146 protein-coding genes, 1 tRNA gene, 6 pseudogenes and 1 riboswitch are annotated in these 165,297 nt (G+C 62.5%); of the genes and pseudogenes, 65 read left to right on the top strand and 88 right to left on the bottom strand.

Going from position 1 to position 165,297, the window contains the following annotated elements:
• The coding region (locus tag V5B44_RS22750) for a transposase (RefSeq protein ID WP_332361322.1) at positions 1-980 on the top strand (980 nt) is incomplete at its 5' end.
• A 285-nt stretch (positions 981-1,265) separates the two neighbouring features.
• Here V5B44_RS22750 and V5B44_RS22745 read toward each other — a convergent pair.
• Both V5B44_RS22745 and rng read right to left on the bottom strand, forming a co-directional pair.
• Positions 1,266-2,516, bottom strand: coding sequence for a tyrosine-type recombinase/integrase (locus V5B44_RS22745; protein WP_332361321.1), 1,251 nt, complete (start codon positions 2,514-2,516; stop codon positions 1,266-1,268).
• Positions 2,517-2,693: 177 nt separating this feature from the next.
• Positions 2,694-4,148 (bottom strand): ribonuclease G, encoded by a 1,455-nt coding sequence (rng, locus tag V5B44_RS22740; protein ID WP_332361320.1) that lies wholly within the window; start codon positions 4,146-4,148, stop codon positions 2,694-2,696.
• Between the two features lie 72 nt (positions 4,149-4,220).
• Between rng and yegQ the strand changes: the two genes are divergently transcribed.
• Genes yegQ through V5B44_RS22720 form a run of 4 tightly spaced genes read left to right on the top strand, consistent with a single transcriptional unit; the run spans position 4,221 to position 7,588 of the window.
• Positions 4,221-5,537, top strand: a complete 1,317-nt coding sequence (yegQ, locus tag V5B44_RS22735; RefSeq protein WP_332361319.1) for a tRNA 5-hydroxyuridine modification protein YegQ — start codon at positions 4,221-4,223, stop codon at positions 5,535-5,537.
• An 8-nt stretch (positions 5,538-5,545) separates the two neighbouring features.
• Complete coding sequence (locus V5B44_RS22730; protein ID WP_332361318.1) at positions 5,546-6,649, top strand: hypothetical protein; 1,104 nt, start codon at positions 5,546-5,548, stop codon at positions 6,647-6,649.
• The gene (locus tag V5B44_RS22725) at positions 6,646-7,101 is read left to right on the top strand and encodes an SRPBCC family protein (RefSeq protein WP_332357895.1); all 456 of its coding nucleotides are present in this window, start codon (positions 6,646-6,648) and stop codon (positions 7,099-7,101) included. Before V5B44_RS22730 ends, V5B44_RS22725 begins: the two co-directional genes overlap by 4 nt.
• A gap of 52 nt (positions 7,102-7,153) precedes the next feature.
• Positions 7,154-7,588: a PAS domain-containing protein gene (locus V5B44_RS22720; protein WP_332361317.1), complete on the top strand. Its 435-nt coding sequence runs from the start codon at positions 7,154-7,156 to the stop codon at positions 7,586-7,588.
• Between the two features lie 58 nt (positions 7,589-7,646).
• Here the strand turns inward: V5B44_RS22720 and V5B44_RS22715 are convergent, their stop codons facing one another.
• The 9 genes from V5B44_RS22715 to soxC all read right to left on the bottom strand — a co-directional run bounded on the left by V5B44_RS22715 (position 7,647) and on the right by soxC (position 15,438).
• Positions 7,647-8,213, bottom strand: coding sequence for a Tll0287-like domain-containing protein (locus V5B44_RS22715; RefSeq protein ID WP_332361316.1), 567 nt, complete (start codon positions 8,211-8,213; stop codon positions 7,647-7,649).
• 38 nt (positions 8,214-8,251) lie between these two features.
• Positions 8,252-8,881 carry a rhodanese-like domain-containing protein gene (locus V5B44_RS22710; protein ID WP_332361315.1) on the bottom strand — a complete coding sequence of 210 codons (630 nt, stop codon included), beginning with the start codon at positions 8,879-8,881 and terminating at the stop codon, positions 8,252-8,254.
• A complete protein-coding gene (gene soxB, locus V5B44_RS22705; protein WP_332361314.1) occupies positions 8,878-10,602 on the bottom strand; it encodes a thiosulfohydrolase SoxB in 1,725 nt (574 codons plus the stop codon). The genes V5B44_RS22710 and soxB overlap by 4 nt, the downstream gene beginning before the upstream one ends.
• Positions 10,603-10,657: 55 nt before the next feature.
• Positions 10,658-11,308 carry a sulfur oxidation c-type cytochrome SoxX gene (gene soxX, locus V5B44_RS22700; RefSeq protein ID WP_332361313.1) on the bottom strand — a complete coding sequence of 217 codons (651 nt, stop codon included), beginning with the start codon at positions 11,306-11,308 and terminating at the stop codon, positions 10,658-10,660.
• A 12-nt stretch (positions 11,309-11,320) separates the two neighbouring features.
• Complete coding sequence (gene soxA / locus V5B44_RS22695; protein ID WP_434735517.1) at positions 11,321-12,121, bottom strand: sulfur oxidation c-type cytochrome SoxA; 801 nt, start codon at positions 12,119-12,121, stop codon at positions 11,321-11,323.
• A gap of 90 nt (positions 12,122-12,211) precedes the next feature.
• Positions 12,212-12,526, bottom strand: coding sequence for a thiosulfate oxidation carrier complex protein SoxZ (soxZ, locus tag V5B44_RS22690; RefSeq protein ID WP_287696785.1), 315 nt, complete (start codon positions 12,524-12,526; stop codon positions 12,212-12,214).
• Positions 12,527-12,562: 36 nt separating this feature from the next.
• Positions 12,563-13,030 (bottom strand): thiosulfate oxidation carrier protein SoxY, encoded by a 468-nt coding sequence (gene soxY, locus V5B44_RS22685; RefSeq protein ID WP_332361311.1) that lies wholly within the window; start codon positions 13,028-13,030, stop codon positions 12,563-12,565.
• Positions 13,031-13,052: 22 nt separating this feature from the next.
• Positions 13,053-14,105: a c-type cytochrome gene (locus tag V5B44_RS22680; RefSeq protein ID WP_332361310.1), complete on the bottom strand. Its 1,053-nt coding sequence runs from the start codon at positions 14,103-14,105 to the stop codon at positions 13,053-13,055.
• Positions 14,089-15,438 (bottom strand): sulfite dehydrogenase, encoded by a 1,350-nt coding sequence (gene soxC, locus V5B44_RS22675; RefSeq protein WP_332361309.1) that lies wholly within the window; start codon positions 15,436-15,438, stop codon positions 14,089-14,091. The genes V5B44_RS22680 and soxC overlap by 17 nt, the downstream gene beginning before the upstream one ends.
• A gap of 331 nt (positions 15,439-15,769) precedes the next feature.
• Between soxC and V5B44_RS22670 the strand changes: the two genes are divergently transcribed.
• The gene (locus tag V5B44_RS22670) at positions 15,770-16,075 is read left to right on the top strand and encodes a c-type cytochrome (RefSeq protein WP_332361308.1); all 306 of its coding nucleotides are present in this window, start codon (positions 15,770-15,772) and stop codon (positions 16,073-16,075) included.
• Positions 16,076-16,090: 15 nt separating this feature from the next.
• Positions 16,091-17,365 carry an NAD(P)/FAD-dependent oxidoreductase gene (locus V5B44_RS22665; protein WP_332361330.1) on the top strand — a complete coding sequence of 425 codons (1,275 nt, stop codon included), beginning with the start codon at positions 16,091-16,093 and terminating at the stop codon, positions 17,363-17,365.
• 78 nt (positions 17,366-17,443) lie between these two features.
• Here the strand turns inward: V5B44_RS22665 and V5B44_RS22660 are convergent, their stop codons facing one another.
• Entirely contained in the window at positions 17,444-18,061 is a 618-nt protein-coding gene (locus V5B44_RS22660; protein ID WP_332361307.1) for a c-type cytochrome, read from the bottom strand.
• Between the two features lie 167 nt (positions 18,062-18,228).
• Here V5B44_RS22660 and V5B44_RS22655 point away from each other — a divergent pair, with 167 nt between their 5' ends.
• From V5B44_RS22655 to V5B44_RS22630, 6 genes are all read left to right on the top strand, one after another.
• Positions 18,229-19,239, top strand: a complete 1,011-nt coding sequence (locus V5B44_RS22655) for an MBL fold metallo-hydrolase (RefSeq protein ID WP_332361306.1) — start codon at positions 18,229-18,231, stop codon at positions 19,237-19,239.
• 56 nt (positions 19,240-19,295) lie between these two features.
• A complete protein-coding gene (locus V5B44_RS22650; protein ID WP_332361305.1) occupies positions 19,296-19,607 on the top strand; it encodes a cytochrome c in 312 nt (103 codons plus the stop codon).
• Position 19,608: 1 nt separating this feature from the next.
• Positions 19,609-20,097, top strand: a complete 489-nt coding sequence (locus V5B44_RS22645) for a SoxW family protein (RefSeq protein WP_332361304.1) — start codon at positions 19,609-19,611, stop codon at positions 20,095-20,097.
• Between the two features lie 164 nt (positions 20,098-20,261).
• A complete protein-coding gene (locus V5B44_RS22640) occupies positions 20,262-20,708 on the top strand; it encodes a c-type cytochrome (RefSeq protein WP_332361303.1) in 447 nt (148 codons plus the stop codon).
• Between the two features lie 105 nt (positions 20,709-20,813).
• Complete coding sequence (locus V5B44_RS22635) at positions 20,814-21,749, top strand: MBL fold metallo-hydrolase (protein ID WP_332361302.1); 936 nt, start codon at positions 20,814-20,816, stop codon at positions 21,747-21,749.
• Positions 21,750-21,751: 2 nt separating this feature from the next.
• Complete coding sequence (locus tag V5B44_RS22630; RefSeq protein ID WP_332361301.1) at positions 21,752-22,084, top strand: hypothetical protein; 333 nt, start codon at positions 21,752-21,754, stop codon at positions 22,082-22,084.
• A gap of 105 nt (positions 22,085-22,189) precedes the next feature.
• Here the strand turns inward: V5B44_RS22630 and V5B44_RS22625 are convergent, their stop codons facing one another.
• Complete coding sequence (locus V5B44_RS22625; RefSeq protein ID WP_332361300.1) at positions 22,190-22,477, bottom strand: encapsulin-associated ferritin-like protein; 288 nt, start codon at positions 22,475-22,477, stop codon at positions 22,190-22,192.
• A 752-nt stretch (positions 22,478-23,229) separates the two neighbouring features.
• Here V5B44_RS22625 and V5B44_RS22620 point away from each other — a divergent pair.
• Positions 23,230-24,480: a DUF1615 domain-containing protein gene (locus tag V5B44_RS22620; protein WP_332361299.1), complete on the top strand. Its 1,251-nt coding sequence runs from the start codon at positions 23,230-23,232 to the stop codon at positions 24,478-24,480.
• 61 nt (positions 24,481-24,541) lie between these two features.
• Here the strand turns inward: V5B44_RS22620 and V5B44_RS22615 are convergent, their stop codons facing one another.
• The 9 genes from V5B44_RS22615 to rapZ all read right to left on the bottom strand — a co-directional run bounded on the left by V5B44_RS22615 (position 24,542) and on the right by rapZ (position 31,514).
• Positions 24,542-25,741, bottom strand: a complete 1,200-nt coding sequence (locus V5B44_RS22615) for a hypothetical protein (RefSeq protein WP_332361298.1) — start codon at positions 25,739-25,741, stop codon at positions 24,542-24,544.
• 69 nt (positions 25,742-25,810) lie between these two features.
• Positions 25,811-26,536 (bottom strand): hypothetical protein, encoded by a 726-nt coding sequence (locus tag V5B44_RS22610; RefSeq protein ID WP_332361297.1) that lies wholly within the window; start codon positions 26,534-26,536, stop codon positions 25,811-25,813.
• Positions 26,536-27,099, bottom strand: a complete 564-nt coding sequence (locus V5B44_RS22605) for a hypothetical protein (RefSeq protein WP_332361296.1) — start codon at positions 27,097-27,099, stop codon at positions 26,536-26,538. Before V5B44_RS22605 ends, V5B44_RS22610 begins: the two co-directional genes overlap by 1 nt.
• Complete coding sequence (locus V5B44_RS22600) at positions 27,096-27,374, bottom strand: DnaJ domain-containing protein (RefSeq protein ID WP_332361295.1); 279 nt, start codon at positions 27,372-27,374, stop codon at positions 27,096-27,098. The genes V5B44_RS22605 and V5B44_RS22600 overlap by 4 nt, the downstream gene beginning before the upstream one ends.
• Positions 27,371-28,210, bottom strand: coding sequence for a methylenetetrahydrofolate reductase [NAD(P)H] (metF, locus tag V5B44_RS22595; RefSeq protein WP_332361294.1), 840 nt, complete (start codon positions 28,208-28,210; stop codon positions 27,371-27,373). Before metF ends, V5B44_RS22600 begins: the two co-directional genes overlap by 4 nt.
• A 22-nt stretch (positions 28,211-28,232) precedes the next feature.
• Positions 28,233-28,586, bottom strand: coding sequence for a phage holin family protein (locus V5B44_RS22590; RefSeq protein WP_332361293.1), 354 nt, complete (start codon positions 28,584-28,586; stop codon positions 28,233-28,235).
• A 36-nt stretch (positions 28,587-28,622) separates the two neighbouring features.
• Positions 28,623-30,035 carry an adenosylhomocysteinase gene (ahcY, locus tag V5B44_RS22585; RefSeq protein ID WP_332361292.1) on the bottom strand — a complete coding sequence of 471 codons (1,413 nt, stop codon included), beginning with the start codon at positions 30,033-30,035 and terminating at the stop codon, positions 28,623-28,625.
• 109 nt (positions 30,036-30,144) lie between these two features.
• Positions 30,145-30,217: riboswitch (S-adenosyl-L-homocysteine riboswitch) on the bottom strand.
• A gap of 41 nt (positions 30,218-30,258) precedes the next feature.
• Complete coding sequence (locus V5B44_RS22580; protein ID WP_332361329.1) at positions 30,259-30,633, bottom strand: NusG domain II-containing protein; 375 nt, start codon at positions 30,631-30,633, stop codon at positions 30,259-30,261.
• The gene (gene rapZ / locus V5B44_RS22575) at positions 30,633-31,514 is read right to left on the bottom strand and encodes an RNase adapter RapZ (protein WP_332361291.1); all 882 of its coding nucleotides are present in this window, start codon (positions 31,512-31,514) and stop codon (positions 30,633-30,635) included. Before rapZ ends, V5B44_RS22580 begins: the two co-directional genes overlap by 1 nt.
• A gap of 83 nt (positions 31,515-31,597) precedes the next feature.
• Here rapZ and V5B44_RS22570 point away from each other — a divergent pair, with 83 nt between their 5' ends.
• The 3 genes from V5B44_RS22570 to V5B44_RS22560 all read left to right on the top strand — a co-directional run bounded on the left by V5B44_RS22570 (position 31,598) and on the right by V5B44_RS22560 (position 35,192).
• The gene (locus V5B44_RS22570; RefSeq protein ID WP_332361290.1) at positions 31,598-32,773 is read left to right on the top strand and encodes a M20 aminoacylase family protein; all 1,176 of its coding nucleotides are present in this window, start codon (positions 31,598-31,600) and stop codon (positions 32,771-32,773) included.
• A 276-nt stretch (positions 32,774-33,049) separates the two neighbouring features.
• Positions 33,050-33,730 (top strand): response regulator transcription factor, encoded by a 681-nt coding sequence (locus V5B44_RS22565; RefSeq protein ID WP_332361289.1) that lies wholly within the window; start codon positions 33,050-33,052, stop codon positions 33,728-33,730.
• Positions 33,699-35,192, top strand: a complete 1,494-nt coding sequence (locus V5B44_RS22560) for a sensor histidine kinase N-terminal domain-containing protein (protein ID WP_332361288.1) — start codon at positions 33,699-33,701, stop codon at positions 35,190-35,192. Before V5B44_RS22565 ends, V5B44_RS22560 begins: the two co-directional genes overlap by 32 nt.
• A gap of 51 nt (positions 35,193-35,243) precedes the next feature.
• Here the strand turns inward: V5B44_RS22560 and V5B44_RS22555 are convergent, their stop codons facing one another.
• Positions 35,244-36,155, bottom strand: coding sequence for a LysR substrate-binding domain-containing protein (locus tag V5B44_RS22555; RefSeq protein WP_332361287.1), 912 nt, complete (start codon positions 36,153-36,155; stop codon positions 35,244-35,246).
• A gap of 116 nt (positions 36,156-36,271) precedes the next feature.
• Between V5B44_RS22555 and V5B44_RS22550 the strand changes: the two genes are divergently transcribed.
• The 4 genes from V5B44_RS22550 (at position 36,272) to V5B44_RS22535 (ending at position 41,113) form a co-directional block, all read left to right on the top strand.
• Positions 36,272-37,354, top strand: coding sequence for a class 1 fructose-bisphosphatase (locus tag V5B44_RS22550; RefSeq protein WP_332361286.1), 1,083 nt, complete (start codon positions 36,272-36,274; stop codon positions 37,352-37,354).
• A 54-nt stretch (positions 37,355-37,408) separates the two neighbouring features.
• Positions 37,409-38,284, top strand: a complete 876-nt coding sequence (locus V5B44_RS22545; protein WP_332361285.1) for a phosphoribulokinase — start codon at positions 37,409-37,411, stop codon at positions 38,282-38,284.
• A 59-nt stretch (positions 38,285-38,343) separates the two neighbouring features.
• Positions 38,344-40,410 carry a transketolase gene (gene tkt / locus V5B44_RS22540; protein ID WP_332361284.1) on the top strand — a complete coding sequence of 689 codons (2,067 nt, stop codon included), beginning with the start codon at positions 38,344-38,346 and terminating at the stop codon, positions 40,408-40,410.
• Between the two features lie 169 nt (positions 40,411-40,579).
• Positions 40,580-41,113: an OmpA family protein gene (locus V5B44_RS22535; protein ID WP_332361283.1), complete on the top strand. Its 534-nt coding sequence runs from the start codon at positions 40,580-40,582 to the stop codon at positions 41,111-41,113.
• Between the two features lie 93 nt (positions 41,114-41,206).
• Here the strand turns inward: V5B44_RS22535 and V5B44_RS22530 are convergent, their stop codons facing one another.
• From V5B44_RS22530 to icmF, 4 genes are all read right to left on the bottom strand, one after another.
• On the bottom strand, positions 41,207-42,505 hold the full coding sequence (locus V5B44_RS22530) for an MFS transporter (protein ID WP_332361328.1): 1,299 nt from the start codon (positions 42,503-42,505) through the stop codon (positions 41,207-41,209).
• Between the two features lie 85 nt (positions 42,506-42,590).
• Positions 42,591-44,768 (bottom strand): bacteriohemerythrin, encoded by a 2,178-nt coding sequence (locus V5B44_RS22525; RefSeq protein ID WP_332361282.1) that lies wholly within the window; start codon positions 44,766-44,768, stop codon positions 42,591-42,593.
• Between the two features lie 180 nt (positions 44,769-44,948).
• Positions 44,949-46,250 carry an acetyl-CoA hydrolase/transferase family protein gene (locus V5B44_RS22520; protein ID WP_332361281.1) on the bottom strand — a complete coding sequence of 434 codons (1,302 nt, stop codon included), beginning with the start codon at positions 46,248-46,250 and terminating at the stop codon, positions 44,949-44,951.
• A 127-nt stretch (positions 46,251-46,377) separates the two neighbouring features.
• Entirely contained in the window at positions 46,378-49,644 is a 3,267-nt protein-coding gene (gene icmF / locus V5B44_RS22515) for a fused isobutyryl-CoA mutase/GTPase IcmF (RefSeq protein ID WP_332361280.1), read from the bottom strand.
• 168 nt (positions 49,645-49,812) lie between these two features.
• Between icmF and V5B44_RS22510 the strand changes: the two genes are divergently transcribed.
• Positions 49,813-50,925, top strand: coding sequence for an AraC family transcriptional regulator (locus V5B44_RS22510; protein WP_332361279.1), 1,113 nt, complete (start codon positions 49,813-49,815; stop codon positions 50,923-50,925).
• Positions 50,926-50,940: 15 nt separating this feature from the next.
• Here the strand turns inward: V5B44_RS22510 and V5B44_RS22505 are convergent, their stop codons facing one another.
• Together V5B44_RS22505 and V5B44_RS22500 are read right to left on the bottom strand one after the other, a co-directional pair.
• Positions 50,941-52,278, bottom strand: coding sequence for a GNAT family N-acetyltransferase (locus V5B44_RS22505; protein WP_332361278.1), 1,338 nt, complete (start codon positions 52,276-52,278; stop codon positions 50,941-50,943).
• 395 nt (positions 52,279-52,673) lie between these two features.
• Positions 52,674-53,090, bottom strand: coding sequence for a hypothetical protein (locus V5B44_RS22500; protein WP_332361277.1), 417 nt, complete (start codon positions 53,088-53,090; stop codon positions 52,674-52,676).
• Between the two features lie 239 nt (positions 53,091-53,329).
• Between V5B44_RS22500 and V5B44_RS22495 the strand changes: the two genes are divergently transcribed.
• Genes V5B44_RS22495 through V5B44_RS22480 form a run of 4 tightly spaced genes read left to right on the top strand, consistent with a single transcriptional unit; the run spans position 53,330 to position 56,633 of the window.
• A complete protein-coding gene (locus tag V5B44_RS22495) occupies positions 53,330-53,581 on the top strand; it encodes an acyl carrier protein (protein ID WP_332361276.1) in 252 nt (83 codons plus the stop codon).
• 12 nt (positions 53,582-53,593) lie between these two features.
• A complete protein-coding gene (locus V5B44_RS22490; protein ID WP_332361275.1) occupies positions 53,594-54,415 on the top strand; it encodes a hydrolase 2, exosortase A system-associated in 822 nt (273 codons plus the stop codon).
• Positions 54,412-55,446 (top strand): hydrolase 1, exosortase A system-associated, encoded by a 1,035-nt coding sequence (locus tag V5B44_RS22485; protein ID WP_332361274.1) that lies wholly within the window; start codon positions 54,412-54,414, stop codon positions 55,444-55,446. The genes V5B44_RS22490 and V5B44_RS22485 overlap by 4 nt, the downstream gene beginning before the upstream one ends.
• Positions 55,443-56,633 carry a lipocalin family protein gene (locus V5B44_RS22480; RefSeq protein WP_332361273.1) on the top strand — a complete coding sequence of 397 codons (1,191 nt, stop codon included), beginning with the start codon at positions 55,443-55,445 and terminating at the stop codon, positions 56,631-56,633. Before V5B44_RS22485 ends, V5B44_RS22480 begins: the two co-directional genes overlap by 4 nt.
• A gap of 90 nt (positions 56,634-56,723) precedes the next feature.
• On the opposite strand, the gene V5B44_RS22475 is transcribed toward V5B44_RS22480, so the two are convergent.
• Entirely contained in the window at positions 56,724-57,710 is a 987-nt protein-coding gene (locus tag V5B44_RS22475; RefSeq protein WP_332361272.1) for a helix-turn-helix transcriptional regulator, read from the bottom strand.
• A 274-nt stretch (positions 57,711-57,984) separates the two neighbouring features.
• Between V5B44_RS22475 and V5B44_RS22470 the strand changes: the two genes are divergently transcribed.
• From V5B44_RS22470 to V5B44_RS22415, 12 genes and pseudogenes are all read left to right on the top strand, one after another.
• On the top strand, positions 57,985-64,089 hold the full coding sequence (locus V5B44_RS22470; RefSeq protein ID WP_332361271.1) for a choice-of-anchor D domain-containing protein: 6,105 nt from the start codon (positions 57,985-57,987) through the stop codon (positions 64,087-64,089).
• A gap of 72 nt (positions 64,090-64,161) precedes the next feature.
• Positions 64,162-64,446 carry a hypothetical protein gene (locus V5B44_RS22465; protein WP_332361270.1) on the top strand — a complete coding sequence of 95 codons (285 nt, stop codon included), beginning with the start codon at positions 64,162-64,164 and terminating at the stop codon, positions 64,444-64,446.
• A 5-nt stretch (positions 64,447-64,451) separates the two neighbouring features.
• Positions 64,452-64,751 carry a hypothetical protein gene (locus V5B44_RS22460; protein ID WP_332361269.1) on the top strand — a complete coding sequence of 100 codons (300 nt, stop codon included), beginning with the start codon at positions 64,452-64,454 and terminating at the stop codon, positions 64,749-64,751.
• Between the two features lie 477 nt (positions 64,752-65,228).
• Entirely contained in the window at positions 65,229-65,684 is a 456-nt protein-coding gene (locus tag V5B44_RS22455) for a hypothetical protein (protein WP_434735516.1), read from the top strand.
• A 152-nt stretch (positions 65,685-65,836) separates the two neighbouring features.
• The gene (locus V5B44_RS22450; RefSeq protein ID WP_332361268.1) at positions 65,837-66,403 is read left to right on the top strand and encodes a hypothetical protein; all 567 of its coding nucleotides are present in this window, start codon (positions 65,837-65,839) and stop codon (positions 66,401-66,403) included.
• Between the two features lie 173 nt (positions 66,404-66,576).
• Positions 66,577-68,220, top strand: coding sequence for a B12-binding domain-containing radical SAM protein (locus V5B44_RS22445; RefSeq protein WP_332361267.1), 1,644 nt, complete (start codon positions 66,577-66,579; stop codon positions 68,218-68,220).
• Between the two features lie 54 nt (positions 68,221-68,274).
• Positions 68,275-69,612 carry an NAD(P)/FAD-dependent oxidoreductase gene (locus V5B44_RS22440; RefSeq protein ID WP_332361266.1) on the top strand — a complete coding sequence of 446 codons (1,338 nt, stop codon included), beginning with the start codon at positions 68,275-68,277 and terminating at the stop codon, positions 69,610-69,612.
• Positions 69,609-70,637, top strand: a complete 1,029-nt coding sequence (locus V5B44_RS22435; RefSeq protein ID WP_332361265.1) for a Rid family hydrolase — start codon at positions 69,609-69,611, stop codon at positions 70,635-70,637. Before V5B44_RS22440 ends, V5B44_RS22435 begins: the two co-directional genes overlap by 4 nt.
• A complete protein-coding gene (locus V5B44_RS22430; protein WP_332361264.1) occupies positions 70,637-71,485 on the top strand; it encodes a MipA/OmpV family protein in 849 nt (282 codons plus the stop codon). The genes V5B44_RS22435 and V5B44_RS22430 overlap by 1 nt, the downstream gene beginning before the upstream one ends.
• Complete coding sequence (locus tag V5B44_RS22425; protein WP_332361263.1) at positions 71,478-72,275, top strand: lysophospholipid acyltransferase family protein; 798 nt, start codon at positions 71,478-71,480, stop codon at positions 72,273-72,275. Before V5B44_RS22430 ends, V5B44_RS22425 begins: the two co-directional genes overlap by 8 nt.
• Before the next feature lie 20 nt (positions 72,276-72,295).
• A pseudogene (locus V5B44_RS22420) lies at positions 72,296-72,646 on the top strand (glycosyltransferase family 2 protein); the annotation flags it as partial.
• Positions 72,646-73,854, top strand: a pseudogene (locus V5B44_RS22415) (cation:proton antiporter). The pseudogenes V5B44_RS22420 and V5B44_RS22415, both read left to right, overlap by 1 nt.
• Here V5B44_RS22415 and V5B44_RS22410 read toward each other — a convergent pair.
• The 17 genes and pseudogenes from V5B44_RS22410 to V5B44_RS22330 all read right to left on the bottom strand — a co-directional run bounded on the left by V5B44_RS22410 (position 73,796) and on the right by V5B44_RS22330 (position 87,072).
• Positions 73,796-74,115, bottom strand: a pseudogene (locus V5B44_RS22410) (SDR family NAD(P)-dependent oxidoreductase). The pseudogenes V5B44_RS22415 and V5B44_RS22410 overlap by 59 nt on opposite strands.
• Positions 74,116-74,194: 79 nt before the next feature.
• Positions 74,195-74,374, bottom strand: a pseudogene (locus V5B44_RS22405) (SDR family NAD(P)-dependent oxidoreductase); the annotation flags it as partial.
• A 29-nt stretch (positions 74,375-74,403) separates the two neighbouring features.
• Positions 74,404-74,841 carry a hypothetical protein gene (locus V5B44_RS22400; protein ID WP_434735515.1) on the bottom strand — a complete coding sequence of 146 codons (438 nt, stop codon included), beginning with the start codon at positions 74,839-74,841 and terminating at the stop codon, positions 74,404-74,406.
• Positions 74,825-75,636, bottom strand: a pseudogene (locus V5B44_RS22395) (beta-ketoacyl synthase chain length factor). The gene V5B44_RS22400 and the pseudogene V5B44_RS22395 overlap by 17 nt, the downstream one beginning before the upstream one ends.
• Positions 75,633-76,832 (bottom strand): annotated as a pseudogene (locus V5B44_RS22390) (beta-ketoacyl-[acyl-carrier-protein] synthase family protein). Before V5B44_RS22390 ends, V5B44_RS22395 begins: the two co-directional pseudogenes overlap by 4 nt.
• A gap of 137 nt (positions 76,833-76,969) precedes the next feature.
• Positions 76,970-77,692 (bottom strand): class I SAM-dependent methyltransferase, encoded by a 723-nt coding sequence (locus V5B44_RS22385; RefSeq protein ID WP_332361262.1) that lies wholly within the window; start codon positions 77,690-77,692, stop codon positions 76,970-76,972.
• On the bottom strand, positions 77,689-78,489 hold the full coding sequence (locus V5B44_RS22380; protein WP_332361261.1) for a polysaccharide deacetylase family protein: 801 nt from the start codon (positions 78,487-78,489) through the stop codon (positions 77,689-77,691). Before V5B44_RS22380 ends, V5B44_RS22385 begins: the two co-directional genes overlap by 4 nt.
• Positions 78,490-78,494: 5 nt before the next feature.
• A complete protein-coding gene (locus V5B44_RS22375) occupies positions 78,495-79,142 on the bottom strand; it encodes a hypothetical protein (protein ID WP_332361260.1) in 648 nt (215 codons plus the stop codon).
• A complete protein-coding gene (locus tag V5B44_RS22370; protein WP_332361259.1) occupies positions 79,139-81,478 on the bottom strand; it encodes an MMPL family transporter in 2,340 nt (779 codons plus the stop codon). Before V5B44_RS22370 ends, V5B44_RS22375 begins: the two co-directional genes overlap by 4 nt.
• Positions 81,475-82,041 (bottom strand): LolA family protein, encoded by a 567-nt coding sequence (locus V5B44_RS22365; RefSeq protein ID WP_332361258.1) that lies wholly within the window; start codon positions 82,039-82,041, stop codon positions 81,475-81,477. The genes V5B44_RS22370 and V5B44_RS22365 overlap by 4 nt, the downstream gene beginning before the upstream one ends.
• Positions 82,038-82,949: an acyl-CoA synthetase gene (locus V5B44_RS22360; protein ID WP_332361257.1), complete on the bottom strand. Its 912-nt coding sequence runs from the start codon at positions 82,947-82,949 to the stop codon at positions 82,038-82,040. Before V5B44_RS22360 ends, V5B44_RS22365 begins: the two co-directional genes overlap by 4 nt.
• Entirely contained in the window at positions 82,946-83,260 is a 315-nt protein-coding gene (locus V5B44_RS22355) for a 3-hydroxyacyl-ACP dehydratase FabZ family protein (protein WP_332361256.1), read from the bottom strand. Before V5B44_RS22355 ends, V5B44_RS22360 begins: the two co-directional genes overlap by 4 nt.
• Positions 83,247-84,590, bottom strand: a complete 1,344-nt coding sequence (locus tag V5B44_RS22350; RefSeq protein ID WP_332361326.1) for an AMP-binding protein — start codon at positions 84,588-84,590, stop codon at positions 83,247-83,249. Before V5B44_RS22350 ends, V5B44_RS22355 begins: the two co-directional genes overlap by 14 nt.
• A gap of 5 nt (positions 84,591-84,595) precedes the next feature.
• The gene (locus V5B44_RS22345) at positions 84,596-85,267 is read right to left on the bottom strand and encodes a hypothetical protein (protein ID WP_332361255.1); all 672 of its coding nucleotides are present in this window, start codon (positions 85,265-85,267) and stop codon (positions 84,596-84,598) included.
• A complete protein-coding gene (locus V5B44_RS22340) occupies positions 85,264-85,548 on the bottom strand; it encodes a phosphopantetheine-binding protein (protein ID WP_332361254.1) in 285 nt (94 codons plus the stop codon). The genes V5B44_RS22345 and V5B44_RS22340 overlap by 4 nt, the downstream gene beginning before the upstream one ends.
• An 18-nt stretch (positions 85,549-85,566) precedes the next feature.
• On the bottom strand, positions 85,567-86,817 hold the full coding sequence (locus V5B44_RS22335) for a beta-ketoacyl-[acyl-carrier-protein] synthase family protein (RefSeq protein WP_332361253.1): 1,251 nt from the start codon (positions 86,815-86,817) through the stop codon (positions 85,567-85,569).
• A 3-nt stretch (positions 86,818-86,820) separates the two neighbouring features.
• Positions 86,821-87,072 carry an acyl carrier protein gene (locus V5B44_RS22330; RefSeq protein ID WP_332361252.1) on the bottom strand — a complete coding sequence of 84 codons (252 nt, stop codon included), beginning with the start codon at positions 87,070-87,072 and terminating at the stop codon, positions 86,821-86,823.
• A 117-nt stretch (positions 87,073-87,189) separates the two neighbouring features.
• Between V5B44_RS22330 and V5B44_RS22325 the strand changes: the two genes are divergently transcribed.
• The 3 genes from V5B44_RS22325 (at position 87,190) to V5B44_RS22315 (ending at position 89,825) form a co-directional block, all read left to right on the top strand.
• The gene (locus V5B44_RS22325; RefSeq protein WP_332361251.1) at positions 87,190-87,543 is read left to right on the top strand and encodes a hypothetical protein; all 354 of its coding nucleotides are present in this window, start codon (positions 87,190-87,192) and stop codon (positions 87,541-87,543) included.
• Between the two features lie 94 nt (positions 87,544-87,637).
• Positions 87,638-89,176, top strand: coding sequence for a murein biosynthesis integral membrane protein MurJ (gene murJ / locus V5B44_RS22320; protein WP_332361250.1), 1,539 nt, complete (start codon positions 87,638-87,640; stop codon positions 89,174-89,176).
• A gap of 19 nt (positions 89,177-89,195) precedes the next feature.
• Positions 89,196-89,825 (top strand): YbhB/YbcL family Raf kinase inhibitor-like protein, encoded by a 630-nt coding sequence (locus V5B44_RS22315; RefSeq protein WP_332361249.1) that lies wholly within the window; start codon positions 89,196-89,198, stop codon positions 89,823-89,825.
• Positions 89,826-89,933: 108 nt separating this feature from the next.
• On the opposite strand, the gene V5B44_RS22310 is transcribed toward V5B44_RS22315, so the two are convergent.
• The 7 genes from V5B44_RS22310 to V5B44_RS22280 form a co-directional block, all read right to left on the bottom strand.
• On the bottom strand, positions 89,934-92,348 hold the full coding sequence (locus V5B44_RS22310; RefSeq protein ID WP_332361248.1) for a sodium-translocating pyrophosphatase: 2,415 nt from the start codon (positions 92,346-92,348) through the stop codon (positions 89,934-89,936).
• Positions 92,349-92,689: 341 nt separating this feature from the next.
• Positions 92,690-93,343, bottom strand: a complete 654-nt coding sequence (gene adk / locus V5B44_RS22305) for an adenylate kinase (protein ID WP_332361247.1) — start codon at positions 93,341-93,343, stop codon at positions 92,690-92,692.
• Between the two features lie 131 nt (positions 93,344-93,474).
• Positions 93,475-94,239, bottom strand: coding sequence for a 3-deoxy-manno-octulosonate cytidylyltransferase (kdsB, locus tag V5B44_RS22300; protein ID WP_332361325.1), 765 nt, complete (start codon positions 94,237-94,239; stop codon positions 93,475-93,477).
• 31 nt (positions 94,240-94,270) lie between these two features.
• On the bottom strand, positions 94,271-94,447 hold the full coding sequence (locus tag V5B44_RS22295; protein WP_332361246.1) for a Trm112 family protein: 177 nt from the start codon (positions 94,445-94,447) through the stop codon (positions 94,271-94,273).
• The gene (gene lpxK / locus V5B44_RS22290) at positions 94,428-95,471 is read right to left on the bottom strand and encodes a tetraacyldisaccharide 4'-kinase (protein WP_332361245.1); all 1,044 of its coding nucleotides are present in this window, start codon (positions 95,469-95,471) and stop codon (positions 94,428-94,430) included. Before lpxK ends, V5B44_RS22295 begins: the two co-directional genes overlap by 20 nt.
• Positions 95,472-95,481: 10 nt before the next feature.
• Positions 95,482-95,898 (bottom strand): ExbD/TolR family protein, encoded by a 417-nt coding sequence (locus tag V5B44_RS22285; RefSeq protein ID WP_332361244.1) that lies wholly within the window; start codon positions 95,896-95,898, stop codon positions 95,482-95,484.
• A gap of 16 nt (positions 95,899-95,914) precedes the next feature.
• Positions 95,915-96,523, bottom strand: coding sequence for a MotA/TolQ/ExbB proton channel family protein (locus V5B44_RS22280; protein ID WP_332361243.1), 609 nt, complete (start codon positions 96,521-96,523; stop codon positions 95,915-95,917).
• A gap of 292 nt (positions 96,524-96,815) precedes the next feature.
• Between V5B44_RS22280 and xseA the strand changes: the two genes are divergently transcribed.
• Positions 96,816-98,225, top strand: a complete 1,410-nt coding sequence (gene xseA / locus V5B44_RS22275; protein WP_332361242.1) for an exodeoxyribonuclease VII large subunit — start codon at positions 96,816-96,818, stop codon at positions 98,223-98,225.
• Positions 98,226-98,316: 91 nt separating this feature from the next.
• Entirely contained in the window at positions 98,317-98,904 is a 588-nt protein-coding gene (locus tag V5B44_RS22270) for a Fe-Mn family superoxide dismutase (protein ID WP_332361241.1), read from the top strand.
• 358 nt (positions 98,905-99,262) lie between these two features.
• Here V5B44_RS22270 and ssb read toward each other — a convergent pair whose 3' ends face one another.
• Positions 99,263-99,742, bottom strand: coding sequence for a single-stranded DNA-binding protein (gene ssb / locus V5B44_RS22265; RefSeq protein WP_332361240.1), 480 nt, complete (start codon positions 99,740-99,742; stop codon positions 99,263-99,265).
• Between the two features lie 55 nt (positions 99,743-99,797).
• Positions 99,798-101,003 (bottom strand): MFS transporter, encoded by a 1,206-nt coding sequence (locus tag V5B44_RS22260; RefSeq protein WP_332361239.1) that lies wholly within the window; start codon positions 101,001-101,003, stop codon positions 99,798-99,800.
• 71 nt (positions 101,004-101,074) lie between these two features.
• Here V5B44_RS22260 and uvrA point away from each other — a divergent pair, with 71 nt between their 5' ends.
• The 4 genes from uvrA (at position 101,075) to V5B44_RS22240 (ending at position 105,445) form a co-directional block, all read left to right on the top strand.
• Positions 101,075-103,972, top strand: coding sequence for an excinuclease ABC subunit UvrA (gene uvrA / locus V5B44_RS22255; protein ID WP_332361238.1), 2,898 nt, complete (start codon positions 101,075-101,077; stop codon positions 103,970-103,972).
• 305 nt (positions 103,973-104,277) lie between these two features.
• Positions 104,278-104,562 (top strand): HU family DNA-binding protein, encoded by a 285-nt coding sequence (locus V5B44_RS22250; protein WP_332361237.1) that lies wholly within the window; start codon positions 104,278-104,280, stop codon positions 104,560-104,562.
• Between the two features lie 113 nt (positions 104,563-104,675).
• Positions 104,676-105,179, top strand: coding sequence for a hypothetical protein (locus tag V5B44_RS22245; protein WP_332361236.1), 504 nt, complete (start codon positions 104,676-104,678; stop codon positions 105,177-105,179).
• Positions 105,180-105,369: 190 nt separating this feature from the next.
• Positions 105,370-105,445 (top strand) — tRNA-Ala (locus V5B44_RS22240).
• Positions 105,446-105,689: 244 nt separating this feature from the next.
• Here the strand turns inward: V5B44_RS22240 and V5B44_RS22235 are convergent.
• The 5 genes from V5B44_RS22235 to V5B44_RS22215 all read right to left on the bottom strand — a co-directional run bounded on the left by V5B44_RS22235 (position 105,690) and on the right by V5B44_RS22215 (position 109,843).
• The gene (locus V5B44_RS22235) at positions 105,690-106,511 is read right to left on the bottom strand and encodes a substrate-binding periplasmic protein (RefSeq protein ID WP_332361235.1); all 822 of its coding nucleotides are present in this window, start codon (positions 106,509-106,511) and stop codon (positions 105,690-105,692) included.
• Positions 106,512-106,521: 10 nt separating this feature from the next.
• Positions 106,522-107,919 (bottom strand): GntP family permease, encoded by a 1,398-nt coding sequence (locus V5B44_RS22230; RefSeq protein WP_332361234.1) that lies wholly within the window; start codon positions 107,917-107,919, stop codon positions 106,522-106,524.
• Positions 107,920-107,997: 78 nt separating this feature from the next.
• A complete protein-coding gene (locus V5B44_RS22225) occupies positions 107,998-108,927 on the bottom strand; it encodes a M23 family metallopeptidase (RefSeq protein ID WP_332361233.1) in 930 nt (309 codons plus the stop codon).
• 132 nt (positions 108,928-109,059) lie between these two features.
• Entirely contained in the window at positions 109,060-109,422 is a 363-nt protein-coding gene (locus V5B44_RS22220) for a hypothetical protein (RefSeq protein WP_332361232.1), read from the bottom strand.
• A gap of 127 nt (positions 109,423-109,549) precedes the next feature.
• Entirely contained in the window at positions 109,550-109,843 is a 294-nt protein-coding gene (locus V5B44_RS22215) for an acylphosphatase (RefSeq protein WP_332361231.1), read from the bottom strand.
• A 115-nt stretch (positions 109,844-109,958) separates the two neighbouring features.
• Here V5B44_RS22215 and V5B44_RS22210 point away from each other — a divergent pair, with 115 nt between their 5' ends.
• Genes V5B44_RS22210 through V5B44_RS22190 form a run of 5 tightly spaced genes read left to right on the top strand, consistent with a single transcriptional unit; the run spans position 109,959 to position 119,202 of the window.
• Entirely contained in the window at positions 109,959-111,431 is a 1,473-nt protein-coding gene (locus V5B44_RS22210) for a complex I subunit 4 family protein (RefSeq protein WP_332361230.1), read from the top strand.
• Positions 111,432-114,656 (top strand): DUF2309 domain-containing protein, encoded by a 3,225-nt coding sequence (locus tag V5B44_RS22205; protein ID WP_332361229.1) that lies wholly within the window; start codon positions 111,432-111,434, stop codon positions 114,654-114,656.
• Complete coding sequence (locus tag V5B44_RS22200) at positions 114,653-116,203, top strand: proton-conducting transporter transmembrane domain-containing protein (RefSeq protein WP_332361228.1); 1,551 nt, start codon at positions 114,653-114,655, stop codon at positions 116,201-116,203. Before V5B44_RS22205 ends, V5B44_RS22200 begins: the two co-directional genes overlap by 4 nt.
• 4 nt (positions 116,204-116,207) lie before the next feature.
• Entirely contained in the window at positions 116,208-117,713 is a 1,506-nt protein-coding gene (locus V5B44_RS22195) for a complex I subunit 4 family protein (protein WP_332361227.1), read from the top strand.
• Entirely contained in the window at positions 117,706-119,202 is a 1,497-nt protein-coding gene (locus V5B44_RS22190; RefSeq protein WP_332361226.1) for a complex I subunit 4 family protein, read from the top strand. The genes V5B44_RS22195 and V5B44_RS22190 overlap by 8 nt, the downstream gene beginning before the upstream one ends.
• Positions 119,203-119,528: 326 nt before the next feature.
• On the opposite strand, the gene V5B44_RS22185 is transcribed toward V5B44_RS22190, so the two are convergent.
• The 3 genes from V5B44_RS22185 to V5B44_RS22175 form a co-directional block, all read right to left on the bottom strand.
• Positions 119,529-120,497, bottom strand: a complete 969-nt coding sequence (locus V5B44_RS22185; protein ID WP_332361225.1) for an Rpn family recombination-promoting nuclease/putative transposase — start codon at positions 120,495-120,497, stop codon at positions 119,529-119,531.
• Between the two features lie 193 nt (positions 120,498-120,690).
• A complete protein-coding gene (locus V5B44_RS22180; protein WP_332361224.1) occupies positions 120,691-120,978 on the bottom strand; it encodes a hypothetical protein in 288 nt (95 codons plus the stop codon).
• A gap of 171 nt (positions 120,979-121,149) precedes the next feature.
• Positions 121,150-121,905: a hypothetical protein gene (locus V5B44_RS22175; RefSeq protein ID WP_332361223.1), complete on the bottom strand. Its 756-nt coding sequence runs from the start codon at positions 121,903-121,905 to the stop codon at positions 121,150-121,152.
• 762 nt (positions 121,906-122,667) lie between these two features.
• On the opposite strand from V5B44_RS22175, the gene V5B44_RS22170 reads away from it, so the two are divergent.
• The 4 genes from V5B44_RS22170 to V5B44_RS22155 are packed head-to-tail and all read left to right on the top strand — an operon-like array spanning position 122,668 to position 127,414.
• Entirely contained in the window at positions 122,668-123,543 is an 876-nt protein-coding gene (locus V5B44_RS22170; RefSeq protein WP_332361222.1) for a phosphoribosyltransferase-like protein, read from the top strand.
• A complete protein-coding gene (locus tag V5B44_RS22165) occupies positions 123,530-125,416 on the top strand; it encodes an ORC-CDC6 family AAA ATPase (protein WP_332361221.1) in 1,887 nt (628 codons plus the stop codon). Before V5B44_RS22170 ends, V5B44_RS22165 begins: the two co-directional genes overlap by 14 nt.
• Positions 125,413-126,351 (top strand): hypothetical protein, encoded by a 939-nt coding sequence (locus V5B44_RS22160; RefSeq protein WP_332361220.1) that lies wholly within the window; start codon positions 125,413-125,415, stop codon positions 126,349-126,351. The genes V5B44_RS22165 and V5B44_RS22160 overlap by 4 nt, the downstream gene beginning before the upstream one ends.
• The gene (locus V5B44_RS22155; RefSeq protein ID WP_332361219.1) at positions 126,341-127,414 is read left to right on the top strand and encodes an N-6 DNA methylase; all 1,074 of its coding nucleotides are present in this window, start codon (positions 126,341-126,343) and stop codon (positions 127,412-127,414) included. The genes V5B44_RS22160 and V5B44_RS22155 overlap by 11 nt, the downstream gene beginning before the upstream one ends.
• Positions 127,415-128,214: 800 nt before the next feature.
• On the opposite strand, the gene V5B44_RS22150 is transcribed toward V5B44_RS22155, so the two are convergent.
• From V5B44_RS22150 to V5B44_RS22140, 3 genes are read right to left on the bottom strand one after another with little or no spacing between them, the layout of a single operon-like run.
• The gene (locus V5B44_RS22150; protein WP_332361218.1) at positions 128,215-131,919 is read right to left on the bottom strand and encodes an AAA domain-containing protein; all 3,705 of its coding nucleotides are present in this window, start codon (positions 131,917-131,919) and stop codon (positions 128,215-128,217) included.
• 27 nt (positions 131,920-131,946) lie between these two features.
• Entirely contained in the window at positions 131,947-133,299 is a 1,353-nt protein-coding gene (locus V5B44_RS22145) for an IS701 family transposase (protein ID WP_332361324.1), read from the bottom strand.
• Positions 133,300-133,358: 59 nt separating this feature from the next.
• Positions 133,359-136,031, bottom strand: a complete 2,673-nt coding sequence (locus V5B44_RS22140) for a DUF4011 domain-containing protein (protein ID WP_332361217.1) — start codon at positions 136,029-136,031, stop codon at positions 133,359-133,361.
• A 633-nt stretch (positions 136,032-136,664) separates the two neighbouring features.
• On the opposite strand from V5B44_RS22140, the gene V5B44_RS22135 reads away from it, so the two are divergent.
• The 3 genes from V5B44_RS22135 (at position 136,665) to V5B44_RS22125 (ending at position 137,805) form a co-directional block, all read left to right on the top strand.
• Positions 136,665-136,943: a putative inorganic carbon transporter subunit DabA gene (locus tag V5B44_RS22135; protein WP_332361216.1), complete on the top strand. Its 279-nt coding sequence runs from the start codon at positions 136,665-136,667 to the stop codon at positions 136,941-136,943.
• An 80-nt stretch (positions 136,944-137,023) separates the two neighbouring features.
• A complete protein-coding gene (locus tag V5B44_RS22130; protein ID WP_332361215.1) occupies positions 137,024-137,200 on the top strand; it encodes a hypothetical protein in 177 nt (58 codons plus the stop codon).
• 11 nt (positions 137,201-137,211) lie between these two features.
• Complete coding sequence (locus V5B44_RS22125) at positions 137,212-137,805, top strand: Uma2 family endonuclease (RefSeq protein WP_332361214.1); 594 nt, start codon at positions 137,212-137,214, stop codon at positions 137,803-137,805.
• Positions 137,806-137,860: 55 nt separating this feature from the next.
• On the opposite strand, the gene V5B44_RS22120 is transcribed toward V5B44_RS22125, so the two are convergent.
• The 3 genes from V5B44_RS22120 to ada form a co-directional block, all read right to left on the bottom strand.
• The gene (locus V5B44_RS22120; protein WP_332361213.1) at positions 137,861-138,115 is read right to left on the bottom strand and encodes a hypothetical protein; all 255 of its coding nucleotides are present in this window, start codon (positions 138,113-138,115) and stop codon (positions 137,861-137,863) included.
• A gap of 6 nt (positions 138,116-138,121) precedes the next feature.
• Entirely contained in the window at positions 138,122-140,227 is a 2,106-nt protein-coding gene (gene metG / locus V5B44_RS22115) for a methionine--tRNA ligase (RefSeq protein ID WP_332361212.1), read from the bottom strand.
• 98 nt (positions 140,228-140,325) lie between these two features.
• Positions 140,326-141,435, bottom strand: coding sequence for a bifunctional DNA-binding transcriptional regulator/O6-methylguanine-DNA methyltransferase Ada (ada, locus tag V5B44_RS22110; protein WP_332361211.1), 1,110 nt, complete (start codon positions 141,433-141,435; stop codon positions 140,326-140,328).
• Positions 141,436-141,704: 269 nt separating this feature from the next.
• Here ada and V5B44_RS22105 point away from each other — a divergent pair, with 269 nt between their 5' ends.
• Complete coding sequence (locus V5B44_RS22105; protein ID WP_332361210.1) at positions 141,705-142,157, top strand: YaiI/YqxD family protein; 453 nt, start codon at positions 141,705-141,707, stop codon at positions 142,155-142,157.
• A 30-nt stretch (positions 142,158-142,187) separates the two neighbouring features.
• On the opposite strand, the gene V5B44_RS22100 is transcribed toward V5B44_RS22105, so the two are convergent.
• From V5B44_RS22100 to V5B44_RS22030, 15 genes are all read right to left on the bottom strand, one after another.
• Positions 142,188-143,564 carry an ATP-binding protein gene (locus V5B44_RS22100; protein ID WP_332361209.1) on the bottom strand — a complete coding sequence of 459 codons (1,377 nt, stop codon included), beginning with the start codon at positions 143,562-143,564 and terminating at the stop codon, positions 142,188-142,190.
• A complete protein-coding gene (locus V5B44_RS22095; RefSeq protein WP_332361208.1) occupies positions 143,564-144,226 on the bottom strand; it encodes a response regulator in 663 nt (220 codons plus the stop codon). The genes V5B44_RS22100 and V5B44_RS22095 overlap by 1 nt, the downstream gene beginning before the upstream one ends.
• Complete coding sequence (locus tag V5B44_RS22090; RefSeq protein ID WP_332361207.1) at positions 144,227-144,883, bottom strand: hypothetical protein; 657 nt, start codon at positions 144,881-144,883, stop codon at positions 144,227-144,229.
• A gap of 23 nt (positions 144,884-144,906) precedes the next feature.
• Positions 144,907-145,692, bottom strand: a complete 786-nt coding sequence (locus V5B44_RS22085) for an SDR family oxidoreductase (protein WP_332361206.1) — start codon at positions 145,690-145,692, stop codon at positions 144,907-144,909.
• Positions 145,683-146,348 carry a TenA family transcriptional regulator gene (locus tag V5B44_RS22080; protein WP_332361205.1) on the bottom strand — a complete coding sequence of 222 codons (666 nt, stop codon included), beginning with the start codon at positions 146,346-146,348 and terminating at the stop codon, positions 145,683-145,685. Before V5B44_RS22080 ends, V5B44_RS22085 begins: the two co-directional genes overlap by 10 nt.
• A complete protein-coding gene (locus tag V5B44_RS22075; RefSeq protein WP_332361204.1) occupies positions 146,335-147,867 on the bottom strand; it encodes an AMP-binding protein in 1,533 nt (510 codons plus the stop codon). Before V5B44_RS22075 ends, V5B44_RS22080 begins: the two co-directional genes overlap by 14 nt.
• On the bottom strand, positions 147,864-148,466 hold the full coding sequence (locus V5B44_RS22070) for a thermostable hemolysin (protein WP_332361203.1): 603 nt from the start codon (positions 148,464-148,466) through the stop codon (positions 147,864-147,866). The genes V5B44_RS22075 and V5B44_RS22070 overlap by 4 nt, the downstream gene beginning before the upstream one ends.
• A 121-nt stretch (positions 148,467-148,587) precedes the next feature.
• The gene (locus tag V5B44_RS22065) at positions 148,588-149,211 is read right to left on the bottom strand and encodes a Maf family protein (RefSeq protein WP_332361202.1); all 624 of its coding nucleotides are present in this window, start codon (positions 149,209-149,211) and stop codon (positions 148,588-148,590) included.
• Positions 149,211-149,681 (bottom strand): 23S rRNA (pseudouridine(1915)-N(3))-methyltransferase RlmH, encoded by a 471-nt coding sequence (gene rlmH, locus V5B44_RS22060; RefSeq protein WP_332361201.1) that lies wholly within the window; start codon positions 149,679-149,681, stop codon positions 149,211-149,213. Before rlmH ends, V5B44_RS22065 begins: the two co-directional genes overlap by 1 nt.
• Positions 149,678-150,055 carry a ribosome silencing factor gene (rsfS, locus tag V5B44_RS22055; RefSeq protein WP_332361200.1) on the bottom strand — a complete coding sequence of 126 codons (378 nt, stop codon included), beginning with the start codon at positions 150,053-150,055 and terminating at the stop codon, positions 149,678-149,680. Before rsfS ends, rlmH begins: the two co-directional genes overlap by 4 nt.
• 7 nt (positions 150,056-150,062) lie before the next feature.
• Entirely contained in the window at positions 150,063-150,737 is a 675-nt protein-coding gene (gene nadD, locus V5B44_RS22050; RefSeq protein ID WP_332361199.1) for a nicotinate-nucleotide adenylyltransferase, read from the bottom strand.
• On the bottom strand, positions 150,730-151,506 hold the full coding sequence (locus tag V5B44_RS22045) for a BPSS1780 family membrane protein (protein ID WP_332361198.1): 777 nt from the start codon (positions 151,504-151,506) through the stop codon (positions 150,730-150,732). The genes nadD and V5B44_RS22045 overlap by 8 nt, the downstream gene beginning before the upstream one ends.
• A gap of 13 nt (positions 151,507-151,519) precedes the next feature.
• The gene (locus tag V5B44_RS22040; protein ID WP_332361197.1) at positions 151,520-152,257 is read right to left on the bottom strand and encodes a BPSS1780 family membrane protein; all 738 of its coding nucleotides are present in this window, start codon (positions 152,255-152,257) and stop codon (positions 151,520-151,522) included.
• Positions 152,258-152,391: 134 nt separating this feature from the next.
• Positions 152,392-153,675, bottom strand: coding sequence for a class I SAM-dependent methyltransferase (locus V5B44_RS22035; RefSeq protein ID WP_332361196.1), 1,284 nt, complete (start codon positions 153,673-153,675; stop codon positions 152,392-152,394).
• 191 nt (positions 153,676-153,866) lie between these two features.
• A complete protein-coding gene (locus V5B44_RS22030; protein ID WP_332361195.1) occupies positions 153,867-154,208 on the bottom strand; it encodes a DUF2782 domain-containing protein in 342 nt (113 codons plus the stop codon).
• Between the two features lie 234 nt (positions 154,209-154,442).
• On the opposite strand from V5B44_RS22030, the gene polA reads away from it, so the two are divergent.
• The 3 genes from polA to V5B44_RS22015 all read left to right on the top strand — a co-directional run bounded on the left by polA (position 154,443) and on the right by V5B44_RS22015 (position 158,466).
• Positions 154,443-157,205: a DNA polymerase I gene (gene polA, locus V5B44_RS22025; protein ID WP_332361194.1), complete on the top strand. Its 2,763-nt coding sequence runs from the start codon at positions 154,443-154,445 to the stop codon at positions 157,203-157,205.
• Positions 157,206-157,465: 260 nt separating this feature from the next.
• Entirely contained in the window at positions 157,466-157,873 is a 408-nt protein-coding gene (locus V5B44_RS22020; RefSeq protein ID WP_332361193.1) for a DUF4332 domain-containing protein, read from the top strand.
• Positions 157,874-157,902: 29 nt separating this feature from the next.
• A complete protein-coding gene (locus tag V5B44_RS22015) occupies positions 157,903-158,466 on the top strand; it encodes a DUF2242 domain-containing protein (RefSeq protein ID WP_332361192.1) in 564 nt (187 codons plus the stop codon).
• Positions 158,467-158,678: 212 nt separating this feature from the next.
• Here V5B44_RS22015 and V5B44_RS22010 read toward each other — a convergent pair whose 3' ends face one another.
• Both V5B44_RS22010 and V5B44_RS22005 read right to left on the bottom strand, forming a co-directional pair.
• Positions 158,679-159,467, bottom strand: coding sequence for a zinc-dependent peptidase (locus tag V5B44_RS22010; protein ID WP_332361191.1), 789 nt, complete (start codon positions 159,465-159,467; stop codon positions 158,679-158,681).
• Positions 159,464-160,369, bottom strand: coding sequence for a DMT family transporter (locus V5B44_RS22005; protein ID WP_332361190.1), 906 nt, complete (start codon positions 160,367-160,369; stop codon positions 159,464-159,466). Before V5B44_RS22005 ends, V5B44_RS22010 begins: the two co-directional genes overlap by 4 nt.
• Before the next feature lie 65 nt (positions 160,370-160,434).
• Between V5B44_RS22005 and V5B44_RS22000 the strand changes: the two genes are divergently transcribed.
• Positions 160,435-162,660 (top strand): RelA/SpoT family protein, encoded by a 2,226-nt coding sequence (locus V5B44_RS22000; protein ID WP_332361323.1) that lies wholly within the window; start codon positions 160,435-160,437, stop codon positions 162,658-162,660.
• A gap of 48 nt (positions 162,661-162,708) precedes the next feature.
• On the opposite strand, the gene ppk1 is transcribed toward V5B44_RS22000, so the two are convergent.
• Entirely contained in the window at positions 162,709-164,829 is a 2,121-nt protein-coding gene (gene ppk1, locus V5B44_RS21995; protein WP_332361189.1) for a polyphosphate kinase 1, read from the bottom strand.
• A gap of 212 nt (positions 164,830-165,041) precedes the next feature.
• On the opposite strand from ppk1, the gene V5B44_RS21990 reads away from it, so the two are divergent.
• Positions 165,042-165,297 (top strand): Ppx/GppA phosphatase family protein (locus tag V5B44_RS21990; protein ID WP_434735514.1); only part of this gene is annotated, 256 nt, incomplete at its 3' end.

Here is a 165,297-nt window from a genome sequence, read left to right as displayed (position 1 = left end):
GCGAAGGATTCGCTGTAGATGCGAGCATCGTGGCGGCCGACGCCAGCCGTCATCCGGCCGTGGCGCCGGGCCAGGCGATTGACTGGGCGGATAAATCCGAGGCTAGCCGGGCGGTGAAGGAGTACCTGGCAGGGCTAGACGATGAAGTGGCCAAGCAGCCGGCCTCCCGCACCCTTTCCCTGAGCGACCCGCAGGCTCGGCTAACCGGTGCCACGGGGGAGCCGTCCTTCTTTGCCTATTCGACCAACTACCTCATCGACACGGCCCATGGCGTGATCGTCGATGTCGAGGCAACACCCGCCCACCGGACGCTGGAAGTCGAATCGACGAAGATCATGGTGGACCGGGTCGAAGAACGATTTGACCTCAAACCCGAACGGCTCATCGGCGATACGGCCTACGGTACGGCGCCAATGCTGGCTTGGATGGTCGAGGAGAAAGGCATCGAACCGCACGTGCCGGTCTGGGACAGGACCGGGCGCCAAGACGGCACCCTCTCCAGCCAGGACTTCGCGTGGAACGAAGCCGCCAACGAATACCGCTGCCCGGCCGAAAAGCCCTTGCGCTGCGATTGGCGAAAGCTGGAGCGCACGCACATCACCAAGGCCGACACCATCATCTACCGCAGTCGTACGGCGGACTGTGCAGGTTGTCCGCTGAAGACTCGCTGCTGTCCCAACACGACGCACCGCAAGATTCACCGCAGCATCCATGAGAATGCGCGTGACGTCGCCCGGCGCATCGCCAGGACCGCGGCGTATCGGCAATCCTGCTTCGAGCGCAAGAAGGTTGAGATGCTCTTCGCCCATCTCAAAAGCATCCTGCGCTTGGACCGCTTGCGGTTGCGCGGGCTGAGCGGCGCCACCGACGAGTTCACTTTGGCAGCCGTGGCGCAGAATCTGCGGCGTTTAGCCAAGCTGGCCATGCCAACCTTACCTCAAGACGGGAGAGGTGCGCCTGGAGTAGCAAAAATGGCCTGAAATGGGGCTAGAAAACCACTCGCCGAGGCGATTTTAGGCCCTGGAGTCCGCCAAAACGGCTTGAAATGGCCGGGACTGCCAACTCGTTGGCGAGTTTTTCAACAGAATCCGACGCATTGCTGACCGAATCAGACAACCATCCCAATGACCGCAAAGGCCGACCTGCAGCCGTCTACTCTGCCCACGCTGAGCCTTGGCAATTGCCTGCACCTCATCCTTAAACGAGCCGCATTTCTTGAACTTCTGCCGCCACGCAGTGCCTCGCATTGCTCCTCAACCATTCAATCAGGCCCTTGAACTGCCTTTGACCACAGTGATCGGCACCGCATTGCTCGCGGACCCTCGCATGCCACAAGAAATTGAGCCCACTTTTCCAATGCCTCCTTGCGCTCGTCGAAGTAGGTATGCCTGGTCGTAAATCCCCTCCACGCCCGACAGCTTGTGATTTAGGCACATCTCGGAGATGTCCCTCGGCACACCCAGCGCCCGCATGTGTGACTTCATCGTGCTGCGCAGGTCGTGCGGCGTGAAGCGGCGCACCGCCGGCTTGTCGGTATCGAGCCAGTAGCCGATCGTTTCACGGATGCTGTCCTTGCTGACGTGGGTATCGCCACCGTTTCGCGCAGCGCGGCCCCGTGTCCAGGCGGGCAGCACATAGGCCGACTCGCCTGCCATCTCTCGCAGTTCCCGGAACCACCCGACGACGACAGGCGCCAGCGGGATATCCATCGCAGGGCCGGTCTTGCTTTTCGGGATGCGCCAGCGCGCCTCGTCGAGGTAAACGTCCTCCCACTTCGCCTTGTAGAGTTCCGCGCTGCGCACAGCGGTGGCCAGCAGGATGCGGATGATCAGTGAATTGCGCTTGCGCATGCCGGCGTTCAAGAGAAGGTGCAGTTCTTCCCTGGTCAGCATCAGGCGCTGTCGCTTCGGCGGCCGCTCGCCCAGCAGCGCCGAAAGCATGATGCCGTGGCACGGATTGGTGTTGACCAGGCGCTTGCCGCAGGCATGAGTGAACAGGCATTTGGTGGTGATCAGCAGCATATTGGACTCGCCCCAAGTCAGCGAACTGGCCTCAATCAGCGCAATTACGTCCGATGCCTCGATCTCGCGCACGGTCAGCGCACCGAGCCGGTTCTCGATGCGCTTGAGGTGGCGCCCATAGCTCACCTGCGTGCTCTCAGCCAGGCTCACGAGCTTCTTGGCCCGGTAGTCCTTGACGAGTTCCCGCACAGTCCAGTCCTTTGCCGCGATGGACTTGGCTTTCTGCTTGTCGGCGGCCGGATTGCCGCCTTGCATGATCTCGGCGCGCTTGATGGTGGCGATTCCGCGTGCGTCGGCCAGGCTGATGTCGGGGTAGCGGCCAATCGACAACTCACGTCGGCGGCCACCGTGCCGGTAGCGAAGGATCCAGCCCGCCAGGCCTGCGGCCGATAGCGTGAAAGTCAGACCATTGCCGTCAGCCTTGGCCAGCGGCGTACCCGCCTTGATCCAGTGCCTGATCTGCAGGTCCGTCAGGAACCCTTTGTCTCGTGCCATGTGTACCCCCGGTTGTTCTGGTGTAGCAGCTACCCATCTAGCTACCCAACCAGCTACCCAATTTTGGCAGTACGGGGTGAGACGTCAAGAGACCTGAAAATCAACGAAACCCGAAAACTCCTTGTTTTATCGGTGTTTTCGCGTGGCAAGTGAGACGTGGCGGGACGCCACGAAACCTCACATCAGAACGATGTCGTACTGCTCCTGCGAGTAGCTGGGCTCGGCCTGAAGCGAAATCGGCTTGCCGATGAAATCCGAAAGCATCGCCAGACCCTGAGACTCCTCGTCGAGAAAGCGGTCGATGACCGCCTGATTACCGAGCACGCGGTATTCGCGTGCATTGAACTGGCGTGCTTCGCGCAGCAGTTCGCGCAGGATCTCGTAACAGACGGTGCGTGCCGTCCTGACCTCGCCACGACCACCACAGGTCGGGCATTCTTCGCACAGCACATGCGCCAGAGACTCGCGCGTCCGCTTGCGGGTCATTTCGACCAGGCCGAGCGCCGTGAAGCCATTGACCGTCAGGCGCGTATGGTCACGCGCCAGCGCCTTGTTGAACTCGCTGAGGACTGCCGTCCGATGCTCCTCGTTCTCCATGTCGATGAAGTCGATGATGATGATGCCGCCGAGGTTGCGCAGGCGGAGCTGCCGCGCGATCGTCTGGGCTGCCTCGAGATTGGTCTTGAAGATCGTGTCATCAAAATTGCGCACGCCGACAAAGCCACCGGTATTAACGTCAATGGTGGTCATCGCCTCGGTCTGATCAATGATCAGATAGCCGCCCGACTTGAGATCGACGCGGCGGGCAAGCGCTTTCTGGAGTTCGTCTTCGACGCCATGCAGGTCAAACAGTGGCCGTTCCCCGGTGTAGTGTTCGAGCAATGGCGCCACCGTCGGAGTGTACTCGGCGGCAAACGCGGTCAGCCGCTGGAAGTTCTCGCGGGAATCGATGACGATGCGTGCGGTCTCGGGATTGACGAAGTCACGGAGTACACGCTGCGCCAGTGACAGCTCCTGATAGAGCAGCGAAGGCGGGGCGGCGGTTTTCGATTGGATCTGGATGTCGCGCCAGAGCTTGCGCAGGTACTCGATATCCTTGGCAAGCTCAGCCTCGGTCGCGCTCTCGGCCATGGTGCGCACGATGAAACCACCCGGTTCCTCCCCCGGTACCAGGCGACCCAGTTTCTCCCGCAGCGCTTCGCGGTCGGACTCACGCTCAATGCGCTGCGAGATACCGATATGTTTGTCCTGCGGCAGGTAGACCAGCATGCGCCCGGCAATCGACACCTGCGTCGACAGACGCGCACCCTTGCTGCCCATCGGGTCCTTGATGACCTGCACGAGGATGCTCTGACCCTCGAAGAGCAGGCGCTCGATCGGTCGCAGTGGCTCATCGCTGGGGCGTGGCTCACGAATGTCGGCCACGTGAAGGAACGCGGTGCGGCCAAGACCGATGTCGATGAAAGCCGACTGCATCCCCGGCAGAATGCGAACGATGCGTCCGACATAGATGTTGCCGACGAAGCCGCGACTGGCACTACGCTCGATATGCAGCTCCTGCGCGACGCCCTGGTGCATGACGGCGACGCGTGTCTCCTGCGGCGTGAAGTTGATCAGGATCTCTTCGGACATGTCGGGGCAATCTGGAGAATGGGAGTAAAATTTCGCGTTGCCGCATTCTACCCCGTCCCTCACCCTCTCCGGATGCCTGCCACCGCAACCTTGCCCTCTTGTCCCGAGCTACTCGCCCCCGCCGGCTCGCTGGCGATGCTGCGCACGGCCCTGGCCTTTGGCGCCGACGCGGTTTACGCGGGGCAGCCGCGCTACAGCCTGCGGGTACGCAATAACGACTTCGGCCACCTCGACCAGCTTGCCAGCGCCATCGGCGAAGCGCACGCCGCCGGCCGAAAGCTTTACGTGGTGAGCAACGTCCTGCCGCACAACCGCAAGGTGCACAGCTATCTCGTCGATATGACGCCGGTCGTCGCCCTCAAGCCCGACGCACTGATCATGGCTGACCCCGGGCTGATCGACCTGGTTCGCGAGACTTGGCCGGAAATGCCGGTTCACCTCTCGGTGCAGGCCAATACGGTCAACTTTGCGGCAGTCCGTTTCTGGCAGAAACTTGGCATCGCCCGGATCATCCTGTCGCGCGAACTGTCGCTAGACGAAGTGGCCGAGATTCGCCAGCAATGCCCCGACATCGAACTCGAGGTCTTTGTCCATGGCGCGCTGTGCGTGGCCTACTCGGGCCGCTGCCTGCTTTCCGGATACTTCAACCATCGTGACCCCAATCAGGGGACGTGCACCAACTCCTGCCGCTGGGATTACAAGGTACAGGCAGCAACGGAGGATGCTGCAGGTGACATTCGCGCCGCCAGTTTGCCCGCCGCCGGACTGACCAATGGCCGGTGGTTGCTCGAAGAAAAGGAACGTCGGGGCGAGCTGATGCCGATCGACGAAGACGAGCACGGTACCTACATCATGAACTCGAAGGATCTGCGAGCGGTCGAGCATGTCCGCCGTCTGGCCGAGATCGGTGTCGATTCACTGAAGATCGAGGGGCGCACCAAGTCCCCGTACTACGTGGCGCGCACCGCACAGGTCTATCGCCGCGCCATCGATGACGCCGTCGCCGGGCGGCCATTTGACCCCGGCTTGCTCGGCGAACTCGATGGCCTGGCCAATCGTGGCTACACCGACGGCTTCTACCAACGTCACCACGAGCATGAGATGCAGAATTACCTGCGCGGCCATTCCGAGTCCGGGCGCAGCCTCTACGTGGGTGACATTCTGGCTTGGGATGCCCCGCGGAGGCTCGCCCTGATCGAGGTCAAGAACCGTTTCTCGGTCGGCGATCGGCTTGAAATCATCCATCCCTCAGGCAACCGGCAGTTTGCACTGGCACGAATGCAAAATCTCGATGGCGGCGAAATCGGCGTCGCTCCGGGTAACGGCCACCGGGTATGGATTCCCGTCCCCGTTGAATTACCGGGCGCGATGCTGGCGCGCTTCGTCTGAAGCAGGCGATGGCCAGTCCCCGACCGCATCTCTTCGTCGACATCTCGGCACACGGTTTCGGCCATCTGGCACAAGCGGCGCCGGTGCTCAACGCTCTCGCCAGACGCCTGCCGGAGCTGCGTTTCACCATCCGTAGCGGGCTGCCAACCGGGAAGCTGCAGGCCCGCCTTGCGACCGAATTCACGCACCTGACGGCGAGCAGCGACTTCGGCTACGTGATGCACGATGCAACCCGGGTCGACCTGGCGGCAACCGCACTGGCCTACCGTACCCAGCATGCCGACTGGGAAAGCCGGGTTGACGCCGAAGCCCGACTGCTGGCTGAACTGCAGCCGGACCTGGTGCTCAGCGATGTCGCCTACCTGCCGCTGGCCGGCGCCGCTCGTGCCGGCATCGCATCGGTCGCGATGTGCTCGCTCAACTGGGCCGAGCTGTTTGCCTATTTCTTCGCCGGCGAAAAGTGGGCGGCGGTGATTCATCGCCAGATGCTGACCGCGTACAACGACGCTGCCTCCTTCCTGCGGCTGACGCCAGGCATGGCAATGGCCGGGCTGTCGCACATACGCCGCATCGGTCCGGTCGCCGCCCTGGGTAGCGATTGTCGTCAGGCGCTGCGCGAGCAACTGTGCTGCGCCAGCGACGAACGACTGGTTCTGATCGCTTTCGGCGGCATCGACATGCAACTGCCGATCGCGGAGTGGCCGCCTGTCGCCGGCGTCCGCTGGCTGGTTCCGCAAGCCTGGCAGCTGGCATGCCCGAACGCCAGCGATTTTGACCCTCTGGAGCGGCCGTTCACCGATATACTGCGCTCGGTCGATGCCGTGATTGCCAAACCAGGCTACGGCACATTCACCGAAGCTGCCTGCAACCGAACACCGGTGCTGTATATGCGACGGCAGGACTGGCCGGAACAGGATTGCCTGATAAGCTGGCTGCAAAGGCATGCACAATGCCGGGAAATCAGCGAGGCAGACCTGCTCGCCGGTCATCTCGATGGGGCACTGGCCGCCTTGTGGCAGCAAATCGCGCCACCAACGCCCGTCCCGTCGGGTGCCGACGAAGCGGCAGCAGCCCTGCTGCCGTGGCTAACGCTGGCGGAGGACTGCGGATGATCATCGCCAAAGCGGACGTGGTCGTGTTTGATGAAATTGAACGCGTGTACCAGTTCGTCGCGCTCGATTTTGTGGCCAACTATCCGCGCTGGTCGTCCGAAGTGGTTGAGCTCGAAGCCCTGTCGACCGGCCCGGTGCGCCTTGGCTACCAAGCGCGACAGGTCCGCGTCGACCAGGGACACCGCTCCGAATCGATCTTCGAGGTGGCCGAGCTGGAGCCGCTCAAACGCGTTTGCTTCAAGGGTGTTTCGGCGCCTTATCGCTCGCTCTATGAGTTCGAGGACGTCAGTTCATCGACCCGGATCGGCTTCAGCTTCGCGCTGGAGATCCTCGAAGGGCGCTTGCGCCCGTTCGAAAAGTTGATTCGCATTGCCGTCCAGGACGGTGCCAGGCGCACAGTACGCAAACTGAAGTTGCTGATCGAAAAGGAAATGCTCGACCACGGTGAGTAATGCGGCAAGCGATGGCATTGCTTGGAGGTTTTGAATTGGAGGGGAGGTGCGCATGTTCACTACGGCAAAAGACGACGGTTTGATTCCCTACGTGCTGACGCAGATTCTTGATGCCTGCGTCAATGGCATCACGCTCTCCGACCCGGACTTGCCAGACAACCCGATCGTGTATGCCAACAAGGTCTTCGAGGAAATGTCCGGCTATTCCCAGGACGAGATCGTCGGCCGCAACTGCCGCTTTCTTCAGGGTGAAGACCGGGATCAGAAAGCGCTGGCAACCATCCGGGCGGCGCTGGCGAACAAGGAAGCATGCGTCGTCACCCTGCGCAACTACCGCAAGAACGGCGAGTTGTTCCTCAATCGGCTTTCGATCCGGCCGCTGATGGATCGTGAGGGCACGGTCATCTACTACCTGGGTGTTCAGTACGACATGGACCATCCGCCCGGGACCAGCGACGAGGGTGCCGATCAGGTGAGCTTCGCCTAGTGCGTGGAGGCTGCAGGCTGCAGCCCGCTGTTGCTCCCAACGCGCTCCAGCAGGGAAACTACAGTGGCCGGATGACGGTCAGCGCGCCGCGAATCTGACCCTTGGCATAGCCGGTGGCCTGGTCGTGCGGGTAGCTTTCGACCAGCTTCGCCTTCAGGCCGGCATCCAGACTCTCGGCCGGACCATGGCACTTGAGGCAGACATCGGCAACCGGCAGCGCCTTCATGTAACGGAAAACCTGCTTGCCGTTCTCGCTGACGATTTCGCTCTTTTCCAGAACTTCCGGCTTTTCCCCGGCTGCCGCACGCAGGTTGAAATCGACTAGAGTGCGGACCTCCCAGATGTCCGGCGTACCCCGTTCGGGATTGCGGGGCTTCAGGCTGACGCGACGAATCGACCAGCCGGTGCTGTCGCGGACCTCCTTGATCAGCCTGGGCGCTTGGTCCTTGCAGACGGGAATCGCGCCAGCGACGCCTTTTTCAGCGACTGCTTCCTGCATCGCGTTCACGACTTTGGGAACGACCGGCAGCACCGCCTTCTTCGTTTCGGTGGTCAGGGCACCGACGTCCTGTGCACCGGCGTGCAGGGTAGCGGTCAACAGGATCAGGGTAAGCGGGAGTTTCATGGCAGGTCCAATACTCAGCAGGTTCATTGCGGGCTCCGTCAAAGAGGAAAGTACATCTTTGCCTTGTCCAGCTTGTAGGTCCAGGGCAATTGGGCGTTTTTCCAGCCGTTGACCACACGTTGCCCATCAGTCGGGCCGCCCTTGGCGGTGTCTCCTTCGACGCCCTCGGCCACCGAATACACCTTCGTGTAGCCAGCGTCCTGCAGGCGATCGGCGGCCTTTGAGCTGCGGTCGCCGGAACGGCAGATCAGGATGATCGGCGAGTGCCTGGTCAGCCCCTTCTCCTTGAGACGGCGCTCCAGCTCCGGAATGAAGTCCTGGTTTGGTTCGAGCTTATACATGTGGCGCTTTTCGTCCCAGTCGGTCATCATTTCCTGATGTTCTACATAGGGGACCAAGGCATCGACGTCGGTCGGCATCCCGACATAGACAGCCTCGGCCCGGGTGCGAATGTCAAAGAAGGCGACACCCTTCGGATCCTTCTTCTTTATCTCATAAGCCTGCTGTGGCGTCAGGTAGAGCGCCATTCTGGTGCGCTTGATTTCAGGCAGTTTGTGCCAATCGGTGCTGCCGGATGCCCAGTCGGCCGCGAATGCTGGCAATGAAAGGCTCAGCGAACAGGCAAGCACGACAGCCGCCAGCAATCGCTTGCGTGTGACCGGCTTCATGCGGACATTCCCGGATTCTTGCCAATCCCCTTCAGTGTCGGCAGGTTGAGTCTGACCGGCTGGACCGTCTTGAGGTCACGCAGGTAGCTCGCCACCACATCCCACACCGGCTCGCCGGCATTCTTCGCTTCTTCGGACACCGGCGCCCAGCCTGCGACCTTGTAGGTCTTCTTCGGATCGATGGGTTTTCCTCTCAGCATCATGTCCTGGATGCGGCTGCCCATCCTGGCGGTCGGGTCACAGGTGTATTGCAGACCGCCGACGCGCACCATGTCGCCGCCCTGCTGATAGTAGGGGTCAGCGTTGAACAGATTGTCACAGACGTCCTCAAGTACAGTCTTGATCATTTCGCCGCTCATGTTGGTGACGGTTGTCCATGGGTAGGTGATCGCGGTCTGGTCGAGCAGGTGCTCCATCAGGATCGGCTGGCCCGGCAACAGCGAGGTGCCCCAGCGGAATCCAGGCGAGAAAGCGATTTCGGCATCCTTGACCTTGATCAGGGCGTCAAGAATGAGCTGATCAAAGGTGCCATTGAAATTCCCGCGGCGAAAGAGCAGGCCTTCGGTAACCGCGAGTTTCTCGTTGAGCTTGGCCAGGTGAGGGGCGCGCGCCTTGTCGACCAGCGCCTGCATTTCCTTGTCGGCGGGCAGGAGCCGGGCGAAGACCGGCAGCAGCTTGTAGCGAAAATCAGCAACCTTGCCGTTGCGGACGTCGAAATCGAGCACGCCGAGGAACTTGCCGTTGGAACCGGCATTGGTGACGAGCGTCTGGCCGCCGGCGTTCTTCACCACCACCGGCGCCGGCACGCCATCGTGCGTGTGGCCGCCCATGATGGCATCGATGCCGCGCACGCGACTGGCCATCTTGAGATCGACGTCCATGCCGTTGTGGGAAAGAACGACAACCACCTGCGCACCGGCTGCGCGGGCTTCCTCGACCGTCTTCTGCATGTTCTCTTCCTGGATGCCATAGCTCCAGTTGGGTACCTGCCAGCGCGGGTTGGCAATCGGCGTGTACGGAAAGGCCTGGCCGATGATCGCCACCGGTACGCCGTTGATGTTCCTGATCACGTAGGCCTTGAACACCGGGTCACCGAAATCGGTGGTCTTGATGTTCTGGGCGACGATGTCGATCTTGCCGGCAAAGTCCTTTTCCTCGATTTCCTTGACCCGCGCTTCGCCATAGGTTGCTTCCCAGTGCAGGGTCATGATGTCAACGCCCAGGGCCTTGCAGGCGTCGACCATGTCCTGCGCGTTGGTCCACAGCGCGGTGCCCGATCCCTGCCAGGTATCGCCGCCGTCGAGCAGCAGTGCGCCAGGGCGGCTGGACTTGATGCGCTTGACCAGGGTCGCGAGGTGTGCGAAGCCGCCGACCTTGCCGTAGGTCTGTGCCGCCTGGTCAAAATTGAGGTAAGTGAAGACGTGAGCGTCGAGGGTATTCGGCTTGATAGCGAAATGCCTGAGGAACGCCTCGCCGACCAGATGCGGCACCTTGCCGAACTGGTCGCCGAAACCGAGGTTGACGTTCGGCTCGCGGAAGTAGATCGGCAGCAACTGGGCATGGCAGTCAGTGATGTGAAGCAGGCTGACGTTGCCGTAGCGGGGCAGCTCATACATTTTGGCGGCAGCCTGTTCGGCCAGAGCCAGTTCGCTGTGCAGTGCCATGCCGCCAGCCGATGCCACCGCCAGCACCTGGAGAAACTCACGACGATTCATGCTCATTGTTTGTCCTTGATAACGGCCTCGACCGGCTCCCGGCCGGGGTATTCAACGCACTTCAGTCCTTGTTGACCGGAGATTCCGGGTCGAGCAGGAAGGCCACGATGTGGGTGATCTGCTCCGGCGTCAACCAGCTGTGCAGCCCGAAGCGCGGCATATTGGTGCACGCGGTAAAGGCATTCGAGTTGTAGATCTTGTCGTAGGTATACTTCACGATCTCCTCCGAATTGCCACGCGTCTTGCCGTAGTGCTGCAGGCTCGGACCGATCGTGCCGTAGGCCACTTCCTTCTGCGCCAGCTGGTGGCAGGCGTAACAGTTGCCACCGCGCAGACGACCAGGCGGATCGGGCTGGATGAAGCCAATGTGACCGCCGGTACCCACCGCTGCCAGCTTCTCGCCTTCCTTCCAGTCACCGATCAGCTTGCCTTCCACCGGGTAACGAATCGTTGCTCGGTTGGCTTTTTCCAGCTGCGTACCAATCTTGCGCGGCGGGTTGTCGCGGTATTGCGCACAGAGGCGCATGGTGTCGTCCTGGTCGAGGCGGCTCATCCAGTACTTCGGGTTGTCGACGCGAAAGGAACTGCGAAAGACCTGTTCGGCGTCCTTAGCATACTTCCCACCCGGTGGCTCGACCGGCCTGGTCTGGGCCAGGCTGGGTACCGCAATGACGGCAGCCAAGGTGCCGAAAAGGGCATATCTCGGTTTCATGGTAATCCCCTCTCAGCGCTTGATGCCCGGCGTTTCCATGACAGTGCCGGTGGCGGTCTTTTGCAGGAATGTTTCCAGGGCGATGATCGAATCGGCCAGATAGTTCGGTTCAGGCCAGCGCGCCTGGCGCATGCAGTCGATCAGCCGGCGCTGCATGGTCCACACCGCCCCTTGCGAAACACGATAGGAGGGCCAGGTTTTCATCGCCGTACCCGCACCCTCCCTGGTCGTCAGATTGCCCAGCTCCTGCAGGCGGATGCGCTTGCCGTCCTGGCCATGACAGATGGCACAGGAAAAATCCTGCGGGCCGGAACGGCGATAGAAGATGTACTCGCCGATCTTCGCCATTCTCTGCTCTTCCGGGTGCGCCGCCGGCACATTGATGGGCTTGCCATTCGATTTCGCCCCGATAAAGGTCACCAGCGCCTCGATGTCGGATTCCTTCCCCGGCTTCGAGAACCATTGCCGGGTCACCTCTTCCTGCTTGAAGCCCTGCAGGGTAACCATGCAATACACCAGGCGGGATTCGACATCCATTACCTTCCTGGTATCGGCGAAATATCTCGGCAACTGGGCGTAAGCGCCTTCCAGCTTGCCTGGGCCCAGGCCAAGGTCACATTGTTCGAGCGAGGCATTCCGCGGGCCACGCTTCTCGGCCCACAGAGCTTCTCCCTTCACTTCCAGAAGGTCGGCCGGATTGCCGTCGGCCAGTGCCTCGCGGTACTTGGCGAGTTCGTCGGCAACCTTGCTGTCCTGCGCCGCGACGCTGCCGATGCAGGCGCCAGCGACGACCACACCGAGCAAGGTGCGCATCAAGGCTTGAATCATGTCAACTCCTCCGGTAAGTGCGGCGGCGACGGTCTGTGCCGGCTTGCCGCCGCGCTTCATGCTTTCCTTGATGCCTCAGGCAATCGCTGCCTCGTCGGTGCGGCTCTCGCCCTTGTTGTCCTTCCAGGAAACGGTGATCTTGTCGCCCTTGGCACCGCCCTTGAAGCGGAATGCCAGATAGGGATTCTTCGACACCGCGGTCCCCAGTTCGCCGGCCAGAACCAGCCTGTCGTTATGCTTGGCGGTCAGCTCGGTAATGAACCAGGCCGGCACGGTGGCGCCGCTGGCGTCCTTGCGCTGACCCGTTTCCATCTCGTGGCTGACCAGGACCTTCACTTCGGTGACGCCATCCTTGTTGGTGGCGCGAATTTTCATCGGGTTTGTTGCCATGACTATCTCCTTGAATTCGCTGCAGGTCGTGACGGGTTAGCCGCCACAGCCGCCGAGGGTCACCTTGATCTCCTTGGTGGCCATGAAGAACTTGCCATCCGACTTGACCAGCGCATAGACGTTGGAAGTCTGGCCCATCTTGACGCGCGTCTGCACATTGGCTTCGGTGCCTTCCGGCAGCGTGAAAGTGGCGGCCAGCGCGTTCGGGTTCTTCTCGATCAGGATGGCGACCATGGTCACGTTGGGCAGCGTCGAACTGACGCCTACCGGCACCACGGCGCCGTTCTCGGCGATGTCCGGGCCGGTCACCTGGACATCCTTGCTGTCTGCCGGCGTACCAGCGCCAAGGGCTTTCAGTGTATCAGCCATGCTCTTGGCGTCAAAAGCAGCCTTGTTCCACTCAGCCAGCGCCATCCCCGGGGCGATAATGCCCGCAGCAGCAAGCAGGCTCAGCAGTGCAGCACCCGAACAGGTCTTCAGTACATTGCGACGTTGCTTGTTCATCACTTCTCCTCTCAAAAATCCGTTACTTGGCGCCAGACAGGATCCACGCCACCAGGGCATTGATGTCAGCATCCTTCATTTCACCGTTTGGCGGCATTGGCACCGAACCCCAGACACCCTGCCCGCCGTTCTTCACTTTAAGTGCCAGACGGGCAGCAGCGTCGGGCTGATCCTTGTAGCGCGCCTGCACCTCGTTGTAGCCGGGACCGACAATCTTGTTGTTGACCCCGTGGCAAGCCATGCAGCCGCTTCTGGTTGCCAGGTCAAGCGGGCCCGAGTCAGCGCTTGCCGTTGTCGCCACTGCCGCTGCACCGCCGGTCTTGATTCCGCGCACCGGGCCGAAGCTGCGGTTCTGGTCAAAGAGGTTACCGTGTGCATCACGTGCGTAATCCGGCAGGACGGAACCAATCCTGACCTCGGTCTTACAGTTCTTCATGCACGCCGTGTTCTTCACGTCCGGCTTGCCACCGTTGCCCATGCCGCCCTTGGCAGCCGACGCGCCCGGCCACATGCCGTGGTCGGTGGTCATGCCATTGCGATTCGGCATCAATTTCTGGACCTCGGCAATGTTCTTGTCGGACAGCGTGAAGTCTGCCGGCACGATCTCGGCCAGGTTGAGCATGTAGGCGAGCACGGCGTAGGTATCATCCGGCTTCATCGATTTTGGCGCGGTCCACGGCATGGCACGCTGGATGTAGTCGAAGATGGTCGAAATCGTCGCCACTTTGGTAAATGTAGTCCGCTGCGGCAGATCCCCCGACGACAGACCCTTGACGTTGCCGGTCTTGATATCGTCCTTGGTAGTGCCGCCGATCAGCGGCGTGAAGACCTCGTTCGACTCGCCGAAGGTGCCATGGCACGAGGCGCATTTCTCCTCGAACACTTCCTGGCCGCGATCAACCGTACCGGATCCTTTCGGCAAGCCTTTGAAGTCGGGACGGACATCAATGTCCCAGGCTTTCACTTCGGCCGGCGTCGCCTGGCGACCGATGCCTTTGTAGTGGTCGAAGGCGAAGCCGGCACTTGTCGCACCGGCCAGCGCCAGAGCGAGAATCGTTCTAGAGAACCTGGACATTGCTGACCTCTCCGCTTTCGTCGACTTTCCAGGACTGGATGGCGTTGTTGTGATAGATGGACTTGGTACCGCGCACCAGGCGCAACTGGCCGTAAGTCGGCTGCACATAGGCGGTCTCGTCGATGGCGCGCGACTGCAGGATCGCCGGCTTGCCGTCCCAGACCCAGCCGATATTGAAGCGGGTCAGCGCCTTGTTCTGCACCGGTCCTTCGATGCGCGCCGCCTGCCAGTTGATGCCGCCGTCGAAGGAGACGTCGACCTGCTTGATCCGGCCACGTCCCGACCACGCCAGTCCGGAAACATTGTAGAAGCCCTTGTCGAGCAGGGCTTGGCCACCGGACGGCGTGGTGATCACCGATTTGCACTCCTGCACCGAGGTATACTGGCGATGCTGACCGTTCGGCAGCAGGTCGATGTAATGCACGGCCTCGTCCTTGGTGGCATACGGCTTGTCGCCGACCTCGATCCGACGCAACCACTTCACCCAGGAGACGCCCTGCACACCCGGCACCACCAGGCGCAAGGGATAGCCGTTTTCCGGACGCAGCATTTCGCCGTTCTGGCCATAGGCGACCAGCACCTCGCCGGACTCGACCATTTCCATCGGAATGGTGCGCGTCATCGACGATCCGTCGGCACCCTCGGCCAGCACGAAACGCGCCTTGCGGTAATCGACCCCGCAATCTTCCAGCAGCAGCTTCAGCGGCACGCCGGTAAATTCGGAACAGGAAAGCATGCCGTGCGTGTACTGGACGGTGGGCACGGCCACGTTGCCCCATTCCAGGCCGGTGTTGGCCCCGCATTCGATGAAGTGGATGCGCGATACCGACGGCAAACGCATCAGTTCATCCATGGTGTAGACCTTGGCCTGCTTGACAAAGGCCGGTTCGGAACCGTTGATCATCAAGCGGTGCCTGGCCGGATCAATGTCGTACCAACCCTGATGGTGGCGCTCGAAATGCAGGCCCGACGGTGTAATGATGCCGAACATGCCTTGCAGGGGGGCAAAGGAAACCGACGCCGCGCCAACCCGGGTGAGACCGGGCGACTCACGGCGAACCAACTGGCTCTCGTGTTTTGACGGTAGCCCGTAGGGACGCACCGCCACCGGCTGTCCAAGCGTTGTCGTCCACTCAGGATTCTGCAGGATGTTCGCATCGCCTTCGCTGGCACGCCCGAGCATCGGCGCCGTCATCGCCGCACTGGCGGCGGTGAGGAAGCTCCTCCTGAGAAAATCTCGCCGCCCCTCAGCGACAGCCTTGATCTCCGCTTCCGAAAGGAAGTTCTCCGGGGCTCGCCGCAGGCGCCCCGGTTGTTTCACGATATCCACCATCGAGACGATTCCCCCTGATTTATGCAACTCGGACAACGCATTTGGCGCAAGGCGCCGCACCACAGGAGCCTATAACGCTAGAGAGTCGTCCCGCCAAACAAGGCGAAGCAGTGCTTCAGTCCTTCGATCAGCGCCATCTCACCGGCCCATCGCCCCTTTGATTTCCATCAAAATTAGTGTATAACCAGCTGCTTATATAGTCAAGTTCTATTGGCCCTTCAGCCAGCCTGCAATTCCGGCAAAAAAACGGGGGTGTTTCGCAGTGCTGATATGGCTCAGGCATAATGAGTGGCTATATCGCGCGCCAAAATCACTCTGAGGAGATGTCTCGATGAAACTGCTTCCCACTGTTGCAGGACTGGGCCTGCTTGCCGCAACCGGCTTCGTGCAGGCGGCTGATCCCAACCTGCCTCGTAACCTCGCTGCCACCTGCGCCAACTGCCACGGCACCAACGGCAGGGCCGTTCCCGGCGCCGGAATCGATGCCCTGAACGGCATCGAAAAGGCGAAAGCGCTGCAGAAGCTGGCCGACTTCAGGAGTGGTGCCAAACCCGCTTCGATCATGCACCAGATCGTCAAGGGTTACACCGACGAACAGCTCGATCTGATTGCCACCTACTTCGCCGCACAAAAATAAGGGGATGACGCCATGATGCTGATGAAAAGACGGGATTTCCTCAAGGCCAGCGCGGCAGCGGGGGCGCTGGCCTCCCTCTACGGCTGTGCCGGCACGGGCAAGGCAAGCGGCCATGTAGTCGTGGTCGGCGGCGGCTACGGTGGCGCGACGGTGGCAAAGTACTTGCGCATGTGGAGCGAAGGTGGTGTCCAGGTGACGCTGGTCGAGCGCAACCCGACCTTCATCTCCTGCCCGATGTCCAATCTGGTCGTTGGTGGCACCAGGACCATGGAAGAGATCACGGTCAGTTACGACGGGCTGAAGAACACCTGGGGGGTACGCCTCATCCAGGACGAAGTACTGGCAGTGGACCCCGCGAAGCGCAGCCTGCGCCTGGCCAAGGGCGGCGAGTTGAGCTATGACCGCCTGGTCCTCTCGCCCGGCATCGAGTTCATGTGGGACGAGATCCCCAGCCTTGACAATGCTGCCGCACAATCGGCGATTCTGCACGCCTGGAAGGCCGGCCCGCAGACCGTCGCCCTGCGCAAACAACTGGAAGACATGAAGAACGGCGGCGTCTACGCGCTCACCATCCCGAAGGCACCCTATCGCTGCCCGCCCGGACCCTACGAGCGCGCCTGCCTGGTGGCCAACTACTTCAAGCAGAAAAAGCCGAAATCGAAGGTGATCATCCTCGACGCCAACGAGGACGTGGTGTCCAAGAAGGGGCTGTTCACCAAGGCCTGGACCGATCTCTACAAGGATATCGTCGAGTATCGCCCGAACAGCGAGGTGAAGGACGTCGACGTTGCTTCGAAGACGGCCATCCTGGAATTCGACAAGTTCAAGGCCGACGTGCTCAACGTGGTTCCACCGCATCGCGCTGGTGACGTCGCAGCGAAATCCGGCATCAAGCTGATCAACGACCGCTGGGTGGATATCGACTGGCTATCAATGGAATCCACCAGCACGCCGGGGGTACATGTCCTGGGCGACGCCGTTTTCCCGGCGCCGACCATGCCGAAGTCGGGTCACATGGCCAACCAGCACGGCAAGCTTGCCGCCGCGGCAATCCTCAACCTGCTGTCAGGCGACAGGCCGAACCCGACGCCGGTGCTGATGAACACCTGCTACAGCTTCGTCGATGCGAAGAACGCCATCCACGTTACTTCGGTACACCAGTACGACCCGGCGACCAAGGTCGTGCAGCCGGTCAAGGGTGCCGGCGGCGTATCGGCGGCGCGCAACGAAATCGAAGGCAAGGTCGCTTTGGGTTGGGCGAAGAATATCTGGGCCGACATGCTGGCCTGAGCTTCTCCAGGCACCTGCAGGAAAGACAGAAGGCCGCAGCTGGCTGCGGCCTTCTGTCTTAATAATGGGCACAGGCGCTCAATCGAGCGTCGCAATGTACTCGGCGACAGCATGCGTTTCGAGTTCGCTGAGCTTGGAAGCGACGGTATGCATCACCGCATTGTCGTTGGTCCGCTCGCGCTTGTTGAATTGCTTGAGCTGATCCTCGATGTAGCGCGGATGCTGACCGGCCAGACGCGGCAGCAGCGAGGTTCCCAGGCCCTTGGCGCCATGGCAACTCGCGCAACTGGGCAAGCCGGAGAACGAGTTGCCCTTGCTGAAAATGTAGCGCCCAACCGCCAGGATTTCCGTGTCCGTCGGCGTATTGGGCGTCGCCTTCTTGTTGGCGAAGAAGACACCGAGAGCCTTCATTTCAGCCGGCGTCAGCTCTTCAGACTGCGGCTTCATGGTGTCACTCTTGCGCTTGCCACTCTTGAAATCGGCCAGCTGCCGGGCCAGGTATTCAGCGTGCTGGCCAGCCAGACGCGGAAACACCGGGCTGGCCGATTCACCCTCCATCCCGTGACAGAGAAAACAGCGCCCCGAAACGATTTCTTCAGCGCGCGCCTGATCAGCCTTGGCATCGGCTAGTACCGGCAGGCTCAGCAGTGCCGCCAGCGCAGCGGTTCCCATCAGAACAAAATACTTGCAAGCCACTTGAATTCTCCCCTTGGACAAGACATCATCTATAAATCATTAAATACTAATGCACTTGCCCGGAGCTTTCAATCATGCGCCGATGGACTTGCAAGAAAATCCAGCACGAGTGAACCCCGGCTGAGCCTGGCACGACGCTTCCCATTCAACTGTTTCAGGAGATGCTGATGAACCGCCGATACTTCCTGCGCACTGCGGCAGCCGTGGCCGCCCTGACCGCCGCCGAAGTGGCGCCGTGGCAGGCCATGAACGCGCTCGCCCGAGAGGTCGAGGACTTCGTGCGCGGCCCGTCGGTCAAGGACCACCCGTTGCGGCAGGTTTCGAAGCACGTCTGGATGATCTACTCTCCCGACGGTTTTCCCACCCCGGAGAACCAGGGAATGATGTGCAACATCACCTTCGTCAATAGCCCCAAGGGTCTGATCGTGGTTGACTCGGGGGCCTCGGTGCAGATTGGCGAAATGGCCATCCGCCAGTTGCAGAAGACCCTCAGGAAGCCGGTGATCGCGCTCATCAATACCCATTACCACGGCGATCACTGGCTCGGCAACGACGCCTTTGCCGCCGCCTACAAGGATCTGCCGATCTACGCACATCCGGGGACGATCAAGGAAATCCAGGGGGTGCAGGGCAACCTGTGGCGCACACTGATGGAACAATGGACCAACCAGGCGACCATGGGTACGCGCGTCGTGCCACCCAGCCTGGCGCTGGAGCATGGCAGCGAACTCAGCTTCGGCGACCTCACGCTGCGCATCCACCATTACGGCAAGGCGCACACGCCCTACGACCTCTGTGTCGAAGTCGTCGAAGACAAACTGACCTGCGTCGGTGATGTCGCCATGGACCGGCGCATCGCCAACATGGATGACGGCTCTTTTGTGGGCACCTTCAGAACCTACGACGAACTGCAGAAGAACGCCGGGAGCACGATCTGGCTGCCCGGCCACGGCAAACCCGGCGCCAAAGTCCTCCAATGGAACCGCGAATTGTTCGAAGGTATCTACCAGCCTTGTGAACAGGCCGTGAAGGAAGGCTTGCCGCTCGCAGAGGCAAAGGCGCTGGTACTGAAAGACCCGAGGGTTGTCGGTCGAACCGGGGACACGAAGGGCTTCGAGGCGAACATCGGCAAGTATGTCAGCCTGGCCTACCTGGAAGCCGAGGCGGCGGGCTTCTGATGGACTGCCGCCTGACCTGATTCACCACGTCAATCATTCAATTCTCGGGAGAAGCCATGCGCCTGCGATCCCTGGCCCTGTTCTGCCTGCTGCCCCTTGCCGTCTGCGCGGAAGAACCGTGGGGCAAGGTCGACTTGCAAGCCGCCAAGCCTCTGCACGAAAAATCCTGCATCAGTTGCCACGTGCGCATGTACGGTGGCGACGGCAGCAAGATGTATACCCGTGACGGACGCATGCTCTCGGACCGGCTCGAACTGCTACAGCGTGTCGCCACCTGTAATGCCAGGGTCAGCGCCGGCTGGTTCCCGGACGAGGAAGCTGCAGTGGCCGCCTGGCTGAACCAGCAGTTCTACCATTTCGCGCAATAGAATGTACCACTTCCTGAAGACCGTCGCCCGACTTGGCCGGTGCTGCCTGCTGGCGCTGCCCCTGGCGGTATCCGCGTCGGGTGGCAAGCTGCAGACGGCAACCGATCTGCGCGCCGAAGCGGAATCGGCCGGCCACTCCGGCGGCCCGCTGATCCTGCTCTTCAGCCGGCAGGACTGCCCCTACTGCCAGGCAATCAAGCGCGATTATCTGCAGCCGCTGGCCAGCAACTTGCGCTATCGCAACAAGGTGGTAGTGCGCCAGATCAACCAGGACAGCGATGCGCCGATCACCGATTTCCGCGGCGGGCGCAGCACACATGCCCGTTTCGCTGCTGCCGAAAGGATCAAGCTGGTGCCCGTCGTCGCCTTCTACGGCCCGGATGGCAAACGACTGACCGATCCGATCATCGGCACGCGCTTGCCGGATTTTTACCAGAGCTACCTCGAACAGGCGATCGAAAAATCCGTGCTGGCCCTCAAGACCCGCTGAAGCGATCAGACGCGGGTATCTCTGGCCAGCGCAAGGCGGTGATCGCGATTATATGGATCATTTCCCGCCAGCTCTCACTATCGCTTTGTTCTACGCTGATTTACGCGGCCGGCCACTCCGCCTACCGGGTTCAGCTATTGTTCAACACGTTTCAAGGAGGCACGATGAGTATCAAAATCAAGTTCTTGAATCGCACTGTCCTTCGTGCTGCAGCCATGATCCTCGGCACGGCGGCAACCGCTGCGGTTGCTGATGACAGACTGGTGGATGTAGGAAAAGGCGAGTACGACGCCGCTTGTGCGGTTTGTCATGGCAGCAAGGGAAAGGGAAATGGGCCCTTCGTGGAGCAGTTGGCAAGCCGTGTGCCTGATCTGACGGTCCTCGCCCGCAACAACAAGGGCGTGTTCCCGTTCGACCACGTCTATCAGGTAATAGACGGGAGAGGGGAGTTGAAGGCCCATGGTCCACGGGACATGCCGATCTGGGGGCGAGCATTCAACATGCAATCTTCGCGATACTTCCAGAACACGCCACCGGAGGACAAGGAATCGGCAGCACGTAGCCGCATCATGGCGCTGACGGAGTACGTTTATCGGCTGCAAGCGAAGTAGCTTGATGGCTGTAGCGAGGTCGTGACAAGGAGGGCTTGGCACGCGCTGCGCCCGGGCCGGTCTTCTCATCCCCGGTCGCTCATCCCCATTCGCTGGTGACTGACCATGAACCGTGTTTCTTCCACACTCGACATTGGCGCCCTGAAGTGCCTGCGGATTCTCTGTATTTCTGAGACCGGCTGGTTCGACACTGCCACCGTGTTCGATGACATCCGGGCGGCCGGTGGCGCTCAGAGCGATCAGTACGCCATCCCCTGGCCGCCGTTCGGTAGATTGCACGCGGAGAACGCGGCCGGCTTCTCGGCGCTTCTGGAAGCCGAGACAACGGATGGAAGGCTGCGCCGACTGCTGTTCGACACCGGCTGGAGCCCCGAGTGGATGGATCGCCGCTTCGCCGAGGAGGGCATCGACCAGTTGTTGCAGGAGGGCCAGATCGAGGCGCTGATCGTCAGCCACGAGCATTTTGATCACTTCTGGGGGATCCGCTCGACCCTCAGGCACTGCCCAAGTATCCCGATTTACGTCCCCGGCGGTTTCCATCAGACGGGCCTGAGCTTCATCCGCCAACAGGGTCACACGGGAACCCTGATCACCGTCGCCGCCGACGAGCCGCTGGTCTTGTTCCCCGGCTTGGCCGTGGTAAGTTTCCCGATGAGTACCCTGTTGCAGGTGGAGGGGGAAAACGTCCTCTATGCGAGGTTGCAGAATCAGGGCCTGAGCATGATCACCGGCTGCGGCCACGGCGGGGTACTCAATCTGCTGGATTATGCACGGCGGACCTTTACCGGTGGCGATCGGATCCATGCAGTCTATGGCGGCCTGCACCTTTCGCCCCTGGAAGATTGGGACACGCAGCGGGACCAGATCGTGCAAGCTTTGGGCAACTATGGCATTGCGCAGATGGCGTGCAACCATTGCACTGGCCGCACTGCGGTCGAGAAGATGCTTGCCAGCGGATTGCCCGTCCTGCGGGGGACAGGACGGCATGGTTCTCAGACAGACTTGTTCCTGGGCAACGGCGACGTACTTGAACTGGAATAAGCATGCCGACCGAAGCGATAGAATTCCGCGTGAACGACGATACCCTGAGTGGTGATCTGTTCCGGCCGAAAGGTGTACTCGAGCCACCACTGGTAGTACAGGCCCCCGTGTTGATCATCGCCGCAGAACGTGACTCGCGGATTCCGTTCGCCACCACTCGCAGGACTGCGGCACGGATTCGATCCTGTCAGTTCGAGGCGCTATTGAATCTGGATGAGGAAGCAAGAACGCGCGACAGCCCTGCAGCACCATCGACGGCCAAGGGGTGGCGCAACCAGTCAAGTTCTCAATTGATCGACATGGCTTGCACCAAGGCAATCCGTCAGGATTATTGACGTGAGGCCTCAGAAGCAGCGACTTTTCCCTGGCCAGGGGCAAGTAATGCCGATCTCCCGCTGGCGCAGGCGGCAGAATTTTTCATAGCCTCCGAGAGGAGATTTCTATTCGTGTGCAATGCGCTTGTCCGTGAACAAATAGTCTCTCAGCTCCTTGGAGAAGCTTGCATCCTTTCTCCGAATCCACTCCAGAACCATCGCCGCATGCTCCTTTTCCTCGTCGCGGTTGTGTCTGAGTATGGCCTTCAACTCTGCGTCTTTGCAGGCATCCGCCCGCTGGTTGTACCAATCGACGGCCTCCAGCTCCTCCATCAGGGAAACAATGGCACGATGCATATCCCTGGTTTCATCTGACAGCTCTGACTCGGGCTCGTGGTAACCAACGCTTGACATGGTTCTTGCTCCTTTATCGGACTGAATTTGGCGAAATCCCTGACCTGCCCGCTGATGCCCAGACCATCGCAACGTCCCGGTCGAAACAAACCAGTCATTCGGGGAGTTCGTTGACCGGCAGCGTCGGCTTCGCATCGCTGGCTCTCCCTATTTTAGACCGAGAGCCCAGCGCGTGCGGTCTCTTTTGGCGAGCTTCCCTGCCCGAAACGACTTGTCACGATACCGCGTATTCTTCCTGCTCAGCCTCGAAGAGCATGCTTGCCAGCGACGTCATGCCCCCCTGCTGTGCTGGCTCCGGGATTTGTTCCAGGCTGGGTCGTGCTTGCACACCGGGGTCTTGCAGATCGGGTGGTAGTTGGGGTCTATGTCGTTTCGTTTGGGATGGCGCGTCGATGCGATGATCAAACCGCTTGCCGATCCGCCGGATGGCGCGCTAGTTGGCCTCGCGCGTATTCGCTTGCAGCCCCTTGAGCATCAGGTGTTGCAGATGCGGTGCGTAGTTGCGGACAATCGTTGCTTCCGGTGATGTGCTCATCGTAAGATAACCTCCAGTTTGTCAGGGGTGGGCCCTTCTTTCGAGGGGAGGTCACAGTGTGATTTGAGCACGCCGCCCTTGCTTCCTCCGCGCCGCGGCTTCGCCCAGTGGCGTGCTTGTCGCCTTCGCCGAAGCAGCCAACCCCAGCTCCAGCAGCCCTCGCCGGCGCCCAACAAGTCATTGTCTTGTCCCGAGAAGCTCTCCAACATCCAAGCCGATGCCCTCCACACGCCAACTCGTCCTGCTTGCCGCTGCCATCGCCGGCTGTGCCACCGATGGCAGCTACGAATCGCGGCCGTCGCCCTCGCTGCCACCGGCATCGCCACCGACACTGCCGCAGGCGCCGGGAGCCAAACCGCCGCAGCCTCTGCTACCCCCGGCAAGCGTCATGCCGCCGCCTGCGCCGCCCAGACCCTCGCCCGTGCCGCTGCCCTACGCCGGCGAGCGCGACGGGCGGGCGATGGCCAGTCGCTTGCTGCCGACGAGCATTGCCGACCGCAGCGGCTGGGCAGCTGATATCTCCGCCGCCATCGCCGCCCTCCAGCTTCCGGCGTCACCGGAAAACCTCTGTGCGGTGATCGCGGTCATTGCGCAGGAATCGAGCTTCCAGGCAGACCCCGTGGTACCTGGACTGTCGCGCATCGTCTGGCAGGAAATCGACCAGCGGCGAGGCAGGTACGGCATTCCAAAGGCTGTTCTCGACCTAGCCTTGCGAAAGGCCTCGCCGGACGGGCGCAGCTACCAGGTACGCATCGACGCGCTGCGTACGGAAAAGCAGATGAACGCGCTCTACGATGAGATGATCTCGGAATTTCCCGGCGGCAAGACCCTCTTCGGCGGCTACAACCCGATCCGCACCGGTGGGCCAATGCAGGTCAGCATCGACTTCGCCGAGGAACAGGTGCGCAACAAGCCTTATCCCTACCCGCGCCGCGACAGCGTGCGCCACGAGGTGTTCACGCGGCGCGGTGGCCTTTACTTCGGCATCGCCTCCCTGCTCGACTACCCGGCCAGCTATAGCCAGATGATTTACCGCTTCGCCGATTTCAACGCCGGCCGCTACAGCAGTCGCAACGCTGCCTTCCAGGACGCAGTCAGCCGCCTTGCCGGCCAGAAGCTATCGCTTGATGGCGACCTGCTACGCTACCGCAACGGTCTGCCAGTGGCCGAAGCCAGCGACACCCAGCAGGCGATTCTGGTGCTGCAACCGCGCTTGAACCTGTCCACGACGGAGATCCTGCGCGACCTCAAACAGGAGAAGTCATTCGCCTTTGAAACGACGCCCCTTTACCAGCGCCTCCATGCCCTCGCCGATGCGGCCGGCGGAGAGCGCCGGCCGCGCGAACTGCTGCCCAGGATCAACCTCAAGAGCCCCAAGATCTCGCGCCAACTGACCACTGAATGGTTTGCCCGGCGGGTGAACGGCCGCTACCTCGACTGCCTGTCAGAGAAGGGGCCCGGGGCTTGAACGAGATACCGGCGGGTGGGCTAACCCGATGCCCGACGTCACCTTTGGGATCGCCACAGAACTAGATGACAATGCAGTTTTCCTTCAGGAAGTCGACCGCCTCGCCGAGCGTGGTGTCGGCGGCGGCGAGCAGAATCCCCTGCGCCTCCGGGAAGAACTCCGTCCATAGCGCTTCCAGGTCGTCCTGCATCTCGTAGGGCGCGTAGGCGCGGATGAAGCCGAGCACCGGCAGGCGCTTGAAGCCATCGAGACGCGCCTTGCGGATCAAGGCGCGTGCCGCCGCTTTGCTGAGCGCCGGCCTGGGCGGCAGGTCGGCAGCGAGGCAGACGAAGATCGTCAGTAGCGAGCTGTCGTCGGTCTTGCCACCGGTCAACCTTCGCCAATCCTCGGAAACCGCGGCATCAAAAAGACTCGCGTCTTCCGGACCGAAGTCGCGCAGAAAATACAAGGGCTCGAGTTCCTGAATCAGCCGGTTCATCGGCACGGAAGCGTCGAGAATCCTCGGTAGATCCTCTGTTTCAACCTTCTTCAGCTCCCGTCTGGTGACCGCCAGCGAAGCCGCCGGCAAGGCCCTGAAGGTCTCCTTGAGCTGCTTTCTGCCCTTTGCCGGCAGGCCCTTCTGCCTGATCGCATCAAGTATGCCGATCAGTCCTGCGCTATTGGGGATTGAAACGGGGGTAATCCCGCTCAGATAGACGAGCATGGCCGTGCGGATGATCGACTCGACGGACACGGTCGAGATGCCGGACGCCGGCATGTCGAGCTTCTCGGCAAACCAGAGAGCGGTCGAAATCGCCACTTGATGGCCCTCACGCAGGGCAAGGGCCTGGCGGTAATCGGTCAGGCTCCTTAATGACCAGTCGGCCAGGAACTCCTTCTGGGACTGCCTGACGAGGATGCCGTAGGAGCCGTCCTCGGGCATCGACCAAAGACTCTTGAGCATTTCCGATCCGCCGCGCGAATGCGAAAGAAAAGTGTTGTCACGCAGCGACCGCGCCGCTTTGTCGATATCACCGCCACTGCTGTCTTCGAGAAACAGGCTGACAAGATTGACGAGCCGCAGGCGTGCTTCCTCGATATTCGGTCGCAGATACTGAGTACCGAAATACTCGGCGATCTGCACCATCCCCTTCGGCGCGTCGTTCCTGATGCTGCTGATTTTCTCCTGATCGATGATCCCGTTTCGCACACCGTAGACGAACGCCCGTTCAAAGAAAGGCCGGTCGTCGAAAATGGCAATCTGGTGGCGGTCAGGCTGCATGGGGCGTGAGACGTCTTTTCGGTTAGCTCTTGCTGGTTTGCTCTGGCTGCAGTCGCCCGGTGCCCGCGACTACAGCGCGGACTCCTCTTCCTGCCCGGCCGGCGGTCGCTGCTCGGCGGAACTCGGCTGCGCAACGCCAGCCGCTTGCCCTTCCTCCGCCCTGGCACGCGCGCGCAGAATCAGCAGCACCTCGCGAAAGATCTCGGGATGTTGATAGCGAAGCGTCCACGCCAGTTCCATCCAGTCATGATCGTTGACTTCGCTGTGATTCAGGAAAGGACGATTGGCGTCCGAGTCGGACAGCAAGTCCAGGCGTTCCTCGTCGCTCAGTTCGTCGGTCCCTTCGTCGGCGTCGGCAAAAAAATCGAAGGTGGCGGTCCTGAAAAAATGCTCGATGGCTTCGGCACGCTCGCAAAAGTAATCGGCCAAGGTCTCACTGCCACCTTCGATCTCGCCAATCGCCTCAAGGAACTCACCGGGGTCGCCGCCTGCCCGGAAAACGACCGAATTGATCATGCCGTGCAAGCGCTCGTGACTCCGGTCGCCATAACGCTGTTCAAGCACGATCGCCCGGGCAAATTTCTCGGGCGACACCAGCAGGTTCACGACGGATTCGCGCGACGAATCGAAGTCGCGAAGAACTGCCAGCAGATCCTTGGCTGGAAAGTCGTCAAGAGCCACCACCAGGGCATCGTCCCCTTCGCTTTCGACCAGCGAGACCAGCGCCGCCTCGGCACCAACGATATCGCCAACCCGGATCAGTTTTTCGGCTTTCAGGAGCACCGGGTGGTTCATCAATAGTCCCCGGAAAATCGATCTTTCCGATCAAAGCCTTGTTCGGAAAGCCAGTCGGCACCCGCCTCTTCGAGGTCGACGTCGAGGTCGATCTCGGTGTCGATGCCGAAGTCCTCGCCGTTGCCATCGTCACGGTCGCCGGCCGGCGGGGCGTCGGCCGACTCAGCGTACATCGCCGATCTGCCGCGCAGGTACTCCAGGCAGGCGGTCACCACGAGAAACTGGTCGCCATTCGGGTCCTTGAGCACCACCTCGGCCAGTTCCTCCGCCCAGGGTTCCAGCGAGACCGACGAGAGCAGCGTCGCCCAATGCGGAAGATCGTCCGGATCCTGCGCCGTAAGGTCGCGCATCACCTCCCGGCTGCCGAAACGCATGCCGCCATGGAAGGCAACAGCAACCATTTCCGGGTTGCACTCGATCATTGGCAGGAGTTGCGAAACCTGGCCTCGCTTTGCCTGCAGCCGTTTGGCCAGCACATCATGCCCCGCCGAATCAGTCATCAGATCATCCAGCTCGGCGTCATAGGCCGACTTGAGCTCTTCAAAGAATGGCGAAAGGCTCATGGCAATACTCCTTCAAGATAGTGTTTCCAGATCTCGCGCGCCGTTTCCAGTGGCTTGTCGAGCAGGTTGCGGCGCCGGTTCTCATCGTAAACGTGGCGACGACCAGCGTCCGAAAGCGTCTCGTAGGCTTCCTGAATGTCGCGAAATCTGTCGGTTGCCTCAGGGGCGCTGTTCCGGTCAGGGTGGAACTGCAAGGCCTTCTTGCGATAAGCCGTCCGCACTGCTTCGCTTGCAGCATCGCTGGCGATGCCCAGTATCGCGTAGTAGTCCTTCATCCAATTCCGAGGCGCTGCCAGAGCGCCGTCGTCAGTCCCACCTGATTGAGCGTGTAGAAGTGCAGGCCAGGTGCGCCGCTGGCGAGCAGCTTTTCGCAAAGTTGAGTGACCACGTCAAGGCCAAAGGCACGAATCGATGCACTGTCGTCGCCGTAGCTTTCAAGCCGCTTTCTGATCCAGCGAGGTATTTCCGCACCGCAGTTGTCGGAAAAACGTGCCAGGCTGCTGAAACTGGCAATCGGCATGATGCCGGGAACGATCGGCACCGTGATGCCGACCGCTTGGCACTCGTCGATGAAGTGGGCGTACGCGTCAAAATTGTAGAAATACTGCGTGATCGCCGAATCGGCACCGGCTTCAAGCTTGCGCTTGAATGCCAGGAGGTCGTCCATCGGGCTCTTCGCCTGCGGGTGATACTCCGGGTAAGCCGCGACCTCGATATGGAACCAGGCACCCGTTTCGGCACGGATGAATTCGACGAGTTCATTGGCATAGCGAAAGGTGCCCGGCCGGGCCATCCCCGACGGCAGGTCGCCGCGCAGCGCAACCAGGTGCCGAATGCCGTGCGAACGATACTGTTCGAGGATGCCGCGAATGCTCTCCCGGGTTGACCCGATACACGACAGGTGCGGTGCGGCTTCGTGACCTTCGCTCTGGATCTCGAGCACGGTATCGAGTGTACGGTCACGCGTGGAACCTCCGGCACCAAAGGTGACGGAGAAGAAGCTGGGTTTCAGCAGCGCCATCCGTGCGCGCGCCGCCCGCAGTTTTTCTGCCCCCTCGGGCGTTTGCGGAGGAAAGAGCTCGAGGCTGAAGGTACGGGGGTTCCGTGTCATGAAATTACCGTTTCCGTGCCGGCTATTTCGACCTGCCCTTGGCGGGCAGGGCCGAAGACAGGATCGACGAGAAAATGCTGTAAAGGATGGCGCCAAAGACGCCAGACCAGAAGCCCCCGACGACGAAGCCCTCGAGCATCGAACCAGCGAGCCAGAACATCAGGCCGTTGAGAACGAACAGGAAGAGCCCCAGCGTCAGCAGCGTCACCGGCAGCGTCAACAGAACCAACAGGGGCCGCAAGGCAGTGTTCACCAGCCCGAGCAGCAGCGCTGCGATCAGCGCCGACCCGAACGATGCCACCTTGATCGATGGCATCAGGTAAGCGACGGCAAGCAGCGCGCAGGCGTTGAGCAGCCAGATCAGGATGAGTCGCATCGCGGCCCCGGTTTGGAATGCAGATTGGTGAACGACCTAGTAACGATAGTGGTCGGACTTGTAGGGCCCCTCCTTGGCGACACCGATGTAGGCCGCCTGCTGCTCGGTCAGCTCGGAGAGTTGCGCATTGAGCTTCTTGAGTTGCAGGCGAGCCACCTTTTCGTCGAGGTGCTTGGGCAGCGTATAGACGCCGATCGGGTAGTCGGCATTGCGCGTGAAGAGTTCGATCTGGGCAATCGTCTGATTGGCAAATGAGGAACTCATGACGTAGGACGGATGGCCGGTGCCGCAACCGAGGTTGACCAGGCGACCCTTGGCCAGCAGGATGATCCGCTTGCCGTCGGGGAAGATCACATGATCGACCTGCGGTTTGATCTCCTCCCACGGGTAGACCTCCACCGAGGCGACGTCGATCTCATTGTCGAAGTGCCCGATGTTGCAGACAATCGCCTGATCCTTCATCTTCCGCATATGCTCATGGGTGATGACATGGTAGTTGCCCGTACAGGTGACGAAAATGTCCGCCTTGTCGGCAGCGTAGTCCATGGTGACCACGCGGTAGCCTTCCATGGCTGCCTGCAGGGCACAGATCGGGTCGATTTCGGTGACCCACACCTGTGCCGACAGGGCACGCATGGCCTGCGCCGAGCCCTTGCCAACGTCCCCGTAACCGGCAATCAAGGCAACCTTGCCGGCGATCATCACGTCAGTGGCGCGCTTGACGCCGTCGACCAGCGACTCACGACAGCCGTAAAGGTTGTCGAACTTGGACTTGGTCACTGAATCGTTAACGTTGATCGCCGGGAACCTGAGCTCACCCTTGGCGTGCATCTGGTAAAGACGATGAACGCCGGTGGTGGTTTCCTCGGTCACCCCCTTGACAGCCGCCAGACGCAGCGAGTACCAGGTCGGATCAATGGCCAGCCTGGCCCTGATCGCCGCAAAAAGGATGGTTTCTTCCTCCGAGGCCGGGCTTGCCAGTACCGAAAGGTCGCTTTCGGCCCGGGCACCGAGGTGCAGGAGGAGGGTCGCGTCGCCACCATCGTCGAGGATCATGTTGCTGTAACCCCCATCCGGCCATTCGAAAATGCGGTGCGTGTAGTCCCAGTAGTCGGCCAGCGACTCGCCCTTGACGGCAAAGACCGCGACGCCAGCAGCGGCAACGGCTGCAGCCGCGTGATCCTGGGTCGAAAAGATGTTGCATGAGGCCCAGCGAACATCGGCGCCAAGGGCAGTCAGGGTTTCGATCAGCACCGCAGTCTGGATCGTCATGTGCAGAGAGCCGGTGATACGCGCGCCCTTGAGTGGCCTGGCGGCGGCAAACTCCTCGCGAATCGCCATCAGGCCCGGCATTTCAGTTTCTGCAATGCGCATTTCCTTGCGGCCCCAGTCAGCGAGTCCGAGGTCCGCAATCACGTAGTCTTGGGTTTGGCTAAAAGCATCCGACACAGTAAGGCTCCTTGAGAACTGTGACCGGGAGAGGGTAGCTATGAAGCACCATGGCTGAAGAATTCAGGCCTGCGCCCCACCCATCTTCCCACACCCGGCACGGGTTGTGGTTGGATGAGCGCCGTTTCAGAAATCCGAGCCTGAAACTGTCGCACGACAGCCTTGCAGCGCTCCTCGGATTGGACCCCGATTATAAACCGGCTTGGCGAATCCTGGCCAGCGTTCAGTAGGAAAGCGAATCATAGGTCGGCCGGCCTCCCTTTATCTCGACACTGACCTGATTCGGCGCACAGATGGCAATCTCGCCGGGGTTGGCCAGCCACCCCTGGCGTACGCAGTATTGACGGGGGCCGGGGTCAGAAGCAACGCGCACGCGGCGCTTATCTACGACGACCGTGGTGATTCCCAGCGGCCCCGGGACTTCGACGCGGCGATTCCGCGACAAATCGAGCTCGGAAAAGACCTCTCCGCCTCGCTTGACGACCGCCCTTTCGGCAACGCCAGCCTGCCATGCAAGGGGAAACGATGCCGCGCAGGCTACCAGCCCGAGGCTCATGACCAGCCAATCGCCGGGCCGCAATAGCCCGACCCAGGCGATCACGGGGTGCCGCCAACCGCCGGGACGGGGGAGCGTAACTCGCGATGACGCACGAGCACGCGCGCGCAACCGTGAAACTCCTTTCCCAGCCATTCAGCAAGATAAACCGAGCGATGCTGGCCACCCGTGCAGCCGATGCCGACCGTCAGGTAATTGCGGCTGTCCTGGACGTACGAGGGTAACCAGGCGCGAAGGAAGCCGGCAATGTCACCGCGCATTCGCAACACCTCGGGTTCGGCCTCGAGGAAATCAATCACCGGCGCGTCACTACCGGTCAGCGGGCGCAGGTTTGGATCGTAGTGCGGATTGGGCAGACACCGAACGTCAAAAACCAGGTCGGCATCAAGCGGAATGCCGTTCTTGAAGCCGAACGACTCGAACAGCAGGGTCAGCCCCCGACAGGGGTCCGACGAGATGTCTGTGGTCACGAACTGGCGAACCCACTCGCGCAATGCGCTGGCCTTTACGCCACTGGTATCGATGTGGTGACCGAGTGCTGCCAGTTCCCCGAGACGAATCCGTTCTTCGGCAATGGCTTCGGTCAGGGTCAGCCGGTCGCTCGCCAGCGGATGTCGGCGCCGCGTTTCCGAATAGCGTTTGATCAGCGTCGCGTCCTGCGCGTCGAGAAACAGAAACTGCAGATCAAGTTCATTGGCACGCAGGGCATCGAGCTGCAACGGAAGCATCGCCACACTATCGCCACCGCGAATGTCGATCACCACCCCGACCTTGTCGTAGCCCTGCAGTTCCAGTTGCCCGACAAGCTGCTGCAACAGCTGCGAAGGCAGGTTGTCGACACAATAGTAATCGGCATCCTCAAGGACTTTGAGGGCAACCGATTTGCCGGAACCGGAGAGGCCGCTGATGAGAACGAGATGCATATTCCCAAGCATAACGGATGCCCGGCGCCACGAGCAAGCCACTCTGGAATAAACTGAACATCCCAGGTTATCAGGCAGGGCTCATGACACCTCTGAACATTCCCTTTCTTGCCGAACTCGCAGCCATTCGGCACGATATTCACGCTCACCCGGAACTGGCGTTCAGCGAGGTGCGGACCGCCGAAGTGGTGGCTTGCGAGCTCGCCAGATGCGGCCTCGAAGTCGACCGTGGTCTGGCCAGGACTGGCGTCGTCGGAATCCTGCGCAAAGGCGACAGTTCTCGTGCCATCGGGCTTCGTGCCGACATGGATGCGCTGCCTTTGCACGAAAAGAACGACTTTCCGCACCGTTCGAGAAACGAGGGGCGCATGCATGCCTGTGGTCACGACGGGCACACCGCAATCCTGCTCGGCGCCGCACGCTACCTGGCCGAGCACCGGCACGAGCTGGACTTTGGCGGAACTGTTTACTTCATCTTCCAGCCTGCCGAAGAGTCCGAGGGAGGTGCGGCGGTGATGATCACCGATGGCTTGTTCGAGAAATTCCCGATGGACGCGGTGTTTGGCCTGCACAACTGGCCGGGCATCCCGGTCGGAGAAATGGCGGTGATGCCGGGGCCGGTAATGGCCGGCACCTGCACTTTCGAGATTGCAGTCCGGGGGCACGGTTGTCATGCGGCGATGCCGCACCAGGGTATCGATACACTGGTTGCAGCCAGTCAGCTGGTGCTGGCGCTGCAGACCGTCGTTGCCCGCAACATCCACCCATGCGAATCCGCGGTCGTCAGCGTGACCCAAATCCACGCCGGTGAAGCGTGGAACATCATCCCAGACGACGCCGTTCTCCGGGGCACCATCCGCAGCTTCAATGCCGAAACCCAGGATCGGGTCGAACACGCCGTTGAGCGACTGTGTAGCGGCATCGCCAGCGCCTTCGGCGCACAGATTTCGGTGCGATTCGATCATCGCTATCCGGCAACCGTCAACAGCGCGACGGAGACCGCAATCTGCCGGTCCGTCGCCAGCCAATTGCTGGGGCCTGACAAGGTGCGCCAGAATGAACTGCCGTCAATGGGTGCGGAAGACTTCGCCTACATGCTGCGCGAGAAACCGGGCTGCTACGTGTGGCTGGGCAATGGCCCGGGGACGGGCGGCTGCACCCTGCACAATCCACATTACGACTTCAACGACGATATCCTGCCGCTTGGCGTGGCTTACTGGGTCAGGCTGGTGGAGGCCGTGCTGTCGGCAAGGCGATAAAGCAAACGTTGCTGAACGGCTGGCCAGACAGCATTTTTTTGTTAAACTCCACAGACCAGCAAGAGGCCCCGTGCCCCAGGAGCGGCCAGGCGACCACTGTGCGCCGATGCCGTATGTTCCAAAAAATGGCGGGGAGTGCCCGGTGCAGTATTCAGGCACTCCCCGGGTTCTGGCCGAAGCCGGAACCCCCAGGACCATAAAAGGAGAACAGCGTGCGTAGATTAGGGTCGGTGACTTACAGAGACCTTACGCCCGCGAGACAAGATATTTCAAGCCATGCGCATCCTCCTTGCTGAAGACGACCGAATCATTGCCGATGGCCTGTCCCGATCACTGCGCCAGGGTGGCTACGCAATCGATTGCGCTTACAACGGCATCGACGCCGACACGGCGTTAATGACGAACAACTATGATCTGCTGATTCTTGATCTCGGCCTGCCCAGACTACCCGGACTCGACGTCCTGCGCCGCCTGCGAGCCCGCAAGTCAGGCACGCCGGTGTTGATCCTGACGGCTCTTGACGGGATCGAAGATCGGGTCAAGGGGCTTGACCTCGGCGCCGACGACTACATGGCCAAGCCCTTTGAGCTGGTCGAACTTGAAGCCCGCGTGCGAGCACTGAGCCGCCGTTCGTCAGGCACCTCACATCTCATCGAGTGCGGATCGCTGACTTTCGATCAGACCGACCGCTGCGCACTGGTGAATGGTGAAATGCTCGACCTTTCGGCACGTGAACTTGGCCTGCTCGAGATTCTCCTGTCGCGGGCGAAGCGCCTGGTCAGCAAGGACCAGCTGGTCGATCACCTCTGCGGTTGGGGGGAGGAAGTCAGCCACAATGCGATCGAGGTCTATATCCACCGCTTGCGGAAGAAGCTGGAATCGACCGGCGTGAACATCATCACCGTGCGCGGGCTTGGCTACTGTCTTGAGAAACCTGCGGAAGAGAGAAAACCCTGACGTTCAGCGCTCGCTGTTTGGCGAGATTCTCGACTGGATGCTGGCGCCACTCCTCTTCGTGTGGCCGATCAGCATTGCGTTTACGCACTACTTCGCCAACAGTGTCGCCAGCTTCCCGTATGACCAGTCCTTGCGCGAACACGTGGCGGCGATATCGCGCCAGATCAGCTTCGTCGACGGTCACCCGCAGCTCGCGCTACCGGGCCTGGCGAAGGCTTTCCTGCGCTCCGACGAGATCGACAACGTCTACTTCCATCTGCTTGACCGCGACGGCAGGCTGATTGCCGGCGACCCGGAATTGCCGGCGCCGAAGAACCCCGAAGAACTCTTGCAGAATGAGCACGGCGAGGTGCTTTTCCGTGACGACGAGTACCGCGGACAGACCCTTCGCGTCGCCTACATCCATCTGCTTGAAGCGGGCGCGCCCCACGAGCGTCTTGTTCTGATCGAGGTGGGTGAAACAACTGAAAAACGCTCCCAACTGGCGAACAAGATCATCGCCAGCGTCATCCTGCCGCAGTTCGTCATCATTCCGTTGGCTGTCGTCCTGGTCTGGTTCGGCCTGTCGCAGGGACTGCGGCCGCTGACGCGGTTGCGCGACCGTATTGAAGCGCGGCGCGAAGCTGATCTGTCGCCGATTGCCGTTCGCCGAGTGCCAGAGGAACTGCGACCGCTGACCGAAGCATTCAATTCCATGCTGGCCAGAATGCAGCACAACGTGACTGCGCAACGGCGTTTCATAGCCGATGCGGCGCATCAGATGCGAACGCCGCTGACCGGCCTGAAGACGCAGGCCCAGCTGGCAATGCGCGAAACCGACCCGGCAGAACTGCGCCACGCCCTCCGGCAGATCCTCAACGGTGCCGATCGGGCGTCGCATCTGGTCGATCAATTACTGGCTCTGGCGCGTGCCGAGGCGAGCGAATACTCGCAGCAGACCTTCGTCCCGCTGGACCTCGATCACCTGTTACGGGAAGTGGTTGAGACCTGGGTTGTTCAGGCTCTCGAAAAGCGCATCGATCTGGGTTATGAGGCGGCAGGTAGCGTGCTCATCCTGGGCAACGCCTTTCTCCTGCGCGAAATGATCAACAACCTGCTAGACAACGCGCTGCGCTACACACCAGCCGACGGATCGGTCACGGCCCGGGTGGTGGCACAAGGTGACTTTGCTGTGCTGGAAATCGAGGACAGCGGACCCGGGATTGCCGATGAGGAGTCGCAAAGGGTCTTCGACCGCTTTTACCGGGTCGATGGGACAGACGGCGAGGGCAGTGGCCTGGGACTGGCCATCGTTCGCGAGATCGCCGAAGTCCATCAGGCCGCAGCCAGCCTGCGTCGGAACAACCGGGACGTAGGGAGTAGCGAGTACCCCGGCTGCGTCGCCAGGATCGTGTTCCCAGTCCATCGCCCACCGACGCCGCGCGTTGCCACCCCGGATCCCTTGCAAACCGGTTTTGCCTGATACCGATCAAATGCCCGGGTCAGCAAGCCAGACAATTCCGGGCCGCATGAGTCACACCAGCTTTTTGAGGTAAGCGGGAGCCGATTCGAGAATGAAGTCCCAGAAGGCGGCCAGTGCAGGGGTCAGGTACTTGCTCCTGTGACGAACGATGTGCCATCGGCGCATGACGGGCGTTCCTTCGACCCTCAAAATGCTCAGACGTCCAGCGCGCAGCTCCAGTCCCAGCGTGTGCTGGGAAATGAAGCTGATGCCGAGCCCGGCCACGACAGCTTGCTTGATCGCTTCGTTGCTGCCCATTTCCATGCCGACCCGCGGCTTGATCGAGTGCTCGCGAAAGAACTCCTCCATCGCCGAACGCGTCCCCGAACCCGATTCGCGCACGATCAACGTTTCGCCGGCAAGGTCCTCGACGGCAACGCTCGAAGGCCTGGTCAGCGGATGCTCGACACTGGCGACGATGACCAGCGGGTGGGGTGCAAAAGCAACGGCCACTGCGTCGAGTTCCGCCGGTGGACGGCCCATGATGGCCAGGTCGACCTCGTTGCCGGCGAGCAGGCGACTCACCGTATCGCGATTGTCAATCACTAACCGGATCCGTACGTCAGGGTGGGTCTTGCGAAACTCGGCCAGCAAACCCGGCGCAAAGTACTCGGCAGTACTGGCTACCGCGACCGCAATTCGTCCGCCCTTCAGGCCCTTCAGCGCCAGCAGCGCCTCGTCCGCCTCCTTCAGAGATTGCAGGATCTGTCGCGCATGGTTCAGCAGGATCTCGCCGGCCTCGGTCAGAAAGACGCGCTTGCCAATCCGTTCGAACAGCAGGGTGCCGCTGACCTCCTCCAGCTGCTTGATCTGCAGCGAGATGGCCGCGTGCGTCAGATGCAGGTTTTCGGCCGCGCGGGCAAACGAGAGATGGCCAGCGGCCACCGAGAAGATCTGGAGCTGGCGGATGGTAGCGTTTCTCATCAGTTACCTTTTATTAAACTAAATGAACAATACGTTTAACTAGCGTTTTTGAATCAGGCCGCTAGAATCTGACCAATCCCCAGACTGACACGAATTTCATCTCCCGGAGTCTCGCCATGCTATGCGGACGCACCAACGTCAATAAATTTCTGATCGAGGAGCAGCGCCGCAATCCGGCGCTGGTCGGCGACTTCTCGATGCTTCTCAGCGACGTCGTTCGGTCCTGCAAAGCGATTGCGCAGGGCGTTTCGCGTGGCGCGCTGGCCGGAGTGCTGGGCGACGAGGGCAGCGAGAACGTGCAGGGGGAAGCACAGAAGAAGCTCGACGTCCTCGCCAACCAAGCCTTCATTCACCATTGTGAATGGGGTGGTCACCTGGCCGCAATGGCGTCGGAAGAAATGGACGACATCTACCCGATTCCGTCCGAGAATCCCCGCGGCAGGTATCTGCTGGTTTTCGACCCACTCGACGGGTCGTCGAATATCGACGTCAACCTTTCGGTTGGCAGTATCTTTTCCATCTTGCTCTGCCCGGAAAATTGTACTGGGCGCGCGATCAGCGCGGCTGATTTCCTGCAACCAGGCAGCCGCCAGGTCGCCGCCGGCTACGCCCTTTACGGCCCGTCGACGATGCTCGTCCTGACCGTTGGCAGCGGCGTTTATGGTTTCACGCTCGATCGTGATATCGGCGAGTTCCTGCTGACACACCCGAACCTGTCCATTTCGCCAGAAACCCGCGAGTTTGCGATCAACGCTTCCAACGAGCGCTTTTGGGAGGCGCCCGTGCAGCGATACGTCGCCGAGTGTCTGGCGGGCAAGCCCGGTGTTCGAGGCAAGGACTTCAACATGCGCTGGGTGGCGTCAATGGTCGCGGAAGTTCATCGCATCCTGATGCGCGGTGGCGTCTTCATGTATCCGCGTGACAGCAAGGACATGTCAAAACCCGGGCGTTTGCGACTGATGTATGAAGCCAATCCGATGGCGATGATCGTTGGCCAGGCCGGCGGCCTGGCTTCAACTGGCAGCGAGCGCATCCTCGATGTGCAGCCTACCAGTCTGCACCAGCGGGTGCCGGTGATTCTCGGCTCGCGCGACGAGGTCGAGCGCATTGAACGCTATCACCGTGAGCACGAAACCGGTGAAGACCAGCCCTTCAGGTCGCCGCTCTTCTCGACACGAACGCTGTTCAGGGACGATTGAGTCTCGCTATGCGCCGGACCGGAAACTCACCATCAAGCCACGGAGGTACAACCCATGTCGATCAAGAACCCAGTTATCGCAATCACCGGCTCTTCCGGGGCCGGCACGACGTCGGTCACGCGAGCATTTCAGCACATCTTCCGGCGGGAGAATCTCGACGCCGCAATCATCGAGGGCGACAGCTTCCATCGCTACGATCGCTCGGCAATGCGCGACACAATGGCTGAGAAGAGTCTTGCCGGGGATCACCATTTCAGCCACTTCGGACCCGAGGCCAACCTGCTCTCCGAATTGGAAGGACTGTTCCGCGAATACGGGGAAAGCGGTTGCGGCAAGCGGCGCCACTACGTGCACGATGAAGCCGAGGCCAAGCTTTATGGCTCGGCACCGGGCACCTTCACCGAATGGACCGACCTGCCTGCGGGGACTGACCTGCTGTTCTATGAAGGTTTGCATGGCGCTGTGGCGACGGACACCGTCGATGTCGGCCGCTACGTCGATCTGTGCATTGGCGTGGTGCCGATCATCAACCTCGAATGGATCCAGAAACTCCATCGTGACAAGGGACAGCGTGGCTACTCGACCGAGGCGGTGATGGATACCATCCTGCGGCGAATGCCTGACTACACCCACTACATCTGCCCGCAGTTTTCCAGGACGCACGTCAATTTCCAGCGCGTGCCAACGGTCGACACCTCCAACCCCTTCATCGCCCAGGATATTCCATCGCAGGACGAAAGCATGCTGGTAATCCGCTTCGCCAATCCCAAGGGCATCGACTTTGCCTACCTTCTGAGCATGTTGCATGACTCGTTCATGTCGCGACCAAACATCATTGTCTGCCCCGGTGGCAAGATGGGTCTGGCGATGCAGATCATTTTCACACCGATGATCATGCAGTTGATGGACAAGAAGCGCCGCGCGCGCTGAAGTCAAGGCCGAGGTCGTTGACCGACGCGGTTCCCAAGCACGGATTGAAGGAGATTGACTTGCCGACCGAATCCCGCAAGTTTCGCCGTCGCTGCGCCAATGCGCTGCGATTCCTCGCCATCGATGCCGTCCAGGCGGCAAACTCCGGCCACCCGGGCATGCCGATGGGTATGGCAGACATTGCCGAGGTCCTCTGGCGTCACCATTTGAAGCACAATCCGGCCAATCCCCATTGGTTTGACCGCGACCGCTTTGTTCTGTCGAACGGGCATGGGTCGATGCTGATCTATGCGCTGCTGCACCTGTCCGGCTACGATCTGCCCACCGACGAACTGAAGCGCTTTCGGCAACTCCACTCGAAGACCCCGGGACACCCCGAATTCGGCCTGACTCCGGGTATCGAAACGACGACCGGCCCGCTCGGGCAGGGTCTCGCCAATGCAGTGGGCATGGCGCTGGCCGAACGGCTGCTGGCCGAGACCTTCAATCGAGAGGAGCACAAGATCGTCGACCATTTCACCTACGCCTTTGTCGGCGACGGCTGTCTGATGGAAGGCGTTTCGCATGAGGCATGCTCGCTGGCCGGGCGTCTTTCGCTGGCGAAGCTGATCGTCTTCTATGACGACAATGACATCTCGATCGACGGCCACGTCCAGCCATGGTTTGCCGACGACACACCGAAGCGCTTCGAGGCTTACGGCTGGCGCGTGGTGCCGCACTGTGACGGCCACGATGCGGGCTCGATCGAGGCTGCGATCCGGGTTGCCAAGACCCTGACCGGGCGGCCGACCCTGATCTGCTGCAAGACGATGATTGGTTTCGGATCCCCGAACAAGGGTGGAACGCACGACGTACACGGAGCGCCGCTCGGCACCAGCGAAATCGCCAACACCCGTCGTCAACTCGAATGGCCGTTCGCCGCCTTCGAAATTCCGGACGACGTTCGTACCGCGTGGGACGCCCGCGCGAAAGGTGAAGCCGCCGAATACGCCTGGGACGCGAGTTTCGCTTGCTACCGTGCAGCCTATCCAGATCTCGCCGCGGAGTTTGAACGACGGATGCGCGGCGAGATGCCAGCCAATTGGCAAGATCGGGTAGCAAATCTCGTCGACCAATGGGCAAGGCAGACCGGCGCCGTCGCCACGCGCAAAGCTTCGCAGAACGTCATCGAGGCGCTCGCCCCGATCCTGCCCGAACTGCTCGGTGGGTCGGCCGACCTGACTGGCTCAAACCTCACCAACTGGAGCGGTACCCGCCCGGCCAATCGGGACGCCGGCGGCAACTACATCCACTACGGCGTGCGTGAATTCGGTATGACCGCCATCGCCAACGGCATCGCTCTGCACGGTGGTCTCATTCCCTACACGGCAACGTTCCTCGTCTTCTCGGACTACGCGCGCAACGCCATTCGTCTGGCAGCGCTGATGAAACTGCGGCAACTGATGGTCTACACGCACGATTCGATCGGTCTCGGCGAGGATGGCCCAACGCACCAGCCCATAGAACATGCGGCCTCGCTGCGGCTGATTCCTGGACTCGACGTCTGGCGCCCGGCTGATGCGGTGGAGACTGCAATCGCCTGGGCCGCCGCCCTGGAACGGCAGGATGGCCCCTCGTGCTTCCTGCTTTCGCGGCAGAACCTGCCGGCACTGCCGCGTACAGCCGAACAGGTCGCCAGCATCAGGCGTGGGGGCTATATCCTGCGCGAAGCCGAGGCGGCAACCCCGCAGGTCGTGCTGGTCGCTACCGGTTCCGAGCTCAGCCTGGCGCTGGACGCCCAGGTGGTACTCGGGCAGGAAGGGATTGCCGCCCGCGTCGTCGCCATGCCGTGCACGCGACAATTTGACCTGCAGCCGCTACCCTACCGCCAGCAGGTGCTGCCCACGACGATCCCGACAATCGCGATCGAGGCCGGCCATCCTGATTTGTGGTGGAAGTATGTCGGGCCCAGTGGGGCCGTAATCGGTATCGACCGCTTTGGCGAATCAGCACCGGCTGCCGATCTGTACGAGTTCTTCGGTATCAACGTCCCGAGTATCGTGGCGCAGGCGCGACGACTGGTCAGCCCCGCGCCATTGCCCATTGCGAATCCCTCGAACCCAGGGTCAGCAGGCAGCGATGCATGACGGTTTGGCCGGCTGGCGACAAGGTACAACCACCCACCGTATGCCTGGGCGATCTGTCGATTTCGCCGACAACCACCCAGCACTACGTCGCCAGCACCCTGTGACGCAAAAATCATTGCTAAACTAATGAAAATCAAGACTCGCGTTTCGACCTCCTGGGGCATCGCCAATGCCGTTTGCCAAGTTTGCCGGTTATCCATCCTGCTTCTGTCTTGCGATCGCGTTTGCTTTATCGGCTTGCACGACGGTCGAGAAGCCGTCTCGAGCAAGCGATTCCGGCAAAGCGGCTGCGACCCAGCCCGCACGAACTGCGGCCTATTCCGGTAGGCAGGGCGCGGCCAAACCGACGCCTTTCGCAGATGAAGAGGAAAGCCGGACGGTCTATTTCGCTTCGAGCGATGCAACGATCGACAGCCAGGGAGCTGAAGTTCTTCGTCAGAACGCCCTGAAACTAAAGGAGGATACGCAACTCGTCGTCGTTCTGGTGGGTCATACGGACAACCTGGGCAGTTCCGCCTACAACCTTGCTGTAGCCGACAGGCGCACCGAGGCAGTCAGCGAGCGGCTCCGCTCGCTGGGTGTGGCGAGAAGCCAGATTCGGCGCCTGCCGGTCGGCAGCGAGCAAAGCAGCAAACTCAAGTGCGATAGCGAAGCCTGCCGTCGCAGCATGCGACGCGTCGAACTGATTTATGAAAGGCGTTGACTGTCGGGTTCCGGCAGCTTCAGTACGGGAAGAGCTGACGTAGCCAGTCCTTCCGGCAGCCACGTGCAAGTCCAGGGGGTTTGTACGGGACAATCAGACGGGCTGCTGCCAGATATTCCGGCAACCCGTTTCCCGTATCCGCCACGAAGCCAGCGCCCCAAGGGCCGCCGTCCCGGCAAGCAGTAGCAAGCCCGCGTGAAAGTCGTCCGGCGTGTAGAAGCGTGCCCCGCTCTCGGTCAGGCCACCCTGCCAAGTCCAATCCATGACCCAGCCAACCATTGGCTGCAGGATGGCGGCTGCCAGAAAGCCGCCCATATTGGTGACGCTGGTCGACATGCCAGAAAGGAGGGGCGGATTGACCTCCTTGGCGCAGGCCCAGGTAAGCGTGAAACTGGCGGTGACCAGCCCCATCAGCGCGAACAGTGCATAGCTCAGACCCAGGGGTAGCGCGCTACCCGACAGCCAGACAAGCCAGATCAAGGCGTACAGGTGACTGCTCGCAACCAGCACCGGCTTGCGCCGGCCGAGGCGATCGGAGAGGGTGCCCACAAAGGCACAGCCGAGCGCGAAGCCGGCAAAATAGAGACTCACGTGGTTGGCAGCAACGGCTCGGGTCATGCTGTGCACCTGGGTCAGGAAAGGGGTTGCCCACAGACCGGCGAACGCAAAAAAGCTGCCGCAGATGCCGAAATTGACACAGGCAACTGGCCAGGTGTCACGATTTCTGAGCACCAGCAAAAGGCCGGCGAGGACCGCGGTGCGATCGAAGCGTGGTTTGTCGGCGCTGCTCGCCGACAACGACCTGCCCTTCCCGCCCCCGGACTCGCCCAGCAGCCACCAGCAGCCGACGCCGAGCAGCAGCGAAACGACGGCCAGGCCAACGAAAACGCCTCGCCAGCCGGCGACCTGCGCCAGCCAGGACAAAGGCGCTCCGGCCAGCACCGAGCCGAGGTTGCCGACCAGCATGCTGATGCCGACCAGGCTGGCAAAGCGACGCTCATCAAAGGACAAGGCAATGATCTTGAGCATGGCAATGAAAGTCACCGAAACGCCAAGCCCGATCAGCGTTCGCCCAAGCAGCGCCAGATCAAGACTGAGAGCCAGACCGAACAGCAGGCTCCCGATACCTCCCACCAGCCCGCCGAGCAGGAGAATCAGGCGGGGCCCCAGCGTATCGACGAGAATACCGGTCGGCACCTGCATGACCGTATAGACGTAGAAGTAGGTGGCCGCCAGCACGCCCAACGACGACGCCGTCGTATTGAATGCCGCGATCAGATCCTGAGCGATACCGGCCGGCGCAAAACGCTGGAAGAAGGACAATACGTACGCCGCAACAACCATCGCCAGGGCCAGCTTGCGGCGGCGCCGCTGATGGGCAAGGTCACTCATGTCGTGCAAGGCAGGTTTTTGCTTCCCGAATCCCGTAGTCTCGACGCCAGCTGACAGACAGACAGCGGTACCCGTCCGCCGCGACTCAGGTCAGCCCTCGGCTCGCCAGATCGCGCGCCAGCGCGCGGTCGACCTTGAGGAAGTGGTTCACCAGCCAATCGCGGATAAAGCCCATCAACTCGATCGAGATCGTTCCGCCGGCTTCGTACTGCCGCTTGAACTTCGACACCTCCTCGATCAACTTGCGATGCGCCGCCAGATGCGCCTCGCGGTCGGCGTACTGGTGTTTGTTCATCAGCTTCTCTTCGAAGCCAAAATGGTTGATCGTGTAGTTGACAAGTTCGTCCAGGATCGAACCGCAGGCGGCGCGGCCTGCTCCCGAGCGCATCGCGCCGTTCAAGCGGTTGGCAATCTCGATCAGCACCTGGTGCTGGCGGTCGATCTCGGCATGTCCGACGGCCAGAGCAGTTGACCACTCCATCAGCGGTTTCACTGCGGGTTGATTGCCGTGGGGACCGCGTAGACTGCTGCTGCCGCTGTCGCTGGTACCGCCAATCTTGAAGCGCTGCACCATCGAGAACATTTCGCTGGACGCCTGTTCAAGTTCAGCCGCCGACTGCAGCGACTGCCTGATCACACTCTCTGTCTGTCCCGAGGCATTCATCACCTCATCAACATTGCTGACGATGTCTTCGATACGCCGAGTCTGGTCTCGCGTGGCCTGCGACAGTGCCTGCATCTTCTGGAGAGTCTCCTGCGCCTGTTCCTCGATGGCATGCAGGGTATCGGCCGCGGAGTTGGCCTGCGTGACACCGCTGGCGATCACCGGCGCTGCGGCCTTCATGCCTTCAACCGCACTCTCGGTATCGCTCCGGATACCCTGCAGGATGCCGCCGATCTCGCTCGTCGCCTTGCTCGTTCGTTCGGCGAGCTTGCGCACCTCGTCGGCGACCACGGCAAAGCCACGCCCCTGTTCGCCGGCGCGGGCGGCTTCGATCGCTGCGTTCAGTGCCAGCAGGTTGGTCTGATCAGCAATCTCCTTGATCACCCTGGCCATCTGGCCAATTTCGCTGGTGCTTGCCACCAGCCGGGAAACCTGGTCCGAGGAGGCCGAGACCGTATCAGCAATGGCCTGCATTTCAACGGCCACCTTGGCGGCAACCGCGGCGCCGTCGTGGGCGCGCCGCGCAACTTCATGCGCACCGTCTTCGGTCGCATGGACGAGTCCGTTGACCACTTCAACACTTGTCGAAACGTCGCTGATCGCCGAACGGGTGTGCCTGACCGCACCGGCCTGTACCTGGGTGGCAAGGTTGATCTCGTTTGATTCGGCAGACAGGCGCTCGATGCTCGCCTGCACCTTGCTGGCGTTGTTGAAGATGGCGCGCAGCATCTCCTTGAGGTTGCTCTGCATGTGTGCCAAAACAAACAGCACGCTTCCCTTGTCACCCGCCTGCAGCGGAATCTCGTGCGTCAGGTCACCCTCGGCGATCTTGCTGGTCGCTCCCAGCGCCACGCGCGGCTCGCCGCCGAACTCGCTGACGATGCTCTTCCTGACCATCCAGCCCGCCAGCAGCAGCAGGCAGGTCGCGCCAACGGCAAGCAACACGCTGTACTTTGCCTCGTCGATGAAGATCCGGTCCACGTCGTCGATGTAGATCCCGGAACCAACGACCCAGCCCCAGGGTGCAAACGTCTTGACGTAAGAAAGCTTGGTGAAGAGCTCGCTGGTCACACCGCCGCCGGCCAGCGGTTTGGGCCATAGGTACTCGACATAGCCTTCGCCCGCCTGTCCAACCACCTCGTTGAAACTGACGAACAGATTCTTGCCATCAACGCTGACTTTCTCGCCGTTGAGCCCGGCCTGCAGCGAGATCGCCTTGTTGAAGCGGGCCTCATCGAGCACTTTGCCATCGAGAGCCGGGACCGTCGGGTGCATCACCATCCTGGGTACCGGCTTGCCGAGGTCGTTGATCCAGAAATACTCGGTCTTCTCGTAGCGCAGGTGCTTGACCGCCGCGATCCCCTGCTGTCTGGCTTCGTCCTCGGTCAGCGTGCCCGCCTTCTGCAGTCCGTGATAATGGTCAAGGACGCCGACCACGGCTTCCACCAGGTGGCGGGTCTTGATCTGTCGGTCGTCATAAAGCCGGCCATGCAGCGACCACAGGCTCTCCCAGACAATCAGCAACATGGCCAGCAGGGCCAGGACTGCCGTCAGGGACAGCCGGTTCATCAGACTGAGTCGACGTAGCGCTGCAATCATTTCAATCCCTCCATTGTTCACTACCAACCGGGGATGCTGTACCAATCAAGCGAAACTTGCAACAGCAGGCGACTGCGGCAACCACTTGGCGCGCGATGCACACGGACTGCATCCGAGGCATGCTCAGCAGGCGCGCTAGAAGCGTGCCCTCCTTCTCTCTTGTGTACCTTGCACGCGGTTCTATAGCAGCTTCAGCTGGCGCGCGGCTTCAGTGAGTTCGCCGCGAAAATCGGGATGGGCAATACCGATCAACGCCAGGGCGCGTTGCCTGGCGGTTTTCCCACGCAACTGGGCAAGGCCGTATTCAGTCACCACGTAGTTGACGTCATTCTTGCTGGTGGTGACATGTGCGCCCGGGGTCAGGCCCGGCACGATGCGGGAGATGCTATCGCCCTTCGCCGTCGAAGGCAAAACGATGAAAGCCTTGCCGTCGCGTGAGCGGTTGGCTGCCCGCACAAAATCGACCTGTCCGCCAGTGCCGGAGTACGGTTGTGGGCCAAAGCTCTCGGAACAGCACTGCCCGAGCAGATCGATCTGCAGCGTTGCGTTGATCGATACCATCTTGTCATTGCGCGCAGCAAGAAAGGGGTCGTTCGTGTAATCGACCGGATGCATTTCCAGCATCGGGTTGCGATGCATGAAACGGTAGAGCTTCTGCGAACCCAGGGCAAACGTTGCCACCATCTTGCCTGGCAGATAGGTCTTCTTGCGATTGGTCACCGCGCCGCACTCGAGCAGTTTGAGGATGCCATCGCCGATCATCTCGGTATGGATGCCCAGATCATGCTTGTGTGTGAGTTGCATGACCACCGCGTCGGGAATGGCGCCAAAGCCGATCTGCAGCGTCGAACCATCGTCGATGATATCGGTCACGTATTCGCCGATGGCCTGCTGCACCGCGCCGATCTTTGGCAGGCTGACCTCCAGTATCGGCTCCTCGCTTTCGACCAGACCAGCCACCTGCGAGATGTGCACGTGACAATTGCCATTGGTGAAGGGCACGTTCGGATTGACCTCGAGAATCACGGCCCGGGCCATGCTCACGGCAGCCATCGTGTAGTCGGTAGCCAGACTGAGCGCGAAAAAGCCGTGCTCGTCCATCGGCGATGCCATCGAAAAGACCGCGTCGACCCGCAGTTGCCGGTTTCGGATCAGCGACGGCATCTCGGAAAAGTAGCTCGGCAGATAGTCGATCCAGCCTTCATTCCCGCCCGGCCGCGTCGCCCCGCCAAAGAAGAAGGCAAGGTGACGAACATGGTCTACCGTCTCGGGATCGATATAGGCGTACTTGCGCAGCGGCAGAATCTGCCCGACCGTCACGCCGTGAAAATTCCGCCGCTGCTCGGACAGCGCGGTCAGCAGTGTCGGCGGTTCGCCGACACCCGTAGGAACGCAAATGAAATCGCCGTTCTCGATCAGGCTCATGGCCTCGGCTGCGGCCATCCGCTTGCGATCGTAAATCCGCTGGTAAATATCAGACATGCATGCATCCTCCCTTCCTGGTGGAAAACAGCCCCGGCGCTGGATGATCATCCGAGGGTAACCGAAAACCCTGTCAGTCCTGGCCCGGACGACAGGGTGGCACGCGTGCGGGGCCGGCCCCGGGTACCTACATGCTGCGGCGGTACTGGCCACCGACCTCATACAATGCGCCGGTAATCTGCCCGAGCGAGCAGACGCGAACAGCATCCATGAGGACGGCAAAGACATTACCGTTGTCGATCACTACCTGTTTCAACGCCTCGATCATGGCGCCGGAAGCGGCCGCGTTGCGGCTCTGGAAGTCGCGCAGGCGCAGCAGTTGCGACTGTTTTTCCTCTTCTGTTGAACGCGCGAGTTCAATTTCGATCTGGGCGTCGCCCTTCGGGTTGCGGAAGGTATTCACTCCGACGATCGGGAACGAACCGTCATGCTTCTTGTGCTCATAATAGAGCGATTCCTCCTGGATCTTGCCGCGCTGGTAGCCGGTTTCCATGGCCCCCAGGACACCGCCGCGCGAAGCAATGGCCTCGAACTCCTTCAATACGGCTTCTTCGACCAGATCAGTCAATTCATCGATGATGAATGAACCCTGATTCGGGTTCTCGTTCATCGCCAGGCCCCACTCGCGGTTGATGATCAACTGGATGGCCATCGCCCTGCGGACCGATTCCTCGGTCGGTGTGGTGATCGCTTCGTCGTAGGCGTTGGTGTGCAGCGAGTTGCAGTTGTCGTAGATGGCAATCAGCGCCTGCAACGTTGTACGAATGTCGTTGAACGCCATCTCCTGCGCGTGCAGCGAGCGACCGGAAGTCTGGATATGATACTTCAACTTCTGGCTGCGCTCGTTGCCGCCGTATTTGTTCTTCATCGCGACCGCCCAGATGCGGCGTGCAACCCGGCCAATCACCGAATACTCGGGATCCATGCCGTTGCTGAAGAAGAACGACAGGTTGGGCGCGAAATCGTCGATGTGCATGCCGCGCGCCAGATAGGTTTCGACATAGGTGAATCCATTGGCCAGCGTAAAGGCCAGTTGCGAGATCGGATTGGCACCGGCTTCGGCGATGTGATAGCCGGAAATTGACACCGAGTAAAAGTTTCCGATCTGGTTATGAACGAAGAATTCCTGGATGTCGCCCATCATCTTGAGGGCAAACTCGGTCGAGAAGATGCAGGTATTCTGCCCCTGATCCTCCTTGAGAATGTCCGCCTGAACGGTGCCGCGAACATTGGCCAGCACCCAGCCACGGATCTTCTGCATCTCGTCTTCGGTCGGCTCCCGACCGTTATCGGTACGGAACTTCTCGATCTGCTGGTCGATCGCGGCATTGAAGAACATTGACAAAATGATCGGTGCCGGACCGTTGATAGTCAGCGAGACCGACGTTGTCGGTGCACACAGCTCGAAACCATCGAACAGAACTTTCATGTCGTCGAGCGTCGCGATCGACACGCCGGAGTTCCCGACCTTGCCGTAAATGTCTGGCCTGGCATCGGGATCACAGCCGTAGAGCGTGACCGAATCGAAGGCGGTCGACAGCCGCTTGGCGGGCATGCCTTCGGATACCTTCTTGAACCGCCGGTTGGTACGGAAGGCGTCGCCTTCCCCGGCGAACATGCGGGTCGGATCCTCGTTCTCGCGCTTGAAGGCAAATACCCCGGCGGTAAAAGGAAAGGAACCGGGAATATTCTCCTTCATCAGGAAGCGCAGCACTTCGCCGTCGTCCGTGTAGGTTGGCAGCGATACCTTGCGGATGCGCGACCCGGAGAGCGAAGTGCTGGTCAGCCGGGTGCGAATCTCCTTGTCGCGAATCTTGACCACGTACTCGTCCTGAGCGTAAAGCTCGACGGTCTTCGGCCACATGTCGAGCAGCTTCTTTGCCCTCGCGTCGAGTTGCCCCTCCTTCCAGGTGATCAGCTCATCGAAGTCGGCTACCGACTTGCCGCAGGCGTCAAACAAAGCCTTGGCAATTCTCAGGGACTGCCGCTGGCGAGCGATCTCCGCCTGCTCGGCGGTATGGGCATGATAGCTGCGGACCGATTCGGCAATTTCGGCCAGGTAGCGCACACGCTGTGCCGGAACGATCGCCCGCTGGTTCGACGACTGCCGGACACCAACCAGCGGCAGCTTGCCCCTCTTCAGCTTCAGACCAAAGGCGTGCAATTTGGCCGCCGCCGCCTGGTACAGGGCAGTCACGCCGTCGTCGTTGAAACGGGCCGCCATGGTGCCAAAAACCGGCATTTCCTCCGGGCTCTGATTGAACGCCTCATGGTTGCGCTGATACTGCTTGCGCACATCGCGCAGCGCATCCTCGGCACCCTTGCGGTCAAACTTGTTGATCGCGACAAAATCGGCGAAGTCGAGCATGTCGATCTTCTCCAGCTGCGAAGCCGCGCCAAACTCGGGCGTCATGACGTAGAGAGAGACATCGACCAGTGGCACGATGGCAGCATTGCCCTGGCCGATACCGGAGGTCTCGACGATTACCAGGTCAAAACCGGCCAGCTTGCAGGCAGCGATCACTTCGGGCAACGCGGCAGACACCTCGGAACCCGTTTCCCGCGTCGCCAGTGAGCGCATATAGATGTTTGGATGCTCAATCGCGTTCATCCGGATGCGGTCACCGAGCAGTGCCCCTCCGGTGCGCTTGCGTGACGGATCGATCGAGATGATCGCCAACCGGAGGGTGTCGCCCTGATCAAGCCGAAAGCGCCGTACCAGTTCGTCGGTCAGCGACGACTTGCCGGCACCGCCGGTACCGGTGATGCCGAGTGTCGGCACCTTGAGCCCGGCGGCGGCGTGGATGAGTTTCTTGCGCAGCGCCTCGGGGCAGGCACCGTTCTCCAGCGCAGTGATGATCTGCGCCAGTTTGCGACCGTCAGCGGCTTTCAGGGTGGCAAGCGCGGCGTCCGGATCCTGAGGAGCCAGTGCCGAAAGGTCGAAATCGGACTTCGCCACGACCTCGTTGATCATTCCCTGCAACCCCATCGACTGGCCGTCTTCCGGTGAGTAGACTCGTGTGACGCCATAGGCGTGCAGTTCTTCGATCTCGCTGGGGACGATCACCCCGCCACCACCGCCGAAAACCTGGATGTTCTCGCCACCTCCAGCCTTCAACAGATCGATCATGTACTTGAAGAACTCGACGTGCCCACCCTGGTACGAGGTAATGGCAATTCCCTGCACATCCTCCTGCAGCGCGGCGTTCACAATCTCCTGCACGGAGCGGTTGTGGCCAAGGTGAATGACCTCGGCACCGGTCGACTGGAGAATGCGACGCATGATGTTGATTGACGCGTCATGCCCGTCGAACAACGAAGCAGCGGTGACAAAGCGCACCTTGTGCTTGGGTTTGTAGGGCAGAAGCTTCTTGGCGATGGAAAGGTCAGTCATGTCGTTCACGCTCCACGAAAATCGTAAATGTCTTGGTTACGAGGAATTGTACCGGGACAGACATGTTAGGAAGTTGACGCCAATAAAGCCATTACCCAATACGCCGCCGAGAATGTAAATATTGCCAAGTTGGAATATCGTGTCAATACACCGCCTTGCGAGAAGCCAATGACATACCATGAGAAGACTGCCAAAGATGCCTCAGCCACCGCCAGCGCACCACCGCCACCGGCGCGCGCCACAGTGGCCATTGCCTTTGTTCAGGGAATGCTGGCAGGTCTCCGCCACGCAGGCCGTGACGCCGATCTGCTCCTTGAACGCGCGCGCATCGCCCCCCAGGTCCTGCGCGACCCGACCGCCCGCATTCCGGTCGACCGCTATGCCGAACTCTACAATCTGATCAACCGCGAACTGGACGATGAAGGCTTTGGCCTGTTTTCGGTGCCGATCCGAGCCGGCGCCTTCGAGTTCCTTTGTCGCAGCGTCATTACTGCGCCGACGCTGGCCGAGGCCATCAGACGCAGCGTCGGCTTTCTGCGCCTGGTCCTGCCCGACCTCGCCGTTCGTCTCGCCAGCAATGACGAGCAGGCCTGCCTGTGCATCAGGGAAACCCGCCCGCTCAAAATCGGGCGTGTCTTCGCCTTCGAATGGTTGCTGCGTTTGTTGCATGGACTGCTTTCCTGGCTTGTCGGGCGCAGCATCGTTCTCGAATCGGTCGCTTTCCCCTACCCCCGTCCGGCGCATGCCGAGGATTATGCACTGATCTATACGGCGCACTCGACCTTTGACGCCGAAACGCTGAGCGCCATTTTCGCTGCCAACCTCCTCGACCTGCCGATCCGTCGCGATGAAGCCGCGCTTCAGGCCTTCCTTGATGGTGCACCGGGCAAGCTGACAACCTTGTACCGTCGTGATCGAGAAATGGTTCTGCGCGTACGCAACGCGCTGCGCGATGCGCTGCCGGCGTCGGGCTCGCTGGGTGACGTGGCCAGCGCTTTGCATTTATCGCCACGCACCCTGCATCGCCGGCTGAAGGAAGAGGGATCGAGCTTTCAGGCAATCAAGGATGCCTTGCGCCGCGACCTGGCGATCAACCGACTCGCCAAGACCCGGCAGGCATTGACAGCGATTGCCGCCGAACTCGGCTTTGCCGACACCGCTGCCTTCTACCGTGCCTTCCTGAGATGGACCGGCATGGCACCTGCGCACTACCGACGACGACTGCAGGCAGCAAGCGAGAACACAGACAGGAAGCACGGGGCTGATTTCGCGTCGCCCTAGCGCCCGCGCTGCAGCTCAGAGAGCAACACCGACTGCTGCCCCTGGCCGGTCGATCATCAAGCGCGTCGCGTCTTCCAGGTCGGCATGGGTGCTGCCGCTGTACAACGCGTTGACGAATTTCCGCCAGATCAGGTCCGGTTCACCCAGGAGAAACCCGTAGAATCCAGAGCCCGCTTGCCTGCACGCCGCGACCCTGATTCGCGACACTTCAGCGGGCCCAAGTTGAATCGTCACTTCACCCCAACGATTGATTGGAACAGGAATCGGTGCGTGCGCCTGAAACCCATAGCACGAAAGCTGGATAATGTCGAGGCTGAGGTTGCCTTCCGTTCCATCGGGCGCCACGACAGAAAATCTGGCCGGACATCTGACAGAAAAGCGCCGGTGACGCCTGTGAACCGCCTGATCCTGATTGCCGTCGGACACTGCCGGCAGAACATCGTGGTAGGCGGGCAGATCGTAGATCGCATGCAACAGACGCTTTTTGCGGTCACTCAACTGGCTGAAAACCTTGGTGCGGACGTTGAAGAAATGATCGAGCAACTCTGGTGTCAGCACCGGGTCATTGGTGGTATAGAAACGGCGTGGTGGCAGCTGGATGTTGGGCAGCTTGACCTCGGTAAAGAAGGCATGGAGATTTCGCCTTGTCGGTTTGGATGAATAGTGTTTCCTGAAGGTCTCAGGAGCTGTCCTGAGGTCCAGCGTCGCGCCCACTGCCGGCGTGCCATTGACGAAATCGTAGTGCTCGACGACATCCGGAGTCAGACGCTTGAAGAACAGCAGCGATTCGTACATCTCAACGTGGCTGGGAGTAACCGCAATCACGAGGTGCCGTGTATCAAAGAAGGTGGTGCAATACTCGTACATGAATTTCATCAGCGGAAACAGAATTGTTCCGCCGGTACGGCGAAATCGCCGGTGTACCGCCAGTGCAGATACCTCGGCAATATTCCCCTGCTTCTCACGCAGTGCCGTCAGGTCGAAAATCCGCTGCAGCGGAAAGCCCAGAACGCTCTCTCTGATCAGGGACAGGGTACCAACCACTTCCCCGTCATACTTGGCGCAGAGGGTCGTGGTCGTCGGCAAGGCGTGATAAATTGTCACCCGCATCCCGGAAGGATCGGGCTGCATGAAGTTCCTGGCGACGTAGGCGTCGTGGAGCAAGGTGAAACACGCTTCGAGCTCCTCCTGCGTCTCGGCGATTTTGAGCACCAGGCGTTCATTGGGGGCTGGATCGCAATCGACAAGATGACGGTATACGGCGAAACGCCTTTCCTCCGGGAGGCGGTTGAACCACTTCCTCAACGTCCCGCGCAGCAGCTTTCGTACCGGCAAGATCAGTTTTCTGATCATCACGACTCCCTCAGCAACCGCCAACTTCCGGCGGGCGCACTCTAGCTTGCGGGGACGAACATTCGTGCCGCTTCGCTTGGCACTCTCGGAGCACTGCAGTCTACTGTACTTAAATCCGGGAGATATGCCTTTCGAGGAGAAGGCGCACAGGGTCCCTACGATGATTGTCTGGATGAATCAGGTTCTGCGCCGCCCCCAGGACCGGGAGTGGCGAGACTCTTGACCGCTGCCGCCAGGAAGTCGGCAGACCAACGACCATTGCCGGAGATTGCGCGGGGATATAGTGTGATGTTGCACGATGGCACAGACGGATACTCGAGGACCGATCACGAATACCCGCCGCGGCGATGGCAATGAAAAACCCGGTCGTTGCGACTCCTGCCGCGAACCCGTCGTCAGGCGGTGGTGGCTGCTTCGCCCTTCGGGCCCGAAGGTCCTGGCGGGCCCTTGGGACCGGCCACACCCTTGGCACCCGGCACGCCCTGCGGCCCAGCAGCGCCTTCGCGACCCTGAGGGCCCTGCGGGCCCATCACACCAGGATCGCCCTTGGCGCCTGCCGGGCCTCGCTCGCCCTTGGCACCTGCTGGCCCTGGCTCGCCCTGCGGCCCTACCGGGCCTCGCTCGCCCTTGGCACCCGCAGGGCCTCGCTCGCCTTGCGGTCCGGCGGGCCCTTCCTTGAGTATGAGCTGCGCAAACTGGGCCTCCAGCACAACAACGCGCTGCTCCAGCAACTGCATCGGATCAACCGCCCGCGTCAGCAGACTCTCTGCCTTCGCAGTGGCGGACTTCTTCTTGTCTTTCTTTTTCGACAATGTAGGTCTCCTCTCGTAAACAAGGTGCGCGGAGCAACGCGGCTACAACGCTCCACTTGGCACTAAAGCATGGAATGGCAAGGCCGGTCAATCTCCTGCCCGCGAGGCCAGGCGCTGGCGGGCAGCGTGACCTATCGCACAAAGCGCCATGACTCACCTCGGTATAATCATCCTTGAAGCATCGACCCGCGGCCTGCTGGCTGGCTGCCGCCGGCGAAAACCCATCTACAGGAGATTGCATGGACATCAAAGACGAGGTGGTAGCGGTTCTTGACGAGGTGTTGAGCCTCAAGGGTCGGGCGAGCGGATTTTCGTTGAACACACCATTGCTCGGTGCACTACCCGAACTCGATTCGATGGCGGTGGTTGCTCTGATCACGACACTGGAAGAACGCTTCGGGTTTATTGTCGAGGACGATGAAATCGACGGTTCGGTATTTGCATCCCTGGCTACCCTGATCGACTTCGTCCAGGGCAAACTGGCCGCTTGACCATCCCTCGCCATGGCCTTTGAAGCCTTCTTCCTGCCAGCCGCTTCAGGCCAGCGCTTCGCGATTCTTCATGGTCCCGAAGCGCCCACCAGGCATTGTGGCGCGGTGGTGTACGTGCCGCCCTTTGCCGAAGAGCTGAACAAGTCAAGGCGCATGGCCGCCTTGCAGGCACGAGCGATGGCGGCCGCCGGCTACACCGTCCTGCAAATCGATTTGCTGGGTTGTGGCGACAGTTCCGGCGACTTCGGCGATGCCACGTGGGAGGCATGGCTGGCGGATGTCGAGCTTGCCTGCGACTGGCTTCAGCAGCAGACTGCCACACCGCTATGGTTGTGGGGCCAGCGCACAGGCTGCCTGTTGGCGAATGAAGCGGCAAACCGAATGGGACGTCCGGTCAACCTGCTGTTCTGGCAGCCGGTGGTTTCCGGCAAGCAGTTCCTGCAGCAGTTCCTGCGGCTGAAGCTGGCCGCCGGTATCCTCGGCGGAGAAAGCAAGGGCGTGACGGAGCGGCTGCGCAAGCAACTGCAGCAGGGGGAGTCCGTCGAGGTCGCCGGCTATCTTCTGTCACCAGCCCTGGCTGCCGGACTGGAGAAGGCGGAGCTGCTTTTGCCGCACCGCTCTGGCCGCGTCGAATGGATCGAAATCTCCAGCCGGCCGGATGCCAGCCTGTCGCCCGCCGCCCTGGCGCGGCTGACGCAGTGGCAAGCGGCCGGCCAGCACGTCCGCAGCAACCTGGTCAACGGTCCGGCGTTCTGGCAGACGAGCGAGATCAGCGAGTGTCCGGCACTGCTTGACGCCAGCCTGATGGCAATGTCCGAAACGGTTGCGGCATGAAAGTCGTCGAGCAAACCCTAGTGTTCCCCTGCGCCGGCGATCTCCTGCCGGGCATCGTCGCCTTGCCACGGCCATCCTCGGACGCGCATGGCCCCGCCCGAATGGGCAGCAGCGCTGCGTCGGCAGTGCCGGGGAATGGCGCGAGTGCCCCGGATCGGGCTGTCATGCCGGACCCGTCAGCCGGTTGCGGGGTGCTGGTCGTCGTTGGCGGCCCGCAATACCGGGTGGGCAGTCATCGACAGTTCTTGCTGCTCGCCCGCCGCCTGGCGGCTGAAGGCTACCCGACGATGCGCTTCGACTATCGCGGCATGGGCGACGCAAGCGGCGAAATGCACGGCTTTGAAGAAGTTTCGGCCGACATCGGCGCCGCCCTTGACGCCTTTCAGCTGGCATGCCCATCGTTGCGTCGCATCGTTCTCTGGGGGCTTTGCGACGCCGCCTCGGCGGCGCTGCTGTATGTCCAGGCAACGCGTGACCCGAGGGTTGCCGGCCTGGTCCTGCTGAACCCCTGGGTTCGCTCCGAGACCAGCCTGGCGAAGACACAGATCAAGCACTATTACCGCCAGCGTCTGCTACAAGGTGATTTCTGGTGGAAGTTGCTGAGTGGCAGGATGGAAGTACTGAAATCCGTTCGCGGCCTGGTCCGGACCGCACGGGTAGCGCACCGGCGAAGTCCGGCCGACAGGCAGCCGGCACGCTCCTTTCAGGATCGCATGGCCGAGGGCTGGCAACAGTTTTCCGGGAAAATACTCCTGATCCTCAGCGGAGAAGACTATACAGCCAGGGAATTTCTCGAATTCTCGGGCGCCAACCTCGCCTGGTCAGGTCTGATCGAGGCGGTCAAGGTACGCCGCATTGACATGGCTGACGCCGATCACACCTTCTCATCGCTCGCGTCGCGCGTGGCCGTAGAAGACGCGACCCTGGCGTGGCTTGACATCCTGGCAGGCACTGACGACGAGCACGAAATCGCCGCAACGGCTGCTGACGGGAATTCGCCGCCATCCAGGCGAGAGGAATTATGGGCATGAACAATGGAACGACTGGTACCTATGGCGCCCGGCGTCTCAGCCGTGGCAAGGCTCATCCTGGCTCGTCGCGCTGGTTCCGGCGCTATCGCTGGCTGGTGATCTGCGGCTGGCTGATCATGATCCTGGCGGTCGCCTGGCTGCTCTTCTTTCGCTCCGACCAGCCACCAGTGGCGCCACTTGCGGCGCTTGTCACCGAACGCTCGGCATCGGTGGCAGACGCCGCCGCCAGGATGCCTGCGGTCAAGCTGCCGGCGGACGATGCCGCGCATGACAAGCTCACCGAGTGGTGGTACTACAGCGGCCACCTGCGGACCGATTCCGGCGAGCGTTACTCATTTCATCTCGCGACCTTCCTGCGCCAGGGCACGCTGACGCATACCGTATTCCACGGCTCGCTGCTCGACCATCAGACCGAAAAACTCTACACCGAGCAGGCACGTACTGCCGGCAACCCATCGACCGGTCGGCGCGACGGTTTTGACTTCACCTTTGGCGACTGGCAGATGCGCGGAGAAGGTGCCAACCACTCAGCGAAGATGGCCGGCAAGGATTTTGCGCTTGATCTGAAGCTCAACGACCGCCTGCCACCCGTACTGCACCAGGCGCCGGGAACGCCGGTCGCCGGTCTGCTCGATTTCGCCGCCGCCGGCATGAGCTATTACACCTCGCGTCCACGGATGACCGCAGAGGGCACGCTGACCATTGCCGGCACGCCCAGGGCAGTACGCGGCGAGGTGTGGTTCGATCACCAGTGGGGCGACTTCGAGGCGGCGAAACTGCGCTGGAACTGGTTTGCGCTACAACTGGCCGACGGTGCCGACATCATGATTTTCGAACTGTTTGATCGCCAGGGAGGGCCGGTGCTGCGTATGGGAACCCATGCCAAGGACGGCACGGTCAGCGCGATCGGCGCAGCGGACTTCGAAGCCACCTCCCGCGGCACCTGGAAGAGCCCTTCGTCAGGCGTCGTCTATCCGATGGACTGGACGATTTCCGTGCCCGCCAAGGGCTTGAAGTTGAAGGTGGATCCAGTGATCCGCTGGAGCCAGTTTGATGCCCGAACGACCACGCTCAACGTCTACTGGGAAGGCGCGGTCAAGGTCAGCGGTTCGCACACCGGCGTCGGTTTCATGGAACTGAGCGGCTACAACACGCCTGCCGAACAGCCGGGGCCCAAGGGTAAATAGCGGCCTGCACGCTGCCAGGGGCACGAACCGCCGGCTCCCTGCGCAACCCGGAGAGACAAGCGCGCCCGGACAAGAGGTACCTTGCCGCTCTCACCCTTTTCGTTCGAGTCGCGACGCGAGTTCGACCTTGTTGCTGACCCCCAGCTTCTTGAAGCAGTGGGCAATGTGATTGCGAACCGTTGCCGGTGATAACGACAGCGCGGCGCCGATCGCCGAATGGGTCTCGCCTTGGGCATAGCGGGCGGCGATTTCGCGTTCGCGAAGCGACAATTGCTGTAGTGCACCATCGGCTCTTGCGACGACATAGCGCAAGGGACCGCATGGCGTGACATCAAAACGAACCGACGCGGCAGCATAGCCGCCACCCGCTTCGACGCAGGCAGCCAGGGCCTCGGGCAGGCCGCTGCCCCTCCAGTCAGGCCAGTGTCTATGGATGCGGGCAACAAAGGCCGGCGAGGCTTCGCGCAGGAAGCCGTGCGCGTCAATCAGGGCCCACTCGCGGTTGTAAGCACCCGGGACCTTCAGGAAATGGCGCAGGCGGACGGCACGGTGTACCTCCACCAGATGCGGCATCAGCAGTTCCTTGGTCTGGCGCTCGTCCTCGGAAAACGGGCGCCGCCAGTCGTGCCGCCAGACGATCAGGAACTCATAGAGCGACGATGCTGGCTCGATCAGCAACGTGCCAAGCGCACACTCCAGCTTGAAGTGACGGGCAAAGTCGCGATAGAGCGGCGTCCGCACATAGCGCGCGCGGGTCGTTAGATCGCTGAGATTGACGGCGACGCCGGAACCGGAGAGCAACGCCGCACGAAACGGGTCCTGCTCCATTTGCACCGCGTAGGCGTCAAGGATGCCGCGCTCGCAATTGTGCAGATACATGTCGTGCAGCACGGGCGGATTCGCCGCCGCGTTGCCCCACCAGGCGGAGTCGAACGCGATCATGCCCTGGATCTGGTCCAGTGCCCAGCCTCGAAAACTGCCGAGCGTCACCTCTCGACCCTCGCGGTACAAGGACAGGATCAACCGGTTCAGTGTTTGTGCATTGGACATCGCCCGCTTGCCTGTCGTGTACGCCATCCAGCTCCTACGACAACCGATCTCCGCGATAGTGCAACTGCACCATGCAGGGCCTTTACACCCTGCGGCCCGAGGGACGCCTGGATTTGCCCCTTGGCGCCGACTGCCCACTCGACTGCTGGCGCAAGCCGCTGATCTAAATGATTCGGGCAAACTTCGGCAGGCAGGCGAACAATCTAGGCGCGGAAATTGCTTGCGCAACAGCATCCGCCAATTTCGCTTTGCCGGCTGGCCCGAGAGGTCACGAAAACCACGCCTACCGAAGGAGAATAACATGCCCGCACGTCAACGGCCTTTCACCCTGAAGCGCGGCCTGCTGGCCATTCTGCTCGCCTTCCCGGCGCAACAGGCGCTGGCTGCCAACTGCACCTGGAACACGGCCGCGGGCAACTGGAACGCGCTGGCCAACTGGCTGAACTGCGCGACAGGCAATGGTAATCCGGCGCAGACCCCGGGCTCGGTAGACACGGCGACCATAGGCGCCGCCGGGGTAGTGACGGTCAACACGGCGCAGAACGTAGGCACCCTGAACAATGCCGGCCACATCAACATCGATGCCGCGTCGCTGACATTGTTCTCGGGCGCCAACAACGCTGGTGGCGTGATCAATGTGGCCGCTGGCGCAACACTCAACCAGAACAGCGCTTTCATCACCGGCGGCACCATCAACACCACAGGCACCGGCAAGGTGGTAGCCTCCAACAGTAACAGCAATTTCTTCAACGGGGTCACCCTCAACGGCAACCTCGACCTGGCCAGCGGCACCGGCATCGAGCTCGTGACGGGTGGCCTGGTGCTCAACGGCGGCGTCAGCATCAACAACAACAGCGTGCTGTCGTTCGTGGGCGACCAAACGCTCAGCGGCAACGGCACGATCGTGCTGGGCAGTTCAGGTGGCAGCAACCGCGCGCTGAGCATGCAGGGCAATACCGTCCTGACGGTGGGCTCCAACATCGTCGTGCGCGGCGAGAACGGTACCCTCGGCCAGGTCTACGCGGCGGGGGGCACCCAGTCGATCATCAACAACGGCCGCATCTCGGCTGACGTGTCGGGCGGCAAGATCTCGCTGGCTCCGGCCAATGGCACGACCAACAACGGTGTCCTGGAAGCGCAAAACGGTGGCACCCTGGAGCTCAACAGCAACGTCATTGGCAACGCCGGCAGCAGCATCGCGGCTGGCGCCGGCAGCACCGTGCTGCAAAACGGCGTGGCCCTGAGTGGCGTCATCAACACCAGCGGCAATGGCACTTTCCGCGCAGCCAACAGCAACAGCAATTTTTTCAACGGCGTCACGCTCAACGGCAACCTGGACCTGGCCACGGCGACCGGCATTGAACGCGTAACAGGCGGCCTGGCGCTCAACGGCGGTATCAGCATCAACAATAACAGCGTGCTGTCTTTCGCGGGTGACCAGACGGTCAGCGGCAACGGTACCATCGTGCTGGGCAACACCGGCGCCAGCAACCGCGCGCTGAGCCTGGAAGGTAACACTGCGCTTACTATCGGCTCCAACATCGTCGTGCGCGGCGAGAACGGTACCCTCGGCCAGGTCTACGCGGCAGGGGGCACCCAGTCGATCATCAACAACGGCCGCATCTCGGCTGACGTGTCGGGCGGCAAGATCTCGCTGGCTCCGGCCAATGGCACGACCAACAACGGTGTCCTGGAAGCGCAAAACGGTGGCACCCTGGAGCTCAACAGCAACGTCATTGGCAACGCCGGCAGCAGCATCGCGGCTGGCGCCGGCAGCACCGTGCTGCAAAACGGCGTGGCCCTGAGTGGCGTCATCAACACCAGCGGCAATGGCACTTTCCGCGCAGCCAACAGCAACAGCAATTTTTTCAACGGCGTCACGCTCAACGGCAACCTGGACCTGGCCACGGCGACCGGCATTGAACGCGTAACAGGCGGCCTGGCGCTCAACGGCGGTATCAGCATCAACAATAACAGCGTGCTGTCTTTCGCGGGTGACCAGACGGTCAGCGGCAACGGTACCATCGTGCTGGGCAACACCGGCGCCAGCAACCGCGCGCTGAGCCTGGAAGGTAACACTGCGCTTACTATCGGCTCCAACATCGTCGTGCGCGGCGAGAACGGTACCCTCGGCCAGGTCTACGCGGCAGGGGGCACCCAGTCGATCATCAACAACGGCCGCATCTCGGCTGACGTGTCGGGCGGCAAGATCTCGCTGGCTCCGGCCAATGGCACGACCAACAACGGTGTCCTGGAAGCGCAAAACGGTGGCACCCTGGAGCTCAACAGCAACGTCATTGGCAACGCCGGCAGCAGCATCGCGGCTGGCGCCGGCAGCACCGTGCTGCAAAACGGCGTGGCCCTGAGTGGCGTCATCAACACCAGCGGCAATGGCACTTTCCGCGCAGCCAACAGCAACAGCAATTTTTTCAACGGCGTCACGCTCAACGGCAACCTGGACCTGGCCACGGCGACCGGCATTGAACGCGTAACAGGCGGCCTGGCGCTCAACGGCGGTATCAGCATCAACAATAACAGCGTGCTGTCTTTCGCGGGTGACCAGACGGTCAGCGGCAACGGTACCATCGTGCTGGGCAACACCGGCGCCAGCAATCGCGCGCTTTCCATGCAGGGCGACACCACGCTGACCATCGGTTCGGGCATCAGCGTCATGGGCAACAACGGCACCCTCGGCCAGGCCTACCTGGCGGGTGGCAACCAGGTCATCGTCAACAACGGCAGCATCCTGGCCAGCGTGGGTGGCGGCACGGTGGCGTTGGCACCCACGCTGACGCAAAACGCGGCACTGCTGGGTGCCACCAACGGGGGCACGCTGCGCCTGGATTCCAACGTCACACAGACGGGTGCGGGGCAGATCAACGCGGCCGTCGGCAGCGCGGTGCTGCAGAACGGCATCACCATCACCGGCGGCGTGATCAACACCGCAGGCACAGGCCGCCTGGTGGTGGCCAACAACAACAGCAACATTCTTTCGGGCGTGACGTTGGCCGGCGTCATCGACATGGCCAGCGCAACGGGTATCGAGCGTGTCAGCAATGGCCTGACGCTCAACGGCGGCACCATCGACGTGAACAACAACAGCGTGCTGTCGTTCATTGGCGACCAGACGCTGGGTGGTACCGGCAGCATCGTGCTGGGCGGCACCGGCGCCAGCAACCGCGCGCTGAGCATGCAGGGCGACACCGTGCTGACGATCGGTGCCGGAGTCTCGGTTCGCGGTATCAACGGCACCCTGGGCCAGGCCTACCTGGCGGGTGGCACGCAGAACGTCGTCAACGGCGGCAGCATCGTTTCCGACGGTGGCGGCACCATCACCGTGACACCCACGTCGATGATCAACAACGGCCTGATGCGCGCGCAAAGCGGCACGCTGACCGTGCAGTCGCCGCTGAGCGGCACCGGAACGCTGCAAGTGGATGCCACCGGTACCATGAATCTGGCCAACGGCGCCAAGACCCAAGGAACGTTGGCGATGGGGGCGGCCGGCGCAGCGCTCAACCTGGGTACAGGTAACCTCACCATCAACACCGACTACACCAACACCGCCGCCGGTACCGGCAACTCTTTCAACCGCCGCGCCGGCGTCGCGGGAACTGGCCAGATCGTGGCCGGCGCCAACGCAGCCCAGGCCATCACCGGTGCCGGCGTCACCAACGGCAACACCGCCAACGCCACACTGACCATCGGCAACGTACGCGTCGGCGCTACTACCTTCGATTACCAGGTGGCCAACACGGGCAATACCGGCCCGGCGCTGCGCGGTGCTATCCAGACGAATGTCAACGGTGCCAACCTGACTGATGCCAGACTCAGCGGCACTGGCGTCACCGCCAGCAACTACAACACAGGTGCTCCGGGAAGCAACAGCGGAAACCTCGGTGTCACCTTCACGGCAGCCAACGCGGGCGCACTGGCCCCTCTGTCGGGCCAGGTGCTGAACCTGCGCAGCAACTTCGAGAACATCGCCGACCAGAAGCTAAACATCGTGCTGGCGGGCGGTGCAGCGGCGTACAACGCCGCGGTCGGTGCGGCGACGCCGTCGCCGGCGGTGGTGGCCAACCAGCGTGTCGGCGGCACCAACACGGTCGCGCTCTCCGTCAGCAACAACGCGCAGGCAGGCGCCTTCAGCGAGGACCTGCGCGCCACTTTCGGCGCCAACACGGGCGACGCGCAGAACAACAGCGGCATCATCAACGCGCTGGTTGCCGGCGGCTTGAATGCCGGCACCATGAGCGTCGGCGTGAACGCCGGCAGCGCCGGCGCCAAGACCGGGACGGTTACGCTCAACTACCAGACGACAGGTACGGTCAACGGTGTGAGCAACGGCCTGCCGCTGGCCGGTGCGAACGCGCCGCAAACGATCAACGTCAGCGGCAACGTCTACCAGGCCGCGGCCGGGCAGATCGTCACCGCGCCGCTGAACTTCAACGTGCAGGTCGGCCAGGCGGTGACGCAGAACCTGGAGATCCGCAACACGGCCAGCGGGCCGAACGGTTTCGTCGAGGACCTGAACGCCAGCTTCGGAGCCTCCGGCGACGCGCGCATCTCCGGCACCGGCTCGCTGTCCGGCATCCTCGCCGGCACCAACAGCACCGGGGCCAACGGCACGATGACCGTCAACGTCGACACCTCGGCCGCCGGCAGCATCAACAGCAACATCCTGGTGAACTACTTCACCGCCGGCGCGGTGGCGGGCGTCAGTAACGGTCTGGGCATCGCGGCAGCCGGCTCGGAAGCCTACGGTGTGGTCGGCACCATCGTGCAGGGCAACGTGATCGACCAGGCCAAGCCGGTGATCAACGGCGTGGCCAACCCCGGCGCGGTGACCGTGAACCTCGGCAACGTGCGGATCAACACGGCCGCCGGGCAGACGCTCAACGTGCTGAACCAGGCCACCGGCAACCAGCAGGCGGCACTGAACGCCAGCATCGCCAGCAATGGCGCCCCGGTCACCGCCAGCGGCAGCTTCAACGGCCTGCTTCCGGGCAACGCCAGCCCGGGCCAGGCCGGTATCGGCACGTTGCAGGTTGGCCTCGACACCTCGGCCGCTGGCGCGCGCAGCGGCAGCGCGACAGTCAGCCTGGTCTCCGACATCACCGCGTTCGGCAACTGCGCGCCGAACTGCACGCTGAACCTGGCGAATCAGACGGTCAACGTCAGCGGCAATGTCTACCGCCTGGCCAACCCGACGCTCAATGCCCCGACCACCGTCACCGTGGCGGCGCGCGTCGGCGACACGGTAGCGGCGGACCGGGTGGTGTCGATCACCAACAGCTCGGTCGACGCCTTCACCGAAGGCCTGAAGGTGTCGTTGGGCACGATCACCGGCAACGCGCAGGCCGCCGGCGGCATCGCCAACCTGGGTGCCGGTGGCACGGATGCGGGCTCGATCAAGGTCGGTCTGGGCAACACGGCTGTCGCCGGCACGAGTACGGCGACGGTGGCGCTCGACTTCGTTTCCACCGGCGCCGGCACCACCGGCGCGCCGGACCTGCAGGTCGGCACCGGCACCGTGACCGTGGATGGCAAGGTCTACGCGGCGGCGGTGGGCCAGACGCCGACGGCGACGCTGAACTTCGGCGTCGTGCGAGTGGGCGACACGCCGAACGCGAAGGACATCGTGATCGAGAACGCGGCTGCGCTGACGGCGCTCAACGACACGCTGCGCGCCGACCTGAGCGGGGTGAGCGGGCCGTTCACCGGCAACGGTGGCAGCGTGGCGGGCATCGCCGCGCAGGGTAGCGGCACGATCGCGGTGGGTCTGAACACGGCCGCGGCGGGCGTGTTCAGCCAGAACAGCACGGTGAGCTTCCTGAGCCAGAACGCAGACATGGCCGACGTGTCGGCGGGACCAAACGCCAACGTGCTGCTGCAGGCGCAGGTGAACAACCTGGCGAATGCCGACTTCGACTGGCTGTCGGGGGCCGGTGTGCTGAAGCAGAACGGGACCGACTACGTGCTCGACCTGGGCACGGTGACGGTGGGCGCGATCCTGAGCGCGCTGCTGCAGATGGACAACGACGTGGCGGGGCCGGCGGACGATCTGTCGGGCGCCTTCGACCTGAGCGCGGCAGACGACTTCGGCGCGGGCCTGAGCGGCTGGAATCCGTTCGGCCCGCTGGCGGCGGGGCAGGCCCAGGGCGGGCTGCAGCTGAAATGGCTGGCGGCGGCGGTCGGCGACTTCAGCGACACCATCGTCTTCAACGGTGTCGGCACCAACGCGTCTGACCCGCAGGGCCTGGCGCAATCGCGGAAACTCTTCATCCGCGCCAACGTGATCCAGGACGGTGGTGGGGGCACGGTGCCCGAGCCGGGCACGTTCCTGCTGCTGCTGATGGCATTGGCTGGCATGCTTCTCCAGGGTCGGCGCAGCATGCTACACTGAGACGTATAGCGGGTTCCCCGGACGGGGAACCCGCGCCTCGTTCCAGCCCGATTTTTCCCGAGGAGCACTCTGTTGACGGTTTTTCAGTATCGTGTCCTGGTTGTCCTGGGAGCGCTCGCCCTCGCCTTGGCGATTGTCAATGCCGTGATGTTCAGCAACAACCGGCAGGCGCAGAATGAGCTTGCGACGCGCGGGCAATACATCCAGCAGAGCCTGCAACTGGAGCCTCTGTACCAGTCGTTGATCAAGTCGCTGGCCGATCTGGCGGCCAAGGACAACGATGCGCAATTGCGCGACCTGCTGGCCTCGCAAGGCATCTCCTTCAGCGCCAATCCGCAACCCGCACCGGCACGGTGATCGATATGAGCGAACAGAAGCCCGTTAGTTTGTTTGTCCCGGTGTTGCTGATTGCGTTGGCGGTGGTGGTGTGGTCGGGCTTCCAGGCCAGCCAGCTTTACCAGGAGCGAGCCAACCTGAGCAGCCTGCGTACTGGTCAGGAAGCTACCTTCAGTAACGCCGAAAAGATGCGGCGTCAGCTCGACTCTCTGGCCGCCGGTACACAACAACTGGCAAGTGCCGGAAACAAGAACGCGCAGGCAGTGGTGAACGCCCTCCAGCAGCGCGGCATCACCATCAATCCGGAAGCGAAGAAGCCCCAGTAGTTCGGCCAGGAATCTGCCGCACAGGCTGCTGATCGCAGCTTCGGCAGTCAAGTGCCAACACTCGCCCGGCGGCCAACCACCAATCTCTCGAACCTTTCTGAGGGACGACGGTTGGCGAGTTCGCGCAACTCACCTGAACTTCTGTGACGCGCAAGGCTAAGGATTGACCGATGAACAATCCGACGATACAGTCTTGAGGCAGGTGTGCGCCGACAGCGTCGGGTACGGTCTGTTTGTCAGTCATCGGGAGGTGTGGTCATGTCAAGAGGGGTGGTTGCTCGTCCTGTGTTGCTGGTGCTGCTGGCCGCAGCCGGCTTGTCTGCGTGTGCAAGCAATCCGGGCAACAGCGAGAGGGCTCAGGCTCCTGCGCCCGATCCTGTGGTACTGGGGGAAACTGCGCCAGTTCCGGCATCACCGACAAACCAGCAGTCCAGGAAAGCCAAGAAAGGCGCCAAGTCCGCGAAGGGCGATCAGCCTGTGCAGCTTGTTGAGGCCGAGAAGCCTGCTCCAGCGGTCCAGCCCGCCCCGGCCACGCCAACTCCGTCGGGCAAGATCGGACCAGGGATGAACAGCAAGGGAGAGGTGGTGGACTCGGCCAAGGTGGAAGCCGGCTACGGCCAGCAGGTCAAGGGTTTACGCGACTGGGAAGGCGAGATCACCGGCCGGCCAGCGCCGGGCAGCAAGTTCACCCGCCTTCAGATCGGCATGCCTTTGCGACAGGTCACCGACCTCGTCGGCCAGCCCAGCGACCAAGGGGCCTACGTGACCGGCAAGGCCTTCATTCCCTTCTTCTTTGGCAGCGACACGCATCGCCAGGAACTGGTTTACAAGAACCAGGGCCGCCTGATTTTCGCGGGAGGCTCGATGGGCGATTTCGGTAGCGCGCATCTGGTCTGGATAATCCACAATGCCAATGAACCGGCCTATCGCTGAAGCCTGAGTGCCGGCCAACCGATGGCGGCGGAAGCGGTGTGGTGGGTACCCATGGTCACAGGGACCTGCCCAGGAGTGGTTCGGGATTGCCTGCCCATACGGATCAGCAGGCATTCCCAAATTGGATCAACTCAAGTACTGGAGATTAGCCCATGAAGCGGGCAATTCGCGCATTGTGTCTCGGCAGTGCTCTCGTCGCAAGTCAGGTTGGCGCCCAGCCTCAGCCGGAAGGTTTCCTCTGCTGCAACATGCGCACCGACGGATCCTGGATCACCGATATCAACTATGCCGAGGCAGGCAAGAAGATCATTCCGGTCGGAACGCCCGTGAAGGTCACGGGATACGGGCGCTACCGGGCTTACCTGGAGGTGGACGGAAGCAAGCAAGCCCTTGGCAACGATTACAGCCGCGACCTGGAAATGGGTTCATTCGTGGCGCGCTATGTGCTCAGCGACGATCCACGACTCCGGATTGCCAAATTCCCGGCAAAAATCCGCGACGCCATCAATAACGGACAGTTGACAACCGGGATGACCCGTGACCAGGTGATGATGTCCGTCGGGATGCCGGTGAGCAGCGAAAACCCGAGCCTGGACGCCAAGATCTGGCGGTTCTGGCGGCAGAGCGACGCCGAGTTCCAGGTCGTGTTCGACAAGGCCGGTCGAGTCAAGGAGATTGCCACTGATCCGTTGACGCGGAACCTGATCGTGCTGCCCTGATGGCGACCAACTGGCTGCGCCTCACTCGTACTGAAGCTGCGCCGCCCTCGCGCACGCAGGATTCACGATCGCGCGCTACACCGCGCCCTATTTTCCACTGCCAGCCAGCGTATCGGTCGTCTCGCCTGGCATCACTGCACTAGAATTCACGGACTGCGTTCGAGGAGAAAAACGTGCGCGTAACGCTCGTCCACCCTGCTGGTTTCAACTTCGTCCCCGGACAACCCGATTTTTCGGTGCTCGCCAATCGCATGCCGCCGATCGGCATCATGCAGTTGGCGAGCTGGCTGGAAAAGCATGGCCACCCCACCCAACTGCATGACTGTCTCGGCCCCCATGCGCCGTTGGGCGTCAAGGCCAATGCCGAGCTAGTCCTGGCGACCAACCCGGATCTCGTAGGGGTCAGCGCGACGACTTCGAGCTTCATGGACGGCGTTGACCTTGCTGTTTACCTCAAGCAGAAGCGACCGGAGATCAGGATCGTCTTCGGCGCCGTGCATGTGTCGTCGATCGGTGCACCCATTCTTGAGTGTTTCCCCGAAATCGACTACCTCTGCATCGGCGAGGGGGAAGGCTGCATGCTCGACCTGGCGGACGGCAGGCCGCTCGGGGAGATTGACAACCTCCTTTTTCGTGACGCCGGTGGCCGTATCGTCTGCAGCCCCCGCCGCCACCGGATCCTCAATCTCGACGAGCTGCCTTATCCGGCCTACGAAAAGCTGGCCGGGTTTCCGCATGGCTACCACCTGCCGCTGTTCGCCTACGAAAGGCGTTACGGGGCGACGATGATCACCTCGCGCGGCTGCCCCTACACCTGCTCCTTTTGTGACCGCACGGTGTTCGAACGTCTGTACAAGACCAACTCTGCGCAATACACGTACGAGCACATGCAGTACCTGCGGGATCGCTTCGGGGTTCATCACATCAATTTTTACGACGACCTGTTCACGGCCAACAGGAAGCGCGTCACCGAGCTGTGCGAGTTGCTGATCAAAAAGCCGCTGGGAATGAACTTCAACTGCGCCATCCGCACCGGTCACACCTCGGACGAGATGCTTGCCTTGCTCAAGAGAGCGGGCGCGCTGATGGTCTCGATGGGCATCGAATCGGCCGACCCCGGAATGATGGAACGCCACAAGGCCGGTGTAACGCTGTCGGAGGTAAGAAGGACCGTCGAGCAGATCCACGCAGCCGGACTGCGCGCCAAGGGCCTGTTCATTTTTGGCCTGCCCGGAGAAACCCCTGAAACGCTCGGACACACCAGCGATTTCGTCCTGTCGCTTGATCTGGACGAAATGAACATGACCAAGTTCAGCCCGATGTACGGCGCGCCGATCTGGGACGAATGCGTCAGCGGCGACGACGGTGAGTTCATCGAGGACTGGCGGCTGATGAACTGCCTGAATTTCGTTTTCAAGCCGCACGGATTTTCCTCGCGAGAGGAGATGGACGCGCTCTACAACTGGCACGTCAAGCGGTATTACGACAGCAAGGGTTACCGCCACCGCTTCGCGAAGCGACTCTGGCAGCATCGCTGGAGCCTCTGGCATGTCGCCAGGCACCTACCGGAAACGATTGCTGCCGCCCGCTACTTCAGCGCCAACAAGGAGCAACTCGAACTCGCCAAGCGGGAGTTTGCCAGGCATCCGCGCCAACCGGTCGGTCTGCAGCCCTTCCTGAGTCCGGAGCTGAAGGCGGATGCCATCGCTGCCATGTCTCCAATCAAGGTTTCCCGCCGTCCGGTCAGACCGGCGTCAGTGCCGGACCCGTGCGGAACACCACCGAGCTTCGAATCGGCGGTGCCGGGAACGGTATAATGTTGCGCTGGGTGATCTTCGCTGGCGCGACGGACACTGACAGGGGTCGAGGGCATGCAGGATAAAGCTGCGGAGGTGGATCGTCAGAAGTGCGATGTGCTGGTGATCGGAGGCGGACCCGCTGGGTCGACGGTCGCGCCCCTGCTCGCCGAAAAGGGTTATCGCGTTGTGCTGATCGAGAAGGCGCACCACCCGCGCTTCCACATCGGCGAGTCGTTACTGCCGGCTAATCTGCCGCTCTTCGAGCGGCTCGGCATCGACGAGGAAGTCAGGGCCATCGGCATGGAAAAATGGGGGGCCGAGTTCGTTTCGCCGCACCACGCAATGCCGCAAGCCTTCCACTTCGCCGAGGCATGGGACAAGTCCATGCCCTATGCCTACCAGGTGCAGCGGGCTGAATTCGACGCCATCCTGATCCGCAATGCCAAGCGGAAGGGCGTCGAGGTGCACGAAGGCTGCAAGGCCAAGACGGTCGACTTTCTGCCGGACGGCACCGCGGTGATTCGTTCGCACAACAACGACGGCCATGAGGTCGAATGGACGGCTCGATTCGTCGTCGATGCTTCCGGTCGTGACACTTTTCTCGCCAATCGCTTCCAGATCAAGCACCGCAACCCGAGACACAACAGTTCGGCAGTTTATGGTCATTTCACCGGCGCACGGCGCCATGAAGGGCTGGAGGAAGGCAACATCACCATCTTCTGGTTCGAGCACGGCTGGTTCTGGTTCATCCCGATGCAGGGCGACGTGACCAGCATCGGGATGGTGACCTGGCCATACTTCATGAAGACCAGGGGGAAACGGAGCATTGAGCGCTTCCTGATGGACGGCATCGCCACGTGTCCGGCACTCGCCCAGCGGCTGGAGCGCGCAGAACTGATCAATCAGGTCGAGGCAACCGGCAATTTTTCCTATGTTTCCGAGCGCAACCACGGACCAAACTACCTGCTGCTCGGTGACGCCTACGCTTTCATCGACCCGGTGTTCTCGTCCGGTGTGCTGTTGGCAATGAATAGCGGGCTGATCGGCGCCGAAACGATTGACACCTGCCTGAAAACGCCCGCCGCAGCGGCTGCCGCGCTCAAACGCTTCGATCACCTGATGAAACACGGTCCGAAGCACTTCTCGTGGTTCATCTATCGGGTAACCAACCCGATCATGCGCGACTTCTTCATGGGTCCGAAAAACATCTTTCGCGTCAAGGAAGCGCTGCTGTCGGTACTGGCTGGTGACATTTTCGGCAGGACGCCGATCTGGCGCTCCATCCGGACGTTCAAGCTGCTCTACTACATTGCCAACGTCATTCAGCCCCGGCGTGCCTACATGGGCTGGAAGCGACGGCGCTTCAACATTCGCCAAGTCGCAGATACTGCCCTGAACCCGGCCCCGTGAACCTGGCCTTCTGTTCCGATGTCGGTCGTCCGTTGCCAACGGCGGAGGCCGGGGCCGAAGGCGAAAGGGTTCTCGGCGGCAGCCTGATCGGCTGTCTGTCGACCGCGCGTCCGCCGCAGCGCTGGCCAGTTCAGGCGGTGGCCGCACCGTTGCTGGGCCATGCCAGCGATACCGTCCAGGAACTGTGGACAACCGGGAGCGAATGTCAATCCGGCGAGTTCGAGGGAATCGCTTACCGGCGAAGCAGGGGAATCCTGTTCGGCGTGCTCGAAGTCGACGAGCCGGCTTTTTCGGCCTCTGGTCGGGAAAGCTCCTTGCAGGGTGCGACCGAAGAAGCCTACCACCGCATCTTCCGGTTGATGACTGCCCAGGGTTTGCCCCACCTCTGGCGCGTCTGGAACTATCTTTCCGACATCAACCGCGAAACGAATGGGCTTGAGCGTTATCGCCAGTTCAACGTCGGGCGGCACGATGCCTTTGTTGCCTTTGGCCGAGCGGCTACCGGCGACGTGCCGGCAGCCTGTACGATCGGCCTGCGCCAAGGGCCACTGAGTATTGCCTTCATCGCTGCCCGAACCGCTGCACTGCCAATCGAGAATCCGCGCCAGGTGAGCGCTTACCACTACCCGGCGGAATACGGGCCACGCAGCCCCACTTTCTCGCGCGCGGTCCTGGTCACCCTGGCGTCGCAGGAGACCCTGTTCCTGTCCGGAACAGCCAGCATCGTGGGATACCAGACGGTTCACCCCGGCGATATCGCCGAGCAAAGCCGCGAAGCGCTGGCCAACGTCGAGGCGGTCGTTGCCGAGGCCAACCGCCAGAGTCGTAGGACGATATTCGCCCTACCAAGATTATCGTATCGAGTTTACGTACGCCATGCCGCAGACTTTCCGGCCGTGCGGAAGGTGCTGTCGAAGCGATTGGATCAGGCCACGGAGATCCTCTTTGCGCAGGCCGATATCTGCCGGCAGGACCTTCTGGTGGAAATCGAGGCGATGGCCTCAAATACTCTGGAGGATGGTTGATGGCGGGATCGCATTCGCACCGGTTTTGCCAACTGGCAGCAGCAGGGGCTGCCTGTTTTTCGCTCGTTGCAGTGGCCGCTGAGGAAAAACCACTTTGGGAACTCGGCGCCGGGATCGCGGGATTCACTTTTCCTTACTACCGCGGATCAGACCAAACCAGCAATTTCGTGCTACCGGTACCGTATTTCACCTATCACGGTGATTTCTTCAAGGCCGACCGGCATGGTATTCGCGGCAGTTTCTTTGACTCCGACCGCGTCGACCTGAGCGTCAGCCTGGCCCTGTCGCCGCCGGGAAGCAGCGACGATATCCGGGCACGTTCCGGCATGCCGAACCTCGAGGCGACCTTCGAGATCGGCCCGCAGATGGACATCACTTTCTGGCGCTCGGAAAACCGTGCGCGTTTCGTCAAACTGTTGCTGCCGCTGCGCGCCGCCTTCACCGTCGAGAGTTCGCCGCAGGATGTCGGCTGGGTCTTCCATCCACGGGTCAACATGGATATCACCGACCTGCCCGGGATGCCGGGCTGGAACCTTGGCCTGCTCGCCGGCGTGGTGTTCGGCAACCAGCGGCAGAACGCCTACTACTATTCGGTGGCGCCACAGTACGCAACGGCGATGCGGCCCGCCTACCAGGCCGGCGGTGGCTACGCCGGCACGCAATACCTGGTGGCGCTCTCCAAACGCTTCCCGAAGTTCTGGCTAGGCGGTTTCGCCCGCTATGACAACCTCAGCGGTGCGACTTTCGAGGAGAGCCCGCTGGTCAGGCAGAAAGACTATTTTGCCGCCGGGTTTTCCGTGAACTGGATCCTCGGCGAGTCATCGACCCGCGTGCGGGTCGATGACTGATTCGCGTGCCGGCAAGCGGCTGTGGGTGGCCTATGAACACCTCGCCATGGCGCTCGGGCTGGGGGCGCTGGCGCTGCTGTGCCTGGCCTGGCTGCCGTTTGCGCTGCTCCTCCATCCGCTGTTGCCCCGCCGCCTTGGCCAGCCGCTCGGGCGCCTCGTCGCCCGCACCGGATTCCGTGCCTATCTCGGCATCCTCACGCTATTGTGTGCCTGCCGTTTCGATCTTGACGAGCTCGATCAACTACACCACGCTGGACCACTGGTACTGGCCGCCAATCACCCGTCGCTGCTCGACGCGGTGCTGGTACTGTCGCGCGTACCCAATACCGTCTGCGTCATGAAGGCCGAGCTGATGGACAACGTCCTGTTCGGCGCGGCAGCCCGACTGGCAGGCTTCATCCGCAACGATGCGCCACTGGCGATGATCCTCGATGCCGGCGAGGAGCTCAATCGCGGCGCCCGTCTGTTGATTTTCCCCGAGGGCACCCGTACCAGCGTTTTCCCGGTCAACCCCTGCCTGCCAACCGCCGGCCTGATCGCGCGACGTAGCAAGGTAGCGGTACAGACGCTACTGATCGAATTCTCGACACCCTACCTCGGCAAGCACTGGCCGCTGTTCAGGCCACCGGCGTTGCCCCTGCGCTGCCGCATCCGCCTGGGCCGCCGCTTCGACCCGCCGGCGGACGTCGCCGCCTTCGCCGCCGAACTCGAGCGCTACTTCCGGATCGAACTGGGGCAGTCGTCGGTAACCGTGGCCAGATCAGACCATCACATCCGCCAGGCCCAGTGAAAGCCTGCTGCACACGTTCCATGCTACTTCCCTCGTTCACCCACCTCGTTATCATCCCCAGCTACAACCCCGGGCCAACGGTGCTTGACACGATTCGTGCCGCACGTAGGCAATGGACGCCGGTGTGGGTAGTCGTCGACGGCAGCACGGACGGCAGCGCCGAGGCTCTGCAGGCGGTCGCCCGGAATGATGGCGGACTGCGCGTGATCGTGCTGCCGGAAAACCGCGGCAAGGGAGCAGCCGTGCTGGAAGGCATCAGCCAGGCCCGGGCAGCCGGATTCACTCACGCGCTGACGATGGATTCCGACGGCCAGCACCCGGCTGACCTGATCCCGGCGTTCATGACTGCCTCGCAGGCCCATCCGGAAGCATGAACACGACCGAGATCTTCCTGATCGCGATGCTGATCATCTTCAGCCTGCCCTACCTGGTGTGGCGGCTGGGGCGCACCGAGTACTTCGCGCCGCTGGTGGTGGTGCAGATCATCACCGGCATCCTGCTCGGGCCGGGCGTGCTGGGCGCGGTGTTCCCGGCCTACTACGACTTCGTGTTCCGCCCGGCGGTGGTGCAGTCGCTGAACGGCGTGGCCTGGTGGGCGGTGATGCTGTTCGTGTGGATCGCCGGCATCGAGCTCGACCTGCGCCAGGCCTGGTTGCACCGGCGCGAAACCTCCGTCACCGCCGGTCTGGCGCTGGCCGTGCCGCTGGTGCTGGGCTGCGGCGCCGCCGCGGCGATGCTGCTCACCCCCGGCTGGCTGGGCCCGCAGGCTGCGCCCTGGCAGTTCGTGCTGGGCGTGGGCATGGCCTGCGCCGTCACGGCGCTGCCGATCCTGATCCTGCTGATGGAAAAGCTGGGCCTGCTGCGCCAGCCGCTGGGCCAGCGCATCCTGCGCTATGCCAGCCTGGACGACATCGCGATCTGGGGCGTGCTGGCGCTGATCCTGCTGGACTGGTCGCGCGTGGGCAAGCAACTGGGCTTCCTGGCAGCCTTCGCTGGTCATCGGCTGGGCCTTTCGCCGGCTGATGGTGGCGCTGCCCGAGCGCGACCGCTGGTACGTGGCCTGATCTGGCTGGCCGCCTGCGCCTTCGGTGCCGACTGGGCCGGGCTGCACTTCATGGTCGGCGCCTTCCTGGCCGGCGCGGTGATGGACGCCGACTGGTTCGACCAGGCCCAGATGGACCTGCTGCGCCACCACGTGCTGCTGGTGGTGATGCCGGTGTTCTTCCTCAGCACCGGCCTGCGCACGCAGTGGGACGTGGGCGGCACCGCGGTCTTCGTGGCCGCCGCCTGGCTGCTGGCCGCGGCGGTGGCCGGCAAGCTGCTGGCGGCGCACCTGGCCGGGCGCTGGCTGGGCTGGGCACGTGGCGAGGCCTCGGTCATCGGCTGGCTGCTGCAGACCAAGGCGCTGATCATGATCATCTTCGCCAACATCCTGCTGGACAAGGCCGTGATCACCAACGACACCTTCACCGCGCTGCTGCTGATGGCCGTGGCCAGCACCATGCTGACGGTGCCGGTCGTCACGCCGAAGCTGGCCCGGCTGCGCGGTGGCGATGATTCCCGGGTGCCACGGCGTTGACCGTGATGCCGCGGCTGGCGACTTCGAGCGCCAGAGATTTGCTGGCGGCGTGCAGTGCGCCCTTCGCCGCCGAGTAGTTGACCTGACCGCGGTTGCCGGTGATGCCGGCCACCGACGAAATGTGATGATTCGCCCCCAGCGCGTGCGAATCATCGGCAGGATCAGCGGTCGGGTGACGTTGAAGAAGCCGTTCAGCGAGACGTCGATGACGCTGTCCCACTGCTCGCCGGACATGCCGGGAAAGACGGCGTCGGCATGGATGCCGGCGTTGTTGACCAGAATCTGGATCGGGCCGGCGGCGAGAATTCGACCAGCGCCGCACGCTGAGCGCGCGATCGGTCACATCGAAAACGACCGCTGTGGCGCTGCCGCCGCCAGCGACGATTTCGGCGACGACTGCGTCCGCCCTTGCCGCCGCTGCGGTTGGCGTGCACGATGACATGGCAACCGTCGGCGCCAAGCGACGGCAGATCGCTGCACCGATGCCGCCGCTGCCGCCAGTGACCAGCGCTCGTTTCATCCCGGGTTCATGTCCTTCCTAATCGCCGCTCAGCGTCGAGAACGACGGCAGCGCGGCCCTCGACGAGGCAGCGGCCAGTGTGACTGACCACGAAGTGGTAGAGGACGTTGCCGGCCATCGCCAGAGAGGCGCTCAGCCCGAACCTTCAATTCGCCCGGCAGATCGTCGAGCCGGGCAACATGCAGTGTGACGCCGCGCAAGCTCGTCAGATAGCCCTGCCGAGGCGGCTCCGAGGCTTCAGCGAGCAGCGCGCCGTGGACGGCCATGGCCTGGGCCGCGTACTCGATGCCGCTCGCCGCACCCAGGCGGCCTTCGGCGCGCAGCGGGTTGGCCGGGTCGGTATGGCTGCTGGCGCGGCAGGTAATGACCGCCGGCCGACCAGTCGACCACCGCGTCGAGCAGACACATGTCGCCGTGATGCGGAATGCGGGCAGGCGATCCAGCGGTGATCTAGCATGGAGCGACATCCACGCGCAGTTGCATCGGTGGCAGGTAGTCGAGGCAGACAGAACCCGTGCCGGCTTCGCGCTTGGCCAGCGCTTGCAGCAAGGGCAGACTGCGCAGCGCCGGAATGCCCGTGCGCAGGCTTTCCAGGTCGGCATCGGCCAGCATTTCGGCAGGCGTCGGTCGTCGGCATGACCGAAATGCTGCGCCAGCGAGCGGGCGCTCCTTTCCGGCACCAGGAGCAGCGCCGTACCCGCGCAATCAGGTACCGGCCGCTTGTTGTGCAGAGGTTGCGGATATTCGCTGTCGTAGGCGATCAGCAAAGTCGGCAGCCGGTCGACGAGTACCTGCCCGAGCGCATCGAGCAGACCGGCGCCAAAACTGGCGTCGAAGGCGCATAGGACCTGGCACGGCGCCATCGACTGGGTGGCGATTCCCCAGTAGCCGGCAGCAGCGTTATGCACCGAGTTGTGGAAGCGGGTCGGCGAAATCCGCCGGTCGTCGGTGGCCAACTGCTCGCACAGCGCGTGGCAGTTGTGGCCGTCGGCGCCGGAGGCGGCAAACACGGTGGCCAGTGTGCTGACGTCGGCGCTCGGCATTTGCGGCTGCTTCCAGGCCGAGCGCGAGCGCCAGTTTGACGACGCGGCTGGCGCGGCGGCGCTCGGCCGATGGCAGGATGTTCGGTACGGGCAGCACGGAGGGCGCTGCCGCAGTATGCTGTTCGCCGCGCAGCACGGCGCATGCCATCGGCCAGTCCGGCAGCCGGGAGCAAGGAAGCCGATGCCTTCGATCCAGGCGGTGAGCGGGGCCTGGCTCATGGCGCCACTTGATGCCCGAAAACGAGACTGCAGTTGCTGCCGCCAAAGCCGAAGGAGTTGCTCAGTGCGCGCCGCACGCGACCCGAGCGCAGTTGGTCACCAGGTAGTCGAGCGGAGTCGCCGGATCCGGCACTTCGGTCTGCGGGCTGCCAGGAAGCAGGCCGTGCGTCAGCGCCAGCGCGCAGACAACCGCTTCGACGCGCCGGCAGCGCCCAGTGTGTGGCCGGTCGCACCCTTGGTCGAACTGCATGGCACGCGCTTGCCGAACAGCGTGGCGACCGCCTTGCCTTCGGCGGCGTCATTGCTCGGCGTCGCGGTACCGTGCAGGTTGATGTAGTCGATGTCGACCGCAGCTAGACCAGCCGAGCGCAGCGCAGCCGCCATTGCCATCCGGGCACCGAGGCCTTGCGGGTGCGGCGCCGACATGTGGTAGGCGTCACTCGATTCGCCGCAGCCGAGCAGCAGGAGCGAGCCTGCCGTTGCCTGAGCCGGAATTCGTTCGAGCAGCGCAAAGCAGCACCCTCGGCAACGAGATGCCATTGCGCGCGACGTCATACGGCCGGCACGGGCGGCTGGAGGTCAGCTCGAGCGAAGCAAAACCGTAGAGCGTGGTCAGGCACAGGGAATCAGACGCCGCCGACCAGCGCCGCATCGATCGTGCCGCAGGCGATTTGGCGAGCAGCCGCGGCAAATGTCTTGGCGCTCGACGAGCAGGCTGTGGAAACGACCATCGCCGGACCTTGAAGAGCAAAATAGTCGCGTGTGAATTCGGCTAGCGAAAAGGGGTTGTGCGTGCTGCGGTAGATGAAATCATCGGGTAGCGCGCCGCTTTCCGGGTCACGCCGGCGGTAAGCGAGTTCGGTTTGCAGGATGCCGGCAGTGCTGGTGCCGAGGAAAACACCGATGCGCCTCCTGCCGTAACGCGCCGTTGCCACGCGCACCCGTTCGGCAAAGCCGTCGGCCTCGAGGCTGATCTGCGCCAGGCGGTTGTTGCGGCAATCATAATGAGCCAGCGTTTCTGGCAGCCGTTGTTCGTCAACCTTCGCCACCTCGCCAACCCAGGTTTCAAGTTCGACGGTTTCGAACGCGCAGGGCGCAAGGCCGCTGCTCCCTTCGTGCAGGCTTGCCAGCGTCGCGGCAAGTCCACGGCCAAGGCAGGTCGTCAACGTATAAGCGGAGAGAAGCAGTGGGGTCAAGTAAGGGCTCCGGATCGTCTGGGTCGAATAGTAGCAGAGGACGATTGTCGTCCGCTCCCCGGCCGGCAGGCGAGAAAAGTCATCACGGCTTACCCGTGGGACAGCGGCGACGAGTTGCAGGCTACTCAACAACAGCTTCAAGCAGGCACCCGGCAGACCAGCATGGTATTGGCAAAGGGTTTACCTTCGTTCATTGGCGCGGCTTCGACGATGAAGCCGAGGCTCTCGAGCAGGTCAACCCATTGCGCAAGCTGGCGACCGTAGAGCCTCGTCAGGCGATGGCCACGGGCAAAAGTGACCGCGTGATCGACCCAGTTGCAGAGGTGGTAGGGCAGGCCGGCGCCGGCATCGCCGACGCGGGTGACGAACAGGCCTCCGCGCGGCAGCGCCGCGCGGACCCGCTCAAGTACGTTCTCCTGGTACGCGTAGTCGATGTAGTGCAACGCATCGAGGATGGTCACGACGTCGACCGTTCCGAAGTCGACTTGGCGCATGTCGCCCTGCCGGATGTCGACCATCGGGTGTTGCAACCCGAAGGCGCGGGCAGCACGTTCGACATCACTCGCCATCAGCTCGTAGCCACGCAGCTTCAGCGGCTTCGGCGCGGGAGCCCAGTCACTCGGCCACTGGCCCTTTTCGTAGAGCGCGCGGGCGGCCAGCAGCCAGGAAAACAGGCTGCCCTGACCACAGCCGAGGTCGAGAAAGTGCCCACTGGCGGGGAATGTGCCGCGCTTGAGGAACTCGCGGAAGATGCAGTCGCTCGACAACTTGCCGCGTGCATAGTGGTAGGCAAAACGTCCGCCGGCACGGAAGGGGCGACTGGCGTCGTCGAGCAGGGTGGGCAGGAAAGCTGAACTCATGTCAGGGAAGCGGCGAGCGTGACCGGGTTGAGGTGATGCTGTGAGATCGTCTGCAGCAGCCGAGGTAAAACGGCGACGATGACGGCTTCGCCGGCTGGTGTCCGGGCCGCGTGGCCGTCGTGCAGCAGGAGGATGTCGCCGGCGCCAAGATTGTGGATCAGCCGTCGGTGTACGCGCTGTGGATCGCCTTCGGCGGTATCGAAGGAACGGCGCGACCACGAAGCGAGTCGGAGATCGAGACGAGCCAGGACAGGGTCGAGCAGCGGGTTTCGCAAGCCGGCGGTCGGTCGGAAGAAGCGAGGCTCTTGACCGGTGATGTCGGCAAGCGTGACTTGCGCGGCGGCGATGTCGGCTTGCATGCGGCGGATCCCGAATGTGGCGAAAGCCCGTGAATGCGAGTCTCCGTGATTCTCGACGCGGTGGCCACGGCTGACGATTTCCCGGCAGAGTGCGGGGAATAGCCGCGCACGACGGCCAATGCAGAAGAAACTCGCTTTGGCACCGGCGGCGTCGAGCAGGTCGAGCACGCGTGGGGTGACCTCCGGCTCCGGGCCGTCGTCAATGGTCAGGGCGATTTCTCGGCGCTCCGTGGCAGCTTTCGGGAGGCGCTTGAGGTTGGCGCCGAGCAGGGTACTGCGCGGCAGCAGGCCGGCGACGGTCAATACGAGGTGGTCAAGGCCCAGCGCGCCGAGAGCCCACGGCCACTGTCCCGGCATCGCCAGCAGTCCGAGCGCTGCCGCGCCGTGCACGGCGAACGAGATCTGGATGGCGAGTGAAGGTTTCCAGGCTTGCGGCATACGCTTCAGGTCGGCAGAAGTCGGCAGTCGAGAAAATGGTCCCACAGGCGCTGCCAGACGGGCCACTCGTGACCGCCCGGAATGACGTGGCTCGCTGCCGGGGGGAAGCGACCGGCGATTTCCCGCATCCCCGCAGCAAAGCGATCTTCCGCTCCGTAGCCGACGAAAACCGGGAAATCGGCTGGCGGCTTCTGCAGCCATTGCCACATCCGGAACTCGGGGTCGGCGAGTTCATCGGCAGATGGCTGCCAGCGGGCCAGTCCTCCTGCCCGGGCGATAGCGTTCGCAGTCAGGCGGCTGCCGGGGTAGGGAGCGAGCAGGCAAAGGCCATCGACACTACCCGGCGTATCCGCGTTATGGCACAGCGCAAGAAGCCCGCCGAGCGAGATACCCCCCAGCCAGATGCTCCGACAGCCCTGCTGCCGGGCCGGGGACAGGATTTCGGCCTGCAGCGCGGGCAGCGCCTCGCCACTGGAGACACTGGCCAGATCGAGGTCGACCGTCAGCAGGTCCAGCGGCAGGCGGCGGCGCGTTACGGCGGCGAAGAAGCCCGCCTGGACATAGTCCGCCGCGGTCATGTAGGCACCCGGCAGCAGCACCAGCAGCGTCGGTGCGCCGCTGGTGTCGCCGACGGTTGACAGATGCGCGCTCATCGCCGGGGCGCCGATCGAGCGAAGCAGGCCGAGAGGAGCAGTGCCAGAATCGCTCCGGGGCCCACTGTAATGCCAAGCGCCTGGAGGACGGGCACCTGCGAAATAGCCAGCGTACCGAAGCCAATGGTGGTGGTCAGGCAGGCGATCAGCATCGAGGCAACAGTCCGCGGCTCCTGGTGCAACTGGTCACCGAGGCGGTCGAAAAAGAGCGCGTAATTGGACCCGACGGCGACGATCAGCAGCATGCCGATCAGGTGCAGCAGTTGCAGGCGGATACCGGCGAGATTGAGCCCGGCGGTGACGAGCAGCACCGCCAGCAGCAGCGGAACGATGACCCGCAGGACTCGGCGCCACGAACGCAGCGTCGCAGCCAGCAGGCAAACGATAGCGACCAAGCCGGCCAGCGAGAGGATCCAGGCTTCGCTCAGATAGTTCGCGTAGAGGCCGTCGAACTCGGCTTTCATGTCGATCAGCAACGCCCCGGAGCCAGTCAGCGCCGAGCGCAGGGCCGCGGCATCGATCTCGCCCAGGCTGTCGCCCGGCGGTGGCCGCAGCGACAGCAATGCGCTCCAGCCATCGCGGCGCTGCAGCAGCAAGGCGTCGACGGCCAGTACCAGGCTGGTGCCGGAAAGGGCTTCCGGTCCGACGATCGGCGCCGTACGGGCGGCCTCAATGTCGTTCAGGAAGGGTTCGAGCTTGGCAGCCGCCAGTGGCGAATCGGCGAGCGCCAGCGGCAAGCGTTCGCGCAGTTGGGCCGCCGTCGGCAGGCTGCCACGCCGGGCCCGCTGTGTCGCCTCGCTGGGCAGGAAACGAGCCGGCGTATCGTAGCCGCCGATGACGCCGGCAGCAACCAGCCGGTCGAGCTGGGCGCCGGCATGTTCGGCGGCCTGCAGGGCATGTTCGCGGTCAGCGGCACTGACGACGACCAACAGGCGGGCGTCAGGTGCTCCCAGGTCGGCGCGCAATGCCTTGTCGGTGGCCAGATCTTCGGCACTGGCGGTGCTCAACGCCGAGAGTTCCTGGTTCCACAACTGGCCGCGATTGGCGAGCAGGAGGGTGGCGGCCGCGATGGCGACGCCAATCACCGGCCAGCGTAACCTAGGCAGCACGATGGCCAGTTGCGAGAAGGCCTTGCCGAGCGTGCTCAGGTCCCGTTGCGGGCGGTCGCCCCGAAGCAGTTGCGGCAGGATGAAGCGGGTGACGGCGGCGGCGGTGAGCAGACCGCTGAGAGAATACAGGCCGAGCTGGGCAAGACCAGGGAAGCCAGAGAACAGGAGGACCGCAAAGCCGCAGACGGAAGTCAGCACGCCGAGGCGGATCGTCGGCCAGAAACGGCTACGCCAGGTCGCGGTATCGCTGCCGTCGGACTGGACGAAATAATAGATCGAGTAATCGACGGCCTCGCCGATCAGCGCAGAGCCGAAACCAACGGTAATCCCGAAAACCGTGCCGAAGGCAAGGCTGACGGCGACGACGCCAGCGAGCGCACCGCTGACCACCGGTAGCAGACCAAGGCTCATCAGCTTGAACGACCGATAGACGAAAAACAGCAGGCTGGCGATGGCCAGCGTGCTGATAAGCGACAGGCGTGCAACCTCCTGCTTGATCGTCGCCCGGGCCTGCACCGCATAGACGCCGGGGCCGGCAATCTGCAGGCTGGCGTCGGGGATTCCCGCCGCTAGCCTGGCCACCGCGAATTCCTCGCGGATGACGTCAAGGGCGGCAGCCTGTCGGTCGATATCGGAGCCGAGGGCGGCGGTCTGCGCCAGCAGCACCGCCCATTCGCCGTCGCGCGAAGCCCAGACGCCCTCCTTGCTGTTCGGCTGAGCACCGGCATCGAGTCCGACCAGCAGGCTAACCAGTTCGCCCGTCGGGTCGTGCGGCAGCAACCGCTTGAGCAAAAGTCCGACGGGGGAGGCCAGGAGATCCACGCTTTCCGAAATGGCGCCGCGCAGGCCATCCACCGAGAAGCGCTCCGGCGTCACCGCTGAGCTGAGCAGATAGCGATGACGGAACAGATATTCACGGTCGGCATCAAGGCTACTCGCCTCGCCGTTGCGCACAGCGGTAAACTCGGCCCGGGCAGCCAACCGCGCACTCAGCTCGCGCGACAACGCCGCGCGCTGGCGTGCATCCCCGCCGCCAATGGCAAGCATCAGCAGCCTGGTGACTGCGCCCTCCCTGAGTTGGTCTACCAACACCTGCTGCTCGGCGCTGGGGTGCGCCGGCAAGAAAAACGACATGTCGGCCGAGAAACGGCTGTTCCAGACGATCGTCGCCCCGGCGACCATGGCCATCAACCAGAGAACGAAGGTGCGACGGGCTGCGGCGCTCACTTGTCAGGAAGGGGCTCGATGCTCATCACCGCGCGGTCACCGTCGGCCTGCAGGTACTCGATGCTGCAGATACGATTCCTCTGGCCCGTGATGGTGATCTTCTGAACGATCCCAGCGATCACCTGCTCGCTGGGCAGCAGGGTCAGCGTCCACTGGTCGCGGCTGCCGGCCAGGTGGAGAGCATAGTTCCTTTCGAGTGCCTGACGGTTGCCGGTGAGCGCGCCGCGGATGCTGTCGACAAAGGCCATGGCTTCCGGCCGGCTGGCCAGATCGATACTCAATTTCTGCTGACCACGCTCGAGGGTGAGACGGTCCTTGTCGAGCAGCAGTACTTCTGGACGCGGAGTCAGGGTTCGCTTTTCGAGCCGGTCGGGTGTCGTGAAGCTTATTTCGCCGCTGGCAACCACTGGCCTGTCGAGCAGCGCAATGTACTTGATCTCGACGAAACGCGCCCTGCCGCCCCGCGTCCGGGAAAGATCGTCCATCAGTTGCGGCAGGCCCCAAGCGGCCAGCGCAGGGATCGACAAGGCGATCAGCAACAGACCGCCGAGCACTCGCTTCATCGTCGCTGCTGCCAGAAGTCGAAGAAATTGAACCAGTTGTACGGAGCAAGACGGCAATAGTGCTCGAGGCGCGCCACGTAGTGGGCCTGCGCCTGGCGGATGGCGGCGTCCCGTCCGGCTTGCGGAATCTGCGAAAAATCTGCCAGCGGTTCGAAGTGGATCCGGTAGCGGTTACCACCCAGATACAGCCCGGTCATGAAAAATGTCGGCCGGCGCAGCATCGCGGCAACGCGGAAGGGGCCGAGCGGGAAAGCCGCCGGCTGACCGAGGAAATCATGCGCGATCGTTAGCTCGTCGGCCAGCGCGCGGTCCGCCAGCATGCCAACCAGGTAACCACGGTCGAGCTTGTTGCGGGCTTCCAGCATCGACTCCAGGCGGCCGAGAGGAATGATGTCCTCGCCCGCAGCCGGGTTGATCGCAGCCAGGGTGGCATTGAGCTTGCGCGCGTTTTTCTCGTACATCAGCATCGCCACCTTGATGCCGGCGCGGCCGCGACCAACCGCGCGCAGGACTTCGAAGCTGCCGAGGTGGGCGCCGATCAGCAGGGCGCCCGGCTGATGCGCCAGTGCCGCGTGCAGGGCTTCGGCACCATGCACCTCGATCTCGAACAGGTCAAAACGGTCATTGAGCAGGTATACCCGGTCGTGAATCGTACTCGCAAACGACAGGACGTGGCGATAGCCGTCCGACCATTCGGCCCAGCGTCCGAGAGCCCGGCCGAGATACTTTCGGCTGGCACACCGCGCCTGCGGGGAAAAGAACAGGAAGTACAGCGCGATCCCGTAGAGTACGAGGCGGCCAATTCGTCGCCCGAGCGTCAGTGAAATCCATGCCATCAGCCTGAGGATCGTGAGATTGCTGCGCTCCTGCTGGCGCAGCCAGTTCGCGGCCTGCTGTCCGCCACTCATCTGGCGGGTTTCAGGCTGCCGGCAGCGACTTCCCGCTCGCCCACCCGGACAGAGAAAACGATGACCTCGCCCGCCCTTTCGTGCAGTCGCTCCTGCAGCCGGTAAACAAGCCTTTCGCCCGGTCCGACCGGACTGAAGAACTTGGCCTGAGCAATGTGCCAAGCAGTTGCCGACCTTCCCTGGAACGCTTCAGCGAAGAGCAGCGCCTGATCAAGGAGGACGACGCCCGGCACGATGGGGCGCCCGGGGAAATGCCCGACAAAGGCCGGATGGCCAGCAGGAATGATCCATTCGAAATCAGCGCGTCGCATGGCGCGCCAGCCGGCGGGATTGGTACAGTACCTGTAACTGCGCGCGCGGCAGCTTGCCAGTGCTGTTGCGCGGCAGCGAATCGACCATGAGCAGCGGCCGGGGCAGGAAAGCGGCGTCCACCCGTTCCCGCAATCTGGCAAGCAGGTGCCGCTCGCTCAGCCCCGGCGCAACGGCAAAAGCGCACAAGCGCGTGATGCCATCCGGCGAGGCCTGGTCCGGCTGAAAGAAAACCCCATCGACGACACCCGGAATTGCGGTGAGCTGGTGGTTGAGATAGACCAGCGAGCTGCGCTTGCCGGCGATACTGACCTGATCCGCGTTGCGGCCAAGCAACATGAAGCGGCCATCGGGCAACAACTCCAGGTCGTCGGCGAGAACTACCCGGCCTTCGATGTGGCCGCCCGAGGCGGTGACCTTGTCGCCATCACGTTTTAGGCACACGCCGTCGAGCGGCAGCCAGGCGGGATCGGTGATCAGGCGCCGGCTGGCCAGTTGCCCGGTCTCGGTACAACCATAGATTTCATGCAACGGTGCTGCCAGTCGGGACTCGGCGTCCGCGGCGAGCTGGGGCGAGAGCGGGGCAGTAGCCGACAGCAGCCGGTCAACGGCCGGCAGCTCGACCCCAGCCGCCAGCAAGGTGCCGAGATGGAAGGGTGTGGTGACCAACATGCGCGGTGGGGGTACAGCCAGGAGTGCGCGGACGATGTCCTGCGGATAAAATGGCTTGCCCGACCAGAATGGTGAATTCCCGTGCATGGCGAGGAGCACCGTCGACTCGAATCCGTACATGTGCTGTGCCGGCACGGTGCCGACGATGGCGTGACGGGGCCCGTCGAGCAGGCCAAGTCGGCTGGCTTCCGCCCGCGCGTTCCGGACCAGCGATCCCCAGGATTTGTTGTGCGGTACGGGCATGCCGGTCGATCCCGACGTATACACCGTGGTCGCGAGCAGTTCACCTGGAATATCCGGGATGCCGGTCACGTTGTCCGGGTGGACCGCCAGCGAATCCGGGAAATCGACGCGCGGCAGATCGAGGCTGTCGAAAGCGCTGTCGCAGAGGCAGAAAACGTTCGGACATTGACGCCGGATCTGGCGCAGCGTTTCGGCTGACTGCGAAGCGGGCTGCAGGCTGGTCTGCCCATTGAGCAGGCCTGCCGCCAGGCCAACGCTGAAATGGTAGCGATCCTGGCAGAAGTTGAGAAAGTGCCTTCCTGCAGGCAAGTGCTGGGCCAGCGTCAGCGCTGTGGCGAGGAAGGTTCGTACCGTCACCGGACCGGTCGGCAGGTAGGCAATGATCTCGTCGAGGCTGGCGTGCCCGAGCAGCGGCACACTGCTCAACGGTCGCTCGCCATTGTGCGCCAATCGCGTACCGATTCCCGGTAGCCGCGAATGGTATCGGCAATCCCGGTGCGATCTGCCGGCGGCAGGACGCGATGGCGAACCAGATACTCCGCGGCAAACATCAGGCACAGGAGCGGCATGGCGAGCAGATTCGCGAAAACCGACCAGACAATCGGCGACGCGAAAACAAAAAGCACCGTAGACAGCACCGCAGTTGCCCCGAAAAAGACAGTCCAGGCGATGGTCACCTGCCTGGTGTAGAAGAACTGCGCCTCCGAAAGCACTCCGTGGTGGGCCAGACGGGCAAACCGGGTGACCAGCGCCTCCCCCTGGCCGAAAAGGCTGCATCCGAACAACAAGCCAAGCGTCAGGTTGGTACCGACGTGCTGCAGGTAATAGAGCATGGCCACGTTCTGCCGCAGCGTTTGCCAGTGCCAGGGGAGGATGACGACGACGGCCAGCCCTCCGGCGATCAGCCACCATGGCTTGCCCACGCGCCACAGCAGAATGACGATGATGGCGAGCATCCATGTGCTAGCCATGGCAACCGCCAAATCGGAACCTCCTGCCCCGGCGCTGGCGTCGTGCGCGAGCCATGCCCAGGCGATCAACAGCCCGGTCACGCTGAGGCCACGCAGCAGGCTGGCCGAGGTGATGCCGGTCATTTCGTTCGCTGGCTCGCGATGTGCGCTGCCAGCGTGCGCAAGGACGAGAAAATACGCACATTGTCCTCGTTATCGGAGCGTAACTGAAAACCGTAGCGTTTCGATGTGACCAACGCAATTTCAAGAACATCGATCGAATCCAGACCGAGTCCTTCGCCGAACAGCGGCGCATCTGAATCAATCTCATTTGGCTCCAGGTCGAGATTGAGTGCCGAGACAATCAGTTCGGCGACTTCCTCGAGGAGTGCTTCGGCTGCTAGCGGGCGTGCTTCTTGAGACATCGCGTCTTTTCCGTGAAGTTATCGAAAGGCAGCGCGGAAAGCAAGCACCGCGTTGCTGCCGCCGAAAGCAAAGGAATTGGATAGTGCTGCCCGCAGCGGCCGGTCGCGCCGGGCCGAGATCACGTGATCGACGCCGGCACACGCCGGATCGATCCTATCGAGATGAGCCGTCGGTGGGATGGCCTGCGCACGCAGAGCCAGAACGGTAACGATCGCTTCCAGCGCACCGGCAGCGCCAAGTAGATGACCGTGCATCGACTTCGTTGCGCTGACCGCCGGCTTCGTGACGCAGGCGCCGAAGACTTCGCGGAGCGCCTCGGCCTCCACCGGGTCGCCTTCGATCGTCGCTGTCCCGTGGGCATTGATGTAGTCAATCTCGTCCGAGCGGAGCGCCGCATCAGTGAGTGCCGCCCGCAGGGCGCGAACCTGACCTGCAGCCTCCGGGCGAACCAGGTGCGCATGGTCGCAAGTGGTGCCGTAACCAACGATTTCGGCATGAATACTCGCCCCGCGGGCAACGGCGTGCTGCCAGTCTTCGAGTACCAGTGCTGCACCGCCCTCGCCAAGCACGAGACCACTTCGGTCGGCGCTGAACGGACGACAGGCGGAGGCAGAAGTCGTCGCATCGCCACTGGCCATGACGCGCAGGGCCTCCCATGCGCGGACGACGCCGTAGGCCTGCGGCACGTCAGAACCACCGGTCAGCATGATCGGCGCCTCGCCGCTGCGCACCCGACGGAAGGCCTCGCCGATGGCAATGGTCGACGAAGCGCAGGCCACCGTGCAACTCATGCTAACGCCGCCCAGACCAAGCTGGATCGAGATGTGGGCGTTGGCAGCGTTATTCATGCCGAGAATCACCGAGAGAGGCGAGATCCGTTCGCGGCCCTTCTGCCACAGTTCTCGGTACCCCTTTTCGTAAGCCAGCGTGCCACCGAGCGCCGTTCCCCAGGTAACACCCCAGTTTTCGCGGTTTTCAACGCCTTGCTCGCGACCAAGACCGGCATCATCCCAGGCGGCGAAAGCCGCGGCCGTCCCGAGCTGAGCGTACCGATCCATCGTTCCCGCCAGCGCTTTGCCCAGGATAGCGTTGGCGTCAAAACCAGGGCAGCTGACAAAAGGAATGGCCAGAACACGCGGCAGCTCGTCGATACGGAACAATCCAACAGCCGATTCACCGTTCAAAATGTGCTGGAAGAAGTCCGAAAGCTTATCGCCAAACGGGCTGACCAGGCCCAAACCCGTGATGGCAACGCGACGCTGGCCCATGAGTCAAGACTGATGTTCGCCGCGCAGCCGGTCCATCAGGCCTGCCATTTCACTGACCGTCCGGGGAGCCTTCAGTCCCTTCGCCAGGGTGATTCCGAACCGGTCCTCAAATTCGAACATCAACTCGAGAGCCATCAGCGAATCGACGCCCAGTGGCTCCAGGAGGGCCTCTGGGACGACCCTCTCCGGCTCGACACCCAGTCGGCCTTGAAGGAATTCACGTATCAGAGAAAGGGAATCCATGGTGTGGCGCATTCTATCCGATTGTCGCAGCCTAGCCAACGATTCGCCTTGTCCAACGAGGTATGAGCCTGAGAAAGAAATTGCGGGTGACTTGAGCTCGGGTTGATCATCGCAAGGATGGTGATCCACATGAACGAAGCACGGCTGACCACGATTGAGCAGATCGAGCAGTTTCTCAACGCCAGCATATCGCTTGAGTTCTCGGCGGCAGACGACGATGGCGGGCGGTATGAACACATCAGTCTCGTCGTCAAACCCTGTGACTGCCCCGGTCGCAGGAAGCGCGAGCGTGGCGTTGTGCTGAGGTCCCTGCAGCACACCAGCGGCTACAACCGGGCTCAGGTCAGTGGTCTGGTGACCAGGTGGCAGCGTAACCGTCTGGCTGAGGTTTTCCTGGCCAAACGCCACCGTCCGCCTGCCGTGCCCTTTGCAAACAAGTACACCGCCAGGATCATCTCAACGCCCCTCGGCGGAATCCGGTAGACTGCCGTTTTTTCTTCAACCCGCATCACCGCGTCACCCACTCCGTCGCTCCTTCAGACTCATACCTGAATCGGAAAACACGCACGGACACGGAATGAACCTTCTCAAGACACTCGCCACCGTCAGCAGCATGACCCTGCTGTCGCGCATACTTGGTTTCGTGCGCGACTTCGTGATCGCGCGCACTTTCGGCGCCGGGATGCTCACCGACGCCTTCTTTGTCGCTTTCAAGCTGCCCAATCTGCTGCGCCGCCTGTTTGCCGAAGGCGCGTTCTCGCAGGCCTTTGTTCCGGTGCTTGGCGAATACCGGAACAAACGCGGCAGTGACGACACCAGGCAGCTCGTTGACCGTGTCGCGAGCCTGCTTTTTCTCATCGTCCTGGCGGTGACCCTGATCGGCATGGCCGCGGCGCCAGTCCTGGTCTATGTCTCGGCGCCGGGCTTCAGCGACGACCCCGAGAAGTTCGCTCTGACCGTCAACCTGACTCGCATCACCTTTCCCTACATCCTTTTCATGTCCCTGGTTGCGCTGGCCGGCGGCGTTCTCAATACGTGGAGCCGATTCGCCGTCCCCGCTTTCACGCCCGTACTGCTCAACGTCTCGTTCATTCTCATGGCGCTTTTTGCCGCGCCGCATTTCGATCCGCCGATAATGGCTCTCGGCTGGGCGGTGTTTCTCGGTGGCGCCCTGCAACTGGCATTCCAGATCCCCAGCCTGCAGCGTATCGGCATGCTGCCGAGATTCTCGATCAGCCTGCGCGACGAGGGGGTGCGGCGGATCTTCCGGTTGATGGCGCCAGCCGTTCTCGGCGTTTCCGTAGCGCAGGTCAGTCTCCTGCTGAACACCATCTTTGCCTCCTTTCTCAACACCGGGAGTGTCTCCTGGTTGTACTACGCCGACCGCCTGATGGAGTTTCCGGCCGGCTTGCTCGGCGCCGCGCTGGGCACCATTCTGCTGCCCTCGCTGGCCCGGTGCCACGCCACGCAGCAACACGACGAGTATTCCCGCCTGCTCGACTGGGGTTTGCGGCTGACCTTTCTGCTCGCCGCCCCGGCAGCTCTGGCACTGGCGATTCTCGCCGTACCGCTGATCACGACCCTGTTCCACCACGGCGCCTTCACCGCTGGCGACGTGTTCAGAACGCGCGATGCGCTGGTCGCCTACAGTCTCGGCCTGCTTGGCATGATCCTGGTGAAGGTACTCGCACCAGGCTTCTACGCACGCCAGAACGTACGCACGCCGGTCCGCATCGCGCTGCTCAGCCTGGCCGTAACCCAGGGGCTGAACCTGATCCTGATTGGCTGGCTGGCACACGCCGGCCTGGCACTGGCCATCGGACTGGCCGCCTGCCTCAACGCCACCCTGCTCTACCGTGGTCTTCGCCAGCACGGAATCTATATTCCCCAGCCCGGCTGGCTGCTGTTCTACTGCCGGCTGGGCTGCGCCATGGCGACGATGGGCATCGCGCTCTGGTTTGTCACCGGAGAAGCAGGCACCTGGCTTACCTGGAGCCTGACCGATCGCCTGCTGCGTCTTTCTGGGGTCGTCGGCTTCGGTGCGGCCATCTATTTCGCTACACTATGGGTCGTCGGCTTTCGCCTGCGAGACTTCAAACGCAGTGGGGCCGAGTAATCAACCAGGAGGATTAACGATGAAATTGATCAGCAGCAGTTTCAATGAGGGTCAGCGGATCCCGGGCGCCTTCGCCTTCTGTATCCCCGACCCGGCGCACCATGTCTGCCTGGGCAGCAATCTCAACCCGCAGCTGGCATGGAGTGGCGCACCGGCGTCAACCCAGTCGTTTGCCGTCATCTGCCATGATCCCGACGTGCCGAGCCAGGGCGACGACGTCAATCAGGAAGACCGCACCGTACCAGCGGCGCTGCCGCGGGTCGATTTCTTCCACTGGGTGCTGATTGATCTGCCAGCGAGTCTCAGCGAGATCAGGGAGGGCGAGTTCTGCAGCGATGTCACCCCGCGCGGCAAACCTGGTCCACACGCGGCACACGGCGCGCGCCAGGGAATCAACGATTACACCGGCTGGTTTGCCAGTGACAACGACATGCGCGGCGACTACTACGGCTATGATGGTCCTTGCCCGCCCTGGAATGACGAGATCGTCCACCGTTACGTGTTTACGGTTTTCGCACTCGATGTCGCCAGGCTGAATATCGAAGGCAAGCTGACCGGACAACAAGTCCGCTCAGCCATGCAGGGACACGTTCTTGCGGAGGCAAGCCTGACCGGCAGCTACACGCTCAATCCATCCCTGAACCGATAGCAGGGTAGCAGGCAGCCTGATCGCCGGCCCGCAGGCCAGCCAGCAGAAACAACAAAAACGGGCCGTCAAGCGGCCCGTTTTTGTTCGGGGGCGTTGTCCGCCGACGGATTACTTCACACTGACCTCGACACGGCGTGCCTCTTCAGGACCTCCCGTGCCCGTGGTAACCATGGGCTTCTTGAGTTCGACGCGCTCCTCGGCGATACCGACGTTTTTCAGGGCATCCCGTACAGCCATCGCCCGGTTCTTGGCGATTTCCTCGTTGGTTGCCTGGCTACCGGTCGTATCGTGGAATCCCGAAACGGCCAGTTGCGCCGTCGGGTTAGCCTTGGCATAGGCAACAATCGCTTCGAGGGTTTTTCCAGCGTCGGCCGGTACTTCGGCCACACCCACCGCGAAATAGAGCTTGGCCGCCGGCACTGCCGCCGTTGCGGCCACCGGAGCGGCAGCCACCGGCTTGCTGACAGAAGCGGGGACCATCAGGGGCACGATCATCAGGGCGACGATGTTGATGATCTTGATCAGCGGGTTCACCGCCGGACCAGCCGTGTCCTTGTAGGGATCGCCGACGGTATCACCGGTCACCGCTGCCTTGTGGGCCTCGGAGCCTTTGCCGCCGAAGTGGCCATCCTCGATGTACTTCTTGGCGTTATCCCAGGCGCCACCACCGGTGGTCATCGAGATGGCGACGAACAGCCCGGTGATGATCGTTCCCATCAGCAGGCCGCCAAGCGCCTTCGGACCCAGCAGCAGGCCGACGAGAACCGGCACCAGTACCGGCAGCAGCGAGGGGATGATCATTTCCCGGATGGCCGCTGCGGTCAGCATGCCGACGGCGCGCGAATAGTCGGGCTTCGCCTTGCCTTCCATGATCCCCTTGATTTCCTTGAACTGCCGACGTACTTCGATGACCACCGCACCGGCGGCCCGGCCGACCGCTTCCATGGCCATGGCGGCGAACAGATAGGGAATCAGGCCACCGAGGAAGAGACCGATGATCACCATGTGATCGGAGAGGTCAAAACGCAGGCTACCACCAAAATTGGTTTCCAACGCGTGCGTGTAATCGGCGAAAAGCACCAGCGCCGCCAAGCCAGCCGAACCGATGGCATACCCTTTGGTCACCGCCTTGGTGGTGTTGCCGACCGCGTCGAGCGGATCGGTCACGTCACGCACCGACTTCGGCAGACCAGACATTTCGGCGATGCCGCCAGCGTTGTCGGTGATCGGTCCGTAGGCGTCGAGCGCGACGATGATGCCGGTCATTGACAGCATCGAGGTCGCGGCAATGGCGATGCCGTACAAGCCGGCCAGAGCATACGTGATGTAGATCGCCGCGCAGACGGAGAGCACGGGCAACGCACAGGCCTTCATCGAGACGGCAAGGCCGGCGATGATGTTGGTGCCGTGGCCGGTGGTTGAGGCTTCGGCAACGCGCTTCACCGGTGAGAAGTCTGTACCGGTGTAGTACTCGGTGATCCAGACCAGCAGGCCCGTCAGCACCAAACCAACCGCCGCCGACCAGAAGATGTTCATCGAACTGATCAGGCTGCCATCGACGAGAGTGATGCCGTTGCCAAGCATCATGGTGGTGATCGGATAGAAGGCAATCAGGGCCAGCACGCCGGCCACGGCCAGGCCGCGGTAGAGGGCGTTCATGATCTTGCCGCCGTCGTTGGCCTTGACAAAGAAACAGCCGATGATCGAAGCGATGATCGAAACGCCACCCAGCACCAGCGGGTAGACAATCAGGTTGTCGTTGGCACTGGCAACTCCCTTGAGCATCATCGCGCTGAGCACCATCGTCGCCACCACGGTCACCGCGTAGGTCTCGAAGAGGTCCGCCGCCATGCCGGCACAGTCGCCAACGTTGTCACCAACGTTGTCGGCAATGACCGCCGGGTTGCGTGGATCATCCTCGGGAATGCCGGCTTCGACCTTGCCGACCAGGTCGGCGCCGACGTCTGCGCCCTTGGTGAAGATGCCGCCACCAAGACGGGCAAAGATCGAGATCAGCGATCCACCGAAGGCCAGACCGACCAGCGGTTCAACACTGTGCTGAAAGTCGGCGCCGGTGCCCTTGAGGAACGCGTAATAGCCCGCCACCCCGAGGAGGCCCAGACCAACCACCAGCATACCGGTGATGGCGCCACCCTTGAAGGCGACATCGAGCGCCGCAGAAATGCCGCTACGCGCCGCTTCTGCGGTGCGCACGTTGGCCCGCACGGAAACATTCATGCCGATAAAACCGGTCGCACCCGAAAGCACCGCACCGATCAGAAAGCCAATGGCCATCAGCTTGCCGAGCGCAAACCAGATCAGGACAAAAAGTACCGCGCCGACGAGACCAATGGTCGTGTACTGTTTGGCAAGGTATGCCGAAGCGCCTTCCTGAATGGCTTTGGCGATCTCCTGCATGCGTGGGTTGCCGGCTGGCAACGAGAGAATCCACTTCGTCATGGCAGCGCCGTAAAGCACCGCAATGACCGCGCATACAAGCGCGAACATCAGACCTGAAGACATACACTACCTCCCTCACTAAAGTTACCCCGGCCCTGCGGAGACTCCGGAGGGTCTCCACGGGTCTGACTTGCCCCACAACTGAACCACGAAAAGAACGCCAGTGCCCGAACCAGACTATGTCCCTTCAAGCCAAGACCGCGACACGGGTGCGCATGCGGCAACCAGAACCGGCCAATTACCCGCATCCCCATTGGGCGACGCCCGCTTTGCCGACCGGCAATCCGTAGACCAACGCCTGCGCGCCCACCCCACCCTAGCCAGCGCCACCAGCGAAAACCGTAAGGGGCAGCGATACCGCTGACCGAAGACTGCTGGCGTCGGCGCTACCGTCATCGTTCAGGCTACAGCAGAGCCGCGAAGGCCGCCTGCCTGATGTCATCCACGCTGCCGACACCGGCAATTTTGCGACACTTTGGCGCCTTGAAGTCGCCGCTAGCAGCCCACGTGCTGTAGTACTCGAGCAGGGGCTTGGTCTGCGAATGATAGATCTGCAAGCGCTTCCTGACCGTCTCTTCCGTGTCGTCGTCGCGCTGAATCAGATCCTCCCCGGTGACATCGTCTTTTCCGGCCACCCTGGGCGGATTGAAGCGGATGTGGTAGGTACGGCCTGAAGCGGGGTGCACACGACGACCGCTCATCCGCTCAATGATTTCTTCGTCGGCCACGTCGATCTCAAGCACATAGTCAAGCGCCACGCCAGCGACCTTCATCGCTTCGGCCTGCGGCAGGGTGCGCGGAAAACCATCGAACAGATAACCCGCCTGGCAATCCGCCTGCTGCAGGCGATCAGTCACCAGGCCGATGATGATTTCGTCCGAAACCAGGCCACCAGAATCCATGACCTTCTTGGCTTCGATGCCGAGAGGAGTACCTGCCTTGACAGCAGCGCGCAGCATGTCTCCGGTAGAGATCTGGGGGATGCCGAACTTTTCACGAATGAACTGGGCTTGAGTGCCTTTGCCGGCCCCTGGCGCGCCTAGCAGGATGAGTTTCATTGTTCGCCTTGTGAGAGAATCAAATCGAGCAGTTTGTCCAGTAATTCAGATAGTTGTGGCCCATTCAGAGTGGCGCAACATCACGTTGTCGTGACCAACAGGCGGAAACTTACCCTCAAACGCGCGCACGGTCAAACCTTTTTGAACCATTCCTGCATGCGCAGGGCATCCTCCGGGGTGTCCACGCCGGCACTTGGCAGGTGATCGGCAATCGCCACGCTGATGCGGAAACCGTGCCACAGGGCGCGCAATTGTTCCAGCGCCTCAAGGCTTTCGAGCGGTGACGAAGCCAGTTCGGCGTAGGTTCGCAGGAAGCGTGCGCGGTAGGCGTAGATCCCGACGTGCCGATAGGCGAGCATCTCGGGAGGCAGTGTCTCGCCACCAGACTCGCGAGCAAAGTGGTCGCGAGCGTAGGGTATCGGTGCGCGCGAGAAGTACATTGCGTCACCGCTTGCCGCCAGTACCACCTTGACAATGTTCGGGTTGAAGAAATCGGCAGCATCTGCTACCCGGTGCGCCACCGTCGCGATGTCGGCACCACTCTCCGCCAGGCGGCAGGCCGTAAGGACGATCAAGGCCGGATCAATCAACGGTTCATCGCCCTGAACGTTGACCACGATCGTCTCGTCGCTCCAGCCTGACAACGCGACGACCTCAGCCAGACGATCGGTCCCGCTCGCGTGTTCAGACCGGGTCAGCACAGCGCGCAAGCCGTGCTGCCTGGCTGCGTCCAGCACTTCCGCGTGGTCGCTGGCCACCAGCACCTCGTCGGCACCCGACAGCCGGGCGCGCTCAGCCACCCGCACAACCATCGGCTTACCGCCGAGATCAAGCAATGGCTTCGCCGGCAGGCGTGTGGACGCGTAACGAGCTGGAATAACGATCTTGAATTGAATGTGCACGCCGCCGCCTTCGCTCTCTGCGCGGTCAGATCTCGTCTTCCGATAGCGGACGGGCCTCGTCCGCGAGCATGATCGGAATGCCATCACGGATCGGAAAAGCCAGCCGGCAGGGCTTGCACGCCAGTTCCGACTGTGCCTTGCGGTATTCGAGATTGGCCTTGCAAATCGGGCACACGAGAATATCAAGCAGGCGGGCGTCCATGGAGTTTCTCCAGAATTGTCTCTAGCAGACCGGGCTGACCAGGCTGCGAAGTGATCACCGCCTCGACCGGCAGGACCCAAGCCTCACCAGTGACCAGCGCCTCGCATTTTACCGCATCTTTCTCGGTCATCAGCAGGACGCCGTGCCGGGCAAAGGCAAGATCGGCGTCGCTATAGGGATGGTGATCAGGAAACGGATGCGCTTCGAATTCGAGCCCGAGGGCTTTGAGCTGCGAAAAAAAGCGGCGGGGGTCGCCGATGCCGGCAATTGCGTGGAGCTGCCGGCCCTTGAGGAAATCGGCGTCGCAGTTGCTCTGTCTGCCGCTTATGGCAACAAAGCGCTGGCCAGCAAGCCGCATATCGAACTGTGGCAAGTGCCGCGCCGCACCCTCAACGCGTCTTTCCGCGGGACCGTTCCAGACCACGGCGTCAACGCCGGCGAGACGCCGCAAGGGCTCACGCAAGGGCCCGGCCGGCAAGAGGCGACCGTTGCCTGCGCCGCGGCTGTCAAACACCACCACTTGGACCGTGCGCTTCAGGCGATAGTGCTGCAGCCCGTCGTCGGAGACGATCACATCACAGTCGGGGTGAGCAGCCAGCAGCGCCTGTCCTGCGGCAACGCGGTCGCGCCCGACGAAGACCGGCACGCCACTGCGCCTGGCCAGCAAGAGGGGTTCATCGCCGACCAGCGACGACAGGGAGGATGCCGCCACTGAGCGTACCTGGCCGCCGCCGCCGTAACCGCGGCTGATGATTCCCGGCCGCCACCCCTGTTCCTGCAAGCTGCGAACCAGCCACAGCACGAGCGGGGTCTTGCCACTGCCACCGACGGTCAGGTTACCGACCACGACCACCGGCACCGAGAGGCGACACGAGCGCAGTGCACCGCAGTGGTACAGCCAGCGACGCAGGCCTGCGAGCAGACGGAACAGCCACGATAGAGGTAGCAGGGGCCACAACGCGACGGCCAGCCGTCGCCGGTACCAGCAGCCGGGAAGACGCTGCGTCATGCCGAAACGGGACATCAGTAAGGCATCAGTGGGGCGATTGTGTGGCGAAGGAAATCCGTGGATAGCCCGCTGTCTGGGCTGCCTGCATGATGTCGACGACGCTCTGGTAGTTTGCCTTGGCGTCGGCGTTGATCACAATCACCGGCTCCTTGGTGTCACCGGCAGCGCGCCGCAAGGCCTCGCTGATCGCCTGCACGGTGACCGTCGCCAGCGGCACCTTGTTGACCAGCACCTGACCGGCAGCGGTCAGCGCCACGTTGATCTCGTTCGGCGGCTCTGTCTGCTTGCTCGCGTCGGCGGTCGGCAGGTTGATCTCGAGTCCCGAGAACTTGCTGTAGGTGGTGGTCAGCATCAGGAAGATGATGATCACCAGCAGCACGTCGATGAGTGGAATCAGATTGATCTCGGGCACATCACTGCTGCGACCACGGCGAAAATTCATCACCCGCCCCTCATCGTCAAGACTTGCGTTCGCCGTGCAGGACCTCGACCATGCGCACGGCCTGCCGCTGCATCTCGATGACGAAACCATCAACCAGGGCGCGGAAATGTCGCCAGAAGATCATGCTCGGAATGGCGATCAACAGCCCGAAACCGGTGTTGTAGAGGGCGACCGATATACCGTGTGCGAGCTGGACCGGGTTGCCGCCACCGGGAGTCTGCGAAGCGAAGATCTCGATCATGCCCACCACGGTACCAAACAGACCCATCAAGGGACTGATCGAAGCGATGGTGCCCAGGGTCGTCAGGTAGCGTTCAAGATCGTGCGACACGACGCTACCGGCTTCCTCGATCGCCTCCTTCATGATCTCGCGCGAACTGCCGACGTTTCGCAGGCCAGCCCCGAGGACACGACCGAGCGGCGAGTGTGCCTCCAGATTGGCGACCATTTCGACACTTGCCCCGCTTTTTCGGAACTCGGTGACCACCCTCTGCAACAGACCGGGGGGAACCACTTTGCTGTGCCGCAGCGCAACAAGGCGCTCGATGATCAGCGCGACGGCAACGATCGATGCCAGCAGCAAGGGCCAGATCGGCCAACCAGCAGCCTGAATGATGGAAAACACGTTTTCCTCCGGGAGATTTTTCAGACGGGCACTTTAGCCTGCGGCGGCCGTTGCAGCAAGCCCTGCACTGGTTTTTCAAGCGGCTCTTGCCCTGAGAATGGGCTTATCCCCAGAATCTGTGGATAAGCCCGCGATCAGGCTGTTGGTGAAACGGCCAAGTGCCCATTCAGGAAGGGGTTTTCCTGTTTGCCCGAAAACCGCGCGGCACACAGTCGGTGAAGCCCGGGCCAGACGGGCTGCCAGCGCGTTCGGCAGGAGGCGCAAAGATCAGGCAGCCATGTAGAATCCGCCCATGCCAGATTTAGACTTCACCATTACCGGCCTACCCATGGCCGTGCCGGTAATCCCGGTTTCGATGCTCAATCGCCTCGCTCGCGAGCGACTTGAAGCGGCGTTTCCGCTCTGCTGGGTAGCTGGCGAAGTCTCCAACCTCAGCCATGCGGCGTCGGGACACCTCTACTTTTCGCTCAAGGATCGCGCCGCTCAGGTGCGCTGTGTCATGTTCCGTAGTCGCGCGCAGCTCCTCGGCTGGCGACTGGAAAACGGCCAGCACATCGAGGCGCGCGTCCTGGTCACCCTCTACGAGGCACGCGGGGATTTCCAGCTCAACGTCGAAGCGGCTCGTCGAGGCGGGGTCGGCAACCTCTACGAACAGTTCCTCCGCCTCAAGGAAAGACTTGAACGTGAAGGACTGTTCGACAGCGCCGGCAAGCGCCCTTTGCCGGCGTTTCCACACCGCGTCGGTATCGTCACGTCAGCGCAGGCGGCTGCCTTGCGCGACGTCTTGAGCACGCTCAGGCGACGTGCCGGCCAGGTCGCGATCGTCCTGTATCCGACAGCCGTGCAGGGGGACAGCGCGGCCTCACAGATCGCCGAAGCCATCCGCAACGCCGGCGAGCGTCGGGAGTGCCAAGTACTGATCGTCTGTCGGGGTGGCGGCAGCATCGAAGACCTCTGGGCTTTCAACGACGAGGCTGTGGCACGGGCGATCCGCGCCTGTCCGATGCCGGTGATCAGCGGCATCGGTCATGAGACGGACTTCACGATCGCCGACTTTGCCGCCGACCAGCGTGCGCCTACACCAACCGCGGCGGCCGAACTGGCGGCACCCGAACGGTCCGCACTGCTCGCCCGGCTCGCCGCCAACCAGTTCGCCTTGGGTCGCCACGTCGAACAGCAGATCAACCAGCGAGGCCAACAGCTGGACTGGCTGGCGCACCGACTCCAACACCCGGCGCAGTACCTCGCTCGCCACCATGAGGGCCTGCGCAATCTTGAGCGCCGCCTCGGCTCTGGTCTGCTGAAAGCCAGCGCCAGGGCACGCACGATGCTAGCCGACCTGGCCCGTCGCCTGCTGTTGATCCGCCCCGATTCGGCGCGTCACGCCGGCCGCCTGCAAGCGCTGGCACCAAGACTCCATGGCACGTTCCACAAGATGCTGCACGGCAAGTCCGCCGACCTCGGCCGCCTGGCTGCCGGCCTTGCCCATCTGAACCCGCGGGCGGTACTCGCCCGCGGCTACGGCATCGTCACCAACGTGCAGGGGCAGATCGTACGCAGCAGCACAATGCTGGAACCTGGCGCGCGTATCGCTGTCTTCTTCCAGCATGGACGTGCCGATGCCGCCGTGCTGGCCGTTTCCGAAGACAGTGACCAGCCATTGGCAGGCGGAGAGATTGCCAGCGCCGCACGCCCCGAATAGAATCCGGCCGACAAACTAAATGAAGGAGGTTTCATCGCAGGTTTTCACGTCGCATCACTTCACCTCATAACAAGCCTCACGGAGAACATCAATGGAACATCAGCTGCCGCAACTCCCTTTTGCCATGGACGCACTGGCTCCTCACATGTCGCGGGAAACCCTCGAATACCATTACGGCAAGCACCATCAGGCGTATGTCACCAACCTGAACAACCTGATCAAGGGGACGGAATACGAAGCACTCGAGCTCGAGGCGATCATCAGGAAGGCACCGGCCGGCGGCATCTACAACAACTCGGCGCAGGTGTGGAACCACAGTTTCTTCTGGAATTGCCTGACACCCGGCGGAGGCGGCGCTCCTGCCGGCGCACTGGCTGCGGCCATCGATGCCAAATGGGGATCCCTCGCCGAGTTTGCCAAGGCCTTCCAGGCATCCGCGGTCGGCAACTTCGGTTCCGGCTGGACCTGGCTGGTCAAGAAGGCCGACGGCTCTGTCGACATCGTCAACATGGGTGCGGCCGGCACGCCGCTGACCACCGGCGACAAGGCGCTGCTCTGCATCGACGTCTGGGAGCATGCCTACTACATCGACTATCGCAACCTGCGCCCGAAGTTCGTCGAGACCTTCCTCTCCAGCCTTGCCAATTGGCGCTTCGCCGAACAGAATTTCGCCAGCTAGGCGTTGGCCGATGTTTGGCGGCGCCGGCGCCGCCAGTGAAAAGGGCATCTACGTGCAGATGCCCTTTTTCTTGTTCTGGGTAGCGCAGCCTCTCGCCACCTGCTCGCCGGTTCGCCCGTTTGCCTGATCAAGCCCGGAAGCTCAGGCAGCGGCCCCTGCCGCCGTTGCCCTTCGGTTCGCCAAGACTGGCCGACCTCTAGTAGTTCGTTCCGCCAAACCAATTACATGAAATCGCGCCTTCTCGCGCCATGCGGCGTTGCAAATCCTCGCCATAGCTACGGCTATGGCTGTGGTTTGCGCCTTGCCTTGCACGAGAATGCATCAATTTCATTTGTAATCTTATTGACGGAACGAACTACTAGAACGGAATGTCGTCATCCATGTCTTCGAAACTCGGCGTCTTCTTGGCGGGCGCAGCGCGTGCAGCGCCGGTACCGGCCCCTGCCGCCGACGGCATGCTGCCGCCGTACTCGCTCTCGGTGCCCGCCGGCGAACCCATCCCTTCACGACTACCGAGCATTTTCATTTCGCTGGCAACGATTTCGGTCGTGTATCGCTCGTTGCCCTCCTTGTCCTGCCACTTGTTGGTCCGGATGCGCCCTTCGACATAGATCTGGCGACCTTTCTTCAGGTACTGGCCAGCCGTTTCGGCCAGCTTGCCAAAAAAAACGATCCGGTGCCACTCGGTGTTCTCCTTGTATTCGCCGGACACCTTGTCGCGAACCCGGTCGGTGGTCGCAATCCTGATGTTGCAGACAGCATCGCCGCTGGGCAGGTAGCGGGTTTCCGGATCAGCGCCCAGATTGCCGACGAGAATCACTTTATTGACCGAAGCCATGTTGCCTCCCTGAATGGTGTGCGAGAAGAGAATAACAAGAGAATTATAGGGGCTTTCAGATGATAGCTTGACGGCTGCGCAGCGGCGGGATCGACATCGTCAGCCCAAGCATCAGCCAGACGACAGCCAGGATCGCCCCCCCCAGCCAGACAGCACCCGCGCCGGAGTACTTGGCCAGGACGCCACCAAACACGCCACCGAGAAACAGGCCGAGCGCCTGGGTGGTGTTGTAAACGCCGAGCGCTGCGCCCTTGGCGTGGGGTGGGGCAATCCGGGAAATCAGCGACGGCTGTGTCGCTTCAAGGATGTTGAAGGCAACGAAGAAGAGCATCAGCCAGAAGGTCAGGCCGTAGAGGCCGCCGGCAAACAGGCCGAAACCGGCCTGCACGGCGAGCAGGATGACGATCGCCGCATTGAAGACCAGTTTCATGCGGGCGAATCGCTCGGCGAAAACGATCGCCGGCACCATGATGACGAAAGAAATCAGCAGCGCCGGCAGGTAGACTTTCCAGTGTTCAGCAACCGGCAGGCCGCCGGTGCTGACCAGTTCCGCCGGCAGCAACACCCACATCGCGGTAAGCATCAGATGCAGGGCGAAGACACCAAAGTTCAGACGCAGCAACTGGCGGTGCGACAGGACTTCGACAAAGCTCGGCCACGCCGGTTGCCGCGGCACGGCGGGTGCGGCGGGAACGACCCTGAGCACCACAAAAATCGCCAGCATCGCCAACACCCCGGTCAGCGCAAAGATGCCGGGCATGCCAATGCTGACATAAAGCAGCGGCGCGCCGACCATTGAGACGGCGAAAACCATGCCGATCGACGAACCGATCATCGCCATCACCTTGGTGAGATGCTGTTCCCGCGTCAGATCGGCAGCGAGCGCCGTAACCGCCGCCGAAATGGCGCCGGCACCCTGCAGCACGCGCCCGGCGATGACGACGTAGATGTCGTCGGCAAACGCAGCAAGGAAACTGCCGGCGACGAAGAGAAGGAGCCCGAAGACGATCACCGGCTTGCGCCCGAAACGATCCGAAGCCGCACCGTAGGCAATCTGCAGACAGGCCTGCGTCAGCCCGTACGCTCCGAGCGCCACGCCAACCAGCGCCACGTCGTTGCCGGAAGGCAGTTCCTTGGCATAAAGTGAAAAAACCGGCAGGATCAGGAAGAGGCCCAGCATGCGCAAGGCAAAAACAGCCGCCAGGCTGATGCCGGCGCGCTTTTCTTCGCTGCTCATACGGTCGGTGCTCGAGGCGGACATGAAGTTTGCTGCCGGGCTGCGGAATTGCGTATATTAGCAGGTTTGCCCAGGCGCCTCAGGCCAGCTCCCCAATGGAAGAAGCAAGAGAGATTCGAATCCGCGGTGCCCGCACGCACAATTTGAAAAACATCAATCTCGATCTGCCCCGCAACCGGCTGATCGTGATCACTGGTCTCTCGGGCTCCGGCAAGTCTTCGCTTGCTTTCGACACGCTCTACGCCGAAGGACAGCGCCGCTACGTCGAGTCTCTGTCGGCCTACGCCCGGCAGTTCCTGCAGCGCATGGAGAAGCCGGATGTTGATCTGATCGAGGGCCTTTCGCCGGCGATTTCGATAGAACAGAAGGCAACCAGCCACAACCCGCGTTCGACAGTCGGCACGGTCACCGAAATCCACGACTATCTGCGTCTGCTTTTCGCGCGGGCGGGCACGCCTTACTGCGCTGAACACCAGTTGCCGCTCGAAGCGCAGACCGTTTCGCAAATGGTGGATCATGTACTGGCGCTCCCCGAGGGCAGCCGGTTGATGATCCTGGCCCCGGTGGTTGCCAACCGCAAGGGCGAGCAGCTTGATCTCTTCGCGGAATTGCGGGCGCAAGGTTTCGCCAGGCTGCGAGTCGACGGCCAGATCCACGAGATCGACGCACTCCCCAGGCTCGCCAAGACGCACAAGCACACCATTGACGTGGTCGTTGACCGCCTCAAAGTGCGCGAGGACATTCGCCAGCGCCTCGCCGAGTCCTTCGAAACCGCGCTGCGCCATGCCGATGGCCGCGCCATCGCCTACGAGATCGACAGCGAGCGGGAACACCTCTTCTCCGCCAAGTTCGCCTGTCCGGTCTGCTCGTATTCGATTCGGGAACTCGAGCCGAGGATTTTTTCCTTCAACAGCCCGATGGGCGCCTGCCAGAAGTGCGACGGCCTCGGCGTCATCCAGTTCTTCGATCCGAAGCGCATCGTCGCCCGACCGGATCTATCGCTGGCCGCCGGTGCGATTCGCGGCTGGGACCGGCGCAACCCCTTCTACTTTCAGATGCTCTGCTCGCTGGCGGCACACTACGGCTTTGAGGTCGACACACCGTTCGGCGAGTTGCCCGACAACGTCCGGCAAGTCGTTCTCTATGGTTCCGGTCGTGAGCAACTGCCGTTCAACTACCTCAACGAGCGCGGCCGATCGACCCTGCGCGAACATGCTTTCGAAGGCGTCGTCGTCAATCTCGAACGCCGCTACAAGGAAACCGACTCGCTGGCCGTGCGCGAAGAGCTTGCGCGACTGATCAGCAACCAGACCTGCCCCGCCTGCCAGGGTAGCCGGCTGCGCGAAGAGGCACGCAACGTGCGCATCGGCAGCAAGAAAAGTGCCCGTACCCTGCAGGAAATCAGCCGTCAGCCACTGACCGTCACGCGTGACTATTTCCTCTCACTGCAACTGCCGGGGAACAAGGCGCAGGTGGCCGAGAAGGTGCTCAAGGAAATCTGCAACCGCCTGCAGTTCCTGATCAATGTCGGCCTCGACTACCTGTCGCTGGACCGTTCGGCAGAAACACTGTCCGGCGGCGAGGCACAACGCATCCGGCTGGCTTCGCAGATCGGCTCGGCGCTCACCGGCGTGATGTACGTCCTCGACGAACCGTCGATCGGCCTGCATCAGCGTGACAACGAGCGACTGCTGAATACGTTGAAACAATTGCGCGACATCGGCAATACGGTGATTGTCGTCGAGCACGACGAGGAAGCGATTCGCAGTGCCGATCACGTCGTCGACATCGGCCCCGGCGCTGGCGTCCACGGCGGCCTCATCGTCGCCGAAGGGACCCCTGCGGCGATCGTCGGCAACCCCGCCTCACTGACCGGAGACTACCTGGCCGGCCGCCGCCGCATCGGCCTGCGCGACAAGCGGCGGCAACCCGACCGCAAGCGGCTGCTACAGATCGTTGGCGCCCGCGGCAACAACCTGAAGGACGTCACGGTTGACATCCCGGTCGGTCTCTTCACCTGCATCACCGGCGTTTCCGGATCGGGCAAGTCGACTCTGATCAACGATACCCTCTATGCAGCCGCGGCCAGATATCTGTACGGGTCGACCAGCGAACCCGCCGAACATGAACGGATCGTCGGGCTCGATCACTTCGACAAGGTGATCAACGTCGATCAGAGCCCGATCGGCCGCACACCACGTTCCAACCCGGCGACCTACACCGGCCTTCTGACGCCGATCCGTGAATTGTTCGCCGGTGTTCCGGAAGCCCGCGCGCGCGGCTACGGCCCCGGCCGCTTCTCCTTCAACGTCAAGGGAGGGCGCTGCGAGGCCTGCCAGGGCGACGGCGTGATCAAGGTCGAGATGCACTTCCTGCCCGACATCTACGTTCCCTGCGACGTTTGTCACGGCAAGCGTTACAACCGGGAAACCCTCGAAGTGCAGTACAAGAGCAGGAACATCCACGAGATCCTGCAGATGACGGTCGAAGTGGCACGCGAGTTCTTCGACGCCGTGCCAGTCGTGGCACGCAAGCTGCAGACGCTGGTTGATGTCGGTCTGAGCTACATCACGCTGGGCCAGTCGGCAACCACGCTCTCCGGTGGCGAGGCGCAGCGCGTCAAGCTGGCGCTCGAGCTATCGAAGCGCGACACCGGCAGAACACTGTACATTCTCGATGAACCGACCACCGGGCTTCATTTCCAGGATATCGAAATGCTGCTGACGGTACTCCACCGCTTGGCTGACCACGGCAATACCGTGGTGGTCATCGAGCACAATCTCGATGTCATCAAGACAGCCGACTGGCTGGTCGATCTTGGCCCGGAAGGCGGGGCGGGCGGCGGCCATGTTCTGGCCACCGGCACACCGGAGCAGATTGCCGCCGTGCCGGCAAGCCACACTGGCCGCTTCCTGGGTCCGTTGCTCGTACGCCACAGTCAGGCTGGCTTTGCCAACCCGACGGTGGCAGCTGTTATCGTCACCGGCCATTGAAGCGGCACGACCTGTGCAAGCTAACTGCCGTCGATCGCCTGCCCACCATGACTGAAACCGCGGGCGATTGGCTGCCGCCATCGGGACGCGACCCGTCGGCTCGCAGTTCCGCCGCTTGCCCCGACGTGGCAGCACCGCCGCCGCTGTGGCTGCGCCCCGCACCGGCTGGACATCTGGCGAATGGCAAGTGGAAAAAACTTGTTTGGCAGTGACGCAATCCATGCCAGAATTGCAGCCTTTAAATTACTGATCTTTCCCTTTCCCAGGCAGCCTGAGCAAGGACTTCAACCACCAGAGGAGATACCATGAACAAGTCTGAAATGATCGACGCTATCGCCGCCCGTACCGACCTGTCGAAAGCCGCGTCCGCGAAAGCGCTTGACGCCGTGATCGAGACCATCGTTGAAACCGTTGCCCAGGGCGAGCCTGTAACGCTAGTTGGTTTCGGCTCCTTCAAGGCAAGCGAGCGCGCGTCGCGCGAAGGAAAGAATCCGAAGACCGGCGCGAAGATCCTGATTCCTCAGACGATTGTTCCGAAGTTCGCCGCCGGTGCCACCTTCAAGGCCAGGGTGGCAGGCAAGGACGAGTAACTGCTGCAGGTAGCTGCTACAGGTCCACCAGGCAACGGGCGTGACATTCTTCAGGCTTTGTCCAGTGTAATCACCGCCCCACGTCACACCATTCACGTTTTTCGGAGTCTTCAATGCGTATTCGCGCCGTACTTGCTGCTGCAGCACTAGCCCTAATGCCACTTGTGGCGTCCGCACAACAACCTGCTGTTGCCGAAGGTCTCACCGCCGTCGGCCCTGGCAAATTTGCCGGCGTGGTTGAAGCCCGGGTGACGCTGGTCGTCGACGCGATCGACAAGGCGTCGCGCAGCGTCGTCCTCAAGAACAGCCAGGGCGAACAGATCAAGATCATTGCCGGCGATGAAGTCAAGAATTTTGACCAGATCAAGGTCGGTGACCAGGTCGTTGCCACCTACACCCAGGAACTGATGATGACCCTCAAGAAGGGTGGCGGTGCGCTTCGCGTAGCGTATCGACAGCTCCAGCAGGGGACGGCCGCGCCGGGGCAAAAGCCCGCTGCCTTTGAGGCGAAAGAGGTTGCCTTCATCGCCGACGTACAGCAGGTTGACCTCAAGAAGCAGACGGTGACGCTGCGTGGCGCGCAGAAGACCGTCACGCCTGAAGATCAAGGATCCTGAGCAACTCAAGCTGATCAAGAAGGGCGACCAGGTGGAAGGGGTTTATTGCCGAAGCTATCGCCGTCGCGGTGATCCCGGCACCCGCCAAGGCGAAGAAATAGATCCTGGCCTTCGACGTGAAACGACAGCTTGCGGGCAATCCACAGGATTGACGCTGTCAGTCGCAGCGCATAGAATGCCTGCGGCTTTTGGGGGCATAGCTCAGCTGGGAGAGCGTCTGGTTCGCAATCAGAAGGTCGGCGGTTCGATCCCGCCTGTCTCCACCAAGGATTCAAACAAAAAGGCCACTCTTCGGAGTGGCCTTTTTGCTGCCTGGCTTCGCTCTCGCCACCAGCCAGCCACGTTTCCCCAACTGTCATGCCTATTCCCGATACCGGATAGCCTCGATGGCAAGAGGCCACGACCGCTTCGCTTAACCTGCCCTGTCATGTCGCGCAGGACCTCCGGCACCTCCTGGATGCGACGCGGCAAACCCTGGCGCTACGAGCCGGGACGCGCAGCGAGTAAGCTTTACCTGCCCTCCCAGACCGGCTGGCTGAAACGCCGCCGCATTTCGTCTGGTATCGGCACAATCTTCATACGGTTGTACTCGTCCGCGATGCGCTGGTAGGTGCCGTCGGCCTGCACGGCCGCGAGCGCCTTTTCCCACTTCTGTGCCTCGGCATCGGGCAGGGCCTTCGAGGCAGCGAGGTAGATTTCGCTCTTGCGAACGATCTCGCCAAAGTTGAGCGCCTCCAGGTTGCCGCCAACCTCGCGCATGGCATGGATCACCATCAGCCTCGGCGCCAGCCAGACGTCGATGCGGCGCTGCTGCATCTGGCGCGCGTTCAGCCACTCCTCGGGCTGCGGCCGGACGCGCGTAAAGCCGCGCTCTTTCAGCAGTGCCTCCGCGCCAGAACGGCTGAGCACGCCGACCGGGCGATCCTTGACCTTGTCCAGGCTCGAGACGTCAATACCCTGGCCACCAACGAGGATCAGGTCATCGGTGACGATCTTTGCCAGCCAGCGATAGTGCTCCTCCCGTTCAGGCGTCCGGGTCAGGGCGAGGATGCCGATGTTCGGCTGCGTCTGGGCAATGCGTTGCGCTTCTCCCCAGGGCATGAACTCGATGAGACCGGTATGGCCGACGCGCCGGGCCATCTCGCTCACCACCTCGTAGACGAAGCCCTGGTCGACTCCCGGCGTTTCGCCGACGCTGGCTGGCGGGATCTGGAAGGTATAAGGGGGAAGCTCGGCCGCCAGTAGGCGCAGCTCCTTCGCCCGCTGCTGCGCCGGTGCACCGATGGGCAGAACAGCGAGCGCCGCGGCAAGGAACATGGTCAGGGTGTGCACGGTCGCCCCCTCAGAAAGTGCCGAACATGCCGTTGAGGATGATCACGACGATCATCGACAACAACGGGAAAGCGACCGCAACCATGAAGATGTCGAAGTAGGACTGCCTGTGGTTCAACCCGCAGATGGCGAGCAACGTGATCACGGCGCCGTTGTGCGGCAGCGCATCGAGCCCGCCCGACGCGAGTGCGGCCACCCGGTGCAGGATTTGCGGGCTGAGGCCGGCCGCCTGCGCCAGTTCAAGGTACTGCTGCCCGACGGCCTGGAGGGCGATGCTCATGCCACCGGAGGCCGAGCCGGTAATGCCGGCGAGAACGTTGACGATGATCGCCAGCCCAACCACCGGGTTGTCGGTGAGTGACATCAGCCAGGCCTTTATGATGGCAAACGCTGCCAGACTGGCAATCACGGCACCGTAGGCCACCTCCGAGCCGACGTTGAGGATCGGCAGCATCGAGCCCAGCGCACCCTCGTTCAAGGATTGACGAACGCTCTGGAAGCGCCTCCAGGTCAGGCCGAGGAGCACGATGCAGGCGCAGATCATCGCCACGATGATCGCCCAGGTGCCACCGACGGCCGCGGCCGTCGTTTTCCCGTACTTGGGTGTGGCCAGGTAGGAAGTGTCGATGTCCTGGATGAAGTACTTGCTGAAGATGAAGTTGATCGCCAGCACCAGCACCACCGGGATGATCGCCACGGCAAAGGAAGGCAGCTCACCCGCCGGCATCGCAGTCGGCGCGGCGGGCGTCGCCGGGGCCTCGGCGCCGAAGCCTTCGCCAGCGTTGCGGGCGCTACGCGCCCGCATCGTCAGCCACATGCTCCCGCAGGCAAACATCATGACGCCGGCGATGACTCCGAGGCCCGGCGCCGCGAATGCGTCGGTGTGGAAAAACGGCATCGGGATGGCATTCTGGATTGCTGGCGAACCGGGCAGCGCCGACATCGTGAAGGTGAAGGAGCCGAGTGCGATCGTGGCCGGGATCAGTCGCTTGGGCAGGTTGCCCTCGCGGAACATCTGGATGGCAACCGGAAAGACGGCGAAAGCGACGACGAACAGCGACACGCCGCCGTAGGTGAGGACACCGCAGGCGAGAATGATCGCGATGATGGCGCGCTCCTTGCCGGTCCACTCGACTATCTTGTGGGCGATGGTCCGCGCGCAGCCGGAGTCGTCCATGAGCTTGCCGAAAACGGCGCCGAGCAGAAACAGCGGGAAAAACTTGATCAGGTAGTTGCCCAGGGCGGGCATGAAGACCTGGGTATAGGTGGCAAGGATCGGCGCCTCGAAGTCACCGAGAAGCAAGCCGACCAGCGCGCAGATCGGCGCGATGATGATGACGTTCCAGCCGCGATAGGCGAGAAAAATCAGCAGCAGAAGTGATACCAGGATTCCCAGAATACCGAGCATGACAACCCCCTCGCATGAGATGGAACACAATACCGCCATCAACCCCACTGAAAGTATGTTCGCGATTTTCCCGCGAAGTCAATCGAAATCGCTGCGTTGGCACTGGTCAGAGCCCTGCGCGGACAGACGCTGCTTGCTCTCCGTTGGCGGCGGATGGTCGGCGGTCACCATCTGCCGGTAGCGTGGGGTGAAGGCGCGCGGCGGGTCGCCCGAGCAGAAACGAATCGGCACCGAGACAGTGGTGAAGCCGGTACTGCTGCCAACCAGCTTCTGGACGACGAAGTGCAGGTGCGGACCGAGGCTATAGCCGGTCGCCCCCGAGCGACCGATGAGGGCGCCGGCTTTGACCTTCTCGCCGACGGCGACGCTGACACCGCCAGGAGCGAGATGGGCATAGGTCGCCATCGTGTCGTCGGCATGCAGGACACGCACGAAGTTGGCCCGGGAAAGCAGCCGCCGGTCGCCGCCGCCGGCGTGGTGCGTGGATTCTGTCGCCATCACCACGCCATCGCGGGCGGCAAGGACAGGGGTGTTGGCCGGCATGGTGAAATCAACCGCGTGTTCGCTGTCGGCTGTGGTGTGGGTGAGCCTTGGTCCGTCGTGACTCTGGCCGACCATGAAGCTGCGGCCATTCTCGAAAGGCAGGCGATAGAGGGTGCGAGCGTCCGCTTGCGCAAGGTAATTGCCGATCGCATGGGCCGTCTCGCTGGCAAAGCGGTATTTGCCGCCGGTAAGCGCCGGAGCGACTTGCAGCAATGGGCTGTCGGTGTACGGTCGGACCACCGCATAGACTGGCGTGTAGCGACTGGTGCTGACGTTCTCGGCAGCAGTCAACACCAGTCTGACCGATACCGGTGCCGGCCCACGATTGCGCGCCACAAAGTGATAGCTTCCTTCGACCGCTTCCGAGGTCACCGAGAAGGGATAGGTCGGGGCTGCAGCGGCCAGCCCGGACAGGGTGCAACCGAGCAGCAGGCCGAGCAGCGGACGGGAATGCGTCGATCCCATTGGCCGGCGGCAGTCAGAGCGAGAACAAATCTCCGGTCACCATGGCCGGACCAGCCATCAGTCCGCCAGGAGGGCAAGACGATCGTTGGCGGCAGCGGCTAGCCGCCGGACCGAGAATCGCGCTGTCGCTGCTCAATAGCCCCAATACCTGCCTGGCGCAGGCGCGTAAACCGGCTGCGCCGGGACGACATAAATCTGGCGGGGTGGCGGCGCCACATAGACCGGGGGCGGCGCCACGTAGACCGGCGGCGGCGAGTAGTAGGTCGCCGCGGCGACCCCGGCGACAATGCCGGTCAGCGCCAGAACCGCGGCTGGAGCAACCCAGCGGTCTTGTCGGTAATGGCCAGGGTGATGGTGGTAAGGCTGCGCCGCGTAATGGCCGCCGTAATGGCCGCCACGATAGCTGCCATGGCGTCCGTGGTCGGCGACGGCAGGGGTGGAGAAACCCAGAGCAAGGCTGAGTACGAGGCAAATCGGGGCGATGGTCGTCTTCATGAAGCGAATAACGCCTCGTCGCATCTTTGGATGACGTCGCGCGGTACGGGAATGACAGATTCTTGTAACCGGAGACACGAGGGCGAACACCGTCGATATCGGCGTACCCATCCCGTTCGCGTCGCACTCAATACGTGGCAATCTGCCGGAAACCGGCATGCGTTCCCATCTCACCAGCGTTACCCTCGTTGCAGCGGACGCTGTCGACCCGCGCCATCGATGGTCCACGATGTGCCCAGAGCACCAGTGCGTCAATTGCTTCGATCGGGCCGCTGACCAGCGCTTCGACGCTACCGTCACGCCGGTTGCGAACCCAACCGCAGAGGCCCAGCCGTTGCGCCTCGGCGCACAGCGACCAGCGGTAGCCGACGCCCTGGACGCGGCCGCTGATCCGCAGGTTGCGACAGATTGTTTCGCTCATCTTCCACTCCGGCTTTCGACTCGGCTAGGTAGCTGCCAATGCTGGCATAATCGTCGTCCATGAGAAGAAGAATTTCAAGGGGAGCCGAGCTGTCGCTCGGGGACGCGGCCTGTCCATGCTGAAGGCGCTTTTGTTGCTGCCGCTGCTGGGGGCCGGGCTCTTGTCGCTGCTGCCGAGCCGCAGTGTCGATCTGATGCGCCACCTGGCGAGCGTCGCTGCTGCTGCGACGATGCTTTGCGCCGGCCTGCTGCTGGCCGACTTCGACCCGGCCAGTGCCGAGATCCAGTTTTTCGAGACGCGGCCGTGGAATCCGCGCGTCGGCTCACATCTCGCGCTCGGCGTCGATGGGGTCTCGCTGCCGATGGTGGTCCTCGCGACCGTCCTCTGTTTCGTCGCGATCTTCTCGTCCACCGGTATCCGCAGCGGCGCCAAGCTCTACTTTTCACTGCTGCTGGTTCTCGAAACCTCGCTGTTGATCGTTTTCACGGCGCGTGACTGGTCACTGTTCTACGTCTGCTGGGAGCTGACGCTGATTCCCCTGTTCTTCCTGATCGACCGTCTGGGAGGTGCCAATCGTCATCGGGCAGCGCTCAATTTCGTGCTGTACACCCTGGGCGGCTCGGTGTTCATGTTGATTGCACTGCTCCTGCTCTACGATGTCGCCCCCGGCCACAGCTTCGCGATGGCCGACATGGCCGCCGGCGGTGCGCAATTGCCGGTGCGCACGCAGGTGCTGGTCTTTCTCGGCCTGTTGATCGGTTTCGGCGTCAAGATGCCGATTGTGCCGCTGCATGGCTGGCTGCCGCTGGCGCACGTCGAAGCGCCGAGTCCGATTTCCATCCTGCTCTCGGGGATCCTGCTCAAGATGGGTGCCTACGGCCTGATCCGCGCTGCCGGTACCCTGCCGGCAGCGGTCCAGGCGCTGCAGGACTGGCTGGCGCTGCTGGCACTGGTCAGCCTGATTTATGGCGCTGTCCTGGCCTGGCGACAAACCGATCTCAAGGCGATGATCGCCTACTCGTCGATCTCGCACATGGGCGTGGTACTGCTTGGCATTGCCGCACTCAACGAGCCCGGGCTCAGCGGTGCGCTGACACAGATGGTCGCGCACGGACTGACCGCCGGCCTGCTGTTCCTGCTTATCGGCCTGCTTTACGAGCGAACCCACAGCCGTGATCTCGCCGCCTATGGCTCGCTCAACCGGATTGCGCCGCGCTTCGCCGTGTTCCTGGTGTTCACCCTGCTGGCCTCGGTCGGTCTGCCCGGCAGCGCCGGTTTCATTGCCGAACTGCAGGTGCTGATCGGCGCCTATGCCCGCTGGGGCGGCTGGCTGGTCCTGATGTCGGTCGCTGTTCTGGTCTCCGCCGCCTACGCCCTGCGCGCCATTCGCTGCCTGTCAACGGGTCCCGAACGACCTTTCAGCGCGGCGCCGGCAGGCGTCGCCCATTTCGCCGACCTCAAGCGCACAGAGTGCGCAGCAGCCTGGCTATTGAGTGCGGGCATTGTCAGCATCGGTTTCTACCCGGCACCGCTGCTGCGCCTGATGGCCTCGTCGCTGGCCAGACTGGCCCGACCGTTTGGAGTCTGAGTGAGTTCGCCAGCGCCTCCGGAAATGGCAGCAGCCAACGCGGCGTCCAGCGATTCCGTGCAGCGACTGCAGGCCTGCCTGCAGCACATTGCCCACCTCCTGCCGGCACAGGCACCGTTGCGCGATTTCGTCCATCACAACACCCTGCACGCCCTGCAACACCTGCCCTTCGTTGAAGCCCTCGGTGAAGCGGAAAGGATGACCGGCGCCCGCCCCTGGCTCGACGAAGCGCGCTGTCGTGAGCTCTTTCGGCTGGGGCGGGTGGACGCCAGCGACCTCGCCGCTGCCCTGCGGCAATTGCCCGCCACCCGCAGCGACGAACCGCTGCTCACTGGCTCGGCGCGGGGCCTCCGTCGCGGCGATGTCTTACAGGCGTCACTGCGCTACCCATCTGCCGCCATTTCAGCCGCCCGCCTGCGCTGGCAGCTCGAGGCAAAGCTGGCCGGCGAGCGGCCGCAGGCCGATCTCGACCCGCTTGCCCGGCAAGCCCTGCTGACTGCCGCCGCCGCTGATGGCCTCGACGAGCGAGCAGCCGTCGCCGACCTTTGGGCGACAGCATGCGCGCTGCGCGGGTCAGCCGAAGCGGTAGCCCCGTCTTGCGCCGAGCCGTCCGCGACGGATGCTGCGGCACTTTGGCAGAAGCTGGTCGGTCGCCTCGGTGACCAATGGACACTGGCGACCTTGCTTGCCCACCTCACCGGCGAGGATCCCCGCCAGCCCCTGCAGACAACGCTGATTCGCCATCTCGCCGCACATCTCGATCAGGGCCTCGCCGCCTGGCGAAACCCGGCGCGTGCGCAAGGGTTCTATGCCGCCTGGCGACAGAGCGCCGGCAGCGACTGGGCCTGGGAACTCGACGAGTTTGCCGGTGCCCGCCACGATATCGAGCAACTGCCCGACGATCCGCTGCAGGCAATCAGCAGCGAACGACTTCGCCTCGGCCTCAGCGAAGCGCGCTGGGAAACTTACCTGCAGCTGCTGGCGCTGGAATTGCCGGGCTGGGCCGGCATGTTCGCCTGGCGCGAGTCGCATGCCCGCGGCGGCGACGCTCCGGTCAGCCTGACTGACTTCCTCGCCGTACGCGTGGTGCTCGAGCGTCTGTATGGCGAACAGTTGCTGCGTCGCATCTGGGGTCTACCGCTGCGGCTCGCTGACCTGGGCGACTACTTCATCAGCCATCCGGCCGAACTCAGGGTCCGGCACGCCTTCGGCAGCCGGCAGTTGCCGGAAGAAGTTCTCGATCGGCTGCGGCCGCTGCTGGCTGCGCCGGAAGGCGAAGGGGAAAGCCGCTGGATGCAGTTCGCCGCCAGCCCGGCAGAGTCGCCTAGCGCCGGCGCCACCACGACTGACGCAACCGCCCTGGCCGCCTGGCCGCTGTTCGTTCTCGCCCAGCGACTGGGGTTGAGCGGCCGCGAGTTGCGCGACCTGGGCGCGGTCGCTGCCGACACGCTGCTGTGCTGTGCCGATTCCCTGACCGGCGAGCAACGCGGCCAGGTCTGGCTGCTGGCCTACGAGCACCATTACCGGCAGCAGATCCTTGCCGCGCTGGCCGCCAACCATGGCCGCGCCCATGCGCTACCCGGCAAGCCGGAGGCGCAGTTCGTTTTATGTATGGACGACCGCGAGGAAGGCACACGGCGCCACCTCGAAGAAGTCAATCCGGCCTTCGAGACCTTCGGCGCTGCCGGCTTCTTTGGTCTGCCGATGCTCTGGCAGGGCCTCGATGACGAGGCACCGACGGCCCTGTGTCCGATCGTCGTGCGCCCGGAGAACGCGCTGCGCGAGGAAATTCCGTCCGGCGCCGAGGCAGCCTACCGCCTGCATCAGCGCCGGCGGCGGCTGCGCGTGACTTGGCACGAGCGCTTGCACCAGGGCAGCCGGCGCGGCTGTCTGCAAGCCGCAGCGGTGACGGCCGCCGCAGCGCCTATAGCCCTGCTCACTCTGCTGGCGCGGACGATCGCACCGGGGCGCCTCGGGCAACTGCTTGGCCGCTCGCGTGACACCTTCGAGAAACCGCTGCCAGGCGCCCTGCAGCCGACCGCCGAGGCCGCCGAAGCCAGCCGCGTGGCCAGCGCCGACGCGCCGCGGCTTGGCTTCAGCGAGGACGAACAGGTCGCACGCGTTGGCGGCTTCCTGCGCAGCATCGGCCTGACCGGGCATTTCGCGCCCCTGGTGGTGATCATCGGTCACGGCTCGGACAGCCGCAACAATCCGCATCTTGCCGCCTACGATTGTGGCGCCTGTTCGGGGCGTCACGGCGGACCCAATGCGCGGGTGTTTGCGGCGCTGGCCAACCGGCCGGCGCTGCGCCTGCGGCTGGCGGCACAGGGCCTCGTCATTCCAGAAACAACCTACTTCCTCAGTGCCGAGCACAACACCTGCGACGAAAGCCTGGTCTGGTACGACAGCGAGCAACTGCCAACCAGTCATCACGCCGCCTTTGCCGCCCTGCGCCGGAACTGCGAGGAGGCGGCACGCCTGCACGCCGTCGAGCGCTGCCGGCGCTTCGCCTCGGCGCCAGCACGGCCGTCGCTGCAGCAGGCCGGTGAACACCTGGCGAATCGCCGCCACGACATCGCGCAGGTTCGGCCAGAGCTCGGGCACGCGACCGTCGCTGCCGCTTTCGTCGGCCGCCGCACGATGAGCCGTGGGGCGTTCTTCGACCGGCGCGTTTTCCTGATTTCCTACGACCCGCTGCCGGACACCGATGGCCGCGTGCTTGAAGCGACGCTACTGGCAGCCGGTCCGGTCGGTGCCGGCATCAATCTCGAGTACTACTTTTCGACGGTCAATAACGAAGGCTACGGCTGTGGCAGCAAGGCGACACACAACCTGGCCGGGCTGTTCGGCGTGATGCAAGGCGCCAGTTCCGACCTGCGCACCGGCCTGCCGCTGCAGATGGTCGAGATTCATGAGCCGATGCGGCTGCTGGTGATCGTCGAACAGACCCTGGAAATCGTCAACGCGATCTATCAGCGACAGCCAGCCCTGCAGGAACTGATCGGCAACGGCTGGATCGTTCTCGCCGCCAAGCATCCGCAGACGGGCGCCATTCATATCTTCGCTCCGGCGACCGGCTGGCAGGACTGGCAGGACTCGCGCGACGCGCCGAACGGCCAGCCGATGCCGGCCCTGTCCGAGGTCGAGCGTTCCGCCGACTGGTTCGCCGGGCAGCGCGAGCTCTTGCCGCCGGCCTTGCTGCGCCGCCCGGTGACTAGCCAATGAGCGACCTCGACGCCTTGTTTGCGGCGCTGGCCGCAAGCGCCCGCGTGCTCTGGCTGGTGCCGCTATTGCCACTGCTGGCGGCGGCGCTGATCGCCGTTCGCCTGCTCCTGCGGCGTGGCAGCGGCGATGCCGGTGAGCCGATCACCGCCGGCATCGCCAGCGCGGCCGCGCTCGGTGCGCTGCTGTTGTTGCTGGTCCTCGATCTGGCGGCGCTCGGCGGTGCCTTGCCCGAGCGGGTGGCCTTTGCCGAATGGCTGCGCATCGGCGCGGTGCCGGTCCGCCTGTCCTTCATGCTCGACGCCTACAGCCTGCCGTCGGCGACGCTGGTAGCCCTGATCGCCTGGATTGCGCTGCGCTTTTCAGCGACCTACCTGCACCGGGAGATCGGTTTCCAGCGCTTTTTCCTTGGCATGTGCCTGTTCCTTGCCGGCATGCTGCTGATCGTCCTCGCTGGCAACGCCGTGCTGACCTTCATCGGCTGGGAACTCGCCGGCATCAGCTCCTGGCTGCTGATCGGCTACACCTGGGAACGGCCGGTTGCGACCGGCAACGCGCTATTCGTTTTCCTCACCAACCGCGTCGGCGACGCCGGCTTCATGCTCGGCATCGCCCTCGCGGTGTGGTCGGTGGGCACCCTCGAATGGGCCTGGCTCCCGGGCGACGGCAGCCTGGGCAAGGTCAGCGCGCGCCTGCTGGCGGCCGGTTTCGTGCTGGCAGCAATGGTCAAGTCGGCGCAGTTGCCATTTACACCCTGGATCGCACGCGCGCTCGAAGGCCCGACACCATCATCGGCGGTTTTCTACGGCTCGTTGATGGTGCACGCCGGCGTCTATCTGCTCTGCCGCCTGCAGGGCCTGCTGCTGCAGGTACCCGACCTGCTGGCGCTGCTGGCGGTGGTTGGCCTGGCGACTGCGGTGTACGGCAGTCTTTGCGCGCTGGTCCAGAGCGACGTCAAGTCGGCGCTGGTCTTCTCGACCGTGACCCAGGTCGGCCTGATGTTCTTCTGCTGTGGTCTCGGCCTGTTCTGGCTGGCCGCTGGCTACTCCGGCCTGCATGCCGCCTGGCGCGCGTATCAGTTCCTGCTCGCGCCGGCGTACATGCATCTGGTGCGGCGCCCGGCCCGACCGGTGCCGCGCTGGCTGGCGACGCAGCGCTGGTGGTACACGGCGGCGCTGCAGCGTTTCTGGATCGAGCCGCTGGCCAGCAGCCTGCTGACGCGGCCGACCCTGGCGCTGGGCAGGGACGTTCGCGCACTCGACGAGCGCTTCATCGACCCGCTGGTCGGCGCGCCGCGTGCCGACGAATACCCTGCCCTCGGTGATCCAGGCGACGAACTGATCCGCGGCCATGGTCTCGCCGGTCGGCTGTTGTTCAATGGCGCCAACCGCTTGCAGCGTCTCGAGAACCGCCTGCTGCTCAGCGGCGACGGGGCGCTGGGCAAGCACCTGCAGCGCGCCGCGCAGTACGCCGATGCCATCGAGTCGCTGCTCGAACAGCCGCGCTATCTGATGCTGATGGTAATGGCGACATTCGTCGTAATCCTGTGAGCGAATGCCGGTGACTGAAATTCTCTGGACCACGCAGGCCGGTTACCCACCGCTGGCGACGCTGCAGTGCCTGCCGCTGGCAGGTGCACTACTGCTGCTGATCATGCGCGAGGATGATCTGGCCCTGGTCCTTGGACGCCTGTTTGCAGTGGCCGAACTGGTGGTGGCGATCGACCTTTACGCCCGGATCGACGTGTCGACTGCCATCATGCAGTTCGCCGAGCGGCTTGACCTGCTGGCCTATCATGCGGCGGTGGACGGGGTGAGCGTGCTGTTCATTCTGCTCACGGCGCTGCTCGGCGTATTGTTGTCGTTCTACGGCATGGCACGCCAGCAGATCACGCCGGTGCAGTTGCTCAGCGTGCTGTTGATCATCGAATCGTCGCAGATGACCATGCTGACGACGATGAACCTGCTCTGGTTTGCCGGTGCTTCGGCGCTGCAACTGGCACTGGTTGGCTACCTGCTCTGGCGCTGGGCCTCGGCGAGAGAGGAAAACCTCGCCCTGTCGCGCTTCCTGCAGTATCAGCTCTTCGGCTGGTGCCTGTTCCTCGCCGGATCCATCGTCCTGGTCTGGAGCCATGCCGACGTGCTCGGCGTGCACTGGAGCTTCGACCTCTTCGACCTGCTGCAGACACCACAGATCGGCAAATACCAGTCAGCCGCCTTCTACCTGCTGTTCTATGGTCTGGCGATCCGCACGCCGCTGTTTCCATTGCATGGCTGGCTGCCCAATTCCGCCGGCTACGGCCTGATTGCCGTCGGCCCGGTGCTGCTGCTCGGCGTCAAGGTCGGCATCTACGGCATGGCGCGCTTCCTGCTCCCGCTGACCGCCGAAGCAGTGATGATCTGGCAGCCCTATGTCGTGGCCTTCGCCATGGTCGGCGTCTTTTTTGCCGCGGTGATGGCTTTCCGCCAGGCCAACCTGCGCCGCCTGATGGCTTTTGCCGTCGTCAGTCACACCAGCCTGATCGTCATCGGCCTGTTCACCCTGCATCCCGCCGGCCTGCAGGGCGCGCTGCTGCTGGCGGTCAACTTCGGCCTGGCGATCACGGTGATGCTGTTGATGGTCGGTTATGTGTACCGGCGCACCGGCACCACCAATCTCGACCGGCTCGGCGGCCTGTTCGACCGCGTGCCCTTCATCGCCGTCGCTTTCCTGATCGGCGGCCTGTCTTTGCTCGGCATGCCGGGAACCCCCGGCTTCGATGCCGTGCACCTGGTGCTCGAGGCGTCGATCGAGACCTTTGGCGCCTTGCCGACCATTGCCACCGCGCTCGGCAACGTGGTCGCCGCCGGTTTCCTGCTCTGGGCTTTCCAGCGCGCCTTCCTCGCGCCGCGACCGAAAGATCTGCCCGCCGCGCGAATTGCCCGCACCCGTCGCATGGAATACTTTGTTGGCGGCGCGACGCTGCTGGTGCTGCTGGCCGCGGGCTTCTACCCCGAGCCCTGGCTGAAGCTGACCGATACCGCCACCCAGGCACTGGCCGCCTACTTCGCACATGGCTGAACTGGCTTCCTACCCGCTGCTGAGTACGCTGCTCGCCCTGCCGCTGCTTGGCGGGCTGCTCACCGCGCTGCTACGGCGCGCGCCATGGGCACAATGGATCGCCCTGGCCAGCGCCGTGCTCACTGTCCTCTGCTCGCTGCTGATCGTTGCTGCCTTTGATGGCACCGACCCCGACTTTCAGCTGCTCGAATCGGCGAACTGGATCCCTGGCATCGAGGTCCGCTACCTGGTCGGCATCGACGGGATCTCGGTGCTCTTTCTGCCGGCGACGGCCTTGCTCTTCTGCGGCGCGATCATCGCCGGCTGGCGGATCAGCGCAAGCACCACACCCCTGGCCCCTGGGGTGTACCTTGCCCTGCTGCTACTGCTCGAAGCGGCAACCCTGGGCGTCTTCTGTGCGCTCGACACGATCCTGTTCTTCTTTTGCTGGGAGTTCACGCTGCTGCCACTGTACTTTCTGGTCAGCCTCTGGGGCGTCGCCGCCGACCGCCAGGCAGCGGCAGTGCGCTATTTCCTGGTCATGCTGGCGGCCGGTGTGCCGCTGCTCTTCGGCCTGCTGGGAGTGGCCTTCGGCCATGCCGGGGAAGGCGAACTGGTATTCGATCTGCCCACCCTGCTGGCAACGCCGCTGCCGGAGCAGACGCAGTACGTCGTGTTCCTGCTGCTGTTGCTCGGCTTTGGCGTCAAGGTGCCGCTGGTACCCCTGCACACCTGGCTGCCTGCAATGGCCATGGGGGCACCGGCAGCGGTGACGGCAGTGCTCGTCGGCCTCAAGCTCGGCGCCTACGGGCTGATCCGCTTCGCCATCCCGCTGGCGCCGATCGCCGCCCGCGACCTGCACTGGCTGCTCGCCGGCTTCGGCACCGTGGCAATCCTCTACGGTGGCGTCGCAGCGCTGGCGCAGAGCAATCTGCGCCGCGTGCTGGCGTATTCGAGCCTGGCGCACGTCGGGCTGGTGTTGCTCGGCCTGGCTTCGTTCTCGGTTTCCGCGCTGCAGGGCGCGTTGTTGCAGCTGCTCAATTTCAGTGTCGCTGCCGGCGGCGGCTTCCTGGTACTTTCGTTCCTGCAGCGCCGAACCGGCTCCACCGACATCACCCAGCTCGGCGGCGTGATGCGCAGCATGCCGCGGCTCTCCGGCTTCTTCCTGCTCTTCGGACTGGCCAGCATCGGCCTGCCGGGGACCAGCGGCTTCCCCGGCGAGCTGCTGATCATCGTCGCCGTACTGCACAGCCATACCGGCGCCGGCCTTGCCGTGCTGTTCGGCATGGTGCTCGCCGCCGCAGGCTTCCTGTCGCCATTTCGGCAGGCCTTCCTCGGTCCGCTGCACAATCCCGACGTGGCCGCGGCAGAAGACCTGCTGCCGCGCGAGCTGGCGGTGCTGCTGCTACCTGCCCTACTGATCCTGGCGGTTGGCGTCTATCCGCTGCCGATCCTCGAAGTGATCAGGCCGACCGCCGAGGCCTGGGTGGCGGCGCTGGCGGGGCTTTAGCCTGCGGCCTGTCGTCGCTGCGGCCAGAAAAATGATCGGTATCAGCGTCACTGTTACGGCGAGCTGGCGCTCGATGCGCGGCTGCCGCGGACACGTCACGACACTCGCACTAGCCAGTGCATGAACGGATAGGCCGCTTCGGCCACCGACCGGATACTCTCATCCGACATCGCCTTCCCAGGCAAGCAAACCAGCAGGTCCGGCGGTGGAGATCGGAACCCCATGCCAAGGGTCGGGTCGGGAACGGTCAGAGGTGCCGCGCGGCGGCTCGCGGGGCGGGGTGCCGTGGAAGCGATCGTAACTTTTTTGGCGCGAGACGCCCGGCTTCAGCTCGTGGTTGGCCCGAAGAGGTCATCCAGACTGCGGGCATCAAGCACCTGATCCAGCCAAGTATCAATCTGTCCAAGGGACGCCGCAGAGATTTTCGCCAGGACATCTGAAGGAACGGCGCCAAAGCGCTTCTTGAGCAGCTTTTGCAGCGCCAGCGCTTCACCCTCGGCCTTACCCTCGGCTTTACCCTCGGCCTTACCCTCGGCCTTGTAGGTGTGCGCCCATTCTTCGAGTCGCTCGGCCAACATGACGTTCAGCTCCTGTAGATCATCAATCTGAGGCAACACGATACGGTATTCCGCCTTGCGCATCAATGTCGCCCGGATCCACAGTGCGAACATCCGACGCAAGTCGGGCCGGTCGGCCAACCACTCGTCCAGCAGACTCAGCAATACGCCGATGGCTTCCGGGGATGCCGGGTGTTCGATCCGGAAGACGGCTGCGACCAGGTTCTTGAGCGAGGCCAATTCGCCATCGCTGTAGGCGTTCTCGTCGATCAGCAGGTAGCGCAATCGGGGCTTGAACTGCTCGACCAGCCCCGGTACCGCCGGTATCAGGTCGAAGACGTCGGTTACCGCCGACCACCGCTGGCTACCGTTGTACAGGACGATGGGCAGAACCGGGGGCAAACGGCCATCGGCCAGAACCTCACCCCGCTTGATCAGGTCCTGGTAGAGCAGGCCCCCATACACCATCATGCGCAGTGCCATGTATTTGTCCACGCGGCTCTGGAATTCGATGAGCAGGTACAGATACACCCATTCCCCACCGACCCTGACCCGCCAGACAACGTCGTCAGCCCGGTTGCTGAAGTCTTCGCTGACGTAGCTGCCAGGTACCCTCTCCAGGGTACCGTAGTCAAGGCCCTGCAGCCATTCGTCCGGTACGAAGCCAAGAATCAGGTCGCGTACCAGTTCCGGCGTGGAGAAAAGAAGTTTGTAGCCCGTGTCGTGAGCGTTTGCCATGCCCGAATGGTAGCAGGACGACAACTATCAGAACATCTGTACTGATCCGGCAACCCCATCAGGGCTGCCTTGATGCGTTCCCCGGCTTGCCGGGTCGCGGGCACCAGGTGGTCAACGTCCGTGGTCGCGTGGTGGTAGCCGTGCGCAAACAGGGCGTAGCCGCCGATCAGCAGGTACTCGGCCTCTTGCTGATTCAGTGACGAAACCAGGGCCTTGAGGTCTGCCAGCGTGGCTGGTCGCCTGTACTGTTCCACCAACGACGCGCCAAGGCCGCCTGGGTCATACCTTCGACCAGGCAATCCAGTTGGTGGCGATTGGCGTCTTCATGCGTCTTGAAGCGGAAGATGCCTTTCGGAATAAAGGTCGCGTTGCCGGTGGGCAGGCGATGAATATCGTCGTTAAAGCGAGCACCCTCAGCCAACAGGACTGCGGAAGCCGAGAAGCTGATCGGACGCTCCTGGCGATGGCCGACGTTGCGCATGATTCCCCCTCTTGTCCCAATGACGTTCGTAGAACAGAGCTTGGCCAGTCGCCCTTTTTGCCGCATATCGCCGCGCCTTGGCATGCCGCTGACGGCACCGTCGCCAACGCGCGCGGACGCGTGTTCAGCGGCCAGAACGCAGCAGCCTGCCGCGCTGCCGCCTGGGACGCCTCACGGGGATCGATCCTTTTCACCCGGCGTGCGGTTTCCTGCCTGGGCAGCACTCATGGCCCGGGATGAGTCGTTCCGCGGCTGCTTCCGGAAACCCGGCAGCAGGTACCCGACAAGGAGTGCAACCAGCGCGAAGGCGATGCCGGACACCAGCATGAACACGATCAATCCGACCGGAGCCGCAAGCAACCAGGGCGCCGCGGTATCGTGATTGTTGAAGCTGGAGAAGATGCGTTGAAAGGCGACGCCTGCCACCTGATAGCCCAGCGGCACGGCGATAACCGCTGCCGCGAATAGTTGCAGGAGCAAGCGGCCGCCCCCCGTACCGGGATCCGCCCCATCGCGATGTGCCCGCCGCGAGCGAAGTGCGAGCACACCCAGGCCGGCCAGCAGCAGACCAACGACCACCAGCAGAACCGGTATCAGCCAGCGCTCGATCTGTCCGACCCAGGCGAGATCGCGAGGGGCAGCTGGCACGCCGACAGTCCTTTCCGAAGGCGGTTGCTCGCGCAGGGGGCTGGCTGGCCGCGCGTCTTCGCAGCGCTCCTGGCCTGGCGACCGGACGGTCTGCGCCGGTGGCGGACACGGCCCTTCTACGACGTACTGCAGGCCGCGCAGCTCGCAGATCGCCGAGTTGCGCAGGCGGCACTCCTGCAGCGATGTCGGTACATCGGCCGGACAGGCGCCGCCGGCCAGCAGAAGCGACCAAACAGACATGCGACTGGCAAGAAGAAATACAGCACGGCCAAGTTTCATTTGCGCTGCTCCGCCCTCATCAAGGAGATCGGACACCAGAAGGAGGTGCCGCCGTAAGCCACCAGCCTGGTCTTCCAGTCCAAGCCAGAGGATTGATACCCGTCCATTCCTGGAAGGCGAGGCGTTCGAAGGGGCCCGGCAGAGTATAAAGGGCAGTCAGAGGATTGCGGCTTTAAGGAAACATCGTCAGTGTCTGGAATTGGTGGTCCCGCGGTGCATCGTCAGTTTCTGGGCTGACAATCCGGACTCTTTCTGCGATCGTCAGCTTCGCAAGAACTCGAACTGTCGTTTTCGGCCACTGGCAGACGGCGGAGGTTCTTCTGCAAAGCCGACATTGACCCCGGGCGATCGATCGTAGGCGGTCAGTCGGCTGGGGCTGGGCATGTTGGCTTTCTTGCCTGATCGACGGGAACGCTTCGAAAAGCAGTCAGCTGGTCTACGATGGCGTCGGTCGGCTACCGGCCATGAGCGGCCGTAGCGGCCCCGAAAAATCGAGCTGCCCGAACGGCAGGTAACTGATCAAAGACCGGCCGCTAAGCTCCGGAGTAGGTCGGTTCGTTCATCGGCCCGAACGGACGCTCACCCTGCCCCTGTAAACCGTCAGTCCCTCGGCCCTTTCGGGCCACTATGGGCTGTCTGAATTCGTCGATACCAAAAGGAATTCGTTATCATGCTCGGTCTCGAACCGAAATATTCAGGGTGCGGAGGAGCGCAGGGGTATTGGAGTCAACTTGAGGTGGTGTCGGCAGGAGAGGAGCCGTTGTGCGTCCGGATGTGATCATCAATGAAGTACTTGCGAAGTGCGATGTTCTGAAGACGGCAGGGCTGTGGCCAGCCGAGCCTCGGTTGCGTCCCAGAGCGTGGTTAGGGAATTTCGATCCGGATGATCGGCCACTAGCGGCGTGCCTGCTCGACAAGTTTACGTACTACAACGCGCTTTTCACCGACCGGCTATTTGTCGCTTCATACCAATCGCTTGGTGATGGCATGTCGAAGGGGCCTCGGGCTCCCGGGCGTACTTTGCTACTGCAATCGATTGAGAACGCCCTTTTTACGCCAGTAAGAGGTGAGAGGCCCAACCCGACGGATTCAGGATACTTTCTTTGTAGAAAGGCGCGACAGCTCCTCGGCATTCCGGAAGAACAAATTGTTGAAACTGCCCAGGCATTGGCACACGCCTATAGCGGAGGAACGGTAATTTTCCTCGACGATTTTGTCGGATCGGGTGACCAATTTCTCAGCACATGGCAGCGTAATACGAACGGTCACTCTTTTCAAGATGCGATGGTTCGGGAGGGTTTCGTCGGTATATACGTAACGCTGATTACTACAGATTTCGGATTGAACACAATTCACTCTAAAGCGCCCGACGTGGCAGTTTGTGCAGCGCACGTGCTTGATAAAAAATCGACCGTCTTCGGTCTCAATACGGAATATCCGGATATTCACGACCTGCTAAAGAAATACACACCGCGATTGAACCCAAAGGAAGCCTATATTGACGATGGGTACCGACTGTTCGGATACAAGACCAGAGGTCTATTGTTCGGGTTCGAGCATTCAATTCCTGACGCAACTCTGCCTATTTTTTGGGCGCCTGGCACTGGCAATTGGGAGCCTCTAATTGAAAGAAACTAATTCGGTTGACGTCGAGGCAGTACTGCGACAGCTTTTTGGAGACAACCGGGCTGAATGGCCTTCAAGCCATTCTATGGATCTCTTTGTTTCTCCGACGTACTTGAAAAAATTGGAGTCTATGCGACCGTGTTTTCTGGTTGGCGGTCGCGGTACGGGCAAAACAACGTCTCTCCAATCCCTCAGGTACGACGCCATTTTGAAACGGCTCGAAGGATCGGGGCAAAGCTTCGACGACCAAGAGTACGTCGGGGTCATGGTTCGGATGAATAAAAACCGTGTCAGGGCATTCCACGGGAACAGTTTGGCTGAAGACAAGTGGGCCAAACTGTTTGCTCATTACTTCAACCTTCTGGTTTGTCTCGAACTCTGTGCAATGTCTTCTTGGCTAGAATCGAAGACCGGTCAGTCGCTTGCTCAAGAGTCGATAGAGCTAATTTCTTCTGAATTGGGGCTCGGGGAGCTTGCCAACCTCGAAACATTGCGTTCGGCCATAAGCAAGGCGATATCTAACCTTCAGCTTCAGGTAAACAATCCGACGATGGACTTCGGAATTGTCGCTTCGATGGCCGAAGCGCCCCTCCGTACCTTTGCCGAGGCACTGCGTGCTTCTGGACTTCTTGCCGACAGGGTCATCTTCTGCTGCATCGATGAGTACGAGAACTTACTCGATTATCAGCAAGCGATCATTAACACGTACATAAAGCACGCCGAGCCACCACTATCATACAAGGTGGGCGTGCGGAAGAACGGACTTAGAACTCGGCAGACGCTTGACGGGCATGATCTCCTCAAGGTTCCAGACGATTGCGCCGAGATTGAGATTGCGGATGAAGGTTTCGAGTACTTCGCGAGAGCGGTCGCGGAATTGAGGCTGAAGTGCGCACGCAGAGAAGGAGTCCAGGTACCAGAATCGCTGAGGGCATTTTTGGAGGAACTGACGTTTGCGGAAGAAGCAATTGAATTAGGTGCGGACAAAGTGGCCGAGTCCGTTCTTGCAGAACTGGCAAAGAGTGACAAAGGGCTTTGGGAGCACTTTGCCCAAAGGGATACTACGGAGACGTACTTTCTGAGATATTGGCAAGAGAGCGAGGGGAGGTCACTAATCGATCTTGCAAAAGACTGGCGGGACAACGAATCAGAGTGGAAAACGCGGCTTGGTAACTACGGTTACTCAAGTCTGTTCTGGTTGTCGAATGGCAATAAAGGGATTCGAATCCGAAAATATTATTGCGGAGAGCGGGTGTTGCTGTCGCTGGCTGCTGGAAACATTCGATACTTCCTGGAATTGATTGATACGGCCATCGGCTATGAGCTGGATGCGCATGCGGCTTTGCCAAAAGTCTTAAGCGTTTCCGCAAAGTCACAGACATTGGCAGCCAGGGACGTTGGAAAGCGCCGACTGAACCAGCTAGAAGGTCTTGCAGATCATGGAGTACAGCTAAAACGGCTCGTTCTGGCGATTGGCAAGGTGTTCTTTGAATTGGCGAGATCGCCAACTGGAAAGACGCCCGAGGTAACGTCTTTTGTGCTTACTGGAAATCCGATGGACGTTGATGATGCGAACGCCCTTCTTGCTGAAGGCGTAGCGCACCTGGCATTTGAATCCGCTCCTCGTACCAAGCCGACGACCAACTCAGAGATGCGCGACGATGAATATCGGCTCCATCGGATCTTCTGTGCATTTTTCGAGATATCTCACAGGAAAAAGAGACGCACTACATTTGATGCGAAGAACCTCTTGGGGGTGCTTCATGGTAGTCCTTCAAAGGCTATTTCGTCTCTCTTGGACAATCGTCAGCAATCAGAAGAAAGGGATCTGCCGGAACAGTTAGCATTCTTTTCAGCGTTCTATGAGGGCGGAGGAGCAAAGTGAGCTCGTTTCCGTTGCCGTCGTCTCGCACTCTGCGGTTCAAGGAACTTGTAGAGTGCGACCTAGATTTGTCCGAGGTGGTGATTTCTGCAGCGGATGCGACAGAAAACCGAGGGCAGTTGCCGCTCTGGACCAACATCGATAACGATCACCCGAATCGGGTGATTTGGGTCAGGCAACCTAGCCGTGAGAATATTGTTGTAAAGCACGGAGCCCAGGAACTTACGATTTCCCTGAGGGACGAGCGCGCCATTGACAAGCTATTGTCGTTACCTCGCGTTCTTATGGATATTTCGGGCTTACAACATCACGTGTGGGCTCCGCTGTTAAAAAGCCTCTACAGTCGAAAGATTCGGACACGAGTTCTGTACGCAGAGCCAGAGTCCTATAAGGCGCACCCCAGCCCTGCATCTGCAACGTTGTTCGATCTGAGCGTTAGCTTTGATGGTCTGGAACCCTTGCCGGGATTTGCTCGACTTTCAGGCCCACGTGATGACTCGAAGTGTCTATTCATCGCCATGCTGGGATTCGAAGGAAATAGGCCAGAGCGGCTTGTAATGCAGGTTGACCCAACACCAAGGATTATTCCGGTGGTCGGGGTTCCGGGATTTCAAATGGAATACCCGGCATTCACTATCGCGTGCAACCGACTCTTCTTGAATGAATATCGCGCGCATTCAGAAGTGCGCTATGCGAGAGCCAGTTGCCCCTTTGAGGCCTATCAAACTTTGTGCTCGATTCAAAGGGATTACCCGGACCACTACCTGTACTTGGCGCCTGTTGGGACAAAGCCGCACGCGCTGGGAACGATTTTGTTTGCTATTGCGCACCCCGACAATACGGAAGTCATGTTCGATCATCCGGTACGCAAGGCAGGCCGGACAAAAGGCGTTGGCGTAATTCATATTTACGATTTCGAAACTTTCGATGCCCCTTGACTTGGATTGCTACTACACGCCTGAGCCCGTGGCTAGGCTTGTCCTAGAAAGAGCGTGCTTAGAGCGAGTACCAGAGGTTTGCGCCGACTCAACCTGTGGCAGCGGCCGTCTTCTCGATGCCGCAAACGAGGTGTTCGGACATGTACAGTGCATGGGAATCGATCGCGATAGGCGGGCAATTGCCGAACTGCGGCGCCGAAACCCCAGTTGGATATTGGCGGTCGGTGATTTACTGAATAATCGGCTCAGGAGGACCTTCGCCAGCATCATGCCAGAAAACGTGGACTTGCTGATCCTTAATCCTCCATTCAGTTTAGGAAATAAAAAGTTTGTAGAGATCTCATACGACGGCCACCAACTGACGGGAAGTGTGGCAATGGCCCACCTTCTGCGTAGCTTTGAGCTATTTGCACCCCGGGAAGGAGCCATAGCAATTGTCCCGGAGTCTCTGCTGTATTCAGAGACAGATGCCACTGCGCGAGACATGCTTTCGGCAAGACATTCATTGCAGAAGATTGCTGACCTGCAGAATTCCACCTTTCGTGGGGCCAGAGCGCATGCTAGCGCCGTTCAGATCACTCCAAATCGGCGACAAGAAGGGAAAACCGATGATGCACGGGGATACGGGCACGTAATACGGACACGCATCGTGCGCGGAGGTCTGCAAGTTCATACGATGAAGGAAAGCAGGCTAGGAACCCCCTTTATCCACTCGGTAGATATCCGAACGTTGGTCGAGCAGCAAGACGTCTCGTCGTTACGGATAACTTCGAACTCGGCGAAGGGACGAGTTGATGGCTGGATGGTGTTGGTCCCGAGGGTAGGGAAGCCTGCGAAGGAATTGATACAAGCAGTTGATGTCACGGAAACCGTCCAATTATCCGATTGCGTAATCGCCCTTCAGTGTACGAATAAGGCAACGGCAACAAGGTTGGCCAGTCGAATCAAAGAATCGTGGGAAGACTTCTGCGGAATCTTTAGGGGAACTGGAGCTCAATACGTGACTCTGTTGAGGCTAAAGGAATGGCTGGCGTCGAGAAGTATTATTGAGTTTATCGATTAATGACGTAATACGTAATCCCCTGATTTCTAGCTGAAGGCAGAAGTAGCGTTACGCGGAGATGGCCAGCCGCTGTTTCGGGGTGACTGCATCACCCGAGATGATCGAAAAGGCCGACTGACTAGTCCGCTTTCGCGCAGCACTTCAAGCGAGCCACAGGCAAATTGCCGCGCATATCGATTGACGTCAGAACGGCTGCTAACCGAAGTATTGCCGACGGATGTACGTCGCAAACTTAGTGGCAGCAAAGGCCGAACTGCGGCCGGCGCCCAGATCACAGTGTACGTCAGCTTGGGGATCAGTAAGCCGACATTGCCCATGAAAATATCATCGGGTAGCAATGGGTCGGTGGCTGCCAGTAGCCCGAAAAACCGGAACCACTGCTGTTAATCTGATCCGGTTGTTCGCGCTCGGGTCGAGCAGCTGCTCGTCTGGCTAGCGGCTTCGAACCGTAAGTGGTCACCGAATTTTCGTGGTCGGCCGACGGCCACCAGCCCAAAGCCGCCTGACAGCGTCTGCAAGTACTGTGGCAGCTTTCGGATCACCAAGCTGCCCGTCGTGGGAATCCGACTTCGGGTAACTATTCGGTTATTCGGCCATTGCTGCCGTGCAGCGATTCCCCCGGCGCCGAAAATTCGAGCGGCTGCTTAACGAAAAACACTACGCACCTTTGTGCCCATAGGAACGATCACGCATCGGGACTGGTCCTGAGGCTTTCCCGGGCGTTCATCCCAAGTAAGGAAAAGATAGTCGCATAGATCAACGCCTGTTTGTCCATTGCCAAAGGGCCGAGTGGTCATGGCTCATACCAGCAACTCCTGCTGCCGTTGCACCTTGATGACCCGAAACTTCCGGGTTCGCTGGCCGGCAATATCCAGTTCGCCCTCGTCGCCAGGAGAGAGTCCGAGCAGCACTTGGGCCAACGGGGCGTTCTCGTTGACGAGCCCTCTCCTCGGATTGCTTTCGCTGTCGACAATCAGGATGCTGTGGCGATCGGCGGGTTCGTCCACGGGGCAATATGTGACGCGATCCCCAACTTCAACAAACAGGTCGTCACTTCCCGGAGCCTGCGCAATTTCCGCTACCAGCTCTTCGACCAAGGCGGTTTCAACGGCTTCAGGAGGAACCTCCTCCTCGACAACCTCGTCCTCGTCCCAATCCGAGAGCCCCTCCATTGACGACAGGCGTCTTCTCTCCTCAAGGAACCCTCTCAGGCGATCGATTTCCCGGCGCGGGTCGTAGAACCAGTCGGTCGACCAAATGCGATAGATGCGTCCGCGCCAGCCAAGGGACTCCAAAATCTCCTGGCGGATGCGATCCCTGTCCCGGACGGAGAATCCGCTGTGGTAGGTCGCCCCGTCGCATTCGATCCCGGCCAAAAACTCTCCAGGGCGATCCGGGTTGCGAACCACCATGTCTATGAAAAAGCCGGCAACGCCCAACTGAGGCTTCACCTCGTATCCAAGTGATGAAACGACGTTTGCCACCGAGATCTCGAAATCGCTCTCTGGGTCTCGTACCCCCTCGTCGGTGGTCGCGAGCACGCCCGTCTTGGCAAAGTCCAGATAGTCCCTCAACGCCTTGGTTCCCAACGGCGTCCTATCATCAACGACGATGTCCTCGGGGCCCATCGACGTGAACAACTCAATCCTGCGTTTAGAGCGGGTGAACAGCACGTTGAGGCGCCGCCACCCATCTGGCCTGCTAATTGGGCCGAAGTTCTGTCTGACTTTGTCGGTGCCTGCGGCCCTCCCGAACGTGGTCGAGATGAAAATCACGTCGCGCTCGTCGCCCTGAACGTTTTCGAGGTTCTTGACGAAGAAGGGCCAACCCTCGGCCTCCCAATGCCGCATGAAGGCCGCCCCCTCCCCGAAGGTCTTCAGCTTCTTGTCCAGGAGCTCCTCGATCAGCTCGCGCTGGGTCTGGTTCAGCGTTACCACGCCGAGCGACTCGTCAGGCCTCTTGATCATGTGTTCAAGTACCGAGTCGACCAAGCGCTGTGCCTCCGGCACATTCTGCCTGTCCTTGTAGATTCCGCCGCGAACGTAGCGGTATTTCACCCCAAGCCCCGGGTTCTTTGCATAGGGCGACGGGAAAACGATCAGGTTCTTGTAGAAATGATGGTTCGAGAAGGCGATCAGCGACTCGTGGTGCGAGCGGTAGTGCCACCGAAGGCTTCGGACCGGGGTGAACAACTGCTGGCAGATGTCCAGAATGCTCTCCATCCCGGTAATGGCTGCGGGCGCATCATCCTCGTCCTCGTCATCACCGGCGTCCAGCATGCGGTCGAAGAAGTTGGTCGGCGGCAGCTGCTTGGGATCGCCCACTACCACAAGCTGGGATCCCCGGGCGACCGCGCCAAGTGCCTCCTCCGGACGCAACTGCGAGGCCTCATCCATAACCACCAGATCAAACTTCAGGGCTCCCTGCTCGAGATATTGGGCCACCGAAAGCGGCCCCATCATGAAGCAAGGTTTGAGCTCCTGCAAAGCCCTGCCAGCCCTCTTGACCAGTTGGCGGATGGGGATATGCCGACGCTGCTTGTTTATCTCGCGGCGCAGTAGATGCATCTCCGTGTAGTCGCCGACCGTTGCGCCACGCTGGCCTTCCGGGACGCGGGTCCTGCTGGCAATCTGGCTCGCGAAGTCCTTGCCGGTCAAAGCGACGATCTCCGCGTCAAGTGCCCGATAGTCCGAGCGGGTTTTCTCATGGGCAGCCCCATTGAAATTTGAGAGCTCGGGGAACGCCCGGTAGATCGAGCGTCCGATGGACTGGTAGGCGGCGAGATCGAAGGCGGCGGCAAGGGCCGACGAGGGCATCTTCCTGGCCTCAAGGGCCGAGACGAAATCCCCCAAGCCCTCCTGCCTGATTTGCATGCGGAGGGCGAGGTACTTCGACCACGGAAGCACCGATTCTGGATTCCGCGCCGGAGCATACAGCCTTGCGACAAGCTCGGAGGGTAGATCCCGTTCCGAGTTGGATCGGTACGACGCCTGCCAATCCTCCCAGGAGAATGTGCCAAACGACGACAGCCCCTCCATTGCGCCCCGGGCTCCCCTGCATCCGTCGTCTATCAGCCGGTAGATGCGTTTAGAGCTTTTGAGGGCGGCACTGGCATCGTCCGAAAGCAGACGTTTTCTGACTGCGGTGGGCAAATCGAGCGCGCATATGGCCCTGCCCCAGTCGTGGGTCAGGGAAAGGCCGTCAAGATCGGTTTCCGCGCCGGAGAAGACGTCCCCCAGCATGCGCCTAACGTCGGCGGATTCCGCGAAACGCCCGAGAATGGCATTGGCCTCGGCCTCCTGGTCGACGGCCTCGATAACCCTGCTCGCCGACATCCCTTTTCTGGCAATGGAAGAGAACCCCTCGAGGATTTTACGGGCAGCTCTCACATCCTCGCGCGCAGCGCCGGCAAGCCCCAGCCAGCTTTCAAAACGGTGCCAAAACGAGGGTGATGCTACCGCCGCCCAAGCGCAGTCAAACTCCGACTTGGCCTTGGCGAACGCGCCGGCCGCAGCAATGGTGGAACCGCTCTCGGCGAACACGGCGGCTTGGGCTGCGGCCTCGGACGCCGTCGTGGCGCGCCGTGACATTTCGGCCAAGGCGTCGCGCCAGGAGCCGCCGGCCAGGTCGGCAAGCCTGCTCAGCTCGTCCCCGCCGGCAGCCCTGATGGTCTTTTCTGCTGAAATGAGAGCCGACAAGTCGGGGGATGCCGCGGTGAGTTCGGCTTTCGCCTCCATGAGGCGCAGGGCATCCCTCGGAGAAAGAATAGGGTCGCACCTACTTAAGAAAAACCCGACCACGATCCCAAAGTTTTCAGCAGCCTTCTTCAGAACGCCAAGGGCCGGATCCCACCCCTTCGAGAGGCCGTCATGGAATCCGGCGATATCCGCCCCGAAGATAGAACGCACCGCGGGGTCGGCACCTTCAAGGTTTTCAGCGTCGGCAGCGACCTGTCCGGCCTTTGTTGCGAGTTCGGCTAGGAGGTCCGCGGGGATGGACGTCAAATCGACCTTGGCGGTCAGACCAGGGCATACCACCATTGTCGAACGCGCAGCCTGATACCAATCGTAGAGACGGCGGACGGCGTCGGGGTTGGTGTCCAGGCCGCGGAACAGCCCACCGAATGCCGCCTTGACCTCTGCATCAGAAACGAACGCATCGCGGGCCTCAATCCATGCGGCCAAACCGGCCAGTTCCTCGGCCCGCTGGCGGCTGCCAAGCTTCCGTGTTTCCTTACAGAGGCCGGTATGCAGGCGCTTGGCCTTGCGCCAGTTGCCATCGAAAAAGGCGAACAGTCCATCCTTGGAACGTAACCGCGCCACGGCGGATTTGATCTCCTCAACTGGGGGCAACGCGTCAAGATAGAACATCTGCCCGAATGAGGTGCGACCTTCGCGTTCGGCCCCGATGGCTGCCCTGATTTTCCCGATCAGTTCCGCCGTCCTTGGATGCCCGAACGCCGCTCCGCGGTACTCCAGCAGATCGCCAGGGGCATCAACCGCCACCTTAGTTCTACTTTGTCAGATTGTCTTTCAATCTAATGCTGAGAGCATGGCGGCTTGCTTTCTGTAGGCGGATTCCATGGCTTTGTGCCGCCGTCGATGCCTATCGATGATGGATGCCGCGAGGTCTTCGTCGGTGACGATCTTGGTAGGCAGCCGATGGCGCATGATCTCTATCAAGTCACGGCAGGAGAGCAGTTCAGCCGTCTCGCGATGGGCCAGGCGCTCCTTGGCCAGGAACATGGTGGCGATCATGACCAGGGCCATGTGATGGTGCCACGCCTGCCAGCGGCGGACCTGATACTCGGCCATGCCGCAGGCGCTCTTGGCCTCTCGGAAGGACTGCTCGACGAAATGGCGCGCTCCCTGCATTTCCGCCAAGCGGCGCAAAGACGCCCTGGGCTTGGCATTGGACAGGCCGAATTTGAGTTTCGTCCCATCGAGTTCCCGTCGTACCAGGAGATGCCAACGGCTCGCCGACGGCGCCTCGCCGTCCCAGACCCACACCCGCTGGGTGAGATAGTCGGCCATCACCTCGCCCTTCTCGCCGTCACGGATCGACAGACGCCCCCAGGCGGATGCCGACTGCGTGGCTGCCCACGCGGCCACCGTCATGGGCACCGCCGTGGTCCGCAGCCGACGGGGCGCTCGACCCTTCGACGAACGACGAGCCGCCACCGCGGGTGCGGGATCCTGGAGATAGATCGCCTGATCCGAATGCACCTCAGCGAAGAAGATCTCTCCCTCGACATCCAGTTCCCCGAGCAGCCAGGGCAAGTGCCCGTAGCCGCCATCAAAGGCGACGAAAGAGAAGTGCAAGCCTTCCCGCCTCAGGCGAATTACCATGTCCAGAGCGATCTCGCCCTTGGTGCGGAACGTCTGCGCCTCCTCAGGCACCCCCACCGCCTCGCAACGTGTCGTATCTTTGGCCCACTTCTCCGGCAGATACAAGTCGGCATCCACCACGCTTGCTACGCCATCGCGCGTCACCGCCGCGAAGACGCCCACCTGACAGTTATCGACCTTCCCCAAGCGACCGTTCCACTGCCGCGCCACGCCCGCGGACATGTTTCCCTTCTTCCCGAACGCGCTCTCGTCCAGGAGTAGAGCGCTGGGATAGCCGAAGTGGGCGTTGGCATCGACCACCAGTTGCCGACGCACCGCGCGCCGATCCCAATTGGATTCGCTAAGCATATGATGCAGTGGCTGATAGCGGCTGTCGGATACGGTTTCCGCCATGCACTCCAGGTTACGGCGCGAACTCTGGAACAGCCCGTGCAGATACCGGCGCGCGGTGTCTTCTACCGAACGGGTCCGGCTTCGAAAGCAATGGAGATAGGGCGCGAAGTGCGAATCGAAGTGCTCGAGTGCCGAAGCGACCAGCGAAGATATGCTATCGACGTAATGGAGTTGACATTGTCATTTACAACTCCATGAATAGATTAAACAATCACGACGTATGGCATTCTAGCACATGACAAACGCAGATCACAGGAAGGCGAATACGAATCTGACAAAGTAGAATTAGAAAGTGCCACAATCTCTGTCACCGCCGCTTTGGACGAATCAAAGCCGAGACCGACCCGCTCTGCGGTCGTACGGCAGCGCCCAACTGCCTCCGTCCACGAGGCAACCTGCAATTCGAGAAGGGACTTCAGCCGCACCATTTCGGATAACGGCTTATCCGACAAGACGAAGGCGGCGTAACGCCGGGCCTCCACCAGCACCGCCCCGTCTACGGGAACGCCCCTTGCCAGGCCGGGGAGGCCGTCAGGATCGGCCAGTTTGGCGATGGCTTCCGGTGTGGAGTCGAAAGGGAGACTGCGCCGCGTCACTATGGCGTCAATTCGTGACAGGGCCCCGGACAGGCTTTCAATCGCAGCCGAAACGGAAGCCGCACGTTCGGAGACGGCTCCTATCTGGAACGAGGACAATCCGGAGATGAAGGGGGATTCGGTGGCGGTGATGAATGCGTCCAGCACCGCGGTGCCGAGGGGGCGGTATGCGGGGTTGGCAACACGTGCGGAAGCCTCCAAGGACTCGACCGCCTTTTCCAGTCTGCGCACAGCATCAATCGACAAGCTAATGTCAGCGGATAGGAGCTGTGTGGATAGATACCTTTTTTCGGCAATGGTTCGCGCCTCGTCCATATCCTCCGGAGCTAGACGCGCACCATCTGCCAGGACCCGACTAGCAGACTCAAACAGTGACCGGCTCGTCGTCACCCCGTGCGCCAAATCCGAGAGCAGGCGTGAGCTGCGCTGCCCCGTGGGATCCGAATCGTCAAACATGCTCGACAACAGCTTGGGGGACACTCCTTCCGGAGCCTCGGGTGCCGAAGCAAGTAACACCCTGACCTTCGCTGCGGCAGCGGCGTCGGGCTGCCCCTTGAAGCCAAAATAGGCGACTGCCTCGTCTGCGGCATCCTCGGCCGATCTTGCGTGATCAAGGGCTTGCAGCGCTGTCCTGGCTATGGCCTCGTCGTCGGATGGGGCCAGCGGATTGGGTTGGAACCCCCACCATGGATGACCGGGGCCATATTCGCCAATAGCGTCGTGAATCTCAGCTAAGCCGGCTAGCCTTGACCTGCGGCACTCGATGTTGTCGTGCGTCCATTGCAACGCATCTGGGAACCCTATGGCGTTGACCTGGGCGGCAAGATCGCCAAGCTCTTGGCGTCTGCGTTCGGCAGCCCAAAACACCTCGTTGACCGTCATGCCAAGGGCGTTGCCAACCTTGCTGCCCATAAGTTCCGCATATCTGGCGAGCTCCGCCTTCTGCCGTTTCAGGATGCCGAGCTTAGACTGGAACTGGGCCGGTGCCGGGAACCGCTCCTCGATTCTGGCTTGGAGATCTTCCAGAAACTTCTTCTTTTGTGTCTTGTGGGAGTGCAGCTCGAGGCAGAAGTGCCCGAGGCCGGCTTGGTTGAGGCGGTGCCGGACAACCTCAAGGGCTGCGAGCTTCTCGGAGACGAAAAGCACCTTCTTCCCCTTGGAGAGGGCGGCGGCGATGATGTTCGTGATTGTCTGTGATTTGCCGGTACCCGGGGGGCCGTTGACCACGAGATTCTTCCCGGAGAGCACGTCGATGATCGCGCTGTGCTGGGAAGAGTCCGCATCGTAGATAAGCGGCTGTGACGCCTCCGGCCTCTCGTCGATGCGGTAGTCCTCGGCATGGAGCGCCCCGTCGCCGCTACCGGATGATCCGCCGGAAAACACCGACTTGATGAGTTCGTGCCCGGCAAGGCCAGCATTCTTCTTGGTATCGAGGTCGGTCCATAGGGCAAGCTTGCCGAAAGAGAGCATGCCGAGCGTGATCTGCCGGCGCACCTTCCAGCCGCGCTTGTTCTTGACCGCCTCCTCGATCCTCGCAAAATAGGCTTCCGGCTCGTCCTCCTCGCCGAACTCCGGAATCGACAGAATGAAGTCGCGACGAAGCTTTTCCCGGAGTGTGTGATTCTCAGCCAAATCCTCGCCGTTGTACTGGACGGTGTACTGGTATGTCCTCGTTTCCCTATCGATCTCTCCGCGAACGAGGGTGACAGGAAGGGAAATCAGCGGGGCGAGCATCGGACGGTCCGAGTCCTCGCTGTCGTAAAACTCGAGAAAGCCGAAGACGAGAAAGAGCATGTTGGTGCCCGTCTCCTCGATGGCGGTCTTGGCCTCGCCGGCTATCTTCCGGAGCTGACGTTCCAAGTCTGCCGGGTAGAGCAGCGTCTGGATGCCATGGAGCCGCCGGCCGTTCGATCCGGCGGGATTCGGCTCGAACTCGAACGAGGTGGATATGCCCAGACGCTGGGCGTATAGCCGTGCCTCGGGTCGCCTCCCCTCGTAAGTGGCGGGGAGCGGTTCCGGAACGTACCTGAACGGGACGCCCTTACTATCCACATAGACACGGTCAAAGACAAGGTTGATGCTCGGCTCGTCGGCAATCCGGACGCATCTGCCCTTGGGATGGCGGTAGTTGAGCAGCCGGTTACGGGCAGAAAGATCCAGCAGGCGGGTGCGGAGCCTTTCTATGGCGTCGCCAACGGTGAGCCCGCCGGAAAAGATTTCTCCCACAAGAGCTTCAGCATCGTTTGCCTGGTAGTCACCAGTTTGTTGTTCGTATTCCATGCGTGCGCCTGTCCCGCCCTTATCTCCAAGAGTTCGATGATATCCCCCGCTGGCATGTACGAGACAGGTTTCCATTGCCGTGGGAATCGATTACTTGGTCATTGAATTGCGAACGGCGGCTACTCACCCTATCGAGGGTGTCCGATTTTTCTATTTTCGGATCCCTGTTGTGAGTCTCACTGCAGTCGAGGTCTGACCTGCGCGCGCCGACCATTTTGGCCGACGAGCGGTCGCCCTACTACCGGCGCCGAGCGGCCCGTACCGGATGAGTTGACTGCCGTTCGCGCAGATCAATTTCTTGGGGCTGCGTCGGCCGGTTCTGGCCAGCTGCCGATCCACACCATCCTGCACCCAGTGACCGCTCCTGCTTCAAAGCAGCCGGCGAGGCAACAGTTGCGCCGCTGAAAATCGAACGGCGGCTTTCGTGTTGTCGGGTGATGCGGTGAATGTCGCTTTCAAGAGCCTCCACCGTCTGCTCTGGGTCGTCTGCCGTCAGCTGACCACGAAAACTCAGTGACCGCTTATGGTTTGGCACCGCCAGCCAGACGAGCAGCCTGGAGCCGAGCGCGAACGGACGGATCCGATTGACAGCGGTCGCTCCGGTTTTGCGAACCACTGGCAGCCGCCAACCCGGTGCAGACACTGGTGCTTCTCCGGCCCGGGTTCGCAGTCGAGCGGGCAGCGGACACCCGCAGTGGCCTTGAGTTGCAGATACTGTCCCCGGAATCGGTGGGCGCCGGAATCAACGTCGAGCACGCCTTTCCGACAGTCAATAACAAAAGGTACGGCTGCGGCAGCAAGGTAACGCACAACCTGGCCGGGCTATTCGGCGTGATGCAGGGCGCCAGATCCGCCCTGTCGGCCTGCCGCTGCAGAGGGTCGAGATCCATGGGCCGATGCGGCTGCTGGTAGTCGTCGAGCACGCCCTGGTGACAAGCCAGTGAGCGACCTCGACGCCTTGTTTGCGGCGCTGGCCGCAAGCGCCCGCGTGCTTGCTCTGGCTGGTGCCGCTATGGCCGCTGCTGGCGGCGGCACTGATCTCCGTTCGCCTGTTCTTGTGGCGTAATGGCGGCGATGCCGGTGAGCCGATCACCGCCGGCATCGCCAGCGCGGTGCACGCATCGGCAGTTTCAGGCGGGGTATACTCGACCATTCCGCGTCCCCATTGAGGAGAGGTCGCATGGGCCCGGCACTTCGTGATGATCGCTACCACACGTACGCCGACTACCTCGCGTGGTCGGAAGACATTCGTTACGAGCTGATCGACGGCACGGCCTACGTGATGGCGCCTGCGCCAACGCTGGCACATCAGGACGTCGTCGGTGAAATCTACTTCCAGCTCCGGCAGGCGCTGCAAGGAAAATCCTGCCGCGCCTTCATCGCGCCGGTAGATGTCCGCCTGCCCAAGGCCGACGAGGCCGACGACGAGGTCGATACGGTCTTGCAACCGGACGTGCTGGTGGTCTGCGACCCGTCTCGCCTCGACCGTCGCGGCGTGCGCGGAGCGCCGGACCTGGTGGTGGAAGTGTTGTCGTCGTCTACTGCCAGCCACGATCACGTGAGGAAGCGGCGGGTCTACGAACGCTCCGGGGTCCGGGAATACTGGCTGGTGCATCCGATCGACCGGATGATCACCGTCTATCGCTGGCACGATGGAGAGTATGGCAAGCCGGAAGTCCTCGAGTTGAACGGAGAAACCGCCGTCGGGGTGTTGCCAGGCGTTTCCGTCAGCTGGGACGAGCTGGTCCAGAGGTTGCCGAAAGCGGAGTATTGAGCATCCGGTAGGCGCTTCGGCCTGGGTGCAGCAAGGGCCTCGCTGACACTGCGCTTCAGGAGCGCTTGCTGTCAGACCGCGGTCTGGCGAGTTCGCGCAGAATCCGCGCCGCTGACCAGACCATCAGGGCGATCCCGGCGGCGACAGTGACCACCGCGCTGGCCGTACTGGTCGGGAAACCGGGGATGAACAGCGTTTGCTGCCTGACCAGCCACATCAGGCCGCTGGCGAAGATGAGCATGCCGGCGGCGTCGAGCAACGCGTAGAACATCACTTTCAGCGTGACCGGCGGGCGCTGGCGACTGTCCATGCCGGCCTACTTGACGCGCATGCCGGGCTGGGCGCCGCTATCCGGCGAGAGCAGAAAGATGCCGGGCACCTGCCCGTCGGGGTCGGACGCGGCCAGGACCATGCCCTCGGACAGGCCGAATTTCATCTTGCGCGGCGCCAGGTTGGCGACCATCACCGTCAGCCGACCGACCAGCGTTGCCGGATCGTAGGCCGACTTGATGCCGGCGAAGACCTGCCGCGTGCCGAGCGGGCCGATGTCGAGCAGCAGGCGGACGAGCTTGTCGGCGCCTTCGACCTGGTTGGCCTCGCTGATGCGCGCGATGCGCAGGTCGACGCTCATGAAATCGTCGATGCTGATGTGCGGCCCGGCGACGGTGCCGACGGCCGCCTGGGCGACGGCAACGGCAGCCGCCTTCTCCTGGTGCTCGGCGTGCTTCTGCGGCGCCGCCTGCGGCACGGCCGTCAGCGATTCGCGGTTGGCCTCGACCAGCGCATCGATCTGTTTCTTGTCCACGCGCGTCAGCAGATGCCGATAAGCGTTGATCGCGTGCCCGGCGGCGAGGACGCTGCCACCGTCGTCCCAGACAAAGGGAGCGACGTTGAGGAAGGCTTCGGCCTTGGCGCTGAGCGCCGGCAGGACCGGCTTGAGCAGGATGGCCAACAGTCGGAAGAGGTTCAGCGAGTTGCTGCACGCGGCCTGCAATTCGCTGGCACGATCGGGCTGACGGGCCAGTTCCCAGGGCTTGACACTGTCGACGTACTGATTGGCGAGGTCGGTGAGGGCCATGATCTCGCGGATCGCCTTGCCGAACTCGCGCGCTTCGTAGTGATCGGCGATCGCCGCACGGCGTTCGCGGATGGCCTGGATCGCCGGCAACGATTCGTCGCAGGTGCACAGCTGGCCGGCGAAGTGCCTGACGATGAAGCCCGCCGAACGGCTGGCAATGTTCACGAACTTGCCGACCAGGTCGGAATTGACGCGCGCGATGAAGTCTTCGAGGTTGAGGTCGATGTCCTCCATCGAAGCCGAGAGCTTGGCAGCATAGTAGTAGCGCAGCCACTCGGGGTCGAGGCCCTGCGCCAGGTAGCTTTCGGCGGTGATGAAGGTGCCGCGCGACTTGGACATCTTGGCGCCATCGACGGTCAGGAAGCCGTGCGCGAAGACCTTGCTCGGCGTGCGGTAACCGGCGTGTGCCAGTTCCGCCGGCCAGAACAGCGCATGAAAGTAGAGGATGTCCTTGCCGATGAAGTGATACAGCTCGGTGGCCGAATCCGGCCGCCAGTACTCGTCGAAATCGAGCCCCTGCCGGTCGCAGAGATTCCTGAACGCGCCCATGTAGCCGATCGGCGCGTCAAGCCAGACGTAGAAATACTTGCCAGGTGCGTCGGGGATTTCGAAGCCGAAGTAGGGCGAATCGCGCGAGATGTCCCAGTCGGTAAGCCGGTTGTCGCCCTCGCTGCCGAGCCACTCCTGCAACTTGTTGGCGGCTTCGTTCTGCAGCCGGCCTTCGCCCTGCGTCCAGCGGCGCAGAAAGGCCTGGCAGCGCGGATCGGAAAGCCGGAAGAAGAAGTGTTCGGATTGACGCAGCTCCGGCCTGGCGCCGGAAACCGCCGAGTAGGGGTTCTTCAGCTCGTTGGCCGCGTACGCCGCACCGCAGCTCTCGCAGTTGTCGCCGTACTGGTCATGGGCACCGCATTTCGGACATTCACCCTTGATGAAGCGATCAGGCAGGAACATCTGCTTGACCGGGTCGTAATACTGCTCGATGGTGCGCGTCTCGATCAGCCCGGCAGCCTGCAGGCGAGTGTAGATTTCGTTGGCACAGGCTCGGGTTTCTTCGGAATGGGTGGTGTAGTAGTTGTCGAAGCGGACGTGGAAGCCGGCGAAGTCGCGCGTATGCTCACCATGGACGCGCTCGATCAGCGCCTCGGGCGTGACGCCCTCCTTCTCGGCACGCAGCATGACCGGCGTGCCGTGCGTGTCGTCGGCGCAGACGTACCAGCACTGATGACCACGCATCTTCTGGAAACGCACCCAGATGTCGGTCTGGATGTACTCGACCAGATGACCCAGGTGGATTGCGCCGTTGGCATACGGCAGGGCGGAGGTGACGAGAATCTTGCGGGTCATGGGCTTGGGCGCAATCGGGGCAAAGCGGGCATTCTACCAAAGCGCGGTCAGGCCGGGCCGGATTGGCCAGCAGGCCAGAGCATGCGCGCTGCGGGCAGCTACGCTGCGCCGGCAGCCTGAGGCCCGGGCAGTTGCGGCGCCGCCTCGCGTTCGAGCAGGGCGCGCTTGCGCTCGACACCCCAGCGATAGCCGGACAGGCTGCCATCGTTGCGCACGACACGATGGCAGGGGATGGCCACTGCCAGGACGTTGGCGGCACAGGCGCCGGCAACCGCCCGCGCCGACCCGGTCGAACCAATGCGTCGCGCCAGCTCGCTATAGCTCACCGTCCCGCCCGGCGGGATTTCGCACAAAGCCTGCCACACCCGCTGCTGAAAAGCCGTGCCGCGGATATCCAGAGGCAGATCATGCCCTAGCCCGGGCGCTTCGACAAGACCGACCACGCGCGCGACGAGTTGCTCAAAGCCGGCATCGCCGCCGATCAGCTCGGCCGCGGGGAAGCGGTCCTGCAGATCATGCGCCAGCGTCTGCGGATCATCGCCGATCAGGATCGAGCAGATGCCGCGCCCGCTGTGCGCGACGAGGATCGAGCCCAGCGAGCACTCGCCCAGCGCGAAGCGGATGGTGCTGTCTGCTCCGCCGGCGCGATAGTCGGACGGTGTCATGCCAAGCAGCTGTCCGGCCTCCTCGTAGAAACGGCCGCTCGAATTGTAGCCGGCGCCATAGATCGCCTCGGTGACGGTCGGGCTGTGCTGCAGTTGATGACGGATTCGCTGCGCCCGTTGCGCCGCCGCGTAGGCCCGCGGCGTCAGGCCGGTCGTCGCCTTGAACAGGCGGTGCAGGTGATGGGCGCTGATGCCCGAACGTGCGGCGAGTTCGGCCAGCGTCGGTGCCTGCGCCGCCGTTTCGATGAATCGGCACAGCTCAGCGACGGTCGCCGCGTGCTTCTCGGTAAGCGATTGACCATCCGGGGTGCACCGCCGGCAAGGGCGAAAGCCTGCCGCTTCGGCCGCGGTCGCCGAGGCGTGGAAAGCCACCTGCTCAACCCCGGGCCGGCGGGATGGACAGGTCGGCCGGCAATAGATGCCGGTACTGGCGACCGAATAGACGAAACTGCCATCAGCCGCTGGATCACGGCCGATGACCGCGATCCAGCGCGGATCGGTCTGGGTTGCTGCAATACCTGCCTGCTTGTCAGCGCTTGCCATGTGCGGAATCCTCCTTCCCGTCGTTGCCGGACTGCTTGAGCGACTGTAATCCGATCGTCAGGTCGGCGCACTCCGGTGCTTGCTTTCAAACTGCGCCAGCGCTTGTTCCATGGTGGCGGCGGGCAACAGTGGCAAAGCAAAACGCGATGGCGGCCGTGCACCTCCGTTTCCCCGATGATCCGGCCGGCTCTCGCCAATGATGGCGGCAGGCGACGGCGAAAGAGGGAGAGGAGATGCTATTGTAGCGGCCCATCAGGAGAGCCCCTGCCATGAAGATCTGGGTCGACGCCGACGCCTGTCCGGCGGTCATCAAGGACATCCTCTACCGCGCGGCGAACCGCGCACAGGTCGAGCTGACGCTGATCGCCAATCAGATGCTGCGCACGCCGCCCTCGCCGTGGATCCGTGCGCTACAGGTGCCCTCGGGATTCGACGTTGCCGACCGCCGCATCGCGCAGGAAGCGGTCGCCGGCGACCTGGTGATCACCGCTGATGTGCCGCTCGCCGCACTGGTTGTGGCGAAGGGTGCCCGGGTGCTCGACCCCCGTGGCGACCTGCTCGACGCGAGCAACATCGAGGAGCGACTGAGCATGCGCAACTTCATGGAAGGCCTGCGCAGCAGCGGCGTGGACACGGGCGGCCCGGCAGCTTTTTCGGCTGCCGACCGGCAGGCTTTTGCCAATCGGCTCGACGGACTGCTGGCGACCAGAAGTCAAGGCTGAACGGCCCGAGCCCGGCTGCGCGCGCGATCGCTAGGCCACTGGCGATCGGCACCAGCGCAGCCGTGCCTCGAAACCACCCCCGCTGAGGTTCTCGACCTCGAAACGCGCTGCGTGCAGTTCCGCTATCCGCTGGGCAATGGCCAGCCCGAGGCCACTGCCTTCGGCGCTTGCCTCGCGACCGCGATAGAAGCGTTCGACGAGCCGCGGCAACTCCTCCGGCGCTACGCCCGGCCCATCGTCGGCGACGCCAAGCGACAATTCGCCATTCTGCCGGCGGGCGAAGACGGTGATCGTGCTATCGGAAGGCGTATACCGCAGGGCGTTGTCGATCAGATTGCGCAGCACGATCTCCAGCAGTTCGGCGTCGCCGCTGACGAGCAGCGGCAAGTCCCCGGCCTTGAGTCGGATGGTCCGGGTGTCGAGACCTCGATTCGTCTCGGCGATGACCCGTCGCGCCAGTTCGGCCAGGTCGATTTCGCCCGGATTCGGCAGGCTGGCCAGGGGGTCGAGGCGGGCCAGGCGCAGCAGTTGCTCAAGCACGCGGCTCGCGCGGTCGGCGCCGGCCAGGACCTGACTCAGCGCATGCTGGCGGTCGTTGCGATCGGCGGTGAGCTGAGCGACCTGCGCCTGTATCTTGACCACCGCCAGCGGCGTGCGCAATTCATGTGCCGCGTCAGCGGTAAAGCGGCGCTCGTTTTCCAGCGTGTCGCGCAGCCTGAAAAGCAGCCGATTGAGGGCTGCAACCAACGGTTGTGCTTCGAGCGGAGCGCTGCGGCTGGCCAGCGGCTTGAGGTTTTCCGGCGAGCGCGAAGCGACATCGGCGGCCAGGTCGTCAAGCGGCTTGAGTGCGCGCCGGACCGAGTAGTAGATCAGCAGCAACAGGACGGGCGAAATCAGCGCGATCGGGAAGACCGTCTGGCCGGCGACTTCCAGCGCCGCCCGGTCGCGCAGCTCGATCGCCTGTCCGACCTGCACCCGATAGTCCCCGGAGCTCGCTTCTAGATTGAGCATCCGCCAGGGTTGGCCGTCGTGCTCGATGATGCTGTAGCCGGGTGCCGCCGACAAAGGCGCGGCGGGTGCATGCTCCGAGCGCAGCAGAAGCGAGCCGTCGGCACGACCGATCTGGAACTCGAGCGGCGGTTCATAGAGATTGTCCTCGTTGCTGCGCACCGTTGCCAGGCGCGTCGCCAGGTCTGCGAGGTGATTCTCGTTGTCACGGACCAGTGCCAGGAGCAGTCTTGCCGACTGCGCCAGGTGTCCGTCCATCAATTCCTCGGCTTCGTGCTGTGCCTGCCAGTAACTCATCAAGCCGCTCAGCGCCAGGCCCAGGAGGGCGGCGATGCAGACGGTGCGCAGCAGCCGCCAGCGCAGCGACTGCAGGCGAGCGCATTGCAGCGAGTTCGGCATCAGCCGGCGTCACCCAGTTGGTAGCCCAGCCCGCGAACGGTGCGAATGAAATCGGCGCCGAGTTTCTTGCGCAAATGGTGGACGTACACCTCGACGGTGTTGCTGCCGGTTTCCTCGCCCCAGGCGTAGAGGCTCTCTTCGAGCTGGCTCCGTGTACGGATGTGGCTCTTGTGGCTGAGCAGGTCATGCAGCAGGGTGTACTCGCGCGCCGACAGGGTCACCGGCTGGCCGTCCAGGGTGACCCGCTTGCTTGCCGGCTCCAGCACTACGCCGGCATGCTCCAGCGTCGGTGTCGCGGCGCCGCCGGCACGACGAATCAGTGCCCGCAGCCGGGCCTGCAGTTCGGGTAGATCGAAGGGCTTGGTCAGGTAGTCGTCGGCCCCGGCGTCGAGCCCGGCAATCTTGTCGGCACTGCTGTCGCGCGCCGTGAGGATCAGCACCGGCAGCTGATTTCCACTTTGGCGCAGATCTTTCAGCACCGAGAGGCCGTCGCGCTTCGGCAAGCCAAGGTCGAGAACGCAGGCCTTATAACTATGATCAAGCAGCGCCAGGCGCGCGGCTTCGCCGTCACGCACCCAGTCGACCGCGTAGTCTGCGAGCTTCAGGCCGGCACGTATGCCGTCACCGAGCAAGGCGTCGTCTTCAACCAGCAGAATGCGCAATTACTTTGCTTCCTTCTTGAGTTTGGCCAGCAGCGCCTGAATTTCCTGACGACGACCACTGTCGGCGAGTTCGCGACCGGGACGTGGTGGCGCCTTGAGCGCCTTTTCGAGGTAAGGCAGCGCCTCGGCCGGGCGGCTGCGGTCGGCCAGATACTCGCCGTAAAAGAAGTTCGGGTCAATACCGTCCGGATTGATCGCCAGCGCCTTCCTGAAGTACTCCTCGGCACGTTCCTTGTCGCCGAAGCCGACCGGCCAGCCGGGGACCTTGGCATACAGCGTCGCCAGACTGGTATAAGCCGAGCCGTTGAGCGCCTTGTCGTTGAGCTTCAGGGCCTCGTCCAGACGCTGCCGTGCTTCCTTGGCCAGCGATAGCGCACCGAGGCCGCCCTTGGCGCCCGCTTCACTGGAGAGGACGATGCCCTCCCAGATCAGCGGCTCGGGCATCTTCGGGTTGCTGTCGACGATCTGGCGCGCCTGGACTGCGAGAGCGCGGTAGGCCTCGGCCTGCTGCTTTTCCGGCTGACGGTACTTGATTTCGGCCCATTGCTCCTGGATCGGCCGGATCAGATCGTCCGGTGTCGCGGCAACGGCCAGGTGGCTCAAGGCAAGGAGAGAAAGCAGCGCGAGCAATCGGGCTGGTTGAAAAGCAATATTCATCGGGTGAGTCCTTTCACTTTGGTTCAGGATGAGGGGCTGTGTTGTTTGATGATCGCCAGCTTGCTGGCCAGGCCGCGATCGATGAGCGATGGCGCAACCCCGTTGAGCCAGGCAAACAGGCGCTCCGGAAAACCGAAATGATGCTCGCCATCGCCGCGGCGCAAGGCGGCGACGACCTGCCGGGCAACATCCACCGGACTGTCGCTCTGGTTTTTCAGGGCACGGTTCAGGGCCTTGACCGCGTCGGTGTTCAGCGGCGTATCGATCGCGCGCGGGGCGATGTGAATCACGGCGACCAGCGAATCCGCCAGTTCGCGGCGCAAGGCCTGGGAAAAGCCTCGCAGTCCGGCCTTCGCCGCCGAGTAGGCGACGAAGCCGGGAAATGGCAAGCTGCCGAAGGTCGAACCGATGTTGACGATCGCTGCCTGCGGTTGCGCCTTGAGCCACGGCAGCAGGGCATGCGTCAGGTGGATTGGCGCTTCCAGGTTGGTCGCCAGGACGCGCTCGATCGCTGCCCACTCCTGATTCTCGAGCAGGCCGAAAGCGCTGACGCCAGCGTTGTTGATCAGCACGTTGACCCCGAACTCACGCGCGGCGCCAGCCAGGGCGGCGACTCCGGACGCGCGCTCGAGATCGGCGCAGATACTGGCAGCGCTTGGCCCCAGTGAGGTCGCCAGGGCATTCAGGCGCCCGCTGTCGCGCCCGGCGAGCAGCAGGGCGGCACCGCAGGCAGTCAGCTGGCAGGCGAGTTCCTGGCCGAGACCGCCACTGGCGCCGGTCAGCAGAATACGTGCATTCTTCAACTGCATGGCTGCTCCTCCGCACTCGGCAGGGTACGGAAGACGTCCGCATACAGCTGGTAGAAGACTTTTGCGCTACGCAGCACGTCGGCCTGGTCGGCCGGGGTCATGCGCTCGAGCAGGTCGGCGAGATGCCGGGTGTGCTGCTGGTCCAGCGTGCCGTGCGAGCGCAGGTAGGAAAAAGCAGAGTTCGGTAGCGCCAGCGCCTGCTGGATGCGGTCGGCGGCCTGCAAGGCCAGAGCCACGCTGGTGCCCTCGAGGACGAACACCATGCCGAAGAACGCGGCCGGATTGCGGCGGTTGAGGAGGTCGTAGGCATAAGCAACCATGACCTCGGCCGCGAGATCCGGTTGACTTGCGCGCACGGCATCGGCGTCACCGCCGGCGGCCGCGATGTCGTTGAGGATCCATTCCTCGTGGCCGATCTCCTCGTCGATATATTCGGCCACTGCGCGCCGCAGCCAGGACAGGCGTTCGGGCAGGCGGCCGCCGAGGGTCATCAGCAACGGCGTGGTGTGCCGCACATGGTGATAAGCCTGCCCGAGAAAGGCGAGATAGCTGGCCAGAGTGACGCGGCCCTGCAGGCAGTCGGCAACAACGGGCGCGGCAAACAACTGCGCGCGATCGGCTGCCGTGGCGGCCGTCAAGTGCTCATAAAACGACATTGCTTGCTTCCTCTTCTGAGTAGAGCGCAGCCAGTTCGGCGGCGTGGTGACGCGAGATAGCGGCCCGGATCGGCCGCCCATTGCCGGTCGCCAGGCCGTTCTGCGCGGTAAAGGGCGCCGCCGCATGCCAGCGGGCAATGCGGGCGTAGTCGGGCAGCGCATGGTTGCTGCGCTGGACCGCAGCGGCCAGCGCGCCGCTGTCGATACCGGGTGAAGCCACCAGCAGAGCACTGAGCCAGGGCCTGCCGTCGCCGAAGACCAGCGCCTGGGCGATTGCCGGCTCGGCCAGCAGGATCGACTCGACCCACTCCGGCGCGATGTTGCGGCCGTAGGAAGTGATCAGCAGGTTCTTGCGCCGACCCGAGAGATGCAGATGACCATCCGCGTCGACCCGGCCAAGGTCGCCGGTGGCAAACTCCCGCCTGGCCGCCGGGGCCGCTGACGGGACGACCGCTGCGTCGCCGACGTAGCCGAGAAAGGCGTGCGTGCCGACAACGATTTCGCCCTCGGCAATGCGCACGTTGACGTGATCGAGTGGCCGTCCGGCATCGTCGCCCTCGCCACCCTCGTCGCCCGGGCAGTTGAGGCTGACCACCGAACCACATTCGGTCAGGCCATAGCCCTGGTAGGCCGGCAGGCCCTGGGTGCGCGCCTGGTCCAGCAAGGCCGGTGAGACGCGGGCGCCGCCGACGGCGACATAGCACAGGCTGGCGGCTCCCTCTTGCCCGCTCGCAGCCAGAAAGAGAGCCCACAGCTTGAGCAGTTCCGGTACCAGGATCAGGCTGCTCGGCGCGGCAGTCGCCACCGCGCGCTGCAGTGCGGCTGGATCGAACCCTGACATGCCTTGCCAGCCCAGGGTCGGCAGATCCGGCACAAGGATCTCGGCGCCGCGCAGTAACGGCGCGTAGATGCCTGCGGTATTTTCGAGCAGTAACGACAGCGGCAGGACGGCCAGGTGCCGGTCGATGGGCAGAGCAGCCAGGCGCCTGGCGACAGCGCTGGCGGTTTCCATCAAACCAACGGCGCTCAGGCAGGCACCCTTGGGCGCACCGGTACTGCCCGAGGTAAAGGAGATCTTGGCCGTGCCCGGCGGCAAATCGACCGGCTCGGTCAAGCGCTGCAGCAGGAGCAGTCCGTTCCACTTGCCGACAACGGCAAACCCGCGGTTCAACCGGGCGATGCGCTCGGGCTGGTCGGTGAGAACGCTGTCGGCGCCGGTCTGCTCGACGGCGTGCGCGAGTTGCGCCTGGCTGAAAAAATCGGGCAGCGGTAGATGCACCGTGCCGGCGCGCAGGGCCGCCAGGTCGGCAATCACCCAGGCCGGACCATTGCCCGCCAGCACGGCGAGAACGCGTGTGCCGGCGATACGCGCGGCGAGATCATCGACTGCCGACAGCAGCTCGGCGGCTCGCCAGGTCTGCCGCGTGCCCTGCAGGACAATGGCGTCAGGCGAACGTCTGGCCAGCGCGGCAAACAGGCACTCGCTGCCGGCGTGCGCCGGTGAAGTCCCACCACTCATGACCGCCGACGGCTCCGTTCGAGGGCCATGCGGATGCGCCCGGCGACAACCACCGGTTGCGTATCGTAATAGCGGCCCCAGGTGCTGGCGGCCTCGCCAAGCCGGGCTGGGTCAGCCGGAGCGAGTGCCAGCAAGGGGAGACCGAGGCGGTTGAAAATGCTGATCAGCTCGCGGGTGGCGGTAAACACCACCCACTCATAGCCCAGGCGGTCGAGTTCTGCGGCCAGGGCCAACACCACCTGCACGGTGCCACCAGGTTTTTCGGCTGCCAGATGGCCCACTTCGACGATGCGTTCGCGGCGCACGCGCTGGTTTGCCAGTTGTGCCATGGCCTGTTCAATCGGCTGGTCAAGATAGCGTTCGAGAAAAAGCGCTTCGGCCTCGGCAGCGCGCCAGCCGGTTGCGGCAACGATCCGTTCGTGCTGCTCGAGGAGCAGCAGGTTGGGTGCGAAAGAGGTCACATCGGCATCATGGTGCCGCGCGAAAATCGTCCGTATGAACGATTCGGTTTCTTCGCGGCGCGGCGAACCAACGACCGTGTGAGTGGTGGTAATGTGGCTGGAGCGATTTTCGAACACGTCGCGTTTGGCAGTCTGCATGACCGAGGTCCAGTAAGTGAGTGCCGCCAGCTTATGGGCGAATCCTTAAAGACCTCTTAAGCGCAACCGGACAGCCCAGCTGGAACAGTGGCTGGTGGACAAGGCAATTGACGCGGAATCCCTACAGGAGGTAGCCGAAGCGCTTCAGCAGCTGGGCCGTCTCACACAGCGGCAGTCCCATCACCCCGCTGTAGCTGCCTGAAAGATGCTCGATGAACATGCCGGCACGCCCCTGAATGCCGTAGGCGCCGGCCTTGTCCATGGGTTCACCGCTGGCGACATAGCGGCCGATCTCGCCCTCATCGAGCGGGCGGAAACGCACCTCGCTGATCGACAGGGCCAGTTCCATGTGCACTTCGAAAGCGATCGCCACCGCCGTGAGGACTCGATGCGTCTCGCCGGAAAGACGCTGCAGGATCCGCCTGGCATCCTCGGCGTCACGCGGCTTGCCGATCAGTTCGCCAGCCAGTTCGATCGTCGTGTCGGCTGCCAGCACCGGTTGCGGCAACAGCCGTCGCCAGCTGACGATACGACAGCCATGCTCCGCCTTGCTGCGGGCGATACGCTCGACGTAGTCAACCGGGTCCTCGCCGGTCAGCGGTGTCTCGTCCAGAGCCCGATCGTCACGCGGTGAACTGCGCAGCAGCAAGGTATCAAAACCGACACCGATCTGGGCCAGCAGCTCACGCCGACGCGGGCTGCGCGATGCCAGGTGCAGGCGCGGGTGCTGCGTATCGACGGGCATCAGCCTTCCCGATGATAAGGATGCTTGCGGACGATGCTGATCGCCCGGTAGAGCTGTTCGCAGAGTATCAGTCGGGCCAGGGCATGCGGCAAGGTCAGGCTCGACAGACGGATGCATTCGCTGGCCTGCCCCTTCAAGGTCTCGTCGACGCCGTCGGCACCGCCGATGACAAAGGCGGTATCACCACCGACGCGCATCCAGCCTTCAAGACGCTCGGCCAGTTTCAGGGTCGGCAGATCGACGCCCCGCTCGTCGAGCACGACCATTCGCCCACAGCCCTGCATGGCGACCAACAGACGGGTTCTTTCGGCGGCCAGCAGTTGTTCACGGCTTTTCGAGCCGCGCGGTTCCGGCTTGACTTCGACCACCGACAAGGCCAGCTCGCGCGGCATGCGCTTGACGTACTCGGCGCAGCCCGCAGCCACCCAGGCAGGCGGCTTGTGACCGACAGCGAGGATGGCCAGCTTCATCCCTGGCCTGCGGACCCTACCTCGGCCATTGCCCGCCGCACCCGCAGCGGACCCTTGCCACCCCACAGTTCCTCCAGGTTGTAGTAGCTGCGTACCGCCGGCTGCATGACATGAACAATGATGTCGCCGAGGTCGACCAGAACCCACTCGCCTACCTCCTCGCCTTCGCAGGAGAGCACTCGACCGCCCGCTTCGCGTACCTTGTCCTGCACGTTGCGAGCCAGTGACTTTACCTGGCGATTCGAGTCGCCGCAGGCGATGACCATGCGGTCAAACAGCGAAGTCAGGCGGCTGGTGTTGATGACTTCGATATCACGGGCCTTGATGTCGTCAAGGGCGTCGACAACGAGCTTTTCCAGTTGGGGAAGTTTCATTGCTGGGTCAGTACTCCGGGTAAAGGTGCTGGTCTTGAATGTAAGCGATCACGGTGTCGGGCAGCAAGTAACGGACACTCCCTCCGCTGGCCAGCAGCCGTCGGATCTGCGTCGCCGAGATCGCCAGTTGGGTCATGGCAAAGGTGACGATGCGTCCCGACGGTGACTCGCTGAGTGTCGACGGGCTGGTGCACAAGCGCTCGCGGTAACAGGCGGCCAGGGCCGCAGGCAGTTGCGCCGCATCGATCGCAAAGCCGGGACGATGGGCCACGGCAAGGTGCGCCAGATCGAACAGCGAGTGCCATCGATACCAACCCGGCAGACCAGCGAAGGCGTCGGCACCGACCAGCAACACCAGCGGTCGCTGCGGCCCGCACTGATCGGCCTGGCGCAAGCGTTCGAGCGTGGTCACGGTGTAACTGGGCTGCGCGGCTTCCACTTCGGCGGCATCGACTGCGAAGCGATGATTTTCGGCAGTTGCCAGGCGCACCATTGCCAGGCGTTGCCCTGCAGTCACCTGCGGCACGCCGCGCAGTGCCGGCTGGCCTGCCGGAATCCAGCGTATGCCGGCAAGCCCGAGCCGGTCGGCCGCCTCTTCGGCGAGGCGCAGGTGACCATAATGAACCGGGTCGAAGGTGCCGCCAAAGACGCCCAGTGGCTGGTTGACCAGCCAATCAGGCATCTTCGTCCACAGCGACAAACACCTCGCGGTAACTGACGTAGAAGCTGGCAAACAGCGTCGGTGCGAGAACGAGAATGAGCAGCACCGTCATCAGCACCGTCAGAAGCGCCGCGCCGCTGGGTAGCATGGCCGCCAACACGCCAAGAATGAGTCCCGGCACCAGCGTCGCAACGACCAGGATGGCCACCGAGTAGACGAGAAAGGCTCGCCAGTTGCGCACGCAGGCGACGAAACTGAAGAACAGGGCCTTGGCAGGCGACAAGCCATGCCAGCTGGCAAGCACCGGCGCATACCAGTAAGCCATGACCAGCGGGCAGAGAAGAACCAGTGCGATCTGGGTGGCGAGCAGCAGGCTACCGTCACTCAGCGCTTCCTCGTCCGGCTTCTGACCGGCGAGCATCATCGCCATCAGGGCGCCGTCGTCGGCCAGTGATGAAATGGTGAGAATGCCCACTGTCGACGCCAGGTAGATCCCGCCCAGGGTGAGCAGCGAACGCAGGTTGCTTTTAAAACCAGAGAACAGCAGTTGCGGCGCGAGCGGGCTGCCGCGATCGATGTTGCGGCAGGCGTTCATCAGGCTGACCGAGAAGGCCGGGATACACAGCGTCGTGACGACCGTTCCGATCACGGGAATGATGTTCACCACGGCCATCAGCATCCAGTAGCTGATGACGAGAAAAGTCAGCATCAGGTGATTCTTGCGAAAAATCCGGAAGCCGTCGGTCAGCCAGCGCCATCCTTGCGCGGCGGGAAGAGTCAGTGCTTGCATGTTGTCTGGCCGCTCAGGCGGCGATGAAAATGTCACGATAGGAAGCATACACCGAGCCGGCAAGGACTGGTCCGAGAACCAGGAACCCGAGACCGGCCGGCAGCGCAGCGAAGAAGCACAACACCATGGCAATCAGCGCATAGACCAGAAACACGATGGCGTTCTTGAGGCAGGCGTTGAAGCTTGCCTTGAGCGCAGCGACCGGCTGCATCTTGTTGAACACGACCAGCGCCGGAGCGAACCAGACAGCCATCACGATCGGCACCGACAGCAACAACCAGAGCAGCGCGGCCAGCAGAATCCCGCCGAAGGCGATGCCGGCACCAACCGGGTTGCCGAGCAGCAGGCCGCCGGCGATGCCACCGCCAACAAACAGGAAAACCAGCAGGAACACCCCCAGCATGGCCAGCATGTAGAGCACGCCGAGCAAGACCAGAGCGCCGGTGTGCCGCCGAAAACCGGTGAACAGGTCGTTGATTTCAGGCGCTTCTTCGCGGGCCACCTTTTGGCATGCGCAGAGCATGCCGGCAGCCAGCAGCGGCGTCAGGAGATGGGAAGCCAGTGGGCCGATCCACGGCACGATCGCCAGGCCGACATGGATCACGATCACGAGCACCATGATCGCGATCCAGATACCCGGATTGACGACGAAAATCGCCCATCCCTGCCTGAACCAGTCGATGGCATTGCCCGGCTCGACTCTGCGGCTGGCGCCGTCGAAGGCAGGGGCGGGAATCGGGAAGTGCTCCATGACCATGCTCGTCCAGACCTGAAGGTAGCGGATGCTAGCCGCCCTCAACGGCTTAGGCAAGCAGTGCGGCGCTGCGCCCGCCATCCGGTTCCGCCGGGGAGTGACATCGCATGTCCCGGGATCACCGCTGGAACTCAGGCGCGGCGGCGCGTCAGCAGCATGCGCTCAATCGCGTTGAGAAACTCGTAAAGCGCCGCAAAATCTCCAAAGAGCGTGTCGTTGTTCGGTGGCGAGCGGCGGAATTTTTCCTCGGCGCGGACCAGGGAGAATACCTCCTCGAAGCTGCGTCGGCCGTCGATGTACTTCAGGATGAACTTGCCGAACCTGCCCGTATCAACCGGGACGGTGATACCTGTGTGGCTGTGCTGCATGATGAAGGGGGTGGCGGTATTGCGATGGATGATCGCCGACAATTCAGGTCCGGTAATGGGTTCGTGGCAAAAGAAAGGGATACACGCCGGGTCACCGTAGGGTGCGACGCGCGAGCCGCGGGTGAGAAAGAACGCATGCATGACCAGCGTGCCGCCGATCAGTTCGGCTATGGCTTGCTGTCGTCGCAGCGGCATTTGCCTGACCTTTGCCAGGAAGGGCGGCTGCCGCGGGGCCAGGATCAACTGCGGCAAGTACGGCGATCGACCGCGGCCGACGTCGGAGAACTGGATGTGAAAGCCGTGTTGGTCGTGTAGCCAGGCGTAGAGCTGCTCGACGGTGTATGAGCGATCCTGCGCATGTAGCAGCAGATCGTAGATGCCGGCGTCGCCATGCCGGTGATCGAAGAACAGTTGTTCGCCGCGCGCGAACCAGTTTGTCGGCGGCAGCGTCGCCAACAACTGATGTGCGTTCTCGAGGCGACCTGCCATGCTCTCCGTGTCCGCGTTGATCTGGCGCAGCAGTTCCTGCATCTGGTAAACACCGGTGCGGCCGTAGGTTGCATAGACCATCATCCCGATCGCGCCGTCGACTGCGAGAACTTGCTTCAGGGACCTCAAGCCGGCGTCAGGATCCTGCAGGTGATGCAGGACTCCCGAACAGTTGATGTAGTCGAACTGGCCAAGGTCGAGTTGCGGCAGGTCAAGCAGCGATTCCTGCACCCACTGGATGTTGTCCAAACCGCGAATTTCAGCCCGGCGACGCGCGATGGCAATGCTCGCCTCGCTCAGATCGAGATGGACGATCCTCGCGTTCGTGCCACGCAGCTGCTCGGCAAGATAGATCGTCGTGTCACCGGTACCTCCGCCCGCAACCAGGACACGAAAACGATCCTTGAAGTCCTGTTCCCCTGCGAAGCAATAATGGTTGATCATCGCCAGTGAATCGAGCCAGGTGGTAACCAGTCGTTGCCGTTCCTCGGCCGGCTCGCGGGGAGGATATGGCAGCGCTTCATACTGCTCGTGGACTTGCGGCAGGGAATTATTCATACAGAGGCATTTCGACCGGATCGCGGGAGCAAACGGCGCTGGCAGCTGAACACGCTGGCGGATGGTTTTTCCGCACCGGGTCGGCAATCGTCAGCACGTACTGGCGAGGCGTCGCGTTCAAGGGAACGTTCAGGTTTCAGGCGTCTTGCGTGCGACCTTCCAGCTTGCCCGGCGAGGAGCACGCCGGCCGGTCAGAACGTACCGATGACCCACATCGGGACGGCGACGTCGGGATTTCCCATGGTCTCCCGGCTGAAGTTTCCGTCACCTTTCCGGTCAACCAGGTAGTAGGGAACCCCATGTTCCGGCGTGACCTTGATCATGAAGAGGCGTCCGTTGATCCGGTGCTCCTCGACGGTGTTCCCCTCGCGCTTGATGATCGTCACCTCAGGTTCAAGGGCGGCATCAAAGGGAGCCATTTCCGGTGGCGGTGGCGGCACTGCCGGCAAGGGCTGCAACTCTCCCTTATTCTGGGCGAGAACCGGTGCAGCAGCGAAAGCCAATGTGGCCAGGAGAGCTTGAATCCGACGCATGAGAGAGTTTCCGGGTGATTGAACAATCGGCAGGAAGTTGATCGGTCCTGACAGGAATTGTAGTACAGATTGGCCAGCAGTCCGCACTCGAAGGGCTGATGGCGGCACGGTCGGCCGGGCGAACTCTGCCATAATGCCGACAACCCGCAGCATCCGAACTGCTCCGCGCGACTGGCCGGCAGCGTCTGGTCTGGCGGGGAAACCCTCCCTTCCCGTTGATTTTCTTGCGTACCCATGCCTACCTTGCTGCTGGTCGACGGATCGTCGTACCTCTATCGCGCCTTTCACGCCATGCCCGACCTGCGGACGACGCAGAACGAACCGACGGGGGCGATCCACGGCGTCCTGAACATGCTGCGCCGACTGGAAAGCGACTACCGCGCGTCGGGAATCGACTACAAGGGCTGCGTCTTCGATGCCAAGGGCAGGACTTTTCGTGATGACTGGTATCCGCAGTACAAGGCGAACCGTCCGCCGATGCCTGCAGACATGGTCCGTCAGATCGAACCCCTGCACGACGCCATCGCAGCGCTCGGTTGGCCGCTGCTGGTTGTCGACGGTGTCGAGGCCGACGACGTGATCGGTACGCTGACGACGCAGGCGACGGCGCAAGGCGTGCAGGTCGTGGTGTCGACGGGTGACAAGGATCTCGCGCAACTGGTGGGGCCGCAGGTCCGGCTGGTCAATACCATGAGCAACGAGGTACTCGACGAAGCGGGCGTGATCAGCAAGTTCGGCGTGCCGGCGGAGCGCATTGTTGACTATCTCGCGCTGATCGGCGACACCGTCGACAATGTGCCGGGAGTCGACAAGGTCGGCGCCAAAACGGCGGTGAAATGGCTGGCCGAGTACGGCTCGCTCGACGGCGTGATCGCCGCCGCCGCCGACATCGGCGGTGTCGTCGGGCAGAACCTGCGCCGCGCGTTGGACTTTCTGCCCCTGGCGCGCCGACTGGTGACGGTTCGCCGCGACCTTCGATTGCCGCTGGCGCTGGCCGACCTCACGCCACGCTCGGCCAATCGCGAACGACTGATCGAGATCTTTTCGCACTATGAGATGCGGACGTGGCTGAAGGAAGTCCAGGGCAATGGTGCAGGCGACGGCCGGGCGCCCGATGCTGCAGTGTCCGCAGACGGACTTTCGAGCCTGCCGGAGAGCCTGTCGTCAGACGGTGCCCACCGGGCGGCTTACGAAACGATCCTTGACCGGCAGACCTTCGAGCGCTGGCTGGAAAGGATCGAGCACTCGCCGCTGACGGCACTCGATACCGAGACCACCAGCCTGGATCCCTTTGCCGCACGCCTGGTCGGGATGTCCCTGGCGCTTGCGCCGGGGCAAGCGGCGTACCTGCCGCTTGCCCACCACTATCCCGATGCACCGACGCAGTTGCCGCTTGATGAAGTCCTGGCGCGACTGAAGCCCTGGCTGGAGTCCGACCGGCACGCGAAGATCGGGCAAAACCTGAAGTATGACCAGCATGTGCTGGCCAACCATGGCATTCGCCTGGCTGGGGTGCGGCACGATACGCTGCTGCAATCGTACATCCTCGAATCGGGCAAGGACGGCGTACGCGGACACGACCTGGGCCAGCTCGCGACACGCCATCTCGGCCTGGCGACGATCCCCTACGAGGCGCTGTGCGGCAAGGGAGCCAACCAGATTGGGTTCGACCAGGTGGCGGTCGACCGGGCCACCGAATACGCCGCCGAAGATGCCGATCTCTGCCTGCGCCTGCACGCGCGGCTTTATCCGCAGATCGAGTCCGATGCCGGTCTCTTGCGAGTGTATGAGACCATCGAACTACCGGTGCGCGACATCCTCTTCCGCATGGAACGTACCGGCGTGCTGATCGACTCGCACCTCCTCACGCAGCAGAGCCACGAAATCGGCAGGCGTCTGCTGGAGATCGAGGCACGGGCGCACGCTGCGGCGGGGCAGCCGTTCAACCTCAACTCGCCGAAGCAACTGGCGGAAATCCTGTTCGACAAGCTCGGCCTGCCGGTAAAGAAGAAGACGCCGTCGGGAACGCCGTCGACTGACGAGGAAGTCCTCTCCGAACTGGCGCTGGACTACCCGCTGCCCAAAATCCTGCTCGAATCGAGGCAGCTCGCCAAACTGAAGGGCACCTATACCGACAAACTACCGAAGATGGTCAACACGGCGACCGGGCGCGTGCACACCAGCTATGCGCAGGCGGTGGCGGTCACCGGGCGCCTGGCGTCGAGCGATCCAAATCTGCAGAACATCCCGGTGCGCACGGCGGAAGGCCGGCGGATTCGGGCCGCTTTCATCGCCCCGCCCGGCAGCCACATCGTCTCGGCGGACTATTCGCAGATCGAGCTGCGCATCATGGCGCACCTCTCGGAGGACGCCCGCCTGCTCGAAGCTTTCACCCAGGGCGAGGACGTTCATCGGGCAACGGCCGGCGAGATCTTCGGTGTCAACCCGGGCGACGTCGGACCCGATCAGCGGCGGGTCGCCAAGGTCATCAACTTCGGCCTGATTTACGGCATGAGCGCCTTTGGCCTCGCCCGCCAGCTCGATCTCGAGCGCGGCGCTGCGCAGGCCTATATCGAGCGCTATTTCGCCCGTTACCCCGGGGTGGCGCGCTACATGTCGAGCACGCGCGAAACGGCCCGGACACAGGGCTACGTCGAAACGGTTTTCGGCCGTCGCCTGTGGCTTCCCGAGATCCGCGCCAGCCAGGCCGCCCGGCGGCAGGGTGCCGAACGCGCGGCGATCAACGCACCGATGCAGGGTTCGGCGGCCGATCTGATCAAGTCGGCGATGATCGTCGTACAGGGCTGGCTCGACGCCGAGCGTCTCCAGACGCGCCTGCTGATGCAGGTGCATGATGAGCTGGTGCTGGAAGTGCCGGACGAGGAACTGGCGCGAGTGCGCGACGAGTTGCCTCGCTTGATGACCGAATTGGCCAGCCTGCGCGTACCGCTGGTGGTCGACGTCGGCGTCGGCTTGAACTGGGATGAGGCGCACTGAGCGCACCATCCCGGGGCGTGGCCATGCAACGAGCCCGCCGCAGGCTTCTGGCTGCAACCGCGACGGCAATGGGGGCGACCCGGGAACTGGTCGAAGGCCGGGGGCAGGCATCGTGGAAAAGCCAGCGGCAGGGCAAACCGGCATGTGGCATACTTTGTTCTTCTGTCATCCGGCAGAAAGACAGGAGTGGCTCCCTGAACACAACCCAGGGCGACCACGATCCCGTATGTCGAACCCGTACTGTCGAGGAGGAAGCCGCAATGACCGTCGCCATCAAGGAGCTGCAAGGGGCCACACCAGACCTCGTTGACCAACTCAAGGAAAAGGGGATCACGAACAACGAACAGCTGCTGGCCGCGGCCGCTGCCCCGGCACAGCGCAAGGAACTGGCCAGCGCCTGTGGCTGCGACGTCCGGGTCATCCTGGAACTCGCCAATCGCGCTGACCTCGCCCGGGTCAAGGGCGTCTCCGGCGTGTACTCGGACCTGCTCGAGAAGGCCGGCGTGGACACGGTCAAGGAACTGGCCACGCGCCGCGCTGACAACCTGCACGCCCGGATCCTCGACACCAACGACAAGGAGCAGGTTTGCAAGCAGCCCCCCGCTCTGTCGATGGTCGAGTCCTGGGTGGAGCAGGCCAAGGAACTGCCAAAGACGCTGAGCTACTGACCACTTCGCCCCGTCTTCCGGACTTTGCAATGTGCCTGCTGCCGCCCGCTCTTTGCCGGCTGATCGCCGGCCTGATGCTGCTCGGCCTGACCGGTCTGCTGGCGGCTTGCGCCAGCGGGCCCGGCAAGGTCGCGGTCTACCAGAACGAAGGCTTCGAGGCCAACGAGACCTTCTCGCGCCTGTTCGACGCCAGCGCTGAAGCAACCTGCGAAGCCGCCCGCCGTGCGCTGCTCAGTCAGGGCTACCTGTTGACCACGGACAGGCAGGATTCCATCAGCGCCAGCAAGCACTTCCAGCCCGAAGGCGAGGTGCACGTGCAGATCGCATTTCATGTCGTCTGCAGTGCGGACGGCGATCTCGGCAAACTGGCAACGGCGTACGTCAATGCCATCGAGGAACGTTACGCGCTGAAGAAGAATCCGAACTCCGCCAGTTTTGGTTTGGCCGCGTTCGGCTCGGTATCGATCCCGCTCTCGGCGAGCGAGGATTCTCTCGTCAAGGTGGCGAGCGAAACGGTTCCCGCCGGTCCTTTCTACGACCGCTTCTTCGCGCTGATGCAGCGGAACCTCGTACAGCAGGGGGGCGACCAATAAGTGTTGGACAACATGCTGCACGCCGTCTCATCGTCTTCGAGACAGAGGCTGAACTTCAGCTCCTCGGCCAAATGTCCACCATCTCCAGTCTGACCTGCTCCACATGCAGGAGGCAGACCTCCGCCCGGATTACCGCGAAGCGACATTCAAGGCGTCGCTTTTGAGCGCCGGGTTGGACAACGCCCCCTTTTTCGCAATCCAAATCTCCCGGACTACTGCACAACGCCCGGTGGGAGCAGCCGGGAAGCGGGATCCTGTCGGTAGAACCCGGCCAGGTTTTCGTAGAGCGCCGGATATTCGGCCTGCAGCACGTCCGGGGTCTCGAAAAACGCTTCGCTCATGACGGCGAAGAACTCGCCGGGATTCTCGGCAGCATAGGGATCGAACGTGGTTTCCTCGCCGCCGTCCTCAGCCTGGTCGACCAGCGTACAGAAATGGCGGTAGCTGGCGAGTAGCACCTGCTGCCAGTCGGTGTGCGAAATTCCCGCATGCAGCGGCGGGATGCCGTTCGCGTCGCCATTGAGCATGTCGAGCTTGTGCGCGAACTCATGAATGACCACGTTGTAGCCGGTGCCAGCCATTTGTGCGTCGCGCCAGGAAATCAGCAGGGGTCCGCCGTCCCAGGCCTCGCCCGAGGCCAGTTCCTGATATTCATGGACGACCCCGAATTCGTCTTCGACGCTGCGCGGGATGATGAACTCGTCGGCGTAGACGATCACTCCCACCCAGCCACGGTAGTATTCGAGGCCGAGGTTGAGAATCGGCAGGCAGCCCTGGGCGGCAATCGAGACGCAGATCGCGTCTGACAGTTCGAGCCCGCCGGCGGCGGTGAACTCCTTTTCGGCGAGGAAGTCTTCGGCCAGAGAGCGCAGCCGGACCTGCTCTTCGTCGCTGAGCGCGGCGAGAAACGGCAGCGCTGCAACAACCGCCTGCCACAGGGCCTCCGGCACGGGAGCCGGCTCCTGCCGGTTTCGCAACCAGTCGAACAGGTTGCCAATCATGGGGTCTTCGCCCTCGGCAACGAGGACGTGGTGAGGTAGATGCCGGCGAAAATCAGGCTGATGCCGGCGTAGTGGTAAGGCTGCGGAATCTCGGCGAGAAATATGGCCGAAAGGAGGGTTCCGAAGACCGGCATCAAGTGAATGAACAGGCTGGCCTTGCTGGCCCCGACTTCGCCGACGGCGCGGTTGTAGAAGACGTAGCCGAGAAAACCTGGAAAGACCCCGGTGTAGGCAATGGCGGCCAGCGAACCGGTCGACACCTGGATCGTCTGGCCCTGTGCGATTTCCCAGGCGTAGCCGGGAGCAAGCGCCAGGAGGCCGACAACCGTAAAGGCGGCGAGCAGCAGCATCGGGTGGACGCCGGGTGGTCGCCACTGCAGTCCGATCGTGTACAGAGCCCAGGTGAAAACGGCCGCGAGCATCCAGAGGTCGCCGACGTTGAGGCTCATTTGTGCCAGGGTGTTCAGGTCACCGCGACAGACGATGGACGTCACGCCGACGAAGGAGAGCAGAACACCGAACCACTCGACGCCCAGCAAGTGCTTCTTGAGGAAGATCCACGACAGCGTGATGGTGGCGATCGGGATGAACGAGTTCAGCAGGACGGCGTTGGTCGCCGGCGTGTACTGCAGCCCGATGTACGCCAGGGTGTTGTAGCCGCCAATGCCGAGCAGGCCGAGGACGGTCACGGCCAGCCAGTGCTGTCGGAGCAGTGGCCCCTGTGCGCGCAGATGCGGCAGGGCGAGCGGCAGTACCAAAGCGAGAGCGATTGTCCAGCGCCAGAAAGCGAGCGAAAACGGTGGGACCTGGTCACGGATGGCGCGGCCGATGACCATGTTGCCCGACCAGAACAGGGTTGTCAGCACGAGCAGCAGGTAGGGGTGTGGCAGGCGGGCGAACATCGACGGCAGCCGGGAAGGAAAGTGGCATTATGCCTGATGCGCCGTCGAGACCTTATAATGGGCCGATGGTCTCGGTCATTCATTCGGTCGCCGCGCAGGGCGACTTCGAACAATCCCTGCTGACGCTCGGTGAAGGTCTCTCGGTAGCCGAGATCGACCGCATCCGGCTGGCGGTGGACTTTGCCCGCTCGACCTATGGCGATCGCAGTCTGGGCAGTGGGGAGGATGTCTGGGGGCATGCGCTGGGCGTGGCGCTGATTGTCGCCGGGCTCAAGCTCGATGCCGATTCACGACTGGCGGCGCTGCTTTTCGCCGTGCCGACGCTGCTCGAGCATGGTCTGGCGCTGCTCGAGCGGGACTTCGGCGCCGGCGTCGCGCAGCTGGTCGACGGGATTTCCCGCCTGAACCGCCTGCGACCGATCACGCGCGGCTTTGTCGCGCATTCGGTCGACAGTAGCGAAAAGAATCCCCAGGAGATGAAGGCGCAGATCGAGGTGTTGCGCAAGATGCTGCTGGCCATGGTCGAGGACATTCGCGTCGTCCTGCTGCGTCTGGCCTCGCGCACCCAGACCCTGCGCTATTATGCGGCTGAACCCGACGAGCTGCGTGTCCCGGTGGCGCGCGAGACGCTGGCGCTGTATTCGCCGCTCGCCAACCGGCTCGGTGTCTGGGAGCTGAAGTGGGAACTCGAGGACCTCTCCTTCCGCTTTCTGCATCCCGCAATCTACAAGGAAATTGCCCAACAGCTTGACGAGAAGCGGACCGAGCGCGAGCAGTTCATCGCCGAAGCAATCGACCGCCTGCAGGCTGAACTGGTGACCGCGGGTGTCAGCAACGCCGAGGTCTACGGCCGACCAAAACACATCTACAGCATCTGGAACAAGATGCGCAAGAAGGATGTCGCGTTTTCCGAGGTTTACGACGTGCGCGCTCTGCGCGTCATCGTCAATGAAGTGAAAGACTGCTACACAGCGCTGGGCATCGTCCACCATATCTGGTCGCCGATTGCCAAGGAGTTTGACGATTACATAGCGCATCCGAAGGGCAATGACTACCGTTCGCTGCATACGGCCGTGCACTGCCCCGATGGGCGCTCGCTGGAGGTGCAGATCCGCACCCGGGAGATGCACAGCCATGCTGAGTTGGGGGTTGCCGCGCACTGGCGCTACAAGGAGGGCAGCGGCGCCACACCGGAAGATCGCTACGACGAGAAGATCGCCTGGTTGCGCCAGTTGCTGACCTGGCGGGACGAAGTCGCCGATTCATCTGACTGGGTCAGGCACTACAAGCAGGCAGCATTCGACGAGACAGTTTACATTCTGACGCCGCAGGGTCGGGTCGTCGATCTGCCGCGTGGTGCGACGCCGGTCGATTTCGCCTACCGCGTGCATACCGATTTGGGTCACCGCTGTCGTGGCGCCAAGGTGGACGGCGCGCTGGTGCCGCTAAATACCCAGCTGAGCACGGGCCAGCGCGTCGAAATCGTTCTTGCCAAGCACGGTGGGCCATCGCGTGACTGGCTCAATCCTTCGCTGGCTTATCTGTTTACACATCGTTCGCGGCTCAAGGTCCGGCAGTGGTTCGCCAGTCTGGCGCTGGAGGATACGCTCGCCGAAGGGCGCGCCGTGGTGGTCCGCGAATTGCAGCGGATGGGCCAGCCCAGCATCAACCTCGATGAGCTTGCCGCCCGCCTGGGCTTTACCCGCAGCGAGGACCTCTTCATTGCCGTTGCGCGAGCAAAGCTGAACCTGCGCCAGCTGCAGGGCGCGGTACGCGGTAACGAGCTGCCGGTCGACGATCAGGAGCTTGCCGAACTACCTGTGCGTCGGCAGCGGGACAGTGATGTCGCCGAGAAGGGCATTCTCATCGTTGGCGTCGACCGCTTGCTGACGCAACTCGCTGGTTGCTGCAAGCCGGCTCCGCCTGACCCGATCGTCGGTTTCGTCACGCGCGGCAAGGGTGTCTCCGTCCATCGCGCCGACTGCAGCAACTTTTCCAATATGCAGACAATGCATCCCGAGCGGGTCATCGAAACGACCTGGGGCAGCCGCACCGATGGCGTCTTTGCAGTCGATATCGTGATCGATGCCTATGACCGACAGGGTCTGCTGCGCGACGTGTCCGACATTCTTGCGCGCGAAAGGATCAACGTCATCGCTGTCAACACGCAGTCCAGGCAGGGCAACGCGCACATGAGCTTCACTGCCGAAGTCGGTAGCGTTCCACAACTCAATCGGACCCTGGCCTTGCTGCACGAAGTCCAGGGTGTAGTCAGTGCGCGCCGCGCCTGACGGCCTGATCCGCTGACGCAGACAGAGGGCGGTGCCCCCTGTCAATTCTCAGGCCTGCAGCAGTTCGATCAGCTCGGCCTGCGATGAATGCGGGCTGGTGCGCGACCCGCGCCGCTGGTGGTAGGTGCCATCCGGTCCGAGTTCCCAGGCCAGTGTGTTGTCGGTGAGATAGATCTGCAGACCTTCGGCGATAACACGCCGCTTCAACTTGCGGTCGAGCACCGGAAACGCGAGTTCGATGCGACGGAAGAAATTCCGTTCCATCCAGTCGGCGCTCGACAGATAGACCTTTTCCTCGCCGCCCGCGTAGAAGTAGAACACCCGGTGATGCTCGAGTTGCCGGCCAATGATCGAGCGGACGCTGATATTTTCGGACAGGCCCTTGACGCCGGCGCGCAAACCACAGACTCCGCGCACGATCAGGTCGATCTTTACCCCGGCCTGTGAAGCCTCGTAGAGGGTGGCAATGGTCTCCGGTTCAAGCAGCGAGTTCATCTTGGCGATGATTCTGGAACGTTTGCCGGCACGCGCGGCTTCAGCTTCGGCGCGAATCGCAGCGACGACGTTCGGTTGCAGGGTGAACGGTGCCTGCCACAGGTGTGTCAAGGCCTGCGCGCGACCAAGGCCGGTGAGTTGCTTGAAGACTTCGTTGGTATCGGCACCGATCTCTTCATTGCAGGTCAGCAGACCGAAGTCGGAGTACAGGCGAGCAGTCTTTGGATGGTAGTTGCCGGTGCCCAGGTGGACGTAGCGACGCAGGATACTGCTGCCGGCTTTCCCCTCCTCGCGGCGGACGATCATCAGCATCTTGGCATGGGTCTTGTAACCGACGACGCCGTAGACCACGTGCGCGCCGACTTCCTCAAGCTTGGTTGCCCAGCCGATATTGGCTTCCTCGTCAAAGCGGGCCATCAGCTCAACGACCACTGTGACTTCCTTGCCATTCTGTGCTGCGCGCAGCAGCGACTGCATCAAGACCGAGTCGGTGCCCGTGCGATAGACGGTCATCTTGATCGCCACCACCTGCGGGTCGTTTGCCGACTGTTCGAGCAGTTCGATCACCGGGTTGAAGCTCTGGTAGGGGTGATGCAGCAGGATGTCGCCGCCACGAATGCTGTCAAAGACGCTGTGACATTTCTGCAGGGCCTTCGGTATCCCCGGCGCAAAAGGTTGAAACTTCAGGTCGTTGCGCAGGACCCAGTCGGGTACCTGCATCAGACGAACCAGATTGACCGGCCCGGCAACGCGATAAAGGTCGGTCTCGGTGAGGTTGAACTGTCCGAGCAGGAACTGGGTCATTGCTTCCGAGCAGCTGTTGGCCACTTCCAGCCGGACGGCGTCACCGAAATGGCGCTGCGGCAACTCGCCCTGGATCTTGGCGCGCAGGTTCTTGACCTCTTCCTCGTCGACGAACAGGTCGCTGTTGCGCGTGACGCGGAACTGGTAGCAGCCGAGCACCTTCATGCCGGCGAAGAGTTCATGAACAAATTCGTGCAGGATCGAAGACAGGAAGACGAAGGCGTACTCACATTCGCCGAGTTCTCGCGGCAGCCGGATCACGCGCGGCAGCACGCGCGGCGCCTGCACGATGGCGGCACCGGAACTGCGGCCGAAAGCGTCGCGGCCTTCAAGTTCAACTGCGAAATTGAGGCTCTTGTTGAGTACACGCGGGAACGGGTGCGACGGGTCAAGTCCGATCGGCGTGATGACTGGCATCACTTCGCGGAAGAAGAAGTCCCGGATCCATTCGCGCTGCGCAACGTTCCAGTCCGCGCGCTTGAGGAAACGGATACCCTCAGCTGCGAGCTGCGGCAGTATCTCGTCGTTGAGCAGGGCATACTGCTCCTTGACGATCGCGTGGGTTTCGTCGCCCACCAGGCGGTAGACCTCACGAGCGGTCTTGCCGTCGGTGGTGATGGCAACCGAATTCAGCTTCAGTTGTTCCTTGATTCCGGCTTCCCGAATCTCGAAAAACTCGTCGAGATTGCTGCTCACGATGCACAGGAAGCGCAAGCGTTCGAGCAGCGGTGTGCGCGGATTCCTCGCCTGCCACAGCACTCGACGATTGAAGGCAAGCAGGCTCATCTCGCGATTCTGGAAGTATTCCGGCGGGAAGGCGGTTGGGGTCTGGAGGGAAGGGGTTTCGCTGGTCGTGGCGACGATATTCATGGGTTCGTTCCGTCAGAAGTGATGGATCGGGAAGGTGTATTCGGGAACGAGCATATTACAGCCATCGCTTGCCTGCTGGTCGATTCGCGCTTCTTTTTCTCGATGCGACGGCGCTGACCGGTCTGGCGCAGCGCAATGGATGCACTGGCCGGCAGTGTTAGAATGGCCAGCCTGGAAATTGTCTTTCGCCATACGATTGGGGAACAACAGCCATGAGTTACGAACTGATCGCTGGGGTCGATCTCGGTTCCAACAGTTTTCGCCTGCAAATTGGGCGCGTCGTGGGTAACCGCATTCACCCGCTTGATTCGCTCAAGGAAACGGTTCGGCTCGGCTCCGGTCTGACCCGTGAGAAGTTGCTGGATCACGCTTCGCAACAGCGCGCGATCAGCGCCTTGCGCCGTTTTGGCGAGCGGCTGCGTGGCTTCGAGCCGGAAACCGTGCGGGCAGTGACGACCGACGCGATGC

The sequence above is a fragment of the Candidatus Accumulibacter necessarius genome, assembly GCF_036625085.1.
The sequence above is the reverse complement of the archived record's forward strand: the minus strand, read 5'-3'. Positions and strand labels throughout refer to the sequence as shown.

Coding starts and splice junctions, on each gene's coding strand:
- V5B44_RS22525 (WP_332361282.1), bottom strand. CDS start 44,768: ATGATTGCAGCGCTACGTCGACTCAGTCTGATGAACCGGCTGTCCCTG.
- V5B44_RS22550 (WP_332361286.1), top strand. CDS start 36,272: ATGCTATGCGGACGCACCAACGTCAATAAATTTCTGATCGAGGAGCAG.
- V5B44_RS22245 (WP_332361236.1), top strand. CDS start 104,676: ATGCGTATTCGCGCCGTACTTGCTGCTGCAGCACTAGCCCTAATGCCA.
- V5B44_RS22080 (WP_332361205.1), bottom strand. CDS start 146,348: ATGTCGTTTTATGAGCACTTGACGGCCGCCACGGCAGCCGATCGCGCG.
- V5B44_RS22230 (WP_332361234.1), bottom strand. CDS start 107,919: ATGCTCGGTATTCTGGGAATCCTGGTATCACTTCTGCTGCTGATTTTT.
- V5B44_RS22640 (WP_332361303.1), top strand. CDS start 20,262: ATGAGTATCAAAATCAAGTTCTTGAATCGCACTGTCCTTCGTGCTGCA.
- V5B44_RS22180 (WP_332361224.1), bottom strand. CDS start 120,978: ATGCGCAACGTCGGCCATCGCCAGGAGCGTCCGATCAGCTTCTCGGCT.
- V5B44_RS22075 (WP_332361204.1), bottom strand. CDS start 147,867: ATGAGTGGTGGGACTTCACCGGCGCACGCCGGCAGCGAGTGCCTGTTT.
- V5B44_RS22460 (WP_332361269.1), top strand. CDS start 64,452: ATGAGCGAACAGAAGCCCGTTAGTTTGTTTGTCCCGGTGTTGCTGATT.
- V5B44_RS22215 (WP_332361231.1), bottom strand. CDS start 109,843: ATGAGCGAAACAATCTGTCGCAACCTGCGGATCAGCGGCCGCGTCCAG.
- V5B44_RS22630 (WP_332361301.1), top strand. CDS start 21,752: ATGCCGACCGAAGCGATAGAATTCCGCGTGAACGACGATACCCTGAGT.
- V5B44_RS22010 (WP_332361191.1), bottom strand. CDS start 159,467: ATGATTGGCAACCTGTTCGACTGGTTGCGAAACCGGCAGGAGCCGGCT.
- V5B44_RS22605 (WP_332361296.1), bottom strand. CDS start 27,099: ATGAGCCTTTCGCCATTCTTTGAAGAGCTCAAGTCGGCCTATGACGCC.
- V5B44_RS22310 (WP_332361248.1), bottom strand. CDS start 92,348: ATGTCTTCAGGTCTGATGTTCGCGCTTGTATGCGCGGTCATTGCGGTG.
- V5B44_RS22285 (WP_332361244.1), bottom strand. CDS start 95,898: ATGAATTTTCGCCGTGGTCGCAGCAGTGATGTGCCCGAGATCAATCTG.
- V5B44_RS22270 (WP_332361241.1), top strand. CDS start 98,317: ATGGAACATCAGCTGCCGCAACTCCCTTTTGCCATGGACGCACTGGCT.
- V5B44_RS22555 (WP_332361287.1), bottom strand. CDS start 36,155: ATGAGAAACGCTACCATCCGCCAGCTCCAGATCTTCTCGGTGGCCGCT.
- soxC (WP_332361309.1), bottom strand. CDS start 15,438: ATGGTGGATATCGTGAAACAACCGGGGCGCCTGCGGCGAGCCCCGGAG.
- soxA (WP_434735517.1), bottom strand. CDS start 12,121: ATGCGCACCTTGCTCGGTGTGGTCGTCGCTGGCGCCTGCATCGGCAGC.
- metG (WP_332361212.1), bottom strand. CDS start 140,227: ATGACCCGCAAGATTCTCGTCACCTCCGCCCTGCCGTATGCCAACGGC.
- adk (WP_332361247.1), bottom strand. CDS start 93,343: ATGAAACTCATCCTGCTAGGCGCGCCAGGGGCCGGCAAAGGCACTCAA.
- V5B44_RS22000 (WP_332361323.1), top strand. CDS start 160,435: ATGGTCTCGGTCATTCATTCGGTCGCCGCGCAGGGCGACTTCGAACAA.
- V5B44_RS22090 (WP_332361207.1), bottom strand. CDS start 144,883: ATGAATATTGCTTTTCAACCAGCCCGATTGCTCGCGCTGCTTTCTCTC.
- V5B44_RS22425 (WP_332361263.1), top strand. CDS start 71,478: ATGACTGATTCGCGTGCCGGCAAGCGGCTGTGGGTGGCCTATGAACAC.
- V5B44_RS22650 (WP_332361305.1), top strand. CDS start 19,296: ATGCGCCTGCGATCCCTGGCCCTGTTCTGCCTGCTGCCCCTTGCCGTC.
- soxB (WP_332361314.1), bottom strand. CDS start 10,602: ATGAGCATGAATCGTCGTGAGTTTCTCCAGGTGCTGGCGGTGGCATCG.
- V5B44_RS22545 (WP_332361285.1), top strand. CDS start 37,409: ATGTCGATCAAGAACCCAGTTATCGCAATCACCGGCTCTTCCGGGGCC.
- V5B44_RS22340 (WP_332361254.1), bottom strand. CDS start 85,548: ATGTCTCAAGAAGCACGCCCGCTAGCAGCCGAAGCACTCCTCGAGGAA.
- V5B44_RS22485 (WP_332361274.1), top strand. CDS start 54,412: ATGAAAGTCGTCGAGCAAACCCTAGTGTTCCCCTGCGCCGGCGATCTC.
- V5B44_RS22495 (WP_332361276.1), top strand. CDS start 53,330: ATGGACATCAAAGACGAGGTGGTAGCGGTTCTTGACGAGGTGTTGAGC.
- V5B44_RS22645 (WP_332361304.1), top strand. CDS start 19,609: ATGTACCACTTCCTGAAGACCGTCGCCCGACTTGGCCGGTGCTGCCTG.
- V5B44_RS22020 (WP_332361193.1), top strand. CDS start 157,466: ATGACCGTCGCCATCAAGGAGCTGCAAGGGGCCACACCAGACCTCGTT.
- V5B44_RS22565 (WP_332361289.1), top strand. CDS start 33,050: ATGCGCATCCTCCTTGCTGAAGACGACCGAATCATTGCCGATGGCCTG.
- V5B44_RS22295 (WP_332361246.1), bottom strand. CDS start 94,447: ATGGACGCCCGCCTGCTTGATATTCTCGTGTGCCCGATTTGCAAGGCC.
- uvrA (WP_332361238.1), top strand. CDS start 101,075: ATGGAAGAAGCAAGAGAGATTCGAATCCGCGGTGCCCGCACGCACAAT.
- V5B44_RS22620 (WP_332361299.1), top strand. CDS start 23,230: ATGCCCTCCACACGCCAACTCGTCCTGCTTGCCGCTGCCATCGCCGGC.
- yegQ (WP_332361319.1), top strand. CDS start 4,221: ATGCCTGCCACCGCAACCTTGCCCTCTTGTCCCGAGCTACTCGCCCCC.
- V5B44_RS22440 (WP_332361266.1), top strand. CDS start 68,275: ATGCAGGATAAAGCTGCGGAGGTGGATCGTCAGAAGTGCGATGTGCTG.
- V5B44_RS22005 (WP_332361190.1), bottom strand. CDS start 160,369: ATGTTCGCCCGCCTGCCACACCCCTACCTGCTGCTCGTGCTGACAACC.
- V5B44_RS22195 (WP_332361227.1), top strand. CDS start 116,208: ATGCCGGTGACTGAAATTCTCTGGACCACGCAGGCCGGTTACCCACCG.
- nadD (WP_332361199.1), bottom strand. CDS start 150,737: ATGCCTGATTGGCTGGTCAACCAGCCACTGGGCGTCTTTGGCGGCACC.
- V5B44_RS22670 (WP_332361308.1), top strand. CDS start 15,770: ATGAAACTGCTTCCCACTGTTGCAGGACTGGGCCTGCTTGCCGCAACC.
- V5B44_RS22315 (WP_332361249.1), top strand. CDS start 89,196: ATGAAATTGATCAGCAGCAGTTTCAATGAGGGTCAGCGGATCCCGGGC.
- rsfS (WP_332361200.1), bottom strand. CDS start 150,055: ATGAAACTTCCCCAACTGGAAAAGCTCGTTGTCGACGCCCTTGACGAC.
- V5B44_RS22570 (WP_332361290.1), top strand. CDS start 31,598: ATGACACCTCTGAACATTCCCTTTCTTGCCGAACTCGCAGCCATTCGG.
- V5B44_RS22335 (WP_332361253.1), bottom strand. CDS start 86,817: ATGGGCCAGCGTCGCGTTGCCATCACGGGTTTGGGCCTGGTCAGCCCG.
- V5B44_RS22625 (WP_332361300.1), bottom strand. CDS start 22,477: ATGTCAAGCGTTGGTTACCACGAGCCCGAGTCAGAGCTGTCAGATGAA.
- rlmH (WP_332361201.1), bottom strand. CDS start 149,681: ATGAAGCTGGCCATCCTCGCTGTCGGTCACAAGCCGCCTGCCTGGGTG.
- V5B44_RS22365 (WP_332361258.1), bottom strand. CDS start 82,041: ATGAAGCGAGTGCTCGGCGGTCTGTTGCTGATCGCCTTGTCGATCCCT.
- V5B44_RS22085 (WP_332361206.1), bottom strand. CDS start 145,692: ATGCAGTTGAAGAATGCACGTATTCTGCTGACCGGCGCCAGTGGCGGT.
- V5B44_RS22035 (WP_332361196.1), bottom strand. CDS start 153,675: ATGAATAATTCCCTGCCGCAAGTCCACGAGCAGTATGAAGCGCTGCCA.
- V5B44_RS22480 (WP_332361273.1), top strand. CDS start 55,443: ATGAACAATGGAACGACTGGTACCTATGGCGCCCGGCGTCTCAGCCGT.
- V5B44_RS22710 (WP_332361315.1), bottom strand. CDS start 8,881: ATGAAGCCGGTCACACGCAAGCGATTGCTGGCGGCTGTCGTGCTTGCC.
- ppk1 (WP_332361189.1), bottom strand. CDS start 164,829: ATGAATATCGTCGCCACGACCAGCGAAACCCCTTCCCTCCAGACCCCA.
- V5B44_RS22260 (WP_332361239.1), bottom strand. CDS start 101,003: ATGTCCGCCTCGAGCACCGACCGTATGAGCAGCGAAGAAAAGCGCGCC.
- V5B44_RS22185 (WP_332361225.1), bottom strand. CDS start 120,497: ATGGCAAACGCTCACGACACGGGCTACAAACTTCTTTTCTCCACGCCG.
- V5B44_RS22510 (WP_332361279.1), top strand. CDS start 49,813: ATGACATACCATGAGAAGACTGCCAAAGATGCCTCAGCCACCGCCAGC.
- V5B44_RS22655 (WP_332361306.1), top strand. CDS start 18,229: ATGAACCGCCGATACTTCCTGCGCACTGCGGCAGCCGTGGCCGCCCTG.
- rng (WP_332361320.1), bottom strand. CDS start 4,148: ATGTCCGAAGAGATCCTGATCAACTTCACGCCGCAGGAGACACGCGTC.
- V5B44_RS22725 (WP_332357895.1), top strand. CDS start 6,646: ATGATCATCGCCAAAGCGGACGTGGTCGTGTTTGATGAAATTGAACGC.
- V5B44_RS22030 (WP_332361195.1), bottom strand. CDS start 154,208: ATGCGTCGGATTCAAGCTCTCCTGGCCACATTGGCTTTCGCTGCTGCA.
- V5B44_RS22680 (WP_332361310.1), bottom strand. CDS start 14,105: ATGTCCAGGTTCTCTAGAACGATTCTCGCTCTGGCGCTGGCCGGTGCG.
- V5B44_RS22385 (WP_332361262.1), bottom strand. CDS start 77,692: ATGAGTTCAGCTTTCCTGCCCACCCTGCTCGACGACGCCAGTCGCCCC.
- V5B44_RS22665 (WP_332361330.1), top strand. CDS start 16,091: ATGCTGATGAAAAGACGGGATTTCCTCAAGGCCAGCGCGGCAGCGGGG.
- V5B44_RS22530 (WP_332361328.1), bottom strand. CDS start 42,505: ATGAGTGACCTTGCCCATCAGCGGCGCCGCCGCAAGCTGGCCCTGGCG.
- V5B44_RS22200 (WP_332361228.1), top strand. CDS start 114,653: ATGAGCGACCTCGACGCCTTGTTTGCGGCGCTGGCCGCAAGCGCCCGC.
- V5B44_RS22615 (WP_332361298.1), bottom strand. CDS start 25,741: ATGCAGCCTGACCGCCACCAGATTGCCATTTTCGACGACCGGCCTTTC.
- soxX (WP_332361313.1), bottom strand. CDS start 11,308: ATGAAACCGAGATATGCCCTTTTCGGCACCTTGGCTGCCGTCATTGCG.
- V5B44_RS22520 (WP_332361281.1), bottom strand. CDS start 46,250: ATGTCTGATATTTACCAGCGGATTTACGATCGCAAGCGGATGGCCGCA.
- rapZ (WP_332361291.1), bottom strand. CDS start 31,514: ATGCATCTCGTTCTCATCAGCGGCCTCTCCGGTTCCGGCAAATCGGTT.
- V5B44_RS22590 (WP_332361293.1), bottom strand. CDS start 28,586: ATGCGACTCATCCTGATCTGGCTGCTCAACGCCTGCGCGCTGCTTGCC.
- V5B44_RS22635 (WP_332361302.1), top strand. CDS start 20,814: ATGAACCGTGTTTCTTCCACACTCGACATTGGCGCCCTGAAGTGCCTG.
- V5B44_RS22100 (WP_332361209.1), bottom strand. CDS start 143,564: ATGCCGAACTCGCTGCAATGCGCTCGCCTGCAGTCGCTGCGCTGGCGG.
- V5B44_RS22730 (WP_332361318.1), top strand. CDS start 5,546: ATGGCCAGTCCCCGACCGCATCTCTTCGTCGACATCTCGGCACACGGT.
- V5B44_RS22325 (WP_332361251.1), top strand. CDS start 87,190: ATGAACGAAGCACGGCTGACCACGATTGAGCAGATCGAGCAGTTTCTC.
- V5B44_RS22105 (WP_332361210.1), top strand. CDS start 141,705: ATGAAGATCTGGGTCGACGCCGACGCCTGTCCGGCGGTCATCAAGGAC.
- ssb (WP_332361240.1), bottom strand. CDS start 99,742: ATGGCTTCGGTCAATAAAGTGATTCTCGTCGGCAATCTGGGCGCTGAT.
- V5B44_RS22400 (WP_434735515.1), bottom strand. CDS start 74,841: ATGTCGCTCCATGCTAGATCACCGCTGGATCGCCTGCCCGCATTCCGC.
- V5B44_RS22125 (WP_332361214.1), top strand. CDS start 137,212: ATGGGCCCGGCACTTCGTGATGATCGCTACCACACGTACGCCGACTAC.
- polA (WP_332361194.1), top strand. CDS start 154,443: ATGCCTACCTTGCTGCTGGTCGACGGATCGTCGTACCTCTATCGCGCC.
- V5B44_RS22375 (WP_332361260.1), bottom strand. CDS start 79,142: ATGAGCGCGCATCTGTCAACCGTCGGCGACACCAGCGGCGCACCGACG.
- V5B44_RS22250 (WP_332361237.1), top strand. CDS start 104,278: ATGAACAAGTCTGAAATGATCGACGCTATCGCCGCCCGTACCGACCTG.
- V5B44_RS22140 (WP_332361217.1), bottom strand. CDS start 136,031: ATGGAATACGAACAACAAACTGGTGACTACCAGGCAAACGATGCTGAA.
- V5B44_RS22070 (WP_332361203.1), bottom strand. CDS start 148,466: ATGCAGACTGCCAAACGCGACGTGTTCGAAAATCGCTCCAGCCACATT.
- V5B44_RS22450 (WP_332361268.1), top strand. CDS start 65,837: ATGAAGCGGGCAATTCGCGCATTGTGTCTCGGCAGTGCTCTCGTCGCA.
- icmF (WP_332361280.1), bottom strand. CDS start 49,644: ATGACTGACCTTTCCATCGCCAAGAAGCTTCTGCCCTACAAACCCAAG.
- V5B44_RS22360 (WP_332361257.1), bottom strand. CDS start 82,949: ATGAGTGGCGGACAGCAGGCCGCGAACTGGCTGCGCCAGCAGGAGCGC.
- V5B44_RS22120 (WP_332361213.1), bottom strand. CDS start 138,115: ATGGACAGTCGCCAGCGCCCGCCGGTCACGCTGAAAGTGATGTTCTAC.
- lpxK (WP_332361245.1), bottom strand. CDS start 95,471: ATGTCCCGTTTCGGCATGACGCAGCGTCTTCCCGGCTGCTGGTACCGG.
- V5B44_RS22210 (WP_332361230.1), top strand. CDS start 109,959: ATGCTGAAGGCGCTTTTGTTGCTGCCGCTGCTGGGGGCCGGGCTCTTG.
- V5B44_RS22040 (WP_332361197.1), bottom strand. CDS start 152,257: ATGGAGCACTTCCCGATTCCCGCCCCTGCCTTCGACGGCGCCAGCCGC.
- V5B44_RS22220 (WP_332361232.1), bottom strand. CDS start 109,422: ATGAAGACGACCATCGCCCCGATTTGCCTCGTACTCAGCCTTGCTCTG.
- V5B44_RS22715 (WP_332361316.1), bottom strand. CDS start 8,213: ATGAAACTCCCGCTTACCCTGATCCTGTTGACCGCTACCCTGCACGCC.
- murJ (WP_332361250.1), top strand. CDS start 87,638: ATGAACCTTCTCAAGACACTCGCCACCGTCAGCAGCATGACCCTGCTG.
- ada (WP_332361211.1), bottom strand. CDS start 141,435: ATGGCAAGCGCTGACAAGCAGGCAGGTATTGCAGCAACCCAGACCGAT.
- V5B44_RS22225 (WP_332361233.1), bottom strand. CDS start 108,927: ATGGGATCGACGCATTCCCGTCCGCTGCTCGGCCTGCTGCTCGGTTGC.
- V5B44_RS22015 (WP_332361192.1), top strand. CDS start 157,903: ATGTGCCTGCTGCCGCCCGCTCTTTGCCGGCTGATCGCCGGCCTGATG.
- V5B44_RS22045 (WP_332361198.1), bottom strand. CDS start 151,506: ATGCAAGCACTGACTCTTCCCGCCGCGCAAGGATGGCGCTGGCTGACC.
- V5B44_RS22380 (WP_332361261.1), bottom strand. CDS start 78,489: ATGCCGCAAGCCTGGAAACCTTCACTCGCCATCCAGATCTCGTTCGCC.
- V5B44_RS22475 (WP_332361272.1), bottom strand. CDS start 57,710: ATGGCGTACACGACAGGCAAGCGGGCGATGTCCAATGCACAAACACTG.
- V5B44_RS22330 (WP_332361252.1), bottom strand. CDS start 87,072: ATGCGCCACACCATGGATTCCCTTTCTCTGATACGTGAATTCCTTCAA.
- V5B44_RS22190 (WP_332361226.1), top strand. CDS start 117,706: ATGGCTGAACTGGCTTCCTACCCGCTGCTGAGTACGCTGCTCGCCCTG.
- V5B44_RS22535 (WP_332361283.1), top strand. CDS start 40,580: ATGCCGTTTGCCAAGTTTGCCGGTTATCCATCCTGCTTCTGTCTTGCG.
- metF (WP_332361294.1), bottom strand. CDS start 28,210: ATGACACGGAACCCCCGTACCTTCAGCCTCGAGCTCTTTCCTCCGCAA.
- V5B44_RS22175 (WP_332361223.1), bottom strand. CDS start 121,905: ATGAAACTTGGCCGTGCTGTATTTCTTCTTGCCAGTCGCATGTCTGTT.
- V5B44_RS22065 (WP_332361202.1), bottom strand. CDS start 149,211: ATGCCCGTCGATACGCAGCACCCGCGCCTGCACCTGGCATCGCGCAGC.
- V5B44_RS22600 (WP_332361295.1), bottom strand. CDS start 27,374: ATGAAGGACTACTACGCGATACTGGGCATCGCCAGCGATGCTGCAAGC.
- V5B44_RS22505 (WP_332361278.1), bottom strand. CDS start 52,278: ATGATCAGAAAACTGATCTTGCCGGTACGAAAGCTGCTGCGCGGGACG.
- V5B44_RS22430 (WP_332361264.1), top strand. CDS start 70,637: ATGGCGGGATCGCATTCGCACCGGTTTTGCCAACTGGCAGCAGCAGGG.
- V5B44_RS22490 (WP_332361275.1), top strand. CDS start 53,594: ATGGCCTTTGAAGCCTTCTTCCTGCCAGCCGCTTCAGGCCAGCGCTTC.
- soxZ (WP_287696785.1), bottom strand. CDS start 12,526: ATGGCAACAAACCCGATGAAAATTCGCGCCACCAACAAGGATGGCGTC.
- V5B44_RS22345 (WP_332361255.1), bottom strand. CDS start 85,267: ATGACCGGCATCACCTCGGCCAGCCTGCTGCGTGGCCTCAGCGTGACC.
- V5B44_RS22610 (WP_332361297.1), bottom strand. CDS start 26,536: ATGAACCACCCGGTGCTCCTGAAAGCCGAAAAACTGATCCGGGTTGGC.
- soxY (WP_332361311.1), bottom strand. CDS start 13,030: ATGAACAAGCAACGTCGCAATGTACTGAAGACCTGTTCGGGTGCTGCA.
- V5B44_RS22720 (WP_332361317.1), top strand. CDS start 7,154: ATGTTCACTACGGCAAAAGACGACGGTTTGATTCCCTACGTGCTGACG.
- V5B44_RS22355 (WP_332361256.1), bottom strand. CDS start 83,260: ATGCGACGCGCTGATTTCGAATGGATCATTCCTGCTGGCCATCCGGCC.
- V5B44_RS22745 (WP_332361321.1), bottom strand. CDS start 2,516: ATGGCACGAGACAAAGGGTTCCTGACGGACCTGCAGATCAGGCACTGG.
- xseA (WP_332361242.1), top strand. CDS start 96,816: ATGCCAGATTTAGACTTCACCATTACCGGCCTACCCATGGCCGTGCCG.
- V5B44_RS22470 (WP_332361271.1), top strand. CDS start 57,985: ATGCCCGCACGTCAACGGCCTTTCACCCTGAAGCGCGGCCTGCTGGCC.
- V5B44_RS22155 (WP_332361219.1), top strand. CDS start 126,341: ATGCCCCTTGACTTGGATTGCTACTACACGCCTGAGCCCGTGGCTAGG.